Origin of the sequence: Burkholderia sp. L27(2015), from assembly GCF_009765705.1 — a bacterium.
Lineage (GTDB): Bacteria > Pseudomonadota > Gammaproteobacteria > Burkholderiales > Burkholderiaceae > LMUX01.
Genome location: NZ_LMUX01000017.1, coordinates 512,015 through 708,937, shown reverse-complemented (window position 1 = coordinate 708,937; position 196,923 = coordinate 512,015). Strand labels below are relative to the sequence as shown.

183 protein-coding genes and 2 pseudogenes (1 of these 185 running past the window's edge) are annotated in these 196,923 nt (G+C 59.0%); 99 read left to right on the top strand and 86 right to left on the bottom strand.

The window, feature by feature from the left end; all coding sequences use genetic code 11:
* Window positions 1-85 (bottom strand): annotated as a pseudogene (locus GSQ77_RS16745) (succinyl-CoA--3-ketoacid-CoA transferase); the annotation flags it as partial.
* Between the two features lie 525 nt (window positions 86-610).
* Here GSQ77_RS16745 and GSQ77_RS16740 point away from each other — a divergent pair.
* From GSQ77_RS16740 to GSQ77_RS16725, 4 genes are all read left to right on the top strand, one after another.
* The gene (locus GSQ77_RS16740; protein ID WP_158903843.1) at window positions 611-2,008 is read left to right on the top strand and encodes an FAD-dependent oxidoreductase; all 1,398 of its coding nucleotides are present in this window, start codon (window positions 611-613) and stop codon (window positions 2,006-2,008) included.
* A gap of 598 nt (window positions 2,009-2,606) precedes the next feature.
* Window positions 2,607-2,756, top strand: a complete 150-nt coding sequence (locus GSQ77_RS16735; protein ID WP_158903842.1) for a hypothetical protein — start codon at window positions 2,607-2,609, stop codon at window positions 2,754-2,756.
* Window positions 2,757-2,871: 115 nt separating this feature from the next.
* Complete coding sequence (locus tag GSQ77_RS16730; RefSeq protein WP_254067659.1) at window positions 2,872-4,656, top strand: FAD-dependent oxidoreductase; 1,785 nt, start codon at window positions 2,872-2,874, stop codon at window positions 4,654-4,656.
* A 119-nt stretch (window positions 4,657-4,775) separates the two neighbouring features.
* The gene (locus tag GSQ77_RS16725; RefSeq protein ID WP_158903841.1) at window positions 4,776-5,588 is read left to right on the top strand and encodes a S9 family peptidase; all 813 of its coding nucleotides are present in this window, start codon (window positions 4,776-4,778) and stop codon (window positions 5,586-5,588) included.
* Window positions 5,589-5,614: 26 nt separating this feature from the next.
* On the opposite strand, the gene GSQ77_RS16720 is transcribed toward GSQ77_RS16725, so the two are convergent.
* Window positions 5,615-6,616: an AraC family transcriptional regulator gene (locus GSQ77_RS16720; protein WP_158903840.1), complete on the bottom strand. Its 1,002-nt coding sequence runs from the start codon at window positions 6,614-6,616 to the stop codon at window positions 5,615-5,617.
* Between the two features lie 323 nt (window positions 6,617-6,939).
* On the opposite strand from GSQ77_RS16720, the gene GSQ77_RS16715 reads away from it, so the two are divergent.
* The gene (locus tag GSQ77_RS16715) at window positions 6,940-7,878 is read left to right on the top strand and encodes a LysR family transcriptional regulator (RefSeq protein WP_158903839.1); all 939 of its coding nucleotides are present in this window, start codon (window positions 6,940-6,942) and stop codon (window positions 7,876-7,878) included.
* A 124-nt stretch (window positions 7,879-8,002) separates the two neighbouring features.
* On the opposite strand, the gene GSQ77_RS16710 is transcribed toward GSQ77_RS16715, so the two are convergent.
* The 4 genes from GSQ77_RS16710 to GSQ77_RS16695 form a co-directional block, all read right to left on the bottom strand.
* A complete protein-coding gene (locus GSQ77_RS16710) occupies window positions 8,003-9,274 on the bottom strand; it encodes a patatin-like phospholipase family protein (RefSeq protein ID WP_158903838.1) in 1,272 nt (423 codons plus the stop codon).
* A 9-nt stretch (window positions 9,275-9,283) separates the two neighbouring features.
* Window positions 9,284-10,066, bottom strand: a complete 783-nt coding sequence (locus GSQ77_RS16705) for a 3-hydroxybutyrate dehydrogenase (protein WP_158903837.1) — start codon at window positions 10,064-10,066, stop codon at window positions 9,284-9,286.
* 21 nt (window positions 10,067-10,087) lie between these two features.
* On the bottom strand, window positions 10,088-10,936 hold the full coding sequence (locus tag GSQ77_RS16700; RefSeq protein ID WP_158903836.1) for an acetoacetate decarboxylase: 849 nt from the start codon (window positions 10,934-10,936) through the stop codon (window positions 10,088-10,090).
* Window positions 10,937-11,100: 164 nt separating this feature from the next.
* Window positions 11,101-12,072 (bottom strand): YeeE/YedE thiosulfate transporter family protein, encoded by a 972-nt coding sequence (locus GSQ77_RS16695; protein ID WP_158903835.1) that lies wholly within the window; start codon window positions 12,070-12,072, stop codon window positions 11,101-11,103.
* Window positions 12,073-12,310: 238 nt separating this feature from the next.
* Between GSQ77_RS16695 and GSQ77_RS16690 the strand changes: the two genes are divergently transcribed.
* Window positions 12,311-13,006 carry a response regulator transcription factor gene (locus tag GSQ77_RS16690; RefSeq protein WP_174246450.1) on the top strand — a complete coding sequence of 232 codons (696 nt, stop codon included), beginning with the start codon at window positions 12,311-12,313 and terminating at the stop codon, window positions 13,004-13,006.
* Here the strand turns inward: GSQ77_RS16690 and GSQ77_RS16685 are convergent.
* The 4 genes from GSQ77_RS16685 to GSQ77_RS16670 all read right to left on the bottom strand — a co-directional run bounded on the left by GSQ77_RS16685 (window position 12,997) and on the right by GSQ77_RS16670 (window position 17,866).
* A complete protein-coding gene (locus tag GSQ77_RS16685; RefSeq protein WP_216854911.1) occupies window positions 12,997-14,919 on the bottom strand; it encodes an ATP-binding protein in 1,923 nt (640 codons plus the stop codon). The genes GSQ77_RS16690 and GSQ77_RS16685 overlap by 10 nt on opposite strands.
* A gap of 204 nt (window positions 14,920-15,123) precedes the next feature.
* The gene (locus GSQ77_RS16680; RefSeq protein ID WP_158903833.1) at window positions 15,124-16,338 is read right to left on the bottom strand and encodes a cyclopropane-fatty-acyl-phospholipid synthase family protein; all 1,215 of its coding nucleotides are present in this window, start codon (window positions 16,336-16,338) and stop codon (window positions 15,124-15,126) included.
* 79 nt (window positions 16,339-16,417) lie between these two features.
* Window positions 16,418-16,873: a DUF3331 domain-containing protein gene (locus GSQ77_RS29980; protein ID WP_367889679.1), complete on the bottom strand. Its 456-nt coding sequence runs from the start codon at window positions 16,871-16,873 to the stop codon at window positions 16,418-16,420.
* A gap of 516 nt (window positions 16,874-17,389) precedes the next feature.
* Window positions 17,390-17,866 (bottom strand): DUF417 family protein, encoded by a 477-nt coding sequence (locus GSQ77_RS16670; RefSeq protein WP_254067657.1) that lies wholly within the window; start codon window positions 17,864-17,866, stop codon window positions 17,390-17,392.
* A gap of 357 nt (window positions 17,867-18,223) precedes the next feature.
* On the opposite strand from GSQ77_RS16670, the gene GSQ77_RS16665 reads away from it, so the two are divergent.
* The 6 genes from GSQ77_RS16665 to GSQ77_RS16640 all read left to right on the top strand — a co-directional run bounded on the left by GSQ77_RS16665 (window position 18,224) and on the right by GSQ77_RS16640 (window position 24,388).
* Window positions 18,224-18,583, top strand: coding sequence for a BON domain-containing protein (locus tag GSQ77_RS16665; RefSeq protein WP_254067656.1), 360 nt, complete (start codon window positions 18,224-18,226; stop codon window positions 18,581-18,583).
* Between the two features lie 849 nt (window positions 18,584-19,432).
* Window positions 19,433-20,320 carry an alpha/beta fold hydrolase gene (locus tag GSQ77_RS16660; RefSeq protein WP_158903831.1) on the top strand — a complete coding sequence of 296 codons (888 nt, stop codon included), beginning with the start codon at window positions 19,433-19,435 and terminating at the stop codon, window positions 20,318-20,320.
* A 72-nt stretch (window positions 20,321-20,392) separates the two neighbouring features.
* Window positions 20,393-21,373: a zinc-binding alcohol dehydrogenase family protein gene (locus tag GSQ77_RS16655; RefSeq protein WP_158903830.1), complete on the top strand. Its 981-nt coding sequence runs from the start codon at window positions 20,393-20,395 to the stop codon at window positions 21,371-21,373.
* Between the two features lie 393 nt (window positions 21,374-21,766).
* Window positions 21,767-22,537 (top strand): SDR family oxidoreductase, encoded by a 771-nt coding sequence (locus GSQ77_RS16650; RefSeq protein WP_158903829.1) that lies wholly within the window; start codon window positions 21,767-21,769, stop codon window positions 22,535-22,537.
* A 63-nt stretch (window positions 22,538-22,600) separates the two neighbouring features.
* Complete coding sequence (locus GSQ77_RS16645; protein WP_158903828.1) at window positions 22,601-23,302, top strand: alpha/beta hydrolase; 702 nt, start codon at window positions 22,601-22,603, stop codon at window positions 23,300-23,302.
* 498 nt (window positions 23,303-23,800) lie between these two features.
* Window positions 23,801-24,388 (top strand): ABATE domain-containing protein, encoded by a 588-nt coding sequence (locus tag GSQ77_RS16640; RefSeq protein ID WP_158903827.1) that lies wholly within the window; start codon window positions 23,801-23,803, stop codon window positions 24,386-24,388.
* Between the two features lie 37 nt (window positions 24,389-24,425).
* Here the strand turns inward: GSQ77_RS16640 and GSQ77_RS16635 are convergent, their stop codons facing one another.
* The 6 genes and pseudogenes from GSQ77_RS16635 to GSQ77_RS29560 all read right to left on the bottom strand — a co-directional run.
* Window positions 24,426-25,640 (bottom strand): CynX/NimT family MFS transporter, encoded by a 1,215-nt coding sequence (locus tag GSQ77_RS16635; RefSeq protein ID WP_216854910.1) that lies wholly within the window; start codon window positions 25,638-25,640, stop codon window positions 24,426-24,428.
* A gap of 161 nt (window positions 25,641-25,801) precedes the next feature.
* On the bottom strand, window positions 25,802-26,374 hold the full coding sequence (locus GSQ77_RS16630) for an ABATE domain-containing protein (protein WP_158903826.1): 573 nt from the start codon (window positions 26,372-26,374) through the stop codon (window positions 25,802-25,804).
* 232 nt (window positions 26,375-26,606) lie between these two features.
* The gene (locus tag GSQ77_RS16625) at window positions 26,607-27,146 is read right to left on the bottom strand and encodes a carboxymuconolactone decarboxylase family protein (protein WP_158903825.1); all 540 of its coding nucleotides are present in this window, start codon (window positions 27,144-27,146) and stop codon (window positions 26,607-26,609) included.
* Between the two features lie 381 nt (window positions 27,147-27,527).
* Complete coding sequence (tssE, locus tag GSQ77_RS16620) at window positions 27,528-27,962, bottom strand: type VI secretion system baseplate subunit TssE (protein ID WP_158903824.1); 435 nt, start codon at window positions 27,960-27,962, stop codon at window positions 27,528-27,530.
* Entirely contained in the window at window positions 27,959-30,742 is a 2,784-nt protein-coding gene (tssH, locus tag GSQ77_RS16615; protein WP_158903823.1) for a type VI secretion system ATPase TssH, read from the bottom strand. The genes tssE and tssH overlap by 4 nt, the downstream gene beginning before the upstream one ends.
* Before the next feature lie 194 nt (window positions 30,743-30,936).
* A pseudogene (locus GSQ77_RS29560) lies at window positions 30,937-31,035 on the bottom strand (type VI secretion system tube protein Hcp); the annotation flags it as partial.
* On the opposite strand from GSQ77_RS29560, the gene tssJ reads away from it, so the two are divergent.
* The 4 genes from tssJ (at window position 31,030) to GSQ77_RS16595 (ending at window position 34,235) form a co-directional block, all read left to right on the top strand.
* Window positions 31,030-31,506: a type VI secretion system lipoprotein TssJ gene (gene tssJ, locus GSQ77_RS16610; RefSeq protein WP_254067654.1), complete on the top strand. Its 477-nt coding sequence runs from the start codon at window positions 31,030-31,032 to the stop codon at window positions 31,504-31,506. The pseudogene GSQ77_RS29560 and the gene tssJ sit on opposite strands and share 6 nt — an antisense overlap.
* A 247-nt stretch (window positions 31,507-31,753) precedes the next feature.
* Window positions 31,754-32,179: a PRC-barrel domain-containing protein gene (locus GSQ77_RS16605; RefSeq protein ID WP_158903821.1), complete on the top strand. Its 426-nt coding sequence runs from the start codon at window positions 31,754-31,756 to the stop codon at window positions 32,177-32,179.
* Window positions 32,180-32,211: 32 nt separating this feature from the next.
* Window positions 32,212-33,825: an MFS transporter gene (locus tag GSQ77_RS16600; protein ID WP_254067673.1), complete on the top strand. Its 1,614-nt coding sequence runs from the start codon at window positions 32,212-32,214 to the stop codon at window positions 33,823-33,825.
* Window positions 33,826-33,857: 32 nt separating this feature from the next.
* The gene (locus GSQ77_RS16595; RefSeq protein WP_158903820.1) at window positions 33,858-34,235 is read left to right on the top strand and encodes a RidA family protein; all 378 of its coding nucleotides are present in this window, start codon (window positions 33,858-33,860) and stop codon (window positions 34,233-34,235) included.
* A gap of 101 nt (window positions 34,236-34,336) precedes the next feature.
* Here the strand turns inward: GSQ77_RS16595 and GSQ77_RS16590 are convergent, their stop codons facing one another.
* Entirely contained in the window at window positions 34,337-35,392 is a 1,056-nt protein-coding gene (locus tag GSQ77_RS16590) for a phytoene/squalene synthase family protein (RefSeq protein ID WP_158903819.1), read from the bottom strand.
* A gap of 129 nt (window positions 35,393-35,521) precedes the next feature.
* Between GSQ77_RS16590 and GSQ77_RS16585 the strand changes: the two genes are divergently transcribed.
* Both GSQ77_RS16585 and GSQ77_RS16580 read left to right on the top strand, forming a co-directional pair.
* A complete protein-coding gene (locus GSQ77_RS16585) occupies window positions 35,522-36,271 on the top strand; it encodes a helix-turn-helix transcriptional regulator (RefSeq protein ID WP_158903818.1) in 750 nt (249 codons plus the stop codon).
* 78 nt (window positions 36,272-36,349) lie between these two features.
* Window positions 36,350-37,117 (top strand): sulfite exporter TauE/SafE family protein, encoded by a 768-nt coding sequence (locus tag GSQ77_RS16580; protein WP_158903817.1) that lies wholly within the window; start codon window positions 36,350-36,352, stop codon window positions 37,115-37,117.
* A gap of 61 nt (window positions 37,118-37,178) precedes the next feature.
* Here the strand turns inward: GSQ77_RS16580 and GSQ77_RS16575 are convergent, their stop codons facing one another.
* The gene (locus GSQ77_RS16575; RefSeq protein WP_158903816.1) at window positions 37,179-37,829 is read right to left on the bottom strand and encodes a peroxiredoxin-like family protein; all 651 of its coding nucleotides are present in this window, start codon (window positions 37,827-37,829) and stop codon (window positions 37,179-37,181) included.
* A gap of 133 nt (window positions 37,830-37,962) precedes the next feature.
* On the opposite strand from GSQ77_RS16575, the gene GSQ77_RS16570 reads away from it, so the two are divergent.
* Window positions 37,963-38,847: a LysR family transcriptional regulator gene (locus tag GSQ77_RS16570; RefSeq protein ID WP_158903815.1), complete on the top strand. Its 885-nt coding sequence runs from the start codon at window positions 37,963-37,965 to the stop codon at window positions 38,845-38,847.
* A gap of 3 nt (window positions 38,848-38,850) precedes the next feature.
* On the opposite strand, the gene GSQ77_RS16565 is transcribed toward GSQ77_RS16570, so the two are convergent.
* From GSQ77_RS16565 to GSQ77_RS16545, 5 genes are all read right to left on the bottom strand, one after another.
* Window positions 38,851-39,840, bottom strand: coding sequence for a zinc-dependent alcohol dehydrogenase family protein (locus GSQ77_RS16565; RefSeq protein ID WP_158903814.1), 990 nt, complete (start codon window positions 39,838-39,840; stop codon window positions 38,851-38,853).
* Between the two features lie 74 nt (window positions 39,841-39,914).
* On the bottom strand, window positions 39,915-41,018 hold the full coding sequence (locus GSQ77_RS16560) for an alkene reductase (protein ID WP_158903813.1): 1,104 nt from the start codon (window positions 41,016-41,018) through the stop codon (window positions 39,915-39,917).
* A gap of 347 nt (window positions 41,019-41,365) precedes the next feature.
* Complete coding sequence (locus GSQ77_RS16555; RefSeq protein WP_158903812.1) at window positions 41,366-42,229, bottom strand: NmrA family NAD(P)-binding protein; 864 nt, start codon at window positions 42,227-42,229, stop codon at window positions 41,366-41,368.
* Between the two features lie 203 nt (window positions 42,230-42,432).
* Window positions 42,433-42,759: a DoxX family protein gene (locus GSQ77_RS16550; protein ID WP_158903811.1), complete on the bottom strand. Its 327-nt coding sequence runs from the start codon at window positions 42,757-42,759 to the stop codon at window positions 42,433-42,435.
* Window positions 42,760-43,003: 244 nt separating this feature from the next.
* Window positions 43,004-43,906: a LysR family transcriptional regulator gene (locus GSQ77_RS16545; protein WP_158903810.1), complete on the bottom strand. Its 903-nt coding sequence runs from the start codon at window positions 43,904-43,906 to the stop codon at window positions 43,004-43,006.
* Between the two features lie 208 nt (window positions 43,907-44,114).
* Between GSQ77_RS16545 and GSQ77_RS16540 the strand changes: the two genes are divergently transcribed.
* Window positions 44,115-45,002, top strand: coding sequence for an alpha/beta hydrolase (locus GSQ77_RS16540; RefSeq protein ID WP_158903809.1), 888 nt, complete (start codon window positions 44,115-44,117; stop codon window positions 45,000-45,002).
* 196 nt (window positions 45,003-45,198) lie between these two features.
* Here GSQ77_RS16540 and GSQ77_RS16535 read toward each other — a convergent pair whose 3' ends face one another.
* The 4 genes from GSQ77_RS16535 to GSQ77_RS16520 are packed head-to-tail and all read right to left on the bottom strand — an operon-like array spanning window position 45,199 to window position 48,862.
* A complete protein-coding gene (locus tag GSQ77_RS16535) occupies window positions 45,199-46,059 on the bottom strand; it encodes a metal ABC transporter permease (protein WP_158903808.1) in 861 nt (286 codons plus the stop codon).
* A gap of 2 nt (window positions 46,060-46,061) precedes the next feature.
* Window positions 46,062-46,973 (bottom strand): metal ABC transporter permease, encoded by a 912-nt coding sequence (locus tag GSQ77_RS16530; RefSeq protein ID WP_158903807.1) that lies wholly within the window; start codon window positions 46,971-46,973, stop codon window positions 46,062-46,064.
* A 6-nt stretch (window positions 46,974-46,979) separates the two neighbouring features.
* Window positions 46,980-47,801 (bottom strand): metal ABC transporter ATP-binding protein, encoded by an 822-nt coding sequence (locus tag GSQ77_RS16525; protein WP_158903960.1) that lies wholly within the window; start codon window positions 47,799-47,801, stop codon window positions 46,980-46,982.
* 5 nt (window positions 47,802-47,806) lie between these two features.
* Window positions 47,807-48,862, bottom strand: a complete 1,056-nt coding sequence (locus GSQ77_RS16520; RefSeq protein WP_254067653.1) for a metal ABC transporter solute-binding protein, Zn/Mn family — start codon at window positions 48,860-48,862, stop codon at window positions 47,807-47,809.
* Window positions 48,863-48,905: 43 nt separating this feature from the next.
* Here GSQ77_RS16520 and GSQ77_RS16515 point away from each other — a divergent pair, with 43 nt between their 5' ends.
* A complete protein-coding gene (locus GSQ77_RS16515; RefSeq protein WP_158903806.1) occupies window positions 48,906-49,913 on the top strand; it encodes a GTP-binding protein in 1,008 nt (335 codons plus the stop codon).
* A gap of 9 nt (window positions 49,914-49,922) precedes the next feature.
* On the opposite strand, the gene GSQ77_RS16510 is transcribed toward GSQ77_RS16515, so the two are convergent.
* Window positions 49,923-50,723: a bifunctional 2-polyprenyl-6-hydroxyphenol methylase/3-demethylubiquinol 3-O-methyltransferase UbiG gene (locus GSQ77_RS16510; protein WP_254067652.1), complete on the bottom strand. Its 801-nt coding sequence runs from the start codon at window positions 50,721-50,723 to the stop codon at window positions 49,923-49,925.
* A gap of 149 nt (window positions 50,724-50,872) precedes the next feature.
* On the opposite strand from GSQ77_RS16510, the gene GSQ77_RS16505 reads away from it, so the two are divergent.
* Window positions 50,873-51,850, top strand: a complete 978-nt coding sequence (locus tag GSQ77_RS16505) for a cyclopropane-fatty-acyl-phospholipid synthase family protein (RefSeq protein WP_158903805.1) — start codon at window positions 50,873-50,875, stop codon at window positions 51,848-51,850.
* Window positions 51,851-52,032: 182 nt separating this feature from the next.
* On the opposite strand, the gene GSQ77_RS16500 is transcribed toward GSQ77_RS16505, so the two are convergent.
* The 5 genes from GSQ77_RS16500 to GSQ77_RS16480 all read right to left on the bottom strand — a co-directional run bounded on the left by GSQ77_RS16500 (window position 52,033) and on the right by GSQ77_RS16480 (window position 57,669).
* Window positions 52,033-52,614 carry a hypothetical protein gene (locus GSQ77_RS16500; RefSeq protein ID WP_158903804.1) on the bottom strand — a complete coding sequence of 194 codons (582 nt, stop codon included), beginning with the start codon at window positions 52,612-52,614 and terminating at the stop codon, window positions 52,033-52,035.
* 77 nt (window positions 52,615-52,691) lie between these two features.
* Window positions 52,692-53,573, bottom strand: a complete 882-nt coding sequence (locus tag GSQ77_RS16495) for an inositol monophosphatase family protein (protein ID WP_158903803.1) — start codon at window positions 53,571-53,573, stop codon at window positions 52,692-52,694.
* A 343-nt stretch (window positions 53,574-53,916) separates the two neighbouring features.
* Complete coding sequence (locus GSQ77_RS16490; protein ID WP_158903802.1) at window positions 53,917-55,392, bottom strand: MFS transporter; 1,476 nt, start codon at window positions 55,390-55,392, stop codon at window positions 53,917-53,919.
* A gap of 97 nt (window positions 55,393-55,489) precedes the next feature.
* Window positions 55,490-56,713, bottom strand: a complete 1,224-nt coding sequence (locus GSQ77_RS16485) for a CaiB/BaiF CoA-transferase family protein (protein ID WP_158903801.1) — start codon at window positions 56,711-56,713, stop codon at window positions 55,490-55,492.
* A complete protein-coding gene (locus GSQ77_RS16480; protein WP_158903800.1) occupies window positions 56,710-57,669 on the bottom strand; it encodes a hydroxymethylglutaryl-CoA lyase in 960 nt (319 codons plus the stop codon). Before GSQ77_RS16480 ends, GSQ77_RS16485 begins: the two co-directional genes overlap by 4 nt.
* A gap of 77 nt (window positions 57,670-57,746) precedes the next feature.
* Here GSQ77_RS16480 and GSQ77_RS16475 point away from each other — a divergent pair, with 77 nt between their 5' ends.
* From GSQ77_RS16475 to GSQ77_RS16465, 3 genes are all read left to right on the top strand, one after another.
* Window positions 57,747-57,944, top strand: coding sequence for a hypothetical protein (locus GSQ77_RS16475; protein WP_158903799.1), 198 nt, complete (start codon window positions 57,747-57,749; stop codon window positions 57,942-57,944).
* A gap of 66 nt (window positions 57,945-58,010) precedes the next feature.
* A complete protein-coding gene (locus tag GSQ77_RS16470) occupies window positions 58,011-58,592 on the top strand; it encodes a PaaI family thioesterase (protein ID WP_158903798.1) in 582 nt (193 codons plus the stop codon).
* A gap of 62 nt (window positions 58,593-58,654) precedes the next feature.
* Window positions 58,655-59,287, top strand: coding sequence for a flavin reductase family protein (locus tag GSQ77_RS16465; RefSeq protein WP_158903797.1), 633 nt, complete (start codon window positions 58,655-58,657; stop codon window positions 59,285-59,287).
* A gap of 22 nt (window positions 59,288-59,309) precedes the next feature.
* On the opposite strand, the gene GSQ77_RS16460 is transcribed toward GSQ77_RS16465, so the two are convergent.
* Entirely contained in the window at window positions 59,310-60,272 is a 963-nt protein-coding gene (locus tag GSQ77_RS16460) for a hypothetical protein (RefSeq protein ID WP_158903796.1), read from the bottom strand.
* Between the two features lie 255 nt (window positions 60,273-60,527).
* Here GSQ77_RS16460 and GSQ77_RS16455 point away from each other — a divergent pair, with 255 nt between their 5' ends.
* Window positions 60,528-61,406 (top strand): DUF296 domain-containing protein, encoded by an 879-nt coding sequence (locus tag GSQ77_RS16455; RefSeq protein WP_158903795.1) that lies wholly within the window; start codon window positions 60,528-60,530, stop codon window positions 61,404-61,406.
* A 4-nt stretch (window positions 61,407-61,410) separates the two neighbouring features.
* On the opposite strand, the gene zwf is transcribed toward GSQ77_RS16455, so the two are convergent.
* Entirely contained in the window at window positions 61,411-62,886 is a 1,476-nt protein-coding gene (gene zwf, locus GSQ77_RS16450; RefSeq protein WP_158903794.1) for a glucose-6-phosphate dehydrogenase, read from the bottom strand.
* A gap of 304 nt (window positions 62,887-63,190) precedes the next feature.
* Here zwf and GSQ77_RS16445 point away from each other — a divergent pair, with 304 nt between their 5' ends.
* The 6 genes from GSQ77_RS16445 to GSQ77_RS16420 all read left to right on the top strand — a co-directional run bounded on the left by GSQ77_RS16445 (window position 63,191) and on the right by GSQ77_RS16420 (window position 71,901).
* Window positions 63,191-64,195 (top strand): LLM class flavin-dependent oxidoreductase, encoded by a 1,005-nt coding sequence (locus GSQ77_RS16445; RefSeq protein WP_158903793.1) that lies wholly within the window; start codon window positions 63,191-63,193, stop codon window positions 64,193-64,195.
* Window positions 64,196-64,639: 444 nt separating this feature from the next.
* Window positions 64,640-68,203, top strand: a complete 3,564-nt coding sequence (locus tag GSQ77_RS16440; RefSeq protein WP_158903792.1) for a response regulator — start codon at window positions 64,640-64,642, stop codon at window positions 68,201-68,203.
* Entirely contained in the window at window positions 68,203-69,024 is an 822-nt protein-coding gene (locus GSQ77_RS16435) for a protein-glutamate O-methyltransferase CheR (protein WP_158903791.1), read from the top strand. Before GSQ77_RS16440 ends, GSQ77_RS16435 begins: the two co-directional genes overlap by 1 nt.
* Before the next feature lie 23 nt (window positions 69,025-69,047).
* A complete protein-coding gene (locus GSQ77_RS16430) occupies window positions 69,048-69,632 on the top strand; it encodes a chemotaxis protein CheB (RefSeq protein ID WP_158903790.1) in 585 nt (194 codons plus the stop codon).
* Window positions 69,632-70,837, top strand: coding sequence for a hybrid sensor histidine kinase/response regulator (locus tag GSQ77_RS16425; RefSeq protein WP_158903789.1), 1,206 nt, complete (start codon window positions 69,632-69,634; stop codon window positions 70,835-70,837). Before GSQ77_RS16430 ends, GSQ77_RS16425 begins: the two co-directional genes overlap by 1 nt.
* A 95-nt stretch (window positions 70,838-70,932) precedes the next feature.
* Window positions 70,933-71,901, top strand: a complete 969-nt coding sequence (locus GSQ77_RS16420) for a GlxA family transcriptional regulator (protein ID WP_158903788.1) — start codon at window positions 70,933-70,935, stop codon at window positions 71,899-71,901.
* A 47-nt stretch (window positions 71,902-71,948) separates the two neighbouring features.
* On the opposite strand, the gene GSQ77_RS16415 is transcribed toward GSQ77_RS16420, so the two are convergent.
* Window positions 71,949-72,830, bottom strand: a complete 882-nt coding sequence (locus tag GSQ77_RS16415) for an alpha/beta hydrolase (RefSeq protein ID WP_158903787.1) — start codon at window positions 72,828-72,830, stop codon at window positions 71,949-71,951.
* Window positions 72,831-72,938: 108 nt separating this feature from the next.
* Window positions 72,939-73,913: a DMT family transporter gene (locus GSQ77_RS16410; protein WP_158903786.1), complete on the bottom strand. Its 975-nt coding sequence runs from the start codon at window positions 73,911-73,913 to the stop codon at window positions 72,939-72,941.
* Window positions 73,914-74,075: 162 nt separating this feature from the next.
* Here GSQ77_RS16410 and GSQ77_RS16405 point away from each other — a divergent pair, with 162 nt between their 5' ends.
* The 8 genes from GSQ77_RS16405 to GSQ77_RS16370 all read left to right on the top strand — a co-directional run bounded on the left by GSQ77_RS16405 (window position 74,076) and on the right by GSQ77_RS16370 (window position 84,565).
* The gene (locus GSQ77_RS16405) at window positions 74,076-74,420 is read left to right on the top strand and encodes a hypothetical protein (protein WP_158903785.1); all 345 of its coding nucleotides are present in this window, start codon (window positions 74,076-74,078) and stop codon (window positions 74,418-74,420) included.
* 111 nt (window positions 74,421-74,531) lie between these two features.
* Window positions 74,532-74,960 carry an ABATE domain-containing protein gene (locus GSQ77_RS16400; RefSeq protein ID WP_158903784.1) on the top strand — a complete coding sequence of 143 codons (429 nt, stop codon included), beginning with the start codon at window positions 74,532-74,534 and terminating at the stop codon, window positions 74,958-74,960.
* Between the two features lie 764 nt (window positions 74,961-75,724).
* A complete protein-coding gene (locus GSQ77_RS16395; RefSeq protein ID WP_158903783.1) occupies window positions 75,725-76,438 on the top strand; it encodes a gluconate 2-dehydrogenase subunit 3 family protein in 714 nt (237 codons plus the stop codon).
* Window positions 76,439-76,453: 15 nt separating this feature from the next.
* Window positions 76,454-78,232: a GMC family oxidoreductase gene (locus GSQ77_RS16390; RefSeq protein ID WP_158903782.1), complete on the top strand. Its 1,779-nt coding sequence runs from the start codon at window positions 76,454-76,456 to the stop codon at window positions 78,230-78,232.
* The gene (locus GSQ77_RS16385; protein WP_158903781.1) at window positions 78,229-79,596 is read left to right on the top strand and encodes a cytochrome c; all 1,368 of its coding nucleotides are present in this window, start codon (window positions 78,229-78,231) and stop codon (window positions 79,594-79,596) included. The genes GSQ77_RS16390 and GSQ77_RS16385 overlap by 4 nt, the downstream gene beginning before the upstream one ends.
* 352 nt (window positions 79,597-79,948) lie before the next feature.
* Window positions 79,949-82,855, top strand: coding sequence for an FAD-binding and (Fe-S)-binding domain-containing protein (locus tag GSQ77_RS16380; protein WP_158903957.1), 2,907 nt, complete (start codon window positions 79,949-79,951; stop codon window positions 82,853-82,855).
* A 32-nt stretch (window positions 82,856-82,887) separates the two neighbouring features.
* Entirely contained in the window at window positions 82,888-83,634 is a 747-nt protein-coding gene (locus tag GSQ77_RS16375) for a trans-aconitate 2-methyltransferase (protein WP_158903780.1), read from the top strand.
* Between the two features lie 31 nt (window positions 83,635-83,665).
* Window positions 83,666-84,565, top strand: a complete 900-nt coding sequence (locus GSQ77_RS16370) for a LysR substrate-binding domain-containing protein (protein ID WP_158903779.1) — start codon at window positions 83,666-83,668, stop codon at window positions 84,563-84,565.
* A gap of 39 nt (window positions 84,566-84,604) precedes the next feature.
* Here the strand turns inward: GSQ77_RS16370 and GSQ77_RS16365 are convergent, their stop codons facing one another.
* The 6 genes from GSQ77_RS16365 to GSQ77_RS16340 are packed head-to-tail and all read right to left on the bottom strand — an operon-like array spanning window position 84,605 to window position 88,776.
* Complete coding sequence (locus tag GSQ77_RS16365) at window positions 84,605-84,940, bottom strand: YciI family protein (protein WP_158903778.1); 336 nt, start codon at window positions 84,938-84,940, stop codon at window positions 84,605-84,607.
* Window positions 84,941-84,947: 7 nt separating this feature from the next.
* The gene (locus GSQ77_RS16360; RefSeq protein ID WP_158903777.1) at window positions 84,948-85,598 is read right to left on the bottom strand and encodes a polysaccharide deacetylase family protein; all 651 of its coding nucleotides are present in this window, start codon (window positions 85,596-85,598) and stop codon (window positions 84,948-84,950) included.
* Between the two features lie 15 nt (window positions 85,599-85,613).
* Window positions 85,614-86,546: a carbon-nitrogen hydrolase family protein gene (locus GSQ77_RS16355; protein WP_158903776.1), complete on the bottom strand. Its 933-nt coding sequence runs from the start codon at window positions 86,544-86,546 to the stop codon at window positions 85,614-85,616.
* Between the two features lie 12 nt (window positions 86,547-86,558).
* The gene (locus GSQ77_RS16350) at window positions 86,559-87,578 is read right to left on the bottom strand and encodes a 2Fe-2S iron-sulfur cluster binding domain-containing protein (protein WP_158903775.1); all 1,020 of its coding nucleotides are present in this window, start codon (window positions 87,576-87,578) and stop codon (window positions 86,559-86,561) included.
* 3 nt (window positions 87,579-87,581) lie between these two features.
* Complete coding sequence (locus tag GSQ77_RS16345) at window positions 87,582-88,226, bottom strand: RraA family protein (RefSeq protein ID WP_158903774.1); 645 nt, start codon at window positions 88,224-88,226, stop codon at window positions 87,582-87,584.
* A gap of 1 nt (window position 88,227) precedes the next feature.
* Window positions 88,228-88,776 (bottom strand): pyridoxamine 5'-phosphate oxidase family protein, encoded by a 549-nt coding sequence (locus GSQ77_RS16340; RefSeq protein ID WP_158903773.1) that lies wholly within the window; start codon window positions 88,774-88,776, stop codon window positions 88,228-88,230.
* A gap of 299 nt (window positions 88,777-89,075) precedes the next feature.
* Here GSQ77_RS16340 and GSQ77_RS16335 point away from each other — a divergent pair, with 299 nt between their 5' ends.
* The 8 genes from GSQ77_RS16335 (at window position 89,076) to GSQ77_RS16300 (ending at window position 96,517) form a co-directional block, all read left to right on the top strand.
* Complete coding sequence (locus GSQ77_RS16335; protein WP_158903772.1) at window positions 89,076-90,212, top strand: ABC transporter substrate-binding protein; 1,137 nt, start codon at window positions 89,076-89,078, stop codon at window positions 90,210-90,212.
* Window positions 90,213-90,295: 83 nt separating this feature from the next.
* The gene (locus GSQ77_RS16330; protein ID WP_158903771.1) at window positions 90,296-91,177 is read left to right on the top strand and encodes a branched-chain amino acid ABC transporter permease; all 882 of its coding nucleotides are present in this window, start codon (window positions 90,296-90,298) and stop codon (window positions 91,175-91,177) included.
* A gap of 1 nt (window position 91,178) precedes the next feature.
* Window positions 91,179-92,036 carry a branched-chain amino acid ABC transporter permease gene (locus GSQ77_RS16325; protein ID WP_158903770.1) on the top strand — a complete coding sequence of 286 codons (858 nt, stop codon included), beginning with the start codon at window positions 91,179-91,181 and terminating at the stop codon, window positions 92,034-92,036.
* A complete protein-coding gene (locus GSQ77_RS16320; RefSeq protein ID WP_158903769.1) occupies window positions 92,020-92,796 on the top strand; it encodes an ABC transporter ATP-binding protein in 777 nt (258 codons plus the stop codon). Before GSQ77_RS16325 ends, GSQ77_RS16320 begins: the two co-directional genes overlap by 17 nt.
* Window positions 92,789-93,523 carry an ABC transporter ATP-binding protein gene (locus GSQ77_RS16315; RefSeq protein ID WP_158903768.1) on the top strand — a complete coding sequence of 245 codons (735 nt, stop codon included), beginning with the start codon at window positions 92,789-92,791 and terminating at the stop codon, window positions 93,521-93,523. The genes GSQ77_RS16320 and GSQ77_RS16315 overlap by 8 nt, the downstream gene beginning before the upstream one ends.
* The gene (locus tag GSQ77_RS16310) at window positions 93,516-94,232 is read left to right on the top strand and encodes an SDR family oxidoreductase (RefSeq protein WP_158903767.1); all 717 of its coding nucleotides are present in this window, start codon (window positions 93,516-93,518) and stop codon (window positions 94,230-94,232) included. The genes GSQ77_RS16315 and GSQ77_RS16310 overlap by 8 nt, the downstream gene beginning before the upstream one ends.
* A gap of 41 nt (window positions 94,233-94,273) precedes the next feature.
* A complete protein-coding gene (locus GSQ77_RS16305) occupies window positions 94,274-95,302 on the top strand; it encodes a DUF1338 family protein (RefSeq protein WP_254067651.1) in 1,029 nt (342 codons plus the stop codon).
* A gap of 93 nt (window positions 95,303-95,395) precedes the next feature.
* Window positions 95,396-96,517: a branched-chain amino acid ABC transporter substrate-binding protein gene (locus GSQ77_RS16300; RefSeq protein ID WP_158903766.1), complete on the top strand. Its 1,122-nt coding sequence runs from the start codon at window positions 95,396-95,398 to the stop codon at window positions 96,515-96,517.
* Between the two features lie 74 nt (window positions 96,518-96,591).
* Here the strand turns inward: GSQ77_RS16300 and GSQ77_RS16295 are convergent, their stop codons facing one another.
* Window positions 96,592-97,566: a DMT family transporter gene (locus tag GSQ77_RS16295; RefSeq protein ID WP_158903765.1), complete on the bottom strand. Its 975-nt coding sequence runs from the start codon at window positions 97,564-97,566 to the stop codon at window positions 96,592-96,594.
* Window positions 97,567-97,777: 211 nt separating this feature from the next.
* Window positions 97,778-97,900 (bottom strand): hypothetical protein, encoded by a 123-nt coding sequence (locus GSQ77_RS29825; protein WP_301951160.1) that lies wholly within the window; start codon window positions 97,898-97,900, stop codon window positions 97,778-97,780.
* A 93-nt stretch (window positions 97,901-97,993) separates the two neighbouring features.
* Here GSQ77_RS29825 and GSQ77_RS16290 point away from each other — a divergent pair, with 93 nt between their 5' ends.
* Window positions 97,994-98,578: an ABATE domain-containing protein gene (locus tag GSQ77_RS16290; protein ID WP_158903764.1), complete on the top strand. Its 585-nt coding sequence runs from the start codon at window positions 97,994-97,996 to the stop codon at window positions 98,576-98,578.
* 127 nt (window positions 98,579-98,705) lie between these two features.
* Here GSQ77_RS16290 and GSQ77_RS16285 read toward each other — a convergent pair whose 3' ends face one another.
* From GSQ77_RS16285 to GSQ77_RS16270, 4 genes are all read right to left on the bottom strand, one after another.
* Window positions 98,706-99,269: a TetR/AcrR family transcriptional regulator gene (locus GSQ77_RS16285; RefSeq protein ID WP_158903763.1), complete on the bottom strand. Its 564-nt coding sequence runs from the start codon at window positions 99,267-99,269 to the stop codon at window positions 98,706-98,708.
* 78 nt (window positions 99,270-99,347) lie between these two features.
* Window positions 99,348-100,343, bottom strand: a complete 996-nt coding sequence (locus GSQ77_RS16280) for a lysylphosphatidylglycerol synthase domain-containing protein (RefSeq protein WP_158903762.1) — start codon at window positions 100,341-100,343, stop codon at window positions 99,348-99,350.
* A gap of 26 nt (window positions 100,344-100,369) precedes the next feature.
* Complete coding sequence (hpnI, locus tag GSQ77_RS16275; RefSeq protein WP_158903761.1) at window positions 100,370-101,605, bottom strand: bacteriohopanetetrol glucosamine biosynthesis glycosyltransferase HpnI; 1,236 nt, start codon at window positions 101,603-101,605, stop codon at window positions 100,370-100,372.
* A 75-nt stretch (window positions 101,606-101,680) separates the two neighbouring features.
* Window positions 101,681-102,106 (bottom strand): hypothetical protein, encoded by a 426-nt coding sequence (locus GSQ77_RS16270; RefSeq protein WP_158903760.1) that lies wholly within the window; start codon window positions 102,104-102,106, stop codon window positions 101,681-101,683.
* 178 nt (window positions 102,107-102,284) lie between these two features.
* On the opposite strand from GSQ77_RS16270, the gene GSQ77_RS16265 reads away from it, so the two are divergent.
* Both GSQ77_RS16265 and GSQ77_RS16260 read left to right on the top strand, forming a co-directional pair.
* Window positions 102,285-102,944, top strand: a complete 660-nt coding sequence (locus GSQ77_RS16265; protein ID WP_158903759.1) for a response regulator transcription factor — start codon at window positions 102,285-102,287, stop codon at window positions 102,942-102,944.
* Complete coding sequence (locus tag GSQ77_RS16260; RefSeq protein WP_174246449.1) at window positions 102,944-104,395, top strand: ATP-binding protein; 1,452 nt, start codon at window positions 102,944-102,946, stop codon at window positions 104,393-104,395. Before GSQ77_RS16265 ends, GSQ77_RS16260 begins: the two co-directional genes overlap by 1 nt.
* On the opposite strand, the gene GSQ77_RS16255 is transcribed toward GSQ77_RS16260, so the two are convergent.
* On the bottom strand, window positions 104,387-105,151 hold the full coding sequence (locus tag GSQ77_RS16255) for a glycosyltransferase family 2 protein (RefSeq protein ID WP_158903758.1): 765 nt from the start codon (window positions 105,149-105,151) through the stop codon (window positions 104,387-104,389). The two genes, GSQ77_RS16260 and GSQ77_RS16255, sit on opposite strands and share 9 nt — an antisense overlap.
* 284 nt (window positions 105,152-105,435) lie before the next feature.
* On the opposite strand from GSQ77_RS16255, the gene GSQ77_RS16250 reads away from it, so the two are divergent.
* Entirely contained in the window at window positions 105,436-106,029 is a 594-nt protein-coding gene (locus tag GSQ77_RS16250; RefSeq protein WP_158903757.1) for a CBS domain-containing protein, read from the top strand.
* 102 nt (window positions 106,030-106,131) lie between these two features.
* On the opposite strand, the gene GSQ77_RS16245 is transcribed toward GSQ77_RS16250, so the two are convergent.
* The 4 genes from GSQ77_RS16245 to GSQ77_RS16230 form a co-directional block, all read right to left on the bottom strand.
* A complete protein-coding gene (locus GSQ77_RS16245; RefSeq protein ID WP_158903756.1) occupies window positions 106,132-106,758 on the bottom strand; it encodes a DedA family protein in 627 nt (208 codons plus the stop codon).
* A 285-nt stretch (window positions 106,759-107,043) separates the two neighbouring features.
* Window positions 107,044-108,204, bottom strand: a complete 1,161-nt coding sequence (locus tag GSQ77_RS16240) for an FUSC family protein (protein ID WP_158903755.1) — start codon at window positions 108,202-108,204, stop codon at window positions 107,044-107,046.
* A 164-nt stretch (window positions 108,205-108,368) separates the two neighbouring features.
* The gene (gene kdgD / locus GSQ77_RS16235; protein WP_158903754.1) at window positions 108,369-109,283 is read right to left on the bottom strand and encodes a 5-dehydro-4-deoxyglucarate dehydratase; all 915 of its coding nucleotides are present in this window, start codon (window positions 109,281-109,283) and stop codon (window positions 108,369-108,371) included.
* Window positions 109,284-109,375: 92 nt separating this feature from the next.
* Window positions 109,376-110,083, bottom strand: a complete 708-nt coding sequence (locus GSQ77_RS16230; RefSeq protein WP_254067672.1) for a FadR/GntR family transcriptional regulator — start codon at window positions 110,081-110,083, stop codon at window positions 109,376-109,378.
* A gap of 157 nt (window positions 110,084-110,240) precedes the next feature.
* Here GSQ77_RS16230 and GSQ77_RS16225 point away from each other — a divergent pair, with 157 nt between their 5' ends.
* The 6 genes from GSQ77_RS16225 to GSQ77_RS16200 all read left to right on the top strand — a co-directional run bounded on the left by GSQ77_RS16225 (window position 110,241) and on the right by GSQ77_RS16200 (window position 116,172).
* Window positions 110,241-111,065, top strand: coding sequence for an NAD(P)-dependent oxidoreductase (locus tag GSQ77_RS16225; protein ID WP_158903753.1), 825 nt, complete (start codon window positions 110,241-110,243; stop codon window positions 111,063-111,065).
* A 211-nt stretch (window positions 111,066-111,276) separates the two neighbouring features.
* Window positions 111,277-112,026: an amino acid ABC transporter permease gene (locus GSQ77_RS16220; RefSeq protein ID WP_158903752.1), complete on the top strand. Its 750-nt coding sequence runs from the start codon at window positions 111,277-111,279 to the stop codon at window positions 112,024-112,026.
* The gene (locus tag GSQ77_RS16215) at window positions 112,023-112,676 is read left to right on the top strand and encodes an amino acid ABC transporter permease (protein WP_158903751.1); all 654 of its coding nucleotides are present in this window, start codon (window positions 112,023-112,025) and stop codon (window positions 112,674-112,676) included. The genes GSQ77_RS16220 and GSQ77_RS16215 overlap by 4 nt, the downstream gene beginning before the upstream one ends.
* Window positions 112,660-113,388 carry an amino acid ABC transporter ATP-binding protein gene (locus tag GSQ77_RS16210; protein WP_158903750.1) on the top strand — a complete coding sequence of 243 codons (729 nt, stop codon included), beginning with the start codon at window positions 112,660-112,662 and terminating at the stop codon, window positions 113,386-113,388. The genes GSQ77_RS16215 and GSQ77_RS16210 overlap by 17 nt, the downstream gene beginning before the upstream one ends.
* Window positions 113,389-113,503: 115 nt before the next feature.
* Window positions 113,504-114,277 (top strand): transporter substrate-binding domain-containing protein, encoded by a 774-nt coding sequence (locus tag GSQ77_RS16205; protein ID WP_158903953.1) that lies wholly within the window; start codon window positions 113,504-113,506, stop codon window positions 114,275-114,277.
* A 299-nt stretch (window positions 114,278-114,576) separates the two neighbouring features.
* Window positions 114,577-116,172 (top strand): methyl-accepting chemotaxis protein, encoded by a 1,596-nt coding sequence (locus tag GSQ77_RS16200; RefSeq protein WP_158903749.1) that lies wholly within the window; start codon window positions 114,577-114,579, stop codon window positions 116,170-116,172.
* Here the strand turns inward: GSQ77_RS16200 and GSQ77_RS16195 are convergent.
* Window positions 116,169-116,792 carry a LysE family translocator gene (locus tag GSQ77_RS16195; RefSeq protein ID WP_158903748.1) on the bottom strand — a complete coding sequence of 208 codons (624 nt, stop codon included), beginning with the start codon at window positions 116,790-116,792 and terminating at the stop codon, window positions 116,169-116,171. The two genes, GSQ77_RS16200 and GSQ77_RS16195, sit on opposite strands and share 4 nt — an antisense overlap.
* Before the next feature lie 353 nt (window positions 116,793-117,145).
* Between GSQ77_RS16195 and GSQ77_RS16190 the strand changes: the two genes are divergently transcribed.
* Window positions 117,146-119,353, top strand: a complete 2,208-nt coding sequence (locus GSQ77_RS16190; protein WP_158903747.1) for an ATP-binding protein — start codon at window positions 117,146-117,148, stop codon at window positions 119,351-119,353.
* A 99-nt stretch (window positions 119,354-119,452) separates the two neighbouring features.
* Here the strand turns inward: GSQ77_RS16190 and GSQ77_RS16185 are convergent, their stop codons facing one another.
* The 3 genes from GSQ77_RS16185 to GSQ77_RS16175 form a co-directional block, all read right to left on the bottom strand.
* Window positions 119,453-119,710, bottom strand: a complete 258-nt coding sequence (locus GSQ77_RS16185) for a DUF4148 domain-containing protein (protein ID WP_158903746.1) — start codon at window positions 119,708-119,710, stop codon at window positions 119,453-119,455.
* 127 nt (window positions 119,711-119,837) lie between these two features.
* Entirely contained in the window at window positions 119,838-120,710 is an 873-nt protein-coding gene (locus GSQ77_RS16180; RefSeq protein WP_158903745.1) for an anti-sigma factor, read from the bottom strand.
* Window positions 120,707-121,228 (bottom strand): RNA polymerase sigma factor, encoded by a 522-nt coding sequence (locus GSQ77_RS16175; RefSeq protein ID WP_158903744.1) that lies wholly within the window; start codon window positions 121,226-121,228, stop codon window positions 120,707-120,709. The genes GSQ77_RS16180 and GSQ77_RS16175 overlap by 4 nt, the downstream gene beginning before the upstream one ends.
* A 292-nt stretch (window positions 121,229-121,520) precedes the next feature.
* On the opposite strand from GSQ77_RS16175, the gene GSQ77_RS16170 reads away from it, so the two are divergent.
* The 3 genes from GSQ77_RS16170 (at window position 121,521) to GSQ77_RS16160 (ending at window position 123,579) form a co-directional block, all read left to right on the top strand.
* Window positions 121,521-122,261: an anti-sigma factor gene (locus GSQ77_RS16170; protein ID WP_158903743.1), complete on the top strand. Its 741-nt coding sequence runs from the start codon at window positions 121,521-121,523 to the stop codon at window positions 122,259-122,261.
* Between the two features lie 201 nt (window positions 122,262-122,462).
* Complete coding sequence (locus GSQ77_RS16165; protein ID WP_158903742.1) at window positions 122,463-122,936, top strand: nuclear transport factor 2 family protein; 474 nt, start codon at window positions 122,463-122,465, stop codon at window positions 122,934-122,936.
* Between the two features lie 61 nt (window positions 122,937-122,997).
* Window positions 122,998-123,579 (top strand): TetR/AcrR family transcriptional regulator, encoded by a 582-nt coding sequence (locus GSQ77_RS16160; RefSeq protein WP_158903741.1) that lies wholly within the window; start codon window positions 122,998-123,000, stop codon window positions 123,577-123,579.
* Between the two features lie 89 nt (window positions 123,580-123,668).
* Here GSQ77_RS16160 and GSQ77_RS16155 read toward each other — a convergent pair whose 3' ends face one another.
* The 5 genes from GSQ77_RS16155 to GSQ77_RS16135 all read right to left on the bottom strand — a co-directional run bounded on the left by GSQ77_RS16155 (window position 123,669) and on the right by GSQ77_RS16135 (window position 126,773).
* On the bottom strand, window positions 123,669-124,940 hold the full coding sequence (locus GSQ77_RS16155; protein ID WP_254067671.1) for a type II toxin-antitoxin system HipA family toxin: 1,272 nt from the start codon (window positions 124,938-124,940) through the stop codon (window positions 123,669-123,671).
* Window positions 124,941-124,960: 20 nt separating this feature from the next.
* The gene (locus tag GSQ77_RS16150) at window positions 124,961-125,281 is read right to left on the bottom strand and encodes a helix-turn-helix domain-containing protein (RefSeq protein ID WP_158903739.1); all 321 of its coding nucleotides are present in this window, start codon (window positions 125,279-125,281) and stop codon (window positions 124,961-124,963) included.
* A gap of 134 nt (window positions 125,282-125,415) precedes the next feature.
* Window positions 125,416-125,811, bottom strand: a complete 396-nt coding sequence (locus GSQ77_RS16145; protein ID WP_254067670.1) for a DUF305 domain-containing protein — start codon at window positions 125,809-125,811, stop codon at window positions 125,416-125,418.
* Window positions 125,812-125,969: 158 nt separating this feature from the next.
* Window positions 125,970-126,476: a DUF1993 family protein gene (locus tag GSQ77_RS16140; RefSeq protein ID WP_158903737.1), complete on the bottom strand. Its 507-nt coding sequence runs from the start codon at window positions 126,474-126,476 to the stop codon at window positions 125,970-125,972.
* 39 nt (window positions 126,477-126,515) lie between these two features.
* Window positions 126,516-126,773, bottom strand: coding sequence for a hypothetical protein (locus GSQ77_RS16135; protein WP_158903736.1), 258 nt, complete (start codon window positions 126,771-126,773; stop codon window positions 126,516-126,518).
* Window positions 126,774-127,246: 473 nt separating this feature from the next.
* On the opposite strand from GSQ77_RS16135, the gene GSQ77_RS16130 reads away from it, so the two are divergent.
* Window positions 127,247-128,254, top strand: coding sequence for a LysR family transcriptional regulator (locus GSQ77_RS16130; RefSeq protein WP_158903735.1), 1,008 nt, complete (start codon window positions 127,247-127,249; stop codon window positions 128,252-128,254).
* 146 nt (window positions 128,255-128,400) lie between these two features.
* On the top strand, window positions 128,401-129,315 hold the full coding sequence (locus GSQ77_RS16125) for a LysR family transcriptional regulator (RefSeq protein WP_158903734.1): 915 nt from the start codon (window positions 128,401-128,403) through the stop codon (window positions 129,313-129,315).
* A 115-nt stretch (window positions 129,316-129,430) separates the two neighbouring features.
* On the opposite strand, the gene GSQ77_RS16120 is transcribed toward GSQ77_RS16125, so the two are convergent.
* Together GSQ77_RS16120 and GSQ77_RS16115 are read right to left on the bottom strand one after the other, a co-directional pair.
* Complete coding sequence (locus tag GSQ77_RS16120) at window positions 129,431-129,748, bottom strand: superinfection immunity protein (RefSeq protein WP_158903733.1); 318 nt, start codon at window positions 129,746-129,748, stop codon at window positions 129,431-129,433.
* A 161-nt stretch (window positions 129,749-129,909) separates the two neighbouring features.
* Window positions 129,910-132,189 carry a DNA translocase FtsK gene (locus GSQ77_RS16115; protein ID WP_367889674.1) on the bottom strand — a complete coding sequence of 760 codons (2,280 nt, stop codon included), beginning with the start codon at window positions 132,187-132,189 and terminating at the stop codon, window positions 129,910-129,912.
* Between GSQ77_RS16115 and GSQ77_RS29975 the strand changes: the two genes are divergently transcribed.
* Entirely contained in the window at window positions 132,188-132,469 is a 282-nt protein-coding gene (locus tag GSQ77_RS29975; RefSeq protein ID WP_367889673.1) for a hypothetical protein, read from the top strand. The genes GSQ77_RS16115 and GSQ77_RS29975 overlap by 2 nt on opposite strands.
* A gap of 1,054 nt (window positions 132,470-133,523) precedes the next feature.
* Here GSQ77_RS29975 and GSQ77_RS16110 read toward each other — a convergent pair.
* The gene (locus tag GSQ77_RS16110) at window positions 133,524-134,144 is read right to left on the bottom strand and encodes a TetR/AcrR family transcriptional regulator (RefSeq protein WP_158903732.1); all 621 of its coding nucleotides are present in this window, start codon (window positions 134,142-134,144) and stop codon (window positions 133,524-133,526) included.
* A gap of 107 nt (window positions 134,145-134,251) precedes the next feature.
* On the opposite strand from GSQ77_RS16110, the gene GSQ77_RS16105 reads away from it, so the two are divergent.
* The 7 genes from GSQ77_RS16105 to GSQ77_RS16075 all read left to right on the top strand — a co-directional run bounded on the left by GSQ77_RS16105 (window position 134,252) and on the right by GSQ77_RS16075 (window position 140,476).
* Window positions 134,252-135,046, top strand: coding sequence for an inositol monophosphatase (locus GSQ77_RS16105; RefSeq protein ID WP_158903731.1), 795 nt, complete (start codon window positions 134,252-134,254; stop codon window positions 135,044-135,046).
* Window positions 135,047-135,376: 330 nt separating this feature from the next.
* Entirely contained in the window at window positions 135,377-135,988 is a 612-nt protein-coding gene (locus GSQ77_RS16100) for a c-type cytochrome (RefSeq protein ID WP_158903951.1), read from the top strand.
* The gene (locus tag GSQ77_RS16095) at window positions 135,985-137,274 is read left to right on the top strand and encodes a cytochrome c (RefSeq protein WP_158903730.1); all 1,290 of its coding nucleotides are present in this window, start codon (window positions 135,985-135,987) and stop codon (window positions 137,272-137,274) included. Before GSQ77_RS16100 ends, GSQ77_RS16095 begins: the two co-directional genes overlap by 4 nt.
* A gap of 10 nt (window positions 137,275-137,284) precedes the next feature.
* The gene (locus GSQ77_RS16090) at window positions 137,285-137,494 is read left to right on the top strand and encodes a hypothetical protein (RefSeq protein ID WP_158903729.1); all 210 of its coding nucleotides are present in this window, start codon (window positions 137,285-137,287) and stop codon (window positions 137,492-137,494) included.
* Window positions 137,495-137,503: 9 nt separating this feature from the next.
* Window positions 137,504-138,073, top strand: a complete 570-nt coding sequence (locus tag GSQ77_RS16085) for a cytochrome C oxidase subunit II (RefSeq protein WP_158903728.1) — start codon at window positions 137,504-137,506, stop codon at window positions 138,071-138,073.
* Window positions 138,063-139,685: a b(o/a)3-type cytochrome-c oxidase subunit 1 gene (locus GSQ77_RS16080; protein ID WP_158903727.1), complete on the top strand. Its 1,623-nt coding sequence runs from the start codon at window positions 138,063-138,065 to the stop codon at window positions 139,683-139,685. The genes GSQ77_RS16085 and GSQ77_RS16080 overlap by 11 nt, the downstream gene beginning before the upstream one ends.
* Window positions 139,685-140,476, top strand: a complete 792-nt coding sequence (locus GSQ77_RS16075; RefSeq protein WP_158903950.1) for a c-type cytochrome — start codon at window positions 139,685-139,687, stop codon at window positions 140,474-140,476. Before GSQ77_RS16080 ends, GSQ77_RS16075 begins: the two co-directional genes overlap by 1 nt.
* A gap of 26 nt (window positions 140,477-140,502) precedes the next feature.
* On the opposite strand, the gene eutC is transcribed toward GSQ77_RS16075, so the two are convergent.
* Window positions 140,503-141,315, bottom strand: a complete 813-nt coding sequence (eutC, locus tag GSQ77_RS16070) for an ethanolamine ammonia-lyase subunit EutC (protein ID WP_158903726.1) — start codon at window positions 141,313-141,315, stop codon at window positions 140,503-140,505.
* Window positions 141,312-142,742, bottom strand: coding sequence for an ethanolamine ammonia-lyase subunit EutB (locus tag GSQ77_RS16065; RefSeq protein ID WP_158903725.1), 1,431 nt, complete (start codon window positions 142,740-142,742; stop codon window positions 141,312-141,314). The genes eutC and GSQ77_RS16065 overlap by 4 nt, the downstream gene beginning before the upstream one ends.
* A 117-nt stretch (window positions 142,743-142,859) precedes the next feature.
* Here GSQ77_RS16065 and GSQ77_RS16060 point away from each other — a divergent pair, with 117 nt between their 5' ends.
* Window positions 142,860-143,642 carry an SDR family oxidoreductase gene (locus GSQ77_RS16060; protein ID WP_254067650.1) on the top strand — a complete coding sequence of 261 codons (783 nt, stop codon included), beginning with the start codon at window positions 142,860-142,862 and terminating at the stop codon, window positions 143,640-143,642.
* A gap of 6 nt (window positions 143,643-143,648) precedes the next feature.
* On the opposite strand, the gene GSQ77_RS16055 is transcribed toward GSQ77_RS16060, so the two are convergent.
* On the bottom strand, window positions 143,649-145,235 hold the full coding sequence (locus GSQ77_RS16055; protein ID WP_158903724.1) for a methyl-accepting chemotaxis protein: 1,587 nt from the start codon (window positions 145,233-145,235) through the stop codon (window positions 143,649-143,651).
* A gap of 455 nt (window positions 145,236-145,690) precedes the next feature.
* Between GSQ77_RS16055 and GSQ77_RS16050 the strand changes: the two genes are divergently transcribed.
* The 5 genes from GSQ77_RS16050 (at window position 145,691) to GSQ77_RS16030 (ending at window position 151,263) form a co-directional block, all read left to right on the top strand.
* Complete coding sequence (locus tag GSQ77_RS16050; protein WP_158903723.1) at window positions 145,691-146,146, top strand: VOC family protein; 456 nt, start codon at window positions 145,691-145,693, stop codon at window positions 146,144-146,146.
* A gap of 133 nt (window positions 146,147-146,279) precedes the next feature.
* A complete protein-coding gene (locus tag GSQ77_RS16045) occupies window positions 146,280-146,717 on the top strand; it encodes a MarR family winged helix-turn-helix transcriptional regulator (protein ID WP_158903722.1) in 438 nt (145 codons plus the stop codon).
* Between the two features lie 40 nt (window positions 146,718-146,757).
* Window positions 146,758-148,335 carry an efflux transporter outer membrane subunit gene (locus GSQ77_RS16040; protein WP_158903721.1) on the top strand — a complete coding sequence of 526 codons (1,578 nt, stop codon included), beginning with the start codon at window positions 146,758-146,760 and terminating at the stop codon, window positions 148,333-148,335.
* A 72-nt stretch (window positions 148,336-148,407) separates the two neighbouring features.
* The gene (locus GSQ77_RS16035; protein ID WP_158903720.1) at window positions 148,408-149,655 is read left to right on the top strand and encodes an HlyD family efflux transporter periplasmic adaptor subunit; all 1,248 of its coding nucleotides are present in this window, start codon (window positions 148,408-148,410) and stop codon (window positions 149,653-149,655) included.
* Window positions 149,656-149,670: 15 nt separating this feature from the next.
* A complete protein-coding gene (locus GSQ77_RS16030) occupies window positions 149,671-151,263 on the top strand; it encodes a DHA2 family efflux MFS transporter permease subunit (RefSeq protein WP_158903719.1) in 1,593 nt (530 codons plus the stop codon).
* 56 nt (window positions 151,264-151,319) lie between these two features.
* Here GSQ77_RS16030 and GSQ77_RS16025 read toward each other — a convergent pair whose 3' ends face one another.
* A complete protein-coding gene (locus GSQ77_RS16025) occupies window positions 151,320-152,180 on the bottom strand; it encodes an oxidoreductase (RefSeq protein WP_158903718.1) in 861 nt (286 codons plus the stop codon).
* Window positions 152,181-152,303: 123 nt separating this feature from the next.
* Here GSQ77_RS16025 and GSQ77_RS16020 point away from each other — a divergent pair, with 123 nt between their 5' ends.
* The 4 genes from GSQ77_RS16020 to GSQ77_RS16005 all read left to right on the top strand — a co-directional run bounded on the left by GSQ77_RS16020 (window position 152,304) and on the right by GSQ77_RS16005 (window position 157,236).
* Window positions 152,304-153,305 carry a LysR family transcriptional regulator gene (locus GSQ77_RS16020; RefSeq protein ID WP_158903717.1) on the top strand — a complete coding sequence of 334 codons (1,002 nt, stop codon included), beginning with the start codon at window positions 152,304-152,306 and terminating at the stop codon, window positions 153,303-153,305.
* A gap of 69 nt (window positions 153,306-153,374) precedes the next feature.
* Complete coding sequence (locus GSQ77_RS16015) at window positions 153,375-153,920, top strand: (2Fe-2S)-binding protein (RefSeq protein ID WP_158903716.1); 546 nt, start codon at window positions 153,375-153,377, stop codon at window positions 153,918-153,920.
* Entirely contained in the window at window positions 153,920-154,903 is a 984-nt protein-coding gene (locus tag GSQ77_RS16010; protein ID WP_158903715.1) for a xanthine dehydrogenase family protein subunit M, read from the top strand. Before GSQ77_RS16015 ends, GSQ77_RS16010 begins: the two co-directional genes overlap by 1 nt.
* Window positions 154,904-155,001: 98 nt before the next feature.
* Entirely contained in the window at window positions 155,002-157,236 is a 2,235-nt protein-coding gene (locus tag GSQ77_RS16005; protein WP_158903714.1) for a xanthine dehydrogenase family protein molybdopterin-binding subunit, read from the top strand.
* A 10-nt stretch (window positions 157,237-157,246) separates the two neighbouring features.
* Here the strand turns inward: GSQ77_RS16005 and GSQ77_RS16000 are convergent, their stop codons facing one another.
* From GSQ77_RS16000 to GSQ77_RS15985, 4 genes are all read right to left on the bottom strand, one after another.
* The gene (locus GSQ77_RS16000) at window positions 157,247-158,749 is read right to left on the bottom strand and encodes an efflux transporter outer membrane subunit (protein WP_158903713.1); all 1,503 of its coding nucleotides are present in this window, start codon (window positions 158,747-158,749) and stop codon (window positions 157,247-157,249) included.
* Window positions 158,742-159,929 carry an efflux RND transporter periplasmic adaptor subunit gene (locus tag GSQ77_RS15995; protein WP_158903712.1) on the bottom strand — a complete coding sequence of 396 codons (1,188 nt, stop codon included), beginning with the start codon at window positions 159,927-159,929 and terminating at the stop codon, window positions 158,742-158,744. Before GSQ77_RS15995 ends, GSQ77_RS16000 begins: the two co-directional genes overlap by 8 nt.
* On the bottom strand, window positions 159,919-163,128 hold the full coding sequence (locus GSQ77_RS15990) for an efflux RND transporter permease subunit (RefSeq protein WP_158903711.1): 3,210 nt from the start codon (window positions 163,126-163,128) through the stop codon (window positions 159,919-159,921). Before GSQ77_RS15990 ends, GSQ77_RS15995 begins: the two co-directional genes overlap by 11 nt.
* Before the next feature lie 290 nt (window positions 163,129-163,418).
* A complete protein-coding gene (locus tag GSQ77_RS15985; protein WP_158903710.1) occupies window positions 163,419-164,399 on the bottom strand; it encodes an aldo/keto reductase in 981 nt (326 codons plus the stop codon).
* A 380-nt stretch (window positions 164,400-164,779) separates the two neighbouring features.
* On the opposite strand from GSQ77_RS15985, the gene GSQ77_RS15980 reads away from it, so the two are divergent.
* Window positions 164,780-167,809 carry an FAD-binding and (Fe-S)-binding domain-containing protein gene (locus tag GSQ77_RS15980; RefSeq protein ID WP_158903709.1) on the top strand — a complete coding sequence of 1,010 codons (3,030 nt, stop codon included), beginning with the start codon at window positions 164,780-164,782 and terminating at the stop codon, window positions 167,807-167,809.
* 156 nt (window positions 167,810-167,965) lie between these two features.
* Here the strand turns inward: GSQ77_RS15980 and GSQ77_RS15975 are convergent, their stop codons facing one another.
* The 3 genes from GSQ77_RS15975 to GSQ77_RS15965 form a co-directional block, all read right to left on the bottom strand.
* The gene (locus GSQ77_RS15975) at window positions 167,966-168,265 is read right to left on the bottom strand and encodes a DUF4148 domain-containing protein (protein WP_158903708.1); all 300 of its coding nucleotides are present in this window, start codon (window positions 168,263-168,265) and stop codon (window positions 167,966-167,968) included.
* A gap of 329 nt (window positions 168,266-168,594) precedes the next feature.
* Complete coding sequence (locus tag GSQ77_RS15970) at window positions 168,595-169,509, bottom strand: LysR family transcriptional regulator (protein WP_158903707.1); 915 nt, start codon at window positions 169,507-169,509, stop codon at window positions 168,595-168,597.
* Window positions 169,510-169,610: 101 nt separating this feature from the next.
* The gene (locus GSQ77_RS15965) at window positions 169,611-170,429 is read right to left on the bottom strand and encodes an aldo/keto reductase (RefSeq protein ID WP_158903706.1); all 819 of its coding nucleotides are present in this window, start codon (window positions 170,427-170,429) and stop codon (window positions 169,611-169,613) included.
* Window positions 170,430-170,774: 345 nt separating this feature from the next.
* Between GSQ77_RS15965 and GSQ77_RS15960 the strand changes: the two genes are divergently transcribed.
* The gene (locus GSQ77_RS15960; protein WP_158903705.1) at window positions 170,775-171,956 is read left to right on the top strand and encodes an MFS transporter; all 1,182 of its coding nucleotides are present in this window, start codon (window positions 170,775-170,777) and stop codon (window positions 171,954-171,956) included.
* Window positions 171,957-171,974: 18 nt separating this feature from the next.
* Here GSQ77_RS15960 and GSQ77_RS15955 read toward each other — a convergent pair whose 3' ends face one another.
* Both GSQ77_RS15955 and GSQ77_RS15950 read right to left on the bottom strand, forming a co-directional pair.
* Window positions 171,975-173,504 (bottom strand): DHA2 family efflux MFS transporter permease subunit, encoded by a 1,530-nt coding sequence (locus GSQ77_RS15955; protein ID WP_158903948.1) that lies wholly within the window; start codon window positions 173,502-173,504, stop codon window positions 171,975-171,977.
* A gap of 321 nt (window positions 173,505-173,825) precedes the next feature.
* Window positions 173,826-174,689 (bottom strand): NmrA family NAD(P)-binding protein, encoded by an 864-nt coding sequence (locus tag GSQ77_RS15950; protein WP_158903704.1) that lies wholly within the window; start codon window positions 174,687-174,689, stop codon window positions 173,826-173,828.
* Window positions 174,690-175,117: 428 nt separating this feature from the next.
* Here GSQ77_RS15950 and GSQ77_RS15945 point away from each other — a divergent pair, with 428 nt between their 5' ends.
* The 5 genes from GSQ77_RS15945 to GSQ77_RS15925 all read left to right on the top strand — a co-directional run bounded on the left by GSQ77_RS15945 (window position 175,118) and on the right by GSQ77_RS15925 (window position 180,771).
* A complete protein-coding gene (locus GSQ77_RS15945; protein ID WP_158903703.1) occupies window positions 175,118-175,642 on the top strand; it encodes a helix-turn-helix domain-containing protein in 525 nt (174 codons plus the stop codon).
* Window positions 175,643-175,981: 339 nt separating this feature from the next.
* On the top strand, window positions 175,982-176,560 hold the full coding sequence (locus GSQ77_RS15940; protein WP_158903702.1) for a YfiR family protein: 579 nt from the start codon (window positions 175,982-175,984) through the stop codon (window positions 176,558-176,560).
* Window positions 176,557-177,858: a diguanylate cyclase gene (locus GSQ77_RS15935; protein WP_158903701.1), complete on the top strand. Its 1,302-nt coding sequence runs from the start codon at window positions 176,557-176,559 to the stop codon at window positions 177,856-177,858. The genes GSQ77_RS15940 and GSQ77_RS15935 overlap by 4 nt, the downstream gene beginning before the upstream one ends.
* A complete protein-coding gene (locus GSQ77_RS15930; protein WP_301951159.1) occupies window positions 177,827-178,348 on the top strand; it encodes an OmpA family protein in 522 nt (173 codons plus the stop codon). Before GSQ77_RS15935 ends, GSQ77_RS15930 begins: the two co-directional genes overlap by 32 nt.
* A 110-nt stretch (window positions 178,349-178,458) precedes the next feature.
* A complete protein-coding gene (locus GSQ77_RS15925) occupies window positions 178,459-180,771 on the top strand; it encodes a tetratricopeptide repeat protein (RefSeq protein WP_158903700.1) in 2,313 nt (770 codons plus the stop codon).
* On the opposite strand, the gene gcvA is transcribed toward GSQ77_RS15925, so the two are convergent.
* Window positions 180,768-181,649, bottom strand: coding sequence for a transcriptional regulator GcvA (gene gcvA / locus GSQ77_RS15920; protein WP_158903699.1), 882 nt, complete (start codon window positions 181,647-181,649; stop codon window positions 180,768-180,770). The genes GSQ77_RS15925 and gcvA overlap by 4 nt on opposite strands.
* A 215-nt stretch (window positions 181,650-181,864) precedes the next feature.
* Here gcvA and mgrA point away from each other — a divergent pair, with 215 nt between their 5' ends.
* Together mgrA and GSQ77_RS15910 are read left to right on the top strand one after the other, a co-directional pair.
* A complete protein-coding gene (gene mgrA / locus GSQ77_RS15915) occupies window positions 181,865-182,908 on the top strand; it encodes an L-glyceraldehyde 3-phosphate reductase (RefSeq protein WP_158903698.1) in 1,044 nt (347 codons plus the stop codon).
* Between the two features lie 71 nt (window positions 182,909-182,979).
* Window positions 182,980-183,843: an SDR family oxidoreductase gene (locus GSQ77_RS15910; RefSeq protein ID WP_158903697.1), complete on the top strand. Its 864-nt coding sequence runs from the start codon at window positions 182,980-182,982 to the stop codon at window positions 183,841-183,843.
* A 98-nt stretch (window positions 183,844-183,941) separates the two neighbouring features.
* Here the strand turns inward: GSQ77_RS15910 and GSQ77_RS15905 are convergent, their stop codons facing one another.
* A complete protein-coding gene (locus GSQ77_RS15905) occupies window positions 183,942-184,958 on the bottom strand; it encodes a YncE family protein (protein WP_158903696.1) in 1,017 nt (338 codons plus the stop codon).
* Between the two features lie 225 nt (window positions 184,959-185,183).
* Window positions 185,184-185,780 (bottom strand): cytochrome c, encoded by a 597-nt coding sequence (locus GSQ77_RS15900; protein WP_158903695.1) that lies wholly within the window; start codon window positions 185,778-185,780, stop codon window positions 185,184-185,186.
* A gap of 206 nt (window positions 185,781-185,986) precedes the next feature.
* On the opposite strand from GSQ77_RS15900, the gene GSQ77_RS15895 reads away from it, so the two are divergent.
* Together GSQ77_RS15895 and GSQ77_RS15890 are read left to right on the top strand one after the other, a co-directional pair.
* On the top strand, window positions 185,987-186,376 hold the full coding sequence (locus GSQ77_RS15895) for a VOC family protein (protein WP_158903694.1): 390 nt from the start codon (window positions 185,987-185,989) through the stop codon (window positions 186,374-186,376).
* A 785-nt stretch (window positions 186,377-187,161) separates the two neighbouring features.
* On the top strand, window positions 187,162-188,163 hold the full coding sequence (locus GSQ77_RS15890; RefSeq protein ID WP_158903693.1) for a LysR family transcriptional regulator: 1,002 nt from the start codon (window positions 187,162-187,164) through the stop codon (window positions 188,161-188,163).
* Here GSQ77_RS15890 and GSQ77_RS15885 read toward each other — a convergent pair.
* Window positions 188,160-189,401: a porin gene (locus GSQ77_RS15885; protein WP_158903692.1), complete on the bottom strand. Its 1,242-nt coding sequence runs from the start codon at window positions 189,399-189,401 to the stop codon at window positions 188,160-188,162. The two genes, GSQ77_RS15890 and GSQ77_RS15885, sit on opposite strands and share 4 nt — an antisense overlap.
* A gap of 239 nt (window positions 189,402-189,640) precedes the next feature.
* On the opposite strand from GSQ77_RS15885, the gene GSQ77_RS15880 reads away from it, so the two are divergent.
* A complete protein-coding gene (locus GSQ77_RS15880; RefSeq protein WP_158903691.1) occupies window positions 189,641-190,267 on the top strand; it encodes a glutathione S-transferase family protein in 627 nt (208 codons plus the stop codon).
* 200 nt (window positions 190,268-190,467) lie between these two features.
* Here the strand turns inward: GSQ77_RS15880 and GSQ77_RS15875 are convergent, their stop codons facing one another.
* Window positions 190,468-191,076 carry a LysR family transcriptional regulator gene (locus GSQ77_RS15875; RefSeq protein ID WP_254067649.1) on the bottom strand — a complete coding sequence of 203 codons (609 nt, stop codon included), beginning with the start codon at window positions 191,074-191,076 and terminating at the stop codon, window positions 190,468-190,470.
* A 241-nt stretch (window positions 191,077-191,317) separates the two neighbouring features.
* Between GSQ77_RS15875 and GSQ77_RS15870 the strand changes: the two genes are divergently transcribed.
* Window positions 191,318-192,067: an Asp/Glu racemase gene (locus GSQ77_RS15870; RefSeq protein WP_158903690.1), complete on the top strand. Its 750-nt coding sequence runs from the start codon at window positions 191,318-191,320 to the stop codon at window positions 192,065-192,067.
* Between the two features lie 332 nt (window positions 192,068-192,399).
* Here GSQ77_RS15870 and GSQ77_RS15865 read toward each other — a convergent pair whose 3' ends face one another.
* Window positions 192,400-192,675 carry a PAAR domain-containing protein gene (locus GSQ77_RS15865; RefSeq protein ID WP_158903689.1) on the bottom strand — a complete coding sequence of 92 codons (276 nt, stop codon included), beginning with the start codon at window positions 192,673-192,675 and terminating at the stop codon, window positions 192,400-192,402.
* A gap of 299 nt (window positions 192,676-192,974) precedes the next feature.
* Here GSQ77_RS15865 and GSQ77_RS15860 point away from each other — a divergent pair, with 299 nt between their 5' ends.
* The 3 genes from GSQ77_RS15860 to GSQ77_RS15850 all read left to right on the top strand — a co-directional run bounded on the left by GSQ77_RS15860 (window position 192,975) and on the right by GSQ77_RS15850 (window position 194,769).
* The gene (locus GSQ77_RS15860; RefSeq protein ID WP_158903688.1) at window positions 192,975-193,157 is read left to right on the top strand and encodes a hypothetical protein; all 183 of its coding nucleotides are present in this window, start codon (window positions 192,975-192,977) and stop codon (window positions 193,155-193,157) included.
* Complete coding sequence (locus GSQ77_RS15855; protein WP_158903687.1) at window positions 193,157-193,705, top strand: hypothetical protein; 549 nt, start codon at window positions 193,157-193,159, stop codon at window positions 193,703-193,705. The genes GSQ77_RS15860 and GSQ77_RS15855 overlap by 1 nt, the downstream gene beginning before the upstream one ends.
* Before the next feature lie 86 nt (window positions 193,706-193,791).
* Complete coding sequence (locus tag GSQ77_RS15850) at window positions 193,792-194,769, top strand: T6SS immunity protein Tli4 family protein (RefSeq protein ID WP_158903686.1); 978 nt, start codon at window positions 193,792-193,794, stop codon at window positions 194,767-194,769.
* Between the two features lie 523 nt (window positions 194,770-195,292).
* On the opposite strand, the gene GSQ77_RS15845 is transcribed toward GSQ77_RS15850, so the two are convergent.
* Window positions 195,293-196,294 carry an LLM class flavin-dependent oxidoreductase gene (locus GSQ77_RS15845; protein WP_158903685.1) on the bottom strand — a complete coding sequence of 334 codons (1,002 nt, stop codon included), beginning with the start codon at window positions 196,292-196,294 and terminating at the stop codon, window positions 195,293-195,295.
* Between the two features lie 184 nt (window positions 196,295-196,478).
* Between GSQ77_RS15845 and GSQ77_RS15840 the strand changes: the two genes are divergently transcribed.
* Window positions 196,479-196,923: the 5' portion of a TetR/AcrR family transcriptional regulator gene (locus GSQ77_RS15840; RefSeq protein WP_158903684.1), read on the top strand. Its footprint extends 146 nt past the window's final position; 445 of the gene's 591 nt are visible here — the first part of the coding sequence; it begins with the start codon at window positions 196,479-196,481; its stop codon lies off the right edge, out of view.

The window sequence follows — 196,923 nt, the reverse complement described above, 5'->3', positions numbered from 1 at the left end:
GGCCGAAGCCGCCAACCGCGAACGTCTGGCCATCCTTGACCACGTCCGCTAGCGCCGCTTGGGCGCTGGGATAGTGCTTGTTCATCGAAAGTCCTCCTTCATTAAACGGGTGCCGGCCTGGGCCGTACCTATGGGGAAATCAAACGCAGAGAAGCAAACGCAGAGAAGCAAACGAGACCAATCATGCCGTACACCGAGGCGTCATTCACAGCTGCGTTTCTATCACATTGGTGAAGTCGTTGCTCGCATGAGGCAATGGGTCATGATTACATTGACCATTGCAATAACCCTCTTCATCAAAACATTCAATTGCATCAGTGAAATTGACCTAATGCGTCAGCGACATTGACCCAATTTTCGCGCCGAAAAAGTAAGCGCAAAATCGAGAATGCGTGCGTTACACAGTAACGGATGCGCCTGCGCCGATCATTTCACCAGGCAGGAAATGCGATCATTAAGTAGGCCATGGCACGCGGTTATGGAGTGTGACGATTTTGGAATGCCATCGAATGCGGGCCCGACCATGACCGCGGCTAGACGAGGAGGCTGTCGCTAGATAGGCGATGGCTGCACCGGGCCCACTGAACCTTTACTCGAATTGGAGAATGTCATGTCTCAAGTTGAACATTTCGATACGCTGATCCTTGGTAGCGGCCAGGGTGGCAAGCTGCTGGCGTGGCACCTGGGGCGATCGGGCCAGCGCGTGGCTGTCGTCGAACGGCAGTGGGTGGGCGGTTCATGCCCGGCGGTTGCGTGCCTTCCGAGCAAGAACGAAATCTGGAGTGCACGCGTTGCGTATCTGGCGCGACATGCAGCTGACTTCGGCACGATCACCGGCTCCGTCAGTGTCGACATGGCAAAAGTGCGTGAACGCAAACGCGGCATGGTTGAGCTCGAAGTCGGACTTCATCTTCAGGCGTATGCATCGAGCGGCGCCGAGCTGGTCATGGGCAGCGGTAAGTTTGTCGGACCGAAGACGATCGAAGTCCAGCTTAACGATGGCGGAACGCGCACGCTTAGCGGCGACCAAGTGGTCGTCAACGTCGGAACGCACGCTGCCATTCCTGACGTTCCGGGACTGCAGGCTGCCGAACCACTGACCCATATTGGCGCCCTGGAGCTCGACTATGCGCCGGCGCATTTGGTTGTGCTCGGTGGAGGTTACATCGGCATCGAGATGGCGCAGGCTTACCACCGCTTCGGCAGCCGCGTGACGATCGTCGAACACGGTGCACAGCTAATGGGCCGTGAAGACGTAGACGTTGCCGAGCAGATGCTGGGCATTCTGCGCGCGGAGGGGATCGAAGTGATATTGAGCGCTCAAGTGGCGAAGGTGGAAGGCCGCTCGGGCAAGAGCGTCCGTGTTGTCCTGCGCACAGCTTCGGGCGAGCAGGTGATCGAAGGCAGTGACCTTCTCGTCGCAGCAGGACGTATTCCAAACACAGCCGGTATCGGGCTGGAAAAAGCCGGCATTGAACTGAATGAACGGGGCTACATTCGTGTGAATGAGAGACTGCAGGCAGTGACGCCTGGTGTCTGGGCGATCGGAGAGGCAGCGGGCAGTCCGCAGTTCACGCACGTATCGGTGGACGACTTCAGGATCGTGCGGGACAACCTGGCCGGCGGGAACCGCAAGACGAGCGACCGATTGGTCCCGTACACGATGTTCACCGACCCGCCGTTGGCACATGTCGGGCTGAACGAGCGCGAAGCACAGCGTCAGGGCATCGCGGTTCGCGTCGCGAAGCTGCCAATGAGCAAGGTACTGCGAACCCTGGCGACCGACGAGACGGAGGGCTTTATGAAAGTGCTGGTTGGTGCGGACCACGACCGCATCCTGGGCTTCACGATGATAGGCTCAGAAGCGGGCGAAGTGATGGCTGCGATGCAGACGGCGATGTTGGCAGACCTGCCGTATCAGAAGCTTCGCGATGCGGTGATCTCGCACCTGACGTTCGCTGAGGGATTCGGCGCGCTCCTATCGAACCTGCCTGCCCGACCAGCGTAATAACGTAGTGAACTGAGAAATACGCGCCTTATCTCCACCTTCTATCGAATGCAAGAATGTGCATTCGAGGAGGGTGGAGATCGTTTGTGTAACCGGTAATAAAATTTTTGACAAGTTACTGTATACAGTTTATGGTTTACACCGATAAGCGCTTGGATTAATTCAGTAGGCAAAATCGCTCCCGATTGCGGTTGCTGGAACGGGCCGCGATATTTGGAGCTGCTGCGATGTCGTCCCGGGATCCCGGGTCGACGGCATCGCAGGAATTCGGTACTGCTTGCTCTTCTTTACTGGCCCCGGCACTTGAGTGGGACCGGGTGAGTTTTTCCTTGTCGGTTATCGGAACGGATTTAAAAATTAAGTACTACATATTTAATAAACCAGGGATGCAATTTGATGAGCTAAGAACTTGAAGCATCCAACACGACCGGAAGGCTCGAGCGCCGCACATTGCGGACTGACAATTCGCGAGACCAATCGATCACTCATGGCACTTTCAAACTCTGAGCGACAGAGACGCTATCGCAAGCGGCGTCTTGGCGTGGGAGGGAAACACGAGCGTATCACTTGCTTGGTATCCATCTCGACAAAGCGAAACGTGGAGCGTCTCGCATTTCACTTTGACTGCACCATCACGGAAATGATCGAGCGACTGATCAACGAGAAGACCGCCGACTTGCTGAGTGAGCTGGACGAAGAGGGATTGTTCAGATTCTTCACGCAGGGTGCGCTTACGGAAGACGCGTAAGTATGCGAGAAGTTCGGCGCGAAGCTAGAGATATTCGAACCTGCAGCGACGAAATGTCGACAGTAGCCGCGGACCGCACTACCGATCGTCACGTAGGCTGCCTTCAAGTGCGACCATGAGCTCTAATTCAAACAGTAGCGAAAAGGATAGTGCACGACCTCAAGGCCGAACGTCGGCTCTCGACAAGAGCACTGCATCGATGCAAGGCGACGGCGTAGCACCGGGAAACCGCGTCGCGCCGGAAGATTACCAGACCGTCGAGGCGGCGCAGCGCACTCAAATAGAGCTGCGGCGCTATCAGATGTATCCCCGGTTAAGCGAAACGCGAATAGCAAAAGCGGCTCGCTTTGGCACGATGGAGCATTGGAAAGCGGGCGACGTCATATTTCGTGCTGGAGAAAAAAGCGCAGGTATGCGGATCTTGACCCAAGGGACAGTCCACTTGATAGTGCGAAACGGGCTTGGACAATCGCGCCTTTTTCAGGAGGTCGCCAACGGGCATTTTCTCGGGGAGACAGCGACCTTGAGTGGAAAGCCCTACCTTGGCGATGCTGTCGCGGTGACCGACGTAGATGCAATCCTCATCGCCCCTGAGCAACTGCGAGCGCTGCTGATTGCCGAAGCGCAGCTCGGCTCGGAGATCATGCGCGCGTTCATCCTGCGGCGCGTGGGGCTGATTCAGGACGGTAGTGGTCCGATCTTGATCGGCTCTGCATCGGACCCTGGACTCATCGTACTTGCCGACTTTCTGCGGCGCGTCAATCATCCTCATCGAGTCCTCGATCCGGTGACGGACGATGACGCGCGCGACTTCATCTTGAAGACATCGTGCACAGCGGCGCAGATGCCTTCGGTGGTTCTGGTTGACGGCTCCATCCTGCACAATCCCGATGAAATACGGCTGGCGTCGAAGCTGGGCCTACTCTGCGATTTCAACGAAACCAACACGTACGACACCGTGATTGTCGGCGCCGGGCCAGCCGGGCTTGCGGCGGCCGTTTACGCTGCGTCGGAAGGGTTATCTGTGCTGGTGCTTGACGTTAAGGGGTTTGGTGGACAGGCAGGTGCCAGTGCACGGATCGAAAATTATCTTGGGTTTCCAACGGGTATCTCCGGACATGTGCTCGTTAGCCGCGCTTTTGAGCAAGCGGTTAAATTCGGCGCGGAAATCGTCATGCCCACTGAAGTCGCGAAGCTGCACTGCGCGCAATCTCCGTTCCAGGTTGAGCTGCGAGATGGCCGACGCGCGATTGCAAAAACGGTCGTGATAGCGACGGGCGCGGCTTATCGACGCCCTCAGATCAAAGGTCTCAGCGAGTCCGATATCCGCGGTGTCTATTATTGGGCGTCATCGATCGAGGGGCGCCTGTGCCAAGGGTCGGAAATTGTGCTTGTGGGAGGGGGGAATTCCGCTGGGCAGGCGATCGTCTTTCTGGCGAGCTATGCGAGGCACATTCACGTGCTGATTCGGCGCGACGGCCTACATGAGACAATGTCTCGCTATCTGATCGATCGCGTGAGCAGGTTTGCCAACGTCACCCTGCACAGCAGTTCAACGATAGAATCGGTTACGTCGGATGAGGATGGGCTGACGGAGGTTAATTTTTGTTCGAGCGGGGCCCATACGCAAGTGTCGACCCGTCACCTCTTTCTCTTTACGGGCGCTGAGCCGGCCGCCGGGTGGCTGCAGGGGTGCGGAGTAGAAGTCGATGACCGAGGTTTTGTCGTTACCGGCTCGGGTTCGACGCAGTCCACGGCATATCGCTTCGAGACAAGTGTTCCGGGCGTGTTTGCGATAGGTGACGTACGTTCGACTTCAATTAAACGCGTTTCATCGGCCGTCGGCGAAGGCGCTGCCGTCGTATCCGAAATCCATGCGCTCTTGACAGCCAGGCGATAGCGAACGAGTTCGCCGCCATCCGCGCTGCCGGCTACGCCGACACGCGACAGGGCGAGATCTCGCAGAAGGTCGCCTGATGAGGGCCGCCGCGTGCCTCTTCACCAGCAAGGGATCGACTTATGAGCGTGAGAAATTTTGAATTCGAAGGGCCCCGAGGTTATCGGTTATCAGGCAAATTGGATCTGCCTGATAACGCCACTGATAACGCCAATGCGAACCCCACCGCGACCGGCACCACGCCTTCAGGATGGGCCATACTTGCCCACTGCTTTACGTGCGGGAAGGATAGCTTGGCGGCTACCCGTGTGGCGCGCGCGTTGGCGTCTCGCGGCATCGGGGTTCTTCGTTTCGATTTCGCGGGGCTGGGCAGCAGCGGAGGACGTTTCGCCGACGCCACTTTCGCGGCGGACGTGGACGATCTGGTCGCAGCGGGTAGCGCGATGGCCAGAGAAGGTAGACCCGTTTCGATCCTCATCGGCCACAGCTTGGGTGGGGCGGCTGTCCTGATGGCGGCGAGCGAGATGCCAGGCATCCGTGCGGTGGCTACCATAGGCGCACCTTACGATGTCAAGCATGTCCTGCATCAATTCGACCAAGGAAGTCTAGAGACCATCGACGCGCAAGGGGAAGCGGAGGTATTGCTGGCCGGTCGCCCTTTTGTCGTGCGCAAAAGCTTCGTCGAAGACTTGGCGCGTCACGATCTGGCATCGCGGATCGCACAGTTGCGTGTGCCACTGTTGGTCATGCACTCGGCGATCGATTCGACGGTCGGGATCGACAATGCCGGGCGTATCTTTGCCGCAGCCAAGCATCCCAAGAGTTTCATTTCTCTGGACGGGGCCGATCATTTGCTGACGAACAGGGCCGATGCAGACTACGCCGCAGCGATGATTTCGACCTGGGCGAGCCGGTTTCTGCCGGAGAAAGTTTGATCAGGATGCCGAGGTTTCGGCATGGGTTAATTGGGCCCACCCGTTGGTTCGCCGGCTCGTTCACGCGTGGTTTCGCGCACGGGTTCGCGCATTGAGCGGCGCCAATCCCCGGGTGTCATGCCCATGCGTTGCGTGAAGGCTCGCCTAAACGCCGCAAGGGATTGATAGCCAACGATTTCGGCCACCGATTCGGTGGAAGTCGATGGCTTCTTCAATTCGTTGGCCGCGAGCGTCATTCGAATGTCAGTCAGCATGTCGTTGGCTGAACGTCCCACTTTGTCCTGAAAGTGACGAATCAAAGTCGCACGCGACATATTGCAGAGCTGCGCCAACTCAGGGAGTGTCCAAGGGTGCGCAGGCTGGTTGAACATCGCCGTCAGCGCTGGCGCGAGGCGTGGGTTTGCCGCCAGTGCCAACAGCCCGAAAGGCGCCTGGTCAGACTCGCTGGCCATACGCAGCGTGAGCGCGAAAAGCGCCGCTGAAAAAGCGTTGAGCATCGCATGACCGCCAACGCTGAATGTGGCCGACTCTGCGCGCATCAGCCCCACCAAGGTGGTCAACAGGACCGAAGTCGCGCTCTGCGTGGAGGCATCGTTTTGCGCAGAGGTTCGCACTACGAGTGCGGCGGGAAAATAGTCGCGCATCAAGCGATCATGCGGGGGTGGCAGAACGAAGCGGCCGCAGAGCATATCCAGGTGTTCGCCGGTTCCCGCGTTTTCACTCAGTATCACGTTCAAATTCTCACGCAAGCGGGCTGGCGAGGGCGCGGCACCGCTGCCGTCGTGAAGGTAGTGTTCGGAGCCGTGAGAGAGCAGGACGATATCCCCCGCCGCGAGTTGTACCGCCGCACCACCGTCCGGAATCTGCAGCACGGCGGTTCCCCCAAGCACGACGTGATAGGGCATCTCTCCTGCATCGGAGCGCTCGTAGGAGACCCGCCACGGTGCGCCGTAAGAGCAGTGGATTTCAAGCTGACCGCTGACCGGCATCATGACAAGCAGCCGACTGAGCCAATCCAAAGGAGGCATGGTGATCCTTGCAAAGACAATAACCGTCATTTTATAGGGTAGAGCACGGCGGCGCCTATGTCCCTGGTCTGATGCCCTGCCGTGATGTCCCGATCCGAGAAGCGGCCGCTATACCAAGGGTTAACCTGACCTTACCCTGCGTAGTGCAAAACTACCGCTTCGTAGACTACCGCCGGCAGCGAATTGACGTTAACGTTTCTGATAGAAACAACCCAGACGAACAACCGAGCTCGGGGTCAAGTTGGTGCATGCTCATCAACGGAAAATCTGATCGATGTCCCGGTTCGGCGAACCATCGTTTTGTAGCCGTCAATGAGGATCACATGGATCAACTGACCACGTTGCGAGCGTTCGTCACGACTGCTCGCCTCCAGAGTTTTAGCAAGGCCGCGCAAACGCTAGGCGTTTCATGTTGTGCGGTGTCGCGTGCAATCGCAGATCTAGAGGCCCGCGTTCAGACGCGCCTGCTATACCGCACGACGCGCACCGTTACGCTCACCGAAGATGCTAGGAATTACTTTCATAGTTGCGTGCGGCTGCTGGAGGAGCTGGACGAGGCGCATCGCCGTATTGCGCAGGAACGATGCACCAACGCGGGAGAGTTGCGCTTGGTCGTGCATCCGATGATTGCCCCCGAGATGTTGTCGCGACTGGTACGGGAGCATCGTGCAAACGCACCCGATGTACGCCTTGTAGTCAGTGTGAGTGATTGCGCCGTCAATCTGCTGGCTGGCACCTTTGACATCGGCATACTTCCAGCCGATTTCGTGGGGCAGGCAAGCGTAATCCGGCGTACGCTGCGACACAGTCGGCGGGTTCTGGTCGCGTCGCCTTCGTATCTCGCGGCTTGCGGCCCCGTCGATTCGGTCGACGACTTTCAGGATCACGGGATATTGGTCAATGGCGATGGTCGCGATGGCAGCGATGGCGCGTTTGAGACCTTGCATCGCGGCCGCCGCCTTGCGGCTCGTGCGTCCACAGTGATCGAAGGCAGCGATCTAATTTTGCGAACCTTCGCGCTTGCAGGGATGGGCATTGCCTGGATTCCCGAAGAGACAGTCGCAGCCGATCTCGCCGGCGGCCAGCTAGAACGTGTGCTTTTGGCGGGCGGGTTTGACGACACGCGGGTCGAGTTGTGCCTGTTTTATCCGGACCGGGAATTCACGTCGGCTCGGTGCCGCTCGCTGATTGAGCTTTGCGTGCGGTTTTTTGGGCAAGGCCTCCACGAGAAGGCCGATGCGATCGTAGAAGCACACGCATAGATTGTCCAAGGAGCTGCCGCGGTGGTTCTCCGTATGGCCTGCAACTCATAGCCTGCCACCGCCGCCCTGAGCAGCGCATTCACCGCGCCGGTCAAGGCTTGTGGCAGGCGGCATGTTCAGAGGCTCACGCGGCTTCCTTGCCAACCTTACCGACGCTCACAACTTCGCCGGCAGCCGTCTCGATCTCGCATCTGTCGGACTCCGGCACCGACCCCGCCGGACGGTGCACATCATGCGTGACGAAACCCTGTTCGCGGCTCGGCAAGTCGAACCATTCACGGTGCGCGAACGAATCGCGTATGTCGTCGAGGCCGCTTTGCCAGTGTTCGAGCATCGTATCGATACTGAACTCGTAGTCCTTGTAATGCCCTTCATAGGGTTTGTTCTTGTAGATCAGATGCACAACGTTGATCGCGCTGCCATCGGCGGCCCGTTCGGCGAGGCGAAACAGCGGATCCGCCTTCAGCACCGAAGAGGGCACATGCTCGAGCAATTCCTTGATAAAGCGTGCGTGCTTTTGACGCACAGCGAGCATGTTTGTGACCGCGCGCGTACGGCTCGAATACTGAATGTCTTTCGCGCGTTCCGATACGTCCATGAAGTCACCCGGCGCATTGCCTTGTGCGCGCCACAGGTCGACCTGGAAGACCAATGTATCTTTATGATCCGAATCGCGCAGCACTTCAGTCAGCGGCGTGTTCGAGACGAGACCTCCGTCCCAATAGTATTCGCCTTCGATCTCGACGGCCGGAAAGCCAGGCGGCAGCGCGCCCGATGCCATGAAATGCTCGGGCACGAGCCGTATCTTCCTGTTGTCGAAATACGTGAGGTTGCCGGTGCGAACATTCACCGCACCCACTGACACGCGTATGCCGCCATCGTTGATACGGTCGAAATCGGCAAACGCCAGCAACGTTGCTTTGAGCGCCGCTGTGTCGTAGTAGCTCACGCAGCTCGGATCGAATTTGCCCATGCCCGCCATAGGCAACGGAAAGCGTGGCACAAAAAACCCCGGTTGCCCTTCGGTCAGCGCACGGCCGGCTGCCCACATGCTGGCCCACTTGCGCGACAGCTCGTGCAGGCCCAGCCCCGGTAGCGCCAGCGCACTGGCGCTACCCATCCAGTCGAGCGGATGGCAGATCGCACTCCAGAAACCACGCAACGCTTCGACGCGCTTTTCCGGCGGATTGCCCGCGATGATCGCGGTATTCAACGCGCCGATCGAGACGCCGGCGATCCAGTCCGGCTCGACCTTCGCTTCGGCGAGTCCTTCTACAACACCTGCCTGATACGAGCCAAGCGCACCGCCGCCTTGCAGCACGAGCGCGATCTCGTCGTAGCGCGGCAACGCAAATGCATTGCGCTGTGCGCTGATTTTCTGTGTGTCGTTGCGCATATATGCTCCTTATTGCATGGACCAGCCGTGACTGACAATGATCGATTGACCGGTCAATGCGGCCGACTCGAAACCCGCGAGAAACGCGACCGTGTTCGCGACGTCTTCCACCGTCGTGAATTCGCCGTCGACCGTTTCCTTCAACATCACGTTCTTGACGACTTCTGCCTCACTGATACCGAGTGCCTTGGCCTGCTCGGGGATCTGCTTGTCGACGAGCGGCGTGCGGACAAACCCCGGGCATACGACGTTCGCGCGCACACCGCGCGGGCCGCCTTCTTTGGCCACGACACGCGCGAGACCGAGCAAGCCGTGTTTCGCGGTGACGTAGGCCGACTTCAGTTGCGACGCTTCATGCGAATGCACGGAGCCCATGTAGACGATCGAGCCGCCGCGCTTGCCCGCATACATATGCTTGATCGCGGCCTTCGTCGTAAGGAACGCGCCGTCGAGATGGATATCGAGCATCTTCCGCCAGTCGGCGTATGCGTAGTCTTCTATCGGCGCGACGATCTGGATTCCCGCATTCGACACGAGGATATCGATGCCGCCTAACTCTTTTGCCGCGCGTTCAATGCCGGCGTTGACGGCTTCTTCGCTAGTCACGTCCATTGAGATCGCAAGCGCTTTGCCGCCGGTAGCGATGATGCTGTCCGCGACCTTCTGTGCATGGTCGAGATTCAGATCGGCGATCACGACGGCGGCGCCCAGGCTGGCCAGCTTGCGCGCGCATTGCTCACCGATTCCGCTTGCTGCGCCCGTGACGACGGCGACTTTGTTTTGTACAGACATAGTGGTTCCCCGAAAGATGGATTAACGATTGACGGCGAGTCCCCGCGCGTCGGCAGGCGATTTTGGCGAAGCCTCGCGAGATGATTTCGCCGAAGCCTCGCAAGGCGATTCCAATACGGCTTCGGGCGCAAGATAGTCGAATGCGACTTCGCCGACATCCAGCGTGAGGTTGGCAATCACATGACGCGCGCCAACCACGCGACGCACCGGCAGGTCCGCGATCGGCGCCAGCGCATGCGAATGCAGCTCGAGCGCAGCCGGACCGCTCCATGCGCCGAGTACGGTCACGTCGCGCAGATAGAAACGCACCAATTCGCAGATGCGCACGGTGCCGTCGACATGCGGAATCACTTTGAGTAGATAGTTCGGCGTATCCGCAAGCTTGCAGCGCTCGACTTCCAGATCGAGCGGCCGATGCTTGTAGCCCATCGTGCCGGTTGCGATGCGTTGCGTGCCGTAATCGAGCGTGCCGAGCAGCGTGTCGTTGCCGTCGACGCCCAGCCTGGGGTGCGCTAGTTTCTTCGGAAAGCCCCAGATTTCTCGGCCACCCGCGATCGGGCCTTCGTCGTCGAGATACATCGAGTGCGTGTAGTTGCCGAGACGGCCTTGCTGATCGCGCACGGAAATCACCTGACCGCTTTCCGTGTAATCACCGAAGCCTGACGAATCCGGCATGCGAATGAATTCGTAATGAACCAGCGCATTTTCCGGTGTCAACGGTTCGGGCACGATGGCGCGCAGTACGTCCATGTCGGTCTCGTACGAAATGATGAAGTACTCGCGATTGAGAAACCGAAACGGCGGGCGAGGGTAGGCGGGATTATGAACGGGCATCGCAAAGGCGCACTGCCGGATTGAGGAAAGGTCCATGGTGTTCTTTCTATCCTGCGGTGTTGTTTGTGTACGGTAAATGGTAGAGCAAATGCCTTGGGTGCAGCATCTCGGTTTTTCCAATACACCTTTGATCAGGGCGAGACAGTGAGCGTGGTCACGATGCGTTCCACTTGTCATGAAGGCATGGAAGTTAGTGTCTGTTAGCGCGCTGTTTGCCCCGTGATTCGAACGAAAAGGTAAATCGTCACGCAGATGATGGCGAGAGCGAGCCACGCGTAGGGATAAAGCATGGGCACGCCGATCAGTGCCAATGCCGTATTTCCTCCAGGAATCAACGCGGCTCCAAAACCCATCAACATGCCGCCGGCGAGACGGCGGCCGACGTCCCTGACGCTTGGAAGGATTAGTTGAATACGCCGGGCCGTCAAGCCGCCGACGACTGCCCCTAACAATAGGGCGACGCCGAGGACGAGCCTCAAGCGCAAGTGCGAGTCGGGGCTGTAAGCCAGCTCAGCGCGATGCGTCCAGTTCGTGTGGCGGGCCAGGTCGACGAGAACTTCTGTGTAAGTCCAGTTGCCTGCAGCCGCGAACGCGAAGAGAAACGCAATTCCGATGATGGTTGTTGCGACATGGGGAGACCAGACGTGTTGCAGCACGCTTCGATCCGCTTGGCTTATGGCTAGTTTATGCGACCAGACTCTGATGAAGACGAGCACGACGACAATCGCCACTTGCCAGTTCGCCGCCGCGAATACGATGGATGCCCGCGTGGACGTTGGTGGCTCGGGTAAATACAGTGCGGCAAGCGTGCCCAGATAAAAGCCGGGTGGCGTACCTATGTAGGCCCACTCGCCCGAGCCCAGACGTGCGACGGTACCGAAGATGCACGCGCGGTTTACCGCCGCGCCAATGCCGAATACCACGGCACCGATCACGGTCAGACTCCCGATCTCGTAGTCGACAGGTTTTGTCGCAAGCCATCCAAGACCGTTGAGTATGATGAAACCGCCGCAGCACCAGATCGATACCTCAATCAACGCTGCGAACCGGCTCGCTCGCCCAGTGGTCACGAACTCTTTGATCGCAGCGACGGTGCAAGTTTCGCCGCGTTGGTTAGCGAAACCCATCAACCCCGCCGCCGCGACGGCGATCAGGAAAGACGCAGTCGTCATGCATAGTCTCCATTGCTTGGCATCACCAGCAGGTTTGCTGAGACCGCTCCGCGTTCAATCACGTCAACAATGATACGGGCGTTAATTTCCCGGCGGTCAAGTGATCGCCAAATCAGTGAGCACAACGTTACACAGTAACGCGAACGTCTGCAGCAAGCCTTAGCCTATGCCAGAAGTGCGATCATCCGATGATGAAGACGATCGATTTCTGCAACGGAAATTTCAGCAGGGAGAGGCAATGAAACAGGCGACCATGGAAAAGCAACAGGAATATTTGTCGGGTGCGTTGGTCTACGTGATCGATGATGACGAGTCGATTCGAAACTCCTTGTCGGACCTCCTCCATTCGGTTGGCATTGAGGTCCGGGCGTTCGATTCACCAGACCGTTTCTTTGATTTCTCGAGGCCCGATGTTCCGAGTTGTCTGATCCTGGACGTGCGCTTGCGCGGGGTGAGCGGCATCACGCTCCACCAGGAAAAGTTCAAGGACAAGATAAGGCCGCCGATTATATTTTTAACGGCCCACGGCGACGTCGCGATGTCGGTGAGGGCGATGAAGGCAGGGGCTTTCGATTTTATAACGAAGCCGTTTCACGCTCAGGACCTGCTTGACTCAATCTCCGCCGCACTGCGGCTGGACGGGGAGTTGAGACATGAGGAGCAGGTCGTAGCTTGTATTCGTCGCAGTTACGAGTCCCTCACGCCGCGTGAGAGGGAGATCGTCTCTTTGGTTGCAGAGGGACTGATGAACAAGCAAATTGCGGATCGATTGGCACTGAGCGAAGTCACAGTGAAGCTGTATCGTTCGCAGGCCATGCGCAAGCTGGACGCTCGCTGCGTCCCCGACCTCGTCCGGATGCTGCAGCAGGTGCTTCCCGAGCCGCGCGTAGGGATCCGGCGGCAGCGGGCTCGCGGGTCGGCGGCCTATCTTTGATCGCGGTAGGCTGGCCAACTATCCGAAGCCGCCTCGAAGGGTGGCAGCGCGCACCGGAACGTAACACCGCATTGCGAATTATTGAAAACCCAGATTTTGCCTCCGTGGGCTTCGATGATCGAGCGACAGATGGTCAGCCCCATCCCCATGCCATGCGGTTTTGTACTGAAAAAGGCATTGAACAGTTCGCCCGCGTTCTCCGGGCTCACACCGGTACCGCTATCGCGCACCTCGAAAACCACATTTCCCTGCTCGTCTCGATCCGATTCGATGGTGAGCTCGCGGACTCGATCGTTGATGCCGTCCATCGACTGCAGGCCATTCATGATCAGGTTGATGAGCACCTGCTGCAACTGGAGAGGGTCACCGAGCAAGGGAGGCAATGACGGTGCCAGTTGCACGCGCAATGTAACCTGATGACTCAGAATCTCACTGCGCGTCAGAGGGATCACGTCGTTGATCACATCATTGAATTCCAGCGGCGCTCTATGCCCGGTGCCTTTGGTAGCCAGCAGTCGGATGCGGCGGATAACCTCGCTGGCACGCTGGCCGTCGTTAATGACCCGGATAACACTCGCGCGGACTTTTTCGGGCCGAGCGGGGTCGTGCTCGAGCCATCGCAGGCACGCCTCGCCGTTGGCGACGATCGCCGCTAGTGGCTGGCTGACTTCGTGAGCAATAGACGCGCTCAGTTCGTCGAGCGTAGTCGCGCGGCTTACGCGGGCGAGTTCACTCTGGGCGTCGTGCAAGCGCTTCTCCGCCAGTCTCGCTGCGGTCACATCCATGACCGCGCCTGCATATTGCAGCCGATTCGACTCTGCATGCATCGCTCGCGCGACGACGTGGAGGTATTTCACGGATCCGTCCGGCATCAGCAGGCGATGTTCGAAATCAAGGTCGTCCAAGGATGCGATCACCTGTTTGATCGTTTGTTTCACACGATCAAGATCACACGGGTATACGCGCTGCAAGATCAGATCGAGGGTGGGCGTGATGTCCGGGCTATATTCGAAAATCCGGAACGTCTGCTCTGACCAAAATACCTCTCCGGTGCCGGCCTCCCACCCGAAGCTGCCGGTGCTGCTCAGCTTCTGGGCCTCGGCCAGATAGGTTGCCTGGCATTGGCGCAGGGCCTCTTCACACTGCTTGCGCGCTGTAATGTCATTTCCCGTTTCGATCGTAGCGAGTGGCCGGCCGCTGCCACTGCGCTGCAAAGACCATCGACTTGCGATCACGGCTTCAGAACCGTCATGCTTTTTGTGCATGAGTTCACCCTCCCAGCGCCCCGTGTGCAGCAACGTGGAGGTAATTTCCTCCAGAGAAGCGGGGAACCGAGTGCGTAGAAGGCTGTGCACTACCTCGCCGATGGCTTCATCCTTGCTCCACCCGTAGAGCTTTTCGGCGCCGCAATTCCAATACATGATCACATTGCCCATATCGCGCACGATCACTGTGTCGTGCGTGAGGTCGAGAAGCCGGGCTTGTTCACGCTGAAGCTCGGTCACGGAACGAGTACGGCGCGTCAGTGCTGTGATAACCAATGAAGCAAAGAGGAAACTTCCCAGTGTCGGCAGGTCGGTTTTGTCCGGAAGATGCAGGGCAAATATCGGCCTGGTGAAGACGAGATCAATGTAGAAGTTGGTGATCATGCAGAATACGAAGGACGAAATGCCACTGTCCATCAGAGACACGAATACAACAGCAGCGAGAAAAACACACTTGGACGCAGACTCGTCAAGATGGAGCTCGATGCATAGATAAGTCACCAGGCCCAACATAACACTGCCGGCGAGCCAAACCAGCGCGAGGTGGCGTATCTGACTCGCGCGGTCGATAGGTTTCGGTACCACCAGACGCGCTGCTTGGCTACGCACCCGGGTTCGAAGATTTTTGTGAGGGGATAGCGAGATCATGATCGATGAGGTGAGTCCTGCATTGCAGATGGCTACGGACTGCTCTATCGCAGATAGCGTCAAGCAACACGAGCGATGATCCGTTACTTGATCGATGCGTGCTGCGTTACTGCGTAACGAAATGCGTGCCTGGCAGGCGCCAGGCACGCACGGGTGGCTATCCAAGGTGCTCATCTAGCCGCTTGTGCAGCGCTCATGCCGCACTCATCGATACATGTGATGCCGTGACCAGGGGATGGTGTTGGCCGGCTGTTGCGATTTCTGACAGACGATCTGAAAGATAGATACATTGTCCTGAGCAAATGCCTGCGCGCAGCCGGCCAGATAAACTCGCCAAATGCGGTATTTCGTTTCGCCAACCATCTGTCGGATGAGCTCGGTCTCTCCTTCAAATCGCCGGGTCCACTCGTCCAGCGTTTTCACATAATGGCGCCTTAGGTTTTCCACGTCCAGTGCTTCGAGACCGCCAGCCTGCATTGCGCGCAGAGCCAACGATATGTGCGGGAGTTCGCCGGCCGGAAACACATATTGATCGATGAACGTGCCTCCGCCAGCAGGAGAGTCGCCATTATTCGGGTCTGTCGAGGTAATTCCGTGGTTCATCGCAACACCGTCGTCCCCCAGCAAGGCATGAATCTTGGAGAAATACCCCTCGAGGTTATCGAGCCCGACGTGCTCGAACATACCGACGCTTGTGATTCGATCAAATGTGCCGGTCACGTCCCGGTAGTCTTGCAACCTGATCTCTACCAGATCGGACAAGCCGGCTTCCTTGACACGTTGGCAAGCCAGCTCATATTGCTTTTCGGAAAGCGTGACGCCCACGCAACGCGCCTGGAATTTCTGTGCCGCACGGATAACCAGAGCCCCCCAACCGCAGCCGATATCGAGGAGCGTCTGACCATGCTGCAGCCTGATCTTCGACAGAATATGGTCGATCTTTTTTCTCTGCGCGTCGTCCAGCGTTTCATCACCCCGCTCGAAATAGCCGCACGAGTAGACCATCCGCTTATCCAGCCAGAGCTGATAGAACTCGTTCGATACGTCATAGTGATACTGGATCGATTCCTTGTCCTCCTTGCGCGTATGGGTAAAGCGCTTGAGAACCTTACGGGCGAGTCCCATATCTTGAGTCGGCAGCGACGCCAGCGTGTAAGCGACTTCAATGATGTCGGCAATCTTGCCGTCGATGTCTATGCTTTGCCGAACATACGCCGAACCCAGTGCGTCCAGGCTGGGGTTGAGAAACGCGCCAATGGCTGCAACATCATTGACGCGAAGTTGTACCCGAGGAGCATCAAACGTACCGAGGTCATAGTTTCTGCCTGACCATAGCTTAAGGCGCACCGGCAAATTCATTTCGGTTCGGATGTGGTTTGCCCATGTGTCCAGCTTCGTGCCGATTACCTTTTCCAACATGACTTGAACCTCAATGGAGAGTGGATGATTTGATGCATAAGATGGCCCGCATGAATCAGACGGCGCATGATGGCGTCGGCTACGACGCTGCAACCTGCACAAGGTCAATGTGGGTAGCGAGTATCATTGCCGAGGCGTTCAACGGGATGGTGTTCCTCACGCATGGACGAAAGATTTCGTCTCCGCGATTGATTGGGTCGCCGCTGATGGCGCAAAACCCCGCCTTCTTCGAGACGGCCCGTCGCCAGAGTTGATAGCAGTAACTGCAACGTGTTGAATCTCGCCAAGATATGAGAGCGCAGAATTGACTGGGTCGATCAAGGACTTCAATTTGGGTGTTGACCTGGTACCGGTTTTTCGGTTGCGTTTGCCCGGGTGCACCGCGGCCGCGGCGGCGATCGCATTGATGCGATGGCTTGGCATCGACCCCATCAGTCTGCAGCGACCTCAGGATGTGCAGCCAGCGCAGGTCGAGTTCGGTCTGCAATGCGTTGCTGTCAAGTTGCGTCTGCTGCGTTGGAAAAGCTAGGCTCATTTTCAGCATGGGTGACAGGGTCTCCGTGCAAGCTATGGGTCTGGCTGCGATTACACGACAGCCCAATGGGGTCCGCAAGATAGCAAAAGGTATTTAAAAATTTGGAGAACGTATAGTTTGTTTATACAAACGTATGTGAGCATAGGCGTAACGCTTACGAGCGCTGCATGAGCTGGATTGCCTGGGCTGCGCGCTCGTGCCCTATGTCACCGCTCTACGGCACTAGAAGAACCGGTCGGAACAAGACCAACTCGATAACATCTCGAGCAAGCGATAGCCGTAGGGCGTGAGGATCGCCTGGTTTTGCTCAGAATCAAGCAAAATGAGTTGATGTCGAACCAGGGCATCAATTTCCGCTAGTCCAAGATCGATCGTCTGCGCAGCATGACTTATTAGCATTAGCGTTGAAAACTCGTGCGGGCTTAGCATAATCATCTTGTAGGCGATCCTATCAAGAGCGTTTTTCAGAGACACAGCCCGACCACTTGGGCTTAGCCATCGGCTATCGCGGCACGGCTACACCTCAGAGCGCCACGACAAAGAGGCGATAAGCAGCGTCAAGCATGCGGCCAACAGCGCCACGTCCTTGAGCAGGAACTGCTCCAACAACGTCGAGATGATCGGGAAACCGGTCGGACTGATGATGGTGATATCCGGCGTGCTGAAAACGAATGACGTCGTCAGCAGGAAGGTGCCGCTCGCCATTGCCGCTCCTAATGCCGAAACCACCGGGATAAACGACCCGATAATCAGGGCCGCCGCCGTGGTCAATTCGATCGTCCCCACAACGCGGGCCTCGCCTCTCACACCGAACATGCCCAACCAACTCATAAATGGGCTGTGTGAAATTAGCGGCGCGATGGCCTCGGCTGCATACGGCGTGAATTTTTGTATGCCGAACCAGATGAAGATGGCCACCATCGACCACCTCAACAATGCAACGTGCAGATAAGCGCCATTGTTTTTTTCTGCCACTCGGAAATGAATGTTCACGGTCTTCCATCCTCTGTTTGTCAATACAACGATGTGGACTTCAGATCTTAGTGACTGACCGCTGGCCGAACAACATACATACGTATCGGCGCGATATACCGTTGAACATATGGCGGCTTCGCGCGATCGCATACGTGTCTGCCATGCACGGTTAAAAAACAAGGCACCTCGCAAGCGATCCCAGCGTTACATCCGTTTGGTCCGGTTCAAATGTCCGAACCGACTGTACGTATGTATAGCGCTGCAATACATACGTATGTTGTTCGGGCAGATGGCAGGTACTAACATTTGCCTGCGCATTCGACTACGCGTCGATTGCCCAAAGGAACGACTCCCTATCGTAATTTTTGAGAAGGCATGAACATGAGACTTCACAAAGCACTGACTACTCTGGCTGCTGGCGCATTCTTTTTCGCTTGTAATGTGTATGCGCAGGATAGTATGGGTTCTGCCACTGCTTCCCCGATGAGCTCCTCCAAAAAGATGATGAAAGCGGCGGACCGTCAGACTGCCCACGATGTCCGTCGCGTTTTGACGCGAACAAAGGGGCTTCCGGCTATCGATATTCGGGTCTTCGCTAAATCCGGGGCAATAACACTGGTCGGCACCGTGCCGGACAGTTCGCAGATTGAGCTTGCCGGTACTGCTGCGGCCGCAGCACCGAATGTCAAATCGGTGCGCAATCTGCTTACCGTACGAATCGCGGGCGGCCACTAAGCAGGAGATTGGGCGAACGGTCGGCGCACGACCTATCGCCCAGTGAGCCATCTCCGCTTGCAAGGCGGAGACGATCGCTACGCCGGTTGTCTCCGCCGATCCGGTTCTTTCAAAGGGTTTTCGTAAGGGTTCTTTGCTTCCCGCGACGGTCGTCGCACTAACCACAGTGTGTATCGCACACGATCCAGAGCGATCGTGCCACCGGTTCGTCGGCGGGGATGCCATGCAGGCCAGCTTTTCCCCTCGCGTGCTCCAGATCGTCCTGCCCGTGGACCGGATCGTTCCGAACATAAACCGCTCTGCCTCAGAAAAAAAGTCCGGCGAAATCTCAGGGATAACGCCGGACGTAAAACAGCGAACGTTGGAACCTCATGAGTGGAGATGGTTCGCTGCCGCGTCAACCCTCATCACACTATTCAATGCGGAGGCGTTTTTCAATTGTCCGTTGGTATAACTAATGGTCCGACTGTGTAACCCGGTGCGATTTGGCTCACCCATTGATGCCATTTCCCCGATTCGGCCGCGCGCAGGCTTCCTGGTACTGACCAACCATGTCGGTGTTGTGAATGTATCGAGAAAAATGGCCCTCGCCGGCCAAATTTTTCCGGCGTCGGTATTTATCCGACCTATGCTGTTTAGGCGAACTTGGTGGTATGAAACGCGTGGTATTCGATGTGTAGATGTCAAATTAATGACGGCCGTTCCATGGCGAATTCCTCATGAAGCGGTCGGCGGCAGCTTCGGTAGGTAACCGGTAAAAATACAGTTGACAAGTTACATGATTCGGTTAGGATGAGGCCTGAGATTCAAGGTCCGTTACCCATGTTGTACGTTCTTGCGGAGGTTCTTATGTCGAAAGAGAATGGTATTCCTGCGGTGTCTGTGAAGCGCATTGAAGCAGACGGTGTGGATGTGTTTTATCGTGAAGCGGGTGCGCCGGATGCGCCGGTGGTCTTGCTATTGCACGGTTTTCCGTCGTCTTCGCATATGTATCGCGAACTCATCCCGCGGCTAGCTGCTAACTATCGTGTGATTGCTCCCGATTTCCCCGGGTTCGGATTTACGAATGTCCCGCCGCAGCGCGGTTATCAGTATTCATTCGATGCCTTGGCGGCAACGATGGACGCGTTCGTCACCCAATTGGGCCTGAAGAAGTACGCGGTGTATGTGTTCGACTATGGTGCCCCGGTTGGCCTCCGGCTTGCGGTCAAGCATCCGGAGCGGGTTACGGCGCTGATTTCCCAGAACGGCAACGCTTACGAAGAAGGGCTGGGCGATGCATGGGGTCCGATCCGTAAATATTGGGCGGAGCCGTCGGCCGCGAATCGCAAGGTGGTGCACGATGCGATTCTAAATTTCGATGGTACGAAATTTCAGTATGTGCATGGCGTCTCGAATCCGGATTCAATCGCGCCGGAATCATACACACTTGACGCCGCACTGTTGGAGCGTCCTGGTCAGAAAGACATCCAGATGGATTTGTTCCTGGATTACGCGTCGAATCTAAAACTGTACCCGACGTTTCAAAAGTTCTTCCGCGAAGCGAAGCCGCCGACTCTCGCAATCTGGGGCAAGAATGATCCGTTCTTTACGCCGCCCGGAGCGCAAGCCTATCGTCGCGACAATCCTGACGCAGTCGTCAAGATGCTCGATACGGGTCATTTTGCATTGGAAACGCACGGCGAAGAAATTGCGAGAGAGATGAACGCGTTTCTTGCGAAGCATTTGCGGGCTTAGTACCTGCGGTTCCCGGTTTCGCAGTTTTTCGGTTTTCGGGGTCGGTTGAACGTCAAGAGTTGGAGGTGTGTCGTGAAAGCAGTTGTCTTGGATGGCTTTGGTGGGCTCGATGTATTGGTGTTCAAGGATATTCCGAAACCGGAACCCAAAATGGGAACTGTGGTGATCAAGGTCAAAGCGTTCGGCATCAACCATGCCGAAATGCATATGCGCAGAGGGGAGTGGGCGGAGGCTGCCGAGGTGAGCGGTATCGAGTGTGTCGGCATCGTGGACTCGTGCCCGGGAGGGGAGTTCGCGGTAGGAAGTAAGGTCGCGGCGTTGATGGGCGGGTTGGGACGCACGATTAACGGTAGCTATGCCGAGTACACCCGCGCGCCTGTCACGAACGTCGCGTCGATTGAGGCGGATTTGCCATGGGCCGAGTTGGCAGTCATTCCTGAAACGTATGCAACAGCGTGGACGTGCTTATTCCGGAACCTCGAGATCCAGAGTGGTCAGACGATCCTGATCCGTGGCGCAACGTCGTCATTTGGTTTGGCGGCAGTCAATATGGCGGTCAATGCTGGGGCCAGGGTAATCGCGACGACTCGTAGCGAAAGCCGCTTTGGGAAGTTGCAAGCCTTGGGGGTTGAGCGAGTGGAGATCGAAAGTAAAGATTTGTCGACCCGTATCGCAGAACGGAAGGCGTTGGACGGTGTTCTGGATCTGGTCGGCAACAGCACGCTGCTCGATTCATTGGCGATGGTGCGCCGGGGTGGCCGTGTCTGTCTCGCAGGATGGCTCGGAGGATTAGATCCGATCAAGGATTTTAATCCGCTGTTGCAGATGTCGAGCGGCGTGAATTTCAACTTCTTTGGTAGTTTTGTGTTTGGGACACCGGGATTTCCGCTTTCCGACGTGCCACTGCAAGCCATCGCGGCCGATATTGCCGCAGGACGCTATCAGGCAAAACCTTCCCGAATTTTCGCGTTTGATGAAATCCGAGAGGCGCATCGAGTTATGGAAGCCAACGAGGCGAACGGCAAGATGGTGGTCGTGGTGGAAAAAGATTGATGATAGTTGGGCGAAACCGATGCGCCAGTGACGGTATCGCATTGTCGCGATTACCCCCGCGGTTGGCCCATTTATTCGATGACGGCGCTGATGCTTGAGATCGCCATCGAAAGTGCTCGGAAGTGCGGGGTCCGATCATAGCTGCTATGAACCCTGGTTCATGGCTCCTTTAGTCAGTTTCTCCCATAATGGAAGCTAGGGTTCAGTAAGGAATAAAGATGCGCGATCGGATCTCAGGTCGACAAGACGTATCTCTCGATCGAGATGAGCATGCATTGATTTAGTAATGCGAATTAAGGTTGGGAGGCGGAACAGATGAGGTTTATTGCCTTGGGTAAGAGTGTTGGGTTCGGTTGTTGAAATTTAACTTATCGACTGTACGGAGATTTGGAAATGACGAACAAAATTGCGATTGTTACCGGTGCGAGCCGCGGGATAGGCCGGGCAACGGCGATTCGGTTGGCGCAGGACTATTCCGGGCTGGTGTTGGTCGCCCGAAGCGGCGACTTGTTAAAGGAAACTGCCACCGAGATTCGCGCGGCCGGGGCTGAGGCGTTGGAGCTGGATCTGGATTTGCGTGAACCGGCTGCTGCAAAAGCGGTGGTCAGTCGAACACTTGAGAAATTTGGCCGCATCGATGCGGTGGTGAATATCGCGGGTGCGGTTCCGCAAATCGATGTGCTTGAGATGACCGATGAGCAATGGGACGACGGTTTTGCCTTGAAATTGCACGGAGCTCGCCGCCTGGCAATTCAAGCATGGGACGCACTGAAAGCATCAAATGGCTCGGTGATCTTTACGTCCGGGAATTCGGCTGAGGTGCCGAAGTCGGGTTTCGCGGCGGTGGCCACTGTCAACGCGGCGATCGTGGCAATGGCAAAGGCGTTTGCCGATCGTGGCATTACCGATGGGATTCAGGTGAACAGCGTGTTGCCCGGCCCGGTGATGACCGGCCGTCGCCGCTCGTATATGGAAAAGTACGCGCCGGCACACGGCATGACATTGGAAGAAGCGCTTGAAAAGTTTCCGGAGCAAGCGGGAATCACGCGATATGGCAAGCCGGAAGATATCGCGGAGTTCATGGCGTTTGTGCTGTCGCCGTCGGGTCGCTGGTTGGTCGGTTCGGCGCTGCGTATGGATGGTGGTGAGGTCAAGAGCGTTTGATGCAGGCGACATGACGATAATAAGGAGCGCTGCGAATGGGCGCCAGACTGTTAAGGACAGGACATGACTTCTTTTGCCAAAGATGCAACGGTAGTGTTGGTTCACGGTGCGTGGGCCGACGGTTCAAGTTGGAGCAAGGTGATTGCGCCGCTGGTTCGGGCCGGTCTGAAGGTGGTTTGTGCACCGTTGCCGCTGACGAGTTTGGGCGCGGATATAGAAGCCGTAGCGGCGGTGGTGGAGAAGGCAAGCGGGCCGGTGATTTTAGTCGGGCACGCCTATGCGGGCGCGGTGATCAGCGCGGTAGACACGAGCCAAGTGCGGTCGTTGGTGTTCGTTGCGGCATTGGCCCCGGACGAGGGCGAGACGGTAGCGGCGGTGTTTTATCGAGGTGAGAAACACGCGGATGCGCCGGAGCTGGCTCCAGACGCGCGAGGGTTGATTTGGATGCCGGACGTCGGGTTCGAAAAGGCGTTTGCGCAAAATGCTACCGATCAGGAGAAGCTGATAAGTGCGGCGGTACAGCGGCCGATCTCTGTGGCGTGTATTCAGGAGGCTGTTAGCAAGCCGGCGTGGAAGACAAAACCCAGTTGGTTTTTGGTAGCAGAAGAAGACCGGATGATCCATCCGTCGACGCAGCGGTTTATGGCCGAAAGAATGGGTGCGCAGGTGAGAGCGTACCAAGTTGATCATACGCCATCGATAACGGCGCCTGAGCCTGTCATTGAGGTGATTTTGGAAGCAGCACGGTCAACGTTAACTGTATAGACAAGGGTGCCTAGGGCTAGACTCAGGATGGCGTGAAGCTCCTGAGCTAGCCCTTTCATAGCATGAGCTTTGCTATCGATCGAGGCAATCCGCCTCATCACAAAAATCGCTAGAACGTAAGCGATCAAGCGCAATTCCACACTACCGGTCGCATATCTTACCGACTCTCAAGCCTGCGGGTCTGTCGGTATTTTCAGGTATGGTATAGACCGCCTTCTCCGCTTACATTGCAGACCGAGTTTCGACGTCTCTGGCCGCGTTTTCATCCGGCAGATCAACAGCGTGGGGATGTCTGCGCCTTGGGTGTTCACATAAAAACAAGCTGTAAAGCACGCCGCTGAACCGATCACGACGGCCGGCTCACCGCCCCCATGCCGGCGGAGACTCCTGTATATTACGAATACAGGTTACAAAAAAATGCGCTCCACGGGTCGATTGTAACTTTTCAAAACATGTTTTAACGGTTACAATCTATGCCGATTACTGGAGAAATGCTTGATGTCTGCCCCGGAATTCCTGACGCTTGCCGACGATCCTGCACTGGATTTTATGAATACCTTGGCGCAAGGTGAGGATGGCCTGTACGAATATTTAGCAACAAACACGGATGTCGTCGCATGGATGCAAACGATGGGATATCTCGATCAGAGAAATGAACCCACGTTCAAACGCGAAGTGTTGGCAGATACGGCGCGAGCGTTGCGAGAAGTCGTGAGAAAACTGGTGTTTCAACGCAAAGCGGGTAAGAGAGTTGACATCAGTGCGCTCAATGCATTTTTAGTGCATGCCCAATATAACGTGCAGTTGATCCGCGGTGCAGACGGCGCGTTGGAAGTCAAACATCGCTATGAGACAGATACGCCGGAACAGCTTCTGACGCAGGTTGCACAAGCTGCAGCGGAATTGCTCGCCACCGGTGATTTCGAACTGGTGAGAAAGTGCGAAGCGCCCGACTGCGTGCTTTGGTTTTACGACAGGACAAAGTCACACCGCCGACGCTGGTGCAGCATGGCCACATGCGGCAATCGCCACAAGGTGGCGAAGTTTCGCGCTCGTCAAAAGAGCACCGGGCACCCGGAAGACTAGAAGTCCCAATGACGCGAGTCGAGCCAAAATCGTTTGATCAATACTTAACAGGCATCGGTCTCGGTTTCAAGAAAGGCACGATAACAAGCATTGCCATCGACACACCGATCAAACCAACCACCGGTACGTGGAAACTCCCTGTGATATCCCGAAATAGCCCTACGGTAAAGGGCCCAGCGGCCGCAATCACGTAACCGACCAGCATCACAAATGCGTTCCATGTGTTTGCCTCGTCGGTACTATGGGTGTTGTCCAACGGCAAGGTCATACCCAGTGTAAATCCGCCACCGAGCCCGAAGGCTGCCAATCCCACCCACAATATGGGCATGAATGTTGGCGCCACGGCAATACCAACCAAGCCGGCCGCGACAAGTACCCCGCTCAACAAGAGCCATCCACGCCGGTCATGTCCCTTGCTCAATGCCCCGATTATTGGATTCGAGAACATAAACACCGCGGTAAAGCTCGCCAGAATCAAGCCTGCCTTTCCGGTAGGAATTCCATACTCGTGATACATGGGTGCGATCCAGGAGATCAACGCGTAAAACAGCAAGTTATCGCACGCGAAGAATAGCGCCACCAACCACGCCTTGCCATTTCCGATTGGGAACCGCGCGGCTTTCACTGCCGGCGCAACATTGCGCACATTAGCTTGTCGATCCGACTCCGCGACTATCTTCCAACCCGCAATCGCAACCAAGCCAATAACCCCCCACATTCCAGCAGCCAGCCTCCAGCCGCCGGGAAAACTATTAGCGACAGCACCGCTCGAGGCGGCCGCGACGGTACTGCCGAACGATAACGCCGTTGCGTATATGCCCATCAGCATCGCCGCACGCGTCGGAAATTTCGATTTGATCAAGCCACCGAACAACGCGCCCGCTACCGCGATGCCGGCTCCGACGCCCACAGTCGTGAGCAATAAGCCTGCAGTATTGGGTGTGAACGCGCGTGCTATCGTGGCCAGGCAGAGCAGAATCAAAGCCCAGAGCAAAACTTTATCGCGACCAAATCGCCTCGCAAGCCATGGCGTAGGCAGCGCGAGCAGCCCCATAAGCAAATCGGGCACCGCAGTCAACAGCGACGCCAACGCATGCGACAGTCCAAATTCCGTTTGGATCATGGGCAGGATCGGCCCTATCGACACGATGCCCGGCCGCAAACTAATTGCGACAAGAACAATCGCTACAATCAAACTCCACTCGCCGCTCGCTGTTTCGGTCGCCTCGCCCAGCGTCATTTGGTCTCGCATGATCTTATCTGCCGTCCCGGTATTCAATCACTCGAAGTCACTCGACAGACCACTACCCACGCTCAGGTAGCCGGTCATCCCATGTCAAAGTATTAAGGAAATGCAGCGAAGAAGCCATGAAGCCTGGCTCATAGCAGGTATGAGCTGGGTCAAGTGCGTGATCAGTCGCATTTCGTTCGAGTCCGGAATCGTGCCACTTTTTGACGATTGCCGCACAACGACATATTGCACCACCGCCGCCTATGCGCCTTCGTTCTATCGTAGAACCACAGGGGGCAACGATCGCCTTCGCACTTGCGGATTAATCTGAAGTCGCCGCCTGCGAGCAAGTCGGCCGCCGCTATCGCAACCGGGATCAGCAGCTGTGCACTGTTATCCCCCGTATATCTTCTACGCGCGGCTAGATTTCCCTCACAGTCATACGTCAGCTCGATTCGGTAGCCTCCGTTGGCCAGCATAGGATTCAGCCGTCCGATATCCACCGGTTCGCCCGTTTTTCGTTGCGCGAGCAGCTCGCGTATGACCTCGCGAAGTGACCTTGCGTCGCTCGCCAACGTCTGAGCTTCCAGTTCAGGCGTGGGCGCACCGTTCAAGAACCCCGTTTTCCGGAGCCAGTGCACCACATCCTCATTGGTCTGAAAGAGGTCAACCAGTTGCTCGTTTCCAAGTATCACTGTGTTTAGAAATTCGAGCACCGCGTCGTGGTCGGAAGTAGAAACCCTTCGTACCGCCATCGAAGTCTCCTTGAAAAGATTTGCGACTGTAACTATTAATGTGTCATTTGACAAGTTACCACGCTTGGCGCCGTTTCCCCGCTATGGAAAGCCGATAAGCTCGGCGCACGTTGAATTCAAACGGTTGCGCGGTCATACGTCGGTGCCCGCCGGGTTGCTGGTTCCCGCTGCGTCAGCTAGTGCCGGGAGGCAACCGGCTGTTGTGCTGCCGATGCCCTCCCGGCACGACCGCTTACTTAACCGGCGGGAAGTCCACGTCGGTATCGTTGATGCGATTGAAGGTGTTGGTGAAGATGGTCATGGCGATGGCCAGCGAGATCTCGGCTAGTTGCGTGTCGGTGTAGCCGGCCGTGCGAATCGCGGCGACCTCGTTCTCGCTGATCGTGCCGCTGGTCGTGTGCAGGTTCAGTACGAAGCGCACCAACGCATCGCGCTTCGCGTCGCCCGTGGGCTGGCCAGCGCGGATGGCGCGCAAGGCGTCGGCCGACAGACCGGTCATCTTGCCCAGCATCACGTGGGCCGCGACGCAGTAGTCACAGCCGGTCTGTTCGCTGACCAACAGTTTGATGGTTTCGAGGTCTTGCTTGCTCAGGCTGCCCGAGGCCAATGCGCCTTCGGCTTTCAGTACGGCGGTCAGCGCGGCGGGTGCTACATGGCCGACGGCTGCGAACAGGTTGGGAACGCTGCCGCCGGCGATCTTGCGGACTTGGGCATAGACTTCAGCGGTAGCGCCGGTGGCTGAGGCGATATTGGGTACGGTGATACGGCTCATGGTGTGACTCCTGCATCAGGTGGTTAGGAGTCTCTACTTTAAGTCGAAAGGATGATCCTTATAAGGCCTTAAATGATCTATAAAATGCTTATAAGTATCATTTCTAGATTTCTGTGCGAGCGCGGCTGTTCGGCGGTAGGAATCGCATTCGCTGCGATTCAAGCCGTGGTCGGCTTCGGGATAGGTACGGGGATTCGGCTTGACGCCCGGCGAAGTTCTTGCGTAAGTCGTGCGCGACAGAGGAGGGGGCAGGGAGATCGATTTTGCCGAAGCGAAATTGTTTCGGTACGGTGATCGGGGCCGCGAGAGCTAAGGCATGTTGTATGCGGGCGCAAGGGTAGGGCACACCCATGACGGGTGTCGCCCTTCAGCCTGGCCGGATTAGCGGCGAGCCTGTTCAGCCTGCAGCATCGTGAGCCGTGTGCGGCCGTCGGGGGTGAAGTGGGTGCCGAAACGCACCAGTCCCTCGCGATGGAGGTAGCAACTCATCGTGAAGCTGAACAGCATGCCCGTTTCGGTTTCGTCTATCGTGATGGCAATTGATTTTAGGCGTGGCTCGTATTTGAGCAACGTCGTCTCGATCTCTTCGGTGAGCAAATGCGCGGACGCCGGCAATTGACGGTAAATCATCGACAGATCGCCCAGTCCATAGTCCGGCAGGTGCGCGAGGCTGTTGCGGCGGCTGTTTAGAATGCGTTGGATATTGTCTTGCACCGACTGGAATGTCTGCGTCGCGGGATCGACAGCGTCGACAGCAGTGCCGTCGGCGAAGTAGCCGGTCACGGCCTCAAATAGGCCAGGTCCGCCGCGTGTCATGACGCAGCACCTGCGATTTCATCAAACTCGATGGTGATACCGTGCTCGTCTGAGCAGGACAACCGAATCTGTACCGGTGCGTGGCCGTCTCTCGCATTACCGTCTCCCGCATCACCGTTCCCGTCATCACCGTCTCCCGAATCATTGTCTCTCGCATCACCGGTTCCCATACGCACGAGAAGCTCGCGCGACAAAATCGGCAGTATCTGCTGGTCGAGCAAACTGTCGATATTGCGTGCGCCGGAGTCGGGCAACAGGCAGGCGCGTACGAGTTCTTCCACCAGCGCATCGTCACATAGCAGCGGCACGGCAAATTTATGTTCGATGCGCCGGGCCACCTCGTCGAGTTTCATCCGGACGATTGCGGTCAACGCGTGGGAGGTCAATGGCCGGTACACGACGGTCTGAAATCTCGCAAGCAGAGCCGCCTGGAAGTGTTCGATCAGTTGTGGGCGTATCGCTTCCATTAAGAGTCCGGTGGATGCGTCCGTAGCCGCTTCAGCAGCGACATCAGTTGCGGCCATGATTTGCTCGCTGCCGAGATTCGAGGTCATCACGATCACGGTGTTGCGGAAGTCGATCACGCGTCCTTCGCCGTCCCGCATAAAGCCACGGTCGAACACCTGATAGAACACGTTCAACACGTCGCGATGCGCTTTTTCAACCTCATCGAGCAGGACCACGCTATACGGATGCTGGCGCACAGCTTCCGTCAAAACGCCGCCTTGTCCGTATCCAACGTATCCCGGTGGCGAGCCCTTTAGCTGCGATACCGTGTGGGCTTCACGATATTCGGACAGATTGATCGTGATCAGGGCGCGCTCTCCGCCGAACAACAGATCTGCGAGCGCGCGGGCAGTTTCGGTCTTGCCGACACCGGAGGGGCCGACTAATAGGAAGACGCCCAGCGGCGCGTCGTCCGATTTGAGCCCGGCCTTCGCGGCACGTAGGCTCTTGCCCAGTGCTGCAAGCGCGTCATCTTGCCCGACCACCACGCGCGCGAGCCGAGTCTCCAGCTCGAGCAGGGTCGAGCGTTCATCTTCCAAAAGGCTGCCCACCGGTATGCCGGTCCAGTCCGCGATCACGGCGGCTATCGTCGCTTCGTCGACCTCCGCGTGGATTAGCGCTAGTGCGCGGTGTTGTGCCATCGCCGCGTGCGCAGCACCGATTAGCGGGCGCAGATCGCGGCGTGCCGATTCGTCTGTCGCGGTTTGCCACTGCTGCCGAAGTTCGAAGAGCCGGGCTGCGGCTTTCCTTTGCACGATGCAGCGTTGCTCCAGCCCTTCGAGTTCGGTGGATAGGGTGGCTAGCTCGGCGTCGATTGCCGTTTGCCGTTCACCGACATCGGTCGACGTGGCGTCTTGGTCCTGGACCAAGGCTGCGCGTTCGACCTCGAGCGCAGCGCGTTGGGCCTGACACACGGAGATCGCCACCGGCGTCGCCTCTACGCTCATGCGCACCCGAGCCGCGGCCGTATCCAGTAGATCGACCGCTTTGTCCGGCAACTGGCGCCCGGTTAGATAACGTCGAGATAAACGCACGGCCGCGCTGACAGCGGCATCGGTGATGTGGACGCCATGGGGTTGTGCATAGCGCGCTTTAAGGCCGCGCAGCATCAGGCACGCGTTGTCGTCGTCGGGTTCGTCGACCTTGACCATCTGGAAACGGCGTTCCAATGCGGCATCGCGTTCGAAATACTGTTTGTATTCCGCCCAGGTTGTTGCCGCGATAGTGCGTAGTTCACCACGCGCGAGCGCCGGCTTTAACAAATTGGCCGCATCGGCGCCTCCCGCTGTGTTGCCCGCGCCGATCAAGGTGTGTGCTTCGTCGATGAACAAGAAGACCGGCACGGGCGACTGTTGGACCGCCTCGATCACATTCTTCAAGCGCTGTTCGAATTCGCCCTTGACGCCGGCACCGGCTTGCAACAAGCCGAGATCGAGGGTCAAGATACTGACATCGCGTATCACCGCGGGAACATCACCTTCGGCGATCTTGAGGGCCAACCCTTCAACGAGAGCCGTCTTGCCGACACCCGGGTCGCCCACCAGGATCGGATTATTCTTACGGCGCCGCGCGAGGATATCGACCATCTGGCGGATTTCACTATCGCGGCCAAAGACCGGATCAATCTTGCCGTCGCGGGCTTTCTGCGTGATGTCGATCGTGAAACGCTGCAGTGCTTCCGAAACGGGCTGCTTGTGTGTACTCAAGCGCGCTGCGGGCTCGGAGGATCCCTGTATCGGCTCACCTCTAGCGTCGTCATTGGCAAAATTGTTGTTGGGGCGATCTGCCGATAGCGATGGCGCCTCGACAGAAATACGATCCAGTTCTGGCATCAAGCGCTGGATCTGGACGGCGGAGACTGACAGCAGGGGCCACGCATCGGGTGCGCGTAGCGCGTTGGGCATGTCGACGAGTGCCGCGAGCAAATGTGCCGAGCGTATCGCGGTCTGTCCTGGTTCGACCGAGGCAAGCATCCACGCTGCTCGCAGCATTTGACCCAATCGATGCGACAAACCGGGTTTGCCACGTAAGGCGTGTGGCAGTCGGTCGATGGCGGCGAGCAGGCTGTTCCAGATTGCGTCGACATCGATCTCATAACGACGCAGGATCGCGATGAGATCGCCGTCTCCGAGTTCAAGTAGTTTGATGAGCCAATGCTCAATCTCGATATCTGGGTGGGCGCGCGTTTCGCACAGACCGACCGCGTCTTCGAGAGCTTGGGCACAGTGATGATTGAGGCGGCGCAGTAGAGGGGAAAGGTCGCGTGCGGTCATGACGGAAGTTTAAAAAGGCGCACGGACCGAAGAGCGTATGGCCCGTGCGTAAAACCGGTGCTCAAGGAGAAGACTGACTTAGCACCGGGACCAGGACTTGCTTCTTAGCGTTCACTTTTGGCGTTCACTTTGAGTGCTCGCTTTGAATATTCCGATTTGAATATTCGCGTTGAGTACCCGCGTTGAGTACCCGTTTACGAGCGTTCGTTCCAGCTGTCGGCGTGAATAATGTTGCCGTCCTTATACGCCCAGGTGATCTTCTCGTAGCGCAGTTCGATGTCTTCGAGGTGATTACCGTCGCCCTCTCCGGCTGCGGAGTAGGCCAAGCAGTACAGAGCAGCACGGTGGCCGCGGCGAAATGGGCCTTCACAACGCAGGTCAAGACGATGAACCTTGACCTCGTTAGTCGAGCGTCACTAAACGCAAACGGCACGGGTCAACCACTATCCACTGTAGTACGCATCTATCAATTGAAGAAATCCCAAGCGTTCGAGAAACTGGCCTACACCCAATTGCAGGCCAATGACCTAGGCGCACTCAAGGCGGACATACTGACGACAAAAGATATCGTGCTGCGGCCCGATTCGACCGCCAGCATCAGTGTAGAGATGAACGCCGCCGCCGAATACATCGGCATCGCGGCGTTCTTTCGCAGCGGGGGAAAGGACGCGACATGGAAGCTAGTCGTACCCAAGAAGCAATGGAAGCGAACCGATCCCGTGAAAATCGAGGTGCAAGGCAACACGCTGCAGCGCTCTTCGTGAGCCGCTTGTCTCAACCCAGCGCACCGCCCGCCAGTTGACGTGGCTCAATCAGCTCCGTGACCTGCTCTAGCACAACACGCACAACGTCCGCGCTCGCACGGCAAATCGGCGCGCTGGTGTTGCTGATTGGAATCCCGGCCCGTTGCTGCACGCGGAAGTCAGAGCATAATAGAGCGCGGCTCTCGAGATTTCATAGGCAGGGATGCGAAATCGAGCCGGTTCTACTAACCAATCACGGAGTCAATAAATGACGATACGCAAAACACTTTTAGTCGCAATCGTACTGGCATCCTGCATCGACGCCCATGCCCAAGTCGCGGGCAGTCAACCTCTCAGCGTGACCGTCGAGCAATCCAACGCTTTGCTGCAAGGCTGGAGTGTCAAGAAAAGCGTACTCGGTAAAGCCGTCTACAACGATCAAAACATGAAGATCGGCACGATACGCGATCTGGTCGTCGATCCCAGCGGTTCCTTGTCTGCCGCGATTATTTCCGCCGGCGGATTTCTAGGCGTGGCCGTCCACGATGTCGCAGTTCCGATCGGTATGCTCGCTATTCGCGATGGAAACTTCTACCTGGCCGGCGCAACAAAGGATGCGATCAAAGCGACGCCTGCCTTTGAATACAACAAGATTGAATCGCCGCCGAAACCCAAGAAAGTGCAGGGCCAATAAACACGAGAGCGATCTTGACCGTTCATGATCCTTTGGACGAGTCTCACCCCACGCAACCCAGCGCTGGGCAAACCGGTGCGTGCGATGAGCTGATCATCCGCACGCAGCCGGTCGCGGCCGACCCCCCTTGCGTGCGCAAACGGCTCGCGCTCGCGTCGACCATAGTTGGCTCGAGCATGGCATTCATCGACGGTTCGGTGGTCAATGTTGCGCTGCCGTCGATCCAGAACGAACTCGGTGCGAGCGTCGCAGCAATCCAATGGATCGTCAACGCCTACCTACTGTTTCTAAGCTCGCTTGTGCTGATCGGCGGTTCGATGGGCGATCGACTCGGCCGACGCAACGTATTCATCGCGGGCATCGGGCTCTTCACGATCGCTTCGATCGCCTGCGGTCTCTCGCCGAACTCAGGCACATTAATCGCCGCACGTGCGATACAAGGCATGGGCGCCGCGTTGCTGATTCCAAATAGTCTTGCCATCATCGGCGCGGTCTTCAACGAGAAAGAACGCGGCCAGGCGATAGGCACGTGGGCCGGCGTCGCGGCAATCATGACCGCGGTTGGGCCGGTCGCGGGCGGATGGCTCGTCGACGTCCTTTCGTGGCGCGCGATCTTCTTCATCAACGTGCCGCTGGCGTGCGTCACAGTTGCACTCGCGATCATGTCCATTCCGAACAGCTACAAGAGTGACACACGCCAAGCGCTCGACTGGCCCGGGGCGCTTGCCGCGGTGACGGGCTTGGCGATGCTCACCTATGGCCTCACGATCGCTTCGTCACGCGGGCTCGGTAGTCCAGTCGTGCTGGCGCTAATCGTTACCGGCGTGCTCGCGTTGATTGCATTTGTCGTGATCGAAATCAGGAGCCGCAATCCCATGATGCCGCTCGACGTGTTCCGGTCACGCGATTTTGTCGGCGTGAATATCATCACGTTGCTGCTCTATTTTGGATTGAGCGGCGTATTGTTCTTCTTGCCGTTCACGCTGATTCGCGCCCATCACTTCACGGCGACCGAGGCGGGTGCGGCGCTGCTGCCCGTGCCGGTCGTCGTCGGACTGCTGTCGCGTCTCACGGGAGCACTGACGAATCGGGTCGGCCCACGTGCAATGTTGACCACCGGGCCGTTCGTGACCGGAGTCGGCTTTATTTTACTGGGGTGGTTATCCGCGCATGGCGGTTACTGGGGCACTCTTTTTCCGGCGTTGATGGCGATAGGCCTTGGTCTGACAATCACCGTTGCTCCGCTGACGACTACGGTGATGGCCTCCACGACGCGTGATCGCATCGGTGTCGCGTCGGGCATCAACAATGCGGTATCACGTGTCGCCGGGTTGCTTGCGGTGGCCGTGCTTGGCATCGTGTTTGTCGGGGCGCACAACGCGGCTTTGTCCACGCGACTTGACCAATTGAACGTACCTTCCGATGCCTATCGGAGGGCCGGGCAGCTACTTGAACCGGAAGCCAACGCGACGTCTGCGGTGAGTGCTGCTCCGCTTGTGCCGCAACCACTGATCGTCCAGGCGCAAGCCGATGCGCTGGACGCGGCACTGCGTGCAGTAGCATTGACATGCGCGGCGTGCGCGTTTGCCGGTGCGATTGCCGCAGCCATGACGATACAAACTCACAACAAACCAGAGGTGCAATAACGATGAGTGCAATAACGACGAGTACGGCAACGATGAAACAGGCTGTTAACTCCGAGAACGCTCCCCCGCCGGCGGGCGCGTACAGTCAAGCGATCGTGTGCGGCGATTTGGTATTTTTGTCCGGCCAGACGCCACGCGATGTCAGTGGCAATCGCTTGTCGCATCTGCCGTTTGAAGACCAGGCACGACAAACCTTGGACAACCTCAACGCCGTTGCGAGTGAGCTTGGTCTATCGCTGCATGACGCAGTCAAGGTCACGGTCTATTTAAAAAATCCGGCGCGGGCACCCGATTTTGACAAAATATACCGAGGCTACGTCGCTCAACCTTGGCCGGCGAGAACGTTGGTGCAGTCAGGTTTTATCGATTTTGAACTTGAAGTCGACGCGATCCTCAAACTGCGTTCCTGACCTGTTGCGCGTCGGGGAGTGTGGATTTTCCCCGATGAATGCATAGGAAGGGAAGAAAAAGAGCGGTTCTATCTGCAACGAGCGGGCGTCGCTCGTTGCCCTTAACTACCGCCCAGTCGCGCCTCGATTTTCCCTATCAACCGCTCAGCGCAGATACGCACCAATGTGTCGGACGCCACCAGCGGCAATGAACACGCTATGACCTGATACACCTTGTTGCGTCGTATCTTCGAGACCTTTTCCGGATCCAGCCAGTCGTCGTTATCGACAAGCAGCAGCAGCGTTTCCAGGCCGATCACGACCGGCCACAAACACGCCAGGCGCAATCGAATGGAAAACGCGGGAATAGCGAGCGTGTATTCAACCGCCTCGCGAAAGTGATCCAACGACATCCGGATAAGCTCGAACAACAGCGGTTGTGCGCGACGAGAATTGCTCGGCAACAAGAGATCTTGCGGATTTAAGCCGAAGCGATCCAGCAGCGTGACCGGAAGGTAACAGCGTCCGATACGCAAATCCTTGCCGCAGTCCCGCAGCACATTGGTCATCTGTAGCGCTTTGCCGAACCGAACGCCCCGCTGCAACATGGCTTCGGGCTTCCCTTTGAGGGCTCCCGGCATGTGGGCGTAGGTCATCTTGGTCCAGAATTCCCCCACGCAACCCGCAACCAGATAAGTGTATTGGTCGAGCTCGGCCAATTCGCGAAGCGCGACAATCTGGCCCGAGCGCTCGTCAGGGAACGTACGGAGATCGAATTCCATGCCCTTCGTCAGCGTCGTGACGATTTCGCGTACGGCCTCTCGATCGGACTCGCTCAATTGCGATAACACCACCAGGGCCGGCCCGAGTGACTCGAGCAGAACTTTTTCGTCCGACAGCGTTTGCTGACCCGCCACTTCCGCGGCCAAACGCCGCACCAGCGCGCCGTCGTCGGTCGCGCCATTGACTTGACTGCGCAGCGACAGCAGCAACTCCAGTCGTTGCTCGGGCGGAATCAGCGACGTGTCGGCTATCGTATCGGCGGCCCGTGCCAACAGATACGCCAAACCGATCGGATCGCGCATGCCGACCGGCAGCACGCGCAGAGTCAGGTAAAAGGAACGTGAAACACCTTTCAGCAGCGGGCCAAGAAGGAAAGCCCGATTAGGATTAGGCATGGATGGATCAGGTCAGTATGGGAAAATTGAGCGATGCCGAATTGTATCCGGCAAAATGCTATTGCTTCGTCGAATATGACGATCCCCTAAAACCGTCCCCTAAAGCGTCGCTCTCAAACGGAATACCCAATGAATATCGATTTTATGGCCGCCGCAGAGCCGGACGGACGCGATATCTGGCGATACCGACGTATCGGCACCGACACGCCCGTTGAAATCGCCTTATGGGGTGGGCAGACGCATCCGGCGTTGCGTTCGCACTTTCACGAAGAAGCGCAACTGACGTTTGTGGCTAGCGGATGCCGATGTTTTTCCGTAGCGGGACAGGTCATAGAGGTGCGTGAAGGCGAGTTCGTTTTAATCCCGCCGTCCGTGTTACACGCGGCTACCCATGAGGCATCGGCCGGTACAGTCAGTTTCAACCTGTACCTTCCTCGTTCTATCTTGGCAGCAATTCCGCAGCGCGCGGAGATATACACGATGCCGCCGCATTGGGCGAACGCGAGAGCAGTCGGTTTGCATGAAATACTGGAGCTGCTCGAAGAGCGTGTCACTTCCTCGGATCATCGCGATTCGGATCGCAGCGGCGCAAACGCCTTGCGTCGACACATCACGTCCACCGATGCCACGATCAAGCACTTGGCCGCCGCCAGCGGGTTCAGTCGGGAAGGTTATACGCGGCTGTTTTCCCGAGCCATCGGTATAGCGCCTTCACGGTATCGCCTGCTGCATCGTCTCAACGAAGCGAGGGCGTTGTTGCGCAAAGGCGAAGCGGTGGCGTCAGTGGCATCGGACACGGGTTTTGCCGATCAAAGCCACCTCGGCCGCCATTTCCTGGCGGCCTTCGGTACCACGCCACGGTCCTACCGAGACGGATAAGCGGGGCATAGTTGTCACATTCGTTCCAGACTCTGCGAGCGCCTCTCCCTACAATGCATAAGCATAAACGGAGAACGTATGAATCTGATGACCGGGACGTTGCTGCTCGCAGCTGGGGCGGTTGGCGGGATAGTCAATGCATTGGCTGGCGGCGCTACGCTGATTACCTTTCCAGCCATGCTGGCCGCCGGTTTGCCGGCCATTGCCGCCAACGCGTCGAATGCCGTGGCGATATCGCCGGGGCATCTTATCGCAGCGCTGGCGGATCGCAGTCGCCTTCCGCCTTTCGACAAACGCTTGTGCTTGCTGACGCTTTGCGCACTTATAGGCGGCGCGCTGGGTGGCTTGGTGTTGCTGCACATTTCCGAACGGGATTTCACATTGCCGGTGCCTGCGCTGATCGCCTTCGCGACCGCACTGTTCGCGCTGGCGCCCACGATTCAAAGGCGTGCGGAGCAACGCCATGAGGCACTCGGGCGCAGTCGAACTCAATATCGAGCGCTGGGATCGATAGGGCTCGCATCGGTGTATGGCGGTTTCTTCGGGGCAGGCCTAGGGGTGATGCTGACTGCCGTGCTCGCGATCACAGAGCCGGGGGATTTGCGCTCCGTCAAGGCGTTGAAGAACCTGCTTGCGACCGCGGTCAGCGCGGCCGCTGTCCTGGTGTTCATCGTCAAAGGCATTGTCGTTTGGCCGCCTACGCTGGTCATGCTGGTAGGCGCAGCCGTTGGCGGTTATGCCGGCGGTCATCTGATTCGAATCCTTCCGGCAACCACGGTGCGCCGGATTGTGATTGTCGCGGGCGTGGCAATGACGATCATCTACGCGTATCGGTACTGGTGGTAGATGAAGATGGTAAATGAGGGCGGTAGACGAGGGTGGTAGATGTGAGTTCGAAGCGACGGTTTTAAATAAGCGAGCGTGGGCCGCGAGGCAGCATCGCGTGCCGGGCTTGCACGGCCTTTAACGCGCTCAGTAGCGACGCGGCTTCGAAGCGCTTCCTGTAGTCCACGTCGATGAACGCCAGCGCAACGGTGCCGTCGCGGTCCAGTAGGTACGTGGCGGGTATCGGAACTAGCCAGGTGCCCGCCCTCTTTGTGGACGGCGGCGTGTAGCCTAACGCTTCATACCTGGGCCTGAGACCGACCGGAAGATCGAACGCAAGTCCATATGCCCGTGCGACCTTCATGCCGATGTCTTGCAATTCGGGCATTGGAACCGGGTCGCTCGGCACGGTCGGTTTGCTGGGCGGCGCGATCGCAACGGCGCTTGCACCGAGCGAGACTACGTCCTGGTGCATGGACGCAAATTCGGCCACGCTGTGCTCCCCGAACGAACACCATGCGCCCCTGAAGAAGCGCAGAACCACAGGGCCTGTGCTCAGCAACGCTTCGAGGGCTATGCGTCGCCCTGAGGCGTCTGCAAGGGTGAAGAGTGGCGCCCGTGCGCCCGCGCGCAGCGCACTCGCTGCCGCTTTGGATGCCGCGGCCATGGCCAGTTCGGCGTCGGCGTCCGACTGCCGGCTGGCCGTGCTGCTTCCCTTCTCTATTGTCGACATCACTGTCTCCCAGGGTGGGTAACGGACTCAAAGGCAGACTCAAAGACAGCATCAACGGTATCGAATTTATTCATTCCATTGAAGAAGCGAAAGGCGCAAAATCTTGCAGTACTTATTCCGTCGGAGAATCAAGATGGACCGTCTCGCTGCGATCGAAATTTATATACGCGTTGTCGACACCGGTTCGTTCTCTGCGGCCGCGCGGCACTACGACATCGGCCAACCCGCTGTGTCGAAGGCGATTGCGCAGCTGGAGGAATGGCTGGGCGTCAAGCTCTTGCTCAGGACCACGCGCGTGCTCACGCCAACCGAGGCCGGCAACAGCTTCTACTTGCGCGCCAAGCGTGCGGTCGAGGAGACCGACGAAGCGGTGCTGGCTGCACGCGGAACGGCGTCGGGCCTGTCGGGCAAGCTGCGAGTGTCGGCGGCCGTGTGTTTTGCGCGACTGCATATCGTGCCGCGGCTGCCGGAATTCATGGACCAACATCCGAGTCTCGAGCTGGAATTGGTTTTGGACGACCGCAATATCGACCTCGTCGAGGAGGGTATCGATGTCGCCTTGCGCATGGGCGCTTTGTCGGACTCCAACATGACCGCCCGCAAGATCGCCGAGGCCCGCCGCCGCGTGTTGGGCACGCCCGAGTATTTCAAGCGCTACGGCATCCCCAACGCGCCTGGCGATCTGCTCGCGCATCAGGCCATCATCTACACGCGCGACGGCGGAGGCGAAGACTGGAAGTTCCGCAAAGAGACCGCGGAGGTGTCGGTCAAAATGCACGGCCGAGTGAAAATCACCGCGACCGAAGGCTTGCGCGCCGCGGTGTTCACCGACATGGGCTTGGCCATCGCATCCGAATGGGCCTTCACGCCGGAGCTGAAATCGGGCGCCGTCGTGTCGGTGATGGACGATTGGGTCCTTCCGCCTATCAGCCTGTCGGCCGTGTATCCGACCGGGCGGCTGGCAAGCACAAAGGCCAGGCAGTTCACCGCTTTCGTAGAGGACTGCCTGGCTGGCTAGCCTTTACACCGTCACGACGATTTTGCCGAACTGGCCGTTCTGCTCCAGGTAGCGATGCACTTCCACCATGTCATCGAACTTGAACGTCCGGTCGATGACGGGTTTGAGCGCGCCGGCTTCGAGGCCCTTGAGCACATACTCCACCGCTGCCTTGCGACGTGTTTCGTCGCCGGTCGTCAGCCAGATGTTGTGCGCCTTGACGGTCGGCATCTTGCCTATCATTTCCAGTACCGGTAGCGGGGTGACGTCCTCGCTGAGTGCCCCATAGAGGTACACGATGCCCTGGAACGAGAGCGCCGAAATCAGCTTCGCGAAGGTCGGGCCACCCACGGGGTCGAACGCGACGCGCGCACCTTTGCCGTCCGTGATGCGCATCACTTCTTGCACGAGGTCGACTTCTTCCGTAGCGATCACGTGAGTGGCGCCCGCATCCAGCAGTTGTTGGCGCTTGGCCGAAGTGCGCGTCAGGGCGATCGATGTGGCGCCGGCGTAGTTCGTGATCTGTATCGCGGCCAGTCCCACGCTGCTGGAAGCCGCGGGAATGATGACGAAGTCGCCCTTGGTGACTTTGGCATCTTCGACTAGCGCGCCGTACGCCGTCACAAACATCATCCAGATCGACGCAGCCTCGGGAAACGAAAGCGATTTCGGGTGCTTCACGACGGCGTATTCCGGCGCGAGTACCACCTCGCCATACATGAAGTATTGATTCATCGAGAAGGACGGGATCGTATTGACCTCGTCACCGACCGCGAAGCCGGTAACGTCCCGGCCCACGGCATCGACGATGCCTGCCGCCTCATAGCCCAGGCCGGCGGGGTACTTCACGGGTTCGATGTAGGCGTCATTGCGCCACATGGCCTCCGCGCGGTTGATGCCAATGGCCTTGACCTTGATACGAACCTCGGTAGGGCCGGGGGCCGGAACCTGCGTTTCGACGAATTCGAGGACCTCCGGCCCTCCGGCTTTTGCGAACTTGATGGTGCGTGACATGAAAACTCCTAACTTATTGGACGATGAGTGGACGACGAGATAGCTTTGGCTGGCAATGCGACTGGCCCTTAAGCTTAGACGGTCTCTGCGACTTCGACAGCGGGAAAGTCGGTGTAGCCCGTTTCGTCACCACCCCAGAACGCGGAGCGGACATACGGCGTGAGCGGCAGGTTGTGCTTGAAGCGATACGGCAGATCGGGATTCGACGAGAAGTAGCGGCCGAACGCGACCACATCGGCGTCGCCGGATGCCACGATCGCCTCGGCACCGGCGCGATCGAAACCGCCCGCCGCGATGATCGGACCCGCGAAGTGCGCACGCAGGTACTTCGAAGCGACGGGGCCTTGGCCTTCATGCAGGGTATCGTCACCTTTGACGCGTGGCTCGATCACATGCAGGTAGGCGATCTTATAGTCGTTGAGCACCTTCGCGACGTAGCTGAAGGACGCCTGCGGATCGCTGTCGGAGACGCCACCCCATTCGCCCGATGGCGAGATGCGCACGCCAACCCGGTCGGCGCCCCACACCGAAATGAGCGCTTCGACGGTCTCGCGCAGGAAGCGCACGCGGTTCTCGATCGGGCCGCCATAGGCGTCCGTGCGCTTATTGCTGCCGTCCTGGATGAATTGATCGACCAGATAGCCGTTGGCGGCGTGGAGTTCTACGCCGTCGAAACCGGCGTCCAGGGCACGCTGGGCAGCAACGCGGAATTCTTCGACAATACCCGGGATCTCTTCAATGTCCAGCGCACGGTGCGGCGAGACGGGCACGAAGCCATCGGCGGTCAGTGCAACGCCTTCGAATGGGACGACGGAGGGCGCAACGGGGTCGACGCCACCGGTCATTTCTACGTGGCTTTGACGGCCGCCGTGTATGAGCTGCATGAAGGCGCGGCCGCCTTTGGCGTGAACGGCGTTGGCGATTGCTTTCCAGCCTTGCGTTTGCCCGTCGTGGTAAAAGCTCGCGGCGCCAAGGTAGGAGCGGGCGGGGATCGAGATGCTGACGCCTTCGATGATTTCGAGGCCGCCTTCCGACGCGCGTTGGCCATAGAAGTCAGCCATCATCGGGCTAGGGATGTCGCCGGGCTGGATGGTGCGCAGGCGAGTCATCGGAGCCAGGGCGACGCGATGTGAGAGCGTATAAGCGCCGACTTTCTTCGGGGTGAATAAGACAGACATGATGTTTCCTTGGATGTGTGGTTGGGGCCGAGTTCGGCTAAGCGCCGGTTCGTTGATGGAGAATTTATCCATTCCGCCTTGCGTTGAGAAGGCTGAAAATTGGATATGAATCATTCCAAACGAGGATATGTCGGCATTTACCGCTTGCTAGCGATGCCCACCCGACGCCCACCCCACGCCCACCCGACGCCTACCCGCCCTGCACAGACCCACACTGGGCCAATGCACACCACCCCACACATCAGGAAACACTCAACCCGCGCCAAGAATCGACGCGGGCCAAGCCGTACTGCCCGCTAAGCCTTCGTTAAGCCTTAGGCCTGCGGCAAACCTGGATTAAGCTCGCGTCAAGCTCCCTCAACGAGCTTGCGAATGACAGCGGAAAGCGCCAACTGGCCTTTAATGATGCTGTCTTCGTCACCTTCAAAATCGATCCAACCTTCGTTGAATCCATCGAGCATCCGGATGCGCGGTACGGGATCTTTCATTCCCTGACCCGTGAAAAGCGTATCCCAGCTTTCGCGGGCGACAGCTTGCGCATGCACGGGACGGCCCAAAACCCGCGAAAACGCCTGGGCGATATCGTTAGGACTGACGCGGCTCGGCCCTTCCAGTTCGACCACGCGTTTGCCTTGCCAGTCCTCCTGCAACAGCCGAGCCGCAACGCGTCCGATGTCGGCGGTCGCAACCATCGGGAAAGCCTTGTCGAGGGGTTGCAGGAACGAGTGGAGGATGCCGTCGTCGCGGGCGGAAGCAACGTCCCACGCGGCGTTCTCCATAAACCAGGCCGGGCGCAGGAACGCAACCGGTATAGACAGCGTGCTCAGTGCCTGCTCCATGAGCGTGCGCTGGGTCAGCAGATTGGTCTGTACTGCTTGCGCGCCGATCGTCGACAGGCAAACGATCCTGCGCGGCTGCGCACGGGTGAGCGCCGATGTGACAGCATCGATGACCTCGCGGGCTTCGGGAAATCCGGGGGCAGGATCGAACTCCGATGGCGGCAGGATGAAAACGCCTTCTGCGCCGTCGAATGCGCGGGCCAGTGCATCCGCATCCGTCATCTGCGCAATGGCCTGCTCGCAACCACGCGCAGTCCACGACGCACCGTTGCTAGGGTTGCGCACGACTGCGCGCACTGGCTGACCCGTTTCGAGCAATACGTTGGCAAGTGACCCGCCTACTTTCCCGCTGATTCCAGTGATGGCGTACATTTTCAATCTCTCCATGGATGAGTGATGGGTCGCGCGATCTGGCGTTTCATCACGATGGAGTCAATGATAGTGCTCTGCTTTTGTTGATGGAATAGCCATCGCGTCATTAGATTGGTGACGTCCAAGCACGAATAATCGAACGGTATCCGGAGCTTTCGCTCGATCTGGCTACCCGCAAGCAGCTTGACCCTTGGACGACCTCGTTATGACCAACCGATGGCTGCAGTCGACGCCAGCACTAAAATCGGAAGCGTCGCATGGGCGTACTCGCCGTGAATAAGCACGGTGAGGGTCGCGGCAATCATGACCGTGCAGCCGAGTGCTGCGCCCAGCGTGCGGGTTGGCGCCAGGGCCAACAAAACAGCGGTTGAGAGTTCCAGACCGCCGGTGACGAAGTGGAACCAATCTGGGTATCCCCAGTTTTCGTATTCAACGCCCGCTTGTTCCGAGAATATATTGATCAAACTTCCGAGAACGAAAAAGGCAGCGAGTGCCCAGGCAAGAATCTGCCTCCATGAGAGATTGCGCATTGATCTACCTTTCCGATGAGGGAGGGCCACCGACACTTAAACTGTGGCCGTTCCTGCTTCATGCGCTTTTCTCAGGGCGGATGAAGCAGTGCAGTCGTCATACTGCCGCATTCATAAAAAACGAGAAATACGAAATGTTGGAAACAACCGTTCCAATATCGAGAATGTTGGATGGATTCGGCGGCTTTGAACCGCGGCCGCCACCGTGGCATCGCGCGGTTAGCCGCGAGAAGCGCGTTCACTGTCACATCGTCAATCGTGCGGCCAGGAACTCGACAAAAACTCTAACCCGAGCGGGAACCATTCTCGAAGTCATGACGGCGTGCACTGGCATGGCGGGGAAACTCCAGTCGTCAAGCACGCGGCGAATCGCGCCGGCTTCGCAAGCCGGTCGCGCAACGAACGGCGAGAGTGCCGCAATGCCATAGCCCTGTTCCGCGAATTTCAAGGTCATCGAGACATTGTTGGTGGAGAACCGGCCTTGCACGTCGACATCGATCGAAGTGTCGCCGCACACCAGGCACCAGCTCGTCGGCTGCGTCATATAGGATTGAAGCACGCAGTCGTGCTCGCTGAGCTCCGTCGGATGACCGGGCTCACCTCGCCTTGCCAGGTAAGAGGGTGACGCATAAAGCAAGCGCGCGGCGCTACCCAAGCGGCGCGCGATGAGTGACTGGTCTCGCACTTCGCCCAGACGAATGCTGACGTCTACATTCTCATCCACAAAGTTGGCCGGTCGCGGCGACAAGTCCAATTCCATCGTGATGTCGGGATAGCGCTGTGCGAATTCGTCGATGACAGAGGCGACATGGATGAGGCCAAATTCGACCGGCATCGATACGCGCAGGTGTCCTGAGGGCAACTCCGCCGCCTCCTTGAGCACCTCATGTGCGATGCCCGCTTCCTGAACGATGCGCTCGCAGCGTTCCAGGTAACGCTTGCCGGGTTCTGTCAGGACCAGGCGGCGCGTAGTGCGCTCGAACAGCCGTACCGCGACGCGCTTTTCCAACGCCGCGATACGACGCGACAGTGTGGCGATCGGTATGCCGGAGAGATCGCTCGCCCGAGTAAAGCTCAGTGCACGCGCAACTTCCACGAATAAAGCCATGTCTTGCAGTGCCATTGCTGCAGACGATCTTGTCGTCAAAGCCGCTCCTATTTTCTCGTTAATGCAAGGGGTGTTTCCAAAATACCCCATTTATGCATTTGGCGGAAGGCGCCAATCTACGCACTGAACCACGCCGCTGCCTGAGTACGCAAATGAGTTACGCCGATGAGCTAGGCGCATCCGATGCGCCAAATGTGCATTCGGGCACGGATGGCCCTATCAAGCCCAATTTTTTAAGAGAACGAACATGTCTAGACAGCAACTCGCCGCCATTCTTGAAATGACCGCCAAGAACCATCCCCCCGAAGACGCCACACCGGAGATGATGCGCGCATGGGTGGAGGCTGCCACCAGCCACACACCGATCGCGGAAAACGTCGAGATCGAGCGCATCAATTGCGGACCTTGCGACGGCGATCTGATCTTGCCGGTGGGCGGAGATGCCACACGGCTGATTATTTTCTATCACGGCGGAGGTTTCTTCTTTTGCTCAAGTCGCACCCACCGCGTTACTGCCTCCAACTTGGCTCGTGCAGCGGGCTGCGCCGTGTTGGCGCCCGATTACCGTCTCGCTCCGGAAAATCCCGCGCCGGCAGCGCACAACGATGCATTTGGTGCCTATCAATGGGCCCTGCGCGAAGGTTATGAACCCAGCAAAGTGGCCTTAAGCGGAGATTCCGCGGGCGGCAATCTATCCCTGGCCACGGCGCTGCAAGCGAGAGCACATGGACTACCGCTTCCCTGTGCGCTGGCGCTGATGTCGCCTTGGCTAGATTTCGCCGAGGAGGGCGCCTCCTATCGGAATACAGAGGACGACCCCATCTTCTCGACTGAGATGCTGGCGCTCTTCAAGGATGCCTACCTCGGCGATGCCGATCGTAAGTCACCCAAAGTAACGCCGCTCTACGCGAACTTCAGCGGAATGCCACCTAGTCTAGTGCACGTGGGAAGTTGGGAAAAGTTGCGTGACGACTCGGTTACGGTCGTGCAGCGCCTGAAGGCAGCCGGCGTGGTCGCTGAACTGAAAATCTTCGACGGGATGTGCCATACCTGGCAGATGTTTGCACCGATGCTCGACGAAGGCATGGCGTCCATCGAAGAGTGTGCGGCATTCATCAAGGCACACCAGCAGTAGCAACGGTGGCGTCGTCTTCAAACGAACGCGCATGCGCCGATCTCCGTGTCGTCCATGCGTTGGATCCCCTTCATCTTCAGTTTGGGGGGACTCGGCTCGCTCTGGTGATTTGGAATGCTCTTCTTCGATCCGTTTTTCCTGTTTTGCCTGGTGGAGACCGTGGCAATTTTCGGCCTGCTCTTTATCTGGCTGGATATCAGTTTCTGCTATTGCTACCTTGCGCTGGGTGGGTACATAACGCCTGAAGTCTATCTGCATCACCTGTCAACGACCGGGTCCGTATCCGAGCCCACAAGCGGCCGAATCCATACGACATCGCCCCAAGTCCACCAACGAAAAATCCGACTGGCCAGTTCGACACATAGGAGAGGGCGATCGACGCCCACACGGTGAGGAGCGAAATACCGACTGAGAGCGATATTGCAAGGAGCGGCCGGTCAGTCAGTGATCGAGCGGCGGCGGCCGGGCCGACCATCAAGCTGAATACCAGCAGTGCCCCCACGACCGGCAACGCCATGGCAGTTGCAAGCGCCAGTATGGTCAGGAACCCCAGTTCCATTGCGCGACTGGACACACCTCTAGCCTGCGCCAATTCGGGCGATACCGAACTGATCAGTAGCGGCCGGAACAGAACAGCCGTAATCGCGATCGACAAAACACTGATCGCTGCGACCGGTGCGAGATCGCTATCGCTCACGCCGAGCACTTCACCGAAGAGGAGGGCATAGACCTCCTGGGAATATTCGCTCGTCATGCTCAGAAAGAGGGCCCCGAGTCCGAGCAACGTGACGAGGCATAGTGCTGTCGCGACTTCATGACGTCCGTGCCGGCCTAGCCGGTTGATCCCGATGACCCCGATGCCGGCGAAGACGATCAGGCCGAAGAGTGGGTTGACACCGATCAGGCTTGCCGCGGCGGCACCCGGAAACGTGCCGAGCGGCAACGCGTGCGCGGCAAATGAGGCGCCCCGGATCACAACGAAGAACCCGACGAAGCCTGCGACTGTGGCCACTATGCTCGCCACTATCCAGGTGTTGGTCATGAAGCTTGAGAACATGGTCAAACCTCGCCCGGGCCACGGGTTTTCAGAGCGATCGGCGCGCCCATCATGCGCGTCGGGTTCCGTCCGAGGTGACCCGCGATGACATACAGTATGAAAATAAGGGTGACCACGAAGAAGCTCACGGGCCAACCGTGCCCTGGTGTCCAGTAGTAGCTATCGTACGCCAGGAGTATGCCGCCCCATGTCGCGCCGATCCCGATCAATGCGGAAAGGGCGACCGCCCGGCCGGCCCGCTTCGCCATTCGCAACGCGATCGCCGCGGGTCCGATCAGCAGGGCGGTTGACAGGATGGCGCCCACCGTGATGGCAGACAGCGAGACGGCCAGCGCCAACGCCAGCAGATGCAGAAGTCCGGTCAGGCGCACCGGCACACCCCGCACTGCGGCCAGCTCCGGGTCGAGGGAACTGATCAGCAAGGGACGATAAAGCACCGCGATCGCAATCAGCGCACCTACGCCGATCACCGTCGCGAGCGGAATAATCGATGCCGGAATTGCGAACATCGAGCCGAACATGATCGTGATTGCCGCTCCGGTCGTGCTCTTGGATGTCACGTCGAAGTACAGAAACAGCGCAGCGAAGCCGAGGCCGGCGCCGAGCACGACACCGGTCACAAGATCGCGCTCACGGGCGCGGCGCACCCGGACCAGTTCCATGCCGCCTGCGGCCAGCACTGCCATGGCCAGGAATCCAAACAGGGGATTGATCCCGAGCAGGAATGACGCCGCGCCGCCCGCGCTGCTCACGTCGGCAAGCGCGTGACCGGCGAAGGACTGGCCCCTCATGACTGTAAATACGCCGATTACACTGGACACGAGCGCCGCGCCCCCTCCGACGGCCATTGCGGTGCGTACCGGCTCGTTGGTAAAGAAGCCTGGTTCAAAAACGAAAGTGAGTAAGGAGTCCATAGTGAATCAGGGGATTTGTGCAATATGAGCGGGGTGTCGCTGGACGGCAGCGAGTATCTCTGTCTCGTTGCGGGCGGCAATCACCAGCACCCTCCCATGCACGCGGATGACATCGATGTGGTAGCCGTACAGTTTGCTCAGCACATCGGTACGCACGACTTCGTCCGTCGTCCCGCTCGCTGCGTGACCATTGGCCAGGTACACGATCCGATCCATCACGGGTAGCAAGGGATTCATGTCATGAGCCGAAAGCAGGACCGCGATCCGTTGCTCGACGCACAGGCGGCGCAACAGCGCCACAATTTCGGCGGCGCTGCGCATGTCTAGGTTGGCGAGGGGCTCATCGAGCAGCAGGAGTCGAGGACGGCGAATCAACGCGTGTGCGATTAACGCGCGCTGTTGCTGGCCACCGGAGAGTTCGCCGATCCGTCGGTCGGCGAAGCTCTGCGCATCCACGGCCTTGAGCATCTCATCGACTGCCTCCCGGCGTTTCCTTGACGGCAGCGGCAAGCCGAGCCGGTGGCCGTCGAGGCCCAGGGACACCAGATCCCGCGCACGCAGCGGGAGGTAGGGGTCGAGCAGGATTTTCTGCGGTACGTAGCCCACGGAGGTCAAGCTGCTAGCGCCGTTGATCCTGACGCTGCCCATTCCCGGTGTCTGGAAGCCGAGGATCGTGCGCAGTAGGGTGGTCTTGCCCGAACCGTTCGAGCCGATAAGACCGCAGAACTCGCCCGCTTCCAGTCTGAAGCCCACCTCATGAAGGACGGTGTGCCCTGGGAAAGAGACGCTCACCCGGTCGAGCGCGAGCACTTCTTCGGCCGGGCACATGCCGCTCACTGCGCAGCCTGCAAGGTTTCGGTGGACACCTTGTCTGTCACGGCCTTTTCCAACGCATTCACTTCCGCCAACATCCACGACTGATAGGTAAAGCCGGGGCTGGGCATGGTTTCATAGACGCCAACCACCGGAATTCCATTTTTCTTTGCCAGATCGAGGAACGACTGGGTGAGCGCATCCGTTACCTGCTGGTTGTAGACGAACACCTTCACCTTGTGGCCAGTGAATAGGCCGTTCTGTTTCGTCACGTCCTGCGGCGAGGGATCGGTGCCATTCATGATTGCCGCCTGCAGACTGAAGGGCGTAGCGATGTCAGTGCCGGCGACTTCGAGCATGTAGTCGGCGACCGGCTCCGTCACCGCGACAGGTGTTTTCGCGTAGTGCGCCTTGAACGATGCGATCGCGGCCAGCCACGGTTTGAGCGACGCGTCGAACGTCTTCACGTTGGCCTGGAAGTAAGCGGCCTGCGCGGGATTCAGCTCAGAAAGATCGGCTGCCACCGCCTTGGCCACTGCCGGCATCGTCTTCGGGTCGTACCAGAGATGCGGATTCGGCGTGGTGTTGGGCAGCCCCAGCAATTGCTGAGCGTCGATGACCTTGCGCTTGCCGTTCGGCGCGGCGGCAATGATCTTGTCGGCCCACGCATCGTATCCGATACCGTTCTTGACGATCAGGTCGGCGGAAGCAATCTGCGCCGCAACCTTGGGGTTGACCTCGAAGGTGTGTGGATCCGTGTTGGGATCGGTTTCGATCGCGCTGACCTCGACGTACTTCCCGCCGATCTGCGCGATGACGTCGGCATATTCGTTTTCTACGCCGATGGCGTTGATTACGCCCGGGGCCGGCGCGGCGGCAAGAGCGGCTCCCTGATGGACGGCAAGTAAGATCAGTGCAGTTGATAGGCCACAGATGGCCTTTCTTGCTACGTGCTGAACGGCGTTGGGAAGCGAATCGGCATTCTTTTTCATAGATGTTCCTGACCCTGACAAATTAAAATCCAGATGAGAAGTGTTACGATATAACATAACATAAACCGTATCCAGTGTGTCCATACGACCGATACATGTTCGAGCGCACCCCTTACAGGAGATTGCAATGCAAGATGCAGACGGACTTCAGCGCATCCCGACCACCATCCTCACCGGCTTCCTCGGCGCCGGAAAGACGACGCTCCTCAACCGCATCCTTACAGAACATCACGGTGGCCGAATCGCAGTCATCGAAAACGAGTTCGGCGAGGCGGGCATCGATAACGAGTTGTTGGTGCAGGACGGTAACGAACAGATCGTTGAAATGAACAATGGCTGCATATGTTGCACGGTACGTGGTGACCTGGTGCGCATTCTCTCGACGCTCGCTGAACGACGGGAAGCGGGCGAGTTGACGTTTGAGCGTGTCATCATCGAGACAACGGGACTTGCCGATCCGGCGCCCGTCGCGCAAACGTTTTTTGTTGACGATGTCGTGCAGGAGAAGTATCTGCTCGATGCCATCGTGACGGTGGTCGACGCGCGGCATGGCGGCGACCAGCTTGACGAACATCACGAAGCGCAGGAGCAGGTCGGATTCGCGGACCGTATCCTCGTGTCCAAGATGGACCTCGTAGGCGAAGAAGCGGCGCAGCAACTGATGCGCCGGCTGCGGCAGATGAATCCGCGCGCGACGATCAGACCCGTACATTTCGGCGAGACTGAACTGAAACAGTTATTGGACATTCGGAGTTTCGATCTGGATGCGATCATCGACATCGAGCCCGATTTCCTTGAAGACGTCTCGCATGAGCATGACGACGACGTGACGTCCTTCGTCTATCGGACTACGGCGCCGTTGGATCGCGACAAACTCGCGGCGTTCTTCAGCGCGACGGTCGCCATACACGGCACCGCGATGTTGCGCTACAAGGGCATGCTGAACCTGGCGGGTGTGGAGGAACGCGCGGTGTTCCAGGGCGTACACATGATTTTTGGCGCGGACCTTGGCAAGCGATGGGGCGCGGACGAAACGCGCGAAACCCGCATCGTCTTCATCGGCAAGCAACTGCCGGCGCAGATTTTCAAGGCGGGGCTCGATAACTGCATTTACGACGGTGGGCCGGGATCGTGACTGATTTATTTAACCCCGTGCCTGTGCAAGAAAGATGATTGATGCGGGCTTACCCGTTCTGGGGTCCAGAGGTTCATGCAACCCGCTTAGGGTGAGTCCACTAGCCGAAAAAAGTTCGAACCACGCGTGCAACGTCCGGAAGTACCAAGGTGGGGCATCGCTGAACGTTTCGTTGAATCCTGCCCAGGAACCCGTTCGCCAACCGTCGACGTAGGGAAGGTCGCCGCATGAAACGACCGGATGCATGGTTTGAATAAGCAAGGTTCCGTTCGGTTGAAGCAAGCTTGGAATGCTCCGCAACAGACCCTCCACCGACTCTTTTCCCAGTAGCGAAAAATTGCAGATCACGGCATCGGCTCGAAGTTCGAGTTGTCCCGCGGCGATCTCTTCGTATGACAAGACTCTGCAGTCGATTACACCGGCTTGCTGCGCGGCGAGCACTAGCGCCGGTACGACATCCACTGCGGTTACCTTGATGCCGCTTTGGAGTAACGCGAGGGCGAGCCAGCCTTCGCCGCAACCGAGATCGAGCGCGGTGTGCGGCTGGCATGCCAGTATCGCGTCCAGGATTGCGCGGTCGGTGACCAATCGACGGCTTTCGATTTCTGCGCCGCGTACTGCATTCACCCAAGGCAACGCATTGTGCTTCCATGAGTCGATTATCTTGCCATCGCTCAGAGGTTCGATGCTCATCATTTCTTCCATCGTTGATGTCCGTTTCAACCTATAGGTATCGCCGCATGTCCCATGCAGCATCGCTTGCATCGGCTGGTTGCTCGACGAATCAAGATGCCATTCGTCGATCGACACGTGGGCGTATCCGATCAACGTGGAACCCCGTTAATGAGATATCGATCCAGTATAGTCGGACGCTGAAATTAGACGCCGATATGGGATGCCTTTGTGTGGTTCGCGTCAAACTGCTTCGAATCCCGACCACGTTTTCTTGAGGTAGAAGAATGAGTCAGCAAGCCGATGAACACCAGCCCCAAGCCGCGATTCACGAGCGGCTGATTTCTCACGGTGTCGTTCCACGCAAGGGTCATGAAGATCTACTAGCATCCATTAAATTACGGCTGCGCCAGATGGGCGATCTTCCCGATGCCACAGTCGACCAGCAAATTCGCTTGTTGGAGGATCTGTCCTCCTTCGAACTCGGGCGGTTTTTGCTTGAAAATCGTGGTCTGAACGCGTACTGGACGCACCGGTTGGTAACCTATCGTCAAGATGCGGCGTTCGCAGATCCGATTTCCGATCTCGAGTGCCGAATATTCGAGGAGTTGCCGGGGGTACTGGCGACTCGGGAGCGTTTCGGAATCTTTCGCGAGCAGTTGCGAAAGCGGCTGAGGTCGGGGCTTGCTTTGGCTTCCATTCCGTGTGGGCTGATGGGTGAGTTGCTGCTGCTGGACTACGACCAGCATCGGGATATCTCGTTGGTCGGGGTGGATCTGGACCAGCATGCATTGACCGGGGCGTTCGCGCTGGCGAAAGAGCGTGGGTTGGCGCACCACGTGTCGCTGCGTTGCGAGGACGCGTGGGCGCCAAGTCTGACAGGGCAGATCGATGTCCTGGCAAGCAACGGCCTCAACATCTATGAACCGGACGACGCGCGCGTAACGGCGTTATATCGTTCGTTTTTTGACACGCTGAAAGCGGGCGGTACGCTGATCACGAGCTTCCTGACGCCGCCGCCCACCCTGTGCGCAGAATCGCCGTGGAATTTGGCCGAGATCGACCCGGGGTCGCTGCTGCTTCAGCACTTGCTGTTCGTGCGCATCATTGACGCGAAATGGAGTGCGTTCCGTACCCATGCACAAACCATGACTCAACTTGAGGATGCGGGTTTTGTTGATATCACGTTCATTGATGATCGCGCTCGCATGTTTCCGACTGTAATAGCACGGAAGCCATCTCGATCGCCAAGTGGTTTGTCATGAATTCGTCACGCAGTGGTGCGATGATCTAAGCATCAAATCGACCGCAAGATAAGGCGGATGCACGACCCCGTAACGTGCTGCAGTAATACCAAGCCTCACCGGTCCGCCGGGCGAGGCTTTCTTTTTGGTCGATCGCAGCCACGCGACCGACCTAGCCGACACGCTTCGTGCTATCGATCTTGTTACCGTGGCTCCAGACGCTGCGATACCACTTCAACCCGATATTTCTCGGGCATGGGTCTTTGATTCCCTGCGCGAAAGGCAAGGTAATACGCGACGGGCGCGGCCAATAGTCCCATTGCCGTGAGATAAAGCGCAGGGGCAGCAAGAATATCCAACCACTTGATCAGATAGGTGCATACCACAGGCGCGGTTCCGCCGAAGATGGCAGTCGGCACAGTGAATCCGATCGTCATACCGAGAGCCTTCCAGTTTTCTTCGAATAGACCCGCCAGCACGATAAAGATCGTGCCAAAGATCAGTCCTTCCATGACGGCAAATGCGGATTGCACAAATAGCAATGACAAATAGGCGCCGCTCTGCAACACAGAAAATAGCGGATAGCTGCTGGCCAGCAACCCGATGATTCCTGTGAACAAAAGTCTTGAAGCATTAATCCGGCGCGTTGCATAACCCGTGCAAAAAATTGAAATGGCCAGGACCGTTAAACCGATTAGATTAGTCCCGTGGGCATCTTGACTCGAAACACCGAGGTAACTGTGCAGATAGTTCGGCAGCCAATAAAAGACCGTGTAGAAGTGCATCTCGAGACCTGGGCTGTATAAAGAGTGTTTGACTTGTTGATGGAAAAACTCATAACGTGGCTCCCTTGAGGTAATTTTTATTGATGGCTTGTTTGCTGCAATTGGAGGAACCGGCTTCGCAAATCATAAGGAGCGAAGAAACTTCGAATCTCCTCAATCGCGGCGCGGTCGGGAGCCATGACAAGTCCTTGCCTGAATTGAGTGAATTGGTACGGTTGACCGTCCCAATGACAGAAAGTACCGCCGCCCTCGGCGTATGCGAGGAGCGCCGCCGCATCATCCCAAGGGGTGCTCCAGTAGGGGCAGCATCGAAAGTGCATTTGCGGCACGGTTTCTGTGAGACCGAAATAAGTACCTGACGTTAAAAGGCGCGGCGCGGCAAAGCCGGAAATTGGATTGCATTCGATTGACGGCAAAGCGGCTTGAAACTTGGCGCGTTCTTCCGGTAGCTTGTGCCAAACCCTTTGCCCAATAGTGCCTTTGGCTTCACGCAGAGGTACCGATGCAAGGGCATGGAGCTTCTTGCCGTTCAACCATGCGCCGCCACCTTTTTCCGCGGTCAGGGTTTCGCCGGACAGAGGATGATGGACAAACCCAGCAATGATTTCATTTTTCTCTATCAACGAAACCATCGTAAAAAAGCCGCTCCGGCCTTCCGCGAAGTGTTTCGTACCGTCTACCGGGTCGATCACGAATACCGGTCTACCCTCGGCAAAGCGACCAACAATGGAAGGATTCCGGAAACATGCTTCTTCACCGACGACAAGTGCGCCGGGGAGCATATCGGTAAGTCGTTCAGTCAGGATTCTTTCGACCTCTTCATCTGCAGCAGTGACGAGGTCGTCAGCTTGCTTGTACGCTATTTCGTCCGCACGCAACCTGCCGAAGCGCGGCACAATTTCTTGCTGGGCAACCTCCTCGATCAGGGTGATAACTTTTTGTATGTCGAGTTTAGACATCAGATTTTCCTTCAAGATTTTCTTTGAAGCGGACGACGGTACGGCCATGGCTTGCAAAATGGCTTAACGGAGAGGCTAAGGGATTTTATTTTTAGGAAGGGTGGTGCGAAGAAAACGAGACCTTGTTACCCAAGATTTTTCGAGCCGCTACCGCGAGACGAAACGAAACCCCCCCGCGTCTATATCACGGATTTGTATCGATGATATATAGAGGTAGGGAGGGCGGATCAAACTCCTAAGTGCGGGTCGCTTAGCTTCACAGATCAGATGCTAACGAGGAGGGCCCAAAGGAGCAGCCCGCCATACATTCCGGGTCGACGAGCAGTTGCTCGGTCTATTCAAATCAACGTGAAATATCTTCCAAAGCAACATCTCGAGTGCGCGGCCCAAATACCCCGATCGCAATCATGACGACGATCATCGCCCCCGAGATAAAGATAAACACGCCCTGCACGCCGAATTCCCTCAAGCACGCGGCGATGATAAACGCCGAGAACACCGCCGACATCCGGCTCCATGAATAGACGAAGCCCACAGCGCGAGCCCGGATACTGGTCGGAAACAGTTCAGCCTGATACGCGTGATAGCTATACGAAATGATGTTCCCGGCCAAGACCAAACACACACCGAGGCTGATAAGCATTACCGTTTCACGCGCCTGACTAAAGCACAAACCACACACCACGTTGACTGCGGCCATGCAAACAATCACCGTCTTACGCTCGATCCGATCGCCGATCCACAGGCCGATCAACGGCCCCAGCGGCGCCGCAATCGCGATGATCGCGGCGTACATCAAGCTGGTCGTAACAGTAATCCCTTGCTTGATAAGCAGTGTCGGAATCCAGTTGGCAAAACCGTAATAACCCATCGTCTGGAACACATGAAACACGATCAACATGAGCGTGCGTTTGCGATAGGGCGCAACCCACATCGCGCTGAAATTGGCGCGCGGGCGCACGGGTTCCGGCGCGGCGGGCGTAGGCAGCGGTTTGCCGTAATCGCGTTCGACGGCGGCTTCGATCTCGCTCATTACCCGGTCGGCTTCCTCTACGCGGCCTTGCTGCGCCAACCAGCGCGGGCTTTCCGGCAAGCGGCGCCGAATCCACCAGATCACGATCGCGCCGACCGCGCCGATCAGCACCACGCAACGCCATCCGTCCAGGCCGAACACCATGCGCGGCACCAGCAAATAGGAGAGAAACGCAACCACCGGTACGGCCGAAAAGCCCACCGCCTGTGAACAGGCCGAGGCACGACCACGGATATGTTTAGGTACGAGTTCGACAATATAAGTGCCTATCGTGACGATCTCGACACCGATGCCGACCCCGGCGATGAAGCGCCAGATATTCAAGCCCAACGCGGTATCTTGAAACGCCATGATGACATTGGCGACCGTGTACCACAGCAGCGAATAAGTGAAGATGGCGCGGCGGCCAAAACGGTCGGCAAGAAAGCCGCAGCCGGCCGTGCCGACGAACAGGCCGGCAAACAATGCCGCAATGAACGTCGCCGCACCGGTCGTGCCGAACAGGCCATGCGTGGTCGCGCTCAGTATGCCGCTCTTGACCAGACCCGGCGCGACATAACCGGTGAACAACAAATCGTACAACTCGAAGAACATCCCCAGGCTGAGCAGCATCACCAGTCGCCAGACAGAACGCGTGGCGGGCAACCGATCCAGGCGCGCCGAAATGCTGCCAGCGGTCAATGTCCGTACCTCGGGAGCCGTCGTCGCCCGTGGGAGGTGACTCGGTATGGCAGGTGCGAGAGCACCGCCAATTTCCGAAGAATAAATGCCGTGCTCTTGAGTCATGTTGTCTCCTGATGATTCGGTCTTGTGCCGATTGATTAGTTGTGCGATGTAGTACGGGATATTTCGGGTATTGCGGTGCCTTGGTCGCCTACGTCACCTACGCAGTGGGTTCGTCGAGCTTGAGCACGCCATGGGCGGCAAGGTCCGCGATTTGCGCGTCGGTATAGCCCAGTGCATGCATGACGTCGTGGGTGTGCTCCCCGATCTTCGGTATCGGCCGGCGCGGTTGCAGCCGATTGCCATCGAGCGAGATCGGTAGCAGCGGCATCGCGGTCGAGCTGCCGTCCTCCAGCTCCAATTGCGCCAACCCGCCGCTTGCCAGCAGGTGCGGGTCGTCGAAGAGTTGCTCGGGGCGCGTAATCGCCGCAAAAGGAATGGCGAGGTCCTCGAATTGACGGGCCAGCACTTCGCCCTCCAGGCGCACGAGTGTGGTGCGCAGCTCATCGATCAACCAGCCGCGCGCGAGCACTCGGTCGTTGTTGGTCGCAAGACGTGGGTCGGCGAGCAAGTCGAGGCGGCCGATCACTTCGCACAAAGTCTTCCATTGCCCGTCGCCGGTCGCGGCGATGAACATCTGCTCCTGCTGCGCCAGCTCGAACACGTCGTAAATGCCCCAGGCGCTGATGCGTTCCGGCATCGGTGCGGCGGCTTTGCCGGTGACGGCGAACTGTTGCATATGCTGGGCCGACAGCAGCACGCAATTTTCGAACAGCGCGCTCTGCACTTCTTTGCCGCTTTCGCTCGAGTTGCGCTCATGCAGCGCCGCCAGCACGCCGATGGCGCCGAACATGCCGCCCATGATGTCGTTGACCGAACTGCCCGCGCGCAAGGGCCGCCCGGAAGGTCCCGTCATATAGGCGAGGCCCGCCATCATCTGTACCACTTCGTCGAGGGCGAGCCGCTTCTCGTACGGGCCGCTAAGAAACCCCTTGTGCGAGACATAGATGAGCTTCGGGTTGCGTAAGCGCAGCGTGGCGTAATCCAGACCAAGCTCCGCCATGCGGCCCGGCTTGAAGTTCTCGATGAAGACGTCGGCGGTATCGATCAGCTTGAGCAGCGCGTCGAGGCCGGCGGTTTCGTGGACGTCGAGCGCCACGCTTTTCTTGTTGCGATTGAAGGTGCGGAAAAAGCCGGCGCCGGCGCCCAGCAGGCGGCGCGTGCCATCGCCCTTGATCGGCTCGATCTTGATGACCTCGGCGCCGAGGTCGCCCAAGATCATGCCGCAGGTGGGGCCCATCACCATATGCGTCAGTTCGATGACCCGGACGCCTTCAAGCGGCAGGCGATCGGTCTTGGGCGTAGCGTTCGATGTTGCGCTCATGCTGTGATTCCTTTAGGTTCGCGCTGCGCGCCGGCGAAATAATCCGGCAGACCGGCTCGTGCAATAAAGCCGTATAACGGCTCGCCGGGCAGCGCTTGTTCAAGAATGGCCCGCATTTCGATGAGGCGCGGCAGGTCGATGCCGGTTCGATACCCCATGCTTTCCAGCATGAAGATCAAATCTTCGGCCACCACATTGCCGGTTGCGCCGGGCGCATGCGGACAGCCGCCCAGGCCTGCGAGCGAAGCGTCGAATTCGCGAATGCCGCGTTGCAAGGCGATCACGGTATTGGCGAGACCCATGCCACGTGTGTCATGAAAGTGCAGGCTGGTGAGCTTACCCGCGGCGACCGTTCTGACCGCGTCGATCACGTCGCCCACCTGAGCGGGCGTGGCATGCCCGGTGGTGTCGGCAAGCGCAATCACATCGGCGCCTGCGGCTACCGCCAGACGGACGATCTCGCAGACGTCGGCCAACTCGACCTCGCCCTGCAGCGTACAACCAAAGACAGTCGACAAACCGGCCACGATGCGAGTTGTGCACGCGGTGCCCGCGCTGTCACGCAGTTCGACGATCTTGTGGAATTCGTCGATCATCGCTTGCGGCGTTTTGCGCACGTTAGCCATGCTGTGTGCCGCGCTGACCGAAATCGGCGCGACGATTTTATGCACGCCCGATGCCAGCGCTTTCTCCGCGCCTTTGAGGTTCGGCACCAGCGCGGTGACGATCAAGCCGGGCAGGCTTAGGGCATGCGCGATGACGGCATCGGCATCGGCCATTTGCGGCAGTAGCCTGGCGGGCACGAAGGACGCCACTTCCATGTGGCGCACGCCAGCGGCGTAGGCCGCATCGATCCAACGTTGCTTGACGGCGGTAGGAATGGTGCGCGCGATGCTCTGGGCACCGTCGCGCAAACCGACTTCCTGAACCGTTACATGCGAGCTCTGTACTGTCATGGGCGTGGGGGCGGGCTGGGTTCTAGAAGTCGTTAGAGTGCCGCATCGCTTGAAGCGCGCGCAAGCAGTGTTCAGCGATGGACTCCGTCTCGTTTCAAGATGGGCCGTCAGGCGTGCTGGGCGGGGCGCTGCGGGGTGTGTGGGTTAACGCCTACGGGTCTTCGCGCGGTATCGGGACCCTAGGCTTGACGCATCTATCAATGATCGACATCATGAATGCGGCTTGGGGCCGCAGCGTTTCACGAGGCGTCGGCATGCAGGACGCACTGCACTGAGGGCCGCCAGCAGTCATCAGCGGTCACAGTGGCGAGTTTGGAATTCAATCGATTACGGAGAGGAAGATGGAATCAGCAGCGGACGCAAGCCAGCGATGGGAGGCCGAGGAGGCTGCCGTTCGGGCGCGCAATGCGAGCGGCGGCCAGTCGGGACCCGGCGTTGCCCGGTATGAGCAGGTAGCCGGCAAATCGGGCCTGGAAGTCTTCGAGGGCATCTTTGCCGGCGAATTGCCGTTTCCGCCGATCGGCGACACGATGGATTTCATCGCGGTACACGTCGAAAAAGGCAAGGCGGTTTTTCAGGGACGTCCGTCCGAGCGCTTTTACAATCCGCTAGGGACCGTTCATGGCGGGTGGTTCGCGGCCATGCTCGATTCGGCGGTGGGTTGTGCGGTTCACTCGGCGTTGCCGGCCGGAAAAAGTTATACGACGCTGGAGCTGAAGGTGAACATGATCCGTGCGCTGACCAAGGCCGTGCCGCTAGTGCGGGCCGAAGGCAGCGTGATTCACGTGGGTGGCCAGGTTGCCACTGCGCAAGCGCGGCTGGTAGGCCCTGATGGCAAACTCTATGCCCATGCGACCACGACGTGCCTGGTTTTCGATTTTCCAGCGACGAAAGCTAAGCAGGCCGACCCGCCGCCGAAGTAGCGCATGGCACGTCCTCCGCAATTCATTGCGCTCGCGTGCGAGCGCATCATCAGGTAAGCGACATGTCCAACGAGCAACATTTTTATGAGCCTGCCAACGGGCACGGCCTGCCGCACGATCCGTTCAATGCCATTGTTGGTCCGCGTCCGATCGGCTGGATCGCTTCGCGTTCAGGTGCGGGCGTGTTGAACTTGGCGCCCTACAGTTTTTTCAACGGATTTAATTACACGCCGCCTATCATCGGTTTTTCCAGCGTCGGCCGTAAGGATAGCGTGACCAATGTCGAAGAGACTGGCGAATTCGTCTGGAATCTAGCGACCCGTCCGTTGGCCGAAGCGATGAATCGCAGTTGCGCCGCGGCCCCACCCGAGATCGATGAGTTTGCGCTGGCGGGCCTGACGCCGGAGCCTGGGCGTATTGTGAATGTGCCACGTGTGGCGGAGAGCCCGGTTGCGTTCGAATGCCGCTGTACCCAGATCATAAAGCTGCAAAGTGCCAGCGGCGCCGAAGTCAATACGTGGCTGGTGCTCGGCGAAGTGGTTGGCGTGCATATCGCCAAGAGTCTGCTCAAAGACGGCATCTACGATACTGCGGCGGCACAGCCTATCCTGCGAGGCGGGGGGCCGGCGGATTACTTCGAGATCACAGCCGATACGCTGTTTCGCATGAGGCGGCCGTCCTACCCCCAAGTATAAAAACGCGACAACGTGATGAGACTCAGGCGGTGGTCTCGATCAGGTTACCCACAGCGCTGACGCCCGGCGTGGCAGTGAAGCCCGGGCTAAAGTTGCGCATCAAGGTCTGCAAGAATGCTTGCAGTGTGGGCGCGCCGGCATACGCTGCCTGGTTGCTGGCCGGACCTGATGCGGTGGCGAGCAGGTTCTGGTAATTGGCCCGCAAAGTCGCAAGCGCGTCGTTGCTGGCCACTGTCGAATCGATCGGCCCGTTCGCCTGGTGGGCCAAAGAGGCGAGCTTGAAACCTGTTTGGTCGTAGCCGCCTCGAAATGCCGTCATGCTCGGGTCGATGGCGGCCGGTGGATTGACGCTGCGCACAGCATCGGTCGTAATGGTTTCGAGCGAGCTGACATGGGTGTACGTTATCGGCGACACGGCTTGGTACAGCGCGCCCGCGAGCGCCATGACCGCTTCGGCGGCTATAGGAGTGAGTTGCGTACTGGCTACCGTGAGGTTGGTCTGCTGGGCGGAGGCCGTCGGTAATGCGGTGGACGAGGTGGTCGACGGGTTGGCTAAGGAGGTGACCAGCGAGGCGACCAATGAAGCGCTCGATGAGGTGGCGTCGGATGTCGCCCCCGCAGCATCCACGGCCGTCGTGAATGGCGTCGCGTCGGTGAACAAAGGCGTGGTACCTGTCGCAAGCGCGGTAGTCGGAATGCCGGAGTCACCGGTCGTGGCGTCGGTCTGTGAGCTTGCCGAAATCCCGGGGATACGCTCGGCCAAATTGAATTGCACGAGCGTTTGCTCAATGGCTTTCAATAGCGCGTTGTCGTGCGTGAGATCGGCAATCCGCGTGGCCGAGATCGCGTTCGTTTGCGCTATGGCGGCGTTTGTCTGGCTCGCAGCCGCCGACGCAGCGGCGCTCACGCTCGTGGCCTGCTGCAACGGTTGCGGTGCCGGCAGACGGGTCAAAGCATCATTGGACGAAATCGGGCTTATTTCCACGCTAACTCCTTGAAACGGAGCGATTTTCGACTCTCTGCGTGCACCACGTGTGTGGCCTCAAGAGAGCGGTTTTGAAGAGCGATCCCGAAGAGCCACCGCGAAAATCGAATCGATCCGGTTCGACCGAGTTCGGCATCGTTAGTTCGAAGACACAGGCTTTCCCCACTGTGCACGTTGGGGCCTGGGATGGCACTATATGCGACGAGCATGCTGGCCGTGGGTTGCCGGCAGCCATTCCATCGAGGTGATCGCGTCATGGACGTTGCACGCAGTGTCAAGCAACCGGGGCCGCCTGCGGCACGGAGAGTTCAAGCCGTCGAAGGCCGTTGCAGCTCATTGGAAGTCTTGCTGGAGCCGGGCTTGACCTTGCTGGAGGCCGTGCGTCGACCGCTTGCCGCATTCGGTTGCAGCAGTGCGGCGGTGGACCTGAAAGGCGGCGCGCTGGGGCCTTTTAGCTATTTCCTGCCGGCCTATTCGGAAACGCCGGAGCACGCAGCGTTCTATAGCCAGCCCTTCAGTGGTGACGGCGTCAGCGCGCTCAAGGCCGCGCGCGGCACCTTCGGCATACGTGACGGCAGCCCGCTGTTGCACTGCCACGCCATCTGGTCGCAGCACGGCACGGCACGTGGCGGCCATCTGCTGACGACGGAAGCTATTGTGGCCGAGCCGATCAAAGCACGGATCTGGTCGCTGGACGGTGTTGGCTTCGAAGCGCATCCCGATGCGGAAACCAATTTCACCTTGTTTGGGCCGGTGGCGCAGCCGTCGACCTTGCCAATTTCCGACCGACCCCGATCGAAGCGCTGCTTTGCCCTACGTCTATTGCCTAATCAGGACATCTGCACGGCGCTGGAGGACTTTTGCCGCAGCGAGGGGATTTCCGCGGCCGTAGTACGGGGCGGCGTGGCGAGCATCATCGGCGCGATTTTCGAAGACGGCAGCAGCGTGACATCGGAAGTCACCGAAATGTTGATCTGCACCGGAACCATCGCTGTCCGATCGCACGGTGCAACACATGCCACGCTGGATGTCGAGCTGGTCGATCATAAGGGGGAAGTGGCGGCGGGCCGCCTCATGCGCGGCGCCAATCCCATTCTGATCACGGCCGAGATCGTGTTGGAAGTACTGGCCTGACCTCTCAAGCTTCCTCAGACCACACCAAACCTTCCCGACCCATGAGCGCCGTCGCGGCCGCCGGGCCGAACGTGCCGGCATTGTAATGACGAGGCGGGTCGCGCAGTTCTTTCCAGCCTTCCAGTATCGGTTCCACCCAGGTCCATGCCGCTTCCAGTTCGTCGCGGCGCATGAAGTGCGTCAGGCGTCCGCGTATCACGTCGATCAACAAGCGCTCATAGGCTTCGGCACGCCGCGTCGTGAAGGCGCGCTGCAGGTCCAGGCACAGGTTGACGGGGCGCATATGCATGCCGCTGCCGGGTTCTTTCGCCATCATCTGCAAGCTGATCGATTCCTCGGGCTGCAACTGGATAACGAGCCGGTTGGAGCAATTGTGCGGGCCGCATGGAATAATCGAAAACGGCAGGTCGGCGAATTCGATCACGATTTCGGAGAGCCGGTTTTGCATCCGTTTTCCGGTGCGCAGGAAAAACGGCACGTTGGCCCAGCGCCAGTTGTTGATCTGCGCGCGCAGCGCGACGAAGGTCTCCGTGTTGCTGTGAGGCGGAACCTTGGCTTCCTCGAGATACCCCTTGACCGCTTCGCCCGCGACGGCCCCGGCTGAGTATTGACCGCGTACGGTGTCGCGTGTGATATCCGCCAGCGACATCGTACGCAACGAGCGCAATACCTTGAGTTTTTCATCGCGTACGGCGTCCGGATCGAGCGAAACCGGTGGCTCCATCGCGACGATGCACAGCAGTTGCAGCAAATGATTCTGGACCATATCGCGCATGGCCCCGGTTTGGTCGTAAAACCCCGCTCGACTGCCCACACCGACCGATTCCGCCACTGTAATTTGCACGCTCTTGATATAGGGCGCTTGCCACAGCGGCCCGAAGATCGCGTTGCCAAAGCGCAGCACCATCAAATTCTGGACGGTTTCCTTGCCCAGATAGTGGTCGATGCGATAGATCTGCCGCTCCGCAAAATGCCTGCCTACCGCTACGTTGATCGCTTGTGCCGATGCCAGATCGTGGCCGAGCGGCTTTTCCAGCACCACGCGCGATTGCTCGTCGATCAGGCCGGCTTCGGCGAGGCTATCGCAGATGGTCGTGAACAGGTCGGGCGCGGTGGCAAGATAGAAAACGCGTAGCACCTGAGGCCGGGACGCGGCCGCCAAGCGCGCGAAATCGGCTGGCGAGGTCACATCGATCCGCACGTACTCGAACAGAGCGAGAAAGCTTTCCCACGCTTGGGGTTCGAGCGCCGCCGCCTCGACGAATGGGCGCGACTGCGTTTGCATGAAACCGAGGTATTCATCGCGCGACCAGTCTTGCCGGCCCACCGCGAGGATTTTGGTCTGCGGCGGCAAGTTGCCATGCAAGTGGGCCATATAAAGTGCGGGCAGCAGCTTGCGGGCGGCAAGATCGCCGCCGCCGCCGAAGATGATCATGTCGAGTGGCGACTCTGAAGGCGCCGATGCAGTTGAATTCGTCATGTGGTCGATGCTCGTTAAGTAGGCGAAACCCGGAACACCGATGGTAACCCGGGACTAAGTCAGATGCGATCATCGGGGGCATTTTGCGCTATCCGGAATGCGTTTGGGTAGCTTGGGCGTCGCCAGCGGCGATCTCCGCACTCGGGCACAATCGGAGTTTTCTCAGGCACTGAGCTCGGCGCCCTCAGCTCGGCTCATTCGGCTCGGCGCATCCAGCTCCGCATTCAACTCCGCGCATTTAGCTCCGTGCATTGAGCTTTATTACTCAGCTCCTCGCGCTCAGCTCATTGCACTCAGGTTACCGATGATTCCATTTTCTGTATTAGACCTCTGCCCGGTTCCTGTAGGCGCTACCGCCGCCCAGGCCTTACACAATACGCGCGATCTGGCCCAGCATGCCGAGCGGCTCGGTTATTGCCGCTACTGGCTGGCGGAGCATCACAACATGCCGGGTATCGCCAGCGCCGCGACCTCGGTCGTCATCGGTCATGTGGCCGCCGGCACGTCCACCATCCGCGTCGGCTCCGGTGGGGTGATGCTGCCCAACCATGCTCCGCTGGTGATTGCGGAACAGTTCGGCACGCTGGCCTCGCTATTTCCGGGGCGCATCGACCTCGGCCTGGGCCGCGCGCCCGGCACCGACCAAGCTACGGCGCGCGCATTGCGCCGTGACTTGCAGGCAAGCGCCGAATCGTTTCCGGAGGATGTGCTCGAATTGCAGCGGCTGTTTGGCGAGGTCGAGCCGGGGCAACACATACGCGCGGTGCCGGGAGCCGGGTTGCGGGTGCCGATCTGGCTGCTCGGCTCCAGCCTGTTCAGCGCGCAGTTGGCGGCGGCGCTAGGCTTGCCGTTCGCGTTCGCCTCTCATTTCGCGCCGGATCAATTGATGTCCGCGCTGCACGTGTACCGCACGCGGTTCCAGCCTTCGGCTCAGCTTGAAAAGCCGCATGCAATGGTCGGAGTGAACGTGTTTGCGGCCGATACCGATGCTCAGGCACACCGGCTATTCACGTCGCTGCAGCAGCAATTCGTCAATTTACGGCGCGGCATACCGGGCCTGTTGCAGCCACCGGTCGAGCATCTGGAGATATCGGAAATGGAGCGTGCAGGCGTTGCGCAGGCGCTGGCGTTTTCTGTAGTGGGCTCGCCCGAGACTGTGGAACAAGGGTTGGCGGAAGTGATCGAGCGCACCGGCGCGGACGAATTGATGGTGACCGCGCAAATTTACGACCATTCGGCGCGGCTGCACTCGTTTGACATCGTTGCGCAAGCGCGAGATGCGTTGGCGCGAAAAACGCCCGCGGCGTGAGAGGCGGAGGTTGTGGCCGTGACCTGAGGCAACAAGAGAGAGCGCAAGATAAAGCGCAAAATAAAGCGCCCACTTCGAACTAAATCGTTTTTCACAGTCAAATATATCTTCACTCGTCGATTCGGTAGTAATTACCGAAGCGCATTTATATTTTCACCGTAGATATCGGTATTAATTACCGAATCGCATTTAAATCGCCCAGCCCGAGATTCTCAATCGATCTCGGGCTGGGCGTGCTTTGTATCGGGCAAATGAGCGGGCAAATGTTTTCGCCCGGTTTTAAATCAGGCACGGTTATGATGCGGTTCCTGTAAGCTGGCGCGCTGCAGGAGACGGAAGCTAAGGAAGGGCGCCAAGGAAGAAAGCCAAAAACGAGAGCAAAGAAGCAAAAACTAGCCCCAAGCCAAAAATTTCGCCATTGCTGCCCTAATGAGTTTGGAAAAAATGACCGGCCAAAGCATTCACGATCAGACGAATTTCCGCCGTATTCTGCGACGCAATATCGTTTTCCCAGTGATCCTCGGCTTCTTCAGCGCGGCCGTTTTCGTCGGTTTGATTCTTTATCTGCTATCCGTGCTGGCGTGGGTCGACCACAGCGAACGCGTTATCGGCGCCGCAACCGAAATCAGCAAATTAGCCAGCGACGAGGAAACCGGGGTGCGCGGTTTCCTAATTACAGGCGACGAGACCTTTCTCGCGCCGTACAACATTGGCCATGCCAAGCTGTCGACCCAATTGGCCGACCTGATGGTGCTGGTTAGCGACAACCCGCCGCAAGTCGAGCGGCTCGAACGTATACGCGCGCTGCAAAATCAATGGGATGTTTTTGCCCAGGAGATGATAAATCTGCGGCGGCACAATGGCGACTACGTAGATTCCATTCGGTCGGGGCGCGGCAAGGTGGAAACCGACGAAGTCCGACGCGAGTTGGGGGACTTCTTCGACGTCGAGTTGCGTTTGCGCCAGGAGCGTTACCTCGCCGCGCATAGTGTCACTACCATTACCGTGGCGATGTTCCTGCTCCTGAGCCTGGGGATCAGTGGTTTGCTGGCACTGTTCGGGCGCCGCGAATTGATGCGCCTTTCACAGACCTACAGCGTGGCATTGGAGCAGCAAAGAAAGCATGCCGAGGCCTTGGCGGAACAGGGCTGGCTGCGCGCGGGGCAGAGCGAGTTGGCTGACCAGAGCATCGGCCAACTGGCGCTTATGCCGCTGGGGCGCGCCATACTGGAGTTCCTGGCCGGGCGTCTGGGCGTGATGGTTGGCGCTATGTATGTGCGCGAAGCGGACGGTACGTTGCGCCGCTTCGCGTCCTATGGATTCAGCCAGGAGAGTGAGCGAGTCGATCAGTCGTTCGCCGTCAACGAAGGCCTGGTGGGCCAGAGCGCTGCGGAAAAACGTCTGATCCGCCTGGACAGCGTGCCCGAACACTACGTGAAGGTAACGTCCGGCTTGGGCGAAGCGCCGCCGAGGCACGTCGTCATGGTGCCGCTCGATAGCGATGGGCGGGTGAATGGCGTGCTGGAACTCGGTTTTGTCCGACCGATCGCCGATCGCGATATCGAGTTCCTGTTGCTGGTCGCCGATAACATCGGCGCTTCGATCGAAGGCGCGCTTTATCGCCAACGCTTGCAGGACATACTCGCCGAGACCCAGCAGCTCAACGAGGAACTGCAGGTGCAGCAGGAGGAACTGCGCACGGCCAATGAGGAACTGGAAGCGCAGTCGCGCATTCTCGAGGAATCGCAGGTAAGCCTCGAGAACCAAAAGGCCGAGTTGGAACAAACCAACGAGCAACTGGCCGATCAGGCCGTGACGCTGGACCAGAAGAACAGTGCACTGAACCAGATCCAGATCGAGTTGGAGGAGCGCGCCCGTGACTTGCAGCGCGCGAGCCAATACAAGTCGGAGTTCCTGGCCAATATGTCGCACGAGTTGCGCACGCCGTTGAACAGTTCGCTGATCCTGGCCAAGCTGTTATCGGAAAATCCCACCGGCAACCTCAGTGGCGAGCAGGTCAAGTTCGCGCAGACCATCTACTCGGCCGGCAACGACCTGCTGAACCTGATCAACGACATCCTGGATATTTCCAAAGTCGAGGCGGGCAAGTTGGAGCTGGCGCCGGACGATGTGAATCTGGGCAAACTGGCGGACTCGATTAGGCTAACGTTCGAGCCGCTCGCGGTTCAAAAGAATCTGGCTTTGACGGTGGAGATCGACGCCGGCGCGCCGCAGTCGATTTTTTCCGATCGCCAGCGCTTGGAGCAGATTTTGAAAAACCTGCTCTCCAACGCGATCAAATTTACCGAGACGGGCAAGATCGCGCTGACAATCGGGCACAGCGGCGCGCATGGCGTGAGTTTTGCGGTTCGGGATTCGGGCATCGGCATCGCGTCGGACCAGCAGGACATCATTTTCGAAGCGTTCCGGCAAGCGGACGGCACAACCAGCCGGCGCTACGGGGGTACTGGGCTGGGGCTTTCGATCTCGCGCGATTTGGCCGCACTATTGGGCGGCTCGATCGCTGTGAGCAGTGCACCGGGCGAGGGCAGCACATTTACGCTGATCTTGCCGCAGCATTGGTCGGAAACGGCATCGCCGGCCGCCGTTGCGGCAAGCGCCGGTGGTGTTGCCGTGGTGGCATCCCCGGCTTCCGCAGGCTCCCCGGCCTCTCCGGCTTCAATAGCGGCCCACTCAAATTTGGCGAGCGTGACTATGGCCACGCCGACAGGCCTTGCCGCCGCACACGCCGAGTCAGCGGCATCCGAGCACATGCTGGGCGTGCCCGCATTTCCGGATGACCGCGACGCCGACCTATCGACGGCGCGCACGGTTCTGGTCATCGAAGACGAAACCGATTTCGCGCAGATCCTCTTCGAGCTTGCCCACGAGATGCGCTACCACTGCCTGGTTGCGCACAACGCCGAGGACGGCCTGCATTTGGCAGCGCAATTTCGCCCCGACGCGATCCTGCTCGACATGCGCCTGCCCGACCGCTCCGGGCTGAGCGTGTTGCAGCAACTGAAGGAAAAGGCGCACACCCGGCATATCCCGGTGCATGTCGTGTCAGCGGCCGACCGTACCGAAACGGCGATGCATCTGGGCGCGGTCGGCTACGCAATCAAGCCGACGACGCGCGAGCAACTGCGCGTGGTGTTTCGCAAGCTCGAAGAAAAATTCACACAAAAGATGAAGCGCGTACTGCTGGTCGAAGACGATGCGCGCCAGCGCGAAAGCGTGGTGCAACTGATCGGCGACGACGATATCGAAATCATGGCAGTGGAGTCAGGGGAAGAGGCGTTGAACCTGCTGCGCACGACCGTCTTCGACTGCATGATTATCGATTTGAAATTGCCGGATATGCAGGGCCGCGAATTGCTGCAGCGCATGAGCAGTGAACATATCGTCGCCTTTCCGCCGGCCATCGTCTACACAGGACGCAATCTGACGCGCGACGAAGAAGCCGATCTGCTTAGATATTCGCGCTCCATCATCATCAAGGGCGCGCGTTCGCCCGAACGCCTGCTCGATGAAGTCACGCTATTCCTGCACAAGGTGGAGTCGGAACTCTCGTTGGAACGCCAAGCGATGCTCAAAACCGCACGCAACCGCGATCGATTCTTCGAAGGGCGTCGCATTCTGCTGGTCGACGACGACGTACGGAATATTTTTGCGCTGACGAGTGCGCTGGAGCAAAAGGGCGTCGAGGTCGAAATCGGTCGCGACGGCTTCGAAGCGATCAGCAAGCTCGATGAAGTGGCCGATATCGATCTGGTTGTGATGGACGTCATGATGCCAGGCCTGGATGGATTGGAAGCCACGCGGCGTATCCGGCGCGACCCCCGCTTCGAGAAACTGCCCATCATTGCGATAACCGCAAAGGCGATGAAGGACGATCAGGAGCAGTGCCTGAAGGCGGGTGCGTCCGACTACCTCGCCAAACCGATCGATCTTGACCGCCTGTATTCGCTCTTGCGCGTGTGGATGCCGAGTATGGAACGCATTTGATGATTTCGCCCACCAACACCGACATCGAGTTGCGCTTGTTGATGGAGGCGATCTACCTGAAGTACAGCCACGACTTTCGCAACTACTCGGGCGCTTCGCAAAAGCGCCGGGTGCTGTACGCCTTGGGTCAGCTTAACTGCGCGACGATCTCGGCTTTGCAGGAACGTGTGCTGCACGAGCCGACCATGTTCATGCAGTTGCTGCAGTATTTGACGATACCCGTGAGCGAGATGTTTCGCGATCCGGAGTTTTTTCTCGCCTTGCGCCAGCAGGCGGTGCCATTGCTGCGCACTTATGCATCGCTGAAAATATGGGTGGCGGGCTGTAGTACCGGCGAAGAAGTGTACTCGCTGGCGATCCTGCTCAAGGAAGAAGGGTTGCTGGAACGGTCTATGATCTATGCAACCGACATCAATCCGCAATCGCTGGAAAAGGCCAAGCGCGGCGTGTTCCCGGTGGACAGCGTGCGCCGGTACACCCAGAGCTACCAGAAGGCCGGTGGTAAAAGGGCGTTTTCCGACTATTACACGGCCGCCTACGATGCGGCCCTGTTCGACCGCTCGCTATGCGAAAACGTCACGTTTGCCGATCATAGCCTCGCCACCGACAGCGTGTTCGCCGAAACGCATCTGATTTGCTGTCGCAACGTGCTGATCTATTTCAACAAGACGTTGCAGGACCGCGCACTGGGCTTGTTCCATGAGTCATTGTGCCATCGAGGTTTTCTTGGCCTGGGAGCCAAAGAAAGTATCGATTTTTCGGCTTATTCGACGCGGTTTGAAACACTGGCCAAGCCGGAGCGGCTATTTCGCAAACTATAGTGCAACCCCTCATGCAACAGCTCATGCCAGCCATTTCGCACGGACCGTTTGAAGCCATCGTCATCGGGGCTTCGGCGGGGGGCATCGACGCCTTGCTGGCGATCCTGCGCGACTTGCCCGCTTCGTTTGGTCCGCCGATCCTGGTGGTCTTGCATTTGGCTGAGGACAGGGAGAGCCGGCTAACGGAAGTGTTCAGATCGCATGTGGCGCTGCCGGTGCGCGAAGCGCTCGACAAGACCGCGATCGAGCGCGGCACCGTGCACTTTGCCTGCGCGGGGTATCACCTGCTGGTGGAACGTGACCATACCTTGTCGTTGAGCTGCGAGCCGCCGGTGCATTATTCGCGCCCTTCGATCGATATCCTGATGGAATCGGCTGCCGATGTTTATGGCGCGGGGCTGCTCGGGATACTATTGACGGGAGCCAACCGGGACGGCGCGTGCGGATTGGCTCGCGTCAAGCAGATGGGCGGCTACACGGTAGTACAGGACCCGCGGGAGGCGCAGGTGGCGACCATGCCGCAGGCAGCCATCGATTACTCAAGGCCGGATTTGATTTTGTCATTGAACGAGATTCATACGTTGTTGCTGACTCTGGAGAAGCATTAATGTCGAGCGAAAACAGCACCAAGCTGCTGATCGTTGACGATCTGCCGGAAAACCTGCGCGCGCTCAACGCGATCATCCAACAGGACGGTCGCACGGTTTATCAAGCGTCCTCAGGCGAGGCAGCGCTTGCCCTTTTGCTCGAGCATGAGTTTGCACTGGCGATTCTCGACGTGCAGATGCCGGGCATGGACGGGTTCGAGTTGGCCGAATTGATGCGCGGTACGGAAAAGACTCGCCATATTCCCATTGTGTTCGTCAGCGCTGCCGGCCGCGAATTGAATTACGCCTTCAAGGGTTACGAAACGGGGGCGGTCGATTTCCTGTACAAGCCCCTGGACGTGGGGGCGGTGAAGAGCAAGGTGAATGTGTTCGTCTCGCTCTACCAGCAACGTCATGAAACCCGCAGGCAAGTCGCGGCATTGGAAAAAAGCCGCCAGGAGCAGGAGACCTTGCTGCAGGAATTGCATGCGACGCAGGCCGAATTGCAGCGCTCGGTACAGATGCGTGACGAGTTCATGTCGATGGTGGCGCACGAGTTGCGTACTCCGCTCAACACGCTGTTCCTGGAAGCACAAGTGCGCAAGATGCAGCTCGATCGGCACAACCTGGATGCGTTCAACGAAGACAATCTGAACAAAATGGTGGCGCGCGACGGTCGCCAGATCCAAAGCATGATACGTCTGATCGACGATATGCTCGATGTATCGCGCATGCGCAGCGGCAGGCTATCGATACGGCCCAAGCAGACGGATCTGTCGGTGTTGCTTGAGCGCATCGTGAGTGATCTGGCGCATCAAGCCGGCGCGCAGGGCAGCACCATCGCACTGACGGCGCAGCCTCATGTGATCGGCTTGTGGGACGCGTTTCGGATCGAGCAGGTGGTGGCGAATTTGCTCAACAACGCCTTGCGCTACGGTCAGAAAAACCCCATCGAAGTGACGCTGACGGCGGACGCGCATCAGGCGCGTATCGATGTGCGCGATTACGGCGTGGGTATTTCGAGTACCGATCAGCAGCGTATTTTCAATGCCTTCGAACGCGGCGCGAACAACGATACGCCCGGTGGTCTTGGCCTCGGTCTCTACATCACAAAGCAACTGACCGAAGCGCACCAGGGCGAAATTGTGGTGCTCAGCAGCCTGGGCGAGGGCGCGTTGTTCAGCGTCAGTTTGCCGCTGGTGGCGACTTACACCGATGCCGGGTAGGCGTTCAAGCTGGCGAGGCTTGCTACAATCGAACTAGGCCTGGGCAAGCCGACATCCGAATACCGATTACTACTTGCTGCGGAGGAAACCGACCGATGCGAACTGTCGCGCTCATTATTTTCGCGCAGGTGCAGGCGCTCGACGTGGTGGGTCCGCTCGATGTGCTGATTGAAGCCAATAACTTCGTCGAGGCTGGCGAGGGTTATGACGTGACGCTGGTTGGGACCGAAGCCGGCGCTATCCGTGCCTCGAACGGGATGCGGTTGACGGCGGATCTCGTACTGGAAGACGCGCGGCCCAGCTACGACATGCTGCTTGTCGCCGGCGGCCCCGCGCTTCCCGAAGCCGCTCGCGATGCGCGGCTATGCGACTGGCTGGTCGACATGGCGCCGCGTTGCCGCCGCTACGGCTCGATCTGTACCGGCGCCTTCCTGCTCGGCCACGCCGGTTTGCTCGACGGCAAGACAGTCACCACGCATTGGCAAAACGCACCGCGGCTGGCCGAATTATTTCCCGCCGCGCAGGTGGAGTTCGATCGAATCTATATTCGCGACGGTGCGCTGCTGACTTCGGCGGGGGTGACAGCCGGCATCGATCTGACCTTGGCGCTGGTCGCGCAGGATCACGGCGCCGAGGTCGCACTTGCGGTGGCCAAGCGGCTGGTGGTCGTGGCGCAGCGCCAGGGTGGGCAGTCGCAATTCAGCCCTTTGCTGGTCGCACCGAAAGATACGGATTCGCCCGTCGCGAAAGTGCAAGCGCATGTTATGGCGCATATTCGCGAAACCCATTCGGTGGAAAAGTTGGCCGAGGTCGCGGGCATGAGCGCGCGTAATTTTGCCCGCGTGTTCGTGCAGGAAGCCAAGGTGACACCCGCCGAATTCATCGAGCGGGTGCGCGTCGACGCCGCTCGCAATCGGTTGGAGGCCAGCGATCTGGCATTGAAGGCGGTCGCTTACGAAAGCGGTTTCGGCAGCGCCGACCGGATGCGCATCGTGTTTACGAAGCGCCTGGGCGTGTCGCCGGGCCAGTATCGGGCGAGTTTTCGCACGGCTGATCCGGCTTAAGCAGGTGGCTTAGATGTGCGGCTCAGGTACGTGCTCAGATACATAAATCAGCTACATAAGCTAACTCGCGACGATGTCATCCAGGTGCGGTCGGCGAAGGCCCAGCGCGCCATGTCGCTTACCAGCGCGCTCATCAGGATGCCTGATGGTTGTGCCAAATCGTCGAGTACCGAGAAGTGCGTGCCGTTGTCAACCGTGACGTACCGAACCGTTTCGCCGGCGTTCTGAGCTGCGGTCGCATATTCACTCGCATGCCGCACGAGTTCGGGCAGTTCTGCCGCACCCACAGCGACGGTCATCGGTGCGCCTTTACCGATGTGTCGCAAGGGGCTGTATGCGTCGATCTCGTGCGGCGTGAGATTCAGCTTTTCGTTTAGCCACGACAGGCTAATCGGTTCCAAATCGACCAATGGACTGATCGGCATCGCGTGCGTGATCAGAGGGTGCGACCGATGCACCGCGCTCAGATGGCCGCCCGCCGAATGCCCGCTTAGGCAGACGGGCCCGCGGCCGACTACCAGTCGGTCGTGATTCCCCGCCAAGTGATCGAGCAGACTGCCGATTTCATCGACGATCTGTGTCATCGACGCCTGCGGTGCGAGGGTATATTCGGCAAGCACGACATTGAACCCATGCGCGAGGGGCCCCTGCGCAACGAACGCGAGATCCTCCTTGTTAAGCCCCTGCCAGTAGCCGCCGTGGATGAAAATCCAGGTTGGCGCATTGAGGTTCTGACTGGGGAACACGTCGAAACGTTGACGTGATTGTTGACCATAACGGAGGTCCCGCTGACATGCGGCCGTCTCATAGAACTGTGCGCTGCGCGCCTTGAAACCTGCATAGACGGCAGCGAAATCGGGGATCGCTTGCGTGTTGTTGTACGCCACATTCAGTGCGGCTTGGTCCATTCCGCGGTAAGGCATCGTCATCTTTCGTCTTCCAAAAAAAGGGGCGCGCTCGCTCGACCCATCGCTAGAGCAAGGGGGCGCGGTCGCACTGCGCCAACCCCGCACGAACCACCGCTGCGCCGAAGCTTATCAAGCTTCGCCTTCTGCCAACGCCTCGTTCAACCGCTCTTTCTCGTTGCGGGCGGGCATCTCACGATTCACGAGCCACAACGCAATACCAATCAGAATTCCACCGAACGCTTGGACCCATGAAAGCGATGTACCGAGTACGAAATACGACAGCACGACGGTAAAGAGAGGCGCAAGAAACAAGTACCCGCTGGTCTTGGTTGCGCCACCCTTGTTCAAAGCCACGAACCATAAACCGAACGAACCGGTTGAGGCCGGAATCGCAAGCCAGATAAACCATCCCCACTGTGCGTGAGTCGTCGGGGCAGGCCAATGCTCGCCGCTTGCATAGGCGATTGCGAGGACAGCGAGGGATCCGACCAGCATCTGCCAGAAGCTGAGCGACCACGATCTAAACGGTAGATTTGCGCGCTTATTGATGATCGTTGCGGCGGCCCAGCACAATGCGGATACGAGCCCAATGAGCTCACCCGTAATCGCGCCCGCTGATGCGTGTCCTTGACCTCCAATCCCGATTGCAAGCACTACACCGACGATACCGAGTGCGAGCCCTGCAACGCGTGCCTTATGCAGCGATTCACCCAAAAACAGCCGCCCCAGCACCGCGACCCAGATCGGGTTCGTGAAAAGCAAGATGGCCGCCGTGGACGCAGATATCGACCGCATTGCGACAAACAGCAAACCCATAACAGCAGTCGTTTGAAGGAGACCGATAAGCAGCACCAGCGCTGAATCCCGCAAATTCGCGCCCTTTGGAAAAAGAGCTGCCATCACCGATCGATTGTCAAAACAGACCAGCGGAAGGGTTGCCAGCGCTGCAACGAGGAATCGCCAGCCCACGAGCAACATTGCAGGAAAGCCTTGCGCAAGCAAAATCTTTCCCGATACGAAACTCGATCCCATCAGAAATGTAGACGCGATCAAAATAATAAAAAACTGCGCGCTGCCGTTGCCAGGCTGGGGGCGAGAACTCATTTTGAATCTCCTAAGACACATCGCATGTGGGGCGGCACTTTCATGCGGGCAATCATAGGCGACATTTGAATCGTCTGGCTCGACGCCGGCGCCTGTTTTGAGCTGGCCGGACTGTCACGCCGTTACGTCGTAACGCAACGGTCATTGATCTGGCGGCCCGCTATGACTGAAGACTGCCGCGTCTATGGGGAAATTGAAGTCGATACACCGCAGTGGGATGCTTACCTGAGCGAGCAATCGTTACGCAGTAACGGTGGCGATCAGATCAAGTTGAATTCCATTCAACCAAAGCGCAGTTCTTTTGTTTGCCGCCGTCTTTTCTTCCACTTATTCTCTACACATCGTTTGAGCCTGCAAACTCCGGTGCATAGCGACGCGATTGAGCGTCTGGCGAAATGCTGCATGGGCATGGCCAGAGCGGTCTTTCGTCGCAAGCAACAGGAATTGACCGGGCAAGTTCAGTTGATCAAAAATAAGCTGTGTTCTATGAACATGGCGGGCAAATGATAGTGATGTATAGTAACTTTTAAATATTAGTTTTATAGGTTTCATTCGCAATAATTTCTTGAGAACGATTCGATGGCGGCACGATGGTTTTCGACTTCCGATCAGGACGCGGTGCTCGATTTTCTGAACACGGCGATTCTCGGAAACGAGCATTCGGCTGACGTTTTCCAGACTGATGAGGATGTGGCGCTCTGGCTGCGGAATGCGGGGTTTTTGAACGATGGCCTCGTGCCTGAAGTAAAACCTCATGCATTAGTTATCGAGGCGAGGTCGCTACGCGAGCTGATACGCGAGTTGCTCATGCAACAAAAGGCGGGTGAGCTGGTGGATATCGGGCTGCTGAACGATAGGTTGGCCAAGGGAGGCTACTGGGTCGAGCTGGCGCACGACTGCGAAGGAAATCTAATCACGTGTCGGAGATATGCAAGAGACACGGCTGCGCAGGTGCTGATCCCGATTGCGGTGGCCGCGGCGGACCTGCTTGCAAGCGCAGACTTCAGACTCATCCGCAAGTGTGAAGGGGATGTGTTCCGCGCCTGATACGAGCCGTTTATACGATAGGATAAAAGATAAGAATGCAGCCGTTTTAAGCACGCATTCGACAAGCGAAAAATAGAAACCTATCGAAAACATACGGTATTCCGTCGGCAAGTTGAATACGATCGCGGTCACGCTCAACGCGCATAGGAACTCGTACACAAACCATGCGGCGCGGCTTCGAGCCAGAACGCGAAATATCAGAGCGATCCACAGCGCTTTACCCACGATACAAGCGATGCCATCCCAGTACGTCTGACTCAACAGGAGTTCGATCGGAAGCTCGCACAATGACCAAACCGCAGTGCTAGTCACGAGCCACCAAGTGCGTCGGTTTAGCTCTCTACGATGGTCCGTCGCACTAGTTACAGTGCCATCCCGAACGGTCCCGAACGATCTTCGCACAGGTTCGCCATGTAGGCCAATTTTTCTCATCTCGTGCTCCGGAGCATCGGGTCGGCGGATCTGACCACTCCATATAATGTTGTAAGGAGAACAGAATGTAAAATTAACGCGAGATTCCATACCGTGTGGGGAACGCCAACCCTCACCACACTATGCAACGCTCATGCAGTTTGCAAGTATCTGTTGGTATAACCCTCGTTGCCGTTTGTCGCCGGTAAGACGATTTCTCACACATTTATTTTGTTAGTGTGCTATAAATTTACTAACCTATATAAAGTGATATAACCGGTTAAATTTGGTCAAAGTGCGAGACGTGGCGGTCGGTGGCCGGACGTCATGGCAACTAGAATTTGGAGGATTGAATGTCATCCAATAAAACCTCTCTTGCACGCAGACGGTTTCTCGGCAAAGCCGCAATAGGAGTGCCCGCGACGGCACTGTTAGAAGGCTCCAAAGGACTCGTACAAAATGCGATCGCGGCTGAAAGCGATCCGTCATCGTACACACCGACGTTCTTCAACGACCACGAGTGGGAATTTCTCACGGCCGCAACCGACCGGCTTATTCCGCCGAGCTCCGACGGGCCCAGCGCCGTAGAGGCAGGGGTCCCGGAGTTTCTTGACCGGCAGATGCAGACCGCTTATGGACATGGTGGCCTCTGGTACATGCATGGTCCGTTTGTTCCGGAGTCTGTGCCCACGCTCGGATATCAACTGAAACTAGCACCGCGTGACCTCTATCGGGTGGCCATCGCGGCGGTCGATAACTGGTGCACGCAAAATCGCGGCAACGCTTTTGCGCAACTCAGCGACGCTCAACGTGACGAGGTCCTGACCTTGATGCAAAAGGATCAATTGCCGTTACGGGAGTTGCCGGCCCGAGTCTTCTTCGCGCAACTTTTGCAGAACACAAAGGAAGGTTATTTTTCTGATCCGATTCACGGAGGGAATCGCGGAATGGGTGCATGGAAAATGATCGGCTTCCCTGGCGCGCGTGCCGACTTTGTAGACATGAGCGCACAACCCGGGAAGGTGTATCCACTAGGCCCCGTTTCGATTTCCGGCAAGAGAGGTTAACCAGAGAGGTAAGGCATGGCAACCAAGCTCAAATCTGTGGATGTTGTCCTGGTCGGCTTCGGATGGACCGGAGCTATTATGGGGAAGGAGCTTTGCGAGACAGGCCTCAAGGTGGTGGCCCTTGAGCGTGGCGTTTCCCGTGACACATACCCTGATTTCGCCTATCCCAAGATTGCCGACGAGTTGACATACGGCATACGTGGCAAGCTATTCCAAGACCTATCGCGCGATACCCTTACGGTGCGCTATACGCTCAAAGACACCGCTGTTCCCTATCGCGAGCATAACGCGTTCTTGCTCGGCGAAGGAGTCGGCGGCGCTGGGGTGCATTGGAACGGGCAAACCTACCGCCCGTCGCCGGAGGATTTGCAGTTACGATCACATATGTCGGCGCGGTACGGCCAAGGCTTCATTCCGGCCGACATGACGATCCAGGACTACCCCGTAAGCTACGACGAGCTCGAACCTTATTTCGATCGCTTCGAGTACTTATGCGGTACGTCGGGCCGCGCTGGAAACTTGAACGGTCAGAAAATCGAAGGCGGTAATCCATTCGAAGGCTGGCGGTCACGTGACTATCCGACCCCTCCCGTTGTAGACGTGTACGGCGCGACGCTGTTCGCCAATGCGGCGAAGCAACTGGGCTATCATCCATTTCCACAACCGGCATCGAATGCCTCCCGCCCGTACACCAATCCCTACGGTGTACGTCTGGGGCCCTGCAACCTCTGCGGTTTCTGCGAGCGCTTCGGGTGCTTTTTATACTCAAAAGCGACTCCGCAGACCACCATCCTGCCGGTACTCCTGAAACTGCCGAACTTTGAGTTGCGCACTAGAAGTCTGGTGACTCGCATCAACTTAGACGGTAGCGGCAAGAGAGCTACCGGCGTGACGTACATCGACGAGCAGGGAAGGGAGATCGAGCAACCTGCCGATCTGGTGATTTTGTCTGCCTACCAGTTCCACAATGTCCGGCTATTGTTGCTATCGGGCATTGGTACCCCCTACGATCCCGTTTCGGAAAGTGGTGTCGTCGGCAAGAACTACGCTTATCAGATGATGAGCTCGACGTCGGTATTTTTCGACAAGGACGTCGCGATTAACCCCTTCATTGGGGCGGGTGCCGGCGGCTCTCAAATCGTTGACGAATTCAACTCCGACCATTTCGATCATGCTAAGCAGGGTTTTGTCGGCGGAGCTTATATCATCGGCGGTCAGACAGGGGGTCGACCCATCCAGCAACTCAGTGTTCCGGCAGGTACGCCTGCCTGGGGAGCCGAGTGGAAGCGCGCGGCAAAGGATTCTTACCTTCACACTACCTCTGTGGTGACGCATGGTTCGGTGATGTCCTACCGTGATCGGTATTTGTCGCTTGACCCGACATATAAGGATTCGGTTGGCCAACCTCTGTTGCGGATGACGTTTGATTGGCACGACAACGAGTATCGGATGTCGAAATTTGTTACCGATCGCGCGCTTGAAATTGTCAAGACCATGGGGCCTAAATCGCATTCGACATTGCTGCGACAGCCGGGTGATCACTTCGATGTTAGGCAGTACCAGACGACCCACACCACAGGTGGCGCGATCATGGGAAGCCGACCCGACAATAGCGTCGTCAACCGATATCTGCAGAGTTGGGACGTGCACAACCTGTTCGTGCTTGGTGCATCGGCATTCCCGCAGAACATCGGCTATAACCCGACCGGCCTGGTCGGCGGGCTCGCATATTGGGCTGCCAATGCCATTCGCACCCAATATCTTAAAAACCCTGGTCCTTTAGTACAAGTATGAACACTCCCCATACTCCCGTACGCGCGGCGCCGGCGCGCGCTTTCAAGCTGGTCGTCACGCTCATTGTCCTCATTGCTGCGGCAGTCATACTAGCGTGGATCGCGACGCTATTTGCCGGTCGCGTGGATGACAACACAACCGCGTTAGCGGCCGATCCCGCGATGGTGCAGCGGGGTGCCTATCTGGCGAAAGCGGGCGACTGTATTGCTTGCCATACGTCCAGGAATGGCAAACCGTTTGCGGGCGGCGCACCTTTGTCATCCCCGATCGGCACGATTTTTTCTTCAAACATAACCCCGGATCGTGAGACGGGAATCGGCGCTTACACGTACGCGGATTTCGAAGCTGCAGTGCGACGTGGGATAAGCAAGAATGGAGCTTCGTTGTATCCAGCGATGCCGTACCCGTCGTATGCGCATGTTACCGACGCGGACATGAGCGCTCTCTATGCGTACTTTATGCTCGGCGTCCCACCGGTGCATGAGGTAGATAAGAGCAACGATATACCGTGGCCGCTGTCGATGCGGTGGCCGCTTACCTACTGGCGGTGGATCTTTGCTCCACGTGTGGGCCCGACCATAACGACATCGCCAGGAGACGCGGAACTGGCACGTGGTGCCTATCTTGTTCAAGGATTAGGGCACTGTGGTGCGTGCCATACGCCGCGCGGGGTTACCCTGCAGGAACTCGCGTTGACGGATGCCGATGGCCTCTCTTACCTGGCTGGGGGTATCGTAAATGGCGGCACCGCGCCGAGCCTGCGGACTGACAAATTGACAGGGCTCGCTCAATGGACAGATGCTTCATTGGTCGAGTTCCTGAAGACAGGACGCAACGCCAATACCGCCGCTTTTGCCGACATGTCCGACGTCATAACCCACAGCACACAATTCATGACGGACAGCGACTTGGCTGCGGTCGCACATTACCTGAAGTCGCTAGCGCCAGCGCACGACGAATCGGCGTATGCGTATGACGCAGCCACTGCAAACGCGCTGTACACAGGGCACGACGACTCGAGCGGCGCGCGCCTGTACCTCGATAATTGTGCGGCCTGCCATCGCAGCACCGGTTTAGGTTACCCCCAAGTGTTCCCGGCCTTAGCGGGTAATCAAGTGGTGAATGGATCGGATTCAAGTCTCGTCGTACGGATCATCCTACATGGCAGTAAGATGCCTTATACGGAAACGGCGCCTAGTCAATTCACGATGCCGGATTTCGCATGGAGACTATCAGACCAAGACGTCGCGGATGTTGCCTCGTTCATCCGTGGTAGCTGGGGTAATCGCGGCGCTGCTGTGACTGTCTCGGCGGTCGCCAAGATTCGCGCACAAACCCAATCACCATCGCCGTCGGATCCATGAAGTTCCAAAAAGATAGTGCAATAGAATGAGCGATGGATCGACTTAACGATACCGCGGCGACGTCTGACGTGGCGGACTCAACAACCTGACAATGCCCTTGGCGCAGTTGAATTCCATTCAACCAAAGCGCAGTTCTTTTGTTTGCCGCCGTCGTTTCTTCTACTTACTCTGTACACATCGTTCGAACTTCCAAACGCCGCTGCATAGCCGCCGGAAATCGGCTGCGCGTGAGTGGCACATGAGCGGCACATAAATATCCAATTCGAATGGACCGGAGGCATTGCAAATTGACTATAGAAGCGGCAACCGTAACGTGAGAAAAGCGACCCCGTTCCAATCGAGCGCCCAACTGATGGCAACATTGGAGGCAGATCTGCGTCGTGGCATCAGCGGCGAAGTGCGCTTCGACTCGGCGTCCAAAGCGATCTATGCTTCCGACGCTTCGAACTACAGGCAGATACCACTGGGTGTTGTCGTGCCAAAGACGACGAGCGATCTGGTCGCGGCGATCGGCATATGCCACCGGCACGACGTGCCGTTCCTCACGCGAGGAGCCGGTACGTCGCAGAATGGCCAATGCGTGAACGTCGCGGTGATCGCTGACACGAGCAAATACGTCAATCACGTGATCGCCATCGATCCACAAGAACGATGCGCTATCGTCGAACCCGGGGTGGTCTGCGACACGCTGCGAGACGCTGCACAGCAACATGGCCTGACGTTTGGCCCCGATCCTGCTACCCACAGCCGTTGCACGCTGGGCGGCATGATCGCAAACAACTCGTGCGGTGCTCACTCGATCATGGCGGGTAAGACCGTTGAGAACGTCGAGGCGCTGGAAATCGTGACCTACGACGGCGCTCGCTTCTGGGTTGGACCCACTTCGGATGAGGAGCTCGGTAACATCATCGCCGCGGGTGGCCGCAAAGGCGAGATCTATCAGAAGCTGAGCAATCTGCGGGACAAATACGCTGGCTATATCCGTCGCGAATTTCCGCAAATCAAACGTCGGGTGTCGGGTTTCAATCTCGATCAATTGTTACCGGAAAACGGCTTTAACGTAGCGCGTGCGCTGGTGGGCACCGAGGGCACTTGCGCTGTCACCCTGCATGCGAAAGTCACGCTGGTGAACAGCCCCGCATGCCGAGTTCTACTTGTGCTGGGCTTTGCCGATATTTTCCTAGCGGCCGACGCCGTGCCGCACTTCACGCAGTTTGGCCCGATTGCGATCGAAGGTCTGGACCGTGGGATTATCCGCGGGTTGCAAGCACGCTCACTCAAGCAAGAAGAGATTTCCCTGCTACCCGCCGGTGACGCATGGGTGGTGCTTGAGTTCGGCGCGGCATCGCGGGAAGAAGCGGTGCGACAAGCGTGCAACGCGCGCGACCATTTTCTGTCCGGTGCTGCGGGCCGGGATATCAGCGGGCTCATCGTCGAGCAAGCAGGCGAGCAAGAAAAAATCTGGTCCATCAGGGAAACCGGCGCCTCGGCAGTCGCACTGTCGATAGATCCATCCAAACCCGACCCTATCGTGGGCTGGGAAGATGCCGCTGTCGATCCGCTGCGTCTTGGCGATTACCTACGGGAGTTTCAAGGTCTGGTCGATCGTTTCGACTACGAAACCTGTTTGTATGGTCATTTCGGCGACGGCTGCGTGCATGCGCGTATCACTTTCGACATACGGAGCGTGGAGGGCATAGCGAAATGGCGCGAATTCCTTCGCGCTGCCGCGCAGTTGGTGGTTAGCTATGGCGGTTCATTATCGGGAGAGCACGGCGACGGACAAGCCAAAGCCGAGTTCTTGCCGTTGATGTACGGTCCCGAAATCATGAAGGCGATGGAGGAATTCAAGGCGATATGGGATCCGGACAATCGCCTCAACCCCGGTAAAGTTGTCCATGCCTACCGTGTCGATGAAAATCTGCGCGTTGGACCGGCCTATAAGCCTGTATCGCTTACAACCAAACTGCAGTTTATCAGCGCCGAAGGTCGAGGCTTGCAACGCGAAACCGAGCGTTGCATAGGCATGGGAAAATGCCGATCCCTCTCCGGCGGGACCATGTGCCCGAGCTATCGCGCAACCCGGGAAGAACAATTTTCCACGCGAGGGCGCGCTCGTCTGTTTTGGGAGATGTTGCAAGGCGAGCTTATCAAAGATGGCTGGAACAGCCCGGAAGTGAAGGCTGCGCTGGATACCTGCCTCGCATGCAAAGGTTGCAAAAGTGACTGTCCGACGCACACCGATATGGCTTCCTACAAAGCCGAATTCCTATCGCATTACTACGAGTCGAATCGGCGGCCACGGCAAGCGATTTCGATGGGCCGAATCGGCGATTGGGCGCCGGTAGCAAGCCGTTTTCCACGGGTCGCCAATGCGCTGATGAGGGCTCCGATGCTCGGGGCCTTGGGCAAACAGATCGCCGGTATCGCCAAAGAGCGCAATTTACCCGCTTTCGCGCCGGTGCCGTTCAGACGGGCGGCACGCCGCCGGATGCCCAACGCTTTTCTGCGCGATGACAGCAACGCGAAGAAAGTCATATTATGGGTCGATACGTTTAACGAAAACTTCTCGCCGGATGTCGCGATGGCGGCGAGCGAGGTGCTCATTTCGCTCGGCTACCAAGTGTTGCTGCCCAGGAAGCGCCTTTGCTGCGGCCGGCCGCTTTATGACTTCGGACTGATCGACCGAGCGCGGCACTTGCTGGAAGTCGCCGTCGACGAACTCGCCGCGGAGATTGACGCGGGTATCCCGGTGGTCGGTCTGGAACCGGGCTGCCTGTCGGTGTTCAAGGACGAGCTGCTACGGCAATTGCCTGAAAATGAGCGGGCGCGCAGACTGTCCCGGCAGACCTTCCTATTTTCCGATTTTGTCGCGGCGCAAAATTTTTCATGGCCGCAACTTGATGCGACGGTGCTCGTGCATGGTCACTGCCATCAGAAGTCATTGTTCGGCATGCAAGGGGACAAAAAACTTCTGGACCTGCTGGGCGTACGATGGACGCTTATCGATGCCGGCTGCTGCGGGATGGCCGGCTCGTTCGGTTTCAACTCGGACCATTATCAGTTGTCCATGAAAATCGGGGAGGACACCTTGTTACCTGCCGTGCGTCAGGCTGCAGCGGACACGATTATTCTCACAAACGGCTTCAGCTGCGCAGAGCAAATCGAGCAGGGCGCGGGCAGACGTTCGATGCATATCGCCGAGCTAGCTTTGCAGGCCTTGCGTGCATCGCGTGCGGACACGACAGGTATATCATGAGTTATCCCACGAGTTGCCCACCTGAGTCACCTATGTCGATCACAAATCCGATCAGCTCCAACGATGTTCGCTTTTTTCGCGATTACGGTTTGCGCGTAGTGGAGCTGCTAGCACCGCAGTCGGGTGAGGCTATCCTTGATCTCGGGTGCGGCGACGGACAACTGTCGATGCTCTTGCAGGACCGTGGGGCGAGAATTACGGGCGTGGACATCGATCCACAGGCCGTAGAAGAGGCCAAGGGGCGTGGCATCGATGCGCGGCTGCAGGACGCGCAGGCGCTGAAATTTCCCGCCGAGTTCGACGCGGTGTTTTCCCACGCTTCGATTCACTGGATGCCGGAAGTGGACAAGGTGTTTGCCGGCGTGTGGCGAGCATTGAAGTCGGGCGGCCGCTTCGTCGCCGAAACCGGAGCGCATCGAAACATTGCGGCCATCCATACCGCGATGATTGCGACGCTGCTGCACTTCGATGTTCCCGAGGAGCACATCCCGCGGTTTTACTACCCGGTCGCGGACGAGTGCTGCGACTTGCTCGAGGCCAGTGGCTTCTCGGTCTCGATGATACAAACCTTCCCTCGACCCACGCCGTTGCCACGCGGTATCAACGCGTGGTTCGAGATGTTTGGCCAACCTTTCTTTCGGATCGTCGAACCGGGACGTCGAAAAGAAGCGATGCTTTATGCCGAGCGCTTGCTCGAACCTGTCTTGCGCACAGGACGAGGTGACTGGATCGCGGACTACGTGCATCTACGGTTCAAAGCGACGAAGAAACCCAACTGAATATCAGATCCGAGCGTTTTTTGGAACCTCTATGAGCCGACTGCCTTCTCTTCGGGCGCTGCGTGCGTTTCAAGTTGCAGGAACGCATTTGAACCTTGCCGACGCCGCGGACGAGTTATGCATCACCGCGTCGGGAGTGAGTCATCAAATTCGCCTTCTCGAAGAGGATCTCGATACCAAGTTGTTCGATCGCACTGGTCGCGGGCTTGAGCTGACGGAGCGCGGCGCAGAACTGCTACCGCTGTTGACCGACGTGTTCGACGAACTCAGCAGCATCATTTCGGGCTTCAAAAGCAATAGGAAAGCCGGTGCGGTCAATATCTCCATGCCGGCAACGTTTGCATCCCGGTGGTTTATCCCCAATCTGGTGAAGTTCGAGACGCTGTTTCCGGAGGTCGATATCCATTTGTCTTGCCAGGAAGGCAGCGCTACGCGCGCAGCGAAGGAGTTGGATTGCGCGATTCGCTTCGGTCACACTGATTGGGCCGGCTACCGCGAACTGATGCTGTTCTCGGAAAAACTGATCGCGGTTTGCAGCCCTAGATTGATGCGCGGTTCTTCACCGCTGTCGCCATCGGATATCGCCAATTTTCGTTTGCTGAATGTGGAATCGCAGCCGGCCGAATGGGAAATGTGGGCAAGAGGGACCGGCGCACAGGTCCCCACCAAAGCGAGGACGCTGACGTTCGAAAGCCGCGAGTTAGCCTTGCAAGGCGCTGTCGAAGGCTTGGGCGTGGCTTTGGCAGGACTGGCCGACGTGGCCGAAGACGTCAGGCAAGGGCGCTTGGCGCTCGCCTTCGATGGCGCGCAGGTGATCAGCGGGACCTACTTCCTTTTGGTATCGGAGCAGCGAGCCTCATCGCCCGGTGTTGCGGCGCTCTCGGAATGGATACAAAAGGAGTTTTCCGATGCCGCGCCGCAACCGACGTAATCAGGGCTGGCCCCGGGGCTAGCCTCGCGGTTACCCTTGTTACCCCGTGAAAGCATCTTTCTTCGTGCCCATCCGTGCCTGAAAACGCCTTACCTCGACACTTTCGAACAAGCCTGCCACATTGAACGGATCATTCGAGGCGAATGCTTCGGCTTGTTCCTGACTATCGAACTCGGCCAGGTACAGGCTGCCGATTTCCCGCGGCTGCGAGCCGGGCGCTCCAGCGTCGCACGCTACACCGTCCGACGACCATAACGCGCCAGCACATAGGATCGCCGATTCAAAGCCCTTCAGGTAGGCCAGATGAGCCGCGCGGTGAGCGTCGCGCCCGCCGGCGGCTTGCACGCGGTCGATGCGATAGATAGAGAAGATCATCGCGCGCCTATTTGGTGGCAACGTAGTCCGCGATGTCCAGGAGGATCTTCCCGTTGGCGATAGGCACCACATGCTCGGGAAAATCCTGGACGATCTCGTAGCCGTTATTCTTGAGTCCGACGACGAGGGCATCGATTCGATCGCCGATGGTCTGCTCGCTGTCGCGCAGCGCGAGGCAGCTCCATTCTTTCTGGTCGCAATACTCGAGGCACATTTCTACCCAGGAATCGGCGTTATTCCACTCACGTGGGGTGAAATCCCACAAAACGCATCGGTAACCTCGATCGAGCAGATGCTGAACCGCAACCGGATTGAGAAGCCGGGTGTCGAGCACACCGCCGAAGCCAAACGGCCGATACATACGTTCCGGCGTCGCCAAATCCCCCAAGGCGTCGAAGCCGAGGTCGATTTCGGCAATAGCCTGATTGAAGTCCTCCATCCAGCCCATGGGCGTCTTGTGATAGTGGGAATGGCTGCCGTACCAATGGCCTTCTTCCACTGCACGCGCAGCCGCCGCGCGGGCGTCAGGCTCGTCGAGCTTGGAGCAGATAGAGAAAAAACTGCTCTTGATGCCATGGGCGGCCAAGACATCGAGTACGGCGTGAGTGGACTCGGGATTTGGACCGTCGTCAAACGACAAGGTAACTTTTTTGCTCATTATGGATAGCGATGCCTAGAAAGGGTTGAACGTGGTTTCGACGTTTTTTTGCTTGCTTTGATTGATATGCAATTTGACGACATCAGGGCGCGCGTAGTGACCGGTGCCGTCGATAATGTGTTTCCAATCGGCGATCAGGCCGAAGTCGAGTTCTGCCGTCAGCAATACCTCTTCATCAGGTGCGGCTCGTGCCAGATACTTGCCTCCGGGAGCTACGATGGCCGAAGCGCCGCCGCCCAGGCGTAGGGGTTGCGACGCTTCCTCTCCGAGGTAGTGAGCCATCTCGGGCGTAAATACCGAGGTGGTGCTGACCACAAACGCCGCCGACTCGATCGCGTAAAGTCTGACGGCAGCGTCGATCAAATCGTCTGTCCAGGGCATACCGCCCGGCCAATTCGCGATATGGATTTGCTCGCCTTGCGATTGAATCGCGTACCGGAACAAGGGATTGGTATGTTCGTAACAGATCAGCGACCCGACTTTACCGATGGCGGTTTCATAGATGCCGAGGTCCGATCCGTCGCCGCGACCCCATGTAATCCGCTCATGGTGTGTGGGCACCAACTTGCGGCGGCAGCCCAGGATCGTGCCATCCGCGTCGATCAAGAGTTGGCTGTTATAGATCGTGCCGCCGTCGAGTTCGTTGATTCCGACCGACACCACGCAGGCGGCTTCGCTTGCGGCCTGGCGCAGCCTCGCGACAACCTCCGAATCGAGCCGGACCGCCTGCTCATAGAGCGTGCGCGCAAATCGGCCACGCGCGCTGAACGGGTCGTGGATCAACGTCCAATAGGGGTAGCCCGGCAGTACCGTTTCCGGGAATACCACCAGCTTGGCGCCTAGTTTGCCGGCGTCCAGAATGGATGCGACGATCTTGTCAGTTGTGGCGGCGAGGTTCATGTACACCGGGGCAATTTGTGCCGCGCACACTATGGTTTTATGAGCCATGGAGATAGGGTCCTAGGAGGGAAGAAACTCTTCCGAAAAAATGCGGCTTTGGGCGATAGCCCAGCCGGTGGCACGTTCTCGCACGGCATTGACCATGCCTGGAGGTCCGCACAAATAAGCGGCCCCATGCTGGCCCAGTTCGGCGAAATCGGCTTCGCTTAGCACGTCGACAACGCTGGCCTGGCGGATCGAAGGCTCGGTCGCACCTTCCATTACGGTCACGACGACCGACACCTCGGGCATCGCCTCGGCGATTGCCTTGAGTTCTTCGACGTAGAACAAATCGCTCGCGCGGGTGACGCCGAACACGACTTTTTTGGGGCCCGTGGACGAGCCCAGTTTTTGCTGTGCGCTGAGCATCGACAGCACGGGTGCCAAGCCTGTACCGCCGGCAACATACAGAGACGGCGCATGCGTATGGCGCCGATAGAACACGCCGTAGGGACCTGACACGGCCCACACATCGTTTTCGACGGGATGGTCGCGCAGATAGTGCGACATGGCGCCGTTTTCGAGTTCGCGAATCAAAAATCCGATTTCGGCGGTACCGGGCACCGTGTAGGGCGAGTAAGCGCGTGTGAAGTTTTGCCCGTTCGGCGTAACCCTGACGTATTGGCCGGGCAGGAAGTCGAACATGCGCAGACCTTCGGCTTTGCATCTGACGTCCCAGACCGTTTCGCTGACGCGGGTTTTACTGAGTACCTTGAGCTTGCGTTTCTTCTCCGGCAGCAGCGATGCGCGGCTATAGGGAAGCGTCAGGTCGACACCCGCCGACGTCGGCTTTGCTTGGCATAGCAGCACCGCCTCAGGTTCCCCCTTAGGTAAAGCGAGTTGATCGGCGTCCAGCGTGTACGCGACGGTTCCGGCCGTCAGCGTGCCGCGGCATGTCCCGCAAGTGCCGTTGAGGCAATCATGCGCAAGCGCGACGCCGGCATTACGTGCAGCATCGAAAATCGTGCTCGAATCCCCGCATGAAACGTGCGTTTCCTCGCCGTCCACAAACCTCATTCGAATAACAGATTCGGCCGTCATCGGTCAGACGCTCCAATGACGTTTTACTGCCTCACGCACTGACCCCGTCTCATAAGCGTCGGCGGCCATGCGCTCGATGCGCTGCTCGTAGAGATGGGCAATTTCCGCCACGGGGTGCACGTACTTCGCCGGTACGACAACCACGCCGAGGAAATCGCCGACGATCAGGTCACCCGTCTCGATCGTGACACCGCAGCATACGGACGACTTGCAAAGCGCCATCGTTTTGATGCGGCCGAATCCGCTCGCAGGCGACAAACCCATGCCGGCGACTCCGACCACAGAGTCCGGAAGCGCGGCGCTGTAACGTACCGGGCAATCGGTCAGCAGGCCGCCCAATTTTCGCGCCGTGGCAACCGCAATCTCGGGGGCACCGAACCCGCACCCGACGGGATCGGGCTCGCCTGCCAAGACGAGCACCGATCCCGCCTCGCATTCGTCGAGCGTTTGCATGGCTGCGTTGTGGTGCGCCTTTTCTCCGGTAGGCGCCATCATGACTGTGATCGCCGCACCGAAAATGCGCTTGCCGGCCAGTAGCCGAATAGGAGGAGGAATCACCAACTGCTTGCGACTAAGCGTGTCCAACGCGTCGGAGATTGCTGCGGTCGAGATCGTGCGCAAGCGATCGAGGTCGTCAGTAGTGTACATATCAGGAATCTATCCTCAGGTTAGTCGGAAGGCCGTCGATGCTTTCCATGTTGTTATCTGCCCAGTACTCCATCATTCCTTCTTCGCCCTTGGCTTCGGACCACTGCTGCAGCGTTGGGCGTTCGCGTTTGAGGTCGAACTCGGGGACCCCGAAGCCACATGCCGTTTGCACCTGGTGCACCTCGGCGACGAAGATCTGCCGTGTTCCCGGTAGCGCCGGAAACCGTGCCAGCAGGCTGTCCCATTCGTCATCGCCGCTCATGACGATATGCGCGGTGGTGAATAGCCGCATGATCATCGGCTGACGTCCGAAATTGCAGAACATGATGGTGAGTCGGCCGTTCTCGCCGACATGCGCGGCGGTCTCGTTCCCGCTGCCGGTCAGGTCCATGTACGCAACGCGGTTCGGACCGAGCACGCGGAAGGTATCCATCCCTTTTGGGGACACGTTGATGCGTCCCGAAGCGGGCGCCGTTGCAGTGAAGAACATCTTCTGTTCCTCGATGAATTCTTGGAATTGGCCATCGATGGCGGGGTAGAACTTGGACATGGGACCTCCGGTTCGTTCGCATTTGTGATAACCATTATTCAGGAACCCGGCAGGTCTTCAATAAATTTTTATTCAACCCGGATTGAAATTTATGGCCGTGCGTTTGCGCCCTTTTACGCGTATTTTTTTCTGGTGCCTGCGCAATCCAATCAAGTTGAATTTCCTTCAATCAAGACGCAGTTCTTTTGTTTGCTGCTGTGTTTTTGTCTCCCTACTCTCCATCCATGGCGTCATCCGGCGCATGGCTATCGCGATCTGCCGGACCTTGATTTCGTATGAACCATAGGGGGAATTCAATAATGACGGGAACGAAGCAGTGCAAAATAAAAGTACTGGCGGTAGCGACTTCGCTGCTGCTGGGCGTTACCTCGTTTGCCGGTGCCGCGGAGGTGAAGGTTGGCGTAGTGCAGGTGCTCACGGGGCCGAATTCCAAATTCGGCGGACAAACGTACAAGGGCATACAACTGGCTGCCGAGCAGATCAACGCCGCGGGCGGCATAAAGGGGGTAGGCACCGTCAAGCTGATCACCGAAGATACCGGCGGCAATAAGGAGCAAGCGGTCGATGCGTTTCGCAGACTGATTGCTCAGGAGCATGTTGCAGTGATCATTGGACCGACGCTGAGCAGCGAGGCGCTTGCCGCTGGCCCGATCGCCTGCCAGCGCGATATTCCGATGGTGACCGTCAATGCGACAGCCAAAGGGATTCCCGACATATGTCCTTTTGTCTTCCGCACTTCCCTGGCCGAGCGTCAATTGTTGCCGCTATCGGTGGCTCGCGCCGCTGCCAAATACAAGATCAAACGTGCTGCCATCTTTTACGCGAACGACGACCCGAATATGGTCGAGTCGTATGCCATCTATAAGGAAGCGGCGGCCAAGCAGGGCATCGATATTGTCGATGTCGAGTCGTTTGCCACGAAGGATACGGATTTTTCCGCGCAACTGACCAAGGTCAAGTCGATGAATATCGATGCGATCTTCACGGGCGCCTATCCGGACACCGGTGCGTCGATTTTGACTCAGGCAGCCAAACTCGGTCTGCCGAAAAACATCGTGTTTATCGGCGGCAACGGTTTCAATTCGCCCAACTTGATTTCGCTGGCGGGGCCTTCTGCCGAGGGCGTGATCGTGTCGAGTCCCTGGTATGTGGGGAAGGCCGATGCCGACAACGTCAGTTTCGTGAAGAGCTATCGAGCCAAGTATCAGCAAGACCCCGATACCTATGCGGCGCAGGGCTACCAGGGAATGATGCTGGTTGCGGCGGCGCTCGCCGGCTCGCCCAATCAGACCTCAACCGCGATCCGCGACACGCTGGCCGGCATCCGCATTACCGGCTTGTTCGGCGCTTTCTCGTTCGCCGCAAATCGCGACCCCGCGGGGGTCGGCAATGCGGTGACTCTGCAGGTGAAGGGCGGCACTTTCCAACCTATGTAGATCCGATGTGCGCGGTGTTGCCGACTGGGTGGCATCGTGCCCGCTTCTTGGAAATTGAGGTATTTAGAATTTGAGGTACAGAGATGTTTGCTCAACAACTCGTGAATGGCATTGTGCTCGGCGCGATCTATTCGCTGTTCTCGCTCGGCTTTACGATAATTTTTGGTGTCTTGCACGTCATCAACTTGATGTACGGCGTCTTCTTTGCGTTGGGCGCTTATGTATCGTTGTGGGCGGCCCAGTCGCTCGGTTTGGGATTAATCGCCTCGATCGCGCTTTCCGCGGTCGTGACCGGCGTCGCCGCGATCGGCCTCGATGCGCTTATCGTGACGCCGTTGCGCCGCCGCAAGGAGCGTTACCTGGCGTCATTGCTCGCGACGATGGGCATGTCCTTGTTTCTGTATGCCTTGCTGACGCGGTTCTTCGGCGCTGAACCGATGCGCTACCCGTCCGGGTTCAGCAGCGAGACGGTGCTCTCTCTTGGTAGCGTATCGATCAGTGTTTTGCAGATCACGATCGTCGGCATCGTTTTGATCGTGGTGGCAGCCCTGTTCTGGTTTCTCAAGAAGACCCGCTGGGGTGTCGCCGTGCGCGGGGTGGGCGATCACGAGACAGCGGCCTTGCTGGTCGGGCTGTCGCCATTTCGCACCACCGCACTGGTTTCATTTATCGGCGGTTCGCTCGCCGCCGTCGCGGGTACGCTGATAGGACTGAACTTCAACGCCGTTCAGCCGTTCATGGGCGAGACGATGATGCTGCAAGGGTTTGCCGTCGTGGTCATCGGCGGCCTGGGCAGCATGCCCGGGGCCCTGGCTGCCGGCATGCTGCTGGGCATCATCGAGATTCTGACTACCGCTTATATCTCGTCCGCTTATCGCGACGCGGTGACATTCGCGCTATTGCTCGCAACGCTGTGGGTCTTGCCTCAGGGCTTGCTGCCTACGTCCACAGCACGGAGAGTCTGACATGAGCGACTTCATCGCGAATTTTCTCTGGACTTACCAGACTGTACTTTCCCAGGTTGCGATCAACAGCCTGTTGGCGTTGGCGATGTACTGCGTACTGGCAACAGGACAACTGTTTCTTGGCCAAGTGGGCTTCATGGCAATAGGCGCGTATTGCAGCGCTGTGCTGACCACGACGCTGGGCATGCCGCTGTGGATTTCCATGCCGGCCGGGGCCTTGCTGGCTTTACTGGTAGCGCTGCTGCTGGTGCAGCCGATGCTGCGTCTATCCGGCGTGTACATGGCGATCGGCACCATCGCTTTCGGCGAAGTCATACGTTCGCTGGCGATTAACTTCGATGTACTCGGCGGCGCGCTGGGCATCTCTGGCATTCCGCAATCGCTGCCGCTGACGGCGCTGTATGCGATGGTCATCGTGGTCGCCGCGATCCTGGTTTGCGCGATGCATTCGCGGCTGGGACGAGCGGTAGAAGCAGTACGTACGGATGAACTTGCGGCTCAAGCGATGGGCGTGGACGTACGCCGCATCAAGTTGATCAGTGTGCTGGCGTCCGCGGCTCTCGCCGGGCTGGCGGGGGCCGCGGGTGCGCACAGCATGGGCACGGTAACGCCCAATGATTTTTCGTTTGTCGCCAGTGTTGCCATTCTCAGCTTCGTGGTACTGGGTGGCGTTGCTTCGCCGCTGGGCGCGATATTCGGCGCGGTACTGCTGACACTGCTGCCCGAGCTGTTGAGCAGTTTCAGCGAATTCCGCACGATGATCAATGGGCTGGCCATCGTACTGGTCGTCCTGCTGCTTCCCTCGGGCTTATTTCCATTAAAAATCATCAGGATTCGCGGCAATGCTAAGCGTCGATAACATTTCCATGCGCTTCATGGGACTCACCGCTCTCGATGGCGTGTCGTTCACGGTGAAGCAGGGCGAGGTCCATGCTCTCATCGGTCCCAACGGCGCCGGCAAAACCACGCTGTTCAACATCATTTCGGGCGTGCAAAAGCCGAGCTCAGGCACGGTGTCGTTCGAGCCGTTTGGCGATCTCGCGAAGATACCTTTGGGTCTACGTTCGGGCCTCGGAATGATGCGTACCTTCCAGAACATCAGACTGTTTGGATCGATGTCGGTGCTGGAAAACGTGCTGCTAGGCGCCACTTGCTTGAGGCGGGGTGGGGTATTGGGTGCGGCGATCGGGTCTCCCGCTGCGCGGCGGGAAGAACATTCGGTCGTGGCTGCCGCATACGCTTTGCTTGAGCGGGTGGGGCTCGCCGACGCGGCACTGGCTCCCGCACTCAGTCTTTCGTACGGTGCGCAACGTAGGCTCGAGATAGCGAGAGCGCTCGCGGGCGAGCCGCGTTTGCTGATGCTTGATGAACCGGCAGCGGGCATGAATGATGCGGAGCGCGAAACGCTGGCTGACCTTATCAGCTCAATACGAGACCAGGGCATCGCGATCTTGGTGGTCGAACACGATATGCCGTTCATCAACAAGTTGAGCGATCGCATCACCGTCCTGAATTTCGGCAAACGTATTGCATCCGGATCTCCTTACGAGATATGCCGCAATCCGGCAGTGATCGAGGCGTACCTGGGCAGTGAACATCGAGACACCGAGCATGCTTAAAGTATCCGATCTGAAGGTGTCGTATGGTGCCGTCGAGGCACTTCGAGGCGTCTCATTCTCCGTTGAGCATGGGCAAACGGTCGCGATGATCGGAGCCAATGGTGCGGGAAAATCCACCATCATGCGTTCCCTGTCAGGGCTCGTGCCGGTCCGAGACGGCGAGATCCGGTGTGATGGCGTTGTCATTACGGGCAGGGCGGCCGCCAGCATTGCAAAAAGCGGAATAGCGCAGGTTCCCGAGGGGCGACAGGTATTCCCCAACTTGACGGTCGCGGAGAATCTTCGGCTCGGTGGCTTTTGGCTGCCCACAGCGCGCTTTAACGCGGCGCTAGAGCGCACGCTGCTGCTGTTCCCACGACTGCGGGAAAGGCGCAAGCAATTGGCTGGCCTCTTGTCCGGCGGCGAGCAGCAAATGCTGGCGATCGCCCGCGCGCTGATGGCCGAGCCCAAGCTGCTTCTTCTCGATGAACCCAGCATGGGGTTGGCGCCCTCTATCGTTGACGAGATTTTCCGCATCGTTGCGTCTCTGAAAAATTCAGGCATGACCATCTTGCTCGTCGAGCAGAGCGTCAACCGCGCATTGCAGGCGGCGGATTATGTGTACGTACTGGAGCTCGGTCGCATTGTGGCGAAGGGCACGCCTGCAACGTTGGCACAAGGCATAGATCTGGCGGGTGCTTACCTGGGGCACGCCGCGAACGAAGAAAGGAGCGTAGGCAATGGTTAAGAAAGCGGTAGTGACAGGTGCGACTCGCGGCATTGGTGCTGCGATCACACGGCGATTGATCGAGGACGGCTTCGAAGTCATCGGTATCGCCCGGCATGTTCCTTCGAGTTTTCCCGGCGAATTTCACCAGTGTGACCTGAATGACCTGGAAAACAGCAGAGCGGTGTTCTCCCGTATCGGCCTCGCGCATGACGTTTCGATACTGATCAACAACGTCGGCGCCGTGGCAGTCGAGTCCGTTGCAGACATTACCGCGGACGCGTTGAGTTACCAATGGCGCGTGAACGTCGAGGCGGCTGTGCTGGCCATCCAGGCATTGCTCCCTTCGATGAGACGGCAGCGATTCGGACGCGTGATCAACATCGCAAGCGGTGCGCTACTTGGGAAGATCGGACGCACCGGATACGCGGCATCGAAGGCCGCGCTCGTAGGTTTGACGCGCACGATGGCAATGGAACTGGGGCCGAGCGAAGTCACGGTGAATTGCATCGCACCGGGACAGATCGGCACGGAGCTATGGGCGATGAATAACGATCCCGATAGCCCAAAAACGAAAGCCATGGTCGAGTCGATACCGTTACGGCGACTTGGAACGCCTGCCGATGTTGCGGGCGCCGTCGCGTTCTTCGCCTCCGAATCGGCAAGTTATGTCACGGGGCAAACCTTGTTTGTCTGCGGTGGGCTGACAGTCGGGCGCAGCACCCTCTAACGCCCCCAATCTATTTAACTTCGACTGTACGAGTAAAAAAAATGAAAACATCCGCGGTATTTCAATTACTTACCTACGTGGTTGGCGAGGAAGATGCGAACGACGTGATGGCACACGTTGCCGTCGACGCCTCTCTTCTTGATAAGCCGGTGCGAGGCCTGGCGGATCGCGCAACCATCGCGCAAACGCTGGCGCTGGTTTTGTTTCATGATCTGCTGCGGCGCGTTCCCGCAGCTAAGCGCTATGTGCACGAATTCAAGCCCAGGCACGAGAAGCTGGTCCTGGATCATGGCGCCGTACGCACGGTGAAGCTCCAAGGAATGGGCGCGTTGCCGTGTGGCGAGGTGGCGGTGACCCGCCTGTTAAAGCCGTTGGGCTATGCGTTTGCGGCGGAGTATCCTCTGCCGGCGTTGAAAATGACGGGCCGGTCATATCGGCACATGGACTTCCCCGAGCAAATTCCTCAGTTTTTTGTTAGCGAGATTTTGCCTGAGCTTTTCTCCGCGCCATTTCAAATGGCAGTCACCAATACCTTTGCCAGTTCCCACGATCCGGTTTCGGACAAGCTGCAAAGCCAGTTGGACGCGCTTGAAAGCCGAGGGGTGCTCGAGTTTCATGATGCCGCGGACGTGGTTTTGCGCGTAGCGCGTTGCTTTGATCGTCAGCATGAGCTGCCGAAGTTCGAGGACTACACCTCGCTGTTGGATGAATCCGCCGAGATGGGCTGGATCGCGACAGAAGGCAACACCTTCAACCATATAACCATTCGTGTAAGCGACGTCACTTCCTTGCATGCCAGTCTGGTCGAAGGGGGATACGCGATCAAACCGGAGGTTGAGATTTCATCGAGCGGCAACGTGTTGCAGACGGCTTTGCTCGCAGATAGTGTTTCGCGACGTTTGAAGGGCGCTACGAGCAGCTATATCGAACATACGGTACCGGGCTCGTTTTGCGAGTTTATCCAGCGTAAAGGTGCGCGAGGCAACGACGGCGTCGAGCGGCTCGACCTCGGTTTCGACAGCGGCAATGCAACTGCCATTTTTAAAATGACTACGGCGGCAGGACGGTAGCGCTTACCTGGCCAGGTGGTCTATCGCTTTCGCGACTGACGCACACCTGGCCGGCTTATTGATCCCGCAGTGACTTGGACTGAGGAACACCGAATGACGCGCTTTTATCTTGCATCGATCTTTTCGCTGTTTGCCGTGTTGGGGGGCTGCGCCAGTTGGACGACCTCGACACATTCCGCTCAAGCGCAAGATGACACTCTGTATGTAGTCGCACCATTCAGTGGCAACCTGAGCAATTTCGGCGCACAGATTCGAGTGGGAGTGGACGCCGCTATAGCCGAGGATAAATCGTTACACCGCTCGAGTGAGCGTGTGCATGCCGAATATCTCGACGACGGCTGCGATGCTGCCAAGGCCGTCGAAATCGCCAAGCACCTCGTGGCGATGGGTGCACGCGCGGTATTGGGACATGTCTGTTCCGTGGCGTCCATGCCCGCATCGGATATCTATGCCCGGGCGGGGATCCCCATGCTGTCGGCGGCGTCTTCGAATTCCGCTTTTACCGAGCGTGGGCTTTCCACCGTATTTCGTGTCGCCGGCAGAGATGATGACCAGGCACCGCTCGCCGCGGCAACGATTGCAACGCGGTTTCCGGGATGGCGGGTAGCGATCGTGCAAGAGGACGATATCACCGGGATGGGGCATGGGGGACGGGTGCGGTCGGCTCTTCTGAACAAAGGGATTGTTGCAAACCCGATGATCAGGATTGCCTCGCCGGATCAAATCCACGATGTCGTCAAAAAACTGATTGAAAGTCAAAGTCAGGTCGTTTTCTACGGAGGACATCAGGCAAGCCAGTTCGGCCAGTTGTTGAGTGCTGCGCGTGCCGCTGGCTTCCATGGTCAATTCGTATCGAACGATGGTGCTGCCAATAAATTGGTTTGGACAACAGCCGGCTCAGCGGCTGACGGGCTGCTATTCACATTCGATCGCGACTACAGTACCGCGCCCGTCGCTAGTAAGGCCGTGGCGCGTATAAAGGCAATGGGTGGCGAGCCTGGGGGGTTCACGTTGAATGCTTATGCCAGTGCCCAGATTCTCCTTCAAACCTTGCGAAATAATCGTTCTTCAAGCGAAAGCGGCCTGAGCGATTACATCCACGAGACCGCCTTTGAAACAGCGATCGGTACGCTGAGGTTCAATAAAAAGGGCGATCTCGCGCAGTCGCGGGAGGGTCTTTTCGAATGGCGTGATGGTAATGCTATAGCCGATTAGTCCAGTGCTTCCACACGCCTTTCTTAATCACCGCTGTTGTTGCCCCTCGATGGCTTCGAACCTGCAATTCGTGATCAAGGTTGACCCTCGGCCGTTGCTTCGCTCAACCGTTCCTTGTCGTTTCGAGCAGGCATGTCTCGATTCACCAGCCACAGCGCGACGCCAATCAATACTCCCCCAAATGCCTGAGCCCAGGAGAGTGACGTGCCGAGCACGAAGAAAGACAACACAACGGTAAACAGAGGCGCCAGAAAAAGATATCCGCTGGTCTTCGTTGCGCCGCCCTTGTTCAATGCAACGAACCATAATCCGAATGAGCCGGTCGAAGCGGGAATCGCGAGCCATACGAACCAACCCCATTGCGCGTGTGTCGTTACTGTCGGCCAATGTTCGCCGCTCGCATAAGCCATGATGAGCACAGCGATAGAGCCCACCAGCATCTGCCAAAAGCTCAGCGCCCACGAGCCCAGCGGCAGGTTTGCTCGTTTGTTGATGATGGTTGCCGCGGCCCAGCACAACGCGCAGGCCAGTCCGATCAATTCACCCGTCATATTGCCGGCCGCAGCGTGACCTTGGCCTGCGATTCCGATGGCGAGCACCACGCCCACGATACCTAACACCAAGCCAGCCACGCGTGCACCATGCAGGGACTCACCCAGGAAAATGCGACCCAACACCGCGACCCAAATAGGGTTGGTAAACAACAAGATCGCCGCCGTCGACGCCGAAATCGATCGCATTGCTACAAACAGTAATCCCATAACGGCAGTCGTTTGCAGGAGGCCGATGACCACCACGAGCGCGACATCGCGAATACCCATTCCCTTAGGCATCAGCGCCGCGAGCATCGAGCGGTTATCGAGCCGCACCAGTGGCAATGTTGCCAAGGCGGCTATCAAAAAACGCCAGCCGACCAGCAACATCGCGGGAAAGCCTTGCGCGAGCAGAATCTTTCCCGATACAAAGCTCGAGCCCATTAAAAACGTTGAAGCAAGCAAGATAATGAAGAACTGAGCGTCTCTATTGCCGCGCGGCGCAACGGTGGTCATTTGAAGATCTCCTTGTAAACATCAGATGGTAAAGTGTACATACTACATGGTACAATTCGTTGGTAAAAAAACCAGCGCTTTTGCGGCGATGGGCTAGATGTTCTGCAATGCGTGGACAAATCTTCACGATTCGGTCACGTCGCTGCATAATATGTACATAGTAGTAGGTACAGTTTGGCCGGTCAATAAGCTTTTGACGTCGATCGATCTGTCATAACAGATAGAACATACGTGGGCTTGCGGCCTTGATACCCGTTAGCGAATCAGCGGCGCCGATTTGATTGAGCGGGCTTAGGTTAGTCACACGCAGGATCCCTTGTTCGATCAGGTCCATCTCGCGTTTTCCTCGTCATGCGTTGAATAAATTTCACTTAAGAGCGGACGAGACCGATGTACAAAGAACCACATCTTTCTTGAGGAAGATTCAATGGCGGTAAGAGGTTTTTCGGCTGCTGATCACCAGGCGGTGCTCGAATTTCTAAACACGGTGATACGAGGAAACGAGCAGTCAGTTGACGTCTTCCAGGATGATGAAGATGTGGTTCTCTGGCTGCACAAAGCGGGGTTCTGGAAAGATGGACTCACATTTAAAGCAGAGCCAGGTACGTTGACGAGCGAGGCGCGGTTGCTTCGCGAGCTTATACGCGAGTTGCTCGTGCAACGAAAGGCGGGTGAGCCGGTGGATATCGGACGGTTGAACGATAAGCTGGCCAACGGAAGCTACCGCGTCGAGCTGACGCATGACGGGGAGGGAAACTTAATCATCTGTAGAAGATATACAGGTGACACGGCTGCCCAAGTGCTGATCCCGATTGCGGTGGCTGCGGCAGACCTGCTTGCAAGCGCCGACTTCAGACTCATCCGCAAGTGTGAAGGGGACCATTGTCCGCGGTGGTTTTGCGATAAAACGAAAGCCCACAGGCGCCGGTGGTGCGACATGTCCTCGTGCGGAAATTGTCAGAAAGTTGCACGATTCCGGACCCGAAAAAAAGACGATCGATCGCGCTCCTGACAAGGCCAACCCCGAAGTAGACACCGACATCTCCCGCTCCAGAGACGGCGATCCTATTTCGGTATCCTTATAGAATTAGATGAGTAACAATGGGTTGCAAAGAATCGTCATGTCCAAGATGGAAATATCAACGATCAGTTATGGCGACGTCTAAAAAGGCCAGCAAAGCTGTCCGAGCGTCCTCCGCCCGCGAGCGCTTCATCGCCCGGCTTACAGCAAAGCTTCCCTGAATCACGGACATAATCACCAGTGCTATCTGAGCCGCCGGCATGTTGAGCTTCACCTTGCGCGTAGCCTGCTCAGTTTTCAATATTTCGATTAATCGCTCTTCAAGATGCCGGAAATACCAATCCAGCGGTATGCGCAATTCTTCTTCCTGAATTGCCGAATCCCATACCAGCCGACCGACTCGGCAGCCCTGCAGCGGTTGATCATTCTGTGCCATGAATGTGGATACCCGATCTTTGAGTCGACCACCCAACAACATCGCTTCTTCGAAATCCCCGATCCGTTCGCGAACGACTTCTTCGATCGCCACCCGTGCCAGCGCTTGCTTGCTCGGAAAGTGGTGATAAAAACTTCCTTGGCCCGCATTGCTCATCGCCTGGATGTCACGTGGACTTGTGGCTTCGTATCCCTTTTCCCAAAGCAGTGCCTTGGTTGCCTCGATAATCTCTTCTCGCTTTCCCATGATGCTCGCCTACACCGGATAGATATCGTACATAGTAATAGGTACAATTCCATGTGTCAACCGCATGGGCGCCGGATCCTACAGCACGCCGATCATATGCCCGCGCTGCTTGCCCGACGACTCCGCGATTTGCCAAGCAAACAATCCCGGAACAAAAATCAGCAGGTCCCGGATACGTCGCGCGCCGGCCAGCGCGAGACACGTCGCCGGATCGAGGCCCAGTGCGCCGCCGATCAGGATGAAGCCGCCCTCCTGCACGCCCAGCCCTCCCGGCACAAAAAACGCCGCGCTGCTCAGGGCCTGGATCAACGATTCGATCACAACCGCCTCGATAAAGCTCACCCGCGCGCCCAGGAAATAGAGCGCCACCCAGATCTCCAGCGCGGTGGCAAAACATTGCAACGGCTGCCACCAGAACAGATACCGCAACACCACGCCGCGCCGCCGCCATACCAATTTGATCGACCGATCGATTTGCGCCGATCGGCCCGCCAGCGCAGCGAGTTGGCCACTCGTCACGCGGTTGAGCACGCGCGTGAGCCGTTCGAACGGGTTCGCGTGCTGGACAAGCGCAAACAGCACCAGCAACGGGGTAAGCGCCACTACGCCCCACGCCAGATCATCGGCGAGGCGCAGCGCATTCGATTGCGCGTGGGCCAGCAGGAAGCCGATGCCGACCATCGTGAACAGCAACTGGCTAATGAGCGTGAGTTGCATGTCGACGATGAGGCTGGCGACCGCCGTCGATGACCGTACCTGCCAACGTCGCATGAGCCGGAACGAAACGATCTCGCCGCCGATGCGTGCAACGGGCAGCATGCTGTTGACCGATTCGCGGATCCAGACCAAGCGCAGCATGGCGAAAAAACTGGGGCGATGCGCGCCACGAATCAACGTCTGCCAATCGCGGGCGTTCGCCAGCATCGGCAGCACATGGAGCAGCCCCGCCAGCATGAGCCCAGCGCCTGCCGTGCGCATCAGTGCCAGCACGGCAACCGGGTTGTCGTTCCAGATCAGCCAGAGTGCCGCCAGTAATCCGGCCAACGCGGCGACGCGCCCCAGGTGCTTCATCATGTCAGTACCCTATTGATGCGTCCGGATTACTCGTCGCGAATCGGATCCAGCAACCCGTTCCCATCCACATTGAAGCTCAAGCCGCGCCAGATGACCCGAGTCGAAAAAAAACTCGCAACGAAGATAGCAAACGAAACAATATCCCAGATCGGTAGCAGCCATAGGTCGCGACGCGGTTGCCGCAACGCGCGATCCGACAACCATTTCAGCGCAAATCGGGCGCACATGGCCACCAGTACGAGCGAGCATGACCATGTGGCCGCGTCCGATAGCAACACCGCGAGCAACGCAAACGCAAGCGGATAGATCAGTGCCGAGCCTAGATGGCAGACCGGAGCGATGGTCCGTACGGTGCGGCTCCAGCGCAATTCGTGCGAGATCAGCTTGGCGACACTGGTTTCCACACAGGCGTGCGAGACGATGAGCGGAGGAATGACCACTTTCTCGCCGATCAGGCGGACTGCTTCGCCGATCGCGTAGTCCTCTGCCAGATGATGCACAAACTGGACGAACCCGCCGATCCGGTCGAGCGTTGCACGCCGCATCGCGATGGTTTGCCCAAGGCAGGGGCGCGCCAGGCCGAGCGCGAGACCCATCACCACGCCAGGAAGAAACTGATAATTCGTGGCTTTGGCTGACAGGCGCGGCCAGAATCCCGGACCGGGCAGGCCGCGATAGACGCAGGTGACCACGCCGACGCCCGGTTTCTGCAATTCGCCGATGATGTTACGCAGATACGTCGGCGCCACGCTGACGTCGCTATCGGCAAAGACCAGCACATCATGGAGGGCCTGCGGCAACATGTTGACGATGTTGCTGATCTTCCGGTTGGGTCCGTGCAGGCGCGGGTCGGCCACCACCGTGATATGAGCCAGCGGATGCAGCCGGCGCAACTCGGCCAGGATCTGCATCGCCGGGTCCGCCGCATCGTGCACGCCGAACAGGAATTGCACGGGCCCGGGATAGTCCTGCTGACAGAAGCTCGACAGATTGCTCAGCAACGCCCACTCGTCGCCGTGCAAGGGCTTGACGATCGTGACAGGCGGATAGCTGGTGGGCTCCGATATCGATCGCGCGAAGAAACGCCCGATCAACGCGCCTGCCAACAAGGTATAGCCGATACCGAATACCGCAGCTGCACCGCAGGTAAATGCGAACGCGGCAAGCAGCAGTTGTGCCGCGTGTAGCGGACCCTCAAAGGCGATTAGTGCGGTCACGAACAGCAGACTCATCGGGTAGGCAAGCCACGTGAAGGCTTTCATGCCCGAGGCATTCGCGGGGTACGGCGGGGGCGGTGCGCCCGGCTCGCGCTTTTCATGAATGCTCCAGGAAGCGGTCTAGCGCTCGGCCAATTCGAACAGCCTGCGGCTGAGGCGAAGATGAAGAACGACGAGCGGACGTCTCGGGCATGTCGGCGAGAGGGTAACAGTCTGGGTAGCAGTCTGTGGGGTGACAGTTTCCGACGATACTCCGCTGAAAGTAGCGTAATGATGTGCGACGGCTGACCGAAACGTCGCCCCGGCGATCTGCCTGGTCACGAGCACCGCGACGAGCAAAATAAGCATGACGGTCAGGCGAAAGCCCGTGGATTCAAAGGTCTCTTGAGAACAGCCGAACACGACGATGGCGACCAGAATGACGAACTCCACGAGCGTGGCCGCGAGCGACGCCGTGAGGAGGTACGCACGTAGCATGTCCACCGTGGCCGCTTTTAGGGGCGGCTCAGGTATTCGAAGGAATGGAAGTATCGATGGCGCTTTCATTTGCCTTCTCCGGCTTGGTTCGTGGCTGACCTCAGGTTTGACTGAACCAGCCGCCAAACGTTACCGCTCAATCCTGAAGGAAATCTTAAGCAAGCCAACGCCGTGCTGGCGCATATCCGCAAGTTGGTTACACTGATCCCTGTTCAGCAACCTGGTCTTGCCCGGCAGCCCGTTCTTTATGCGCATACTCCTTGTCGAAGACGACGATCTGATCGGCCTTGGTGTCGAGGCGGGACTCCGTCAGGCGGGTTTTGCGGTCGACTGGGCACGCGATGGGCGCGCTGCGAATCTCGCGCTGACCACCACGACCTACGCGTTGGTCGTCCTCGACCTTGGCCTGCCCAAGATTTCGGGCATCGAATTGCTGAAGTGGTTGCGTAGTTGCGGCAAGGATGTGCCGGTGCTGGTGCTTTCCGCGCGCGGGACCGTAGCCGACCGGGTGGGTGGGCTGGAATGCGGCGCGGACGACTATGTTGGCAAACCGTTTGACCTCACCGAGCTTATCGCGCGCTGCCGCGCGTTGTTGCGCCGCTCGCAGGGGCGTAGCGCCGAAGTCATCCATTATCGCGATCTCACGGTGGACCCTGCAGCACGAACCGCGCTGCGCTGCGACGTGCGCGTGCAGTTGACCGCCCGGGAGTGGGCGGTACTGGTTCAATTGCTTACGCATCAGGGCGTTCCGCAATCGAGGTCGCGTCTCGAAGAGAGTTTGTACGGGTGGCAAGAGGAAATCGAAAGCAATGCGGTCGAGGTGCATGTGTCCAATCTGCGTAAAAAACTCGGCACGGACCTGATCAGGACCGTGCGTGGTATTGGCTACGTCGTGGAGAAGGCCTGATGCCGGCATCGATACGCCGTCACCTGATGCTGCTGGTGTTTGCGAGCATCGCGCTGGTTTGGGGCATTGCGCTGCTATCGAGCTTTCGCCACGCCACCCACGAGGTCGAAGAATGGGAAGACGCGCGTCTTGCGGAATTCGCTCAAACGCTAACCTTGCTCGATCAAAACGATCTGACCGTTTTGTCGAAGACGCAGATCGATGCACGCGACGAATACAGCCGCGTCGGATCCAGTGGTGCAGATGATGACGACGACAAACTGCCGCGCGACATGTTGTTTCAAGTGCGCGACGCGCACGGCCGTATCCTGGCCAGCAGCCCCGACCTGATGCCGCTGGGCGCTTGGGATCCCCCCTCGGAACTACCGCCGCAATCCCAAGGAGGCGCGCACACGATCACGCTGGGACGGCGGGTTGCGGGTGAACCCATCGGACAACCGTGGCATACCTATACCCTCTATGACGGCGCGAGCGGACGTACGGTGCGCGTGCTGGAGCCCGCCAACACCCGCAGCGACCTGGCGACAGGGGCCGCGCGTCGCATCTCCGAGCCGATTGCCTTCGCGCTACCGATTCTTGCACTGCTTGTGTGGGTCAGCATCGGTCATAGTTTCCGCCCCTTAAGACTATTGTCGAAGGTGATCAACGCACGCGAGATCAACCAGCTTGAGCCGATCGACATGGGCCGTTCGCCCTCGGAGGTGCGACCGCTCATCGACGCGATCAACCATCTGCTGTCCCGGTTGCGGCAGTCGATCGTCCGGGAGCGCACATTCACGGCCGACGCGGCGCACGAATTGAAGACACCGCTGGCCGCCATCAAGGTACAGGCACAGGTGGCGTTGGCCGCACAGGATACGCAACAGCAGCGCCTCGCGATGGAGCGAGTCGTACAGGGGGTCGATCGCAGCGCGCGTCTTGCCGAGCAATTGCTGCTGCTGGCCCGGCTCGACGAGCATGACCGGATGCCTAGCTCGGTGCTGGCCTTGGATGGACTCGCGCGTGACGTTATCGCCGCTAACGAGGAGGGGGCCAAGCGCCGGGGCATAGGTGTCGCGCTGGTCAGCGACGCCCGCGTTGAAATCGTCGCCGAACCGGTTTTGGTGAATATATTGCTCGATAACCTCATCGACAATGCGCTCAAGTATTGTGATTCGGGCGACCGCGTCGAAGTGGAAATAGGGCGTAACAATGTCCACGCGGCCCATGCAGCCCAGACGGTTTTGCTGACAGTGCGGGACAACGGTCCCGGCGTCGGGATCGAGGAGCAGGGGCGTCTTACCGATCGATTCTTTCGAGGCACCGGCACGAGTTCGACGGGCAGTGGGCTCGGCCTGTCGATAGTCGCTCGCATCGTGGAGTACTTTGGAGCGAGTTTAAGTTTTGGTGCCGGCATCGATGGCCGCGGTCTTGCCGTGGAAATTGCCTTCCCGTGCGCGGCTTCAGATTGAATTGTCGTGGGGTTTCCGGATGCGCACCGAGAACGGTGCCGCCCCAGCGTGATGCACGCGTAATGCAAGCAGATGATACGTTTGCGAAATCAGGACCATCGGATACGCGACCTGCAACAAATCGGCAATCATCCGCCATTCGGCGCGAATTCCCTTCCAAAATCCGAGTTTTTCGGTCTTCCTCGATTGCGTAACTTGTGGCCAGTGCGTAACGGCAATCGGGAGTTGGCGCGCGATGATCTCGCGATTCATGAAGACCTCGATGCCGAAGCGCGGCAATCGGTGGATCTCCTTGAGCGCGCCGCTCAACAGGTCTTTGCGGATTACCCGTTCCCCGGAAACAAAGTCGAGCCCGATTGCACGGAACAGTAAAAGACTGTTTTGCCGCAGGCTCACGCTGACATCGGTCTCACCCGACATGACCGGGGCCGCGAGCGCCGTGATGTGCTCGGCGGCCAAGCCTTTGAGATCCGCGTCGAGCAGCATGAGCAACGGGTTCTGCGCCGCTGCGACGCCGGTTGCCATCGCGTGGCTTTTACCTCGATTGGTCGGATAGGAAATAAGCTTGACCGACGTAAAACGCTTGACGACGTCCGCTGTGCCGTCGGTCGAACCGTCGTCGACGACGATGATTTCGTGCAGCAGCGGATGCACGCTGGCCACCGCGAGGACAGCGGCGATTCGCGGTGCTTCGTTGTAAGCGCAGATGATGCAGGAGATTCGGTTGCTGAGATGAGGGGGGGAACGGCTGGTCATGACATATCCGGAGTTATCGAGCAACGGGCGCCCGGCTGGCCGTGCAACTGGAGCTGGTACTGAAACTGGCACAGAAACAAACTGGTACGGCAATAAGTTGTACGACCGCCCGGCCGTTGTTTTGGTTCAAGCGCACGCTTGCCGATGGCACGATAAACTACACAAGCGACGCCATTCGCCGTAAGGTCGTCACTATACGCATACGCACCTAGAGGCTCAAGACCAGACCGAACCTCTCGCTTGGCTCCCGTTTTCATGATTTTCGCCTTCAATAAGGAGTTTCCATGACCTATGCGACGTTACTCACCTACCGCTTCACGCATGGCGCCACGATTACTCAGGCCCAGCCGCCACAACCCGGAACGGTCACGCTCGATTCGCCCGCTCTGAGCGTCATGACCGATCTGGCGACGGTGCGCGCCGCAACCATTCATCCGCATATGTCGTTATCGCAGGCGGAAGCCGAAATGATGCATCAAGGCGTGCGCTTGCTCTTCGTGGTCAAGGAGCTTGCCTGGGTCGAAGGCATCGTGACGCTGACCGACCTGCTGGGAGACAGGCCGCTGATGTTGGTGCATCAACGGAATATGAAGCACCACGATATCACTGTGGACGATGTGATGACGCGGCTAGGCGATCTCGACGCTATCGACGAGGCATCGCTGGTCCACGCGAGCGTGGGCAATGTGGTGGCTACCTTGCTCAGGTTTGGGCGTCCCTATTTGCTGGTGGTTGAGGCCGGTGAGCCCGGCTCCCAGGCGCGTATTCGGGGCCTCATTTCTGCAAGCCAAGTGGAGCGGCAGCTCGGAGCGCCGTTACCCAGTCTCACGATTGCCGCGACCTTCGCGGAAGTGACCCGGGCGCTCGACGAGCGGTGAACGCCGCGTTGGGTCGGTGGACGCAACGATAGCTCGGATGAACCGCTCGATGAAAAGCTGGGCGCAAACCGTGGCTATCGTAGACCACGGCCAGACGTCGGGCTATTTGCGTTTGCTGACATAAAGTATCGCGCCTTGCACGGCGAAGACCAGCAACGCCGCGACGACCAAGGCGACGGAGAGTCCCGTCAAGTGCATCTGTACCCAGGAGATTCTGCCGAGCCGGTGACCGAGCATCAGTAGCGCGAAGGTCCAGGCGACGCAGCCGATCGCGTCATAAGCGATATATCGCTTTGTGCTGATCTTGGATAAGCCGGCGGCCAGCGGTGAAAATGACCGCGCGAAACCGATGAAGCGGCACGCGATGATGGCAACGGCGCCATATTTTTTGAAAAACGCGCGGGTCCGGTTTATTTTGACGCGCGAGACCCATTTCCCGTGCGTCATCGCGCGGCCGAAGCGGCTGTGCGCCAGCGAAAAAGCGGTGGTGTCGCCCAGCAGGGCCGAGATGGAGAAGATCGCCACGGGGAGCAACAGCGAAGCTTGCTGGGCGGCCAAAAATGCACCCGCCGCAAGCAGCAGCGAATCCACCGGCAGAAACAGCATGAAAATGACCGCTGTCTCAAGATAGACGACAGCGCCGATGATCAGCCAGCCAGTCAGCGGGTTTTGATTGAGCAGTAGTTCCACGCCATGTTCGTTGAACATCCAGGCAATCAACGAAGTCATCGGACGTGGGCCCCAGGTCGGCGATCGGTCGCGCTGAAGGCGAGACCAGTTGTACTGAGGGCGGAACCGGTTCTACTTAGGGCGGGGAGTGTTCTTATCGTAGACAGCATGCGGTCGTCCTGATCCAACGTTGAGAATCTCCGCAGCCGAGCTCATGAAGCCAAGCTCATGAAGCCGAGCCCACGCAGTCGAGCTTGGGCAACTGGGTTAAGCAGCTGGATTTAGCGAGATTATCACGGGTAGATTTCGATTGCTCATGCAGGTTCTCACGCAGCTTCTTGCAGCCTACTCTGCCGGGGCAGCGGGTCGGAGCGGGAAAATAAACATCGCGGCGGCAAGACCCAGCACGCCCCCAAGCAGCGTCTCCCACGCACGCGCCACCAGCACCGAGATCGAATGCTCGCCACTGACTGCCAGCGTCACGATCAGCGTGAAGGCGAATGCGGCACAGGCGATATCGTAGCGATTGGGCGTGGCCATCGCATAGACGATCATCGCAAGCGCCGCTGCGATCCAGATCAGCAGCGGCGCATACATGGCGATCGGCAGGCAGACCAGCGCCAGTGGCACACCGATCAGGGTTCCGATAATGCGGCGTCGCACGCGTTCCACGGTGCCGGCCGCGGAACCCGCGATCACGTACACGCAGGCCGTGATAGCCCAAGCTGATTCTTCCAGCCCTATTGTCGCGTTCAAGGCAACAATGATGAGCGCGCTGACGGCGGCCTGTAGCCCCATGGCCCAGTGCGGCGACACTCCGCTGCCACCGGGGCCGCGCGCGTTGGCGAGGGCTTGCGTCGGCGCAAGCACCGGGCGCTCGGCTGGACCGCTGAGTAAGCGCGGCACGATTGCAGCCAAAGCGGCGATCAAGCCGGCAATGCAGACCGCACCCAGATCGGCGCGCGTCAAACCCGCTCCGTACGCGAGCAATTGTCCAATATAGATTTGCGACCCGATTCCCGCGCCAAGCATACCGAACCGCCTCAGGTATCCAACGAGAAACGCGCCTGTTATGAGCACCAATTCAGTCGCGGCGGGTCCCATGCCGCTGAGCAACGGGGCCGCGCCGATGAAGGTGGCGGCACCGAGTGCCGCAGCACCGCACAGCAGTGCGAGGTCTCGGCTGGATTCGAGGCGCGTGGTTCGACCTTCCGATACGCTAGCCCAGAGCGCAAAACCGCCTGCAAGCGAAGCCAGGGCTATGCCAGTCGGCAAGCCGTGCGTGATATCGCGCAGCGATCCGAGCGCTGCCGCAATGCCGTACGCCGTGACGAGTCGTAAGCCCTTGATGCGACGATGCGTGCCGGGGTCGACGCGCTCCAGCCACCTCAAAGCCGCGTCCAAAGGCCAAGGAAGGCGCTGAATGCGTGCTGGCTCTGGAGTGGCCGAGTCCGTGGAGTGCTCTTGCGCGCTACGGACGGCGCTGACCTGCTGATCGCTATCCATCGAGATCACCGTTAGACCGTTAAGCTCGCTTAATTGGACGCCGCGTTGGACGCCCCGCCGGACGCCGCTAGATCCGCCATACCGCCACCGGACCGCAACGTCGCCCAGAACCGAGCACCGCTCCATATTACTCCGGGCGCTCGCGGCAAACTCCCAGCCTAGCCTTACTGCGCGCCCATTTTCTTGATCAGCACATCCAACTGCGCCATTTCGGCTTCCGTCAGATCGGTCAACGGTGCGCGCACCGGGCCGGCGCTGCGGCCGATCAGCTTGGCCCCGGCCTTTACGATGCTGACCGCGTAGCCGGCGCGGCGATTGCGGATGGCGAGGTAGGGCAGGAAGAACTCATCGAGCAGGCGGTTGGTGGTGGCATGATCGTTGGTCTCGATCGCGCGGTAGAAGTCCATCGCCGTTTTCGGAATGAAGTTGAATACGGCCGACGAATACACGGGCACGCCGAGCGCCTTGTAAGCCGCCGCATACACTTCTGCGGTCGGCAACCCGCCCAGATACGAAAAGCGATCGCCAAGGCGACGGCGTATCGTCACCATATTTTCGATCTCGCCCACGCCATCCTTGAAACCGATCAAGTTCGGGCAGCTATCGGCCAGGCGTTCCAGCATGTCCGCGTTCAATTTGGAATTGGCGCGGTTATAAACGATCACGCCGATCTTGAGCGACTTGCACACTTGCTCGACGTGCGCCGCGATGCCTTCCTGGCTCGCTTCGGTCAGGTAATGCGGCATCAGCAAAATGCCGTTGGCGCCGAGCCGCTCGGCTTCTTGCGCATAAGCGATCGCAACACGTGTCGCACCGCCCGCACCCGCGAGGATAGGCACTCGCCCTTTGCACGTTTCGGTGGCGATGCGGATTACGTTCGAGTATTCGCTTTGCGTCAGCGAGAAGAACTCGCCTGTGCCGCCGGCCGCGAACAGGGCACTGGCGCCATAGGGCGCAAGCCATTCAAGGCGTGCGGCATAAGTGTCGGCACGAAACTCGCCCTGTTCGTCGAAGTCGGTCAGGGGAAACGAGAGCAGGCCTTGTGAAACGATTTGTTTGAGTTCTTGGGGTGTGGTCATGATGAGCGCTTATTGTGCGAAGAAGAGTGAGTGACGCATCAAAAAAAAATCAGGGTTATGTGCGGCTTATGTGCAGCGACAGACAAGAACGATCAAATACCGTCCTGCGCGCGGCGCAGCCGCTCGCGACTGTTGATCAAATGGATACGCATGGCTGCGCGCGCCGATTCAGAATCCTGGCGCGCGATCGCGTCGAGGATTTGCTCGTGCTCGCGGTTCACGCGGTGCAGGTACTCGGAAAACTGGTCTTGCGGAATCTGCGTCGAGGTGATGCGTGTGCGCGGGATAATCGTGGTGCCGAGGTGGGTCATGATCTCGGCAAAATAACGGTTGCCGGTGGCGCGTGCGATTTCAAGGTGGAAGCGGAAATCCGGCGAGACCGTCTCTTCGGCCTCGCTGACGTTGCCTTCGAAATCCTCTAGCGCGCGGCGCATCGTCAGCAGTTGTTCTTCGCTGCGCCGCAAAGCCGCCAAGCCAGCCGATTCCGTTTCCAGGCTCACGCGCAACTCCAGCACGGCCAACACATCGAGCGAGACGGCGACGTCAGCCGGATCGAGCCGGAAGATGCCGCTGGGACGCGCATCGAGCACAAAGGTGCCGATACCGTGCCGCGTTTCCACCAGGCCGGCAGCCTGCAGTTTCGACAGCGCTTCGCGTACGACGGTGCGGCTTACATTAAAGCGCTGGACGATTTCTGCCTCGGTGGGCAGTCTGTCGCCCGCCTTCAGTTGCTGTTCCTGGATCTGTTGTCCAAGTGCCGCGACCAGTTCGGTCGTCAGACTGCGTCGCGTGGAACGCAGCCCACCCGCGGGAGTATCGATAGAAGCGTTCAAGGTACGAAGCACGATGGATCTTCAGGTTGGCAGGGGTGGTTAGCAACATTGACAAACGGGCTTGTGAATGATGATAATCGAATCCTAGTCATAAGACAACGTATAACACACGGAGACCGGCTTAATGGCCCATCAAGAGAACGAGATTCAATACCCGCGCCTGTTGCTCACCGGCGCCGCTGGCGGCGTGGGGCGGGCCATGCGTGCGCGCCTGGCCGAATTCGCGAAGGTGCTGCGCGTGTCCGATCTGGCTGCGGCGCTGCCGCCCGACGCCGCTGCGCACGAAGAAGTCGTGCCGTGCGATCTGGCCGACAAACGAGCGGTCGATGCGCTGGTGGCCGGGTGCGACGCGATCATCCACCTCGGCGGCGTGTCGGTCGAGCGGCCCTTCGAAGAGGTGCTGGAAGCCAATATCAAGGGCGTGTTCCATATATACGAAGGTGCACGGCGTCACGGGGTCAAACGCGTGATATTCGCCAGTTCGAATCACGTTACGGGTTTTTACCGGCAGGACGAAAAAATCGATGCCCATGCCTTGCGCAGGCCGGACGGTTACTATGGCTTGTCCAAGTCCTACGGCGAAGACATGGCGCAGTTCTATTTCGATCGCTACGGCATCGAAACTGTCAGCATCCGGATCGGATCGGCGTTTCCGCACGCGAAGGATCGCCGCATGATGGCGAGCTGGCTTAGTTACGGCGATCTCCATGAGTTGCTGCGGCTTAGCCTGTTCACGCCGAAAGTCGGGCACACCGTCGTATACGGCATGTCGAATAACCTCGTGCAGTGGTGGGACAATCGGTGCGCCGCGCATTTGGGCTTTGTCGGCCGCGACTCGTCCGAGCAGTTTCGCGCTAGCGTGGAAGCTCAGCCTCGGCCCGCCGCGAACGATCCGGTCGCCGTGCTGCAAGGTGGCGCGTTTACAGCGGCAGGGCCATTCGAGTCTTGATCAAGGATCGGGATAAACCCTGAGTTACACCTTGTACTATGTACGTTGTCATACATCAATGATATCTTTCCGAGACGTGCTGCCCTGATCCTGTGAAAGGCGGGGCGCCGAGAATCCCCGGATACCTTGCTGGTTACCCGAATGCCCTGTAGTGGCAGCACGGGCATCGTACACAGAGCTATGCCCAGAAAATAAAGAGACATTGCCGGCCATGCATTTCTCCCTGAATTTCAGTCCTCTCCTGCCGTATTGGCCCGTGTTTTTGGAGGGCGCCTGGCTTACGCTGAAAATGACGACCGTCGCCGTTTTCTTTGGCGTGATCGTGGGCACGTTGGTGGCGTTCGCCAAACGCGGTCGTTCCCGCGTGATCTCTCGGCTGTGCGCGATCTACATCGAGGCGGTGCGCAACACGCCGTTTCTCGTCCAGATATTTATCCTGTATTTTGGTTTGGCCAGCCTGGGCATACGCATGCCCACGTTTGCCGCTGCGGCGCTGGCGATGATCATCAATATCGGCGCCTATTCCGCGGAGATCATCCGCGCCGGTCTTGAGGCGGTGCCGCGTGGGCAGATCGAGGCCGCCGAATGCCTCGGCTTGTCGCGCTGGCGTATCGGCTGGCATGTGATGCTGCAGCCGTCGATCGAGAAGGTGTATCCCGCGCTGACCAGCCAGTTCGTGCTGATGATGCAAGCGTCGGCGATCGCCTCGCAGATCTCGGCTGAGGAGCTGACCGCCACCGCCAATACGGTGCAATCGGATACCTTCCGCTCGCTTGAAACCTATATCGTGGTGGCCTTGCTTTACTTGGCGCTGTCGCTGCTGATCAAGCTCGTGGCATGGGCGGTGGGCGAATATGCGTTCAAGCGGCGGCGCGTGCTCAGGCTCGCGGCCGCGCGCGCAGGCAAGCCCGTGCCTGATTCGCGGCGGCTCGATGCCGTCATCAAGGGAGGTGCGGCATGATCGGCGGCTTTACTACGGCGCACCTGCTTTACCTGGTGCAGTCGATCTGGTGGACGCTGGTGCTGTCGGCCCTCGCGTTCGTGCTGGGCAGCATCGGCGGGTTCGGCATCATGCTGGCGCGCATCTCGCAGCGCCGGTGGTTACGTCGCACGGCGCTGGTCTATATCGAAGCGATCCAGGGCATACCGCTGCTGATCCTGTTGTTCATCGTTTATTTCGGCCTGTCGGTGTATGGGTTCCAGGTGCCGGCGTTGGTGGCGGCCGGGATGGCGTTGATGGTCTACACCAGCGCTTACCTGGGCGACATCTGGCGCGGCTGCGTCGAGGCCATGCCCAAGCCACAGTGGGAGGCGGCGGAATGCTTGTCGCTGAGCCGCTGGCAGACGCTGCGGCTCGTGATCATTCCCCAGGCCATGCGCTTGGCGTTGCCGCCGACGGTCGGCTTCCTGGTCCAGGTGATCAAGATGACCTCACTGGCGTCGGTGATCGGTTTTGTCGAGCTCACGCGCGCCGGGCAGATCATCGATAACTCCATTTTTCAGCCATTCCTCGTGTTCGGACTGGTTGGGGCCTTTTATTTCATATTGTGCTACCCGCTATCGCGCTGGAGCCAATCGATGGAGAGCAAGCTCAATGTCGGCAATCGTTAAGCTCGACGAGGTGTATAAGAGCTTCGGCTCGAACCCGGTATTGAAGGGTGTGTCGTTTGAAGTCGCCAAGGGCGAGATGATCGCCGTGATAGGCGCGAGCGGCTCAGGCAAGAGCACGGCGCTGCGCTGCATCGACCGCCTCGAGACGATCGATGAAGGCACGATCGAAGTGTGCGGCATTCGGGTCGACGACCCGAAGGTCGACCTTCATCAACTGCGCCTCGAAGTGGGCATCGTATTCCAAAGCTATAACCTGTTCGCCCACCTGACGGTGGAGGAGAACATCGTGCTGGCCCTGCGTCACGTCAAGAAAAAGACGCGCGACGAGGCACGCCGCGTGGCGCTCGCGGTGCTCGAGCAAGTGGGGTTGGCGCAGAAAGCGGATGCCTATCCGGAGCAACTCTCAGGCGGTCAGCAACAACGCGTGGCGATAGCGCGTTCGCTGGCGATGTCGCCCAAGGTCATGCTGTTCGATGAGGTCACCTCGGCGCTGGACCCGCAACTCACGGGTGAAGTGCTGCGCGTCATGGAGGATCTCGCGGCGGACGGTATGACCATGCTGCTGGTGACCCACGAAATGGCGTTCGCCAAGCGCATGGCGGATCGCATTATCTATATGCATCAAGGTAAGGTTTGGGAAGTGGGCGACGGTAGTATGCTCGACAATCCGCAAACCCCCGAGCTACACGCGTTTCTCAACAACGGCCTGTAATGGGAAGCAAGCCTTAAAAAAAGCAACCCAGCAGGCCGCAATCCGGTCCGCTCGCCCAAGCGCGTGCGGACTTACTATAAAAGAGGAGACAGCTTTGAAACTGAACCAATTCTTCATGCGCAGCTGCGTGGCAGCGTTGTTGCTGGCAGGCACCGCTCAAGCCGTAATGGCCGACCAGCTCGACGATATCAAGAAGGCCGGCAAGATTCGGGTCGCGATCGCGATGGGCACGCCTTTGTTCAGCTACGCCGATGCCAACCTGCAGCCGGCAGGCTCCGATGTCGACACCGCGGCACTGTTGGCCAAGGACCTGGGCGTAAAACTCGAACTGGTGCAGATCACCAATGCGGCACGCGTTCCAACCTTGCAGGCGCAGCGTGCCGATCTGGTGATCGCCGACTTGTCGATCACCCCTGAGCGCGCGCAGGTTGTCGACTTCTCCATACCCTACGCGATCATCTCGATCATTGTGGGTGCGCCGAAGAATATCAAGATCACCGGTTATCCGGACCTTGCGGGCAAGACGATCGGCCTGACTCGCGCCACCGTCAACGATACGATTACCACGCAAATGGCCAAGGGCGCGCAGATCCAGCGTTACGAAGACGATGCCACGCTGATCACTTCGATGGTCACGGGGCAGATCGATATCTTCTCGAGCACGCCGTCCAACTTGAGCGAAATGATCAAGCGCGCGCCCGGTCGCAACCTGGAACTGAAGTTTGCGCAGAAGGACTTCGACCTTGGTATCGCGATGAATAAAGACCAGCCGAAACTCAAGGAATGGGTCAATAACTGGGTGAGCACGAATCAGAAGAACGGCAATCTCAACGCCATCTATAAGAAATATCACGGCGTCGATTTGCCGGCTAGTGTGACCAAGGGTTGATGTAGGCTTTAGTGCTGGGGCGGGCGACCGGGGGGGCGGAGCGCAATCCGCGCTCGTCCAGCAGTAGCTCGCGACGCTAAACCCCGCGACTGGCATTAGGGTAAGCCCGGTACAGACTAGAGCAGGACGCAAAGCGTCGGGACATCCCGGCGCTTTTGCACATCTGGCTTACCTCATTGCTTCGCAGCAATGGGGGTTTTCCCTTTTCCGTTTTTCCTTCAGTTTGAATCCGATCGGCCGTAATAATAAGAATAACTAAAGTCCGGATACCGGGCCAGATCGTCTGAGGAGACAAACGCATGAATAGCGATTCGATCGGAGCGCCTAGGGCAACACTGACGATCAAAGCTCGGCTGGGCTTGAGCATGAGCTTCATGGCCGCGTTGATGATCGTCATCGGCGTACTGGGTCTGCTCGGCATGCGCCGCAGCAACGAGGCCGATCGTCAAACGTATGCGGTGCAATTGCCAAGCGCTGTCGCCGTCGGGAACATGGAAATTTTCGTGGCGCGCGAACGCATGGCGCTGGACCGGGCAGCGCTTGCGCCCGAAGACCCCAAGACGCCAGATACACTCACCCGCGCGCACGGATTTCGCGTCGATTCGGATGCGGCGTGGAACAGATACCTCGCGTTACCGCGCGATGCCGTTGAAGACCATCTGGCGCAAGATACCACCGCCAAACGTCACGACATGCAAAGCGCCATCGATGCCTACATCGCGGCGATCAGAGGCGCCAATCACGCTGCCATCGTCGACGCGGCGACCCGCCTGACGCCGGTTTATGGCGTGATGACGGTTAGCGACGACGCCTTGAAGAAGTACCAGGGCGAGCTTGGCGAGCGCGGCTATACGCGCGCTCAAGACACGTCCACGACGCTGAGCATGGCGTGTGTCGCCATGATTTTGGCCGGGGTGCTGCTCTCCGCCTACAGCTGGTTTTCGCTGCGCCGCGCGATAGGCGGCCCGATCGCTTACGCGTTGGGTCATTTTGACCGGATTGCCCAGGGCGATCTGCGCGAGAAAGTCGTCGTGAAGTCGAGCGACGAAATGGGCCTGCTGCTCGCCGGCCTGTCTCGCATGCGTGCGAGCTTGATCGAGACGGTGAGCACTGTACGCAGCGGTACCGAATCGATTGGAGCGGCCACCAAACAAATCGCAGCGGGCAACGCCGACCTGTCGAGCCGGACCGAGGAACAGGCGGCATCGCTCGAAGAAACCGCTGCCAGCATGGAAGAATTGACCGGCACCGTACGCCAGAACGCAGACAATGCGCGGCAGGCGAGCACCCTCGCAGCGAACGCCTCGGAGATCGCCAATCGCGGCAGCGATGTGGTGGGCCGGGTGGTTGGCACGATGGGCGAGATCAACGACAGCTCGGCCAAGATTGCCGACATCATCGGCATTATCGAAGGGATTGCGTTCCAGACCAACATTCTTGCGTTGAACGCCGCGGTGGAAGCTGCCCGAGCGGGTGAGGAGGGCCGCGGCTTCGCGGTGGTTGCGGCCGAGGTGCGTAGCCTGGCCCAACGCTCGTCGAGTGCCGCCAAGGAAATCAAAGGGTTGATCCTGACATCGGTAGAGCGCGTCACGAACGGTTCGTCGCTGGCGCAGGAGGCGGGCCAGACGATGCGCGACATCATCAGTGCAGTCCAGCGAGTGACCGACATCATGGGCGAGATCGCCGCCGCTTCCGAAGAGCAGAGCACTGGCATCGATCAGGTGGGGCGCGCTGTGACGCAGATGGATGAAGTGACTCAGCAAAACGCGGCACTGGTCGAGCAGGCCGCGGCGGCCGCGGCTTCGCTAGAGCATCAGGCGCAGGCTTTGCGCTCCGCAGTCGAGATATTCCAGTTCGAACCTGAAGCACGTGCCACGCGCGATAGACGCGTTTAGTGGAGCGCTGAACGCGCCGCGCGCAACAAGGCGATCACGGTGGGCATCACCGATGCCATGAGTAGCGCCGCCATCGACCAGTTGAACAGTGTCAACACGCGCGGTTGCGCCAGCACGCGGCGCAATGTCGAGCCAAAGGCGACCCACACGCTCACCGACGGGAAGTTGACCAGACCGAACGCGATCGCCAGCATGACCGCGCTGATGCGTGGGTCCTCGTGCAAATGAAAGGTGGTGGCGCCAGTGAGCGCCATGACCCAGGCTTTGGGGTTGACCCACTGGAATAGCGCAGCCTGCAACCAGGTCAGCGGACGGTGATCCGCTGGCTTTAGCTTGGGTGCGCCAGATGCGGCTATTTTCCACGCCAGATAGGCGAGGTAGGTCACGCTGAGCACTTCCATTGCGGTGTACAGTGCCGGCACGCGTTCGAACAATTGGCCCAATCCCATCCCGACCGCCAGCATCATGATGGTAAATCCGCATGAAATGCCCAGCATATGGGGTAATGTGCGGCGAAAGCCAAAGTTGATGCCGGAAGACAGCAACATGGTGTTGTTTGGTCCGGGCGTGACCGACGAGACGAGCGCGAACAAGAGGGCGGGGAGCAGGGCTGCTGGCATAGGGGAATCGATCCGTTGCGGTCGCCAAGAAGTGGGCGGGTTCCGATTGCGTCTTACTGTACGAGCTGTGACCGATACAGTACATGTACAATTTTCCGATCAATTGTCGGTACAGTGTCGTCGGTGCGCATAGTCCCGGCGATTCCCATCCCGCGAGCGCTTCATCATCTTCCTACTTTCAGCGCAGAAAGAATATTTACGTAATTTTTATTATATTTAGTTTATTTGTATTAATTATTTTTTCGTATCTGGTCGAATACAAGGAAGAGGGTTTGGTTGCCGTCTTAGCTGCCGTCCCCGATGCAACTCTCATGGTCGACGCCTATCGTCGAAATCAATAGCGGGATGAACACATGGCGTCGATACGCAACCGTTTCGTTTGGCTCGCGCTGGTGGTGTTGGCGCCGGCGCTGGCTTCAACGGGATGGGCTATTGCAACCACCTATCAGCGTGAACAACAAGCATCGCGCGACGCATTGCGAGAAACGACCCGGGCTTTGACCTTGGTGGTCGAGCGAGAATTTCGCCAGCGTGACGCGGTGATCAAGACGCTGGCCCAGTCGAGTTCGCTCGCGACGCTCGATTTCGCGACATTCGCGCGTGAGGCTCAGGGCGCCGTGGCCGGCACTCCAGACTGGGTATTTTTGAGCGACGCGCAGCAGCGCTACGTGGATACCTCCTTAGCTTCTCCCGCTACGGCAGCCCCACTGCATGGTCATCCGGAGCTGCCGTTTGCACAATCCGGTTCGTACATTTCCGGCTTGTTTGTCAAGCCGGCGAGCCATGCGGCCGCCGTTACGGTATATCGGGCGATCCGACCCGCAGGACCCAACGGCCCTGTGTTCAATCTGTTTTTGGCGATGAGCCCGAAGGATTTCGACCAGGTTTTGCTTGATCAGCGCTTACCCGATGGATGGGTGGGCTCTATCGTCGATCAAAACGGCTTGGTCGTTGCGCGACAGCCCAATTCCGATCAGTGGCGCGGGCAGCGGGTAAGCGATGATTTCGCCTCATTGATTCAGCGCACTTCCCAGGGTTACACACACAGCCGTACCCGCGAAGGCGTGAAATCCACGGCGTTTTTCGACCGGACACCGGAGTCGGGCTGGACGATCGTCATCGCAGTGCCGGACCGCGTTCTCAACCAAGGCATCCCGACAGCGGTGGCCTATTCCAGCGCTATTACGATCGGCTTCCTGTTGCTGACGATTCTGGCCGCACTGGTCATCGGGCGCCGGTTAATTCAACCTATCGTACGGCTTCAGGATGTGGCCGGTGCGCTTGCCGAGGGCCGGGAGATTGAATATGCCCGTTCCGGTCTGATTGAGGTCGATCTGGTGGGCAAGGCGTTGGAAGAGGCGAATCAAAAGATCGTGTCGGCCAACGTCACGCTCAGGCGCGAAGTCGAATCTGCCGTCACCGAGGTGCGGCTGGCGCAGCAACAGGCCGCGCGCAGCCTGCGGCTGGAAGCGCTCGGCCGCTTTACCGGCGGCGTGGCTCACGATGTCAACAACCTGCTGGGCGTGATCTCCAACAACCTCTACCTGTTGCAAAGGCGTATGGGCATCGGTAACGACGTGAGCGAAGTCGCCGCCATCCAACGTAGCGTGAAGGCGGGTAGCCACCTGACCGGCCGGTTGCTGGCTTTCTCGCGTTCCAAACCCCATCATCCGGAGCGAATTTATCTGGATGCCTGGTTGCCCGCGGCCATGTCTTTCATTTCGTCGGCCGTACCGACCTACGTGCGCACCGAACTCAAGGTGCCGGCCGGTTTGCCGCCGATCAGCGCGGATACCTTCGAGCTCGAGCTGGCGCTGGTCAATCTTGCGGTGAATGCCTCCGACGCAATGCCTAATGGCGGCAAGCTGATGATCGAAGCGTTTCTTGACAGCGGCGCGTCGCTCGACGGCCGGCCGCCGAAACCGTATGTCTGTATCGAGGTCAGCGATTCGGGTGAGGGCATCGCGCCCGAGATCCTGGAAAAGGTATTCGAGCCCTTCTTCACGACCAAGGAGTTCGGCAAGGGAACGGGCCTGGGCTTGAGCCAAGTCTACGGCTTTTGCACCCAGCTCGGTGGGAGTGCCCGAATCAGCAGCGTGCTGGGCGAAGGCACTCGGGTTTCAATGTTGTTTCCGGTCGCGCTGTCCGAGGCGGGGTCGGTCACGGCCGCCGCTTCCGCCGCGATTGGACAGTCGGCGCCGGCGCGTATTTTATATGTCGAGGACAACATTGAATTGGCCGAGGCGACGCGCGCAGTTCTGGAGACCTTCGGTTACGAGGTCGAATTGGCGTGTGACGCCTCGCGCGGGCTGGAACAGTTGGCGCGCGGTCACTTCAATCTGGTGCTATCCGATGTGGCGATGCCCGGTGCACTCGACGGCATCGCGTTCGCAGCGATGGTAACCCGCGATTTTCCAGGGCTGCCGGTGATCCTCGTGACGGGCTACGCCAAGGAGCTGGGCTTGGCGATGCAAGCGGGGTTTCGCGTACTCGAAAAGCCGTGCTCGCCCGAGCATTTAGTCGAAGCGATCGCGGGGGCGCTGGCCGAGCATCGGGCGTGAGCGCGTGCCGTACGATCTTACGGCCTTGCGCTTAGCCCGGGAGACCCCGTGGCTCGTTGCGTTCGTTGCGTCTGTTACGTTACCGGCGGCCGCTACGTTTCAATTCTGTTGCGGATTGTTCGTCGACGTACTTGCCAAAGCCGAATTGCCACCTTTTTGCGCTTCTTCATCAGCGTGCATTTTGCAAGACAAGGTCATGCCCGGATAGCTCGAGTCGGTGTAGCAATTAGAGTCTTGCGTGGCTTTTTCCGATGCGACCAGTTGCTGATAAACCTCGGCGCGGGTTTCCTCTTGTGAAAATGCCAGCGTCGAATTCAGAGCGGCGGCGGAGAGCAAAAGCAGAGCGATTTTCTTCATGGCGGATCCTAAAGTAGTTTGTGTAACTCACACTAGGGTATACACCGACCAGATTAGGGTATTCCATGATATCGCTAACACCAATATTACTGATTGTTTATTACGAATTGTTTCTCCGGCGGCGTGCCTATTGCGTCGCGACGTTGCTGCTGGCGGGGCCGTTGCTATTCACCACGTCGGTCAGTTGCGCATACACATCGTGCGAGATACCCAGCAGGGCATTGCGATCAATACCGCCCGAAACCGCATAGCCGATATCGCCGTCGACCCAATAGAACACATTGACCGGACCGTCCTGGTACAAGCGGAACGCGGTCGTGTTGGTCGCCACCTTCCTGCGCGAGATGCACAGCGTGATGCGCTCGCCGCGCGCGTCGTTGTACATGAATTGCGCGATCGGCCCATCGGTGCCTGGCAACAAGCGACCGCCGATCAGCTGGAAGCCGCTACCCGCCAACGAAGGCGGTTTGATGTTCATGCCGATTCTTCCCGATAGCCAGCTCACCAGCTCCTGCTCATGGTCGCGGCCAATTTCGACCGGGTGCTGGGTATCGGGGCTATAGACGACGTGCGCGACCGCAGCCTGCTGGGCGAAGTTGGTCACATTGTCGGTATATTTCGCCGGCGTGAAATTGCCGGTGTCGGCGCCGCGCCCGGCCCACTCATCGCCGTGGTGCTGCAACGCGCTGTAGCCTACGCCCACACCGATGCCCATCGCCAAGGTGGCTGCCATGCCGGCAAACTGCGGCCAGTTGGCGGCTTTGCGCCACCACGAGCGATGCACCTTGGGTTTGAGCCGTGCAGGCACAGGTTCGCTGAGCACGCGGTCGTATCGGTCGTGCAACAGGTTGTTGAGCGAAAAATAATCGCTGACCGTGGCGGCGAGCGCGGGGTCTTTTTCCAGCATCTCGTCGACAAGTTCGCGCCGCTCTTCGGGGAGGGTGCCATCGACATAAGCGTGTATTTCTTGATCGCTAATCGAGGAGCGCGGTTCGTTCATTTGACCACCGTTAATTTTGCACTGGTTTCAGATCCGCCTGCCATCAAAGCGCGCAATCGCTCTCGACCTCGGGAAAGCCGCGACATGACCGTCCCGATCGGAACGTCGAGCGCGAGCGCGACTTCCGCATAGCTCATTTCTTCAAGGCCCACCAGCAGCACAACCTGTCTTTGGTCAATGGGCAGGCGCTGCAGGGCGTAGTCGAGGTCGCGGACCTCCAACGAAGGAAGCTGGTTGCCTTGGGTGGCCAGATCGCGCAGCGGTGCGCTCTCGTCATCGACCGACAGATGCACGGCACGCGAGGAAGATTTCCGCACCTGATTCGCGAAAACGTTATGCATGACGGTAAATAACCACGCCCGCATATCGGTTCCAGCGTTAAAGAGCGAGAGTCGACCGAGGGCGCGCTCGACGGTATCCTGCACCAGATCGTCCGCGAGCTCGCGATTGCTGACCAAGGCCCGTGCATAGCGCCTCAGACGCGGCAAATGCTCTAGTAACTCGTCCTGCATATTCATCGCGGCTTCCCAAGAGGTGGCGATCCACCTCGGTGAACGTGATTTTACGGCTTACCGAGGCGCTGTGATACAGGAGCGAACATAGTACGCGTCGCTTTATTCCCCGGGCGCGAAAATTTATGAAAAGGCTCCGGTAACCGGCGTGGCCGCCAGCTTGGCGTGTACCGCCCGTCCCAGCCAGACTGGGCGAGGCTGCCAGCCGCGTAAGCCGGGCCGGATAAATTGCGCTTTTCATGGAATAGAAATGCTCCCGAGCTGTTTGCACTGGTATTCCCATTTACGGCGGTGCTCCATGCGCTATTCCGAACGGAAACCAGGCGCGAGTCTGTCCGAATTAGATATTCAGGCCTTTGTCGATGGCGACGTTGCGGCGCCGTTGGCGGACCGCATCGGGCGCTATCTGGGTACGTCGCCTGACGAGGCGCGGCGGGTGGCGTTCTATCGCCAGCTCAATGCGCAACTGCGTACCGGTTTTCCCGATCTGGCGGCAGAGCAGCCGTCCGGTCGTCTCGAACATGCGCTGGCAGCGGCGCGGTGGCAACGCATGCGGCTGTTGATGCTAGTGGCGGCCAGCCTGCTTGCCGCGTGCGCGCTGCTGGCCGGATCGCTACTGTCCGGTGCATCGGACAAACTGCTGCTTTCCACCGGCGTCATGGCGCTTGAGCAGGTAGCGGCCACGGAGCGTGTCAGTGCGTCGACCTGCAATACGGCCAACCCGCCCTGCCCAAATATTGCGCAAGCGGCGCCGAATCTTGCGCAGACAGGGTTTCGGATGAGTGCCCGCACCACGCTCCCGCTGCGCTTGCTGCTCACGGCCCAAGAGACTGTGTATCGGAATACAGCCGGCCAGCCGGCCGTTCTGCTTAGCGTGCCCGATCGAGGTGCCGCCGACCAGCCTCAGTGGCAGGCTAGCCGTATCGGGGAAATCCGTGCGTTGAGCTGGACGCGCAAGGGCATGCGCTACATGTTGATCGGGAATGCGGGTACCCATGGCTTGATGAAAGCGGCCGATCTCGCGTCTGCTCAGCGGTAAATCCGCGTGGCCCGCGGCGCGCGCAATGGAATGTCGGGGGAGTCTGGGCCGAAAGCCAAATCAGAGTTGACGTGGTAGAACGATCGTTCTACTATCGGTCCGGTGCGCAAGCTCTCGGGCGCATACGGCATGTTGTCCCCAACAACGGTAGGTTCCTGACCGCATGTTCCTAACCGCATGTTCCTAACATAAGGCTCAAAAATGGAAAACGAAGCACGTCCGCCATTTCCTCCCTTCGACCGTGAAAGCGCCATCCAGAAAGTACGGATGGCCGAAGATGGCTGGAATACCCGCAACCCCGAGCGTGTCTCGCTGGCTTACACGACCGACAGCCGTTGGCGCAACCGCGCTGAATTTATCACTGGCCGCGAACAGATTGTCGGCCTGCTCACGCGTAAATGGTCGCGCGAGCTCGACTACCGTCTCATCAAGGAACTGTGGGCGTTCACGGACAACCGCATTGCAGTGCGTTTCGCCTACGAGTGGCATGACGACGCTCAAAACTGGTTCCGTTCCTACGGCAACGAAAATTGGGAATTCAATGAACAGGGCTTGATGGCGGTGCGTCACGCCAGTATCAACGACCTGCCGATTCGAGAGGCCGACCGCTTGTTCCACTGGCCGCTGGGCCGTCGTCCTGACGATCACGCAAGCCTGAGCGAACTCGGTCTGTGAGCCACGCGGCCCGCGGCATCGAGGTCGGCAAATGGTACGATGCATTTCTTTGGGTACCGTCATGACCGACTCTCCTGCTGCCGGGCCGCGCGAGCGCTTGCTCGAAGCCGCCGAGCAACTCATTTATTCCGCAAGCATCCACGGTACCGGTGTCGACGCGATCGTTCGACAATCGGGTACTGCGCGCAAAAGTTTCTACGCTTACTTCTCGTCCAAGGATGAGCTGATCGCCGCGGCGCTACAGCGTCGCGACGAACGCTGGATGAACTGGTTCGAGCAAGGCACACGCGCTTGCGCTGCCGCACCCGCCGACCAACTGCTCGGCATGTTCGACGTACTGCACGAATGGTTCAGCAGCGATAATTTCCACGGCTGTGCATTTCTGAATGCGGCCGGCGAAATCAAGCATCACGATCACGATATTTTTCGGGTCTCGCGGCTGCACAAGGAGCGGTTGCTCGCGTTTATCGAAGAGCGTTGCCGTGCTGCGGGCTGCTTTGCGGAGCCCGCGCCGCTGGCCCGGCAATTGTTGATTTTGCTCGATGGCGCGATTGCCGTTGCGTTGGTGAGCGCAGAGCCACGCGCCGCGTACGACGCGCAGCGTGCGGCGCAGGCGGTGCTGGCGGCGCACGCCGCAGCATAAATGCGACGGGAAGCGGGCTACATGCGGGCTGGCTTCGGGTCTGTTTTTTGCCAAAGCTCTTTTTGTTGCGTACGGAATTCGTATGGAACCTAGGGCGCGGCGTTGTCTTCAACCGTTTCCCATGACGGCCGCAAGTGCCCAGCTACGCCTGCTGCCTCTGAGACTTCGCGCGCAAGCATGAACGACGCCGCAAGGTCAGGAATGTCGCCTGGCTCCAACCCTGTCTCGCGAAGAACCGATTCCCATCCTTCCATGATCCGCTGTGCCATTACCTGCAGATCGATATGCGCTTCCTCGAACTCGTAGCCGAAGCTTTCGCATGCCCTCAGCACGTTGTCCCGGCTAACGATCGCGTCGCCACCGCGTGTCATGACCATCGCGAGGGTTCCGCCATGCGCGGGGTGGGGGACGACATCATAGGCTGGCGATAGGCCCCAATGTCCGTTGCGATGAAGCACTGCGTGGTTACGCGGGTGGTCATCTCCGTTGCCAATTAGTGCATTGAACGCCATGCGCCGCCACAGCTCCCGCTGCATGCTTACAATATCCACACCTGCCGCTGCGCACCACCGCCGCAGTTCGTGTGCGAACCCGGGGTACGACCAAACGCGATCGCCGCGTACTTCCCCGCGGCCGAGATGCAGCACGGTATGTGCGCTTGCGAAGGCATGTCTCGTCATGCCGGCCTCTGACCACGAGCGGTCAAAGCGCTTGACGGCGATGAGTTCACGCTCGCCAGCGCGATGAAATTCGACCGGCGCAGCCTTGATGCCGCATTGCGTGGCAAGCTGCATCGCAACGTATTCACGCGCCGGATAATGCGGAAGATCCCCTCTGTCCTGAAGCTTCGCCAGCCACCAGTGATCACCCTGCATCACGGTCATCTTCGGCCGCTCTCCCCCCATGCTGGTGCCCGGCAGGCCGCTCATCTCGCGCACTGCGGCGCCGTCCCCTCGCGTCTGCGGGAGCTGCTCGAGCGCATCGATAAGGCGCTGCAATGGAGGCGGGTACCACTCAAGCTTGTTCGAGATATCGTCTCCGATCTCAATGGCACCGACTGAGTCGCCTGGCGCCTGCTCCAGACGATCGAGTTCATCCAGTGATCGACCCTTCATGCGTTCGAGCAAAGCCAGGCCAAATCCTTCAGGCGATGCATCCCGGAACACGCCAAACACGCCATTGTTTGCCGTTTCCGTTGCCGCCCTGGTCGAGCGTGTGAGCGGCAGCCTTAGAGGATCGAGCGCCAATCGTCCTTCCAGTGTGCGGTAATCGTTGGCGTAGCTAAATCTCCCGAGGCGCGGTTCCCATGAGAAGGAACCGACGAGGACCGGCTCGCATGATTCGGGTAGCCAGAACCACACAGGTTTCGAGCGCGCGGCCGTCACGAGCGTCCTCGAATCCGGCGGGGGAGCCGCTTCTTCACCGCCGCCATGCCTTCTGGATCGTCCTCGAGACGTGCAATATCATCGACTGCCTCGAGCAGGTCCATCGCCCACAGCACGAGAAACCAGAACCCGATCTGTACGGTGGATGCGCCGCGCTCGATATTTACGACAGAATTCAGGCCTACCCCCGCCTTGGCGGCAAGGTCCGCTTGCGTCCAGTAGCGCGCCTTCCGGGCGACCGCGATCCGCTCGCCTAGCGCGCCTAGTGCGTCCTCGACGGCAAACGGCAAAATGGCAGTTGATTGACCTATTTTCACGCTATATCAAAATTTATTGACGATAACGTTTATTTTATACACATATTCGGCGAGCTGCCAGCCGCTGCGCAAGACCGGCGCCAATAGGACTTTCCGGGCGGCTATCGGGCGACATACATTAGCAGTTGGCTCAATTAAGGCTCTTTTTGCAGAGACATATTCGGATGCGGGATGGGTAGTATCGCCGCCGGGTTGGACCCAGGCTGCTCGGGCGATACCGATGCCGTAGGCGGCGGCAACGGGCCGCCGATGGCAAGTTGCATCGCCGAGATTTGCTGCTGCTGCTCGACGACGATTTGCTGCGCAATGCGGCGCAATTGTTCGTTATGCCCGTAGCGCAGTTCCGCTTTCGCCATATCGATCGCGCCCTGGTGATGCGGCGTCATCAATGCGACAAAATCGCGATCGATGTCGCCCGAGGGCTGGATCGCCATACCCTCCATCATCTTGCTCATGGCCACGTTGCTATGGGAGATGAACGCTTGTTCGTCGCTGCTTTGTGCCAGACACGCGGGGCTAAAAGTGCTCATGGCGCCGCCCAGGCAGACGGTCAACAGCAGCGTGCGTGTAAGACAGGAGTGGTGGTGCATGATATGCCCCCGCACGATCAGGGGAGTGCAAGTGATGCACCTCGCGCGCCCCGCTTGGGTTGGGCACGGCCCGGGCGGACCGTGCGATGTCCAGCCGGTTACTCGACTTTGCCGAGATAGTCCATCTTGCCTACCGGCACGCCGCTGTGGCGCAAGATGTCATAGGCCGTGGTGACGTGAAAGTAGAAATTCGGCAATGCGAAATTCAGCAAATAGTCATCGCCACGCAACGTCACTTTGGTGCCCAGGTTCAGTTCGATGGGGCGTGCAGCGCTACCGTCGATTTGTTCGGCGTTGACGCTCTCCAGAAAACGTCGAGTCTTGGCGATGCGTTCCTGTAGATCGGCGAACGTGGTTTCGTCATCGGCAAAACTCGGATTCTCGATTCCAGCCAGCCGAGCCGCGACCCCTTTGGCGCTATCGCTGGCGCGCTGTATCTGGCCGGCCAGCGTAAGCATGTCGGGCGCGAGGCGCGCGCCCACAAGCTCGGCTGGGTCGATACTGCCTGCGGCAGCATGCGTCGACCCTTTCTCGAGTATGGCCGAGAGATTATTCAGCATGCGGACCAAAACGGGAATTGAAGCACGATACATCGAGAGCGACATGGCAATCTTCCAAAAGAGTTGAATCGAGACGACGGTCGATCAGCCTTTGCATCCGCACCCGTCGGGTATCGTGCCGCCCAAATGCGCGCGCGAGCGCAAGCTGATCGCCAAGCACCGCAACCAAGTATAGGTGGATAGTCTTATGACCCAACGGTACACAAAACGTGCCCCTTTCGCTACCACCACCAGTGTTATTTGCCCCAGGCTGAAATCGAGCGTCACCATCAGTTGCGTCAGTACGAGCAAAGGCAATATCAGCGCGGGCCGATAAAGCACTCGTACGACCAAGGTTTTCATGTGGGACTCCGCTGGGGTATCAGGTGCGACTCACTATAAAAGCGAACTCGCATCAGAAATTTCGATAGCGCTAGTGTAGTGATCGAGGCGGCTGGGATAAAGACCGGGGAGCCGAAAACACTGTTTCTTCGTGGCGAACAATCGCCAGGCGTTAGGCCTGTCCTTTTGCGTTTGAATCTGCGCGACGACGGGGAATAACACGGCTCGATGTCATGCGCGCGGCAGGCGCAATGGCCGTCGCGCAACGGGCCGGTGCGGGTTACGCGTGAATTTTGGCTTTAATGGAAAATGCCATAAAGCCCTATAATCGATCCGGAGAATTCGCCAAAAGCTAACAATGCCAAGCACAATGGCTTGGGCACGCGGCTTATCGAGTTGCACGAATGGCAAGAGTGGCTTGAGTGGCTTGAGTGGCACAGGTGGCATAAGCGCGGCGCAGCGCGGCAAGGGCAAAAAGCCCGGGGGTAGGGACTATGGATCGATTTCAGGCAATGCAGGTGTTTGTTCGAGTGGTGGACAGCAGCAGTTTTTCAAAAGCTGCGGACACGCTCGATATGCCACGAGCGTCGGTGACGACGGTCATTCAGAATCTTGAGGCTTTGCTCGGCGTGCGCCTGTTGCACCGCACGACGCGCCGCCTCAACCTTACCCCGGAGGGCGCCGCCTACTATGAGCGGTGCGTACGAATACTCGCGGACGTCGAAGAAACGGAGTCGTCGCTGGCCTATGGAAGCCGGCCGCCGCATGGCAAATTGCGCGTGGACATGCCGGGCTCGATTGGGCGCCTGCTGCTGTTGCCCGCGTTGACCGATTTTCGTAACCGCTATCCGGACATCGATCTGATGATAGGCCTGGGCGACAAGCCGGTCGATCTGATCCAGGAAGGTGTCGATTGCGTCATCCGCGTCGGCTCGCTGGAGGATTCGAGCCTGGTCGCGCGCCGCGTGGGCGCATTTCGTACAGTCACCTGCGCAACCCCGGCTTATTTCGCCAAATTCGGCGAACCGCTGAGCGTGGCGGATCTCGAGCAGCATGTCGCGATCAATTACTTTCACAGCCGTACGGGCCGCACGCGTGGTTTCGAATTCACGGTCGACGGCAAACCGGTTGAAGTCAAAATGACGGGCATGGTGGCCCTCAACGATGCGGACGCTTACCTCACCTGCGGGCTCGAAGGGCTAGGCATGATTCAACTGGCCAGCTTCATGGTATTGCCGCACTTGCGCTCAGGCCGGCTCAAGGAAGTGCTTGCGCAGTGGCGGCCCACGCCGATACCCATTTCCGCCGTCTATCCGCATAACCGCCATTTGTCGCCCAAGGTGCGGGTGTTTGTCGACTGGGTTGCCGAAGTGTTCGAGGGATGTCCGTTGTTATCGGGGCGCGAGGACGCGGAGAAATCGTGCATGCCAACGGTGTCACCCGATGCGTCGGACCGGCATGGTGTCGCTGAAGTAGCGGGGGAAGTCGCTACTGTGCTGTAAGTAAGCGCTGCGGCTCAGGCCGCAACTGGGCGCTGTAATGGGCGCTGCAGCTGTGGCTGTAACTGGGGCTGTAACCCACGCGCGCGCAGTAACCCGCATCGAGACTGGATTCCGAGGCGATATCAATTAAAAAAAGAGGAAAGATAATGGATGTGTTTGGTGCGATGAAAGTCTTTGTCCGGGTGGTCGAATCCGGTAGTTTTACCAAAGCCGCCGATGTGCTCCAGCTTCCCCCGCCCAGCGTCTCGCGCACCGTGCAAGTGCTGGAGGAGCATCTGGGCACTCGTCTGCTCAACCGGACCACCCGCAAGATCAGCATCACTGAAGACGGCCAGATTTACTACGAACGCTGCGTAAAAGTCCTGGGCGACGTCGACGATATGGAAGCTTCGTTATCGAGCGCCAAGATCAGTCCGCGCGGAAAAATCAAAGTCAGCCTGCCGGCGCTGATGGCCAACACGATCGTCATTCCCGCTTTGCCGGAATTCCTGAACGCCTATCCGGAGATCGAAGTGGAGATGGCACTCACCGACCGGCAGATCGACATTGTCGAGGAGGGCGTGGATTGCGTCATTCGGGTCGGCGAGCTGGCGGACTCGGGGCTGATTGCCAAGCGCATCGGGAGCTTTACTGGCGTGATCGTGGCTGCGCCCTCGTATCTCAAGAAATATGGCACGCCGACCACGCTGGATGATTTGAAAAACCATATCGCCGTGAATTACGTTTCGAGTACTTCAGGGCGTGTCCAGGCCTGGGATTTCATGGTCGACGGCAAGATCGAGTCGATTTACATGAAGGGGCAAGTCGCGCTCAGCGATGCGAATTGCTACCTGGCCTGTGGCCTCGCGGGGCTGGGCATCATGAAGGGATCGCATTACTCGCTGGATCGATACACCGAGAGCGGCGAATTGTGCGAGATTCTGAAGGATTGCCTCTCGCCATCGCGACCGGTTTCGATCCTGTATCCGCCCAATCGGCATTTATCGCGCAAGCTGCGGTTGTTCATCGACTGGATCACGGACGTGTACGCGCGAGTGCCGGCGTTACAGGCCAACCACTAACTGCGCACTCACTGTGCTCGCCTGCGGCCACAATCCTGACGATCGTGGCAGTCTCAACGCTCGACAATGACGCCGAGCGCGATTCCATCGACAACCACAGCCAAGCGGGTCGCCATCAGATGGTCTTGGTGGCCCGGTTTGCACCCTGAGCCGCATCGCGTCGCTGTGCGCGCGTTGCAATCGCCGCAAACAGCGCCTCGGTCTTTTCACGCCGGGTCATCACTACCAGGCGAGCCACGTCGGCTTGCGAGACCGGTTGCAGCGCCCAGCGCAAGGCCATCACCCAGCCCACCACCGTCCAGCCGAATGCGAAATTGAACAGGGCCAACGCCAAGGTATCGGCGCGTTTGCGGTCGTCGGCGATCAATGCCGGAAGCAAGTACAGAGCCACGGCCGCCAACAGCACACCAGTCAAATACAAGTTATGGATCATTTTTATCATCCTAAAAGCGAAGTCAGCACCGAACACAAAGCGTGTACCGCGTCGCGTCAGCAGTTGAATCATCTTAGGACGATGAAGGTGTCGGATAAACCCGATTAATCCGAACACACTATTGGATTTGTGCGAATAATGCCCTCGTGCACATGCCGTGACTAATCAGAAGGTCCAGGCGCCAGCACTTCACGCGTGCCGCCGCTGGACATTGCCGACACGAGCCCAGCGCTTTCCATTTGTTCCACCAGGCGCGCCGCACGGTTATAGCCAATGCGGAACTGGCGTTGCACTGAGGAAATCGACGCACGGCGCGCGCGCACCACAAACGTCACGGCTTCGTCATAGAGCGGATCGGCCTCGGCATCGGGTTCCTCGCCGAACAAGTCCGAGGCACCGGCTTCGCCGGTGGGTCCAGCCAGGATGCTTTCCTCGTACTGCGGTTCGCCGAATTGCTTCAGATACTCCACGACCTTATGCACTTCCTCGTCGGCCACGAATGCGCCATGCACGCGCTGCGGATAACCGGTGCCAGGGGGCAGGAATAGCATGTCGCCCTGGCCCAGCAGCGACTCGGCGCCCATCTGGTCGAGGATCGTTCTGGAATCGATTTTCGACGACACCTGGAATGCAACGCGGGTCGGGATATTGGCTTTGATCAACCCGGTAATGACGTCGACCGATGGCCGTTGTGTCGCCAGGATCAGGTGGATACCGGCGGCGCGTGCCTTTTGCGCCAGACGCGCGATCAGTTCCTCGATCTTCTTGCCGGCCACCATCATCAGGTCGGCCAACTCGTCGATGACCACCACGATCAGCGAGAGCGTGTCCAGCGGCTCCGGCGCATCGGGTGTCAGGCTGAACGGGTTGCCGATAAATTTCCCCGCGGCGCGTGCCTGGCGGATCTTTTGGTTGTAGCCGGCCAGATTGCGCACGCCCATGGCTGACAGCAGGCGGTAGCGGCGTTCCATCTCACCGACGCACCAGTTCAGCGCGTGTGCGGCGAGCCGCATATCGGTGACGACCGGCGCAAGCAGATGCGGGATGTCGCCATAGACCGATAGCTCCAGCATCTTCGGATCTATCATGATGAGCCGCACATCGTCGGGCGTCGCTTTGTAAAGCAGCGAAAGTATCATCGCGTTGATCGCGACCGACTTGCCCGATCCGGTGGTGCCTGCCACCAGCATGTGTGGCGCGCGCGCCAGATCGATCACCACCGGATTGCCGGTGATATCTTTGCCCATGGCCAGCGCCAGCGGCGACTCGTGATCGCGATAGGCTTGCGATTCCAGGATTTCCGAAAGCCGGATGGTTTGCCGCTGGACGTTGGGCAACTCCAGCCCCATGCAGGTTTTGCCCGGTATCGTTTCGACCACGCGCACGGAGGTCAGTCCCAGCCCGCGTGACAAATCCTTCATCAGGCCGACGATCTGGGCGCCGCGCACACCTACCGCGGGTTCGATTTCGAAGCGCGTGATCACCGGGCCGGCTTCGGCGCCTATTACGGTGACTGGCACTTTGAATTCCCGCAGGCGCTGTTCGATCAGCTCGCCTTTTTCCGCTAGCGATAGCGCCGTGATCGGCTCGGCCTCGACCGTGGCGCGCGCCAACAAGGACACCGGTGGCAATTCAAAATGCGCGTAGTGGCTTGAGCGCGGCGCTGGGGTGTCGTAAGGCGATGTGGAGTCAGTCGATGTGGCGTGAATCGGCGTGACGTGAATCGGCGCGGCCGCAGGGGCGGGCGGCGTGGTCGAAACTACTGCGAGGGGGGGCATCGGCGAAATCGACGCAGACGAAATCGCGGGCGACGGAATCGACGGGGACGAATTCGGCAGTGCCGATGCGTGGGTCATCGCGACGTGAGCGGTTGTCGTGGCGTGAGCTGTCGGGGGCGTCGTTGTGCCTAAGTCGTCGGGGGCGGGGTGGAAACCGATATCGCCGGAGAAGGATGGAGCCATCGGGGCGACCGGGTCGTTTGCCGCGGCTAGTCGGCGGCCGTGCAGGGACTCAAGTCGCGTGGGCTCAAATCCTGTGGGCTCTTGATGAGCCGGAGGATTTATTGACTCGGGTTCGATCGAAGGTGGCTGAGCAAATGGCTCGGACACAGGCGACGATGGCGATGTGGACAGATTGGCCACTGGCTTTTGCTGCAGACCGTTAGGTGCTGTTGGGAACGCTTGATCCGAGCTTTCCACCGAATGTGCCGACATCGGCAAGGGTTCGGCGGCGGCGCTCACAACAACAGTTCCAAGAACAGTTCCAGCGGCAGTTCCAGCGGCAGTCCGAGCGTTGGCTTCGGTTTCCGCTCCCGCGTAGGCGTTGGTCGCTTCCGGCGAGCCATCGCTTGCGGGTGGCGTCTCTTTAGCGGGTAATTCGCCCCACTGCGAAGCGCGTTGCGTAATCGCCGCGAGGCGCGCGCGGATTTCTTGCGGCGACATGCCGTCATCTGAAGCTGACGCAGTTGCACCGGATGACGTAGACGACAAACCAGACTGTGTTTTGCCGGTCGACGCCGAAGGTGTTTGGAGCATCGCGCCGGCCGATGGAAGCACCCGGAACGGCGGTGGCAACTGTGTCGCAAGTGGCGTCAGCGGCGCGACCGATGTTGGAGCACGCGCGGCGGCAGGCCTCGAATCGGTGCGTCTCGCAACGGGTGAGGACCCTACAGGCGAGGACCCTACAGACGAGGGGGCAAAGGAAGACGGTTTGGCGGAATAAGGCGCAGCAGTCAATGTCGAAGCTGTCGCTGAAGTGGAAGACGGCGAAACAGCAGGTGCCTTAATCGGTGAGCGCGAGACGACCGGCTTCGCGGCCACATTCCCCGTCGTCGCCTGCCAGGCACCGGCTTTACCAACAGCGCTAGTCGGCAACGGTCGCGCCGAGCTGGTGGTGGCCGACCGTGCGTTGCCTGTCTTGGAACCACGACCACGCTGCATCGCGTCGCTGTGCTCACGTATCGACGCTCGCGTCGGAACCGTCAGGCCGGAACTCATGCGAGCCCCGGTGGAAATTTTGCTTGAGCCCCTGCTTGGCGTTCGATCTCCGCTTCGATCTCCATTTCGATCTCTACCGGAAGCACCAGCGGAAGACGCACGCAGGCCAGCGAAATAACCCGTATTGGACCCAGTGGCTCGCGGCGCCGATTTCTCCGCCGCATTTCGACCGCCTTCGGTAGACCATCCCTGTGCGAGCCGGCTTCGCATGCCTGCGACGTAGAAGTAAAGCGCCAACCCCAGCACAATGAAAGACGAAGACACCGAAAGCGGCCATCCAATCGCGCCGCTAAGTGCACCGCTCAGCCAACGTCCCAGGATGCCGCCGTGGGGCCACCCGGCAACGCTGCCGGTCGCAAGCGCCTCGGCGACACAACTGGCGACGTAGGTCAGCCCGGCGCCGAGCCAGACCCGGAGTGTGCCAGTGCCGCGCGCGGCCGCACCGGCCAACAAGGCCAGCGCTCGCTCTATAAAAAATGGAATGAGCCAGACGACGGATGCGCCCAGCCAACTGAAAACAACCATGACCATGCCGGAAGTGTTCTGAGGGATACGGCTGGCGAGCTTATCATAGTGATCGTCGCTATGACGCACGTTTGTGCGCGTAAGTCGCGCGCCGCTTCAGACCCCAAGCACCGCGCGAAGCGCGAAATCCACGCCGACATTTCCGCCAGCCGGGTCACGCACGTGCCCATGCGCGCCGCGTCACTCGCTCAAGCGTGCCGCGCCACTGGCCCGAGTGCGTCGCGCCACCTGCAAGATGCGCAGCGCCGCCCAGCTTACCGCGGCTCTTCCCAACTCAAATAGCCGAACACGGCGCGCAAGACCCTGCGTTCCAAGGCCTCGACGCGCGCTCCACCACACTCGCCCGCCGCATCGGTCAAACCTCTGACCATGGCCACGATGTCGAACGCCATGACCGGCAAATCGGCCGGGGCCCAAGCCGGATTCATGCGCAACAGCGCGACGACTGCCGCTTGAACCATATCGAATACACGGTGATTGCGCGGTTGGATCGGCAACCGGCTTTCCTCGATATCGAGCAACCTGGCCAGCCGCGGGCGCTGAAGTTGATGGGCTACCGCCGCCGAGATCATCGCGCGCAGCCCAGTTGCCCAATCCGATGCGTGCGTTGCCGTGCCGATATTGGCGAGCAACACCGTCGTTTCGCGCTCGATCAGCGCACTCGTGAGCGCGTCCTTGCCGGGAAAGTATTGATAGAGCGAGCCGATGCTTACGCCAGCGCGCTGCGCTACCGCGTTAGTCGTGTAGCCCTCGAAACCCTGTTCTTCAAGAATGCGAGCCGCGGCCTCGATGATCGCGTCGACGGTGTCGGCGGAGCGGCGCTGCGTGGGCGTCTTACGGGGCGCCAGGGGCGTTCGTGCTTGCTTGGGAGCCATGCGGGGAATGCGAGTATGAAAAGTGAGCTTTTGCTCATATTATCACCGATCAAGCCCGGAACACGGGTTCTAGCGTGCCCACTGACATCATTCCAAGGAAGCTCTCCATGAACACTATCGACCCAGCGATTTGCGCGGCGCTGTTGCGCGGCGCGACCGACCAGTTGCATGCATCGAAGACAGGTGCGTTGGCCGGCACCGATGTCGCGAGTTTGATCCGGCAAGTCAAGCAGGCGAGCGCCTGGGCCGACGCGACGCTGAAACAGGCGCTCCTCGCCCACTATCCCGAGATCCCCTGGTCAGAGGCGGAGATGGATCTCGACTTGCAGCAGAGTGCGGAGTTTGCAGACGCCTATTGGGTATACGACCCTATCGACGGCGCGTATCACTACGCACAAGGTCTGCCGCTATGGTCGTCGTCGCTGGCATTGGTCAGCGCGGGCCGGGTTGTTCTCTCGTTTGTGTACGATCCGTCGCGTCAGGAGATGTTCACGGCCCGCTCAGGCGAAGGCGCGTATCTGAACGGCACCGCGATACATACCGGGACCAAGACGGCGCTCGCAGGTGCCGTGGTCGGTACGGCTTTGCCGATCGCCGCAAGCTCGGATGGCGCCGCCTTACCTGCGGCCGCGGATACGCTCAAGCGGGTAGCCGCGCAGGTATTCGTGGTTCGCATGCTGGCCTCGGCGTCGCTACAGCTAGCCTATGTCGCGGCCGGAAGGCTGGATGCCTACTGGGAGCCCGGCCGGGATATCTACGACTGGTTTGCCGGCGCGCATCTGGTCGAGGAGGCGGGCGGCGCGCTCAGCGACTGCGCGGGCGCTGCGTTCGGGTTCGGCGCCGATGGCATTGTGGCCAGTTCGGTTGGGCTGCACACGGCACTGATCGGACTGGTCAAATAACAATGATGACCATTGCGTGACGACGCACATAGCGCGCCCCCGGGCGAGGTGAATTGCTAATATCAGGATACTGACTTATGCTGCAAGAGCAGTTTTCAGGCGATGTGCGTCGATACCCATAATTAAGGTCGGTGACACGAACTGTCATCGAGCTGCTTGACGCCACGCCACGTAGGCCGCAACTGCACTCCCGTGGGCAGAACAAGGTTTAACGACCAGCGAGGCTTCCAAGTGCGACGTCACCTTAAATGGCTGATTCTTGCATCGCTAATTTTCTCCGCGGGCCGCGTGTTCTCCCAGGACGCCTCGAGCGAGCGCGCACCGGACACGATGCAGGCGCGCGTGATGGCCTGCGCCGCGTGTCACGGGCAGCAGGGGCAGGGCACCGACAACGATTATTTCCCGCGACTGGCCGGCAAGCCTGCCGGTTACCTCTATAACCAGCTGCTTGCGTTCAAACAAGGCCGGCGTGTATATCCGCCGATGAATTACCTGCTGGCTTATCTGCCGGATCCCTATTTGCAGCGGATCGCAGATTACTTTGCTCAAGAGCGTCCACCTTTTCCGTCATTGCCTGCACCGAGCGTGGGCGCGGACGTGCTTGCCCGCGGGCAGATGCTGGTCACGAGCGGCGACCCAGGCCACGCTATTCCCGCGTGCGCGAGCTGCCACGGCGCGGCGCTGACCGGTATGGAACCGGCTATCCCCGGCCTGCTCGGACTACATTCGCAATACATTAGCTCGCAACTGGGCGCATGGCGTTACGGTACCCGCACGGCGGCAGCACCCGATTGCATGCAACAGGTCGCGGCGCGCCTGACCGAGGACGACGTCACGGCTGTGGCGGCGTGGCTGTCGTCGCAGCCGGCACCCTCGTCGGCCTCGCCCATCCAGCGCGGTGCGATCAAGATGCCGCTCGCTTGCGGTAGCGAACCTAAATGAGCGGGGTGCATGTGCGAGCTTTTCATTTCATCAGCCGCTTCATTTACCTAGTCGCGGTCTTAGGCGTGAGCGCAAGCGCGGCTTATGCCGCTCAAAGCAGTACCGATGTCATCGCCCGGGGCGAGTACCTCGCGCGCGCCGGCGACTGTATCGCGTGCCACACGGTGCCCGGAGACAAATTGTTTGGCGGCCGTCGGCCGATGGTCACACCGTTCGGCACCTTGTACACACCGAATATCTCGTCCGACAAGGAATACGGGATCGGCAAATGGACCGCCGAGCAGTTTTATACGACGATGCACAACGGGCGATCGCGCGACGGGAGCCTGATATACCCCGCGATGCCGTTCGGCTCCTACACCAAGGTCACACGTGCCGATTCGGACGCGATCTTTGCTTATTTGAAATCGGTTCCTCCGGTCAAACAGCGCAATAAACCGAATGAACTGCGTTTCCCCTACAACAACCGTTCCTTGCTGCTGGGCTGGCGCACGCTGTATTTTCACGAAGGAGAGTTTGTCCCCGACAAGAGCCAGTCGACAGAGTGGAACCGCGGTGCTTACCTGGTGCAGGGCCTGGGTCACTGCGCGATGTGTCATACCGCCATTAATGCGCTGGGCGGCAGCTCGGAGTCGCAGGCGTTCGAAGGGGGATTGATCCCGATGCAGGCGTGGTACGCGCCCTCACTGACCTCGAACAAGGAAGCCGGCCTCGGCGAGTGGAGCACCGAGGATATCGAAGCCCTGCTCAGAAGCGGAGTGTCCCACCGTGGCGCTGTGTACGGGCCGATGGCAGAGGTGGTGTTCGACAGCCTGCAATACCTCTCCGCGGATGATATCCGCGCCATGGCGGTGTATCTCAAGACGTTGCCGCAGCGCACCGCCGATACTTCGCCGGCGCCGGTGGCCGCCGGTGCCGGCGCAAATAAGACCGGCTCGCAGACGGACCACCAGTATCAGTTGGGCAGCAAGGTCTACGATGCGCAATGCGCCATCTGTCACGGCGGCATGGGACGCGGCAAGCCGCCCGATTTCCCGCCGCTGGCCAATAATCAGTCGATCCAGATGACCTCGGCGGTCAACCCGATCCGGATGGTCTTGATCGGCGGGTACGCGCCCGGAACGGCGCTCAATCCTGCTCCGTACGGGATGCCGCCGTTCGCGCAGATACTCGGTGACGAAGAAATTGCGGCGGTGGTGACTTTCATTCGGACCGCCTGGGGTAACCACGGCACGCCGGTAACCATCAAGGACGTCAATGACTTGCGTTCGGTGCCGGCCGAATGAGGAAAAATCGATGAGCGATTCCAACGACGATCGCAATGATCACGCCCATGAGCTCGATCACGACGCCGAGCATGCGGCGCAGCAGGAGGCCGTGGCACGCATCGTGAGAGAAGGGCCGCGTGGCGCCATTGCCATTGCAGGCACCGCCGTGGCTGTCGTGATCGGGCTGTGGTTCGCGTTTTATTTCCTGGTGTATTTGCCCCGCGGTTTTATCCACTGAGAACTCCCCATGCCGGCGTCTTCCGTTCCCGATCCTAGCGACGACTCAGACATTGCCGTACGTGTCGAGCGACGCTGGGCCATGTTCATGACCGGCATCATTGCGGTGCTCGTCGCGATCGTGATTTTCACCAGCCTGCATTGGGCCGTCATGCCTCCATCGCGTGTGGAAACGATCAACCCGACCACCTTGCATATATCGGGCGAATTTGTCGAGAGCAACCTGGGCAGTGGCGTGGATCCCGACGGTTCGGTCACGACACGCGTGATTGCCCAGCAATACTCGTTCACGCCTCAATGCATATTGGTTCCGGCCGACACGCCCATTACTTTCCGGGCGACCAGCGCCGACGTCGTGCACGGATTCCTGATCATGGACACCAACGTCAATACCATGCTCGAGCCGGGCTATATCTCGACGTTCAAGACGACGTTCGACAAACCGGGTGAGCATCTGATGCCCTGCCACGAATTTTGTGGCGTCGGACATGAGGGTATGTGGGCGCACCTGAAGGTGATTGAAAAATCCGCGTTCTACAAAATGGCTTCGACGGCACGGAGGCTCAGCTGTGTTCAATAGCAAACGACTCGTTCTCGCTCACTTCTGGCTGGCGTTTGCAACCTTCGGCCTCGCGCTGTTGCTCGGCGAATGGCAGATGTATATACGCAGTCCGCTGCATGCGTGGTTGCAGAATCCGGAAATCTACTACCGATCGGTGACCGCGCACGGCACGGTGATGGGCTATGTGTTCCCGACGCTGGTCGCGATGGGATTCGGCTACGCGATAACCGAATTGTCGTTGAACAAGCCGCTGGTGGGGCGCCGATGGGCGTGGCTCGGCTTCGGTTTGCTGGCGGTGGGCGCCGTCACGGCGATGGTGCCGGTGTCGATGGGCCTAGCCTCGGTCTTGTACACCTTCTATCCGCCGATGGTAGGCAACCCGTTTTACTACATCGGTGTCGTGCTGGTGGTCGTGGGCTCGTGGGTCTGGGTTGCGCTGATGTTGATCAACATGCGTATCTGGAAGCGTGAAAACCCGGGTCGCCCCGTGCCGCTCGCCATGTTCGCCAACGTTGCCGGAGCCTGCTTGTGGGGCTGGACGGCGGTGGGCGCGGCGGTCGAAATCCTGTTCCAGATATTACCGGTCGCGCTCGGCTTCACGTCGACGATCGATGCGGGACTGGCCAGAGTATTCTTCTCGTGGACGCTGCACGCCATCGTTTACTTCTGGCTGGTGCCAGCCTATATCGCCTACTACACGATATTTCCGCGCGCAATCGGCGGGCGCCTCTACAGCGATTCGATGGCGCGCATCTCCTTCATCCTGTTCCTGGTGGTATCGATGCCTATCGGTATTCACCACTTGTTCGCCGATCCTCAGGTGGGTTCGGGGTTCAAGTTCGTACACTCGGTATTCACCGCACTGGTGACGATACCGACGCTGCTGACCATTTTCACGATTTGCGCATCGGCCGAGATCGCCAGTCGCCTGCGGGGTGGCCGGGGCCCGTTCGGCTGGGTCAAAGCGTTGCCGTGGGATAGGCCCGTCATGTTGGCGACTGCGTTCTCGTTCGTGATGCTCGGTTTCGGTGGAGCCGGCGGCATCATCAACATGAGCTACCAGATGGACTCCACGATCCATAACACGCAATGGATCACGGGACACTTTCATCTGATCTTCGCGGGCGCGATCGTCATCATGTACTTTGCGATCGCTTACGATCTCTGGCCTCACCTGACGGGCCGAGTGCTGGCTAGCGTGCGCTTGATGAGAGCCCAGCTCTGGCTATGGTTTGTCGGCATGATCGTACTGACCTTTCCGTGGCATTACGTGGGTATTCTCGGCATGCCGCGGCGCATGGCCTACTTCGATTACAGCGATCCTGCGATTGCGCCCGAGGCGTTCTCCGTGGTGCTTTCGGTTATCGGCGGCGCGATACTGGTGGTGTCGGCCATCTTGTTCTTTATCGTGTTGATTCGGGGCCACCTGAGCGCGAAAGTCACGCCGGCGGCTTACCGGTTCAGTTCGCCCATCCATGAAGTCAAGTCGGTGCCGGTTGCGTTGAATAGCATCAGCCTGTGGGTTGCGCTGATGATCGGATTGACCGTGGCGAATTACGGCTACCCGATCGCGCAACTCGTCGGCTTGCCGGAAACGTCGGTGCCGGCTATACGGATAGGAGCGCAATGATGTCTGTTGAACCGCTTTTTTCCCGACGCAACCCCTGGTTCGTGGCGAGCGTGAGCGCGACCGTGCTGCTGTTCATATTCGCGGCGCTCGTCGGTTTTGTGTGGTTGCCGTCGGTGCAAAAGGATGCTCAATTCGAGGGGCTCTGGAATGCGATCTGCAGCGCAGCAGGCGTGCCGCAAGTCTGGGATAGAAGCACGCCGGTCGCATCCACGATGAATACCAGCACCGTTATCGTGGTGCCCGACATGCTGGCGAAGCCGAGCGCGCTGTCGATCGGACGTGGGGCAACTCTGTCGTTGCGCTGTACGATGTGCCACGGCGTGCAGGGCATCAGCGACGCCAACACGCCCAATCTCGCGGGGCAATACGCCACATCGATCTACAAGGAACTACAAGACTTCAAGACCGGCGCGAGAAAAAGCGCCATCATGGCGCCGCTGATGGTCAATCTCGGCGAGCAGGACATGAAGGATCTGGCCGCGTATTACGCGTACCTGCCGCGCTTGAGCGCCTATCATCCGCCATCGGCTGAACCGTCGCCCTCGGTGGTCATGAGCGGGTCGCCCATGCGCAATATCGCGCCGTGTGCGTCGTGTCATGGCGGTTTGAGTGACAAGGCCGGTAGCCCCTGGCTCGAGGGCCAGTCGTCAGTTTACCTTCGTGTGGAACTCGACGCGTTCGCGACCGGCACACGTCATAACGATATCAGCGGACAGATGCGCAACGTGGCGCGTCAAATGACGCCGGCCGAAATCGATGCCGCCGCTCGCTACTATTCGAACCAGCCGTAGCGGTCATTGCATCGTCAATCGAATCGTCAAACGGGCGCCGTACTCGGCCCTGCGAGCAGTGCGTCGCTGTGGTCTTTCAACGCGATACCGGTCAGGGACAAACGCCGAGCCTCGGTCAGCAGGTAATGAAGCTTGTGCGCCGCAGCGTCATAACTCAATCCTTCTGGACGCACGTTGGAAATGCAATTGCGTTGGGCGTCGGTTCGACCGATGCGCGGTTCGTAAGTCAGATAGATACCGAGGCTGTCAGGCGAACTGAGTCCGGGCCGCTCACCGATCAGCACGACGACGATCCGCGCACGTAGCAGTGCGCCGATACCGTCACCTAGCGCAACGCGCGCCTGACGCGCCACCACGACCGGGCCGATGCGGCTACCGGTTAGCTTGGCGCGCACAGCCTCAAGCAGCGGCACTGCGTGCCGGGCCGCGGCAAACGCCGAAAGTCCGTCGGCGACTACGAACACCACATCCGGTGCATCAGCTGTCGTGCTCGCGTGATCGGCGAGCCGCGCCGCGCTCTCGGCGTCCAGCGCGCGGCCCAAGTCGGGCCGCCGCAAATAGTGATCGCGATCCGGCGCAGCACTCGATGCGTCGAGCGTCTCGAAGCCTGCGTCGTGCAGCGCTTGGTGCAGGGCGGAGGTATCGAGCGGTTGATGGACTGCGTCGCGCGCTTGCGCATGGGCAAGTTCGAAAGCCAGCAGCGGTGCGGTCGGCAGGCTGTTGCCCGCGCGCCCCAAGGCGATGCGCGCCTGGGTGAAGCGGCGCAGTGCCTCCCACGGGTCGGCGTCGCTCGGATTCGATGTTGCGATCGGGTCGTGCGCGGATTCGGCTTGGGTCATGATTTGCCTGCTGCGCTATCGGTGCATTCCGGCGCTTCCTTCTGCGTACCCGCAAGTGCCGCCGCAAGTAACGGCTGCTGCGTAGTTTGCCTGAGGAGGGCGCCGCGACTATCGACAATCCGCATCGCCTCCAGCCACGCCTCGAACTCCGGTGCACGCCGCAGGTTCAGCACTTCGCGGACATAGAGCGCGTCATGGAACGATGTGCTTTGATAGTTCAGCATGACGTCGTCTGCGCCGGGCACGCCCATGATGAAGTTCACATTGGCGACACCGAGCAAGGTCAGCAGATTATCCATGTCGTCCTGGTCCGCCTCTGCATGGTTTGTATAGCAGATGTCACAGCCCATCGGCACGCCGAGCAGCTTGCCGCAGAAATGATCCTCCAAGCCGGCGCGGATAATCTGACGGCCGTCGTATAGATATTCCGGCCCGATAAAGCCGACCACGGTGTTGGTCAGGAAGGGATTGAACTTGCGCGCAACCGCATAAGCGCGTACCTCGCAGGTTTGCTGGTCGACGCCATGATGCGCATTCGCCGATAGGGCGCTGCCTTGGCCGGTTTCGAAATACATCAAATTCTGGCCGACAGTGCCGCGCTTTAACGACAAAGCGGCTTCATAAGCCTCTTGAAGCAGCGCCAGCGAAATGCCAAAGCCGGCATTGGCCTGCTCGGTACCCGCGATCGACTGAAACACAAGGTCGACAGGCGCGCCTTGCTCGATCGCGGCGATCGTGTTGGTGACATGCGTGAGCACGCACGATTGCGTGGGCACGTCGTAGCGCTGGCGAAAATCGTCGACCATGACGAGCAATGTGGTGATGGCCGCGAGATTATCGGAGGCGGGGTTGATGCCTATCATGGCGTCGCCGCAACCATACAGCAGGCCGTCGAGCATCGAGGCCGCGATGCCTTTCACATCGTCGGTTGGATGGTTAGGCTGCAGGCGCACCGACATATGCCCCGGCAGTCCGACCGTATTGCGAAAGCGCGTGACCACAGGCCGTTTCTTCGCCGCGAGGATCAGGTCCTGGTTGCGCATGAGCTTGGACACGGCCGCGACCATCTCGGGGGTAAGACCCGCGGCGATACGGATGAGTGCTGCGGTATCGGTCGTATCACTGAGCAGCCAGTTGCGGAAATCGCCCACTGTGAGATGCGAGATCTCGGCGAAGGCGGCCGGGCTATGATCGTCGACGATCAAGCGGGTGACTTCGTCGTCTTCGTACGGAATCAGCGCTTCGTTCAAGAACGTGCGTAAAGGGACGTTGGCCAGTGCCATTTTTGCCGCGACGCGCTCTTCTTCAGTCGCGGCGGTAAGCTGCGCCAGTTGGTCGCCGGAGCGCAATGGGCTCGCCTTTGCCAGCAAGGTCTTCAGGTCGTCGAAGCGGTAAGTCCTGTACCTGATGGTCTCGTTGTAGCTCATGCCTGGATCCCCGAATCGTGCACAGCCGCGTGCGGCGCCTGCGTAGCCGATGGCTGCAATACTAAGAGAGTACCAAATACGTAATAATGCAGACGCGCCTGAAGTTAAGAATAATCAATGACCACCGATTGGGAGAGCAACGCAATGAGCCAGGGGAACACAGTCGCGATCGTGACAGGAGGCGGTCGGGGAATCGGGGCGGCTATCGCCCACAGCCTTGCCCGTGACGGCTATCACGTAGCGATCAGCTACACCGATAACAAGGCCGCGGCCGAACATACGGTCGCCGAGATCATCCGCTCTGGAGGCCGGGCCGCGCTGTTTCGTGCCGACGTTTCGAACGAAGCCGATGTCGAGGCGCTGTTCCAAGCCGTGGATGCCCAACTGGGAACGCTCTCGGTATTGGTCAATAACGGCGGCATCACCGGTGGGTTCAGCCGGCTGGATCAGATTTCTTCCAAAGCGCTGACGCAGGTATTCGGCGTGAACGTGATCGGCGCTTTTTTATGTTCGCGGGAAGCGGTCAGGCGCATGTCGACGCAACATGGCGGACGCGGTGGCAGCATCGTGAACATCTCATCGCGCGCTTCGCAAATCGGCGGATCCGGCGAGTGGGTGCATTACGCGGCGAGCAAAGGCGCGATCGATACGCTGACGCTGGGTCTCGCGCGGGAGGTGGCGCTCGAGGGGATCCGCGTGAACGCGGTCGCGCCCGGCTTGATCGATACGGAAATTCACGCGGCCGCCGGCCGGCCCGATCGTGTGGAAAAAATGGCGCCGTCTATTCCCATGGGGCGTGCCGGCTATCCTCAAGAGGTGGCGCAGTGCGTGTCGTGGCTCGTGTCGTCGGCAGCCTCCTACGTAACGGCCGCCATCGTGCCTGTTTCGGGAGGGCGGTAGGCCGCGTCAGCCGAATCTCCTCGGTGCGACAGATTCGTTCGCCGGCTCACTATCGTCGACCTTGAAAACGGTCACGGCCGCCCGTAGTGCCTGAGCTTGTTCGGCCATTGAATGCGCGGCTGCCGAAGCTTGTTCAACCAATGCGGCATTCTGTTGAGTGACTTGGTCCATCTGGCTGACTGCCTGGTTGACCTGTTCGATACCGGTGCGTTGTTCCTGCGACGCTGAAGAAATTTCGTTCACGATGTCGGTCACGCGTTTCACCGACTGGACGATTTCTCTGATCGTGCTGCCCGTTTCCTCAACCAGTTTGGAGCCGGCAGCCACCCGGCTCACCGATTCCCCGATCAGATCCTTGATTTCCTTGGCTGCCATCGCGCTGCGTTGTGCCAGCGTGCGGACTTCGCTGGCGACCACGGCAAAGCCGCGGCCCTGCTCGCCCGCTCTGGCGGCTTCGACAGCGGCATTGAGTGCAAGGATATTGGTCTGAAACGCAATGCCTTCGATCACGCTGATGATCTCGGCAACCTTGACCGAGCTCTCGGAGATTCCGTGCATCGTTTCAACGACGCGACCCACCGATTCGCCGCCACGCTGGGCGGTTTGCGATGCCTGGTCGGCCAGCGTGCTCGCTTGTTGCGCGTTATCCGCATTGTGGCGCACCGTGGTGGTCAACTGCTCCATGCTCGATGCGGTTTCTCCAAGTGACGCGGCCTGCTCCTCGGTACGCTGCGACAGATCGGTGTTGCCCGCCGCAATCTGATGGGTGACCGTGGCGATCGAGTCGGCTGAATTTTTGATCGTGCGTATGGTTTTCGTGAGTTGTTCCTGCATGCGCTTCATCGAAAACAGCAGGCTGGAGCGGTCGTGCGGTGCCGTTTTGACCACCTCGGTAAAATCGTTGTCGGCGATCTGGTAGGCAATCTTGGCGGCATAGGATGGCTCGCCGCCCAGTTCGCGAAGGATGCCGCGGTTGAGCATCACGACGATCGCCGATAGCGCACCGGCCAGTGCCAGCAGAATAGCGAGACTTTGATACAGCGTAGCGCGGAATGCGGCGTCGATGTCATCGACATACACGCCGGTCGTCAAAATCCAATCCCAGGGCTGATAGGAAATGTCGTAGGCCAGTTTCGGCGCGGCTTCGGTTTCCCCCGGTCTTGGAAACGCAAACCTGCGAAAACCCCTGCCGTCTCGTTTGGCCAGAGCCACCGCTTCCCTGAAGAAATAGACGCCGTTCGGATCCTTGAACCCGTCGATATCCTTGCCGACCATTCCCGGATTGGTCGGTTGCATCAGGACTATCTGTGAATTGAGAATCGTGAAATAGCCCTCGGTGCCATATCGAATATTTCGAACGCCGTTCATGGCCAGTTGTTGAGCTTGTGCCTCGGACATCGAACCGGCCGCCGCCTGGTCGCCGAAGGTCTTGACCACCGTCAAGGCGATTTCCGCCGCGTGCATCAAGTCGGCCTTACGCTCTTCCAGCCGGATATCTCTGGTCCGATATGCGTTATAGACCGAGATTCCGGTCAGGCACAGCAAACTCAGGATCAGAGGTAGCCAGAGCTTTTGTACAAAAGTAAGTTTCATAGGGGTAGGGCGGTCCCAGGTCGATATAAGTATTAACGCGGATTGCTTTTATATTGTCGGCCTGGATCGGGGGAACTTGATTAAATTAACCGCGACAAATTGACGCAAATGAGTGACGCAAATGAGTGACGCAAGTGGCCAAGCTAGTGAGCCACTGAAATCATCATCCACGGCGGTATGAGCCCGTTGTAAAACATTATTACGCTTGGGCGCCGTGCCTGACACGATCAATTCGGCATGCTAGTTTATACTCACGCCGACCCGGTATTGAATGGTCGCGTCACCGCTCTGGCTCTCGGATATTGCGAGCCGGCAACGGTCATCAACAACGAGTCGTCGGAGATCATCCGAATGGTCATTCGACGACTCGTTGTTGACGAAGGTCCATCTCTTCGCACCGCATGTGAAGATCGCTTCGATCTGCAATTCAAGTACCTCCCGCTTAAGGAAAACGTATGCCAAACAATCATCGACACCCCGGTGGCAAGCTGCGCTTGCATAACTTGGCGCTTGCCGTCGCCAGCCTGGATATCATGATCGACTGGTACGAAAACGTGCTTGGCTTCACCGTTGCGGAACGAGGCCGATTCGACGTCGTCGGCGCGGACTACGCTTTGATCGAAAGCGATGGTCTGCGACTGGAACTGGTTTCGCAGGCTGCGGAGCAACATCGGCAAGTCGATCGAACCATGCCGCCCGATCATCTGAATGTGCTCGGATGGAAGGCGCTGGTGCTCGAAACCGACAATCTGCCGGCCACGACCGCTTTTCTGGTCGAAAACAAGGTGGAGATGATCTGGGCCGACCAGCAATTGGCCGACGATAGACGCTCGACCATGATTCGTGACCCCGAGGGGAATCTGATCAACATCCTGGGCCCGCGCAATCGCATAGGCACGGAGCTGCACTAAACATCCCCAGGCCCGAACCGCGTTAACTGGGGTGCAATGGCACCCCATCACCCCTACACGCCCACGTCGCAAAAAATCTATTGACAGTATCTGACTTGTCAGATATATTGTTTGCAACGATTGGAGAAAAGCCGTGGAGCACTACACCAGAGAAACCTTCCTCTCGAAAGAGAGCATCGGACTTTCGTTGAACAAAGCCCGGAATATGTTGCTGGCGAAAATGGATGCCGCTTTGAAAGAAGAGGGCGTTACGAGTCAGCAAATGGGCATCGTGTTGACGATGAGTCGCGGCGCTGCGAGCACGCCGTTCGAATTGTCGAAGTTGTTGGGTATCGATACGGGTCTCATGACGCGCATGCTCGACAAGCTGGAGAAACAAGGGCTGCTGGCGCGGGTACGGAGTGTGGAAGACCGGCGCGTCGTCAATCTGCATCTGACCGAAACCGGTGTGGCATTAGGGACTCGCATCCCCGACATAGCGCTGAACGTGCTCAATCCGCTCTTCCGGAATTTCAGCGGGCAAGAGTTCGAAGAACTCCACCGCTTGCTTAACAAAATGGTGGAAGCCTGAATCTGGCTTTTTTTTATCAATTTATCTGACGAGTCAGAAAATGAATAAGCAAATAAATATCCGGAAGCTGAGTGCCTGGTCCGCCAAGTTCAGCGTTTCCCTCGTGTGTGCCGCGGTTCTCGGTGCCTGCGCCAACTATTCCGGCATCCATAGCGCGCAACACATAGACAGCGCGCACACGTTCCAGACCACGCAAAGTCTGCCTTCCGAAGGCGGACATTGGCCGAATCCTGACTGGGCCGATCAATTTGGCGATGCCCAGCTCAAAGCGATACTCGCTGAAGCCTTGAAAAACAGCCCCACGCTGGACCAGGCACGTGCACGCGTGGCTGCCGCCGCGGCGTTCAGTGAAGGCGCACGGGCGAACACGCTGCCCAAGGTCGACGCGAGCGCATCGGAGACTCGCCAGCGTTATAGTGCCAACGCGGCGGTCCCGCCGCCCTATGGGGGCTCCTGGCAGACTGAAAATCAAGCCGTGTTGAGCGCGTCCTACGACCTGGATCTCTGGGGCAAGAACCGCGAGGCGCTCAAAGCGTCCCTGTCGGAAGTGCAGCGCAGCGAGGCTGAGTCGGAGGTCGTGAAGCTGACGTTGACCGAATCCATCACGCGTACCTATAACCAGCTTGCGCGCCTTTATGCGCTTCGCGATATTGCCCAGCGTGAGGTGCAACAACGCCAGCAGTTCGATCGCATTACCGCAGGGCGGATCGCGACGGGCCTGGACACCGACGTCGAGCGCCGCATCGCGAATGCCAAGCTGGCCACCAGCCAGACCAATTTGTCCGCGCTGGACGGCAGCATTGTTACCACGCGCTATCAGCTTGCCGCGCTGCTGGGCGCCGGGCCCGACCGTGGCCTCCAGATTACGCGCCCCACCTTGGGCGTTGGCGAGCCGGTTCGTTTGCCCGACGATCTGCCTGCCGACTTGGTGAGCCGCCGCCCCGATATCGTCGCAGCCCGTTGGCACGTCGATGCGCTCACGCATGACGTGAAGTCGGCGAAGGCGGAGTTTTACCCCGACGTCAATTTGAGCGCGACGACTGCGCTCGACGCGTTTGGCGCCGGTCGGTTCTTGACCACAGCGAGCCGGTCGCAATCGGCGGGTGCGGCGATCCATCTGCCGATCTTCGATGGCGGCGCGTTGCGTGCGAATTTGAAAGGGCAGTACGCCGAGTTCGATTCGGCGGTCGCGACTTATAACCAAACGTTGATTTCTTCGCTGTCGGAAGTTGCGACCCAGGTTGCACAAATCCGCTCGACCGATGAGCAACTGGTTACTGCACAAGTTGCCGAAGAACAATCGCGCAGCGCTTACGATCTCGCGATCATTCAATACAAGGGCGGTTTGACCAACCAGTTGACGGTTCTGTCGGCCGACATCGACGCGCTGAGCAGCGAAGAAGAAGTGACGAACCTGCGCATGAGCCGTCGCGATGAACAGATTGCACTGGCGGCGGCGCTGGGCGGCGGGTTCAGTGATGTGTCCAGTACCACCGCGGCAAGCAGCCCGGATCATGACGCGCGCAGTGCGCATGACGCGCAGGGCGCCGATGACGCCGCTCGCCTTCCAGCAGTGCACGCGGCGACGCGCGCCCCGGCTGTTCCTGCTGCTGAATAAGGCAACGCGAACGCACCGCGAATTCGCCAAATCCATTCACTTAAATCCATCCATTTTCCCGAGGTAAACGTCATGACCCAGGTCAACACATCGGCTCGCTCAAAAGACCCAGCCGATCCCGCAGTCACCGCAATCGCACCGCAAGGCAAGGACGCACCGCCAAGCCGCCGCAAGATGTTGTTCGCATTGCTCGGGCTTGGTACTGTTGTCGCGGCGGTTGCGTTCGGCGCTTATTACATGACTTATGCGCGCTACCATGAAGACACCGACGACGCCTATGTCGACGGCAATCTCGTGCAATTGACGCCGCTCGTGGTCGGCACGGTCATCGCAGTCAACGCCGACGATACACAGATCGTGAAGGCCGGCGACCCCGTCGTTATGCTGGACCCGGCCGACTCCAAGATCGCGCTCTCGAACGCGGAAGCGGCACTGGGTCAGACGGTGCGCCAAGTCAGCAGCTTGTACGTGAACAATGATTTCTACGCCGCAGCGGTGGCCGAGCGCGAGGCCGATCTGGCTCGGGCCAGCGACGACTTGCGCCGGCGCGTTGCCGTCGCCAACACCGGGGCGGTGTCGGGTGAAGACCTCGCCCATGCACGCGACGCGGTGAAAACGGCCCAGGCCGCATACGACGCAGCACGTCAGCAAGCGGCGTCCAATCACGCATTGACCGATCGCACCACCGTAGCGGACCACCCGAACGTGATCGCCGCGGCGGCCAAGGTTCGCGACGCTTACCTTACGTATGCGCGCAACACGTTGCCGGCGCCGGTTACAGGCTATGTTGCGCGGCGTTCTGTCCAGGTTGGACAACGTGTGGCGCCAGGCACACCGCTCATGGCGATTGTGCCGCTCAACGGTGTCTGGATAGACGCGAATTTCAAGGAAAACCAACTGCGGAAAATGCGCATCGGCCAGGCCGTTACGCTTAGCGCCGACGCGTATGGAACGAGCGTGAAGTATCACGGCCACGTAGAGGGATTTTCAGCGGGGACCGGCAGCGCGTTCGCGGTGTTGCCGGCGCAAAACGCGACGGGGAATTGGATCAAGGTCGTGCAACGATTGCCCGCACGGATTCTGATCGATCAGGCCGAACTGCAAGCTCACCCATTGCGCATCGGTTTGTCGATGGAGGTCGATGTCGATACGCACGACCAGTCCGGCACCCAACTCGGCGCCGCTCAAAACACGACTTACTCCACAGATGTCTTCGCTCGTTATGGCGACCAGGCCGACGCGGAAATCGCGCACATCATCGCGCAGAACGTGGTGGCCAAAGTTGCGCTCAAGCACGACGCAACCCGGACCGCCGGCTAATCTCGAGGAGACGACATGAATCCGTCATCAACTACTGCCGTGCCGTCATCACCACCGTCGCCACCACCGTCGCCACCACCGCCGCTGACCGGCGGCAAGCTGGTTCTCGCCACGCTGGCGGTTGCGCTCGCCACTTTCATGACCGTGCTCGATTCGTCGATCGCCAACGTGGCGATCCCGACGATCTCCGGCAATCTTGGCGTGTCGGTGGATGAAGGCACCTGGGTCATTACGCTGTTCGCTGCGGCCAACGCCGTGTCTATTCCGCTGACGGGATGGCTTACGCGTCGGGTCGGCCAAATCAAGTTGTTCGTGGGCGCGATTCTCTTGTTCACGCTCTCGTCATGGCTGTGCGGCATCGCGCCGACGCTGCCGATACTGCTTGGCGCCCGAGTACTGCAAGGCGTAATGGCCGGACCTCTGATTCCGCTGTCGCAAGCGATTCTGCTCAGCTCCTATCCGAAATCCAAGAGCTCGACCGCGTTGGCGTTGTGGGCGATGACCGCGACGGTCGGCCCGATTGTGGGCCCCGCGCTGGGCGGATGGATGACCGACAGCTACAGCTGGTCCTGGATCTTCTACATCAACATACCGGTGGGCATCTTCGCGGCCGGCGTAACGTGGATGATCTATCGCACGCGTGAAACGGCCGCCGTGAAACTGTCGATCGATAAGGTCGGACTCGGTTTGCTGATCACCTGGGTTGCATCGCTGCAGATCATGCTGGACAAAGGCAAAGACCTCGACTGGTTTAGTTCGCCGACTATCGTGGTGCTCGGGTTGGTCGCGTTGCTCGGCTTTGTAGCGTTCGTGATCTGGGAGTTGACGGAGAAAAATCCGATCATCGATCTTCGTTTGTTTGCCGGTCGCAATTTCAGCGGCGGTACGGTGGCGATCTCGGTGGCGTATGCGGTGTTCTTTGCCAACTTGGTGCTGTTGCCGACATGGATGCAACAATACCTCGGATACCGCTCCGTGGATGCGGGCCTGGTCACGGCGCCGCTGGGCGTTTTTGCGGTGATACTCGCGCCGGTAATGGGGAAAATCGTACCGAAGTCCGACGCGCGCATTCTTGCAACGATGGCGTTTATCGGCTTTGCTATCGTGTTCCTGATGCGCTCGTGGTATACGACGGGCGTCGATACCTGGACGCTGGTGCTGCCGACTCTGCTGCAAGGCATCCCGATGGCTTTGTTCTTTGTACCGTTGACTGTCATCATCTTGTCGGGGTTGCCACCGGAAAAGATCCCGGCGGCGGCAGGCCTGTCGAATTTTGCGCGGATATTCGCGGGCGCGGTCGGCACCTCGCTGTTCAGCACCGGTTGGAATGATCGCACCATCCTGCATCACGCTCGGCTGATCGAACAGGCGAGCCCCAATAATCCGTTCTACGTCGAGGCGATCAAATCGTTGCAGACCACATTGGGTGGCAGCACCGACCAGGCGATGGCGTTCTTTGAAAGCAGCCTGAACGCTCAGGCTGCGATGTTGGGGCTCAATGACATCTTCTGGTTATCGGCCATGGTCTTCATCGTCATCATCCCGTTCATCTGGCTTACCAAACCAGCCAAGGCCGATGCAAGCGCGGCTGCTGTAGCGGGACACTGAGCGGCATATTGCGTGGGGCAGCGCACGGGTAAGTGCGCTGCATATTACGTCGGCAATTACGTCGGGAAATCCGCCCCTTCCGATACTTCGGCCCATCCCTCGAAGTCCTTGCGCAACGCTTCCACCTTGTTGCGTGCGCCGGCCAACGCGGCTTTGCCCAGCAACAGCCGCAGCGGCGGATCCTTCGCTTCGACGGCCTTGACGATTGCGGCCGCGGCACGAACCGGGTCGCCCGGCTGCTTGCCGCTATAACCGCGGATCATGTCGGCGCGAGCCTTGGCTGTGCTGTCATAGTCCGCGATCGAGTGCGGGGCCTCATTGGCCGAGCGGCCGGCCCAATCGGTACGAAATGCGCTCGGTTCGACCAGCAGCACCTTGATGCCCAGCGGCGCGACTTCCTGCGACAACGATTCAGACAGCGCCTCGACCGCGAATTTCGTGGCGTTATAAAAGCCCACCGAAGGAAAGGCCGCGATCCCGCCTATCGACGAAACATTGACGATCGTGCCGCTGCGGCGCCGGCGCAATCCCGGCAATACCGCACGCGTCATGTCGCTCAGGCCCCAGACGTTGATGTCGAACATCTTGCGCACTTCACTCATATCGCTTTCTTCGATCGAACCGAAATAGCCGATACCCGCGTTGTTGACCAGTACATCGATGCGACCGAATTTCTCTTCGGCGGCTTTGACCGCAGCGGCAATGTGCTCAGGCCGCGTGACATCGAGCGTAAGCAGCAGAGCGTTCGCCTCAAAACCGACCGCAATGTCTTTGATCTGTTCGATATTGCGCGCCGTAACCACGGTCGGGTAACCGAGGCTGAGTGTGTGGCGGGCGAGCTCCCGGCCGAAACCGGTCGAACATCCGGTGATGAACCAGACTGGTTTGTTGATGGCGTTGTTTTGGGAAGTGGACATAAGACGTTCCTCGAAAGTGGATGATGCGATGTTGCAGGTCCTGTTTGCAGGATCAATCTTACGACCGGCGATTGTGCAAAACAACGCCTATAATGTTCACACCCTTTGAAACAAAATTGCATAATGGAACTAGACGGATTAAGCGGACTTGGCGGACTGGCAGCTTTCATACGCGTAGCCGAGGCGCGTAGTTTCACGGCCGCCGCGAGCGTGCTGGGGATCTCGCCGTCGGCAATGAGTCATGCGATCCGGCAGCTCGAAGCCAAACTCGAGGTGCGGCTGTTCCACCGCACCACGCGCAGCGTGAGTCTTACGGAGGCGGGCGCCGAACTGCTGGAGCGAGTCGGCCCGCTGATGGGCGAACTGCAAAGCGCGGTGCATCAGGTGACGCGCTCGGCAGACCGGCCCGCCGGCGCATTACGGCTGAACATGCCGCGCAGCGCGAGCGTGTTGCTGATAGAACCGGTTTTGCGGGAGTTCCTCGACGTCTATCCCGACATCAGTCTTGAGATTGTCATCGACAATGGCCTGACCGATATCGTCAGCCAGGGGTTCGACGCGGGCATACGCTTTGGCGACGTGCTGGAGAAGGACATGCTGGTGGTGCCGATCAAGCCCGAGCTGCGCGTGGCGATCGTGGCGTCGCCCGACTACCTGTCACGCAAAGGCATACCGCGCACGCCTTCCGATCTGGCTGCACACGACTGCATCAATTTCCGTACCGTCAGCGCCGGGACGGTGTACCCGTGGCGCCTCGAGAAAAATGGGCGTCGCAAAGACGTGGCCGTAAAAGGGCGCTTGACGTCCAACGATTCGATACTGGTATTGCAGGCCGCGCTGGATGGCGTAGGGCTTGCCTACCTGTACGACGAGTACGTCGAGCGCTTCCAGAAAGGCGGTCATCTGGTCAAGGTGCTCGAAGACTGGTGCCCGACCGAAGGCCTCTATCTTTATTTCTTCAATCGCCAAAGCATGCCGGCCAAATTGCGCGTGTTTATCGACTTCCTCAAGAAGCGCAATCCGCACAACGAGATTCCCGATGAGCGGCCGCTCGCCGTGCGTACGCCGGCACAACGCAGCAGTGCACCGCGCCAGCCCAGATCGGCAAAAAAGACCGGCCGCTGACAAAAGGCTGACGCACAACGTCGGTTTGAACGGGGTATATTGGGCACTGGCTTTGAAGAGGGCATTCAAATGAATAATCCAAGCGACAAGCATCCTCCCACCGGCTCATGCGCTGCCGGTTCATGCATCGAGGCTGCCGGCACCAGTGACTTGCAACTGATGGTGAATGGCGTAGAGCGGCGTTTGCGCGTAACGCCCAATGCGGTGCTGCTGGACGTGCTGCGCGACCAGCTCGGGCTGACCGGCACCAAGAAAGGGTGCGACCACGGTCAGTGCGGCGCATGCACGCTGCATGTGAACGGCGTCGCAATCAATTCGTGCCTGTCGCTGGCGATCATGCACGACGGCGACGAAATCACTACCGTGGAAGGGCTGGAGCGCAACGGCGAATTGCATCCTGTGCAGGAAGCGTTCTGGGAGCACGATGCGTATCAGTGCGGCTACTGTACGGCGGGCCAGGTGATGAGCGCCGTGGCGATACTCAAGGATGCCCGTATCGAGAGCGACGACGCATCGGTACGAGAAGCGATGAGCGGTAATATTTGCCGCTGCGGCGCCTACAAGAATATCGTTGCGGCCATCCAGTCGGCGCGCAAGACGGGGAGGGCCGTCTGATGCGCAACTTCGATTATTTCCGCGCGGCCAATCCCGATCAGGCGATTGCGACCCATGCGCAAACCCGCGGTGCGGCATTTCTCGCCGGTGGCACTACGCTGCTCGACTTGATGAAAATCGACATCATGCGCCCGCCTAGCGTAATCGATATCCATCGCTTGGCGTTCGACCAAATCGAAACCTTGGCAGACGGGCGCGTGCGCATCGGCGCGATGGTCAGCAACACCACGCTGGCCTACCACCCGACCATCCGCGCAGATTACGCGGTCCTTTCCGAAGCGCTGCTCTCCGGTGCCACCACGCAATTGCGCAACAAAGCCACCACGGGCGGCAATGTCATGCAGCGGGTGCGCTGCGGCTACTTTCGCGACGGTGTGTCGCCGTGCGAGAAGCGCGAGCCGGGGTCGGGTTGCGCCGCGATCGATGGGCAAAACCGCAGCGTGCACGCCGTTCTCGGTACGAGTAAGCGATGCATCGCCGCTCACCCGTCGGATATGTGCGTCGCGATGGCCGCCATCGGCGCCACCGTCAGCGTGCAAGGTCCGCAAGGCACGCGTGAGATCGATTTCCTCGATTTCCACTTGGCTCCGGGCGATACGCCATGGAAGGAGCATGCGCTAGCCGACGATGAGTTGATCACGCATATCACGCTCGATGCGCCGCTACGCTCCAGCAAGTCGGCCTATTTGAAACTCCGTGACCGCGCTTCGTATCAATTCGCGCTGGCGTCGAGCGCCGTGATCGTCGTGACGGCGGACGGCGCGATACAGGACGTGCGCATAGCCTTGGGCGGCGTGGCCACTAAACCGTGGCGCGCGAAGCATGCGGAGCTTGCGCTCAAGGGCCGGCCGGCCACGCGGGACGCTTTTTCCGATGCGGCGCAAGTCGCGCTTCAGGGCGCGGTGGCGTACGCGCACAACGGCTACAAGATCGCACTGGCGCAGCAGGCCATCGTGCGCAATCTCTTGTCGCTGACGAGGTGATGGTTTGAGTTGAGGATGGCTTGAATCGGGGCCTTGAGTCGAGGGCCTGAGTTGACAGTGCGACCCGACGGCCCCGCGCATCCAATGGAGAGAACAGCATGAGTGAACAGATCATCGGCGCCCCAATACGCCGCGTGGATGGCCGCCTCAAGGTGACGGGCGCGGCACGCTACACGGCCGACCAACATCCGGACGGAATGGTCCATGCGTATGGCGTGTTCAGCACGATCGCAAGCGGCGTCATCGTCGAAATGGAATTGGATGAGGCACGCAAGTCGCCGGGTGTCATCGATATTTTTCATCACGAGCATTGCTCGCGTCTTTATCGCGTGCCGAAGTTGCCGCTTTCGTTCGACCGGATCCTGACCGCTTCCATAGTGGACGAACATCGCTTGCCTTTCGAAGACGCCACCGTGTACTACGCGGGGCAATTCGTCGCGCTGGTCGTCGCCGATACCTTCGAGCATGCGCGCGAGGCGGCATTCAAGGTCAAGGTGCATTACGAAAAAAAGCAGGCGGTCGCAAATCTCGCCCAAGGCTTGGCCGCGCATGATGCGCGCAATGGCGGAAGTGGCCACGAACGCGGCGAGCCGCAGCCGGCCTTCGACGCCGCGCCTTATCGAGTCGACGCGGTATATACCACGCCGGTCGAAACGCATAATCCGATGGAAATGCATGCCACCGTGGCGCGCTGGGTGAGCGCTAAGGACGGCGCTCAGGAAGACGACGAGTTGCACGTTTTCGAGGCATCGCAAGGCGTTACCGTACACCGCAATACGTTGGCGAATATCTTCGGGCTGTCGCCCGAGCGTGTCATCGTTCAAGCGCCGTTTATCGGCTCCGGTTTCGGCAGCAAGTTATGGGCATGGCCGCATGCGGTAGCGGCTTGTGCGGCAGCGCGCGAAATCGGCCGGCCGGTGAAACTGGTGGTGCCGCGCAGCGAGATGTTCACGACTACCGGGCATCGACCCGAGACGCGGCAGCACTTGCGGCTCGCGGCGGACGCCAACGGTCGGCTGGTGTCGGTGCGACACGAATCGATCAACACCACGTCGTTTACCGATAAGTACGTCGAGACGTGCGGCGGCATGTCGAGCAGCTTGTACTCATGCGCGAACGTGCTGGTCAGCCACGAGACCATCGAGGTGAACCGCGGCACACCGACCTCGATGCGCGCACCGGGCGCGGCCCCTGGATTATTTGCGCTGGAGTGTGCCGTGGACGAACTGGCGATTGCGGCGGGAATGGATACGCTGGCGTTCCATTTGCTCAATATCTCCGAGCGCGATGAGAGCACCAATCTGCCATGGTCGAGCAACCACTTGCGCGAAGCGTGCGAGCAAGGTGCTGCGGCCTTTGGCTGGGCGAAGCGCAACCCCGCTATCGGCGCGATGCGTGAGGGGGAGGAAATCATCGGTTACGGAATGGCTGCCTGCAACTGGGACGCCTTCCGTACGCCTTCCGAAGCACGCGTTGCGCTCAAGGCAGATGGAACCGTGTGTGTGACGTGCGCCGTCCAGGACATCGGGACTGGCACGTATACGATTGCCGCGCAGACCATCGCCAGTCTGACCGGGTTGCCGTTCGAGCGTATCGAGGTGAAGCTGGGCGATTCCTCGTTTCCGGATTCGACGCTGTCCGGTGGTTCATGGGCCACGGCCAGCGTGTTGCCGGCTATCGCGCAAGCGGCGCGCACGGCCATCGAACAACTGAAGACCTTCGCCACGCAGAGCGACGGCTATTTTGCCGGGGCACGGCCGGAGGACCTGACGCTTGCAGGCGGGCGCCTGATCCACGGCGAGCAGTCAGTCGATTTCGCACGAATCCTGAACCAACTGAACTTAGCCGCGGCCGATGGCCACGCTCACACGCCGGGCGCACCCAGCGGCAAGTTCTCGTTCAGTTCATTCGGCGCGCATTTCGCCGAAGTGCGTTGGGACCCGGGTATTTCGCGCTTGCGGGTATCGCGTGTGGTCAGCGCGATCGATGTCGGTCGAGCGATCAATCCGATGATGTCGCGCAATCAGGTCGAAGGCGCCATCGTGATGGGGATAGGCATGGCGCTGTTCGAAGGGACCGAATACGACGAGCGCACTGGCGTGCCGACCAACAATAACTACGCCGAATATGTGGTGCCGGTGCATGCGGACCAGCCCGAGCTCGAAGTGATCCTGCTCGACTACCCCGATTTCGAACTCAACGAGTTCGGCGCGCGCGGCATAGGCGAGATCGGTATTACCGGCTTGGCTGCCGCGATCGCAAACGCCGTCTACCATGCGACAGGCAAACGGGTGCGCGACCTTCCGATCACGCTCGACAAGTTGATGGACTAATCGCTCAGTCCTAACCACCTTGCTGCGGCTGGGTCGGCTGGGGTGGCAACGGCGCCGTGGACTGCGCAGACTGCAACGATGCTGCCGGCGGAGCATCGGCGAGCTGGTCGCTCGACCAGCCTCCGCCCAAGGCCCGGACCAACTGCACGTCGGCGCGAAGTTGACGCGTCTGCAAATCCAGCACGCTGCGCTGAGCGTCGAGCCAGGCGGTTTGCGCCTGTACTACGTCGAGATAGCCGACGGCGCCATGGCGATACCGGTCCAGCGCCAGATCGAGCGCTTGCTGCGCCGCATTGGCGGCGTCGCGCTGGTCACCTAACGCGGTGCCCAGATCGGTCAACAACGTCAGGTTGTCCTCGACCTGCTGAAATGCATTCAACACCACGCTGCGATAACGCGCTCCGGCTTCATTCTCTGCCGCTTTGGCGGAGGCCACGCCAGCCGCGCGTCGGCCACCATCGAAAATATAGCCCGCCAGTATCGGACCGGCCGCCCAAAACAGGTTGGACGCGCCCAGCAAATCCTCATACGTGCTGCTTTGATCGCCGCCTTGCACACTGAGTGTGAGCGACGGGAAGTAGGCGGTGCGTGCCACGCCTATCTTGGCATTGCCCGCTGCGGTACGGCGCTCCGCGGCCGCGATGTCGGGTCGGCGTTGCAGTAATGTGGACGGCACGCCTACCGGTGTAACAGGCAACGTGAACGAAGCCGTCTGCGCCGGCAGACTGAATTGCGATGCCGATGCCCCGACCAAAACCGCGATCGCATGCTCGGTCAGCGATCGTTGCGCCACGGTTTGCGACAACAGCGAACGGGCCGACGCCAACTGCGTGCGTGCGCGCGCCACGTCGAGCTCCGACACGATGCCGCCGGTATGCAGCGACTGCGTGAGTTCCAGCGCCCGGCCGAACGCCGCGATGGTTTGGTTCAGCAGGGCGTCCTGCTGATCGAACCCGCGCAACTGCACATAGCTGTCGGTCAATTGCGTCTGCAGGCTGAGCTGCACCGAGGCCAGATCGGCCTGGGTCGCTTGCGCTTCGTCCTTGCTGGCGGCTACGCTGTCGCGCACGCGGCCCCACAAGTCCACCTCATAGTCCAGTTCGCCGCCCAGCGTGACCGAGTTGTAAGTACTCGGCCCGGTTGCACTACGCAGCGGCCGTGTATTGGATTCGCGATCGCTTTGCGGATTGGCGATTGCGCTCAACGTCGGGAACAGGCTGGCGCTCGCCGCATCGACAAACGCGCGTGCTTGTTGATAGTGCGCGAGCGCGGCGCTCAGGTCGGCATTATTGGCGAGCAGGCGTTTTTGCAGGTCGTCGAGTTCGGGGTCCCGATAGGCTTGCCACCATCCGTCACGCGGCAATTGATCGGACGGCTGCGCGGCGCCCCACGGTGCGGTGGTTTGGTACGCGCTGGCGATCGGCGCAGGTGGCACATGATAGTCGGGCGCCAGCGAACATCCGGCGACCCCAAGTGCTGCTGCCAGCAGCACGGGAATCGAGCGACTACGCATGAGGCTTCGCCCCATTGCTGGCAGCCGCGGCAACCCGCACGCGGTCGCCATCGTTCAGGCCATCGGGCGGATTGTTGATGATGCGATCTTCAGGCGTTAGCCCTGAGCCGATTTCCACGGTCTCACCGAAATCGTGGGAAATGGTCACCGATTTGAACGTAACGCGATCGTCCTGGCCGACCGTCGCGATGCGCAGACCGTTCTGATCGAACACCAGTGAGCTGGCCGGCACGCGCAGCGCCTGCTGGTTGACCGGCAGGGTGAAGCGCACGTCGGCAAAACCACCGGGCAGCAGCTTGCCGGTGGAATTATCGACCAGTAGTTGCACCAGCGTCGTACCGGAAGCGGCGTTAATCGAGTCCGCCAGCGCCGTTACCGTGGCCGGGAAACTACGCCCCGGATATTCCGGCACGCTCAGTTGCGCGGTGGCGCCCGGGCGGATCGTCGGCGCATAGGTTTGCGGAACCTGCACATACACGCGCAGCTTGTTCACATCCGAGACCACGAACAGCTCCGGGCCGCTGCCGGTGCCGCTGCCGGCATTGATCAACGCGCCCACATCGGTTTCGCGTGCCGTGACCACACCGTCGAACGGCGCGACGATGCGTGCGAAGCCCTTGGTCGCAACCAGCCGGTCGACGTTGGCTTTGGCGGCCTGCACGAGCGCCTGCTTGGCGGTGTAATCGGCGGTGCGTTCGTCGACTTCCTGACGCGACACCGAATCGGAAGCCAGCATCGACTGCCAGCGTTTCGCGGTCGATTCGGCAAGCGACGAGTTGGCTTGGGCGCTGGCCAGATCGCCACGGGCTTGCAGCAATTGCTGGTCCAGATCCGGCGTTTCGATTTCGGCCATCAATTCGCCGGCCTTCACGTGAGCACCGATATCGACACGCCACGACTTCAGGTAGCCGCTGACGCGCGCGAATTGCGGCGCGCGCGAGAAGGCTTCGAGGCGGCCGGGCAACTGGAGCGTCGCGCCGTTGGCCGCGCGCTGCGGTGTCGAGACTTGGGCGGTGGGCTCGGCTTGCGCATCGGTCCAGGTGCGCAGTTGCCGGTTGTCGGCGGCACGCGTGGCGATGCCTGCCGCCACGATCAGGATGGCGGCCACACCGCCTACGATGCCTGCAACACGCAGGCGGCGACTGGGCGCCGCAACGGGCAACATGGGTTCAGACGACATGAGCGGGTTCTCCGGGAACTGCAGCCGGCGCAGACGACTTGCCGGAACGTGAATGGATAATGCTGAACACTACCGGAACAAAAAACAGCGTTGCGACAGTAGCGAATATCAAGCCGCCGATCACGGCACGGCCAAGCGGCGCGTTTTGTTCGCCACCTTCGCCGAGTGCGAGTGCCATCGGCGCCATACCGATGATCATCGATAGAGCCGTCATCAACACCGGGCGAAAGCGTGTGAAGCCGGCCTCGGCGGCCGCTTTCACGGCGTCGCCGTGCACGGCCAAGCGTTCGCGGCAAAAGCTCACCACCAGAATCGCATTCGCGGTTGCCACACCCATGCACATGATCGCGCCGGTCAGCGCCGGCACCGACATCGTGGTGTGTGTCGCGAATAGCATCCAGACGATGCCGGCGAGTGCTGCGGGCAGCGCGGTGACGATCACGAACGGATCGGCCCACGACTGGAAGTTCACTACGATCAGCAGGTAGATCAGCACCACTGCGCCGAGCAGTCCGAGCAGCATGCCGGTGAACGCGCTGTTCATGGTCTGCACCTGGCCCAGCAGCGCGGTGGTGGTGCCGCGTGGCAGCGTACTCGCATGGGCCGCAAGTACCTTGTTGATATCGGCCGACACGGCGCCCAGATCGCGGCCCTGCGTCGTGGCGAAAATCTCGACCATCGGCTGGATGTTGTACTGGCTGACCACCGCGTTGCTGCCGAAGCGTTTCACGGTGGCGAGACCGCCGAGTATCTGGGCATTGCCGCCGGCGGCGCCGCCGCCGCTTGCGCTGATCGGCAGGTTGTTCAGTGAGCCCAGCGAAGCCAACTGATATTGCGGCGTCTGCATCACGATCGGATAGGAAATGCCATTGGCCGGGTTCAGCCAGTAGGTCGGCGCCACCTGGCTGGAGCCGGCCAGGTTGACCACGAGGCTGTTGGTGACGTCGCGCTCGGTGAGGCCGAGCAACTGCGCGCGGGTACGATCGACATCGATCTGGAAGCCCGGATTTTCCTGCGATTGGGCGATACGGGCATCGGCCACGCCCGGTATGCGGCGAATATCGCGCAGCAGCAAATCGGCATACGCGAAGTTGGCCGGCAGATTATTGCCGCGTACCTGCAAATCGATCGGCGCCGGCGAGCCGAAGTTGAGAATCTGGCTGATGATGTCCGCCGGTGGGAATGAGAACGTTACGCCCGGGAAATCGCGCGGCAGGCGTTCGCGCAATTCGCGCACGTATTCGGCGGTCGGGCGATGGTCCTCCTTGAGCGAAATCTGTACGTCGCCGTCTGAGGAACCGATCGTGCCGGTATTGTTGTAAGCGGTGTTGATACCGCTGACCGACAGGCCGATGTTGTCGACCATCGTGCCCATTTCATCGGGCGGAATGACCTGTCGGATATCGCGCTCGATCGCGGCGAAAATCTGCGTGGTCTGTTCGACGCGCAAACCGACCGGTGCGCGAGCATGCATCAGGATCTGGCCGGCGTCCACGTCAGGGAAGAAATTGCGGCCGAGGAACGGCACCAGCGCAAACGACACCACGATGAAACCGAGGAAGCCGCTGATGAAACGAGTCCGGTTGCGGGTTTGCAGCGCGAGTTCGAGCAGGCCGTGATAGCCGGCGCGCACGCGCTCGAAACGCGCCTCGAACGCGCGCTGGAAACGCACCAGCGGATTGCGTGAGCGCGGTGCGGTTTGCGGATCGACATGCACGTGCTGCTTGAGCAGGTACTTGGCCATGGTCGGCACCAGCGTACGCGACAGGATGAACGACGAGATCATGGCAAACATCACCGCCTCGGCCATCGGCACGAACAGGAAGCGTGCCACGCCATCGAGGAAGAACATCGGCACGAACACGATACAGATACACAGCAGCGAAACGAAGGCGGGTGTAACGATCTGCGCGGCACCGTCGAGAATCGCGGTCTCGACTTCCTTGCCGTGCTCGAGGTGCCAGTTGATGTTCTCAATGGTGACGGTGGCGTCGTCCACGAGAATCCCGACCGCGAGCGCGAGGCCGCCGAGCGTCATGATGTTCAGGGTCTCGCCGAGCGCCGAGAGCGTGATGATCGAACCCAGGATCGCGAGCGGAATCGAGGTCGCGATAATTATCGTCGAGCGCCAACTGCCGAGAAACAGCAGGATCATCAGGCTGGTCAGCGCCGCAGCGATGATGCCCTCGCGCGCGACACCGCTGATCGCTGCACGCACGAACAGCGACTGATCGCCGATTGGGTCGATGTGCAGATTGGTGGGCAGCGAATTGCGCGCCGAGGCAACCTGCTGCTTGATACCGCTGATGATCCCGAGCGTGGAGTCCGCGCCGTTCTTGAGCACGGTCAGCAGTACCGAGCGGTTGCCGTCCACGTGCACGATGTTGGTCTGCGGCGGTGAACCGTCACGTACCGTCGCCACATCGCGGATGTACACGTTCGTGCCGTTCACGGTCTTGATCGGCAGATTGCTCAGCGACTGGAGTTCGGACGGTGCATTGTTCAACTGCATCGTGTATTCGTACGAGCCGATCTTTTGCGTGCCGATCGGTGTGATCAGGTTCTGCCCCGCGAGTGCATTGGCCACATCCTGGGCAGACAAGCCGTATGCCTGCAGTGCCGAAGGATTGATGTCGATCTGCACCTGGCGGCTTTTGCCGCCGAACGGGTAGGGGATCGACGCGCCGGCGACGGTCGTCAGGAATGGGCGCAGCGCGTTAAGCCCAATGTCGCCCAATTGCTGCTCGGAGAGTCCGTTGCCCGACAATGCAAGCTGGATGATAGGTACGGTCGACGCGTTGTAGTTCAGTATCAGCGGCGGGGTGGCGCCGGGCGGCAGCTGCTTGAGCAGGGTCTGCGAGACAGCGGTCACCTGCGCGTTGGCGTTACTGATATTGACGCCGGGCTGGAAGAAAATCTTGATGATGCCGAAGCCGCCGATCGATTCCGCTTCGGTGTGCTGGACGTCGTTGACCGTGGTGGTGAGCGTGCGTTCGAACGGCGAGGTGATGCGCCCCGCCATCTGATCGGGCGGCAGCCCGGTGTATTGCCACACCACGCTGATGACCGGGATGCGGATATCGGGGAAAATATCGGTCGGGGTACGTATTGCCGCGAGCGGTCCGACGATAAGCACGAGTAGCGCGAGTACGACGAACGTATAGGGCCGCTTCAGTGCGACGCGAACTATGCCGAGCATGCGATTTCCAGAAAGTTGAGCGTTGCGTGACGAACCAATCCCCGCGATCCCGACCTAGCCTGGCGCGCTCCTTGCTCGGAGCACAGGCTTGTCGATCCACCGGATCGTGATAGTAGAGCGAGAATAAATATTGTGAAACGACAATAGGCAAAAAACATTATTGTCGTCTTACCAAGAATTACCCGGTGTTACTGGAATCGTTTTCAGGCTGGTGAATTCGGGCTTGCTCGGGCTTACAGCCTGTAAGCTGATTCCAGCATCGCGGGTCATTATATGTGCATATGCTCTGATTACTTAAAGCCCGTAACAGCATGTGGCACGTACAGTTCTTCAAGTTTGCCGATTTCCTCGGCGCTCAATTCGATAGACAATGCCGCGACCGCGTCGTCGAGGTGCTGGGGCTTGGTCGCACCGACGATCGGCGCGGTGATTGCCCGCTTTTGCAGCACCCATGCCAGCGCTATCTGTGCACGCGGTACACCACGCGCGGCTGCAATTTCGGCGACACGTTCGACGATCTTGCGGTCGGCGGCTTCGGTTGCGGCGTAGAGCCCACGGCCAAATTCGTCGGTCTCGGCGCGCGCGCTGGCGGTATCCCAGTCGCGGGTCAGCCGGCCGCGAGCCAGAGGACTCCAGGGAATCACGCCTATGCCTTCGCTTTCGCACAGCGGCAGCATTTCACGTTCTTCCTCACGGTACAACAGGTTCACGTAATTCTGCATCGTGACGAAGCGGGTCCAGCCGTTGTCTTTTGCAACATGGAGCGCCTTGGAAAATTGCCACGCAAACATCGACGATGCGCCAATGTAGAGTGCCTTGCCGGCTTTGACCACATCGTGGAGCGCTTCCATGGTTTCTTCGATGGGCGTGTCGTAGTCCCAACGGTGAATCTGATAGAGGTCGACATAGTCGGTACCCAGGCGCCGCAAGCTCGCATTGATCTCGGCCATGATCGCCTTGCGAGACAAACCGGCGCCGTTAGGCCCCTTGTGCATGCGGCCGTGCACCTTGGTCGCAAGCACGATCTCATCGCGGCGCGCAAAATCCTTGAGCGCGCGGCCCACGATTTCCTCGCTGGTGCCGTCGGAATACACGTTGGCCGTGTCGAAAAAGTTGATGCCGAGATCGAGTGCTTTCTTGATGAAGGGACGTGCCTGCGCATCGTCGAGCACCCACGGATGGGTGCCACGCTCCGGCACGCCATAACTCATGCAGCCTAGACATAGGTGCGAGATGTCGATGCCGGTGCGGCCAAGTTTCACGTATTTCATGGTGTGACTCCCTTTGAAGTGCTGAGGTGCGGTCGGGCCGGTGCCAGGATGGGGCACAGACCGCTACTCTGAGGGTAATGCATAAGCCCGCGGCGCTACAGTATAGGAAGTTAGAATTAGCGCAATTCATTAAAAAAATTGGAAGGGCTTATGAAGAAAATCGCATAATGTGAGTGCCTAGGCGAGGCTGGCAAGGACCTTCTTTTCCGTTGCGGCGAAATGCTGCTGCAGAAATTCCACACACACGTGGATCTGACCGAAATAGTGAGCCGCTGCGGATGCACCGCCAAAATGTTGGCTTCCTGACGAATCAAGGGCAAGATGTGGGCCAGTTCCCCGGTAATTAGCCGCCCCAGAGCAGGACAAAAGAGGACGCACAGATGAACCCATCCGACACCAAGGCCGACGTCAAGCCTGACACCACGGCCGCTACTAAGCCTGCTATTAAGCCCGCTTCTCAGCCCACTTCTCAGCCCGCTTCTCAGCCCGCTACCAAGCTCCCCGCCAAGCCCGGCTCGAATCTGAACAACATGATGCTGTTGCGCGATCGGCTCGCCCGGCAAACGACCGCGGAAACGCGGTTTGACGCGGCCACACGAGCGGCTTACGCGTCGGAGGCGTCCAATTACCGGCAGGTCCCGATAGGCGTCGTGATTCCTCGGACTGTTGACGATTTCGTAACAACGGTACGTCTATGCAACGAGTACGACGTGCCCATCGTGCCGCGGGGGGCAGGCACGTCAATGTGCGGGCAGTCGGTCAACGCGGCGATCGTCATCGATCATTCGAAATATTTGAATCAGGTGGTATCGGTCGATGCGGCACGGCGCGTGGCGACGGTCCAGCCTGGCGTGATCTGCGATCAGTTGAAGGCTGCCGCCGCCAAAGAGGGGCTGACCTTCGGGCCCGACCCAGCGACCCATACCCGCTGCACGCTTGGCGGCATGATAGGCAACAATTCTTGCGGCGCCCATTCCGTCATGGCGGGCAAGACCGTTGAGAACATCGAGCAGCTCGAGATTCTTACGGCTGATGGCGAGCGCTTCTGGGTCGGGCCCACCGACGACGCCACGTTCGCGGAGCATGTGCAGGCCGGAGGGCGGCGCGCGCAGATCGTAACCGGTCTCAAGGCGCTGGCCACGAAGCATGCGGACGCGATTCGGCAGGGCTTTCCGACGATCAAGCGGCGCGTCTCGGGCTACAACCTGGACCAGTTGCTACCCGAGAATGGTTTTAACATTGCACGTGCGTTGGTCGGTAGCGAGGGCACCTGCGTCAACGTCCTGCATGCGAAAACCCGGCTGATTACGAATCCGACGCACCGGCTGTTGGTGGTGCTGGGCTTCGACAACATCTTCGAGGCCGCGGATTCCGTACCGCAACTGCTGCCGCTCGAGCCGATTGCGATGGAAGGGCTGGACTACGGCATCATCGGCGGCCTCAAGCGTTTGGGACTGCGCCTCGATGACATTGCTGAGCTACCAGCCGGTAATGCATGGTTGATGGTGGAGTTTGGCGCCACGAGCGATGAGGAGGTCAGGGCCCGGGCCGGCCGGCTGGTGGCCGCGACTCCCGAATTGGTCGGGCGCCCGAGCATGCGCTTGGTCGAGGGGCCACTGATGCAACGCCTGTGGTCGATACGCGAGACCGGCGCCTCGGCCACTTCGCGCTCCGAGGATCCCGACCGGCCCGATCCCGTGGTGGGATGGGAGGATGCGGCGGTCGAACCTGCCAAGCTTGGCAGCTATTTGCGCGAATTCGCCGCGTTGGTCGAACGCTTCGGTTATCGCACCAACCTCTATGGACACTTCGGCGATGGCTGCATACACGCACGGATCACCTTCGACTTAAGTTCGCAGCTAGGTCTGAACGATTGGCGCAAGTTTCTCGAGGAAGCCGCCAAGCTGGTGGTGAAGTATGGCGGCTCGCTCTCGGGCGAGCATGGCGATGGGCAGGCCAAGGGCGAGTTTCTGCACCTGATGTATACGCCTGAACTGATGCAGGCGTTTCGCGATTTCAAAGCGCTGTGGGATCCGAAAGGCTTGCTCAACCCCGGTAAGCTGATCGATGCGATGCCGGTCGATGCCAATCTGAGGCTGGGGCCTGACTATGTGCGACGCGAGGCGCAAACCACTTTCGCGTTTGGCGGCGATGCGCCCGCGGGCGGCCGCGCCGATAAGCACGCAGATGGCACCGCGTTCGCCCGCGAAATCGAGCGTTGCGTCGGCATGGGTAAATGCCGCTCGCTCGAAGGCGGCACGATGTGTCCGAGCTTCAAAGCCACTCGGGAGGAGCTGTATTCGCCACGTGGACGGGCGCGCTTGTTCTTCGAGATGCTGCGCGGGGAAGTGCTGCTCGAAGGCCGTGACGACGACGCGATGAAAGACTCGCTCGACATGTGCCTGGCCTGCAAAGGATGCAAGGGGGATTGCCCGACTCATGTCGACATTCCGAAATATCGCAGCGAGTTTCTGTCGCGCTACTATCGGACGCACCGGCGCAGCCTCATGGATCTCTCCATCGCCAAGCTGGGTGACTGGCTGCCTTTGGCGACACGTTTGAGCGGGCCCGTCAATTTTTTGATGGGCAATCGCTACGCACGCAAGGCGGCAAAATGGTTTGGTCTGGCGCCAGAGGTCAAATTCCCGCAGATCGCGTCGCAAACATTCCGGGCGAGTGCGGTTGCCAAACGACTGATCGGTCGTTGGCCCGAGCAGTTCGATTCCGGCCATGTGGTTGTATGGACCGACACGTTCAATAACGGCTTTAGCCCCGCCATTCTCGAAGCGGCCGTGCGGGTGGTCGAAGCCAGCGGCCGCAAGGCGGTTGTGACACGCAGGCATGTCTGCTGCGGCAGGCCCTTGTATGACTCGGGGTTATTGAGCGAAGCGCGGCAAAATCTGGTCGAGATCCTCGATATTCTCTCGCCGGCCTTGGCGGTCGACGTGCCGATTCTGGTGCTGGAACCGAGTTGTCTATCGGTGTTCAGGGACGAGTTGCCGAGCATATTGCCGCAGGACGAACGTGCCGCGCTGCTGGCCAAGCGAGTCATCACCATCGCGGAATTCGCCAAAAGCATGAACATGGCGATACCCCAGGCCGACGAAGTGCAGATTCATGCGCATTGTCACCAGAAAGCGTGCGGCGGGACGGCCGCGGAAAAAGCGTTGGGCGCGAATGTGCTCGATACCGGTTGTTGCGGCATGGCCGGCGCTTTTGGATACCACGAGAAAACGGCCGCGGTCGGGGCGAGGGTTGGGGAGCTCGAACTGATGCCGGCGCTGGCCCGGGTGGCCCCAAGCGACACACTGGTCGCCGACGGCTTTAGCTGCCGTTCCCAGATCAAGAATCTGGATGGCCGCCGCGCGCAACATCTGGCTGAGGTGCTCGCGGCGCAACTTGAACGTTGAGGGCCCACACATGACAAGGCACGCTATACAAGCGTGCCTTTGTCCAGCATGGTGCATCTAGCTTACCCGGAAGTGCTGACCGAAGTCGCTATTCAAGCCGCTACTCCAGTCGCTATCCGCGTCGCTATAAAGCGCGCCGTGCTTCAAACCTGCAAATTATTGCTGGCTGGTTTGCTGCCCGTTTTCCGGGTAGGCCACGGACGCAGCAGCGGTCTGGCGAGCTGCCTTCGCGGCTTGCACACGTTGTTCGGCTGCCTGGATGTCTGCCGGGTAGTACACGTCGTCACCACCTGGCTGGTAGCCGGCTGCTTCCAGCTGGACCAGTTCGGCCTTGACTTGAGCGCGCGTAACCGGTGCTTGTTGGGCGGTCTGAGCCGAGGCGTTGCCGGCGAACAGGGCGGTCACACCCACGAGAGCTGCGGCGGAAATTACATTAGCGAAATATTTGGTGTTCATCGTTTTTCTCCAATTGGACTGGGACTTGAAATTTAAAACTTGAAATTCAAATTTCTGTCTACCAACGAATAGTAGGCCGCTAATCTCTAGGTATAAACCCTGATTGGCGCAATTCATTGTTGCGATTAGAGAAGGGAATCGTTTACCGAGTCGATGAGTCGCGATGGATCACGCTTATGAGCTACGCATATGAGTCACACATATGAGGGAAGACTCATCGTGTTTGATGTCTAGACATGCGCGTGGCTTTCTGGACGAGTGCCTCAGCGTCTTCGAACAGCGCAATCGTGTGACCGAAGGCGATTGGAGATTGCTCGCAGCGTCGGTCCTTAAGAGGCCGTCCCACTGAGCGAAACGATGAAATCGAAAAATGCTTTGACCTTGGCGGAGGGGTGGTGTCGGGAAGGATAGAGCGCGTATAGGGGAAAGCGCTCGTCGGGCCAATCGGGGAAGATATCGACGAGTCGTCCGCTGGTCAGCAACTGTTCGGCGCCGAGTTCCATGATCTGCGCGATGGCATGCCCGGCCAGACAAACGCCGTGCATCGTGCCGACGTCATTGACGACCAGACGGCCGCGCACCGGCACGATCAATTTCTTGCGGCCACGATGAAATTCCCAAGGGTAAGGCTGTGTCGTTTCCGAGTCGCGGAACTTGATGCACACATGGTGCCCGCCTTCCAGATCGGCAGGCGCCACGGGCCGCCCGAACTTCTTCAGGTACGACGGCGAGGCGACCGTCACGATGCGTGTGTCGAGCAACTTTCGAGCGATCAGCGTGGACTCGCGTGGCTCGCCGAAGCGCACGGCCAAATCGAAGCCATCCGCAACCATGTCGCCAAGCTGATCCCGGGTGACGAGTTCGAGTTGCAGGTCCGGATGGTTCTCCACGAATGCGCCGAGGCGTGGCCCGAGCACCAGCCGTGAAAAGAAGGGATCGACATTGACGCGCAAGCGGCCGCGCACTGTGGTGGCACCCTGTGCCGCGGAGGCTGCTGCTTCTTCAAGGCCACCGAGCAAGGGCACGATCTGTTCATAGAAGCGTCGGCCTTCGTCGGTCAGGGTGACGGAGCGTGTGGTGCGATCGAACAGGCGGATGCCGAGCCGCGCCTCGAGCCGTGCCACCGAACGGCTCACACCCGACTGCGACATGCCTAGCGTCTCGCTGGCGCTTGCAAAACTGCCGCTGTCGACGATCGCCGATAACACGCCCATACCGTTTAACATGCGCTCGTCGAACGGCATGGCGATGCTCCTTTGTCATGAATTAACCGGAGCCCATGCTATCTCTAAATTACTCGTAGCTCAATCGTTCAGTCCCATATCTGACCCGAAGCAGTCCCGCATCAGTCCCAAGCCGGAGCAAACGGCGGTTTGACGAAGCGTTGATCCTTGGGCAATGCGGCGATGGTTCGACGGTCATCATCGTCAAGTTCGAGCTTCAGCGCTTCCAGATTGGCTTTTTGGCTTGAGGCGCGCTGTGCTTTGGGAATTGCGGCGACGCCGTCCTGGTCGAGCAGCCATTTGAGCGCCACTTGCGCCGGGCTGGCGCCGTGTTTGGCACCGATCGCGATCAGCGCGGGGTTCTCGGCAAGCGTGCCCTGCGCCAAGGGGCAATAGGCCACGATCGGAATGCCTTTGCTCGCGAGGTAACTGCGTATAGGCGTCTGGTCGAGCAGCACGTGGTATTCGATTTGATTGCACGCGATTGGAGCGCCGATGTCGTCCACGACCGTTCGCAGCAGAGGGAGCGTGAAGTTGCACACGCCGATGGCACGGGTGCGGCCTTCGGCTTTCAGCTTCGCAAGCGTCTCGAAGATCGCGGGCAGATTCATCTCGGCGGCCGGCCAGTGCACCATGAAGAGATCCACGTAATCGAGTTGTAGTTTGTTCAAACTCGTGTCGAGCGATGCGCGGATCGCGTCGGGCGTGAGCTGATCGTGCCAGACCTTGGTCGTGATATGCAGGTCCGAGCGTGCGATCGACGAGGACGCGAGCGCCGCGCCGACGGCCTCTTCGTTGCCATACATGGCGGCCGTGTCGATATGCGTGTAGCCCAGCTCCAGTGCGCTTTCGACGGCCGTGCGACAAACATCGCCCTGCATGCGAAACGTACCGAAGCCCAGGCGTGCAAAACTGATTCCTTGTGTCTGCAGCTTGTCCATGAGATTTCCTTGAATTGACGTAAGCCAGCATATCGAGTGCAAGCCGGCATTTGAAGCGTCATGACGTCATAACACTCGTGACATTAGATCGTTAATGCCCGCGGGGCTCCGCCAAGTAGGCATGTCATGGCGAACCTTACCGGTCCGTCATTTGGCACGAGTTGAGAAAAGATGGCAAGCTGCCGGTTGTTTTGCCGGCCGATAGGCTAGTCAGGTCGCTTCATTAACGATGGGAAACAATGGCATGGATCGCTTATCTTCGACGCGCACTTTCGGCAGCGCTTGCACGCCTTCGCGCGACCGCATAACGACTCGGGCCGCTCGGGCTAATGTGGCAACGCGTGCATGACCCAGCAAACCCCCGTTGTGCGGACGTTGATTCCGTTTACCGCCGCAAACTTTCTAGGCTTTCTTGCAATCGGGATTCCGCTGCCGGTCTTGTCGATCTATGTGCACGACGTTCTTGGCTTTAGCCCGTTCGTCGTCGGCTGCGTGATCGGCCTGCAATCGCTTGCCACGCTGCTCACACGGCAGACTGCGGGCCGTTCATGCGATACGCGAGGGCCCAAGCGCACGGCAATGTTTGGATTCGCCAGCGCGTCAGGCGCAGGCGTGCTTTATCTGGTTGCCGCCGCGACTGCGTCGCACGGGTTGCTGAGCGTGTGCCTGCTGGGCGGCGCACGCCTGGTCTTGGGGTTGGGGGAAAGCCTGTTTATCACGGCGCTTTCGACTTGGAGCATTTCGCGGGTGGGTCAAGCGCACGCTGGACGCGCGATGGCGTGGTCGGGCATTGCCATGTACGGGGCGCTTGCCGCCGGTGCGCCGTTCGGCTTGTTAATCTATCGCTTGGGTGGATTCGACGCGGTTGCCGCCTGCGCTGTCGTATCGCCACTGCTGGGCGCGTTGCTCACGCTCAGATGGCCAGATATAAAGTCGACGAACACGGGGCCGCGCCTATCGTTCCTGCGAGTGTTGCACACGATCTGGGCCCCCGGGTTGGGCATGGCGTTGGCGTCCTCAGGCATAGGCACCCTGGGCGCATTCTTGACCTTGCGCTATCAGATGGAGAATTGGTCCAGCGCCGGTATCGCGCTGACCAGTTTTGGCTTGTCCTACCTTGCGGTGAGGCTTTTGTTCGGTGGTTTGCCGGATCGAATCGGCGGATACCCCACGGGTGCGGTATCGCTTTTCGTGGAAGCGATCGGCTTGCTGACGATCTGGATGGCATCGTCGCCGATGATGGCGCTTGCGGGTGCGACCGTCACGGGCATCGGCTACTCCCTGGTTTTTCCGTCGCTGGGCGTGCAGGCGCTCAAGCGCGTGCCGAGCGAAAACCGCGGGCTGGTGATCAGCGCTTATCTGGCGTGCTTCGATCTCGGGCTTGCGGTGGCGGGCCCAGGCTCCGGATTCGTGGCGCGGATGTATGGGTTGCCGGCGGCGTTCTTCGTCGCTGCGATAGCCGCGCTTACGGCGCTCGTGCTGTTATCTGCCGATCGCGTGGCTGCGGCCAGGAGCCGGTCAGCGTAAGCCTATCGATGCGCCCACTCAATGCGCCCCGGCCGCGGCAGCCGCACCGCCTGCGCCTGGCTTGCCGCGACGCGTGACCCAGATGATCGGGATGATCATCAGGAAGATCAGCGCCGACGCCCAGAACACATCGTTAAGCCCGAGCATCGCAGCTTGATTGTCGAGGCTGGCGCTGAACATCGCCCGCGCCGTATCGGCGTTCACACCGAACTGCGACTGCAGCGAGCTTACGCTTTGGGTATAGATGGGGTTATACGCATTCGCGACTTCGGTGAGCCGCGCATGATGCAAGATCGTGCGATTGTTCCATGCCGTGCCGGCGATCGACGTGCCGATCGCGCCGCAGAAAATCCGCGCGAAGTTCGAGAGGCCCGCAGCGGCAGGGATTTTCTCGGGCGGCAGGCCCGATAAAACGATCGCCGTCAGCGGGGTGAAAAAGAGCGCCATCGGGATACCCTGCAGCAGCGTGGGCAACACGAGCGACCAGGTGTCGACGTAAGTCGTGTAGTTCGAGCGCAGGTAAAAGCAGAACGCGAAGCATATAAAGGCGGCGGTGGCCATGACACGCGCATCGGAGCGCGGCAAGATCCGTCCGATCACAGGTGCCAAAATTACCGCAAAGATTCCCAATGGCGCCGTGACGAGGCCCGCATCGATGGAGCGGTAGCCGAGGTACTCCTGCATCCACTGGGGCAGCAAGACAAGGTTGCCGAAGAACACACCATAACCGATCGATATCGCAATCGTCCCGCCCGTGAAATTACGCCTCTTGAACAGTGAGAGGTCGACGATGGGATGCTCCTCGGTAATTTCCCAGATGAAGAACGCAGCGAAGCCGACCACCGCGACGATCGCCAGCACGATGATGGTCGACGAATTGAACCAGTCGAGATCGCGGCCTTTGTCCAACATGATCTGTAACGCCGCTACCCAGACGATGAGCAGACCGAGCCCGACCGAATCGACGGGCAGCTTCTTGACGGCGGTTTCGCGCTTGCGATACAGCATCCAGACCGTGGCTGCCGCGAACAAGCCGACGGGGATGTTGATATAGAAAATCCATGACCAGCTGTAGCTGTCGGTGATCCAGCCGCCGAGCGCCGGCCCGGCGATCGGGCCGACCACGGCCGTCATGGCCCATAAGGACAGCGCCATCGACGCCTTCTCGCGTGAGTACGAGCCGAGCAGCACTGCCTGCGATAGGGGAATCAATGGGCCGGCTACCAGGCCTTGCAGAACGCGCGCGAGAAGCAGCACGGTCAGGTTGGGGGCGAGCCCGCACAGCAATGAGGCCATGACGAACAGCACGATCGCGCCCACGAACAGACGGATCTGTCCGAGCCGTTGCGTCAGCCAGCCGGTGAGCGGTACTGCGACCGCATTGGACGCGGCAAATACGGTAATGACCCAGGTGCCTTCATCGATCGAAACGCCCAGGTCCCCCGAGAGCGTCGGGATGGCGACGTTCGCAATCGACGAATCGAGCACGACCATGAACGTGGCCAGCGCGACCGCGAACGTGGCGAGGATCAATTGACCGCCTTTCATCGGCGGCGGGGCGGCGGGTGTATCGGTGCGTGAGGTTGGCGTACTCAAGTATCGATCCTGGAAGCGTTCGGGCCTGATAAGCCTGAGCGGGGTGGAACATGAGGTGGAAACGAATTGGCGAACGAGTCGAACGAGCTATAGGATGGTCGCGTTCGGCTCGCTCACCAACGTCACGCGCCACGTCACGCGCACGGTGCACGGGAAACCGCACCGATTCTAGCAGGCAGAAATGTTGGAAGCAGAGAAAGAAAATAAGGAAGCGCCACGACCTGTCGAGGGTCGCGGCGGCTTGATCTAACGCAGTGATCTAATGAAACGCGATCAGGAGGACGCGGTAACCAGCGCTTTCAACGCTTGCTCCAGGGTGGTTTGCCCCTTGCGGGATTCCACCGAGCCGCCTTCAAACACCATCCATCCGTCATTGAAGCCATCGAGCATCTGGATGCGCGGGATCGGGTTCTTGGCTCCCTGCGAACGGAATAGCGCTTCCCATTGGTCGCGCGGAACCGGCTCCATCCGTACTGCGTGGCCAAATGCCGCAGCAAAGCTCGCGCCGATGTCGTTCGCCGAATAGTGGCGTGGGCCTTCCAGCTCAACAACGCGGGCGCCGGTCCATGTTTCGCGCAGCAAGTCGGCTGCGGTGCGACCGATATCCTCGGTCGCCACCATGCCGATCGCGTGGTCGAGCGGCTGCAGGAAGCTGGGGATGACGCCGGTCTTCGCCGCAGCCAGGTCCCACGACGCGTTTTCCATGAACCAGGCGGCGCGCAGGAAGGCGATCGGCAACGGGAGATCGCCGAGGCTTTCTTCGGTCATCTTCAGGTTGTTCAGCAAATTCTCTTGTTTCAGATGCGCGCCAACGGTAGATAACACCACCACCTTGGGCGGTTGCGCGGCGAGCAACGCGGCACGTACCGCAGCGTTAGCCTCGATCGTCACCGGATAACCGGGTTCGGGATCGTAGGTGGGCGGCATCAGTACGAACACCCCTTCCACGCCCGAGAAGGCCTTGGTCATGGCGGCGACATCCGTGTTGGTCGCAATCGCGATTTCGCAACCCAAGGTGGCCCATGGCGCACCTTTGTCGGCACTGCGCACCACGGCGCGGACCGCGTGGCCAGCACCCAACAAGGCGCGTGCGACGGCGCCGCCCACCTGGCCGCTAATCCCAGTTATGGCGTACATGTTTAGTTGTCCTGTAGTTAAATGACTATATGCAAGCTGATGAAGCGGGGGCTGTCATGCAATGCACAGGGTCCCGCTTTTCTTATTGGGAGCGTGGATTCCCGCATGTAAGGCACATGCGATGGAACACGAGCCGAATCTTCGCACACGCGAGACTAAAAGCACGATGAGCTATTGTCATATCATTTCTGACATGAAGGCATCAATCCCCGATTTGCAATGACAATTCAAATGGGAGCACATCCGATGTCGCCGGAGTCGGGTACACCTCAGGTGACTCGTCTCGGTCGTCTCGTGCGCGTGGCTAACAAGCTTGCGACCAAGATTGCCTATCAAGATTGTGGCCAGTCGCTTGCACAATGAAAGTCGTAAGTCTATGCTGATCTCCTCACCGTAAGCTACGCAGCCCGGAAGGAGGGTTTTTTACCGTGCAAAAGAAGAACTTCGACGATATGCAATGCCCGATCGCGCGTAGTCTCGAGAGAGTAGGCGAGTGGTGGAGCATCCTGGTCTTGCGCGAGGCATTTTATGGTTCGACGCGCTTCGACGAATTTCAGCAGAACCTGCAGATCGCCACGAACATGTTGAGTCGTCGCCTCGGCGATCTGGTTGAGCAGGGGCTGCTGGAACGCCGACAGTATTGCGAAAAACCGCCGCGCTATGAGTATGTGCTTACGCAACGCGGACGCGATTTTCGCCCTGTGCTGCTGACCTTGATCGATTATGGCAATAAGAACTTCGCGCCGGAAGGCGTGGGTGCCGAGCTCGTGGATCGTGCAACCGGCAAGCCGGTCGATCTGGTGTTGATGGACCGCAACACCGGTAAAGCGATTACGGCGGCCGATCATTGCGTGGCGCCCGGGCCGGCGGCCGGCGAGCGACTACACGAGCGACTGACGCGGGCCGCACAGCGTCGTGCCGAGCTCAATCAAGAAGACGTATTGGTCGGCTAGCGGCGAGTTGCTGAAAATCCTGCGGGAATTTCGCGCCCTTTTTTCCGCATCACCTCACGAAAGCAAATCGTCAGGTTCAATAGTGCGCGGCAAATAGTCGACGCTAAGTCCCTTATTGGTATACTGTCGATCGGCAATAAAACGGTGGCGCAGCGTGCTGTGAGAGCAGCCGTATCTTGTGGGCTGCATCGCGCAGCCTCCGACGCCCAATAACAGCAAGATCACTGGTATCGACACGCGCTCCAACCGTGTCGTTTGCACAAGATCGACGGGATACCTGGCGTGAGGCAAAATTTTCTGGCCAGAATACGGGGCACGTTGCGTCAGCGACGTGGAAAGATGCCATTCGCGTCGACGGGCAGTGTCGCAGCCGGCGCGGTCGCTTTGTGCGTTGCAGCCGTTGCGTCAGTGACGGTAGCCGTGGCATTGGGCGCGCCCGCCACACCACAGCCGCTTTCCGATGCCGAACAGCGTGCGACCGACGTTGCGCGCGTGGTGCTCGGCATGATCAGCTACACGCGTTGGCCGACCGATCCGGCTGAACTGCGGATGTGCATCGTACCGCCGACGGATTACGCGCAAGACCTGTCGCGCGCCGCATCACAGGCGTCGGGGCGGCCGATCCGCGTGGCGCTGACAGCAGCCGAAAGTCCCGATCTCGGCACGTCCTGCGACGTCGTGTACATCGGCTCCGTCAGCGACACTCAACGAGACCACGTGCTCGCCAGTCTGTCGGGGCATCCCATCCTCAGCATCAGCGAACAAGACAGCGAATGCACGGTAGGCAGCGTGTTTTGCCTGAATATCCGCGACGCCCGCATTTCATTCAAAGTGAACCTCGACTCGTTGGCGCGTAGCGGTGTGCGGGTCAACCCGAGCGTGCTGCAACTCGCGGGCAAACAAGCGGTTCGACCATGAAAGCCTCGCGCCCGACAAGCTCCGCTCCCCGCCGCACGCTCGGTGCCGCATTGGAATCCGTAAACCTCGGCGTTGCTTTGCTCGCCATCAGCCTGGCGGGCATCACGCTGACGGTCGCTGGCCTGCTCACGCTACGCGCCTATGTCGACCAGGAACTCAACTTGATCGGCCGTTCGATGAGCTACACCGTCGAGGCCGCGGTCGTGTTCGGCGATCGTAACGCCGCGCAGGAGGCCATCGGCTTGATTGCGTCGACCGAGGAAGTCACCTCAGCCGAGGTGTTCGACCAACATGGTCAGCTGTTGGCCGCATGGCATCACCAGGATGCCGGATCGCTCCATAAGATCGGGCAAGCGATCGCGCAACTGATTTTGCCGGCGCCGATCGTGACCCCGGTAATGCACGAGGGCGTGACGGTCGGCACGATCCGGGTGGTAGGGCGCGGCGATAGCCTGCTGCTGTTCCTGTCGCGCGGACTGGCAGGATTGATCGCGTGTTTGGTGCTCAGCATGGTGGGCGCGCTTGCGCTTTCGCGGCGGATGCAGGGTGGAATTACCGGCCCGTTGCGGGAGCTGGGCGACGTGGCGCACGCGGTGCGACGCGAGCGAGCGTTCAGCCGCCGCGTGCCGCCGGCCGAGATCGTCGAACTCAATACGCTGGGCGAAGACTTCAACAGCCTGCTCGACGAACTCCAGGCGTGGCAAGCACGGCTGCAAAGCGAAAACCAGGTGCTGGCGCACAAGGCGGCCCATGACAGCCTGACCGGTCTGCCGAATCGGGAGATCTTCGAACAAGGCTTGAATCGGGCGCTCTATGAAGCGAGCTCGCATGGCGGCCGGGTCGCCGCACTGTTCCTCGATAGCGACAATTTCAAGGGGATCAACGATCGCCTCGGCCATGCCGCGGGCGATGCAGTGCTCGTCAACGTCGCGGCGCGCGTGCGCAGCCGATTACGTCAGCACGATCTTGTCGCGCGTCTGGGCGGCGATGAATTTGCGGTGCTGCTCACGCCGCTGCCCGAGTTCGCGAGTGCGCAAGCGATTGCCGACAGTATCGTTGCCTGCATGCGCGAACCTATCGTATTGCCGGACGGCGGCAGCGTCGTCAGTTCGTTGAGCGTCGGGATCGCGGTTTTTCCCGACGATGCACGGGATCCACAAGGCCTGATGCGCGCCGCTGACGCGGCGATGTACCGGGCGAAAAGCGCGCGGCGCGGCCGTGGTGAACCCGGTGCGCAACAACGAGAGATAACATCGGAGACCCAAAGTGAAGGAAAAATTGAACTGGATCTACCGTGATATGCGTGGTCGATGCCGCGCGTTCACCCTGTTCGCGTTGCTTGCACTGGCCGCTTGCCAAAGTGCGCCGGTCCAGCACGCGGGGTTTACGGACGCGCAGATTGCCGTGTTGAAACAACAAGGCTTCCAACAAAACGATGACGGCTGGTTCTTTGGCTTGGCCGACAAGGTGCTGTTCGATACGGATGCCGACGTGGTAAAGACCGAGAGCCGCACTGCGATCGAACGGGTCGGACGCGCGCTGGTCGGCGTGGGCATCACGCATCTGCGTGTCGACGGCTATACCGATGCGTCCGGCAGCGATGCTTATAACCTGCATTTGTCGCAGGCGCGGGCCGATGCCGTGGCGAATGTACTGATAGAGGCGGGTATGCCGCGTGAGGCGATCCACAGCCGCGGGCTAGGCAAGCAAAATCCCGTCGCCGATAACAGCACCGCCGCCGGAAGGGCGGAAAATCGGCGCGTTGCGCTTATCGTATCGGCACCGTAACATGGCGCGTTTTTACTGCAGATGCGCGTGATCAATAAGCATCCTATGCCATGGCCCTGGCGCCCGATATGAACAGAGAACCTCTCGTCCCCCCCGTTCCAGAAACGTCTGTGAGTGTGCCATCGGTACCGCTGGCGGCCCGGTTGCAGCGCGCGCTGTCGCTGTATCAACAAGGACGCTTGAGCGACGCCGAAGCCGCGTGTCAAGCCGTGCTTGACGACCACCCTGGGCAGTTCGATGCACTGCATTTGCTGGGCATGATTGCGCTACGGTATGGGCAAACCCAGGGCCAAATGCATGCCCAAGCGCAGGCCCAAACCCAGCGCGGCATCGACCTGATCACTCAGGCGCTACAGCACAATCCGACGAGTGCCTTGGCCTACTCGAATCTCGGCCATGCCTATCAAGGTCTGAGTAATTATCTGGAGGCTATCGCTTGCTTCGACCAGGCACTTGCGCTGGACCCCAACTACATGGTCGCTCATTTCAACCGTGCCTCCTCGCTGTCTGGCATGAAGCGCTATGAGGAGGCTGTAGCTGGCTACGAGCGCGTGATCGAACTCGCGCCGGGCACGATAGAAGCGTGGTCCAATCTGGGTAATGCACTGCGCGAACTCAAGCGCTACGATGCCGCGAGAGCCAGCTATGAGCGCGCCTTGGTACTCTCGCCCGGCTACGCTCATGCGTTGTCGAATCTCGGCAATTTGCTGTGCGACCTTGGGCTTTATCACGAGGCCGTGCTGAACTACGATCGGGCACTGGCCTCCTGGCCCAACTCGGCGGAGAGTCATTCGAATCGCGGCAACGCCTTGCGCGAGCTTAAGCGCTTTGACGAATCGATCGCCAGCTTCGAGCGTGCACTGGCGCTGAAACCCGACTTCAGCGAAGCGCTTTCCAATCTCGGCAATGCGCTGCGCGACGCCGGGCGTCGTGAAGATGCGCTCGTCAGTTACGACCGCGCGCTCGCACTGAAGCCGGACTACCCGAGCGCACTGGCCAATCGCGGCAACGTGCTGCGTGAGTTGCGGCGATTTGACGAGGCGCTCAGCGATTTTGAGCGCGGCCTGGCACTCGAACCGCAGTCTGCCGTGCTGCTGTCGAGCCGCGGCGACGCGTTCTTCGGCCTGCAGCGGTTCGGCGAGGCCCTGGCCGACTATGACGCCGCGCTGGCTATTGATCCCGAGCATTTCTTGGCGCGCTCCAACCGTGGCAGTGCGTTACGCGAATTGCGGCGTTTCGACGAGTCGCTCGTTGCGGTAGACCAGGCACTGCTGTTGCAACCGGACTCTGCCGAGATACTGACAAACCGCGGCGATACGCTATGCGAGCTCAGCCGCTTTGAGGAAGCCCTGAGCGCTTACGATCGCGCGCTCGTGATCTCGCCGAGCCACGCTGGCGGACTATCCAATCGTGGCAATGCGCTACGCGCGCTGAAGCGTTACGACGAAGCGCTGGCCACCTACGCGGCGGCACTGGAGACGGGCTTCGAGCTTGCGGCGACGCATATGAACGAGAGCTTGTGCCGCTTGCTGATCGGCGACCTGGAACTGGGCTGGCAAAAATATGAATGGCGTTTCGAGACCGAAAACATGCTGCAGCATGTTCGTGTCTTCGAGCAGCCGCGGTGGCAGGGGCAGCCGCTCACGGGCAAGCGAATCTTGCTGTATGCCGAGCAGGGGTTCGGTGACACTATCCAGTTTTGCCGCTATGCGCGGCTCGTGGCCGAGCGGGGCGCTCACGTCATACTTGAAGTGCCGCCAGCGCTGAAGTCGCTGCTCGGCCAGCTCACAGGTGTCGCGCAGGTGTTGAGTCAGGGCGACGTCTTGCCCGAGTTTGACTATCAGTGCCCGATGCTGAGCTTGCCGCTGGTGTGCGCCACGACTTTGACCAACATCCCTGCCGCACCTTCGTATATACAAGCCGAGCAAGCGCGCATCCCACAGTGGCAAGCTCGATTGAGCGTGTCGAGCCGGTTGCGCGTCGGCTTGGCCTGGAGCGGCAACCCGCAGCATCGCAACAACCATAACCGCTCGCTATTGCCGGCCATCTTGAATCCGCTGATGGATGTACCGGTGCAATATGTCAGCGTGCAACGAGAGCACGCGGCTGCGGACACGGCATGGCTTGCGCAACACGGTATCGCGCATTTCGGCGAGCAGTTGCGGGATTTTGCCGATACCGCTGCGTTGCTGTCCTGCATGGATCTGGTGATTACCGTTGACACCGCGATCGCGCACTTGGCGGGTGCGTTGGGCAAGCCTGTATGGATCCTGTTGCCCTATGATCCGGACTGGCGCTGGCTGACCGAGCGCGACGATAGTCCTTGGTATCCGTCTGCGCAGTTATTCAGGCAGACGGCAAGGGGGGATTGGGGCCGGGTGATCGAACGCGTCGTGGAGCGCTTGCGTAATCGGCTTGGCTAGCGTGCGGCCTCGTCGTGCAACCATCGACGAAAAGCCAGGACCTTGGGTCGTTCCAACGAGCCCGACGGCGCGACGACATAATAAGCGTGGTCGCTCGGTATGCGTAGAGCGAACGGCTCGACCAAACGCCCCGCGGCAAGATCGTCAGCCACCAGCACCCACTGACCCAGTGCCACGCCGTGGCCCTCGCTGGCCGCCTGCGTCAGCAGGCCGGCATCGCTATACTGCGGTCCCCTGCGGCCGACCAGATCGCCGACACCTGCGGCAACCAGCCACTCGGTCCATTCGTCCACCATCAGGTGCAGCATGGTCTGGTGCCGCAAGTCGCTCGGTGTTTTCAGCGGAAACTGTCCCTTGAGCAGGGCGGGGCTGCACACGGGAAAGTGTTCGGTTCTCAGCAGCAGCTCGGCGCTCAGCCCGGGCCATACACCCATGCCGTATCGCACGGCAATGTCGATATCATGCCGCGTGAAATCCGCAAGCGTATTCGATGTCGACAAGCGCACATCGAGTTCCGGATGCTGGTTCTGGAAGCGGATCAGCCGCGGCATCAGCCACTGTGCCGCGAAGGAAGGCGTGGTCGCGATCGTCAACCGATCATTGTGCTCGTCCACCCTGACGCGTTCGCTTGCCGCCGCAATCTGATCGAATGCGATACCCAGTGCTGCGGCGTATTCGGCGCCGATCGGTGTCGATTCGATGCTGCGCGCATGCCGAATGAAGAGGCTGACCTTTAGACGCTCCTCCAGATAGCGCACCTGTTGACTGACGGCGGCGGGCGTGATGCTCAATTCTTGCGCCGCTTTGACGAAGCTGCCGTTGCGTGCAGCGGCCTCGAACGCACGCAAGGCGACCAGCGGGGGAAGGTTTCTTGCCATAGTTCCAGGCTAAGTCCAGCTTGTTCTAGGGTTAGCGCTTATCGCTTGTCGGATAGGCTGGCTTGGGCCATCTTATCACCCTTACTTTATTACCTTTACTTCGAGCCGATCAGCGCAACGCAACGAACTTAGTGCGCTCATCGAAACATGACAATGACCAAGTAGCGCTAGGGCAATGCGATCGTATTGCCGGCGCTTCCACCGGCGAGGCCACCATGCATTACGAAGCAGCAGCTGATCGATACGAGCACATGACTTACCGATACTGCGGGCGCAGCGGGCTGAAACTGCCGCTGTTGTCGCTGGGCCTGTGGCACAACTTCGGCGATGCCACGCCTATCGACACGCAGCGAGACATGGTGCGCGCAGCCTTCGATTCCGGCATCACGCATTTTGACCTGGCCAACAACTATGGGCCGCCCTACGGCAGCGCCGAGCGTAACTTCGGTCGCATCCTGCGCGAGGATTTGAAGCCTTACCGCGATGAACTGATCATCTCGACCAAGGCCGGCTGGGACATGTGGCCCGGTCCGTACGGGCAGGGTGGCGGCTCGCGAAAATACGTACTTGCGAGTCTCGATCAGAGCCTGCAGCGTTTGGGGCTGGACTACGTAGACATCTTTTATTCACACCGCTTCGACGTCGAAACGCCGCTGGAAGAAACCGCGGCTGCACTGGCCAGTGCAGTACAGCAGGGCAAGGCGCTTTATGTCGGCGTCTCGTCGTACTCACCCGGCAAGACTGCGGAGATGGCGGCATTGCTGCGTGAACGCGGCGTGGCGTGTCTGATTCATCAACCGTCTTACAATATGTTCAATCGCTGGATCGAAAAAGACCTGCTCGATACGCTGGATGAAGGCGGCATGGGCTGCATCGCTTTCACCGCGCTCGCGCAAGGGCTATTGACCGATAAGTATTTGAACGGCGTACCTCAGGATGCTCGGATCAATCGCGCTGGTGGCGGCTCGTTAAAGCGCTCGCATCTGTCGGATGCAAACCTTGCCAGCGTCAGAGCGCTCAACGAGATTGCTCAGGCACGCGGCCAAAGCTTGGCGCAGATGGCACTGGCGTGGGTTCTGCGCGATGCGCGCGTGACCTCGACACTGATCGGCGCGAGCAGCGCGGCACAGGTTCGCGAAAACGTGCGGGCGCTCGACAACCTGACGTTTAGCGACGTGGAGTTGGCGGCGATCGACCGTTTCGCGAAGGAAGGCGAAGTCAACCTGTGGCAAAAGTCGAGTACGGACCAGTTGATCTGACTTGGATTAGCTGAAGCAGATTAGTTGAAGCAGGTGGCAACTTCCAGTCGCCCATTATCAAGGAGCTATTGATGACTCACGATGCCCTCACTCCCGGCGCAGTCGCCGTTGTCACAGGCGGCGCCACCGGAATTGGTCTTGCTGCTTGCAAGCAGTTCGCCCAACGTGGCCTGCGCGTATGCATTGCGGACCTCGGCGCTGACCGGCTTGCCGAAGCGGCCGAACAGGTCGCGTCGGCAGGCGGTTCGGTGGGCAATGGCGCGCAAGACGTCATGACTCTGGAGACGGATGTCAGCCGTGTCGAAGACTTGCGCCGGCTGGAAGCCGCCGTGCGCGATCGATTCGGCGGCACGGATGTGTTGATGAACAATGCGGGTATTCAACCTGGCAGTGGGGTATTCGGCCCTGCAGAAAACTGGGAGCGAGTACTCGGCGTCAACCTGTGGGGCGTGATTTACGGCACCCAGGTTTTCGTGCCCGGCATGATAGAGCGTGGCCGTCCCGGTATCGTCATCAACACGGGGTCGAAGCAGGGCATCACCACCCCCCCTGGCGACCCGGCCTATAACGTCGCGAAGGCGGGATTGAAGGCTTATACCGAAGCGCTGCAGCACGAGCTTCGCAATACGGCTGACGGTCGTATCAGCGCACACTTATTGATTCCTGGCTTTGTGTTTACGGAGCTGACCGCCCATGGCCGCGCGCAAAAGCCCGCCGCCGCCTGGACGCCCGAGCAGACTGCCGAGTTCATGATGGCGCGCTTGGAGGCTGGCGATTTCTACATCCTTTGCCCCGACAACGACGTGCCCCGTTCGCTCGACGAGCGACGCATCCTCTGGGCCGCGGGTGACATTGTCGAAAACCGGCCGCCACTTTCGCGGTGGCATCCGGAGTATGCGCAGGCGTTTGAAGCCTTCAGCAAGAAAGAACGCTAACTAAGAAGACGAACTAAGAAAGCACACTCAGAAGGCGCCGACCTCGCCAGCGCGGCAGAGATCGGCGCCTCGACGCGTTTGATAACGAGCCGGTGCGATCAATCCGGATTGGGCGCCAGGACTGGCGCACGATCCGCGAAATAGAGGCCGTGCGGTGATCGCCCTGCCGGGATGGTGTCCACCAGCTTGCGCGTCGTCAAGTCGATGACGCCGACGTGCCGTGCAAAGCGGAATGTCACCCATAGATAGCGGCGATCCGCCGACAATTCCATATCATCAGGCCCCGGCATAAGCCCGGTGATATTACCGACGTTGGTCAACGTGTCGTAATCGATGATGCTGATCGTGCTGTCCACGCGATTCGTTACAGCAACGTGCTTGCCATCATCGAGCGAGCGGAAGTTATGCGCGCCGCGTCCCGTGTGTATTCGAGCCACCACTTGCTGCTTGCGCCAGTCGACCACGGCCACGTCGTCTTCGCCGGTCATGCCCACGAGCAGGTAACGATCGCCGGGCACCATCCAGAGTCCGGCCGGCACTGTGCCGACATGCATTTTCCATTTCACGGTCTGGGTCGGTAAATCGATCGCGGCCAGTTCACCCGAATCCTGGAGGGTGACGAACACCGTGCGGTTGTCCATCGAGAACGTCATGTGGCTCGGGGTCTGGGCCAGCGGAATGCGTTTTGCCAGTGCGATGTTTTCGCCGTCGTAGTGATATACGTCTACGCGATTCAACCTGAGGCCATTGGTCACAAACCACGCGTGATCGGGTGAAAAGCCTAGCTGGTACGGGTCCTCAATACCTTCCACGCGCCTTTGGAGCTTTGCGGTTTTAGGGTCCACGAACATCAGGTCGTTGGACACCGAATCGGCGACGATCAACGATTTGTTATCCGGAGTCACCATCAGGTGATGCGGCTCTTTTCCGGTCGGATCGGTGGCCACCACTTTGTGAGTCGCTTCGTCGATGAGCGTGAGGTCTGCCTCGCCCGAGTCAAGCACGATAACGTCGCTGGCGTAGGCAAGACCACTGGCGCTGAGGTTGATGCCACAAATGAGTGTCGCGGCGGCAACACTGGGAATTGCGCGTCGTAGAACGGATAATTTAAACATGTCGTGGGGGGAGATAAAAGCGGGAGACGGAAGCGCGAGATAGATGCGAGAAATCGACGCGGGAGATAGAAGCGCGGAAATAAAAGTACGGACGTTGAAGCAGAAGAAATCGCATGCGTGGCTGGAACCTAAGGGCCTATTTTCTTATGCGACAGGGGGATGCGCAAGCGAAGGCGATCCCGACTTAATTTCAACGGTAATTTCCGCGGTAATTTTTCTGCAGCATCATTGGGTGCTCGGCGCGCCCTGTGGCGTGCGGTTTTGCGCACCCTCACCGCTGGCGACGAGCGCGCTATAGTCTTGCGCGGATATCCCATGTTCCTTCTGCAAGAATGCGGCCATTTGCCACAGTGTCTGGTCGTTTTGCGTTTTTCCGAATGATGGCATGGCGGTCATTCTCACGCCGTTCTTCATGACCCAGAACATCTGCTTCGGGTTGTTGCGGCGATGCGCGTCCAACAACCGCGGCGCCAGAGGAAGTATGCCTTGACCTATGGAGCTCAGCGGTCGACCCGGGGCGCCGTGGCAATACGCACAAGTCGAGTCGTAGAGGCGTGCCCCTGCCTGGATATTGTCGGCGCTCATGATGTCCGCGGGTACAACGACACTTTTCGCGTGCTGATGCAGGGAATGAATGTAGACGTCGTGGAGAGCCCACGCCACAAGGGGATCGTCGGGATAGGAGGCGGAGACGTTGTATATACCCGAGTCGACAAAGCTTATCGTGCCTGCGATGATCGCGATCAATGTTGCCGCGACCAGAGCTGCGCACTTGTGCCGCCCGAGAAAGGTTGGACGTCGGGGTTGAGTCAGGTCGGTCATCGATATAGCTCCGGTGCGATGTACCGGGCTAGTATGCTCAATCGTGGCTTACGCTGAACGGTCTGCGACATTACATTTCTGTTATCTACGCAATATCTCGTTTGATGCCACCCACGACAGCACAAGCCACCGGGATGTGCAGTGCCACGTCGAGCGCAATATCCGGTATGAACCCAGTTTGCACGCTAAATTACAGGAGTGGATAAATGACATTGATCGATCACCTGGATCATCTGGTCGTCACATGCGTCGATCTGGACGCGACCAAACATTTCTACACGGAGGTTCTGCAGATGAAACTTGAAACCTTCGGTCAGGGCCGCATCGCGTTTCGCTTCGGCAACCAGAAGATCAACGTCCATGTGCGCGGCTCGGAATTCAAACCGCATGCACACTTGCCGGCTCCCGGCGCGCTCGACCTGTGCTTCATCGCTGCGGTGCCGTTGGAGAAGGTCATCGCGCATCTGAGCCAAGTAGGGTGGCCCATCATCGAAGGCCCGGTCGAGCGCACGGGCGCGACGCAAAAGATCCGGTCGGTCTATGTGCGCGACCCTGACCTGAATCTGATCGAGATTTCCGAACTGCTCGACGCATAAGCTTCGGCTGTGTTGCTCGCCACCAGGAGAGGTGCTGGCAGGAGCGGTGCCGATTCTTCTTCGGAGATAGATCAACGATAGCGTGGCAACCGAGTGGCGACCGACCCGCAACTGAGGGTGAGGTGAATGGTGAGCTTCTACGGGAACCAAACCCCCTCGATATGGCGATTTCAGCGCGTCTGGCAGCCTGTACTTATCCCCAGCTTCTGTTGATAGAGCTGTGCATAAACATTATGAATACGCGCTAAGCATCTGACGCGAAAACGTTTGTTCAGTCCGCCAGCAAGAGCGGCATCTTGTGCTCGAAGCGGTCTCATTAATGCGTGCCGGAGCGATTCCTTCCTCGGGAACCTGCAATTGCTCACCTATCGAATGCCCGGACATCACCGGAGAAAAATGCAACTAACAGTCAGCCGCATGAGCGCCGAAAAAATGCTCTTTAGGTCCGCTAGTTTTAGTCAACAACAAAGGGGGGCGCTTCCACCCCGCCCTAGGAGCCGCCGTCCGTCCCCGCCAAATGAATTCGCCGAGTGCTATCGGCCGGGTAGCGACGATCGGCCAAACTCTAGTCCACACAGGGCAAAAAACGCCTATTTTTTGATATGACCGATGAGATTCCCATCTGACAGGCCTCCCCGGGCAATTCGAGATGACTTATCCCCATTTTCTGTGGATAAGTCCCCCCCGACTATTAGCCGCATTTTGTCCGTCGGCATTGCCCAAGATAGATGTAAAATGTAATTCATAACGACGTGTCATATCTATAAAATATGTGAGACTAAGCCATGGAATTACGTCATTTGCGGTATTTTCTTGCCGTCGCGGAGGAGCGGCAACTGACGCGCGCAGCGGCGAGGTTGCACATACAGCAACCACCGCTGTCGCAACAAATCCATGCTTTGGAGGAGGAGGTTGGCTTTGCCTTGTTTATCCGAATGGCGCGCGGTGTGGAGTTGACGCCGGCCGGTGCGGCATTCGCCGACGACGTGCGGGCGTTGATGCTCGGATTGGATCAGAGCGTCGTTAAGGCTGCCAGAATTGCCGCGGGTCAACTCGGCTCGGTGCGCATCGCGTTGACCAGTTCGTCTGCGTTTCATCCTTTGATCCCAGCAGCTATACGAGAATTCCGGGAGGCGTATCCCGAGATCACGATTGATCTCAGCGAATTAAACGCTGCAGAAATCATCGAGCGCATGCTAATCGGTCGCATCGACGCTGCGATCCTGCGCAAGCCGATCGAGACACCGGATACATTGCAATTCGATTTGCTGCTCGAAGAAAATATGATGCTGGTGCTACCGGCGGGGCATCGCTTGCTCAAGCCTGCGGCTCGCAATGGTGTGTCGCCGATGCCGAAGGGTGTGCCGTCGCACTTGAATCGCGCGTCGCCACGTATCGCGCTCGACGCATTGGCTGACGAATCTTTTATATTCGTGAGGCGTCCGGGTGCGCCAGGCATGTACGCCGATTTTATCGAGGCATGCACAGCGGTAGGTTTCAACCCGCGTGTGGTGACCGAAGTGCCGCGGATGGTCACGGCGATCAACCTGGTCGCGGCCGGCGCCGGCGTGACGCTCGTGCCCGCATCGATGCAGCGATACAGCCAGGAAAGCGTGGCCTATTGCCTGCTGGATAAGGACGACGCGTTCACCGCCCCTTTGCATCTGGTAACGGCACGCGACGTTGTCAATCCGGCGGCGGCGCGCTTTGCACAAACGGTGATTGCTTTCGCGCAAAAGGCCAGGCCGCCGGTGCCCAGGCGGCCGGCCAAGCCGAAGCCGCTTTAGAACTTGACGCGTACGCCGGCGCGAACCAAGGCCTCATGGTTATTCGACGATGGCGAGGTCAGGTTGATCGACGCCACGGCAACACCGCCAGTCGAGTCGACGCCGCTCGCGGTCTGATAAATACCTTCGAGGTACACATCGGTACGCGCCGACAACGCGTAGTCGGTGGACAGCGTGAATTGGTTGTAGTCGGCACCCCCGGAGGTCTTCGTCTTGCCGAGCTGGACGCTGCTCGCGCGCGTGTAAGAGTACGCACCCCCCGCCTGCAAGGCCGGTGTGAAGCGCCAGACGAAATTCAATTCGACCGCGTTGAATACCGCCGTGCCTTGCGGACCAGTCGTCGAGGTCGTTAAGCCGGACAAGCCGCTTTGTAGATTTTGAAACTTCGTATTTGAATAGACGATGGCGAAATGCGCAGGGCCGATGGCGTAAGCGCCGCCTGCGGCAGCGGTCTGATACGAGTTGGCGTTGACGTAGCCGCCGTACACTGGGTTGTTGCCCGTGGTGATGCTCTGGCCGCCGGCCGCGAGTGACCCCGATCCGAGAGCGCCATTGCTGAAGAACGACGTGTTGGGCTGGTTCGCTTTCAGGAACGCGGCACCGAGGGTGACGGGTCCGTTCGCATAACCCGCGCCAAACGAATAGATCTGATCGCGAGCGGCCTCGCCGGAAATGCCGCCCAAGCTGTACAGGCCGCCCAAGACCAAGCCGTTGAACGAAGGGCTGGTGTATTTGATTGCGTTATTGATGCGCTGTGTGTTGTTGGCGTTATTGAGGTCGCCGGGCAGCGCTGACGAGACGCCGCCGATTTGGTCGGCGAAGATCATCGGACCGATGAATTCCGGAGTTGCGTCGTATTGACGACCTAGCGTTATCGCACCGTAGGTTTTGCTGCTCAGTCCGACATAGGCTTGCCGGCCGAACTCGAGGCCGCCTTGATTGAGCCCGCCGGTATTGATGTTCATGCCGCTTTCAATGTTGAATACCGCCTGCAGGCCGCCGCCCAAGTCCTCCGCGCCTTTCAAGCCCCAACGGCTGCCGCTGAGCCCAGTGTTGGAGTCGAGGAAAAACTTGCGGCCGCCGACTCCGGCTGTGGTCGCGGTGGCGGCCGTGATCTTGGCATTGCTTTGGAACACGATGGCCTCGTCGATGAGGCCATACAAGGTGACGCTGCTTTGTGCGTGGGCAAGACTGGCGAACGCCCCCAACACTGCCAGCGCGGGAAGTGATTTTTTCATCCTGGTCTCCAAAATTTGTATTTAGTTATTCTTAATAAAATTACATTTTCATAACCTGGGAGACCGATTTTTTAAACGGTTCAACCGCAGCTTATCGTCTCGGCGATTAACGCTTTTCCTTAGGTAGACGCGAGCCGATACTAAGCCTGGGGTAAGTGCATGTAAAATATTTAATTCATGGTGTAGCCATACGTTATTTGTATGGCGCAGCGCTCAAACCATTCCTGGAGGTTAAGACTGTGACGATTACGTTTTATGCATGGAATACACCGAACGCTCGCAAGGTCAGCGTAGCGCTCGAAGAAATGGCGTTGCCCTATGTGGTGCATCCGGTGGACATCAGTGCGGGGCAGCAGTTTGATGAGGCGTTTCTGCGGATTAGCCCGAACAACAAGATCCCGGCTCTCGTCGATAACGAAGGTCCTGAGAACACACCGATCTGTATTTTCGAGTCGGGTGCGATTCTTTTGTACCTTGCGGGGAAGAGTGGCAAGTTCCTGCCGGAGGATCCTCGGCAGCGTGTCGCGGTGATGGAATGGTTGATGTGGCAGGTGGGTGGGTTTGGGCCGATGCCGGGGCAGGTACATCATTTTGTCGCGCTCAAGGACGAAGGCGATCGTCACTATGGGCTGCATCGCTTTAGTACCGAGACGCGCAGGCTTTATGGTGTGCTCGATCGGCGCTTGGCGAACGTTGAGTATGTGGCGGGGGCGCTTTCGATTGCGGATTTTGCGATTCTTGGCTGGGCTTGGCGGCATGAGCGGCACAAGGTGGATTTGAAGGATTTTCCGAATGTCGCGCGCTGGTATGAGGCGTTGATGGCGCGGCCGGGGGTGCAGCGGGGGTTTGCGGTGAAGCTGGATTGAGGACTTGCGGCGCGACCGTTTCGTGCGCAGGGGAAGTCGGCGAGCGTTGTTGACCGGTCGCGGTAAGGCCGGATCCCCTTGCCATTTACTCCGAGGCGGTGGTGCCGTACGTCTTGATGTGGTCAATCAACATGCGGGCAGGGACTGGCAATAAGCTAAAATTTCTCGATACGATCACCAGCGGGCGGAATGACCACTGATCATTTAGCAATGGTTCGGAATAACTCAGATTGAATATAGGGCTTTACGCTTTCGCGAGGAAGTACGCCGATTCCAAGACCCGCGCTCACCATGTTACGTACACCTTCGAAGCTGGTGACTTCGATTCGGATTCGAAGTCTCTTGCCCGCACGCTCGGCTGCAGCGCGACATAGTTTCGAAATTGAGCTTCCATACGGCATAGTGACAACGTCATCGCTCGATTTCTCGAATAACTCGATATGTACCTTGGGATTTTCGCTGAGGAAAGACCGCAGCACATTGGGTAAATATTGAACCATCGCTGTGAAGTTCACATAGACACGCGCGTGCCCAATCAATCCAGCCGAATACTCCGACATCTCATCCGAAATCTGCTGAAGATATTCACTCAGCCGTTTTGCGTGGTGATATAGCGCTTCGCCAGCGGCGGTGGGCTCGATGCCGCGACTGTGTCGATATAAAAGCAAGGTGCCAATGCCATCTTCCAGATCTGAGACACGCTTGCTGACAGCCGACGCTATGAGATGTGTACGAGATGCGACCGCAGCAATGCTGCCTTCTTCGACTACGGCAACGAAGATTCGAAGAGATTCAATATCGAATTTCACCGATTAATTTCCTAAAACACCGCAGTTCGACGCATCGTGCTTCGCTTCAATACCATCGTCCGTATCCATCGCGGTTGACGATGTCTGCGATGAAGAATAAGAACTTTTTGCTGCGCTAAGCTTGCACCAATATACCAGTTTGGAACGTTTGCAGCGTGTGTTCCAACAGTCGCGAAGGCCACCCACAAAAATCGATAAACAACGCTTGTGATCGCATCACTATGTTTTTTGGAGAACTGATATGACGTCCAATTTTCGCATCGGCCAGATTGTGCCTAGCTCAAACACAACAATGGAAACCGAGATACCGGCGATGCTCCGGGCCCGTGAAACGATCAGGCCTGAGCGGTTCACTTTTCATTCGAGCCGGATGAGAATGCATAAGGTTACGAAAGAAGAACTCATCGAAATGAACAAGCAGGGCCTGCGCTGCGCGGCGGAGCTGGCAGATGCTCGTGTGGACGTAATGAGCACCGCCTGCCTGGTAGCCATTATGTCAATGGGACACGGATACCACCGGCAAACCGAGCGCGAACTCGATGCAGTCGTGCGCGCGAACCATTGCCTTGCACCGGTCATGACCTCGGCTGGAGCGCTGATCGATGGCCTGAAAATTCTCGGTGCGCGGCGGATTTCGCTCATGGCCCCATACATGCGGCCTTTGACCGACCTTGTCGTGTCGTACATTGAGCACGAAGGTATTGAAGTGATCGACTCCATCTGCTTTGAGATTCCTGACAACCTCGAGGTTGGAATGCGTGATCCGCTGAGGCTGATTGAGGATGTCCGCGGCCTTAATACGAAAGGTGCGGATGTGGTCGTGGCGTCTGCGTGCGTGCAAATGCCTTCACTGCCGGCGATCCAACGCATTGAAGACATGCTCGGCATTCGAACTGTCTCGACGGCGGTTTGCACGGCCCGCGGGATGCTCGATCGTCTTAAGCTTGAACCTGTTGTTCCTAATGCGGGGGCGTTGCTTTCGGGAGCTTGATTGGCGGAGATCTATCAACCGTTTCGGTCATTCACTTTGCCGGCCTCAAATAGGACGAACGGGATGACCGCTAAGGAGGCAGCGGCGCGTCCTGACCCGGGTTGCACTCGACGCGAGCTTGGCGGGAAAGGTTATTCCCGCCAAGTGCTTAGGATGCATTCGGCATTGTTATGCACAGCTCTATCAACACAATGTGTGGATAACTTTGGGCGGTATTAGCGTGAGCATCGGCACAAGGGACGGACATAAACGTCCGTATCGACCGATTAATTCAGGCCGAAGCTGCATATGCCGCTAGGCCCGTGCCGCTGCAGATTGCGCCGTCGGCGTGGCTAGTCTTTGTAATACAGTGTCGATTGAGCGATGACGCGGTTCGCCCCTCGGGGGCAGCGGCACATGACGATGTCGCCGTCGCACACACCGCGCATACTACCTAGCCCAAACGTTTCTGCTGTTCCCTCGATCAAACCATTTTCTCCGCATTGTCCGCACGACGCTTGGTCGTGATGGCGAGCGATCGGCTGGCCATGGTCCAGTGCGGTTGGGTCGCCGTTCAGAACATAGCCGCCCGTCGTTGTATTGTTACCTTTGACTGCCATCATTTTCATCGTCGATACCTTTTTATTTTCGTTCGGATTTCTGCAATTATTTTTAGATTCGATGACCTCGTGATGCGGGTCGATAGATCAACGCGCCTCGAAAAATATCATGTCCAATGTTGTTTTGATATAAGACGATTCTTGATTTTCATTTCTCAAAACAAATACATCGTTTTCCTGATTAACTTATTCAAATTCGGTCGAAATCTGTTTACTCTCTGACCCCGCGAGTGATGCATCCGATTCTGCCCATGAAGTAGAAATTGAATTGTGTTCACACTTTTTCACAGGGATAACGAGACAGAGCGATGGCTGAGTGGCTTGATAGGTATGGGTCGGCTGAGTCCGCCTACAAGGCGTTGACCGGGCAGCAGCACTATTTCCTGGAGGTGAAGGGGCCAGCCTATGGGGTTGCGCTGTCGGTGATCTCGTTCGAAGCAGTTGAGAAGATAGGCGAGCCGTATCGGATTGGGCCGCATTTGCAACGTTGATGCGGAAAAAGGTGCAGCCCTTTCATATGGGCAATATCGGCGCGGATGGCAAAAATGATAATACTGGGATAGCTGGTAAATATCACACCAATACCTATGCTTTCTATGGTGACGACCCGCAGCTCAAAACCTGGGGCAATGTCGCATGGAGGCGAGCTAGGCCATCACGTCCCGGATTTTGGAATGTACCGCCCGTTCCGCTTCATGACGAATTGAATAAAGCCGCGGTGGGTGATTCGGGAATGGGTAGTCAAATAGTCGAGGTGCCCACGGATGGTGGCCCGAGTCGTGGCGCCGGGCCGCTGAATGGCTGGCCGAGTCGCAACGAATTCGTGTTGCAAGACGCCGACGAGAACGGAGACGGCACGGTGCCGAGACGCTCAGGCGCAGCCCCTAGCCAGCATGCAAAAGTGTGCGTGCCTTACGCAGGTGTCGACCACGAAGGTGCTTTTAAGAACGAGCCGCAGCGACGTTTTACTCTATGGGCCATTACTAAGATTGCCTTCAGCGTCAGACACACCAGCATGGCTTACAAGGACTTTAAATGAAATGGCGGACAGTGTTTATTGCAGGCTGCATATTGAGTTTGAGCGCATGTTATCGACCGGCACCCTTGACACAACAGGAGCAAAAGATGGTGACTGAATTGACGGCAAACCTAAAGCCGCGCTGTGTGGGCCGCTACGTGATCGACATACCGGGCGACGCAGTGACGTTTGGTGGGGCAAAAATAGACGGCGTGGACGTTAAAGCCACAGCGATGACACTAAAAGACTATCAAGCGGCAATGGACGCGCGTAGCAAGGAGTTGAACTCCACCAAAAGCCGTTTCGGCCGTCAGTTTCTGTATGCCGACACTACGGTGGGTGGGGTTCCAGGATCACGGTTTTTTATTTCACAGGGTGACCCAGATGTACTGAGTCCCGCAAACCGGGTCATCGAAGGTTACAAATGGGATAGAGGCTATCAAATTAAGTTGCAGATCGAGGGTAGCGATTTCACGCACCCCGACCAAACCAACGATCCGGTCGTCAAGCTACTTCCGAACAAGAATGACGTTCCGGATAAAGCTCGCGAGGTCGCCCATCTAGTGGATAAAGTTCGCGGTCGCACCGAGGACGAAATTCCGACCGAGCCGGGAGTCTGCTTTGCGGGAGGATTTTTTCCGGGGCGAGCGACCGACCAAGAAAATATCTGGGTCCAATTTGTGCTGCGCAATCAGCACGATGTCAGCTTCAATATAGATTCGAACTCCGATATACGGGAAACAACGACGCTTCTTCAACGAGGTGGCGAGATTGATGCTGGATTGAAGCAGAACGAGGGCAGAACTATTCGAAAGGGAATAGTGAAAATACCTGGCATGCAAGCGGAAGAATGGCTCATGGCGGGAATTACCCAGTTACGCATACCCGGGAATTACATGGCACTTGAGGCCAACTCGCTGATCGGCAGTGCGCAAACGCCTCTGGTGGGTTTGGATATGAATACTGGGTCAAATAGCAAATTGTTACCGGGCAGTATTGAGAAAGCCTCGCTTACCGAGGGCGAAGCCATTGCGTTGTGGGATGCCGTGTCGCGTACCTTGCGCCCGCGCCCGAACGGCTTCTAAGCGGCCACGGTTGCCAAATTCTCTCTCACCGTGCATGCGCCCGCTGCCGTTATCAAGAACATGACAGCATGGCTTACAAGGACTTTAATGAAATGGCACACGGCATTGGTCGTAGTCTGTGTACTAGGTCTACCCGGGTCAACTGGCCGCTCGCCGTGTTCTATAGCGCGCTTGCTGCTGATATTCATCGTGAGGCTTGACCGCAAGCGGCATGCTGTGTTTCGTACATCGGATGCAGTACCCGTCGAGTCGTAAATGCCGGTTGACATTGGAGCATAACCGCGATGACGGCGCGCTCCTGACCCGAGTTGCACTCGACGCGAGCTTGGTGGGAAAGGCTATTCCCGCCAAGTGCTTAGGATGCATTCGGCATTGTTATACACAGCTCTATCAACACAATGAGTGGATAACTTCGAGCGCTATCGGCGCAAGCATCGGCAAAGAGACCGACAAACATCGGTATCGACAAAATGAATTCAAGCCGAAGCTGCACATCCCGCTAGCCCCGCCGCATGGCGCCGTACTACGCCGCCCGTGCCGCCGCAGCAATATCTAGAGACCTTAGCCGTAAATCCGGATCGAACACATCGCACACCAGCATAAACTCGTCGGCATTCGTAGCACTTGCCAGCGCAGCAAAACCATCACGCACCGCGTCAGGGCCACCAATCACACCTGCCGCGAGAAACTCGTTCACGGCAGCACGTTCATCAGGCGGTAGCTTATCCATAAACCCCTCGACTGGCGGCTGCAGCTGCTTGCGATTTCCGCGCATAATGCCGAGCACGCGCTGGTAAGTGCTACTGGCGAGGTATTCGGCTTCCTCATCGGTGGGCGCCGCAATCAACGGCACACCGATCATTACGTAAGGCTTGGCCAACGTGGCCGAAGGCCGGAATTCACGGCGATACAGATCAATCGCTTGCAACAACAATCGCGGCGCGAAGTGAGACGCGAATGTATAGGGCAGACCCATTTGCGCCGCCAACCTCGCCGAGAATAGGCTCGAACCAAGCAGCCAAATCGGCACCTCGGTACCGGCACCGGGCGTCGCGATCAGGCGCTGATGCGGCTGCGGCGCCCCGAGCAAACGCTGCAGTTCCGCCACATCGCGCGGGAAATCATCTTCGGACTCGACGCGATCACGGCGCAGCGCACGCATAGTGGCAGGATCAGTGCCAGGCGCACGGCCTAACCCCAGATCAATGCGGCCAGGATAAATTTCCGCAAGCGTCCCGAACGCCTCCGCAACGACCAACGGTGCATGATTCGGCAACATAATCCCACCCGAGCCAACCCGAATCGTCCGAGTACCCCCCGCGACATGGCTGACAAGTACCGCAGTGGCAGAGCTGGCGATACCCGGTATGTTGTGGTGCTCGGCCAGCCAATATCGGGCGAAGCCCAAAGACTCGGCATGCTGCGCTGTGCGCAACGCGAGCGCGATGGCATCGGCGACCGTGCCGCCCTCGCGCACAGCGACGAGGTCGAGCATGGAGAGGGCAATATCTTTGGGTGCTTTCATGGTGGCGACTTTCGGTTCCGACCCGCTGGCAGGTTCGGGGTTGTATAGAGGGGAGAATGACGAACGCAATGCTGAAGCTTAAAGCGTTTTCACAGCGAGCGTGCGAGTAGGGGCATCAGGGGGTTGACAATAACAAGACGACCGGTTATCTTTCAACGCAACGAAGTATCACGAGATTCAACCCATGCCAAGACCAGCCAATCCAGAAGTACGCGCCCGTTTGTTGTCGGTGGGGCGACAGGTCGTTCACGATCAAGGTTTCAACGGCTGCGGCGTACAAGACATAACGGCTGCCGCAGGGATACCCAAAGGCTCGTTCTACAATTACTTCGACAGCAAGGAGTCGTTCGCAAGCGAGATCCTGAAGGAGTATTGGCAGTCGATCGAGGATAGGCACGGGCCTCGCCTATATGACGCGCGGGTCAAACCCCTGGCTCGCATCGTCAAGTTCTTTCAGGGTTTATGTGAAGACCACGGCGAGCATGACTTTACCTTGGGTTGCCTGATCGGCAATTTATCGTTGGAGCTGTCCAAGGGCAGTATCGATGCACGCAAGAGTTTGTCCGATCTGCTGCTGCGTTGGCAAGGTGCGCTGGCCGATTGCCTGCGCGAGGCGCAGGTGCGCCACG

Coding starts and splice junctions, on each gene's coding strand:
- GSQ77_RS16740 (WP_158903843.1), top strand. CDS start 611: ATGTCTCAAGTTGAACATTTCGATACGCTGATCCTTGGTAGCGGCCAG.
- GSQ77_RS16730 (WP_254067659.1), top strand. CDS start 2,872: ATGAGCTCTAATTCAAACAGTAGCGAAAAGGATAGTGCACGACCTCAA.
- GSQ77_RS16725 (WP_158903841.1), top strand. CDS start 4,776: ATGAGCGTGAGAAATTTTGAATTCGAAGGGCCCCGAGGTTATCGGTTA.
- GSQ77_RS16720 (WP_158903840.1), bottom strand. CDS start 6,616: ATGCCTCCTTTGGATTGGCTCAGTCGGCTGCTTGTCATGATGCCGGTC.
- GSQ77_RS16715 (WP_158903839.1), top strand. CDS start 6,940: ATGGATCAACTGACCACGTTGCGAGCGTTCGTCACGACTGCTCGCCTC.
- GSQ77_RS16710 (WP_158903838.1), bottom strand. CDS start 9,274: ATGCGCAACGACACACAGAAAATCAGCGCACAGCGCAATGCATTTGCG.
- GSQ77_RS16705 (WP_158903837.1), bottom strand. CDS start 10,066: ATGTCTGTACAAAACAAAGTCGCCGTCGTCACGGGCGCAGCAAGCGGA.
- GSQ77_RS16700 (WP_158903836.1), bottom strand. CDS start 10,936: ATGGACCTTTCCTCAATCCGGCAGTGCGCCTTTGCGATGCCCGTTCAT.
- GSQ77_RS16695 (WP_158903835.1), bottom strand. CDS start 12,072: ATGACGACTGCGTCTTTCCTGATCGCCGTCGCGGCGGCGGGGTTGATG.
- GSQ77_RS16690 (WP_174246450.1), top strand. CDS start 12,311: ATGAAACAGGCGACCATGGAAAAGCAACAGGAATATTTGTCGGGTGCG.
- GSQ77_RS16685 (WP_216854911.1), bottom strand. CDS start 14,919: ATGATCTCGCTATCCCCTCACAAAAATCTTCGAACCCGGGTGCGTAGC.
- GSQ77_RS16680 (WP_158903833.1), bottom strand. CDS start 16,338: ATGTTGGAAAAGGTAATCGGCACGAAGCTGGACACATGGGCAAACCAC.
- GSQ77_RS29980 (WP_367889679.1), bottom strand. CDS start 16,873: ATGAGCCTAGCTTTTCCAACGCAGCAGACGCAACTTGACAGCAACGCA.
- GSQ77_RS16665 (WP_254067656.1), top strand. CDS start 18,224: ATGAACATGAGACTTCACAAAGCACTGACTACTCTGGCTGCTGGCGCA.
- GSQ77_RS16660 (WP_158903831.1), top strand. CDS start 19,433: ATGTCGAAAGAGAATGGTATTCCTGCGGTGTCTGTGAAGCGCATTGAA.
- GSQ77_RS16650 (WP_158903829.1), top strand. CDS start 21,767: ATGACGAACAAAATTGCGATTGTTACCGGTGCGAGCCGCGGGATAGGC.
- GSQ77_RS16645 (WP_158903828.1), top strand. CDS start 22,601: ATGACTTCTTTTGCCAAAGATGCAACGGTAGTGTTGGTTCACGGTGCG.
- GSQ77_RS16640 (WP_158903827.1), top strand. CDS start 23,801: ATGTCTGCCCCGGAATTCCTGACGCTTGCCGACGATCCTGCACTGGAT.
- GSQ77_RS16635 (WP_216854910.1), bottom strand. CDS start 25,640: ATGCGAGACCAAATGACGCTGGGCGAGGCGACCGAAACAGCGAGCGGC.
- GSQ77_RS16630 (WP_158903826.1), bottom strand. CDS start 26,374: ATGGCGGTACGAAGGGTTTCTACTTCCGACCACGACGCGGTGCTCGAA.
- GSQ77_RS16625 (WP_158903825.1), bottom strand. CDS start 27,146: ATGAGCCGTATCACCGTACCCAATATCGCCTCAGCCACCGGCGCTACC.
- tssE (WP_158903824.1), bottom strand. CDS start 27,962: ATGACACGCGGCGGACCTGGCCTATTTGAGGCCGTGACCGGCTACTTC.
- tssH (WP_158903823.1), bottom strand. CDS start 30,742: ATGACCGCACGCGACCTTTCCCCTCTACTGCGCCGCCTCAATCATCAC.
- GSQ77_RS16605 (WP_158903821.1), top strand. CDS start 31,754: ATGACGATACGCAAAACACTTTTAGTCGCAATCGTACTGGCATCCTGC.
- GSQ77_RS16595 (WP_158903820.1), top strand. CDS start 33,858: ATGAAACAGGCTGTTAACTCCGAGAACGCTCCCCCGCCGGCGGGCGCG.
- GSQ77_RS16590 (WP_158903819.1), bottom strand. CDS start 35,392: ATGCCTAATCCTAATCGGGCTTTCCTTCTTGGCCCGCTGCTGAAAGGT.
- GSQ77_RS16585 (WP_158903818.1), top strand. CDS start 35,522: ATGAATATCGATTTTATGGCCGCCGCAGAGCCGGACGGACGCGATATC.
- GSQ77_RS16580 (WP_158903817.1), top strand. CDS start 36,350: ATGAATCTGATGACCGGGACGTTGCTGCTCGCAGCTGGGGCGGTTGGC.
- GSQ77_RS16575 (WP_158903816.1), bottom strand. CDS start 37,829: ATGTCGACAATAGAGAAGGGAAGCAGCACGGCCAGCCGGCAGTCGGAC.
- GSQ77_RS16570 (WP_158903815.1), top strand. CDS start 37,963: ATGGACCGTCTCGCTGCGATCGAAATTTATATACGCGTTGTCGACACC.
- GSQ77_RS16565 (WP_158903814.1), bottom strand. CDS start 39,840: ATGTCACGCACCATCAAGTTCGCAAAAGCCGGAGGGCCGGAGGTCCTC.
- GSQ77_RS16560 (WP_158903813.1), bottom strand. CDS start 41,018: ATGTCTGTCTTATTCACCCCGAAGAAAGTCGGCGCTTATACGCTCTCA.
- GSQ77_RS16555 (WP_158903812.1), bottom strand. CDS start 42,229: ATGTACGCCATCACTGGAATCAGCGGGAAAGTAGGCGGGTCACTTGCC.
- GSQ77_RS16550 (WP_158903811.1), bottom strand. CDS start 42,759: ATGCGCAATCTCTCATGGAGGCAGATTCTTGCCTGGGCACTCGCTGCC.
- GSQ77_RS16540 (WP_158903809.1), top strand. CDS start 44,115: ATGTCTAGACAGCAACTCGCCGCCATTCTTGAAATGACCGCCAAGAAC.
- GSQ77_RS16535 (WP_158903808.1), bottom strand. CDS start 46,059: ATGTTCTCAAGCTTCATGACCAACACCTGGATAGTGGCGAGCATAGTG.
- GSQ77_RS16530 (WP_158903807.1), bottom strand. CDS start 46,973: ATGGACTCCTTACTCACTTTCGTTTTTGAACCAGGCTTCTTTACCAAC.
- GSQ77_RS16525 (WP_158903960.1), bottom strand. CDS start 47,801: ATGTGCCCGGCCGAAGAAGTGCTCGCGCTCGACCGGGTGAGCGTCTCT.
- GSQ77_RS16520 (WP_254067653.1), bottom strand. CDS start 48,862: ATGGACACACTGGATACGGTTTATGTTATGTTATATCGTAACACTTCT.
- GSQ77_RS16515 (WP_158903806.1), top strand. CDS start 48,906: ATGCAAGATGCAGACGGACTTCAGCGCATCCCGACCACCATCCTCACC.
- GSQ77_RS16505 (WP_158903805.1), top strand. CDS start 50,873: ATGAGTCAGCAAGCCGATGAACACCAGCCCCAAGCCGCGATTCACGAG.
- GSQ77_RS16500 (WP_158903804.1), bottom strand. CDS start 52,614: ATGCACTTCTACACGGTCTTTTATTGGCTGCCGAACTATCTGCACAGT.
- GSQ77_RS16495 (WP_158903803.1), bottom strand. CDS start 53,573: ATGTCTAAACTCGACATACAAAAAGTTATCACCCTGATCGAGGAGGTT.
- GSQ77_RS16490 (WP_158903802.1), bottom strand. CDS start 55,392: ATGACTCAAGAGCACGGCATTTATTCTTCGGAAATTGGCGGTGCTCTC.
- GSQ77_RS16485 (WP_158903801.1), bottom strand. CDS start 56,713: ATGAGCGCAACATCGAACGCTACGCCCAAGACCGATCGCCTGCCGCTT.
- GSQ77_RS16480 (WP_158903800.1), bottom strand. CDS start 57,669: ATGACAGTACAGAGCTCGCATGTAACGGTTCAGGAAGTCGGTTTGCGC.
- GSQ77_RS16475 (WP_158903799.1), top strand. CDS start 57,747: ATGGACTCCGTCTCGTTTCAAGATGGGCCGTCAGGCGTGCTGGGCGGG.
- GSQ77_RS16470 (WP_158903798.1), top strand. CDS start 58,011: ATGGAATCAGCAGCGGACGCAAGCCAGCGATGGGAGGCCGAGGAGGCT.
- GSQ77_RS16465 (WP_158903797.1), top strand. CDS start 58,655: ATGTCCAACGAGCAACATTTTTATGAGCCTGCCAACGGGCACGGCCTG.
- GSQ77_RS16455 (WP_158903795.1), top strand. CDS start 60,528: ATGGACGTTGCACGCAGTGTCAAGCAACCGGGGCCGCCTGCGGCACGG.
- zwf (WP_158903794.1), bottom strand. CDS start 62,886: ATGACGAATTCAACTGCATCGGCGCCTTCAGAGTCGCCACTCGACATG.
- GSQ77_RS16445 (WP_158903793.1), top strand. CDS start 63,191: ATGATTCCATTTTCTGTATTAGACCTCTGCCCGGTTCCTGTAGGCGCT.
- GSQ77_RS16440 (WP_158903792.1), top strand. CDS start 64,640: ATGACCGGCCAAAGCATTCACGATCAGACGAATTTCCGCCGTATTCTG.
- GSQ77_RS16435 (WP_158903791.1), top strand. CDS start 68,203: ATGATTTCGCCCACCAACACCGACATCGAGTTGCGCTTGTTGATGGAG.
- GSQ77_RS16430 (WP_158903790.1), top strand. CDS start 69,048: ATGCCAGCCATTTCGCACGGACCGTTTGAAGCCATCGTCATCGGGGCT.
- GSQ77_RS16425 (WP_158903789.1), top strand. CDS start 69,632: ATGTCGAGCGAAAACAGCACCAAGCTGCTGATCGTTGACGATCTGCCG.
- GSQ77_RS16420 (WP_158903788.1), top strand. CDS start 70,933: ATGCGAACTGTCGCGCTCATTATTTTCGCGCAGGTGCAGGCGCTCGAC.
- GSQ77_RS16415 (WP_158903787.1), bottom strand. CDS start 72,830: ATGACGATGCCTTACCGCGGAATGGACCAAGCCGCACTGAATGTGGCG.
- GSQ77_RS16410 (WP_158903786.1), bottom strand. CDS start 73,913: ATGAGTTCTCGCCCCCAGCCTGGCAACGGCAGCGCGCAGTTTTTTATT.
- GSQ77_RS16405 (WP_158903785.1), top strand. CDS start 74,076: ATGACTGAAGACTGCCGCGTCTATGGGGAAATTGAAGTCGATACACCG.
- GSQ77_RS16395 (WP_158903783.1), top strand. CDS start 75,725: ATGTCATCCAATAAAACCTCTCTTGCACGCAGACGGTTTCTCGGCAAA.
- GSQ77_RS16390 (WP_158903782.1), top strand. CDS start 76,454: ATGGCAACCAAGCTCAAATCTGTGGATGTTGTCCTGGTCGGCTTCGGA.
- GSQ77_RS16385 (WP_158903781.1), top strand. CDS start 78,229: ATGAACACTCCCCATACTCCCGTACGCGCGGCGCCGGCGCGCGCTTTC.
- GSQ77_RS16380 (WP_158903957.1), top strand. CDS start 79,949: ATGGCAACATTGGAGGCAGATCTGCGTCGTGGCATCAGCGGCGAAGTG.
- GSQ77_RS16375 (WP_158903780.1), top strand. CDS start 82,888: ATGTCGATCACAAATCCGATCAGCTCCAACGATGTTCGCTTTTTTCGC.
- GSQ77_RS16370 (WP_158903779.1), top strand. CDS start 83,666: ATGAGCCGACTGCCTTCTCTTCGGGCGCTGCGTGCGTTTCAAGTTGCA.
- GSQ77_RS16365 (WP_158903778.1), bottom strand. CDS start 84,940: ATGATCTTCTCTATCTATCGCATCGACCGCGTGCAAGCCGCCGGCGGG.
- GSQ77_RS16360 (WP_158903777.1), bottom strand. CDS start 85,598: ATGAGCAAAAAAGTTACCTTGTCGTTTGACGACGGTCCAAATCCCGAG.
- GSQ77_RS16355 (WP_158903776.1), bottom strand. CDS start 86,546: ATGGCTCATAAAACCATAGTGTGCGCGGCACAAATTGCCCCGGTGTAC.
- GSQ77_RS16350 (WP_158903775.1), bottom strand. CDS start 87,578: ATGACGGCCGAATCTGTTATTCGAATGAGGTTTGTGGACGGCGAGGAA.
- GSQ77_RS16345 (WP_158903774.1), bottom strand. CDS start 88,226: ATGTACACTACTGACGACCTCGATCGCTTGCGCACGATCTCGACCGCA.
- GSQ77_RS16340 (WP_158903773.1), bottom strand. CDS start 88,776: ATGTCCAAGTTCTACCCCGCCATCGATGGCCAATTCCAAGAATTCATC.
- GSQ77_RS16335 (WP_158903772.1), top strand. CDS start 89,076: ATGACGGGAACGAAGCAGTGCAAAATAAAAGTACTGGCGGTAGCGACT.
- GSQ77_RS16330 (WP_158903771.1), top strand. CDS start 90,296: ATGTTTGCTCAACAACTCGTGAATGGCATTGTGCTCGGCGCGATCTAT.
- GSQ77_RS16325 (WP_158903770.1), top strand. CDS start 91,179: ATGAGCGACTTCATCGCGAATTTTCTCTGGACTTACCAGACTGTACTT.
- GSQ77_RS16320 (WP_158903769.1), top strand. CDS start 92,020: ATGCTAAGCGTCGATAACATTTCCATGCGCTTCATGGGACTCACCGCT.
- GSQ77_RS16315 (WP_158903768.1), top strand. CDS start 92,789: ATGCTTAAAGTATCCGATCTGAAGGTGTCGTATGGTGCCGTCGAGGCA.
- GSQ77_RS16310 (WP_158903767.1), top strand. CDS start 93,516: ATGGTTAAGAAAGCGGTAGTGACAGGTGCGACTCGCGGCATTGGTGCT.
- GSQ77_RS16305 (WP_254067651.1), top strand. CDS start 94,274: ATGAAAACATCCGCGGTATTTCAATTACTTACCTACGTGGTTGGCGAG.
- GSQ77_RS16300 (WP_158903766.1), top strand. CDS start 95,396: ATGACGCGCTTTTATCTTGCATCGATCTTTTCGCTGTTTGCCGTGTTG.
- GSQ77_RS16295 (WP_158903765.1), bottom strand. CDS start 97,566: ATGACCACCGTTGCGCCGCGCGGCAATAGAGACGCTCAGTTCTTCATT.
- GSQ77_RS29825 (WP_301951160.1), bottom strand. CDS start 97,900: ATGGACCTGATCGAACAAGGGATCCTGCGTGTGACTAACCTAAGCCCG.
- GSQ77_RS16290 (WP_158903764.1), top strand. CDS start 97,994: ATGGCGGTAAGAGGTTTTTCGGCTGCTGATCACCAGGCGGTGCTCGAA.
- GSQ77_RS16285 (WP_158903763.1), bottom strand. CDS start 99,269: ATGGGAAAGCGAGAAGAGATTATCGAGGCAACCAAGGCACTGCTTTGG.
- GSQ77_RS16280 (WP_158903762.1), bottom strand. CDS start 100,343: ATGATGAAGCACCTGGGGCGCGTCGCCGCGTTGGCCGGATTACTGGCG.
- hpnI (WP_158903761.1), bottom strand. CDS start 101,605: ATGAAAGCCTTCACGTGGCTTGCCTACCCGATGAGTCTGCTGTTCGTG.
- GSQ77_RS16270 (WP_158903760.1), bottom strand. CDS start 102,106: ATGAAAGCGCCATCGATACTTCCATTCCTTCGAATACCTGAGCCGCCC.
- GSQ77_RS16265 (WP_158903759.1), top strand. CDS start 102,285: ATGCGCATACTCCTTGTCGAAGACGACGATCTGATCGGCCTTGGTGTC.
- GSQ77_RS16260 (WP_174246449.1), top strand. CDS start 102,944: ATGCCGGCATCGATACGCCGTCACCTGATGCTGCTGGTGTTTGCGAGC.
- GSQ77_RS16255 (WP_158903758.1), bottom strand. CDS start 105,151: ATGACCAGCCGTTCCCCCCCTCATCTCAGCAACCGAATCTCCTGCATC.
- GSQ77_RS16250 (WP_158903757.1), top strand. CDS start 105,436: ATGACCTATGCGACGTTACTCACCTACCGCTTCACGCATGGCGCCACG.
- GSQ77_RS16245 (WP_158903756.1), bottom strand. CDS start 106,758: ATGACTTCGTTGATTGCCTGGATGTTCAACGAACATGGCGTGGAACTA.
- GSQ77_RS16240 (WP_158903755.1), bottom strand. CDS start 108,204: ATGGATAGCGATCAGCAGGTCAGCGCCGTCCGTAGCGCGCAAGAGCAC.
- kdgD (WP_158903754.1), bottom strand. CDS start 109,283: ATGACCACACCCCAAGAACTCAAACAAATCGTTTCACAAGGCCTGCTC.
- GSQ77_RS16225 (WP_158903753.1), top strand. CDS start 110,241: ATGGCCCATCAAGAGAACGAGATTCAATACCCGCGCCTGTTGCTCACC.
- GSQ77_RS16220 (WP_158903752.1), top strand. CDS start 111,277: ATGCATTTCTCCCTGAATTTCAGTCCTCTCCTGCCGTATTGGCCCGTG.
- GSQ77_RS16215 (WP_158903751.1), top strand. CDS start 112,023: ATGATCGGCGGCTTTACTACGGCGCACCTGCTTTACCTGGTGCAGTCG.
- GSQ77_RS16210 (WP_158903750.1), top strand. CDS start 112,660: ATGTCGGCAATCGTTAAGCTCGACGAGGTGTATAAGAGCTTCGGCTCG.
- GSQ77_RS16205 (WP_158903953.1), top strand. CDS start 113,504: ATGCGCAGCTGCGTGGCAGCGTTGTTGCTGGCAGGCACCGCTCAAGCC.
- GSQ77_RS16200 (WP_158903749.1), top strand. CDS start 114,577: ATGAATAGCGATTCGATCGGAGCGCCTAGGGCAACACTGACGATCAAA.
- GSQ77_RS16195 (WP_158903748.1), bottom strand. CDS start 116,792: ATGCCAGCAGCCCTGCTCCCCGCCCTCTTGTTCGCGCTCGTCTCGTCG.
- GSQ77_RS16190 (WP_158903747.1), top strand. CDS start 117,146: ATGGCGTCGATACGCAACCGTTTCGTTTGGCTCGCGCTGGTGGTGTTG.
- GSQ77_RS16185 (WP_158903746.1), bottom strand. CDS start 119,710: ATGAAGAAAATCGCTCTGCTTTTGCTCTCCGCCGCCGCTCTGAATTCG.
- GSQ77_RS16180 (WP_158903745.1), bottom strand. CDS start 120,710: ATGAACGAACCGCGCTCCTCGATTAGCGATCAAGAAATACACGCTTAT.
- GSQ77_RS16175 (WP_158903744.1), bottom strand. CDS start 121,228: ATGAATATGCAGGACGAGTTACTAGAGCATTTGCCGCGTCTGAGGCGC.
- GSQ77_RS16170 (WP_158903743.1), top strand. CDS start 121,521: ATGCGCTATTCCGAACGGAAACCAGGCGCGAGTCTGTCCGAATTAGAT.
- GSQ77_RS16165 (WP_158903742.1), top strand. CDS start 122,463: ATGGAAAACGAAGCACGTCCGCCATTTCCTCCCTTCGACCGTGAAAGC.
- GSQ77_RS16160 (WP_158903741.1), top strand. CDS start 122,998: ATGACCGACTCTCCTGCTGCCGGGCCGCGCGAGCGCTTGCTCGAAGCC.
- GSQ77_RS16145 (WP_254067670.1), bottom strand. CDS start 125,811: ATGAGCACTTTTAGCCCCGCGTGTCTGGCACAAAGCAGCGACGAACAA.
- GSQ77_RS16140 (WP_158903737.1), bottom strand. CDS start 126,476: ATGTCGCTCTCGATGTATCGTGCTTCAATTCCCGTTTTGGTCCGCATG.
- GSQ77_RS16135 (WP_158903736.1), bottom strand. CDS start 126,773: ATGAAAACCTTGGTCGTACGAGTGCTTTATCGGCCCGCGCTGATATTG.
- GSQ77_RS16130 (WP_158903735.1), top strand. CDS start 127,247: ATGGATCGATTTCAGGCAATGCAGGTGTTTGTTCGAGTGGTGGACAGC.
- GSQ77_RS16125 (WP_158903734.1), top strand. CDS start 128,401: ATGGATGTGTTTGGTGCGATGAAAGTCTTTGTCCGGGTGGTCGAATCC.
- GSQ77_RS16120 (WP_158903733.1), bottom strand. CDS start 129,748: ATGATCCATAACTTGTATTTGACTGGTGTGCTGTTGGCGGCCGTGGCT.
- GSQ77_RS29975 (WP_367889673.1), top strand. CDS start 132,188: ATGCCGTCATCTGAAGCTGACGCAGTTGCACCGGATGACGTAGACGAC.
- GSQ77_RS16115 (WP_367889674.1), bottom strand. CDS start 132,189: ATGTCGCCGCAAGAAATCCGCGCGCGCCTCGCGGCGATTACGCAACGC.
- GSQ77_RS16110 (WP_158903732.1), bottom strand. CDS start 134,144: ATGGCTCCCAAGCAAGCACGAACGCCCCTGGCGCCCCGTAAGACGCCC.
- GSQ77_RS16105 (WP_158903731.1), top strand. CDS start 134,252: ATGAACACTATCGACCCAGCGATTTGCGCGGCGCTGTTGCGCGGCGCG.
- GSQ77_RS16100 (WP_158903951.1), top strand. CDS start 135,377: ATGCAGGCGCGCGTGATGGCCTGCGCCGCGTGTCACGGGCAGCAGGGG.
- GSQ77_RS16095 (WP_158903730.1), top strand. CDS start 135,985: ATGAGCGGGGTGCATGTGCGAGCTTTTCATTTCATCAGCCGCTTCATT.
- GSQ77_RS16090 (WP_158903729.1), top strand. CDS start 137,285: ATGAGCGATTCCAACGACGATCGCAATGATCACGCCCATGAGCTCGAT.
- GSQ77_RS16085 (WP_158903728.1), top strand. CDS start 137,504: ATGCCGGCGTCTTCCGTTCCCGATCCTAGCGACGACTCAGACATTGCC.
- GSQ77_RS16075 (WP_158903950.1), top strand. CDS start 139,685: ATGTCTGTTGAACCGCTTTTTTCCCGACGCAACCCCTGGTTCGTGGCG.
- eutC (WP_158903726.1), bottom strand. CDS start 141,315: ATGACCCAAGCCGAATCCGCGCACGACCCGATCGCAACATCGAATCCG.
- GSQ77_RS16065 (WP_158903725.1), bottom strand. CDS start 142,742: ATGAGCTACAACGAGACCATCAGGTACAGGACTTACCGCTTCGACGAC.
- GSQ77_RS16060 (WP_254067650.1), top strand. CDS start 142,860: ATGACCACCGATTGGGAGAGCAACGCAATGAGCCAGGGGAACACAGTC.
- GSQ77_RS16055 (WP_158903724.1), bottom strand. CDS start 145,235: ATGAAACTTACTTTTGTACAAAAGCTCTGGCTACCTCTGATCCTGAGT.
- GSQ77_RS16050 (WP_158903723.1), top strand. CDS start 145,691: ATGCCAAACAATCATCGACACCCCGGTGGCAAGCTGCGCTTGCATAAC.
- GSQ77_RS16040 (WP_158903721.1), top strand. CDS start 146,758: ATGAATAAGCAAATAAATATCCGGAAGCTGAGTGCCTGGTCCGCCAAG.
- GSQ77_RS16035 (WP_158903720.1), top strand. CDS start 148,408: ATGACCCAGGTCAACACATCGGCTCGCTCAAAAGACCCAGCCGATCCC.
- GSQ77_RS16030 (WP_158903719.1), top strand. CDS start 149,671: ATGAATCCGTCATCAACTACTGCCGTGCCGTCATCACCACCGTCGCCA.
- GSQ77_RS16025 (WP_158903718.1), bottom strand. CDS start 152,180: ATGTCCACTTCCCAAAACAACGCCATCAACAAACCAGTCTGGTTCATC.
- GSQ77_RS16020 (WP_158903717.1), top strand. CDS start 152,304: ATGGAACTAGACGGATTAAGCGGACTTGGCGGACTGGCAGCTTTCATA.
- GSQ77_RS16015 (WP_158903716.1), top strand. CDS start 153,375: ATGAATAATCCAAGCGACAAGCATCCTCCCACCGGCTCATGCGCTGCC.
- GSQ77_RS16010 (WP_158903715.1), top strand. CDS start 153,920: ATGCGCAACTTCGATTATTTCCGCGCGGCCAATCCCGATCAGGCGATT.
- GSQ77_RS16005 (WP_158903714.1), top strand. CDS start 155,002: ATGAGTGAACAGATCATCGGCGCCCCAATACGCCGCGTGGATGGCCGC.
- GSQ77_RS16000 (WP_158903713.1), bottom strand. CDS start 158,749: ATGCGTAGTCGCTCGATTCCCGTGCTGCTGGCAGCAGCACTTGGGGTC.
- GSQ77_RS15995 (WP_158903712.1), bottom strand. CDS start 159,929: ATGTCGTCTGAACCCATGTTGCCCGTTGCGGCGCCCAGTCGCCGCCTG.
- GSQ77_RS15990 (WP_158903711.1), bottom strand. CDS start 163,128: ATGCTCGGCATAGTTCGCGTCGCACTGAAGCGGCCCTATACGTTCGTC.
- GSQ77_RS15985 (WP_158903710.1), bottom strand. CDS start 164,399: ATGAAATACGTGAAACTTGGCCGCACCGGCATCGACATCTCGCACCTA.
- GSQ77_RS15980 (WP_158903709.1), top strand. CDS start 164,780: ATGAACCCATCCGACACCAAGGCCGACGTCAAGCCTGACACCACGGCC.
- GSQ77_RS15975 (WP_158903708.1), bottom strand. CDS start 168,265: ATGAACACCAAATATTTCGCTAATGTAATTTCCGCCGCAGCTCTCGTG.
- GSQ77_RS15970 (WP_158903707.1), bottom strand. CDS start 169,509: ATGCCGTTCGACGAGCGCATGTTAAACGGTATGGGCGTGTTATCGGCG.
- GSQ77_RS15965 (WP_158903706.1), bottom strand. CDS start 170,429: ATGGACAAGCTGCAGACACAAGGAATCAGTTTTGCACGCCTGGGCTTC.
- GSQ77_RS15960 (WP_158903705.1), top strand. CDS start 170,775: ATGACCCAGCAAACCCCCGTTGTGCGGACGTTGATTCCGTTTACCGCC.
- GSQ77_RS15955 (WP_158903948.1), bottom strand. CDS start 173,504: ATGAAAGGCGGTCAATTGATCCTCGCCACGTTCGCGGTCGCGCTGGCC.
- GSQ77_RS15950 (WP_158903704.1), bottom strand. CDS start 174,689: ATGTACGCCATAACTGGGATTAGCGGCCAGGTGGGCGGCGCCGTCGCA.
- GSQ77_RS15940 (WP_158903702.1), top strand. CDS start 175,982: ATGCCATTCGCGTCGACGGGCAGTGTCGCAGCCGGCGCGGTCGCTTTG.
- GSQ77_RS15935 (WP_158903701.1), top strand. CDS start 176,557: ATGAAAGCCTCGCGCCCGACAAGCTCCGCTCCCCGCCGCACGCTCGGT.
- gcvA (WP_158903699.1), bottom strand. CDS start 181,649: ATGGCAAGAAACCTTCCCCCGCTGGTCGCCTTGCGTGCGTTCGAGGCC.
- mgrA (WP_158903698.1), top strand. CDS start 181,865: ATGCATTACGAAGCAGCAGCTGATCGATACGAGCACATGACTTACCGA.
- GSQ77_RS15910 (WP_158903697.1), top strand. CDS start 182,980: ATGACTCACGATGCCCTCACTCCCGGCGCAGTCGCCGTTGTCACAGGC.
- GSQ77_RS15905 (WP_158903696.1), bottom strand. CDS start 184,958: ATGTTTAAATTATCCGTTCTACGACGCGCAATTCCCAGTGTTGCCGCC.
- GSQ77_RS15900 (WP_158903695.1), bottom strand. CDS start 185,780: ATGACCGACCTGACTCAACCCCGACGTCCAACCTTTCTCGGGCGGCAC.
- GSQ77_RS15895 (WP_158903694.1), top strand. CDS start 185,987: ATGACATTGATCGATCACCTGGATCATCTGGTCGTCACATGCGTCGAT.
- GSQ77_RS15890 (WP_158903693.1), top strand. CDS start 187,162: ATGGAATTACGTCATTTGCGGTATTTTCTTGCCGTCGCGGAGGAGCGG.
- GSQ77_RS15885 (WP_158903692.1), bottom strand. CDS start 189,401: ATGAAAAAATCACTTCCCGCGCTGGCAGTGTTGGGGGCGTTCGCCAGT.
- GSQ77_RS15870 (WP_158903690.1), top strand. CDS start 191,318: ATGACGTCCAATTTTCGCATCGGCCAGATTGTGCCTAGCTCAAACACA.
- GSQ77_RS15865 (WP_158903689.1), bottom strand. CDS start 192,675: ATGAAAATGATGGCAGTCAAAGGTAACAATACAACGACGGGCGGCTAT.
- GSQ77_RS15860 (WP_158903688.1), top strand. CDS start 192,975: ATGGCTGAGTGGCTTGATAGGTATGGGTCGGCTGAGTCCGCCTACAAG.
- GSQ77_RS15855 (WP_158903687.1), top strand. CDS start 193,157: ATGCGGAAAAAGGTGCAGCCCTTTCATATGGGCAATATCGGCGCGGAT.
- GSQ77_RS15850 (WP_158903686.1), top strand. CDS start 193,792: ATGGTGACTGAATTGACGGCAAACCTAAAGCCGCGCTGTGTGGGCCGC.
- GSQ77_RS15845 (WP_158903685.1), bottom strand. CDS start 196,294: ATGAAAGCACCCAAAGATATTGCCCTCTCCATGCTCGACCTCGTCGCT.